Source organism: Pseudomonas sp. URIL14HWK12:I6, from assembly GCF_000514195.1.
Lineage (GTDB): Bacteria > Pseudomonadota > Gammaproteobacteria > Pseudomonadales > Pseudomonadaceae > Aquipseudomonas > Aquipseudomonas putida_A.
This window is the reverse complement of record NZ_AZVL01000002.1, coordinates 288358-508366: the sequence shown is the minus strand read 5'-3', so window position 1 is coordinate 508366 and position 220009 is coordinate 288358. Positions and strand designations below refer to the sequence as shown.

The following is a 220009-nucleotide window of genomic DNA, read 5'->3' as shown; positions in this document are numbered from 1 at the left end:
CACACAGACGCGGGATGGAGCAGTCTGGTAGCTCGTCGGGCTCATAACCCGAAGGTCGTCGGTTCAAATCCGGCTCCCGCAACCAAACATCAAAAAAGGCTGCTCGAAAGAGTGGCCTTTTTTGTATCTGTGGAAAAAGTCCTTTCGCAACAATGATCTGTCACGCTGCAGTGAAACGCTCAGGATCATCAGACCGACCGAGTTGCGACTATGCTTGAGTCGCAGGCAAGACGTCTGCAATCCATGACCCGCCCTCGCCGATCCCGGATGAGAGGCGTAGTATTTTGTGATTATTTTTTTCTACAGGGATTGGTAACTTGGCTGGATACCTCCATCCTGTCGCGCACAATCCAAGAGGTGATTGATGCGCGCCAACTCGTCTGATTCACAAGACACCGTCACAGCAGAACATCCGATCAAACCCGAGCGCCTGCGCTTGCTGGATCGGTTGAGCAAATATCGCCAGCCGATCGGTCTGGCGGTCACGTTGCTGCTGTTTGCCATTGCGCTGATTGCCTGTCGCCACCTGCTGAGCGAACTCGATCTGTATGCCCTGCATGACTCGATCCTGGCGGTGCCGAAACCGGCCCTGCTCGGTGCGTTGGGTGCAACGGTGGCCGGCTTCATCATATTGCTGGGCTATGAATGGTCGGCCAGCCGCTATGCCGGCGTGACACTGCCGCCGCGCACTCTGGCGCTGGGCGGCTTCACCGCATTTGCGATTGGCAACGCCATCGGCCTGTCGCTGCTGTCCGGCGGCTCGGTGCGCTACCGTTTATATGCACGCCATGGGCTGGGCGCCTCAGAAGTCGCGCACATGACCCTGTTCGCCAGCCTGTCGCTGGGTTGCGCCCTGCCACCGCTGGCGGCTCTCGCGACCCTGAGCGACCTGCCCGCCGCCTCCGCCGCACTGGGCCTGTCGGAAGGCCTGCTCGGCACGATTGCCATGGTGGTGCTGGGTCTCGGCGCGATTCTGGCGATCGGAATCTATCGCCGCCGCCTGCCGGAGCAACCGTACCGCGACAACCTGCTGGTCAGGGCCGGTCGCCGGACGCTGCGCCTGCCCGGCCGCCGCCTGACCTTCCTGCAACTGATCATCACCGCCCTCGACGTCGCCGCAGCGGCCACCGTGCTTTATCTGCTGCTGCCGGAAGCCCCGCCGTTCGGCGCCTTCCTGCTGGTGTACCTGCTGGCCTTGGCCGCCGGCGTCCTCAGCCACGTACCGGGGGGTGTCGGGGTCTTCGAAGCGATCCTGCTCGCCGCTTTCGCCGACACCTTGGGGGCCGCGCCACTCGCCGCCGCCCTGTTGCTCTATCGTCTGATCTATGTGGTGCTGCCGCTGCTGGTAGCCTGCCTGTTCTTGCTGATCAACGAAGGCCAGCGCCTGTTCCAGACCCAGACCATGCGCGCCGCATCCGGTCTGGCCGCGCCGATTCTGGCGGTGCTGGTGTTTCTGTCCGGCGTGGTGCTGCTGTTTTCCGGCGCGACCCCGGAGATCGATACCCGTCTCGAACACATCGGTTTTCTGATTCCGCATCGTCTGGTTGACGCCTCGCACTTCGGCGCCAGCCTGATCGGCGTACTGTGCCTGATGCTGGCGCAGGGCCTGCGCCGGCGCCTGTCGGCGGCGTGGATGCTGACCACCATTCTGTTGCTGGTCGGCGCCCTGCTCTCGCTGCTCAAAGGCTTCGACTGGGAAGAAGCCACGCTGATGACACTCACCGCCGCGTTGCTGGGAGTGTTCCGTCGTTCGTTCTATCGCCCGAGTCGCCTGACCGAACTGCCCTTCTCGCCGCTGTATCTGGTGGCCAGCCTTTGCGTCCTGGGCGCCTCGACGTGGTTGCTGCTGTTCGCCTATCAGGACGTGCCTTACAGCCATCAACTGTGGTGGCAGTTCACCCTCGACGCAGACGCCCCGCGCGGCTTGCGTTCGTTGCTCGGCGCCGCCGTGCTGTTGCTGGTGATCGCCCTGACCTGGCTGCTGCGTACCGCGCGCCCGGTGATCCACCTGCCGACCCCGGACGAACTGGATCGCGCCGCGAAAATCCTGATGGCTTCGTCGCAACCCGATGGCGGCCTCGCGCTGACCGGTGACAAGGCGTTGCTGTTTCACCAGAACGACGAAGCCTTCCTGATGTACGCCCGCCGTGGCCGCAGCCTGGTGGCGCTGTACGACCCGATCGGCCCCGGCCAGCAACGCGCCGAGATGATCTGGCAGTTCCGCGACCTGTGCGACATCCATCATGCTCGCCCGGTGTTCTATCAGGTACGTGCGGAAAACCTGCCGTACTACATGGACATCGGCCTGACCGCGATCAAGCTCGGCGAAGAAGCCCGGGTCGATCTGCAGCGCTTTGACCTGGAAGCCAAGGGCAAAGAGATGAAGGACCTGCGCTACACCTGGAACCGTGGTACCCGCGATGGTCTGTCGCTGGAAATCCACGAGCCGGGCCAGGCGCCGATGGACGAGTTGAAAGTGATTTCCGATGCGTGGCTGACCGGCAAGAACGTGCGCGAGAAAGGTTTCTCCCTCGGTCGGTTCAGCGACGATTACCTGAAGCATTTCCGCATTGCGGTGATTCGCTTCGAAGGTCGCCCGGTGGCGTTCGCCAACCTGCTCGAGACTTTCAGCCATGACCTGGCCAGTCTCGACCTGATGCGCTCGCACCCGGACGCCCCCAAGCTGACCATGGAATTCCTGATGGTCGGTTTGATTCAACACTATAAGAGTCACGGATACGCGCGCTTCAGCCTGGGCATGGTGCCGTTGTCGGGGTTGCAACCCCGACGTGGTGCACCGCTGACCCAGCGTCTGGGCTCGATGGTCTTCCGCCGTGGTGAGCAGCTGTACAACTTCCAAGGCTTGCGCCGCTTCAAAGACAAGTTCCAGCCTGACTGGGAACCCCGTTATATGGCAGTGCCCGCCGGACTCGATCCGCTGGTGGCGCTGGCCGATACTGCTGCCCTGATCGCGGGCGGCTTGACTGGATTGGTGAAACGCTGATGATTCAACGCTCCCTGAAGTACATCCTGGCCGCACTGATCGTGCTGGCCGTGATTGCCGGCGGCGGTTACTGGTACCTCAAACGCCCGGCACCGCAACCGACTCTGCAACCACTGACGGCCGCCGACGGCACGGTCATGACCCGCGTCATTCCCGGCACCCAGCCCAAGGCGCAGGTGCTGGTCGCGGTCAATGACGACCAGAAGCTGACCGACAACCAACTGAGTACCCTGAGCCGCAGCGCCTCGGCGCAAATCGTTCAGGTGATTCTGCCCAAGGACTGCCTGCAACAGAGCCGCGCCCTGCAAACCGGCCTGCGCGAACTGAATGGCCCGGCCACGCTGGTCAGCGGTATCGGCCCTGGCGCCGTGCTGGCCTGGCGCTGGCTGTCCGAGCAGAAGGACGACAAGGCCCAGGCGATCTCGGTAGACCTGGCCCTGGAAAAACCCGGTTGCACTCACTTGCTGCCGAAATCCGCGGCCCACGGCCATTGGCTGGTGGCATGGAACGACAACCCGGACGACACCAGCGCCGGTTTCGTGCGCGATCAACCGAACGCCGAAACCAGCATCAGCGACTACGACATCAACCTGCCGCAGGTGCTGAACAACGAGCTGCGCAAGATCCTCGTCGGCGGCGACAAGGCCAACGGCGGTCTGGCAATCCCGGTGGTGGAAGTGCCGGCCGGTCAGGCCAAAGACACCGTCACGCTGTTCCTCTCCGGTGACGGCGGCTGGCGCGACCTCGACCGCGACGTAGCGGGCGAGATGGCCAAGATTGGCTACCCGGTGGTCGGCATCGACACCCTGCGCTACTACTGGCAGCACAAGAGCCCCGAGCAAAGCGCGCTGGACCTGACCGAACTGATGCAGCACTACCGGCAGAAATGGGGCACCAAACGCTTCATCCTGACCGGTTACTCGTTCGGTGCCGACGTCCTGCCAGCGATCTACAACCGCCTGCCGGACACCGAGCAGCAACGCGTCGACGCCATCATCCTGCTGGCCTTCGCCCGCACCGGCAGCTTCGAAATCGAAGTCGAAGGCTGGCTCGGCAACGCTGGCAAAGAAGCCGCCACCGGCCCGGAAATGGCCAAGCTGCCAGCGGCCAAAGTTGTGTGCATCTACGGCGCCGAAGAAACCGACGAAAGCGGCTGCACCGACAAGACAGCAGTCGGCGAAGCGGTGAAACTGCCCGGCGGCCACCACTTCGACGAGAACTACCCGGCGCTGGCCAAGCGTCTGGTGGACTTGATCGAGAAGCGTCAGAGCAAGGATCAGCCGACAGAGTGATCTGAGCCGGCAGGACAAAAAGCCCCCGCAACTTCGCAGTTGCGGGGGCTTTTTACATTCCAGCCGCCACCAAAATCCCCTGTGGGAGCGAGCCTGCTCGCGAAGCGGTGAGTCATTTAACAGACTCGTCGACTGACACTACGCCTTCGCGAGCAGGCTCGCTCCCACAGGGAATCTTGTGCCAGATGTTTAGTTTCGTTTACTTCCAGTTTCGCAATATCAGATGACGCCCACAGACCTTGTAGGCAAACTCCGAAACTCGTGTTCGGGCGCTTTGCGGCTCTATTGCGCTGTTTTTTGACGAGATACTCTCTGGACGTCGCTGACCCATTCAGCACCACGCCTGGGCTGCGCATTACCTGACCGTGATGGGCAAAGCCTTGATTGATGACGTGATCCAAGCGCTGATGCCGCGACCTGCGCGGACGAAGACCGAATCTGAAGCCGAACTGGCTGAACCCACCTCATAACCTTGTGGGAGCTGGCTTGCCAGCGATGGCGGTGAGTCAGTCGACATTGATTCTTGATGTGCCGGACTCATCGCTGGCAAGCCAGCTCCCACAGGGGATTTGTGGTGGACTTGAGGTTTATGTGCGGGCACAAAAAAGCCCCCGCCAGCCTCGAAGCTGACGGGGGCTTTCCAGTTAGGGCGCGACTACATCTCCACCTGCGTCCCCAGTTCAATCACCCGGTTCAGCGGCAGATTGAAGAACCGCAAGTTGCCGTTGGCATTCTTCAACATGAACGCAAACAGCGCCTCGCGCCAACGCGCCATGCCTTCGAGTTTCGAGGCGATCACCGTTTCGCGGCTGAGGAAGTAGGTGGTGCGCATCGGGCTGAAGTCCAGTTCATCCAGATGGCACAGTTTCAGCGCCTGAGGCACATCCGGCTCGTCGGTAAAGCCGAAGTGCAGGATCACCCGGAAGAAGCCTTCGCCGTGGGCCTCGACTTCGAAGCGGCGCGATGGCGGTACGCGCGGGATGTCTTCGTAGACCACGGTCAGGAGCACCACTTGCTCATGCAGTACCTGGTTGTGTAGCAGGTTGTGCAACAGCGCGTGCGGCACGGCGTCGGAGCGCGCAGTGAGGAACACCGCGGTGCCCTGCACGCGGTGCGGTGGTTGCACGCGGATGCTGCTGATGAAGATCGGCAGCGGCAACGCGCCTTCGTCGAGGCGTTCGACCAGCAATTGCTTGCCGCGCTTCCAGGTGGTCATCAGCACGAACAGCGCAATACCGGCGATCACCGGAAATGCACCGCCCTGCACGATCTTCGGCACGTTGGCGGCGAAATACAGACCGTCCACCAGCAGGAAACCGATCAGCACCGGCACCGCGAGGACCGGCGGCCATTTCCACAGCAGCAGCATGACGGCCGACACCAGAATGGTGGTCATCAGCATCGTACCGGTCACTGCCACGCCGTAGGCCGAAGCCAGCGCGCCAGAGGATTCAAAGCCGAGTACGAGCAGCACTACGCCGACCATCAGCGACCAGTTCACCGCGCCGATGTAGATCTGACCTTGTTCATCGCTGGAGGTGTGCTGAATGTACATGCGCGGGATGTAACCGAGCTGGATCGCCTGACGAGTCAGGGAGAACGCGCCGGAGATCACCGCTTGCGAGGCGATTACCGTGGCCAGCGTCGACAGCCCCACCAGCGGAATCAGCGCCCAGCTCGGCGCCAGCAGGTAGAACGGGTTACGTGCCGCTTCCGGGTTTTCCAGCAGCAGCGCGCCCTGACCGAAGTAGTTCAGCACCAGCGCCGGCAGCACCAGCAGGAACCAGGCACGGGCAATCGGCTTGCGCCCGAAGTGGCCCATGTCGGCGTACAGCGCTTCGGCACCGGTCAGCGCCAGTACCACCGCGCCGAGGATCGCCACGCCCATGCCGGCGTGCACCATGAAGAAACGCACCGCCCAGACCGGATTCAACGCATGCAGCACTTCCGGGTAATGGCTGATGCCATACACCCCGAGGGCGCCGAGCACCAGGAACCAGGTGACCATGATCGGCCCGAACAGAATGCCGATCCGCGCCGTACCGTGGCTCTGGATCAGAAACAAGCCGACCAGCACCACCAGCGACAGCGGCACCACCCAGTGGTCGATGCCGTCGAACGCCAGGCCCAGGCCTTCGATCGCCGACAGCACGGAAATCGCTGGGGTGATCATGCTGTCGCCGTAAAACAACGCCGCGCCGATCAGTCCGCAAACCACCAGCAACGAACGCAACCTCTTGCGCTTGCCCGCCGCACGGCGTGCCAGTGCGGTGAGCGCCATGATGCCACCCTCGCCCTGGTTGTCGGCGCGCAGGACGAACATCATGTATTTGATCGAAACGACCCAGATCAGCGACCAGAAGATCAACGACAGAATACCCAGTACCCCATCGTGATTGACGGGCACGCCATACGCGCCGGAAAACACTTCTTTGAGGGTGTACAACGGGCTCGTGCCGATGTCGCCGTAAACTACCCCGACTGCCGCGACCAGCATGCTCAGCGGTTTTGCAGCCGAATGCTCGGCGCCCGCCGCCTGACTACTTGCCTGACCCATCCAACACTCCTGATTCTCGAACCGGCTTCTTTGAATGAAGCACTATGCTTTGTGGTGCAGCATGCGCTGTTTTACCTGTTGTTACAGACGTTTTGTTGACTGTAAAAAATTGGTAAAGCTCAACGGCGCGAAGCATAGCGCAGCACTCGTCGTATTTCCCTGCATAAAGCTGGTCAAGTGCGTTGCTCATCGCTAGAATTGCGCACTTTTTGATCAGAGGCGCACCCTAAGCGCCCATCCTTCGGCTTTCCCACACGGCAAGCGACGTCACAAAACACCGAGGTTAGACATGTCCACCACTCCTGCGCCGGCCAATCCAAAGGTTGGCTTCGTATCTCTGGGTTGCCCGAAAGCACTGGTCGACTCCGAGCGCATCCTGACCCAGCTGCGCATGGAAGGCTATGACGTGGTGTCCACCTATCAGGACGCCGACGTGGTGGTGGTCAACACCTGCGGTTTCATCGACTCGGCCAAGGCTGAGTCGCTGGAAGTGATCGGTGAAGCGATCAAGGAAAACGGCAAGGTGATCGTCACCGGTTGCATGGGCGTGGAAGAAGGCAACATCCGCGACGTACACCCGAGCGTGCTGGCCGTGACCGGTCCGCAGCAGTACGAGCAAGTGGTCAACGCGGTGCACGAAGTGGTGCCGCCGCGTCAGGATCACAACCCGCTGATCGACCTGGTGCCGCCGCAAGGCATCAAGCTGACTCCGCGTCATTACGCCTACCTGAAGATTTCCGAAGGCTGCAACCACAGCTGCAGCTTCTGCATCATCCCGTCGATGCGCGGCAAACTGGTCAGCCGTCCGGTGGGTGATGTACTCGACGAAGCCCAGCGTCTGGTCAAATCCGGCGTCAAAGAGCTGCTGGTGATCTCGCAAGACACCAGCGCCTACGGCGTCGACGTGAAATACCGCACCGGCTTCTGGAACGGCGCGCCGGTGAAAACCCGCATGACCGAACTCTGCGAGGCGCTGAGCACCTTGGGCGTGTGGGTGCGCCTGCACTACGTTTACCCGTACCCGCACGTTGACGAGCTGATCCCGCTGATGGCCGCCGGCAAGATCCTGCCGTACCTGGACATCCCGTTCCAGCACGCCAGCCCGAAAGTGCTGAAGGCGATGAAACGCCCGGCGTTCGAAGACAAGACCCTGGCGCGGATCAAGAACTGGCGCGAGATCTGCCCGGACCTGATCATCCGTTCGACCTTCATCGTCGGCTTCCCGGGCGAAACCGAAGAAGACTTCCAGTACCTGCTGAACTGGCTGACCGAAGCCCAGCTCGACCGCGTCGGCTGCTTCCAGTACTCGCCGGTCGATGGTGCGCCCGCCAATGATCTGGACCTGGAAGTAGTGCCGGACGACGTCAAGCAAGACCGTTGGGAGCGTTTCATGGCGCACCAGCAGGCGATCAGCTCGGCCCGTTTGCAAATGCGCATCGGCCGCGAGATCGAAGTGCTGGTGGACGAAGTCGACGAGCAAGGCGCCGTCGGCCGCTGCTTCTTCGATGCCCCGGAAATCGACGGTAACGTATTCATCGACAACGGCAGCAACCTCAAGCCGGGCGACAAGGTCTGGTGCAAGGTGACTGACGCTGACGAATACGACCTGTGGGCTGAGCAGATCTAAGCACCACAAAATACCTGTGGGAGCGGGCTTGCTCGCGAAGGCGGTGTATCAGTCACTGGATATGCCGACGGATACACTGCTTTCGCGAGCAAGCCCGCTCCCACAGGGGATAGTCGTGTCATCAAAAGCCTCGCTCTTTTTTACGAGATGCGGGGCTTTTTTACGGCTATCGTTTACCGGGGGAAGGACTCCCTTGAAACGAACAAGAGGCCATCGGGCATGCGTCAGCATTCGGTCATTCACACGCCGAAACTCAGCGATTATCAGGAACTGACCCGGGTCTGGGAGGCCTCGGTTCGCGCGACCCATGATTTTCTGCCGGACAGCTACATCGAGTTGCTGCGCAATCTGGTGCTCACCCGTTATCTGGACGCGGTGATGCTGATCTGTACCAAGGACGCCAACCAGCGCATCACCGGATTCGCCGGGGTGGCGGCGGGCAAGATCGAAATGCTGTTCATCGATCCCGAGTATCGTGGCCAAGGCTTGGGCAAGAAACTGCTCAACTACGCCATGCAACATCTGAATGCCGATGAACTCGACGTCAACGAACAGAACCCGCAGGCACTGGGATTTTATTTCAAGCAGGGTTTTGAAGTGATCGGCCGCTCGGAGGTGGATGGCATGGGCCAGCCGTACCCGTTGCTGCATATGCGCCTGCGGCAGACCCAGCAGCGCTCAAGTAACGGCTGACACATCGTAGAACCCTGTGGGAGCTGGCTTGCCAGCGATGCAGGCGACTCGGTCTGACAGATGCACCGAGGTGATGCCATCGCTGGCAAGCCAGCTCCCACAGGAATTGCGAACCCCTGCAAATGGAACCGGGCTTAACCGGCGCCAGGCAGGTACAATGCCCACCCCTTTTTTGTTACGGCCCTGTCATGACTGACCCGATTCGCCTCTCCAAACGCCTCATCGAACTGGTCGGTTGCTCCCGCCGGGAGGCCGAGCTGTTCATCGAGGGCGGCTGGGTCACCGTGGACGGCGAAGTGATCGACGAACCGCAATTCAAGGTCGGCGACCAGAAGGTCGAGCTCGACAAGGACGCTCAGGCCTCCGCGCCGGAGCCGGTCACGATTCTGCTCAACGTGCCGGCCGGCATGGATGTCGACACCGCCATGCAGTCGCTCAGCGCCGACACCCTCAGCGACGAGCACCGCTACGGCAAACGCCCGCTGCGCGGGCACTTCCTGCGCTTGACCGCCAGCGCCGATTTGCAGCCCAAGGCCAGCGGCCTGCTGGTGTTCACTCAGGACTGGAAAGTGCTGCGCAAACTGACTGCCGACGCGGCCAAGATCGAGCAGGAATACGTGGTCGAGGTCGAAGGCGACATGGTTGCCCACGGCCTCAATCGCCTGCAGCACGGCCTTACCCACAAGGGCAAGGAGCTGCCGCCGGTCAAGGCCAGCTGGCAGAACGAAAACCGCCTGCGCTTCGCCATGAAGAACCCGCAGCCGGGGATCATCGCGCAGTTCTGCGAAGCGGTTGGCCTGAAGGTCATCGGCATCCGCCGCATCCGCATCGGCGGCGTGTCGATTGGCAAGGTTCCGGTGGGCCAATGGCGCTACCTGTCCGGCAAAGAGAAGTTCTAAAGCTTCCACTGCCGCCACACATTCCGGCAGCGCGCCTGCGTGCTGCCCACAACGATTATCAGGATTACCCACATGATTCATAACGACGTATTGCGCAGCGTGCGCTACATGCTCGACATCAGCGACAAGAAAGTCATCGAGATCATCAAGCTCGGCGGCCTGGACGTGGAGCTCAAAGACGTCGTCGCATACCTCGACAAGAAAGAAGAAGACGAAGAAGGCTTCGTGCGCTGCCCGGACGAAGTCATGGCGCACTTCCTCGACGGTCTGGTGGTGTTCAAGCGCGGCAAGGACGAAAGCCGTCCGCCGCAGCCGATCGAAGTGCCAGTGACCAACAACATCATCCTGAAGAAGCTGCGCGTGGCCTTCGAACTCAAGGAAGACGACATGCACGCGATCCTCAAGGCAGCCGAGTTCCCGGTGTCCAAGCCTGAGCTGAGCGCACTGTTCCGCAAGGTCGGCCACACCAATTACCGCGCGTGCGGCGACCAGTTGCTGCGCAACTTCCTCAAGGGCCTGACCCTGCGCGTTCGCGGCTGATAACGAAACGTGACTTACAGTGTCTCCCCCATCGGCTTCGTGCGCTCCTGCTTCAAGGAGAAGTTCGCCATCCCGCGCCAGCCGCAACTGGCCCCCGCCGCCCGTGGCGTGCTGGAGCTGGTGGCGCCGTTCGATCAGGGTGATGCCGTGCAAGGGCTGGAGCAGGTCAGCCATGTCTGGCTGCTGTTCCTGTTTCATCAGGCGCTGGAAGAAAAGCCGCGTCTGAAAGTGCGGCCACCGCGCCTGGGCGGCAACAAGTCCATGGGCGTGTTCGCCACCCGTGCGACGCACCGGCCCAATGGCATCGGGCAGTCAGTGGTGAAGCTGGACAAAGTCGAGGCCAATCGGCTGTTCATTTCGGGCATCGATTTACTCGATGGCACACCGATTCTCGACATCAAACCCTATGTACCTTACGCCGACATCATCGCTGACGCCTCCAACAGCATCGCCAGCGCCGCGCCACAGCTGATTGACGTGCGGTGGACGGACGCCGCACTGCAACAGGCACACGGCCATGCTCAGCGCCTTGGCGAGCCTTTGGTCGAGCTGATCGAGCAGTGTCTGGCGCAGGATCCGCGTCCGGCGTATCAGACGCCGACACCAGAGCGCGAATACGGTGCGCAGTTCTGGGATCTGGACGTGCGCTGGCATTACCCGACGCCGGAGCAAATCCGGGTACTGGAAGTCATCCCCGCCAACACCTGAACCCCGGAAACGCAAAAGCCCGCGCTGCCTTCTCAGGCAACACGGGCTTTTCTGCGTAGCACGAAACCATTGTGGGAGCGGGTTACTTCTCGACGAATGCACGCTCGATCAGGTAGTCACCCGGCTCGCGCATACGCGCCGAGATCTTCAGGCCGAAGCTGTCGAGCACTTCGCTGGTCTCGTCGAGCATGCTCGGGCTGCCGCAGATCATTGCGCGGTCGTCCTGCGGGTTGATCGGTGGCAGACCGATGTCGCTGAACAGCTTGCCGCTGCGCATCAGGTCGGTCAGACGGCCCTGGTTCTCGAACGGCTCGCGGGTCACGGTCGGGTAGTAGATCAGCTTGTCACGCAGCGCTTCACCGAAGAACTCGTTCTGCGGCAGGTGCTCGGTGATGAATTCGCGGTAGGCGACTTCGTTGACGTAGCGTACGCCGTGCACCAGGATCACTTTTTCAAAGCGCTCGTAGGTTTCCGGGTCCTGGATCACGCTCATGAACGGCGCCAGACCGGTGCCGGTGCTCAGCAGGTACAGATGCTTGCCCGGGTTCAGGTCGTCAAGCACCAGGGTGCCGGTAGGCTTCTTCGAGATGATGATCTCGTCGCCTTCCTTCAGGTGCTGCAGCTGCGAGGTCAGCGGACCATCCTGCACCTTGATGCTGAAGAACTCGAGATGCTCTTCCCAGTTCGGGCTGGCGATCGAGTAAGCGCGCATAAGCGGGCGGCCGTTGGGCTGTTGCAGGCCGATCATCACGAACTGACCGTTCTCGAAGCGCAGGCCCGGATCACGGGTGCACTTGAAGCTGAACAGAGTGTCATTCCAGTGATGAACACTGAGGACACGCTCGTGGTTCATGTTGCTCATGTACGTGGGACTCCTGGATATTGGGTCTGCGCTCGCCTTTGCGGCCAACAGTGCGCAATTGCATCGCATTCTAATAGCGACGACAATATCTGTTAACTGGATTATTAAGATAAGGGTTATCGGTTATATCGATATGCGATTTACTCTTCGTCAACTGCAAGTCTTCGTCGCCGTCGCCCAGCAGGAGAGCGTATCCCGTGCTGCGGGTCTGCTCAACCTCTCGCAGTCGGCGGCGAGCACCTCGATCACCGAACTGGAGCGCCAGTCCAGCTGCCAGCTGTTCGATCGCGCCGGCAAACGGCTGAGCCTCAACGCCCTCGGCAAACAGCTGTTGCCGCAAGCGGTGGCACTGCTCGACCAGTCCAAGGAAATCGAAGACCTGCTCAACGGCAAATCCGGTTTCGGCTCACTCTCGGTGGGCGCCACCCTGACCATCGGCAATTATCTGGCGACCCTGTTGATCGGCGGCTTCATGCAGCGCCATCCGGAAAGCCAGGTAAAACTGCACGTACAGAACACTGCCAATATCGTGCATCAAGTCGCTCATTACGAAATTGATCTGGGTCTAATCGAAGGCGACTGCAGCCATCCGGACATCGAAGTGCAGAGCTGGGTGGAAGATGAACTGGTGGTGTTTTGCGCGCCGCAGCACCCACTGGCCAAACGTGGCAGCGCGACCATGGAAGAGTTGACGCACGAAGCGTGGATTCTGCGTGAACAGGGTTCCGGCACGCGCCTGACCTTTGATCAGGCCATGCGGCACCATCGCAGTGCGCTGAATATCCGCCTGGAGCTGGAGCACACCGAAGCGATCAAACGCGCGGTGGAATCAGGGTTGGGGATTGGCTGTATTTCGCGGCTGGCGCTGCGTGATGCGTTTCGACGCGGCAGCCTGGTGGCGGTGGAAACCCCGGATCTGGATCTGGCCCGGCAGTTCTACTTCATCTGGCACAAGCAGAAATACCAGACTTCGGCCATGCGCGAGTTTCTCGAGCTGTGCCGCGCCTTCACCGCCGGGGTGCAGCGCAGCGACGAGATCGTCTTGCCGAGTATCGCTTAAAGCAGAATCACCGCCCACACCAGGGCAATCATGCTCAGGGCCACGAATTGCGCGGCGCTGCCCATGTCCTTGGCGTTCTTCGACAGCGGGTGCAGTTCCAGGGAAATGCGGTCAATCGCCGCTTCCACCGCCGAATTCAGTAACTCGACGATCAGCGCCAGCAGGCACACAGCGATCAGCAGCGCCTGTTCAACGCGACTGACATTCAGGAAGAACGTCAGCGGAATCAGCACCACATTGAGCAGCACCAGTTGGCGAAATGCGGCTTCGCCGGTGAAGGCTGCGCGCAGGCCGTCCAGCGAGTAGCCGGATGCGTTGAGGATGCGTTTCAGGCCGGTCTGGCCCTTGAAAGGTGACATAACGTAAAAACCAACCAGAAAGGAGTGGGAAAGCTAGAGCAACAAAAGTCAAAAAAGCGTGAAGACGCCAGCCTTTATTGGCTCGGAATTGACTCAAGTTGTTGCAGAAGTAATGCCGCCTGAGTCCGGGTGCGCACATTCAACTTGCGAAAGATCGCCGTGACGTGGGCCTTGATGGTCGCTTCGGACACGCTCAACTCGTAGGCAATCTGCTTGTTGAGCAGGCCTTCACAGACCATGGTCAGTACGCGGAACTGCTGCGGGGTAAGGCTGGCCAGTCCATCGCTGGCGGCTTTGGCTTCATCGGAGACACTGACGGCTTCGAACGCCTGCGGGGGCCAGAACACATCGCCATCGAGGACCTTGCGCACGGCTTGCTGAATCACATTCAGGTCGCTGGACTTGGGAATAAAGCCACTGGCGCCGAACTCCCGGGACTTGACCATGACCGAAGCTTCTTCCTGGGCCGAGACCATCACCACCGGAATCTGCGGGTACTGCCCGCGCAGCATGACCAGACCGGAAAACCCGAACGCGCCGGGCATGTTCAGGTCCAGCAGGACCAGATCCCAGTCGGACTTTTCGGTCAGGCGCGCTTCCAGCTCGGCGATGCTCGCCACCTCCACCAGTCGCACATCCGGGCCAAGGCCCAGTGTCACCGCTTGATGCAGCGCGCTACGAAACAGAGGGTGATCATCGGCAATCAGGATGTCGTATGTGGCCATTTTTCAAATGATCCTGTTTTTTGATGGCAGACCCGACGCATTCGGGTCTCGCCAAAGCAACTCGAGATACCGCCGCACAGCGCTATCCACAGGGGCACGTTCAACGCCAATCACGAGCAAACACGGCGTTTCAAACCCTGGCCGCACCCCAATCGGCGCCAAGCATGCCCAGCGTAGCCGGGGTGGTCAAGCAGCACGGCCGCCGCTGGGTGAAGTATGGGCCACTATCGGGCCAACACCGCTTGCGGCTTTCGTATATAAGGCAAGAGCTCGGCGTGGGCCGGAGTCGACTCGTTGAGCGGCAACTGTTGTTTGGCGCCCAGATAGTGCTGGCTGAACACATCGAAGTAAGCGTCCAGCGCCGACGCTGCATCGCTGTCCCCCGCCAATTCCAGGCACAAAGCTGCGACCTCGGCGGTGCACAGATGCTCGCTGCGGGTAGAGCGGCGCAGGCGATAACGCGAGAGTCTGTCGGGCAGCAGGCTGAGAATCGGCAAGCGGTCGAAGTACGGACTCTTGCGGAAAATCTTGCGCGCCTCGGTCCAGGTCGCATCCAGCAGGATGAACAACGGACGCTTGCTACTATCGGGCACGACGGTGTTGGTCACCCGCGACGGTTCTACATATTCGCCGGGAAACACCAGATATGGCTGCCATTGCGGGTCGTTGAGCAGCGCCAGCATCCGCGGGTCGGGTTCGGTGCGCGACCAGATGAACGCGTGGTTGTCGCGCACCACATCGGCGATCAACCAGCCGGTGTTGCTCGGCTTGAACACTTCCTTGCCGGTCATGATCAGACACACACCGGAACGGGTTTCGACGGTCGGCCGCCAGGCGCACAGGCAGTGGCTGATGATCACCCGGCAGTCGCGGCAACGCTCGGAGCGAAAACCACGGGCCTGAATCGGCTTGATACCTTCGTCCTCGCGCTGGTCACGCAAGCGGGCTACGGCGTTGGGGGCATGATGGATCACGGGCAACGCCTTATGGCAGGAAAACTCGACACACACAGCACTCGGCAAGGCAATAAAGGCCGGCAGTTTACCAGAGCGACGAGCGCAAACCTGTACCGTCCCGACCGGCTCCCCTATAATCCGGCGCCACTGAACGCACAGCCACGGGGCTGGTCGAACCACCAGTCACTGAATCAGGAGAGTTTCATGCTGCGCCTTATCGTTCCTACCGCGGCCATCGCACTGGCGTTGTCCTTCAGCGCACAAGCGGCGTCCTTGAAAGAGCAGAATCTGAACAAAGAACTGCGCAACATCGCCGAGCAAAGCAGCGTCGGCACGCCGCGGGCGATCAATGAAGACATTCTCGATCAGGGCTACACCGTTGAGGGCGTTACCCTGATCAACCACCTGAGCGTCCAGGCCAGCCACGCCGAAAAGATGCGCGCTGACCCAAAAGCCGTGTATTTCCAGCTGGGTGCTTCGGTGTGCAATAACCCGTCGTACCGCAAGCTGATGGCCAAGGGTGCGATCATGCGTTACGACTTCAGTGAATATAAAACCAACAAGGCCATCGGCTCGGCCAGCTACCAGGATTCCGATTGCCCGAAAGCTGCCCCGGCGAAGAAGAAGTAATCATCGGGTATTGGCGCGCCGTTGTTCATCCTCGGCGCGCAATTCGGCCACCAGGGCCTGCAAGTAGCGAGAACGCCGTTCTCCACCTGCCAACCGACGGCAGCACTCCTCTTCGAGACTCACTTGATTGGTCTCGGCTGATGCTTTCAGCATCCGATACAACTGCGTATCGATTTCCAGAACCACTCTGGCCATCTTTCCCGCCTCCATGCCTGCTACCCGCGAATCCTTGAAAAGCGCGCACCCTGCGTACGGTTGCCGACTCAAAGCTGTCGTACAGTGCCTGTAGGTTAGTAAATCAGAGTGATTGCTCTACGGCGTACGTTCGGACGAGTGGTGAATATTCATTGCCAGCCAGCCCGCAACGGTTGCCAGGAAAGCCTGCGCGGCGTAAAGATCAACTCAGCGCAATGGCTCGCAAGGGTCTAGATTCAAAGTATTCCCGATCACCTGTTCACGGCAGAAAAAGGAGCTGCCGAGTGTGTGTGTGTTTTTGCAGCGCGGCACTGACGCCGCACGTCAGGGCCACCCGCTCTGTGCAGAAGGAGACGTTGAATGCCTTACCAACCGAATGACCTGCTCAGCCGACATTTTCAGGAAAGCGGCCCCGACCTCATCAGCAAGGTCGAAGAACAGCTCAAACAGATTTCCCCCGACAGCCCGAACCTGCCGATTTATCGCGACATGATCCTGACCGTGCTGCGCATGGCCCAAGAGGATCACAACCGCTGGAACGCCAAGATCACCCTGCAGGCCCTGCGTGAACTGGAGCAGGCGTTCCGGGTGCTGGAACAATTCAAGGGACGACGCAAAGTCACGGTATTCGGCTCGGCGCGCACGCCGGTCGAGCACCCCCTGTATGCAATGGCGCGTGAACTCGGCGCGGCCCTGACGCGATCAGACATGATGGTCATCACCGGTGCGGGTGGCGGGATCATGGCCGCCGCGCACGAAGGCGCCGGGCGTGACCACAGCCTCGGGTTCAACATCACCCTGCCCTTCGAGCAGCATGCCAACCCGACTGTGGACGGCACCGGCAATCTGCTGCCGTTCCATTTTTTCTTCACCCGCAAACTGTTCTTCGTCAAGGAAGCCGATGCGCTGGTGCTGTGCCCTGGCGGGTTCGGCACCTTGGACGAGGCACTGGAAGTACTGACGCTGATCCAGACCGGCAAAAGCCCGTTGGTGCCGGTGGTGTTGCTGGACGCGCCGGGCGGAACCTTCTGGCAAGGCGCACTGGATTTCATTCGCCAGCAACTCGAAGAAAACCACTACATCCTGCCCACCGACCTGAAATTGATGCGTCTGGTCTATAACGTCGATGAGGCGGTGGATCAGATCAACCAGTTCTACAGCAACTTCCACTCCAGTCGCTGGCTCAAGCGTCAGTTCGTGATTCGTATGCATCACAAGCTCAGTGACGTGGCGATGGCGCATATGCAGGAGGCTTTCGCCGATCTGTGCCTGAGTGACCAGTTCCATCAACACGCTTACAGCGGCGAGGAACATGACGAAGCGCAGTACAGCCACCTGGTGCGGTTGGCTTTCGCGTTCAATGCCCGAAATCATGGCCGTCTCAGGGAACTGGTGGATTACATCAACCTCCCCGAAAACTGGGCTCACACCCAACCGCAGACCGCCCAACGTGCACGTGAGCCATCAAAGGTAATTTGAAGGCAAAAAAAACGGCCGGCTATTTTCATAGCGGGCCGTTTCTATTTAAACCGACTTAATCGTCCATGCTTCTGCCGCTGAACAAGCGGTTGATCATCTCCATCGAAAAACCCCGATAGGCGAGGAAGCGGCCTTGTTTGGCGCGCTCCTTGGCGTCAATCGGCAAGTGTCCCGAGAACTTGCGTTGCCACGTCTCGCGAAGCTGCTCCTGCCAGTCGATACCGCTTTCACGCAGGGCGAGTTCGATATCGGCGCGTTGCAAACCACGCTGACCCAGCTCTTCGCGAATGCGCAAGGGGCCATAGCCGGAGCGGGCACGGTAGGAAACAAAGCTTTCAAGGTAACGGGCTTCGGAAAGCAGTCCCTCTTCCGTCAACCGGTCGAGGGCTGTTTCGATCATTTCCGCCTCAGCGCCGCGCTGACGCAGTTTACGCGTCAGTTCGACTCGACCGTGCTCGCGTCGAGCGAGCAGGTCCATGGCGGTTCGCCGCACCGCGACGAGGGTATCGAGTACAGCGGTGGTCATCGCTGCGATCAGATATCAGCGTCAGCCAGGTCGTCTTCGGTCTCTTTGACCGCAGAAGCCTTGGAGTCGGCGATCACCGCTGGCGACAGCAGTTTGTCACGCAGCTGCTTCTCGAGCTTGGCAGCGACTTCCGGGTTGTCTGCCAGGAACTTGGCCGAGTTGGCCTTGCCCTGACCGATCTTGGTGCCTTCATAGGCATACCAGGCGCCGGATTTCTCGACGAAACCATGCAGCACGCCCAGGTCGATCATCTCGCCATTGAGGTAGATGCCCTTGCCGTAAAGAATCTGGAACTCAGCCTGACGGAACGGCGAAGCCACCTTGTTCTTCACAACCTTGACGCGGGTTTCGCTGCCGACCACTTCGTCGCCTTCCTTCACCGCGCCGGTACGGCGGATGTCGAGACGAACCGAGGCGTAGAACTTCAGCGCGTTACCACCGGTGGTGGTTTCCGGGCTGCCGAACATCACGCCGATCTTCATGCGGATCTGGTTGATGAAGATCACCAGGCAGTTGGCGTTCTTGATGTTACCGGTGATTTTACGCAGCGCCTGGGACATCAGACGGGCTTGCAGGCCCACGTGCATGTCACCCATTTCGCCTTCGATTTCAGCCTTCGGTACCAGTGCCGCCACGGAGTCGACGATGATCACGTCAACCGCGTTGGAACGCACCAGCATGTCGGTGATTTCCAGTGCCTGTTCGCCAGTGTCCGGCTGGGACACCAGCAGGTCGTCGACGTTGACGCCCAGCTTGCCGGCGTATTCAGGGTCGAGGGCGTGTTCGGCGTCGACGAAAGCGCAGGTCGCGCCGGCTTTTTGAGCCTGGGCGATCACGGACAGTGTCAGTGTGGTTTTACCGGAAGATTCAGGACCGTAGATTTCAACGATACGGCCTTTTGGCAGACCGCCGATGCCGAGTGCGATGTCCAGACCCAGAGAGCCGGTGGAGATAGCCGGGATCGCCTGACGGTCCTGATCGCCCATACGCATTACGGCACCCTTGCCGAATTGACGTTCGATCTGACCCAGGGCCGCAGCCAAGGCTTTCTTCTTGTTGTCGTCCATTAAAGTCCTCACGTAATCAATAAGGCCTGACGGCCAACACCTGTATAAGTAGCCAGTATTATTCCACAGCGTTCGCGGATCGCCTACCCCTGATTTTCGATTTCTCGTGCCGCTAGTCGCAACAGCCCCTCTAGCGCGGCCTTCACCGTTTGTCGGCGCACTTCATCACGGTTGCCCGAGAAGTGCTGAACCTCACTGGAAACCGCATCGCCCACGCCCCAGGCCAGCCACACCGTGCCCACCGGTTTGTTCGGTGTACCGCCATCGGGCCCCGCCACGCCGCTGACCGCCACGGCAAACCGCGCCAGACTGTGCTTCTGCGCACCACGCACCATCGCCTCGACGACTTCGCGACTGACCGCACCCACCGTGCCGAACAGTTCGACGGGGACATTCAGTTGCCGGGTCTTCTGCCGGTTGGAGTAGGTCACGTAACCGGCCTCGAACCACGCCGAGCTCCCCGGAATCCGCGTGATCGCTTCAGCAATTCCGCCACCGGTACACGACTCGGCCGTGGTGACGTGGGCGTTGAGCAACTGCAAACGTCGGCCGAGCTCGGCAGCCAGTTGAGTGATCTCTTTCACGGTGCGCTCCGGATCGGATGGAATGACTACCACCGTACACGACCCGGTTGCGCTTTCAATACACAGACTCATTCAAAATGTTCGGGCGCCAGCGCTCTGACATAGGCCTGACAGGCCTGCAAGGCAATCAGTCCGCGGTTACCGGTGTCGGTGATGGCGATAATTCGTTGAGCATGCGCCGGGTCAAGTCGGGCGCGTACGGCTGCATGATCCACGCCGCCGGGGCCGGCGGTGGCTGGCACCCCGCAGCCTTGGGCAACGTCGCCAGCGTCGATGAGGACTGACAGGCGCAAATCAGCAGTGGCAAGACGATCGCGCAGGCGATCCTGATCACGTTGGGCATCACTGAGTGCTCGATAGTGGGTTTGTTCACTGGCTGCGAGGCGTTGCTCAAGGGCCAGACGTTTATCCTGCTCGACCTGCTGCGCGCTGGCTGCGGCCACATTCAGCTGATTGAGAGTGTCGGCGTTTAACCGCGCCTGCTCCGCCAGTTGTCGCCCGTAACGCCAGTCCTGAAACTGCCAGGCCAGCGCAGCGCTCCCCAAAGCCAGCAACAAAGCGCCGACTACGCGCCAGGAGACGGACATAGCACCGCCCTCGCCCGCGCCCAGATGTCGAGCCGATCCTGCAGGCCATTCAACCCGCCGTTGATTCGGCGGGTGATGCTGTTGAACTGGTCGCGGTCGGCCAGATCGTTCAGGCCGTTCTGTTCCCAGAACCATGCCGCCGATTCCGCTGCCCATTGCGGTTGCTCAAGCAATTCCGGCAAGGACAGCAAGCGCTCATCGCCGAACAGGCCGAGGCTGCACTGCCGATAGTTGCTGCGCCCGGTGATCTGGATCAGCCCGCGACCACGGTATTTCTGCCCATCGCCGTCGGCCTCGGGCGTGTTGCCCAGACGCAGCGCCAGCGTGCCGGTGTCATATTTGCTCAGGTACTGGTTGTTGCCCAGTTCGCGCACGTATTGCAGTTGCCCCGACTCATGGCCGACTTGCGCAAGAAACGCGGCGATGCGTTTTGGCGAGTCGATATGGCGGCGAGTCATTGCGTTGTTAAGTGCAGAAACAAAAACGCCCGCTTGGGAGCGGGCGTTGGGCATGATGATTTTAAGGTTGTCTTCAGTTATTTGCATGATGCGTGTTCCTCCCTGGAGGCTCCGATTGAATCATGGTTGGCGGACAACGCCCCCCAGCCATTTTTTTGCCAGAGTTGTCAGGGTGTTGTTCGGTACAGATTCTTCGAGTGCTTCATTCAGGGTCATAACCTGACCGCCCGATGCCAACCACTGCTGATACTCAAGCCAGTCGCGATTGGCAGGATCCTGCGGGACGAATGCTGAATCGCTCAGACGAAGAACGCCGTTGGTGGTCAATTGATAGCTCATGGTTTCTCCTAAAGTTCGGCGTCAGCAGTCCATTCGATCTGCAAGGTTTGACCTGGCAAACTGCCAACCGGTGTAACGGTGGCAAACGAAATGGCGCGCTCTGTCGAGCCCTGCACAATGCTGCCGGTGCATGCGCCCACGGTCTGATTCCATACCTGATTGCCGGTATTGCCTGGGCAGTACATGACGACAGTGGGCAAGACTCTCTTTTGCACCAACATCCCCACAGTCATCGCGAATTGACCGCTATTGGCAGGTGCCGCTTGGGTGAATGATGAAATGCAGGTGCCAGAGCCATTGTTTGCCCGTACCGGCAACCAAGTGGCGAAGGACTTCTCGAAATAGCGCTGGCAAAGCATCAGCTCTTCAGCCACCGGCCGATATTCGAAAGGTGTGGATACCGGCCCTTCTTCCAGCTGAATCTGCGCCAGATCCACGGTCTGCAGCACGTTCAACGGCAGGTCGAACGCAAGCCTCAGGAAGTTGTTGGCGCCCAGCATCTTCCCGGCAATGCCCGACAGACGAAACGTTGCGCTGAACTTCTTCCACGACGTACCCAGCTGGAAAACGTCGACGGTTTTCTCAACGGATTCGGAACCTGCAGAACCGAAGTTCTGGATCACCGACACTCTTAATGGTCGGGCTGCATCGGAACGCGCCCAGAAGGTGACGGTGGCAGTTTTCCCCGCCAGGGTTCGAACCGATTCCACAGCCTGAGAAACCCTGTGGACGGTGGCGGCGGTTCCTGCCTGGGTCTGTTGCCAGCGCAGAAAAAACTGCGGTTCGTCGGCGACTTCGCTTTGCCCAGGCGCGAAACTCTGCTGAGAGATGGCGACGCCCGCATTGCCATTCCAATCGCAACGAAAACGATCGGCTACATACCCACCGATATTGGGACCTTGGTTGGTTGTTCCGCGCTGCCAGATATCGAAGCCGCCATTGATCAGCACATTCCTGCGATAGACCTGTGCCGGAAACTGCTGCAGTGGGTCAGGCTTCGATAACTGGCGGATGGCCTGCGCCAACTGATCGGTTTGTGCTTCATCAGGTTTCAAACCAGCCGCAGTAATCGCGCCGAGAATCTCCTGGGTAACGCTGTTACCCCAGCTCGCCGGGATCAACGATCCCGGTGTTCCGGCAATGGCATCTTCATCGACGAATTTTCCGTCGACCAGGCCTGAGCCCGGGATGCTTTTTGGGTAATCCATATTTATTTATCCTCGGCCGATGAGCAAATCGCTCAGCCATTGGTCCGTAGCAAGCCTTCCAGCCAGTCTGGCTCGATCGGACGCGAACGGGCATCCGGGAAGTCTGGATTGTTGGGCCAGTCGCGCAGCGCCTGCCGATAGGCCAGCAGTTGTTTGAATTCTTCGGTGCGCAGGGTGGTGCCCTCGCCCATTTCCAGTTCCTCTGCATCGCGAAGAACCAGCCATTGAGTGCTCTGCAGTACGTTATTGCGCCAGTCGCGCTCAAGGGCAATCAGCGCCACTGGAGAGACTAGCGGCTCGCTAAGGACTGGCTGACCTGTGGCAGTGGCGCTGATGACTTTGCCTGCGGCCTGCCCGGCGAATAGCTCAATGTATTGGGCCTGAGTGATTTCCACTGCGCCTTCTGGAAGTTCGGGTCCAGGATTTTCAACCCGGTCAAATCCAAGGGTTTGTGCGTAAAAGTAAATAGCCATGGTCAAACTCCCCAAACCAGAATGCGACCCGAAATTCCCGTCGATGGCTTGATCCCCGTAGAGTCAATGTTGCGAACCCGCGCCACCACCTGAGTGGTGGTCGATACACCCAGATCAAACGCCCAGACGGTCGCATTTCCGGCACTCCAGCCTGCCGGATTCGCCTCATTGGCGACGCCACCCAAAATGGCCGACGGAAACTTGATCGGCAGTGAAAGCGTCATATTGCCATTGGTATCTGAGGCACCGACGACCCACTGCAGGATCAATCCGCTGGGGAATTTCTGATAACCCGGCGTAGTGAATTGAGCGCCGTATGAGGCGCAATACTTCAACGCTGCCGTGCCGTAAACCACCCAAACACCAGACTCTCTGACGAAATTCGCACTCTCACCGGCGTTCATTACGATCGACGCCACGTAAGCCCCTTGAGGGCTGATTTGTGAACCGGTTTTGCTGGCCACTGTGACCGAGCCTGCGTTGCGGCAATGCAGGCTGATCGTCGCGCCATTCGGCGCCGAGGCTGCATCCGGGAGCGCCACGGTATAAGCCGCTGTGCCGCCCAAACCAATCGAGGAACCGACATCGGTCAGTGTCAACTGAGTCGCTGCGGATATCCCGCGGGCACTCGCATAACTGCCCAACGCTCGCTGCACAAATTCCGCAGTTGCCGCCGAGCGTCCGTTATCAAACTGCGGTGCGGTGTTGAACAGCGTCGGACTGCGCAGCGCACCGAGCAACTGATTATTGGATGACTCATTCGGCGTCATGCCGGCCGCTTGCACGACATTAAGAATTTCCTGGGTGACACTGTTACCCCACGCGGCCGGGATCAACGATCCCGGGGAACCGGCGATCGGGTTTTCATCGACGAAGCTGCCGTTGACCAAGCCAACGCCGGGAATACTTTTTGGATAATCCATTGCACTGCTCCCTGTGCTGAAATCAGTCGGCTACGGCTGCGCCGGGCGCGACCGGCCAGGTAATTTCGTCGGGGAATCCGACCTGCTTTTCGATGCGATTCAGCTCGACGCTGTAGAGCTTCCATTCGATCAGCAGCAGTTGTTCGTCATGGTTGGCATCGCCAATATCCTCGGCGTATTGCAGCGGGGCGATGCGCAGGACGGCGTCGCGCAGCAGTGCGTCGCGCTGGCCGAGAGATTGCTGTCTGGCGCTCGCCAAACGAGCCTGCTCATCCAGCACCCAGGCGTTGTCGCGCCAGGTGTGGAACTCACCTGGCCATGGTTGCGCGGTCAGGGCGTCCGGTAACTCACCCAGCTCGGTCCAGATCTGTTGGGCGCCGCCATCCTTGCGATAAACCATGCCCCGGCGGTCGATCACCTCACGCGGTACACCGTTGATCAGTGCCCAGCTACGACCGGTTTCCGGCTCAGGCAACTCGTACGCCAGCTCAACAGCATTACCGGGTAACTGGATGCCAATGCCCGGCGTGACAATGAACTCGACAGGCCCGGACAGAGCGCCCGAGCCATCAAATAGATAATTGAACATGAAGTGCCTCAGATGAGTTTGATGCGGCCGGGATAGGCGATGTTGCGCGGGCGGGATTTGAAGGCGTAGAGCAATGTTGCTGCGGTATCCCTCTGGTAACTGGTATTCACCGGAAAAGTCGGACCACCATTGATCAATCCCGTCACGTATTGCGGTTCTTCCCGGGTATCCGCGCCAAAACTGGTCAAGCTATCTGACCAGTACGCGCCCACAGCGCCTGCGCCATTGGCACCTTGTGCATAGGAATGCGTCGATCCAGTCTGAAAAGTGCCCATGGCACGCCCGGCATCCACGCCACGACCTTCATCCAGAACCCGCAGAAATTCCCCTCGCCCTTCGGGACCACGAAAGGTCGTCGCACCGTCACCCGTGGTCCATTTCCCCTCGGAGCCCACGCGTAAGGCTTCAGTCCCCAGCATTCCCGATTGCTGTGCGTGATCCCACAGCCACGGCCATTCCGCACGTTTCATCACGGTGCCGTTCAATGCACCGTATCCGCCGGGACTGAGCATCAGGGTCGTCTCGAAAAACGGCCGCCCCAATGGCGTATTGTCGAAACGACCGACCGGCCACCAACTCCCCGCCCCATCACTGCGCAAATGCCACCAGTCACCGCCGCCCATCAATACGAAGAACGGATAACCGCTGGCCGACAGATGGGTGTGAAAACGAATCCAGTCGGTACCGGACGCCTGGATGACCATGCGATTACCGCTGTTGTCCACCCGCCGAACAATCACGTCGCGCACACCGAGGGCGGCGTTGGCCGGTGGCAGCAGCAAGGTCACTGGCCCCGGGCTGCCGTCGATCAGCACCAGGCCAAGCTCGGCTTCGGTCAGGGTTTTCGATGCGGCCAGTCGGGTGATGACCGAACGCATCGGGCTCGCTCTGCCGATGATCGACTGAATCGCCTTGTACAACTGCCCGGTATCGGCTTCAGAAGCCACCAACCCGCCGCCGTTAATCACACTCAGGATCTCCTGAGTCACGCTGTTGCCCCACACCGCCGGAATCAACGAACCCGGGGTTCCCGCCACCGGGTTTTCATCGACAAAGCGGCCATCGACCAGGCCGACGCTGGGGACGCTTTTTGGATAATCCATAGTTAACTTTCCTTTACCTGGAACATTGATGGGCGATGCCGACAATGCAGCATCCATTCACTCGGCAGTCATCCAGGCAGGCTTTTTCGGTCGAGAGCGTTTGGAGGGGAATTTCTTCGCCTGGGGCCACTTGCGTAGCGCCTGCAGGTAATTCAGCAGGGTCAGATATTCAGAGTCGGATAGCGTGGTGGCTTTTATCAATTCCACTTCGTCCCGATGGCGGTCACGCAACCAGACCACGCGATCAAATTCCTTGTCGCGCCATGCCTTTGCTTCGATCAGCGCTTGCTCGCCTGAAAGGGGCGTCGACTCGATCAGTATCGGCAGACCTTGCTCGTCATGGGACCGCTCGGTTCCGGCTGCAGGGTTAGCAATAACCGACTCGTAACGCTCGTCGTCAATTTCAACGGCATCGCACGGGAGGCTCGTGTGATAGCCCGACAAATAAGTGTTGCCAGTGGTGCAGCTATAGAAACGTTTCATTTCAGTTCCCCACTCCCAGCACAGTGACAAAACCGGTGCCACCGGAATTACTCAAAACCTGCACCTGGCTAGAATCAAAATAGGTCACCAAGGGTGGAGTGGTGATATCGAAATAGGGTGCGTTTCCGCCGTGCGAATAACTCGCCCAAGTAGCGGCACACTGGGTCTTGAAAGCCACCGGCCAAGGTTGGGCAGCATAGGTTTTATCTGCAGCAATGGTGATCAGGACCCACTGGATCATGAAGCCCCCCAACCAACTCGGAAAGACGATATAGCCGTTCGCGCCAATGCTGTAGGAAACACCAAACCGGAGCTTTTTCGGTGTGACGATGGCGGTGTCGTCAGTCCCCGCATTGACTTGGCTTTGGGTCGCGATCCGCGCCCAGCCCAAAACCGTTTCAGTGGCTTGAACCACTTTCTTTTCGATCGCTTGGAAAACGCGCTGCGGCGTCATCAGACGGCTGCTGCTGGTACCTGCTTCGGCCTCATCCTTGCTCGCCAAAGAATCATTTTTGTTCTTCTCGACAATCGTCGAAATCGCCAATCTCAGTTGCGTGCTGTTACCCTCGTCAGGCACAAGTCCGGCGGCAGTGATCGCGTTGATGATTTCATCGGTAACGCTGTTGCCCCATCGCGCCGGAATCAGCGACCCCGGCGTCCCGGTCAGCGGGTTTTCATCGACAAATTTCCCATTCACCAGACCGGCGCTGGGCACACTTTTCGGATAATCCATCCCGTCATTCCTCCCTAGTCATAATTGATGTGCACTTTGGTATGCGCCGGCGCACTGCGGTGGATCAGGCACTCCAGCGCCGAGCCCGGGTTGACGCCGAAGCGCTCGCCCCAGTAACTCGCGCCATAGCGCCGACCAAGCAGCAGGCGGCCGCCGGTGTTGAGGGTCCACATGAATTGCGCTTCCCAGGTGCCCCAGTGTGCCGCGCCGAAACGCGCGCGGCCCATGCGCGGGGCTTCGTGTTCGGTGATGCTGGCGTTGGGGTAGCCCTGGCTTTTGGCGATGTCGAGGTAGTAACCGACAGCCTGACTGCCGACCGCGAGCAAGCGTCGGCGCACGGCGAGGCGGCGGTCGTCGAACAGCGGTGTGGCGCCCAGGCACGGGTCGGGCAGCTCCATCACCCGTTCCCAGTCCGGCACCAGTTCGCTGACGCCCGCCGGGTCCATCTCGTTGAGCAGGTCGGCAGCGCGGGCGTCGAGGCGCGCCAGTTCGACGGCCACGCCTTGCAGCACTTCCTCAAGTTCCGGGACGCGTTCCGGGTCCCACGCCGGGCCGCTCGGCAGCAAGGCGCGCAACTGCGCCTGATATTGCGCGGCGGTTCTTATGCCCCCCATACGCAGCCTCCGAAGGTCAGCAGTTCGCTTTGCCCGGCAGGCACGTCAGCGGCCGGCGCGGTCAGCGTGTGATCGTACTCACCGCCGGCGCTGCTGATGGCTTCGCGGATATGGCTGATCAGCAGCGGCACACCCAGATCGGCCTCGCGGTTGTGCAGGTCGCGCAGTTGCGCTTCAACGGCGGCGCGCACAGCAGTGGTGTCCGGGTTGACGCTCTTGAAGCGATACACCACCGGCACCTGAATCGGCCGCTGCACGTGTACTTCCGCCGTCACCGGGCGCAGCGGCTCGATGTACTCCTGAACCTCCGCCAATTGCTCATCGTTGGGCACCGGTTGCGGGTCTTCGTCACGCATGATGAACACCGTCACTGTGCCTGGCCCGAGCAGGCCGCCACGGCACCAGGCCCGCGTCACACCCGGCACTTCCAGCGCCCAGGTTTCGTAGTCGCTCGCCGAACCGCCGTGGGGTATCACGCGATAGGAACGGATCACCCGCGAACGCAACGACTCCAGGCTTTCTCGCGCCACGCCACCATTGAGGCCGGGCGCGAGCACCACAAAACTGTTGCCGACCACGCCGGCGATCGGCTGCACCGGGTTCAGCGCCAGACCGGCGTCGGCATTGCCCAGGCTGCCAGCATCCAGCGCCGCGATGGTGGTGGTGTTGCTGCCACTGACGGTGGTGCGTGCGGCGGTGACTTTGTAAGTGCGGCCATCGCTTGCTTGCAACAGCGTGTCGACGTCGAGCACCGCGCCGGCGGTCGCGGTAAAACTGACGCTGCCGGTGGCGACTTGCGCCGGTTTGCGTGGCTGGTTCAGGCGCAGCGCGGCGATGCGTTCCAGGGTCGATTCGTCGGCCTTGTCCGGCAGGATCTGCTCGGCAATCCAGTCGAGATAACCGTACAGGCCATAGGCGGCGCCACCGAGGGTGCGGGCCAGCACTTGCGCATCGGACTGGCGCAGCGAATCGCCGGCCAGGTCGCTTTGGGTGCGCTTGATCAGCACCGGCAGCGAAGGGGTTTCAAACGGCATAGATCACCTGCCAACTGTTATCGGGGTTGATGTCCAGACGTTCGCCGTCGGCCAGGGTCAGGACCGTGCGCAGGTTCAGGCGCTGGGCGTCGAGGCGTTCGCTGATGATGTCGATGGCGCTGCAGTGGCCGTCGTCGACCAGCCATTGCAGGGCTTCGCGGGCATAGAACTCGGCGTCCATCTGGGTCTGTCGGGTCAGCTTGACCCGACGCAACAGCCACAGCCGCGAGCCGATGCGATCGTCGGCGACGGTGGGAAAGCTGTCGCCCCACCAGCCGAAGCGCTCCTCGTCGTCGAGGGCGTCGTCATCGGCGGCGCGGCGCCAGGTGAACAGGCTGATGAGCACGGCGCGGGTCAGTGCGGCGTGGAGGTTCTGGCTGACAAGCATTATTTGCCTCCTGCCGGCGCACCGGTCTGGCCGCTACCGGCCTGCACGCCGACGTGCACGTGTTTGATCTGGCTGATGCCACCGGCGAGTTGATCACCGGTGGAAACGATCTTGCCGGTCTGGTTGATCACCGGCGTGTCGAAGTTCACCGCGCTGCTGGCGCGGATGTTCAGGGTGGCGGTTTCGATGTCGATGATCCGCCCGCGCTTGAAGTGAATTTTGTCGCCCTCGTCGGTGTAGATCGCCACTTCGCCAGAGGCCAGCGACTGCAAGCGATAGCGGCGGTCGGCGACCACCAGGGCGATGGCGTGAGACCGGTCACCGCCGAGAAACGTGACGATGCCTTCGGCGCCGGCCAGCGGGTTGCTGGTGAAACCGTAGGGTTCGAAGTGCTCCATGTCGTCGTTCACCTCGCCGGCGGTGAGGCGCATTTGCAGCGATTGCAGCTTGGATGCCGAATGGGCGAGCACGACAGTGCCGCGCGCCAGCAGGCGTGTCAGTAGGCTCATGAATTGTCCTCAAAGGTAGGCATCACGCGATCCACTGTGGGAGCGAGCCTGCTCGCGAATGCGGTGGGTCAGGCGATTTGATGTTGAAGCTGCCAGCGCTTTCGCGAGCAGGCTCGCTCCCACAGGGTTCGGTGTCAGGCTCAGGTTTTTTTCGGGGGGGTGGGGTCGGGATCGAAGGTATGCGGTGGCGCCACTTGCAGCGTGGTCACCGAGCCCTGCGCCGAGAGCGAATACGTGACTTTGGAGATCAGCATGTCGCCGTCAAAACCGAGCACCGGATCCGTGACCTTCACCAGCGTGTTGTGGCGCCACAGATCGCCATTGGACTGACGCCAGCCCTGCACCTGATAGGTGGTGGTCTGCGCCCGGCCCATGCGGGTGGCGCTTTCCCATTGGGCGCGTTGCTGGGCCAACTCGAACGTCAGCGCGGTGCCCTCGTTGATGATCGTGGTGCGGCGGCGCTTGAAGCTCAGATCAGCCGCGCTGGATTGAACCTCGCTGACGGCCGCCCCGCTCTTCTTGTCCGAGCCTTTCTGCTGACCGATCACTCGGTATTCAGAAAACACCTGGCTCTGATCCATCGGCGCGTTCGCCGACAGAATGTTCTTGCCCAACTCCAGCGCGTCACTGGCCCGACCACCACTACCGGGCTTGGCCAGCACCAGCCGGCCCTGCTCGTCATCGGTGGAAAACACCCGGAACAGCGAGAGCAATCGGTCGATCGACTGGAACACCGTTTCGCCCGGCACGATGGTGTGTTTGGCGAGCCGCGCGGTCTCGGGAATTTCGTTGACCACGTACAGCGAGTATTCCGCCGCCAGAGCCTGGACGATGCTCAGCAGCGGTTGCTCCTGCCATTGGTTCGGCCGGTTGGTGGCTGCGCAATCGACCAGATCCTGAGTCTTGGAGCTACCCTCGATGCTCAGGCTGATCTGGCGTCCGTCGTAACTGATCGGGGCCTTGAACACGTAGCCAGTGAGCACCAGGTCCTGGCCAATTTTCACTTCGCACGGGTCACCCGGTTTAATCCGTTGATCCACCGTCTGCCCCGGCCACTGCCAGGTGATGTCGAGTTTGAAGGTGCGAAACTGGCGCTCAAGATCGGCGGTGATTTCCACGCTTTTCCAGCCGCCGTATTCCATGTTGTTGACGGTCAGCGTGACACGGTTGTCTATCTCGCTCATGGTTTACTCCCCGGAGACTTTCACTTCGTTGGGTGAGAAACCGGGATGGGTGATCCCGTTGCGTTGAGTGATTTCCGTGACCCGCGTCGCATCGCCAAGGTACTTGTAGGCCACCACCAGTGCCGGAAAGCTTTCCTGGAACGACCTGCTGACTTGCCGCACACCCGACGACGCGACGGCCTTGAGGTGCGCAAGCAGCGCCTCTTTCACATCGCTGATGGCCTGGTAGTGCGCCGGGTCGGCCTTGTCCAGCATCGGGTTGATCGCCACCGCTACGGCGTCACGCAATGCCTGCATGTCGTCACTGACCGGGACTTCCTGGCGCGTTACCGGGCTCGTCGCCTGCTGCCCTACCGTAGGTGTCGATGACAGTTTCACCGGGCTTGTCGCCACCGGCATCGATGCCACCCATTGCGCGACTTTGACCAGCACCGTGTCCTGCACCAGATCGGCCATGGCTTGTGCCGCCGCGTTGGTGTCCTTGCCGGTGGTGATCTTCGGCGCATCAGCCTTGCGGATGGCTTCGAGTTGTTGGGACACGTCGGCAATCACGCCACGGTAGCCCTCCTTCGCGAATGCCTTGAGTTCCTTGATATCGCCGAGCAAGCCTTTGAACTCCGCCGCGACTTCCTTGGGCAACTCCTTGACCGCTTTGACCAGTTCGGTGATCTGCCGATACTGCTCGATCAGCGGTTTGAGCTGCTCTTTGATCACCTCATACACGCCGGTCAGGCTGTTGCGCAGATTGGCAATGCCAATCCGCGCCGCCTTGATCAACGTCATCGCCTGCTCGAAGCGCGCCACCGCCGAACCCAACAGCGTGTCAGCCTTGGCCAACAGAACTTTTTGCGTACTGACCGTGGCGGTCGGAAACGGCAACGGCCGGTCGGGATAGAACTTCAGACTGAATGTCACCAGCCCGCCGTCCTGGCGGGTGTGGGTCATGTCGCATTCGCCGACCTTGACTTGCAAGCGTCCGAGCCACGGATGCACCAGTTCACCACTGCCCGCCTCCAAGGCCTTGAGCAGCTTGTCGCGCTGCTCCAGGCAATCGGCGCCGATGATGAACGCCGTCAGATCGTGGGTCTTGGCCTGCTGGCCGAGATCCTCGAAATACGGCAGGTCGCGTTGCGGGTACTCGTGCAACTGACCTTTGCGACCGACCGGAGTTTTCGCCTGATCGATCCAGAATCCGACACCGCGAAACGATGCCGGCAACAAACGGTCACGCCAGTTCATTGGAACCTCCTGCCGACAGCGAGCGATAGCCGATGCGCGAAGACAGCGCCAGGCCCGGTTGATTGCTTTGTGGTTGATCGGTGCGCAGCCCCGCCGGTGCATTTTCGAAGCGCACGGTCAGGCCGCCCTCGAGTTGCGTGCGGTTGTTGGCGGCACTTTGCTGGATCAGGGCGCTGGAGGTTTGTGGCAGCGAACTGCTTAACTTCGGGGCACCGGCAGGCGCTGCCGGGGCAGTACCGGTGAGGGTTGCAAAGACACCGGAGAAATTGCCACCGAACAGTTCTTTAAGCTGCCCGAAAATCCCTTGCAGGTTTGTCCACATGTCGCTGAACCAGGTCAGTACCGGCTGCCATTTCTGCTGGATCAACTCCAGCGGCGACTGGCTGAACAGATCGCCGAAGATGCTCTTCACCACTTGTGCATCCGTGGTCAACGATGCCCACAGACCGGAGAAGTACGCGCTCACGCCATTCCACTTCGCCATGACCGCTTCCACAGGCGCGCTGCCAAACAGGTTTTGAAACTCGTCTTTCAACGGCTGGGCTCCAGCCCTGAGTACGTCCCACAGCGCGAAAAAAACGGGCGCCAAGGGTTGCCATGCCGATTCAATCATCGCCACCGGCGATTGCGTGAAGATCGATTTAACCTGCTCCCACTGCGCCGCGGCGTTATCGGCAACACCGCCAACAAGATTGCCAAACACATTGTTCAGCGAACCCCAGGCTTCAGTAATCGTCTGCACTGGCGACCAACTGAACTTCGCCTTGAGCGCGTCCACACCGGCAGCAGCTTTGGCCTGTGCGCCAGCGAAGAAATCACTGACGACATTGCTCGCGGTTGCAAAAGCCTTGCTCATCACTTCACTCGGCGAGAAATCGAATTTCGCCCTGAGCCTGTCGATACCCGCTTGCGCATCCGCCATGGTGCCAGCGAAGAAATCACTGACAACGCTACTGGCCTTCGCCAACGCCTTGTTCCACACCTCACGCGGCGAGAAATCGAACTTCGCCCTGAGCTTGTCGATCCCTGCTTGTGCATCCGCCATGGTGCTGGCGAAGAAATCACTGACAACGCTGCTGGCTTTCGCCAACGCCTTGTTCCACAGCTCACTCGGCGAGAAGTCGAAAGCCGCCACGAGCTTGTCAGTGCCTGCCTGCGCTTTCGATACCAAGCCGTTGTAAATATTGACGACGCTGTCGACGCCGGCAAAAAATTCCGCGCTGATCTCCCCCCACGTTTTGCTGATCAATGCGCCCATCGATTCGATTGCCTGCGTGGTCGCCGCAACTCCAGCGTTGAATTTCGTCGAAACGTAGTCCCACATCCTGCCGAAGAATCCGGAAATCGACGCCCAGTTATTGGTAATCAACCGTGCGCCAATCACGATGATGGCCACCGCTGCCGCGATAGCTGCCGCAATCAGCCCGATGGGCGAGGTCAGAATCCCCAGCACCGCGACCAGCCCCATCGCACCGACCGTGACCACCGTAAACGCTACGGCAGCGGCCGCCAGCCCTTCGACCAGATACGGATTGTTGGCGACAAACTGGCCAATCGAAGTCATCACCGGTGTCAGCGCCGTGACGATGCCGTTAACCGCCGGCAACAACGCCTGACCGATTTTCAGCGAGATGTTATCCAGCGCCTTGTTGAATTTTTCCAGGTTGGCCGAGGTTTCGCCCTGGACCACCTTCGGAACTTTAAGGCCCTTGAGTGCCCTGGCTTTCTTCGCCAACGCATCCTGCGCTTCGATGGCTTTTTTGATGCCGTCCTGAAACGGCTTGAGCAAACCACCTTCGGCAATGAAGCCGGCCACGTCCAGCGGCTCGAGGCCGCTGTCTTCCATGCTTTTCTTGAATGCTGCGACCTTGCCGCGCAGCCCCTTCATCTCGGTCTCCATTTTCTCGGCGCCCTTGAGCACCACGAGCATGTTGACCGTGACGGGAAAGTTCTGCGGGATCAGGCTCAAATTTGTATTCGCCATCACTGCACCTGCTGCATCGCATTGATCCGTTGCGCGTGCTCCAGCGATTCGCGGAGCACATCCAGTGGCCTGGCCATCATCTGTTCGGGGTCAACCTTCCAGAACCAGGCCAGGTCATAGGCGACTGCGATCAGGTCGGTGATGGCTCCGACGCCGCACTCATGAAAAAACTCGCAACGGCCCAGCTCAGCGCGTTGAGGTCAGCCAGATCGAGCTGGTTGACCGACGACGGTGGAATACCGGCGCACACGGCGATGTATTTGGCCGCCACGTCCATGTCGAGGCTGACTTCTTCGCTTTTGTCGATCTTGTACGGCAGCGCCTTGATCGCTCGCACTTCCTGCACCGTCGGACGGCGCAGGACGAGTTCGGTCAGGGGCTCGCCGTGAGCTTCGATCGCAACCTGAAGCTTCACGGCGCCGCTCATTGCCAGGTCCCCTTGATGCCTTCGAATTTCAGTTCGATGGTGGCGTCATCGCCCTTGGAAACCGGCTCTTCGACCAGATAGGCACCGGCCAGCACGTAGACCTTGCCGTTGCTGAATTCGCAGGTGACGGTGATGTCGGTGCCTTCGATCAGCTTCTTCAGCGGGAAGTCGGCGGTGTGCAGCGCGGTCACTTTGAACGACGGCGCGACATCGGTTTCCTTGTAGAAACCCGGTACGACGGTTTCGCGTTTGACGGCCATCAGCGGGGCTTCGCAGCCGCCGTTGATAGTCAGTTGTGCACCGTCGACTTTGACGTAGCAGGTGCCTGCAATCACTTGACCCATGGTGTTACTCCCTTCAAATAAAAAAGCCCACCGAGGTGGGCTGAATGCTTACGGCCAAACGCGGCGATCAGGCCGCGTCGTCGTATTGCAGACGGAACTGGTTGAGCAGTGCGAACACGCGCAGACCGTTGATGTAATCCGGCGGGAACAGCACGTTCACGCGGCTCGGATCCTGCACGTCGCGCTCGACGATCAGGTGCTCGGCGAACAGCTCGGCGTTCTCCACGTGGCCTTCCAGTTCCAGCTTGGCGTACTGCGCAATCAGCTCGCCGCGAATGGTTGCCGGAGTGACGATCGGCTGGCCGGCGCCGAAACGGGTGCCGTCGGAGGCCAGTTTGTGCCGGCCGTATTTGCTGGTGATCACGCTTTGCAGACGACGCACGATGAACGCCGACTGGTGCATGGTTTCGCTGTCCAGGTAGGAGTTGTCAGCCTGACCGTAAGCGTTCTTCTGGTAGGTGGTGATCGAACGCTGGATGCGCACGTAACCGCCTTCGTAGTACGCGGTAGCGATGCCGTAGTTGAGCAGCGACTGCCGCTCGGTCAGAGTGAATCGCTCGCTGGCCGGCGCCGGATCAACACCCGGCAGGCTGCCGCTTTGGGTCGGACGGCTGGCATCGGCGGAGATGAACACCGCGGTGCGCGCAGCCAGTGCGGCAGCTTGTACCCAGAACGGTTGCGGTACGCCTGGCTCCAGCGCCTGAATGGTCATGTGCTGGTCGTTACGTGCCTGGCCAGCAGCAACCAGGGTGCCGACGGTGCCGCGCTTGGCGCTGTAGACGTGACCGAACAGTTGCTTGGCCCAGGACCAGCGACCGGTGCTGTCATCCATCACTGCTTGCCAGGTGTTGAGGGTCGACAGATCCGACCACGGCAGTGCGATGAACTCGAACGGCTCGTCGCCCAGTGCAGCCACGGCTGCGACCTGGTCCGGCACGCCGGCGCCGCCGGTCATGGCGGTGATCGCAGTGGTCAGGCCCGCCGGGGTTTCTTCGCCGTTGCTCTTGCCCAGGCGATTGAACTGCAGGCTGATGTCGTTACCGCTGTCGCCGGTCCACTTGGCGTTCAGGGTAACCACACCTTCGGCAGCCGCAGCGCTCACCGGCAGATCGGCGGTGGCGTTGATTTTCTGCGCCAGTGCGGTAGCCGCTTGAGCAGCGGTGGCACCGTTGACCACGGTGGCTTGCACCCGCACACCAGCGACGTACAGGTTGAGCACGCCAGCCTGAGTCGCGGTGCCGGTCAGGGTCAGCACGCCTTTGGCGATGGCGCCTTCAGTGTTGTGCAGCGGCAGGCACCAGATCTCGCCGATCGGGTCGGCCTTACGGAAGGTCTCGTACATCGAGGCGAGCATCGAGCCCTGACCGCCGATGCTTTTTGCCAGCGCGACGCTGGAGACCAGCACCAGTTTGCCGACTTCGGTCGGGGCGATGTTGTCGTTGACCTGAGCGACGATCAAACGGCGCATGGCCGAAGTTGCGCTATTGGCGGCCGAGTTGTCCATTTCGGCATAGAACAGCGGTACACGAATGTCCGCGGGGATGTTGCTGAATCCGATCGCCATTATTTGGCTCCCTGTGCTTTGACTTTTACAGTTTTGAGAGTGATATCGCCGTCTGCCAGACGTCGGCGCCACCAGGCGCTGTCCAGCACTTCACGGCCTTCTTTGGGCAGCAGATCGCCCGCTTCCGGGTCAGGCACGGCACGGCCAGCGGCCGGCAGTACGGTGATGCGATTGCTCATGGGGTTACGTCTCCAGAGAAAGTCATTTCCACGCGCCCGTCAGGGCCCGGGTGTTTCAGATTGGGGTCGGCCGGGTCGATCGCATCGACCCGCACGGTGACCCCGGTAAAGGACGACAAACCGTCCAGTTCACGTTCGTGCCAACTCTCCGCAGGCTGACTCGGCAGATTGCGGCCGAGCTGGAACTCGGCAAAAAAGCGCAGCCGATAGAAGGCCCGGCTGCTGTTGATCGAAACCATCTCGCCGCCGTCGTAGACGATGGCGCTGTAGTCATTGCCCGGTTTGAACCCCACCAGCGCGCGCCACAGTTCGGCGCGCAGGTCGTGCAACAGATCCAGCGCTTTTGTGCTGTCGCTGGCGTCGAGCGCCAGGACGATTTCGAAGCGGTCGCGGATCGGTTGGGCGGTGAGGTTTTGTGCGGTGCTGTTGCTGGCGACATCGGCCAGCGGCAGCACATGGGCCGAGGGTGTCGGCAGATCGGCATTGCCTTGCAGCAACGCCAGATCGACGCCCACTGCAATGTGATTGGCAAGGCTTGGGCATTGCGCACGCAACTGCGTGAGGATCGGGGTGATCTTCATGGTGGTGTTCCAGAGTGTGGGGGAGTTACCGCAAGACCAATGTGGGAGCGAGCCTGCTCGCGAAGGCGGACTTACATTCAAAAACAGTGTTGATTGATCCACCGATTTCGCGAGCAGGCTCGCTCCCACAGGGGTTTGTGTCGCTCTGAGAAAGAGTGAATCAGTCCTTGGCTGCGGCTTTCGGGTCGAGGCATGCGGCATCGATCACGCAGCGATAGCTGTTCTCTCGATTGCCACTGGCAGTGACTTTTTCGATCGACCAGCGCCCACGCATGAAGTCCGGCCAGGTCTCATCGAGCAGCACCAGACCTTCGGCCGCCAGCAGTGGATTGCCGGGACAGGTGATCTTCACCTTGTATTTCTGCCGGAGCATCTTGCGCACTTCGCCTTCGCCGACGGCGATCGCATCGGCTTCGCTGGGTTGTTTCTGGCGGAGGGTCTTGAACGGCGCAAGCCCCGTTTCAACCCAGCGCAACACACCAGCAGCGCCATCCCAGAAACAGGTCTTGCAACCCTTGGTCTGCTCGCGGGCAGACTCCTCCAGCGTGGCGCTGACGAACGCGTGATCGCCGGGACGGTTGTTGCTGGTCACCGACAAAGTCACGTCCGCCAGCACCTGGCCCGACAACGATTTGGTCTGGCCGGGACGGGCCAGCACGTACACGTCGTTGTAGGGTTTGGTCACCGCGTTGTACTTTTTCGCCAGTCGCGTCAGAAAGCTCATGTCGGTTTCGTTGGACTGGTCGACGTGCTCGATCCTGATCATCGCCACCTCGGGCGCGACGCGTGGTGAAAAGCCATGGCTCGACACCAGTTCGCGAAACAGCGACCCCAGTGTTGTCGGGCCATGACTGGCCGTGCGGCGTTGTTTGAAGCCTGTCTCATCATCCTTGCTGAACGGCGCCGCCGTGGCCACCAGCGTCAGGCGGAACGGAAACAGCGTCGGCGTCAGGCGCGTCACTTTGAACTGGCCCTTGTCGACCATTCCCGACTCCAGATAACCGACCTCAAGGCCGATTTTCCCGCCCAGATCCGGCAGCCCTTCGAGGCCTTCAAGATCGATGGTCAACGTCAGTTGATCGGACTCGAAACCGGCAGCATCGATGTGTTCCCAACTGATCAGGCGTTGATTGAGCAGGGCCGAATGGGCCCCGTAGAGTCTTACCGCCGGGGTGAAACCCAGTGCCATGCAACCTCCTTAATCCCAGGCCGTGAGCGGTTTGATCGTGGCCGGTTTCGAGTCGAGTTCCGGCAACGTGACCCAAACACCCGCAGGCAGGATCGGGCCGTGTTCGGCCAGGGTCGGGTTGAGTATCCACAGGACCTCTTCGGCGGTGTCATCACTGCGCCCGGTTTCGCGGTAGAGCAGCAGATTCACCGAATCACCAGCCACGCTTCGTACCTTACGCATTGTTGAACTCCGCTAGCTCGATAACCCAGTCAACGACCATTGCCGTGCCGTCATCGATGACCTGGCTCTGGTTTTCCTGAATATTGTTGATTCGCCACAGCCCCCAGTTGCGACCGATGCCGTCAATCAACGGCAGCGGGATACGCTGGGCCTGCAAGGCGCGCAATTCGTCGAGCCGATTCATGGCCACGGCGTACATCGACTTGCCGGTGATAGTCAGGGTTTCCGGTTTTTGCCCGGTCTGGCTGGACTTGGGTTTGCTGGTGAGAATCTGGATTTCGCTCCAGCCTCCGTCGGACTTGCGCGCCAGCGAGCTGTAGGCGAAGTCGCGCGAAAGGCCGAAGATGAAACCGCCCAGTGCCATTTGTTGTTTCATCAGGCGACTCCATCGGTGAGGGCTGCGTCACGGCGGGTGGCGAGTGCGCTGGCGCCTAAGGCGGGTGTGAATGCGCTATCGAAATGGTTGCGCATGACCTGCGAAACCACATCGCCGATTTTTTCGGCATTGAGCGCATCACTGCCGCTGATCTGCACCAACGGCGAGTAAGTGAAGTTGGGGAGTGGCGTCTGAGCGCTGGACAGATCCCTGGCTACTTGCGCGGGGGGCGCGAGTTTGTCCTCGGCAGGTTTCCCCCATTGTTCCCCCACATAGGAGCCGAGCATCCCGCCCAGAGTGCCGCCGATGAATGTGCCAATACCAGGTGCAATGAACGAGCCGATCGTGGCGCCAATCGCAGTTCCAGCCAACTCGCCGGCAGCACCTTTGACAGCTTGATCATCGCCGTCACGCCAGCCCTTCAAACCTGCGTAAGCGGCATGACCGATCGCCAGCGGCGCGCCCATCTTGAAGGCGGGCAATGATTTGACCAGCGGCGGTAGAAGCTTGGATTTGGCGCCCTCGACCAGCGGCATGAGCTTGGCAGTCGCGCCGCTGAGCCAACTCGGGCGCATGCTTTTGGCCATCTCGCCGACCATTTTCACGCGGGTTATCGCATCGTCAAACATCGGGGCGATTTTGGCCGTCATCGTGCTCAAACGTCCGCCTCGACCGGCGCCAGAGGAAGGAGCACGAGACCGCGCGCGGGAAGGTGCGCGTCGACCGGGGCGCTTTCTTTTAGGCCCCTCGCCGCCGTCGTCACCGCCATTGATCACATCGGCAATATCGGCGGGCAATCGCGCCGTCGCCAGACGCAACAGTTTCGAGTTGACCGCATCCAGCACCGAGGCGACCCCGGTCTTCAGTACACCGCCGACGAACGGCATGGCGGCCACACCGGCAAGTGTGAGGCCAGCCGCCAGAAACGGCAGTGCTTCAGCAGCTGAACTCAAGCCATTGACCACAGCCGTTAGCGACACTGCCAGCGCGTCAGTCACGGGCGCGAGTGCATTCCCCACCGCCGTCGACAAGCGATTAAGACTCGCATCCAGCGCATTCCAGCGCCCTTGTGACGTATCGCCAAAGGCTTCGGCCGTTTTCGTCGCGGCACCGCCGCCGGAACCCAGCTCCGAGGTTGCATATTGGTGCTTGTCGGACACTCGCGTGAAGGCTGTCTTGACGTCGTCGGGCTTCTTCAACAACTCAAGAATGCTGGTACTGCTCTCGCCAAACAACGTCTTCGCCGTGGCTGCACGTTCGGGTACGGATTGTTTACTGAGCGCCGCGAGCACCGAATCAATGGCACCTGGCGCATCCGTGCGCATCTTCTCAGTTAACGAGTCGGGGTCCAGGTGCAACCGGGTCATCGCCGAACGCTGTTCGGTTGACGCCGCGTTTCCTTTGCCGAAAACCGACGTGAAGCTCTTCAATGCCGCACTGGCACCGTCCTTGTCGGCCCCGCTGTTCAACAGCGCAGTGGCAAACGCTGCCACCTGTTCCGGTGTCATTCCCGATGCCACAGCACTCTCGCCAGAGCGTTGAACGACCGCGCCGATATCGGCAGGCTTGGCATCCAGACCGCTGCTGCCCAGGTAACTGACCGCATCGGCCAGATCCTGTCCCTGGTATCGATCCAGCTTCAAGGAGGAACGCCAGACCGCGAGCATTTCCCCCGCGGCCTTGACGTCAATCCGGAAGGCTGTGGCATTGATCGCCGCGTCGCCGGAATACGCTCTTAGCTCTGTCGCGCGCTGATCACCCTTGGCGCCATCGGCAATACCAGATCGCGCCCCGACCTGCTGGATTTGCAACAGATCCGCCCCCGTCGCGCCACTGGCTGCAACTGATCGCTGAGTCGCGAGTTCGAGGGTTTGCTCTGAATGCGCTTGAAGCTGGTCTTTGTTGAGCCCAATCAACTGATTGAGTTCAACCAGCGCGGTCTCGTTAGCCATCGCCGATTGAAGCTTTTTCGGTGGCGGACGCTGCTCGATTTCCGCTTTGAGTTTCGACTTCGGTTCACTATTGGCCGCTGGCGCCGCCGCGACGACCTTGAACAACGATTGCTGGCTGACCAGCAGCTCGCGCAGCTTGATCTGCTCCTGAGTCAGCAAGCGAATATCCACGCTTGCCAGGGACAGTGTCAGGTTCAGATCCTGCAGCGGTTTGCCGAGGTTATCGGGCAGGGTAATTCCGCCAGATGGGGTGCCGCTCTCACCGGCGTATGCGAGCGCGTATTTGTTCTCTGCCATGCCGCTCTACTCCTGTTTCACGCCAAGGCGAGTGATCGCTATGTCGTAGCGGCGCAACGCCTTTTCGGCGTCCCATTCCAGAATCTCCGCTTCACTTACCGGGTAAATGAGCGGGACGATATCGAGGATTACTTCGATGTCGCGTTCCGAAAGTAGGCCGCCGGCTGGTTTAAAAAATCGTCGATGCGCACCTGCAATTGGGTCCAGTCCGGGACGCTCAACTGGGCCAGATCGGGGATCATCAGACCGGTGCAGTGGGCAGTGATGAACTCGGCGCGTTCCTTGGCCGTTTTCAGTTTCTTCATCACTTTGGTGGCGCGCAGTGCGGGCATTTCCAGCGACAGCGAGGTCACGGTGCGGCCGGTCACGGCGAGCGGTTGCAGCAGCTGCACTTCGTCAGGATCGTCGGACTTTTCCGCGTCCTCGACCTGCTCCAGAAAGTACGACGCCGGACGGGTCGACATCTCGTGCACGTACTGGGCGATGCTCACGTAGTCCGGGCGTTTGAGCTGGTCGAGTTCCTTGACCGACAGGCCGGTGGCCAGCAGCGCCAGTTCGAAGAACTGATCGTCTTCATCATCGCCAGCGCGTTCCAGCGCTTCTTTCTGCGCGGCGTAGAACAGCGGCTTGAGCTGAATCTGTTCGATCTGCGCGCCGTCGTCGCCGGTGATCGGCGACAGCAGGTCATGCTTGGGTGGCATCCACGACATGTATGAATTCCTTGGTGATTCTTGAGGGGGTGTTGCAGCACTTGGGAGAAGAAACCTTTGTGGCGAGGGGATTCATCCCCGATGGGCTGCGCAGCAGCCCCGCTTATGGATGGGTGCGGTATCCGCTAAATTGCCAACTCAATGTTGGGGCCGCTTCGCGCCCCATCGGGGATGAATCCCCTCACCACAAAAGCTCCTTCCCACAAGTTTTGGTGCAGGGCTTGCTTACGGGGTTACGGCATCAACACCGCACGACGCGCATCACCGAGGATGTCGACGCCGTTGAGTACGAACTTCTGGGTGCGCACGTCGATGTCGATCACCGGTACGCCGTTTTCCAGGCGGTTGTAGGTGCGGCAGGACAGCTCCAGGTTGGTCTTGGGTTTCTCGCCCATTTTCACTGCGGTTTCTTCAAGGGATTTCAGCTTGCCGCCGACCGTGTGATAAGTGAACCAGGTGTTGCCGTCCTGATCCTGACCGGCTTCACGCACGTTCAGCAGGATGTCGTCGCCCAGCTTCACGCCCAGTGCGAGCATGACTTCTGCACCCATGCCTTGCAGGGTCAGCTTGGCGTTGAGCGCTTTGCCGCCCTTGGCCATTTCTTCGACGATGAAGCGGCCGCCACGCATTTCTTCCACGTCGAATTCGATCTTCGGTGGCGTGAATTCCTCAACGGTCGCCGACAGCGGCAGGCCTTGCAGGGTGGCCGCGATGGCCTGTCTTACGCGGTTGGTAAACATTAGAGAACGTCCTCCAGGAACTGCTCGATGATTTCATCGCGGGCGTTGAGTTGATAAACCATGTGTTCGTTCGGCGCGTAGCGGCCGTAGTCGATGACCACGTACCACGTGCCGTTCTTGTACCTCTCGACGCTGTTGAGTTCCGGGTGCAGGTAGACGCTGCCGCCAGGAATGGTTTCGTCGGCGACCAGGGTTTGCAGCCAGTCGTTGATACGCTTGACCTCCTGATCCATGAACGACTTGGTCAGGTTCTTGGCCATGGCTTTCTGGCCGGCCTTGACCAGCTTGCGGCTGATCGCATCTTCGAGGCCGACGTAGCTGATGAACTTGCCGGTGATCGAGCGGTTACCCAGCAGCGAGAAGCCGCCGAGCACGGTGCGGGCGTAGTAGCTGACGCCGTAACGGTTGAGCAGATCGCCTTCGGTGGAGGTGTCGAGGATGTTGTATTCAACGACCCGGGACACGTCTTCGGCGTAGGTCACCTGGTTGCCCGGGCTTTCCCACTGCTTGACCTTGGCCAGTGCGGCAATCGCCAGACTGGACGGCGCGAGGAACACATTTTTCTTTGCCGCTTTCGAGTACACGGCCGGCATGTTGTGCACCACCAGGCAACGGTCGAAACCGAGGTCGGCGCCACCCAGTTCCTGGCTGTAAGTCACTTGATCAGCGACCGACGCGTCCTTGCCATCCAGCACCACACGGGCCTTGATGCGCTTGCCGAACGAAGCGAACTCGCTGGCCACTGCTTTGGTACCGGTGAAGCCCGGCGCGCCGATGATGGTCAGGTCTTCCGGGACACTGCCCAGTGCCGCCAGACCGAGCTTGCGGCCGGTGGTTGGATCGACACCGCCAATCACTGCGTTAACGGTGTCGGCCGGGGTCGCGCCCGCTTCGACGATCACCACGTACACCGGCACCTTGACCACTTTGAGGATCTGGTAAACCGCGTGATACAGCGTGCCCTCTTCGGCGCCGGTCGGATCGAGCAGCGCGTGGGTGGTGAAGCTGTTGATGCGGAACGGTGCGTTGCGCGGAATCAGCGGATCGGCTTTCGGCGCGGTGCCGACCAGACCGATGACGTTGTCACCCAGGCCACCCATGGCCTCGGGGGATTCAGTGGCATTGACGGTAATGCCGTTGTGCTCGAAGTTCAAAACCTCAGCCATGGTTAGTCAGCCTTCTTGGCAGCGGCCTTTTTGGCCTGGGTGGTGGGTGTTTTCAGTTCCAGTCGACCGGCGCTGTACAAGGCACTGGCTTCGACGTCGAGCAGATCAAGGTCTTGACCGACGCTCGACCAGTGCCCACCGCCGGTGGGGAATGGAACGAGCACGGTGTAGGTTTGGCGGGTTGCCATTTTTCGTTTCTCCATAAACGGGAAAGCCCCTCGTGGGGAGGGGCTTGGCGGGTGTTGATTTGTTTTAAGCGGACAAGAAAACGCCCCGGGGTGCGGGGCGTTTACTGAGGCTGCTCAGCGATCCAGGAGGGCACGACCGGACGCGATTCTGGCGATGGAAAAGCTGCCGATTGGGGCCAGTCGCGCAAGTTGCGAATGTAGATCAACAGTTCACTAAACTGCTCAGTTGTCAGCGATGCTGTCTGGTTCAGATCGAGTTGGTCGCGATGACGTTCGCGCAACCAAAGAACACTATTGATCTGTTTGTCTCGCCAACTGCGTTCCTGCTTTGCTCGCTCTTCTGAAGTCAATTCCGGCGAATCAATCAAGATCGGCAGTCCGTTTTCATCCTGACTTCGGACTTTTCCGAACGCGGGATTGGCAAAGACCTCCTGATAGAGGGCATCACTGATTTGAATTACGTCATCCGGCATCACCGAATGCACACGGTCCAAATAAGTGCAGTCTGTTGATTTGCTGTAATAACGCATTTTAGTTACCTATGGCCAGATAGCGGAGGTTCGTCGTCGCCACGTTACTCCAAGCGGTGAAGCCGGTCGTTACTGGACTTACACCCAAAGGATGGGCACCCCCACCCCCATCAGTAGCTATCATTTGAAAGACGTTGTTACGGAAGGCAATTGGGAAACTGAAGTTTGCGGATGTCCCCGGCATGTTCGCCAACCCCCATTGCAGCATCAAGCCACCGAGCCACGAGGGGAAAATGATGTATCCATTGGTAGCGAGATTGATCTCGAATCCGAGGCGCAGCTTTTTCGGCGATACGATGACTGTATCGTCGGTTCCTGCATTGGTTTGATTCTGGGTAGCGACTTTCGCTGTGCCTTGGTTGGTTTCAGTGGCCTGTTGCGACAGAACGGCCAGAGCCGCGATATCGATGCCTCCCTGATTGACCGGTGCGTTCCAGGCCTTGATGCACCACATGACGGCGAGGTTGCGGGGGCGGGTTTCAGTTCCGCCAGTGTTCACCGTATTCTGGGCGTTCACCATCTGCATAGTGGAACCGCTATCTACCGTGGAAAGAAATGCACCCACTGAGATACTCGCTGCCGCACCATTAATATTGCCTGCCTGCCAATTACCTGCAGGATCAAAGGTCGCAGCAGTGCCATCAAAATAGCGGTGGTTGTGCGCTGCAAATGCCTCTGCTTGAGTCGTGCCGACACCCCTTCCAGCATCCACACCACGCCCATGGTCCCAGCCACGCAGGAACTCACCGCGCGACTCCGGCAAGCGGAAGTTACCCGCCCCCTCGTTACCCTTGTTGTAAGTGGTACCGAGAAAAGCCGCCAGATCCGGATAAGTCGCAATGCTCTGTACGCTGCCATCCAGCTCCAGATAACCCGGCGCCACAATCCCGGTGGGGAATGCCAAAACAGCACCCACGGGAACGGCGGACTTGAGTCGTTCGACTTCCTTGGCCAGTGCGGCAACATCGATGGTTCCCTGATTGACCGGGGCGTTCCAGGCTTTGATGCACCACATGACAGAGATGTTGCGCGGGCGGGTTTCACCACCGCCTGTTGCGTTGATGCGCGTCGTGACCCCCGAGGCATTGTTATCTTCTCGAGCGGCGGCATAAGACACACCACCGCTGATTCCCGAGTTTACGGTAGTCGTCGCAATCGCAGACATGTCATGAACATGCTGCTTGATTAAATCAGCCTGCCAACTTCCAAGAGCTCGCCCGGCATCCACCCCACGCCCATGATCCCAACCGCGCAAGAACTCCCCACGCGCCTCAGGCAACCGGAAGTTCCCAACACCCTCATCACCCTTGTTGAACTTGCCGCCCAGATAAGCGCTCAAGTCCGGGTAAGTCGCACTGCTCTTGACGCTGTTATCCAGTTCCAGAAAACCCGGCGGCGGTGCATCAACCGGAAACGCGACAATCGAACCTACCGGCAACGCCGACGCCTTGGCAATCAACGCCTCGACTTCAGCCTTGGTGTAGGAATCCTTGATGCCAAAACCGGCCAGCGTTTCAGGATTCGCACCTGCCGTCGCCCGACCATATTCATCAACCGTCAGGCTCTTGTAAGTCCCGGCAGCAATCCCGGTGCGCCCCGCCAACATCTTGAACGTGAGTGCGGTGGTACCAAGGGTGATCGGCGCATTCGTGGTCAGGTGCCACAGCGAATCACCGTTCGCCATGCCCTCCTCCACCATGACCGTCAGGCCCGGCGTGACCTTGGCGCTGCTGTTGGCATCAGTCGCCCGCACCCAGTCGCCATTGGCGACGATCCACAGGCCGTTGTCCTTGGCCAGGGTCTGGTTCGCCAGCAGCACGCGGTCACCGGCAATCACGGCGACACCGTCAATTTGCTGCGCACCGTTCAACACAATGTTGCTGGACGCCGCGACGCGCACCGATTGCTTGCCATCCAGCTTGCCGAGTTCTTCGGCGAGGTAACTCATGACCCAGGCACGTGTGGCCTTGACCACCGTGTCATCGATCAGCAGCGTTACCAACGACGCATTGCTGGTCTCGAAAATCGAGCGAATATAGAACTCTTTACCCGAACCCGACGTGGCCAGCACTGGCTTGAACGACTCCGGATATTTGACGATGGCGTAGAGGATCCCGGTGTCGGTCCACAACCCCGCTTCACGCACGTACCAACCGCCAACGTCCGGCGGAATGGTCACTTCGGCGAGCAGCCAGCTCGGATTTTTCTCGTCCTGGAACAGCGCATTGAGCGGCCCGCGCCAGACTTCACGCTTCAGCGCGGTGGCGGTCGCGGCCGGGTTGTAGACCGCCCCGCCGCCGTCGCCGACGGAAATCTGTGTCAACTTGATCGGCGTACCCGCGGCCTTGCACGCCGTTTCGTAGGCAATCCCTGCGTTGGTGAGCAGGGTGTAATAGTCAGCCATTCAGGCCCCCTGAGGATAAATAGTGGATGTTTCGACGGTGTACATCGCGGCAGCCATGAACGCCTCGCCAGAGGTTTCGAGCCCCTCGATGAACACCGGATAAACCGTCGTCAACTCACCGCAGAAAGTCGCGGCGGCGATGCAATGACTGCCAAACGCACTCAAGCCAACCGTTACCGAAAGAATGTCTCGCTCGCTCTTGGCATCGGCCAGGCGTCGGTCGAGACGGGCATCGATTTCTGCGCTGTAGGGTTGCTCGCTGAAGGCGCGCACGCTGAAGCTGTAGGGCACGCCGGGCGGCGTCTGTTCGTACCAGGCGCGGACTTCGGGGCGCAGTTGCAAACCCTTGGCCGCGTTTTCCAGTGCCTTGCGAGTACCGGCTTGGCGCGCGGTGGGCCAGGCGAGTTCGACGGTCAGGCGTTTTTCCGTTTCCGGTGCGCTGGTGCTCCATTCGGCGACGCCGCGATCCGCTGCCAGATACGGCAGGAATGCCACTGGCGTTTCGCTCGGATTCATCAGCTCGGGAAACGGCGGCGCGATGCGATCAAGCAGTGCGCCGAAGCCCAGATCCAGTCCACGTTCGAGTGGAGAGCTGTTGGCCGGCAGCAACGTCGGGCTATGCGTTGGCTCACTCATAGTGTCAGCACCTCGACCTCGACTGCCGTGCAGTACGGCGCCTCGAAGGCGCTGGTGATGATCGGCTCCAGCGGTTCAAGAATCTGCAGTTGCACGGCGCCAGCGCTGTGCAGTGTGTAGTCGATCCAGCTCGGGTCGACCCGCCCTTCCAGGCGATGGCAACTGTCGGCGTAGGCCTGCAATTGTTGCTGCGCGGCGACTTTGGTCAGGCCCGAGTCGGGGCCGGAATTGATCTTCGTCACCACGCGAATCTTGTAGCGGTGAATGTCGGCAGCCTTGACCGTGACGAGGTCGGTTTCCGGCCGCACATCAGGGCGGGCGAAGTGCTGACGCACGCCATCCAGCAACGCTGCAGACGGAGTGCCATCGCCGTCTCGCGACAGCACCGTGACCTGCACCTCGCCCGGCGCCGTGCGCCGACCGTTGCCGTCCTTGACCTGTGCAGCGAGGCCGTCTGGGTTGAAGGTGTAGGTGACGTTCACCACACCGCCATCGCTGGATTCGACCTTCACCGTTGGCCGTTCACCGAGGGTGAATACCTCGCGGCGATACTGCATTCGCGAACCCGCAGCCGGGGCATGCGGTGCCAGGTAATAGCGCAGCCGGGCGTCGTCGTCGCTTTCATAAATTGGTGGTACCGGCGGGAATGCCGCAGGGTCACCCGCATCGAGCAACTGCCTTTCAAGGCCCATGTCCGCCAGCCGTGCATCGAGGTTGCTGCCGGTCGCCCACCACGCCAGCATCTGCTTGATACGGGCGTTGTATTTGCGTTCGTGGGTTTGCAGGCGCACGCAGAAAGCTTCCAGCGCGAGGGTCAGCAATTCGCTTTCGTTATCGAGGCTGGTCTTGAGTTTCGCCGCGCTGTCCGGCGCCCGGGTGCCGACGTATTCGACAACGAAGGTCTTGAACTCGGCAAGCAAGTCTTCGAAGGCGTCGACAGTGATCAGCGCCGGTTCGGCCAATTGGTTCTGGCCGGGGATCAACATGCTCATGTCACGACCTCGAATGTCTGTTGACGGTTTTTCCAGGTGCCGGCGAAACGCAGCAGCAGACCGGCGCCCTGACGGCTGGCGACGATCACGCTCGGCTGAAAATCGCTGATCCCGTTCTGCGCGTTGTAGAACGCCTGAGCCGCGTGGCTCTGGGCCAGAAGCAGAACGTCGTCACCGAGGTTCTGCCCCAGCAGCGTGGGGATCAGCGAGCCATAAAGGGGCCTTTTTTGCCGGGTGCCCAGCGGCGTGGTCAGGGCCCGGGTCGCGCGCTGCACAAACTGCAGCCAGTCGTCGACCGTGGCCCCGGAGTCTCTATCGATTCCGATCATGGGTAGCTCTTGATTCAGGGGCTGATGACGCGGCCCTGGTGATCCACCAACGGGCCGCTGAAGTGCACGCCCAGGGCGTCGATGCTCAGGCCGACGCCGCCCAGTTGCAGGCTGATCAGCTGTGGCGTCATCGTCAGTTGCGCCGGGCCGATGCTCAGTGCAAGCGATTCGCGAGAACCGGTGAAAGCCGCCGGGCCGTTCTGCCAGTGCAGAATGTGTGTGGCGTCGTCGTAGCCGCTTTCACTGCCATCAACGTGCACCCGGCGCGTCAGCGTCGGTACCGTCGCCGTCGGTGGAAAGCGGTCACTGTTCAAGCCGAACAACGCCACGCTTTGCGCGCCGCTTTCACCGCTGCCGTAGTTGAGCAGCAGACACTGCTCGCCCACGCTGGGAATTCGTGACTCGCTCTGCGCTCCGGCGCTCGGGTTGAAGAACTTGATCGCCGGCGTGAGCAATCCTCCGTGGCTGACTTGGCAGGTGTTGCTCGCGGCATCGACTGCCTGACAGACGCCGATGCGACAGAAATTCTCGGCGCGTCGGTGCAGGTCGTCGATTTCCGCTTCCATCTCGGCCAGCCGCTCGATGATCGGCCCCAGTTGCATGCGCAGTAATGCGTCGAACATCGGTCAAGCCTCCAGCGCGGTGTATTGGTCGGGGTCATCGATGTTGCTGACTTCCCAGGTACGGGCGAATTTCGGCGTGCCGAGCGGGTCGTCGAGCAAGGTCGGGCCGAGATAGAGGGTCTGGGTGAAAGTCAGGGTCCAAGCCTTGTATTGCTGATCGGCGCGTGTGAGCACTGACGGCAAACCATCAATATTCATCGGCAGATCACATTGAGCGCCGGGCAGGCTCCAACGGTTGTCGGTGATCAGGTTTTTCAGTACGGCGATCAGATCGCACGCGGCAAATGCACTCGCAGAAAGTGCCGGAATGACTTGCAGCGACACCGTCATGACGTGGGCGATACGCCCGTCAGCGGCACGTGCGCCCGGTGCATTACGGTCGAAGTCGATCAACGCCCAGGCCTGAGCGCCGGGTGCCGTGAAGTCGTCGTGATTGCCAACCTGCAGATTCAGGCCGTCGCTGTTGCGCAAGGTTGTCGCCATCGCCGTGAACAGCTGCGAAGGCTGCTGGATCGGTGCGGGCATGCATGACCTCCTTTTCAATTGTCCACGCGCAGCCCCGCCGCATCAGTTGCAGCGAGGCAGGAAAGTGTTGAGTTACTGGGGATCGCGCGGCGGGGGAACTTCGCAGACGCCGATGCGCTTGGCGGCCCAGCGTTCGTACAGACCGATGGCCACGTCGGCCCCGGCCATGGCGGTCAGGCAACCGAAGGCACCGGCGGCCCAGATGGATAGCCCGGCGGCGTACAGCAGCATGATCGCCGAGACGCCGCAGATCATGCAGGCGCCGGAGCGCAGGGCCAGACGCCGCAGCAATGACCAGCCGCGGGCGCCCTCCTTGTCGGCGCGCCACATTTCGCCGGACACCCCTCCCACTACAGCGAGGAGGATGACCAGCCAGATCGGCATGTCCGCCAACGCTTGTTGCTCGTTTGTCATGTCACGCCTCCTGTAAGTGCGGATGAATAAAGAACGGTGAAAAGCCAACCCACGCTGCTCCCCGGTTATGGGCGCTACAGGCGCTCAACAATGACGTTATCGATAAAGGCAAAGTTGGCGTTCGGGTTTTGCTCGTTGAAAAACGCGAGCGTTGTCTGCGCTGTGATGGCGGTGAATTCGTAAGTGATGGTGCTCCACTCCACTGCAACACCTTTAGCCGTCGGGGTATTGAACGTCGACGTTTGCCCGGCCACTTTGACCTGGATGACACCGTCACCGGAGCGGCTGGCAAACCGCGAATTACCTGCGCTGAAGGTGAGTCGGTACTTCGCCCCGATGGTCGTGGCGAAGTTCTGTTGAATCCCGCCACCATTGCCATAAACATAATTGGCCAGATCTACGATCATCACGCCGTCGGCTGCGACGGAGCCGCCAATTGCATTTGGCATGTTGAAGTACTCGGCACCGGACAGAAAGGTTGTCCAGCCGGTGATCGCATTGGTTTTGGCGGGAGTGTCCAGAATGCAGCCACCACCGCAGGTCGACTGTTCAAAACTGCCGTTGACCAACAAGTTGGCTGCCAGCACATTCGTGCCTGCACCGAGCAACATTGCGCTGGCCAGGAACGGAGCAAGATATTTCTTAAACATATTCGGGTTTCTCTTCCGTGAAAGGATTGATGGGTAATGCCTCAGGGGTTATTGCGAACAAGGTAGGCATTCCAAAAAGCCCGGCATTACGCCGGGCTTTTCAGTAATGCGTTCCTTCGCCTTCCTTCAAATCCCGTATCCGAGAAGGAAGCTGACTTTTCGGCGCTACTGGCGCGGTACGAGTCCATTCAAATTGTTTTTCCGACCGCGGTCCCTGCCCGCCGGATAACTGCTCTTGGTGCTTTACGCTGCACACCCGGGTCAGTTGCCAACCCTCTGAACCGTTGAGGCCGGTTCATCGCTGCCTGTTCTTGTGGAACTAAAGAGCTGTTGTTGCCAGCCGCTTTGTTGAGCGGCTTGGTGGCAAGAATATGCATGAATGCATATACAGTCAATGCATAAATGCATTTATTTATGCGCAATAAATGCACAGCTGCATGCGGCCCGCATAAATAAAGGGTTCGAGGGTTTTGTTAAGACGAAAAAAAACCCGTCATGAGACGGGTTTGCTGTGGAGGGGATTGCCTATCGGGCGTACATGCCCCACCAGAAGACGTGACCAAGGATGACGATCTGCTCGTCCTGCATATCCTGGAAGCTGTAGTCCTCGTCCGGATGTTCATCACGGTTGAAACTGCGCAGACGGATACCGGTCGGCAGGCGGTAGAGCTGCTTCACGCGCAACTGGCCGTTGTGGTTGATCGCGTACAGATCGCCATCGATGATATCGCCGATGCCGCACTTGCCGGCATTGACTCCGACCGTGGCGCCGTCACGCAACACCGGCATCATGCTGTTACCGCGCACCGTCACGCATTTGGCCTGGTCGAACTGCACACCGTTATGGCGCAGGCTGCGTTTGCCGAAGCGCAGGCTAGAGCGTTCGCTCTCTTCGATGACGAATCTTCCTGATCCAGCAGCCAATTCAACCTCACGAAGAAAGGGCACCGACACCTCGTCGTCATCGACAGGGGTATCGTCGTCCCACAGGCTTATGTCCTTGAGTTCCGCATGCACGTCATCGCGCGCGCCACCGGTCGCGATCGCGACATCGGCGCGGCCACGTAATTGATCAGTGCTCACATTGAAGTATTCGGCGATCTTCGAGATATGTTTATCCGAAGGATCGACGATCTTCCCGCTGAGAATCCGCGAGAGCGTTGATTGAGGCACGCCGGTGCGACGGTGGAGCTCCGTGGGGGAGATCCCGTGCTGGTCGAGCAGTGCTCTTAAGACGGAGGATACGTTGCGTTTTTGCATAACGCGCATAGTGCTTGAAGTTTTTTCCGAAGACAAATGCTGATTTGCATAAATCGTGCATAAATCACAATTAAACGCAAAAAGTGTCAGCCGGCCGTCATGCCTGCGTCGAGCCGACCGCCCATGGTAACCTTGCGCCCATCGCGGAAAAGCCCGGCGGTTGCCCTCGCTTTTGCCCTACATCATTTAACGAGTTACCTGACAATCCGATGAATAAAGCCGTCTCCGACCTGTCCTCCCACACCCCGATGATGCAGCAATACTGGCGCCTGAAGAATCAGCACCCGGATCAGCTGATGTTCTATCGCATGGGCGACTTCTACGAGATCTTCTATGAAGACGCGAAGAAGGCTGCCAAATTGCTCGACATCACCCTGACCGCACGTGGTCAGTCGGCAGGGCAGGCGATTCCGATGTGCGGGATTCCCTACCACGCGGCGGAAGGTTACCTGGCGAAACTGGTCAAGCTCGGCGAGTCGGTGGTGATCTGCGAGCAGGTCGGCGATCCGGCCACCAGCAAGGGCCCGGTGGAACGTCAGGTGGTGCGCATCATCACCCCGGGTACGGTCAGCGACGAAGCGCTGCTTGATGAACGCCGCGACAACCTGATTGCCGCCGTGCTAGGCGACGAGCGCCTGTTCGGTCTGGCAGTGCTGGACATCACCAGCGGCAACTTTACTGTGCTCGAGATCAAGGGCTGGGAAAACCTGCTGGCGGAGCTGGAGCGAGTCAACCCGGTGGAACTGCTGATCCCGGACGATTGGCCGAAAGACCTGCCGGCGGAAAAACGCCGTGGTGTGCGTCGTCGCGCGCCGTGGGATTTCGAGCGTGATTCGGCGCTGAAAAGTCTCTGCCAGCAGTTTTCCACACAAGACCTGAAAGGCTTCGGTTGCGAAACCCTGACCCTGGCCATCGGCGCGGCCGGTTGCCTGCTGGCCTATGCCAAGGAAACCCAGCGCACCGCCCTGCCCCATCTGCGCAGCCTGCGTCATGAGCGTCTGGACGACACCGTGGTGCTCGACGGCGCCAGCCGTCGCAACCTCGAACTCGACACTAACCTGGCTGGTGGTCGCGACAACACCCTGCAATCGGTGGTTGATCGCTGCCAGACCGCCATGGGCAGCCGTTTGCTGACCCGCTGGCTGAACCGTCCGCTGCGCGATCTGACCGTCCTGCTGGCGCGCCAGACCTCGATCACTTGTTTGCTCGACGGCTATCGCTTCGAAAAGCTGCAGCCGCAGCTCAAGGAAATCGGCGACATCGAGCGGATTCTCGCGCGTATCGGCCTGCGCAATGCGCGGCCCCGTGACCTCGCTCGCCTGCGCGATGCCCTCGGTGCCCTGCCGCAACTGCAAGTGGCGATGACCGACCTCGAAGCACCGCACCTGCAACGCCTGGCGACCACCACCAGCACCTACCCGGAACTGGCGGCGCTGCTGGAAAAAGCCATCATCGACAACCCGCCAGCGGTGATCCGCGACGGCGGCGTGCTGAAAACCGGTTACGACAGCGAACTCGATGAGCTGCAATCGCTGAGCGAGAACGCCGGCCAGTTCCTTATCGATCTGGAAGCCCGGGAAAAGGCCCGCACCGGTCTGGCCAACCTGAAAGTCGGTTACAACCGCATTCACGGCTACTTCATCGAACTGCCGAGCAAGCAAGCCGAATCGGCTCCAGCCGATTACATCCGGCGCCAGACGCTCAAGGGCGCCGAGCGCTTCATCACGCCTGAGCTGAAAGAATTCGAAGACAAGGCGCTTTCGGCCAAGAGCCGTGCCCTGGCTCGCGAGAAAATGCTCTACGAGGCGCTGCTGGAAGACCTGATCAGCCAGTTGCCACCGCTGCAGGATACTGCCGGCGCATTGGCCGAGTTGGACGTGCTGAGCAACCTTGCCGAGCGTGCGCTGAACCTTGATCTGAACTGCCCACGCTTCGTCAGCGAGCCGTGCATGCGCATCACCCAAGGGCGTCACCCGGTGGTCGAGCAAGTGCTGACTACGCCATTCGTGGCCAACGACCTGAGTCTGGATGACAACACCCGGATGCTGGTGATCACCGGCCCGAACATGGGTGGTAAATCCACCTACATGCGCCAAACCGCATTGATCGTGCTGCTGGCGCATATCGGCAGCTTCGTGCCGGCGGCCAGTTGCGAGTTGTCGCTGGTGGACCGGATCTTCACCCGAATCGGTTCCAGCGATGACCTGGCCGGTGGCCGTTCGACCTTCATGGTCGAGATGAGCGAAACCGCCAACATCCTGCACAACGCCACCGAGCGCAGTCTGGTGCTGATGGACGAAGTTGGGCGCGGCACCAGCACCTTCGACGGTCTGTCGCTGGCATGGGCGGCCGCCGAGCGTCTGGCGCATCTGCGTGCCTATACTCTATTTGCCACGCACTATTTCGAACTGACCGTGTTGCCGGAAGCCGAGCCGCTGGTGGCCAACGTGCACCTCAACGCCACTGAGCACAACGAGCGCATCGTGTTCCTGCACCACGTGTTGCCGGGGCCTGCCAGCCAGAGCTACGGCCTGGCGGTGGCGCAACTGGCCGGCGTGCCGAGTGAAGTGATCGTGCGGGCCCGTGAGCACCTGAGCCGACTGGAAGACACCGCATTGCCGCATGAAGCGCCCAAGCCTGCCGTCAAAGGCAAACCGGCGGTCCCCCAGCAGAGCGACATGTTTGCCAGCCTGCCGCACCCAGTGCTCGATGAGTTGGCCAAAGTGGACCTCGATGACCTGACACCGCGTCGAGCGCTCGAATTGTTATATGCACTTAAGAACCGGATCTAAGCAGCGAAGAACCGGATATAACGCAAACGGCTTCAAGCTGTTAGAATCTCGCGCGGTTTGGGATGCTGCTGGCTAATAGCCTGGCTGGCAGACATCGCTCCCGAACCTGGCGACCCCACCGTGAAGGGGCTACGCTGCCGCCGCCTGAGGAGAAAATTAGAAATGACCTTCGTCGTCACCGACAACTGCATCAAGTGCAAGTACACCGACTGCGTAGAAGTCTGTCCGGTGGACTGCTTTTACGAAGGCCCGAACTTCCTGGTGATTCACCCGGACGAGTGCATCGACTGCGCCCTGTGCGAACCGGAATGCCCGGCCGTCGCGATTTTCTCCGAGGATGAAGTTCCGGAGGATATGCAGGAGTTCATTCAACTGAACGTTGAATTGGCTGAAATCTGGCCGAACATCACCGAGAAGAAAGAATCGCTGCCGGATGCCGAAGAGTGGGATGGCGTCAAAGGCAAGATCAAAGACCTCGAACGCTGATCTGTCGCGCGTTACCAAAAGGCCCCTTGCGGGCCTTTTTGCTTTTTCGGAATTTACTTTTCTACAGGCAAAAAAAGGGGCGGTTTGACCCGCCCACATTTTTTCCCTATTCCCTGTATTCCTTTTCATCGTCCTGATGAATCGCGTCCTGCGATGTCCGTTCCCCTCTTCCTTGAAGGGCGTGTCTGTCCGTCGACACAGTGCTGATACTAGAGAGTTCCCTGCCGAGAGCAATCGGCCCGGCGGGGTGAAAGTCGCTGTAATAAGCACTTCATATTAAAAAATAAGCATATAAATCAATTGGTTAAAAACGACTCTCGGCAGAAGTCGACGTCTACCGTCCTGCAAAAATGGGGAACGCTTACGAAAGAGTAAGCCAAGGCTTACACCGCAAGACTACAAACGATGGAAATGCTGACCATTTGTCCGGCAATGAACTTTGTGGCGAGGGAGCTTGCTCCCGCTTGAGTGCGCAGCGCTCATGAACCTTTAGGGTTGCTGCGCAACCCGGCGGGAGCAAGCTCCCTCGCCACAGACAGTCATCAGCCAATATCCGAGCAATAAAAAAGCCCCGAACCAGTCGGGGCTTCTTGCAGCAGGCGTGTGAGGCGCTTACTGAAACAGCGACTCGCTCGACAGGCCATTCTTCTCGAGGATTTCGCGAAGGCGCTTGAGGCCTTCCACCTGGATCTGCCGCACCCGTTCACGGGTCAGGCCGATCTCCAGGCCTACGTCTTCCAGCGTGCTGCTCTCATGGCCGCGCAGGCCGAAGCGGCGTACGACCACCTCGCGCTGCTTGTCGGTCAGTTCCGAGAGCCATTGATCGATGCTCTGCGACAGGTCGTCATCCTGCAGCAGTTCACATGGATCGGTCGGACGGTCATCCGTCAGGGTGTCCAGCAGGGTTTTATCCGAATCCGGACCCAGCGAGACATCGACCGAAGAAACCCGCTCGTTCAGGCCGAGCATGCGCTTGACCTCGCCCACCGGTTTTTCCAGCAGGTTGGCGATTTCTTCGGGTGAGGGTTCGTGATCGAGCTTTTGCGTCAGCTCCCGTGCCGCCCGCAGGTACACGTTGAGCTCCTTGACCACATGGATCGGCAACCGGATGGTCCGGGTCTGATTCATGATCGCGCGCTCGATGGTCTGACGGATCCACCAGGTCGCGTAGGTCGAGAAGCGGAAGCCACGTTCGGGATCGAACTTTTCCACTGCGCGGATCAGGCCGAGATTACCCTCTTCGATCAGATCCAGCAGCGACAGCCCCCGATTGACGTAACGCCGGGCAATCTTCACGACCAGCCGCAGGTTACTTTCAATCATGCGCTTGCGCCCGGCAGGGTCGCCACTTTGCGACAGACGCGCAAAATGAACTTCTTCCTCCGGGGAGAGCAGTGGTGAAAAGCCGATTTCGTTGAGATACAGCTGCGTGGCATCGAGTGCCCGAGTGTAGTCGATGTACTTGTGTTGTTTAAGTGAAGCGGATTGTCTGGATTTGGAACGAACGGAAGGTGGAGCAGCCCCTTCATCATTCGACATCGAAGATTCCGAATCGATGCCGGCCTCCATAAGGAGAACCTCATCGTCGATGTCAAACTCCGGCACTTCTTTACTGAGAGCCATTGTTATAGTCCTTTGGTGAGTTCGACCCCAAGCTCAAGCGACGCCTTTATCCTTGGCAGCGCTGGAGCCTGTCCCCTCTACGCGACGGAACAGGCTGGCCTCAAATCAACGTTTGGGCAGGAACTGCAGCGGATCTACAGGTTTACCTTGGCGGCGAATCTCAAAATGCAGTTTCACCCGGTCTGTACCCGTGGACCCCATTTCGGCAATTGTCTGTCCGACCTTGACCTGCTGCCCCTCCCGTACCAACAGCCTGCGGTTATGTCCGTAGGCACTGACGTAGGTTTCGCTGTGTTTGATGATGACTAATTCGCCGTAGCCCCTTAAGCCACTCCCGGCGTAAACCACCGTCCCATCAGACGCAGCTAAAACAGGCTGTCCCAAATCTCCGGCGATATCAATTCCTTTATTCAAACTACCGTTTGAAGAGAATTTTCCAATCAGAATGCCATTAGATGGCCATCCCCAGCCGGTCGGGGCCGGGCCCGGTGGAGGCATCGGAGCCGGAGCCGATTTGTTCGCGACGGACGGTGCAGCCCCCGCAGCAGCGGCTCCGGAGCCGGTCACGGTGGTGGTCGTCGTGCCATTCGCCTGGCGCCGGATTACCGTGGTTTTGCTCGACGATGATGGCGCGGAACTGCCGTTGCTCACCACCGCTGTCGGTGTTGAACCGGTGCGGCCGTCAAAGCGAATTGTCTGACCCGGGTGGATCGTATACGGCGTAGGAATATTGTTGCGGGCCGCGAGGGCTTTGTAGTCCCAGCCGTAGCGAAAAGCGATGGAAAACAGCGTATCGCCCGGACGGACTACATACTGCCCGGTCGTGACGGCCGGACGCTGGGCCGCCGCGCTGTTGCGATCGACCACCCGCACGTTGCTCGATTTGGTGCTGGAGCAACCGACCAGCAGGGTGCTCAATACAAGGCCAGTCACCAGGCGCTGAAAGCTCGTGTTACCCATACGCTGCGCAATGACTGTGAGACTCACCCGCCGCTCCCTTTGTGGTGGCTGAAATATGTGGAATGCCGAATCGCGGCAAGTAGTGTCGCAAGTATAACGGGCCGAACAGGCTTTACCGTTAAAGATGCGAAAACGCTTCACGCACACGTTTGCCCTTGGACAATCAGTTGCGTTTAAACCATCGCTGCCGGTGTAAGACACAAGCCAGCGCAAGGAATTCAGCGCCCGCAAACAAATGCTCAGGCCAGCGGGCCATTGAGCAATGGCACGAAGCGTACAGCTCCCAATACGTGACGGGAAAAGCCGTGTTCTTCACGCACGATTAGCATCAGTTGCTGCACTTCCCCCGAGCCGACCGGAATCACCATCCGCCCACCCGGTGCCAGTTGATCGAGCAAGGCCTGCGGCACGTCGGTCGCGACTGCGGTGACGATGATGCCGTTGTACGGCGCCAGCGCCGGCCAGCCTTCCCAGCCATCACCCCAGCGGAACACCACGTTGCGCAGGTTGAGTTCGACCAGGCGTTCCTTGGCCCGATCCTGCAGGACCTTGATGCGTTCGACCGAAAATACCCGCTCGACCAGTTGCGACAGCACGGCCGTCTGGTAACCCGAACCGGTACCGATCTCCAGCACCTTGTCCAGCGGTCCCGCCTCCAGCAGCAGCTCGCTCATGCGCGCCACCATATAAGGCTGGGAGATGGTCTGGTTGTGGCCGATTGGCAGTGCGGTGTCTTCGTAGGCACGATGCGCCAGCGCTTCATCGACAAACAGATGACGCGGCGTACGGCGGATCACTTCCAGCACCTTGGCGTTGGACAGGCCTTCTTCATATAGACGCTGGATCAGACGTTCACGGGTGCGCTGCGACGTCATGCCGATGCCACTGCGCAGTCTGTCTTCGTGTTCACGAGCCATCAGCGCAGTTCCTCCAGCCAGCCGTCGAGACTTCTGAAGGCATCATTGAAAGTGCGATCGAGCTGCAACGGAGTGATCGACACATACCCCTGCATCACCGCATGAAAGTCGGTGCCCGGGCCGCCGTCTTCGGCATCACCGGCCGCAGCAATCCAGTAGCCGGCCTTGCCACGCGGGTCGACCACTTTCATCGGCGCCGCAGCACGGGCGCGATGGCCCAGACGGGTCAGTTGAATGCCACGAATATGATCGATCGGCAGATTGGGAATGTTCACGTTCAGCACCGTGCGCGGCGGCAGATCCAGCCCGGCGTGGGCCTCGACCAGTTTGCGCGCGAAATGTGCGGCTGTCGCCAGGTTGTCCACCTGTCGTGAGCACAGCGAGAACGCAAACGAAGGGCGCTTGAGAAAGCGCCCTTCGAGGGCAGCCGCCACGGTACCGGAATACAGCACGTCATCGCCCAGATTGGCACCGAGGTTGATCCCGGAAACCACCATGTCCGGCTCGCGCTCCAGCAGGCCGTTGAGGCCCAGGTGCACACAGTCGGTCGGCGTACCGTTGAGGCTGATGAAACCGTTTGCCAGGTATTGCGGGTGCAACGGACGGTCGAGCGTCAGCGAACTGCTGGCGCCGCTTTTGTCCTGCTCCGGGGCGATAACCACGCACTCGGTGTAATCCGCCAGCGCAGCATAAAGCGCGGCGAGACCGGGTGCGGTTACCCCATCGTCGTTAGAAATCAGAATACGCATGGGCTGTCCGTCTGCCCCACCGGCACCAGATCAACGAGTTCGCGCACCAATACGGTGGCGAAGCATCCGGCCGGGAGGACGAATTCCAGTTGCAGAATGTCAGGCTGGGGATAATGCCACGACAACCCGCCAATGGGCAGCCGCAGGATGCGACGTTCGTGGCTCATTCCGGCATTGATCAACCAATCGCGCAGATCCGCTTCACGCTCGGCAATCCCCTGCTCCAGATCATGGACAGCGCCAGCGGCGGGTGAGTCACCTTCGCCCCACTGCGGACCGGTCGGGTGCAGGTCGAGAATCGCCAGGCGCGGATCGCTGCATTCGGCCTCACCGGCCGGGAAAAAACTGCGGCTGTCGGTGAACGCCAGCAGATCGCCGACTTGCGCCTGCTGCCAGGTGCCATCGGCAACCCGAGCGGCCAGTACCTGATTGAACAGAAAACTGCGCGCCGTCGATAGCAGCCGCGAGCGCACATTGCGCTGCTCCGGTAGCGCCTTGCGCGCCGCCCAGGCACGCGCATCAACGACGTTACCGCCGTCATGGCCGAAACGCTGGGCGCCGAAATAATTGGGAATGCCTTGCTTGGCGATCAGTTGCAGACGCTGCTCGATCGCATCCTTGTCGCCGGCAAACTGGGTCAGGCGCAAGGTGAAGCCGTTCGCCGAATGCGCGCCGCGTTGCAGCTTGCGCTTGTGGCGCGTGGTCTTGAGGATCTTCAGCGTGTCGTTTTCCGCCGCCGAGAGATCCGGATCAGCCTTGCCCGGCAGTTGCACGCTGAACCACTGACGGGTCAACGCCTGACGATCCTTCAGCCCGGCATAACTGACGGTGCGCAACGGCACGCCGGCGGCCTTGGCAATTCGGCGCGCTGCTTCTTCGGTATTCAGGCCACGTTTTTCGACCCAGATCCACAGGTGCTCACCATCGCCGCTGAACGGGATGTCGAGCACTTCATCGACCTGAAAATCTTCGGCAATGGCTTTCAGAACCGCAGTGCCGAGTGGTTCGCCATAGGCCCGCGGGCCAAGCAATTGCAGTTCGTTCATGCGCGCAGCAACAAGGCAACGGAATGCACGGCGATGCCTTCTTCGCGACCGACAAAGCCGAGCTTTTCGGTGGTGGTAGCTTTCACGTTCACTTGATCCAGTTCAACTTGCAGATCGGCGGCGATCAACGCGCGCATCGCTTCGATATGCGGGGCCATTTTCGGTGCCTGAGCGACGATGGTGTTGTCGACGTTGCCGACTTTCCAACCCTTGGCGTGGATCAGCGCGACCACATGCCGCAGCAGCACACGGCTGTCGGCGCCCTTGAATTGCGGGTCGGTGTCCGGAAAGTGCTTGCCGATATCGCCCAGCGCGGCCGCGCCGAGCAAGGCATCGCTCAAGGCGTGCAGCAGAACGTCACCGTCGGAATGAGCGAGCAGCCCGAAGCCGTGTGCAATACGCACGCCGCCCAGAGTAATGAAATCGCCTTCAGCGAAACGGTGAACATCGTAGCCGTGGCCAATACGCATAAAAAAACGCCCCGATTTTTGTCAGGGCGTGATTCTACCTGCATTAACCGCGCAGGGCGCGTGCGTGATGCTGCAAGTGGTCGTCAATGAAGCTTGAGATGAAGAAATAGCTGTGGTCGTAGCCCGGTTGCAGGCGCAGCGTCAGCGGATGACCCGCTTGTTTTGCAGCTTGTTGCAGGGCTTCGGGTTTGAGCTGCGTGGCGAGGAAGTCATCGCGATCACCCTGATCGACCAGCAACGGCAGTTTTTCGGTGGCTTCAGCGATCAGCGCGCAGGCATCCCATTCTTTCCACTTGGAACGGTCTTCGCCCAGATAGCGGGAGAACGCTTTCTGCCCCCACGGGCAATCCATCGGGTTGTTGATCGGCGAAAACGCCGACACCGACTGGTAACGCCCCGGATTGCGCAGCGCGCAGACCAGTGCACCGTGACCGCCCATGGAGTGGCCGCTGATGCTGCGTTTGTCCGACGCCGGGAAATGCGCTTCAACCAATGAAGGCAATTCCTGCACGACATAGTCATGCATCCGATAGTGCCGCGACCACGGTTCCTGCGTGGCATTCAGGTAGAACCCGGCACCGAGACCGAAATCCCAGGCGCCATCTGGATCACCCGGCACATCCGGGCCGCGCGGACTGGTGTCCGGCGCGACGATGATCAGACCGAGTTCGGCGGCCATGCGCATCGCCCCGGCCTTCTGCATGAAGTTCTCGTCGGTGCAGGTCAGACCGGACAGCCAGTACAGCACCGGCAGCTTGCCACCCTGCTCCGCTTGCGGCGGCAAATACACGGCAAACACCATGTCGCAACCAAGCACGTCGGAACGGTGGCGATAGCGCTTGTGCCAGCCGCCGAAACTTTTCTGACAGGAGATGTTTTCCAGACTCATGTAAAGACTCCTACGCGGCCCCGGCTATAAACCTTCAAGGTCTGTAGCCGTGGCGTCGCGATTGATCAGAAATGAATGACGGTGCGGATGCTCTTGCCTTCGTGCATCAGGTCGAAGGCCTTGTTGATGTCTTCCAGACCCATGGTGTGGGTAATGAAAGTATCCAGCGGAATCTCGCCGCTCTGCGCCATGTCGACATAGCTTGGCAGCTCGGTACGGCCACGCACGCCGCCGAATGCCGAACCACGCCAGACGCGACCGGTCACCAGCTGGAACGGACGGGTCGAAATTTCCTGACCGGCACCGGCAACACCGATGATCACCGATTCGCCCCAGCCCTTGTGGCAGCATTCCAGCGCCGCGCGCATCAGTTGCACGTTGCCGATGCACTCGAAGGAGAAATCGACGCCGCCGTCGGTCATGTCGACGATCACTTCCTGGATCGGACGATCGAAGTCTTTCGGGTTGACGCAATCGGTGGCGCCCAACTGCTTGGCGATTTCGAACTTGGCCGGGTTGATGTCGATGGCGATGATCCGCGCAGCCTTGGCTTTCACTGCACCGATGACTGCCGACAGACCGATGCCGCCGAGACCGAAGATCGCCACAGTGTCACCCGGCTTGACCTTGGCGGTGTTGATCACCGCACCGATACCGGTGGTTACACCGCAACCGAGCAGGCAGACCTTTTCCAGCGGCGCATCCTTGGCGATTTTCGCCACGGAGATTTCCGGCAGTACGGTGTATTCCGAGAACGTCGAAGTACCCATGTAGTGGAAAATCGTTTGGCCCTTGTAGGAAAAGCGCGAAGTGCCGTCCGGCATCAGGCCTTTGCCCTGAGTAGCGCGAATCGCCTGGCACAGGTTGGTCTTGCCCGACTTGCAGAATTTGCACTGGCCGCATTCCGGGGTGTACAGCGGAATCACGTGGTCACCGACGGCGACCGAGGTGACGCCCTCGCCGATGGCTTCAACGATCGCGCCACCTTCGTGGCCGAGGATCGACGGGAAGATACCTTCCGGATCCGCGCCGGACAGGGTGTAGGCATCGGTGTGGCAAACCCCGGAAGCCACCACGCGCAGCAACACTTCACCGGCCTTGGGCATGGCCACATCGACTTCTACGATTTCCAGCGGCTTCTTGGCCTCGAAGGCAACGGCGGCGCGCGACTTGATCATGCTGACTCTCCAGTGAATCCAATGAATAAAAAACCAGACCGGCAGTGTAGTTCAGCGCCAACTGATTAATAATCCGGACAAATGCAAAATATTATTGCTGTACAGGGATAATCAAATGTCCGAAAACCGCTGGGAAGGTATCGACGAGTTCGTCGCCGTCGCCGAATGCAGCCAATTCACCGCTGCGGCCGAACGCCTTGGGGTTTCCTCCTCACACATCAGTCGACAAATCGTACGGCTGGAGGATCGATTACAGACGCGCCTGCTCTACCGCAGCACCCGTCGTGTGACCCTGACCGAAGCCGGTCAGACCTTTCTGCAGCATTGTCAGCGCCTGCAGGACGGTCGCGAAGAAGCTCTGCGCGCGGTCGGCGACCTGACCAGCGAACCGAAAGGCATGCTGCGCATGACCTGCGCCGTGGCCTATGGCGAGCGGTTTATCGTGCCGCTGGTGACGCGGTTCATGGGGCAATACCCGCAACTGCGCGTTGATATCGAGCTGAGTAACCGCCAACTCGATCTGGTGCATGAGGGGCTGGATCTGGCGATCCGTCTGGGCCGATTGCAGGATTCTCGATTGGTCGCCACCCGCCTGGCGCCGCGTCGGATGTACCTGTGCGCGTCTCCTTCCTACGTGGAACGGTATGGCCGCCCACACAGCTTGTCGGAACTGAGTCGGCACAATTGCCTGATCGGCAGTTCGGATCTGTGGCAACTGGAACAGAACGGCCGGGAATTTTCCCAGCGCGTACAGGGAAACTGGCGCTGCAACAGTGGGCAAGCGGTGCTGGATGCGGCGCTGCAAGGGGTCGGCCTGTGTCAGTTGCCGGACTATTACGTGCTGGAGCATTTGCACAGTGGTGCGCTGATTTCGCTGCTGGAGGCGCATCAGCCGCCGAATACGGCGGTGTGGGCCTTGTATCCACAGCAGCGGCATTTGTCGCCGAAGGTGCGCAAGCTGGTGGATTTCTTGAAGGAAGGATTGGCCGAGCGGCCGGAGTATCGGGGCTGAGTGATGGGTTGCTTGAACGATCGCCTTCGCGAGCAGGCTCGCTCCCACAGGGGATCGGCGGTGCATGCAAATTCGGGGTCAGGCGCAAATCAAATGTGGGAGCGAGCTTGCTCGCGAAGGCAATCTGACAGGCTCCACAGCAATCAACGGCGATTAGCCCAACGCTGACGCAACCACTCCAGGTCTTCCGGCCGGGTGACCTTGAGGTTGTCCGCCCGCCCTTCGATCAGACGCGGCGCCAGACCGGCCCACTCCATCGCCGAGGCTTCATCGGTAATCACCGCATCCGCCACCAGACTGTCGGCCAACGCCCGATGCAAGGCACCGAGACGGAACATCTGCGGCGTATAGGCTTGCCAGATCACGCTGCGATCCACGGTTTCAAGCACACGACCGTGCTTGTCGACCCGCTTCAGGGTATCGCGCGCCGGCACGGCCAGCAGACCGCCGACGGCATCATCCGCCAGTTCAACCAGCAACTTGTCGAGATCGTCGCGACTCAGGTTGGGCCGTGCCGCATCGTGCACCAGCACCCAGTCATCGTCATCGGCACCCTGAGCATGCAAATGCAGCAAAGCGTTCAGCACCGACCCGGAACGCTCCGTGCCACCCTCGACCCGCTGAATCCGCGAGTCGCTGGCGCAAGCCAGGTTTGGCCAATAAGGATCATCAACCGCCAGACTGACCACCAGCCCCTTGAGGCTCGGGTGATCAAGGAAACAGCCGAGGCTGTGTTCGAGAATTGTGCGCCCGCCCAGTTGCAGGTATTGCTTGGGACGGTCTGCGGCCATTCGGGCACCGACGCCCGCGGCAGGAATCACGGCCCAGAAGGCCGGCAGAGAATCGATCATTGCGCGAGCTGGTAAAGGGTTTCACCGTCCTTGACCATGCCCAGCTCATGGCGAGCCCGTTCTTCAACGGTCTCCATGCCTTTCTTCAACTCGCTGACTTCGGCGTCCATCACCCGATTGCGCTCCAGCAGGCCTTCGTTCTCGGCGTGCTGATCAGCAATCTGCTGCTTCAGCTCGGCGACCTGCGCCAGACTGCCATTGCCCACCCACAGGCGGTACTGCAGACCGGCCAGCAGCAAGAGCAAAACGAGAAACAACCAGTAAGGACTGCGCATCGAATATCAGGTATCCAGTGAAAAAAGACAGCCACGCCAAAACTTTGAAACGTCTGATAGCACGAAGCCTGGAAGATCCAGGCTTGTGCATGTAAGGCATCAGATTAGTGGCAAATCCATCGCTGTCACGACTTTTCCGACACAATCCGGTGTCTTTTTACCATCTACTGCTTAACCGCGGAACTCGGAGCGACCGTTGTACTTGGCTTTGCCATTCAACTGCTCTTCGATACGCAGCAGTTGGTTGTACTTGGAAACGCGGTCGGAACGGCACAGCGAACCGGTCTTGATCTGGCCAGCCGAAGTGCCCACGGCCAGGTCGGCGATGGTCGAATCTTCGGTTTCGCCCGAACGGTGCGAGATCACCGCGGTATAACCGGCAGCCTTGGCCATCTGGATGGCTTCCAGGGTTTCGGTCAGGGTGCCGATCTGGTTGAACTTGATCAGGATCGAGTTGGCGATCTTTTTATCGATGCCTTCTTTCAGGATCTTGGTGTTGGTCACGAACAGGTCGTCGCCGACCAGTTGGGTCTTCTCGCCGATCTTGTCGGTGAGGATCTTCCAGCCAGCCCAGTCGGACTCGTCCAGACCGTCTTCGATCGAGATGATCGGATAACGTTCGGTCAGGCCTTTCAGATAATCGGCGAAACCTTCAGCGGTGAACACCTGGCCTTCACCGGACAGGTTGTACTTGCCATCTTCGTAGAATTCGCTGGCCGCGCAGTCCAGCGCCAGGGTCACGTCAGTGCCCAACTTGTAACCGGCGTTGGCCACGGCTTCGGAGATCACTTTCAGCGCGTCTTCGTTGGATGCCAGGTTCGGTGCGAAACCGCCTTCGTCGCCAACAGCGGTGCTCAGGCCACGGGCCTTCAGCACAGCTTTGAGGTGATGGAAAATCTCGGTGCCCATACGCAGACCTTCCGAGAACGTCTTGGCGCCAACCGGCTGCACCATGAATTCCTGGATGTCGACGTTGTTATCGGCGTGCTCGCCACCGTTGATGATGTTCATCATCGGCACCGGCATCGAGTACACACCCGGGGTGCCGTTCAGGTTGGCGATGTGTGCGTACAGTGGCAGATCCTGGTCCTGTGCAGCCGCCTTGGCCGCAGCCAGGGATACGGCAAGGATGGCGTTGGCGCCCAGGGTTGCCTTGTTTTCGGTACCGTCGAGCTTGATCATCGCGTGGTCGAGGGCTTTCTGGTCGCTTGGGTCGGTGCCCAGCAGCAGATCGCGGATCGGACCGTTGATGTTGGCTACCGCCTTGAGCACACCTTTGCCCAGGTAACGGCTCTTGTCGCCATCACGCAGCTCGAGCGCTTCACGCGAGCCAGTGGATGCACCGGAAGGCGCACAGGCGCTGCCGATGATGCCGTTGTCGAGAAGCACGTCCGCTTCCACGGTGGGATTGCCACGGGAGTCGAGAACTTCACGACCTTTGATGTCGACGATTTTTGCCATTGTTGTAAACACTCCAAAGTTGACGAAAACGACGCAGCTAGAGGAAATCTTTTGACCGTCGGCAAGTGGTGTGCAGCGGGCAGCTTGCAGACGACAACGCACATGCCCGAGGGCATGTGCGACAAATCGTGCGGTACTTTACCGGAGAAATGAGCTTTACGCGGTTTCTACCGTCGGAAAACTCTTCACCAGTTCGTCCAAAGCTTTGAGCTGGGCCAGAAATGGCTCCAGTTTGTCCAGACGCAAGGCGCAAGGGCCGTCGCATTTGGCGTTGTCCGGATCCGGATGCGCTTCGAGGAACAGGCCGGCCAGCGACTGGCTCATGCCCGCCTTGGCCAGATCGGTGACCTGTGCACGGCGCCCGCCGGCGGAGTCGGAACGACCGCCAGGCATTTGCAGCGAGTGGGTCACGTCGAAGAATACCGGGTACTCGAACTGCTTCATGATGCCGAAGCCGAGCATGTCGACCACGAGGTTGTTATAGCCGAAGCTCGAACCACGCTCGCAGAGGATCAATTGATCGTTACCCGCTTCCACGCACTTGTTCAGGATGTGTTTCATTTCCTGAGGCGCGAGGAACTGGGCTTTCTTGATGTTGATCACAGCGTTGGTCTTGGCCATCGCGACGACCAGATCGGTCTGGCGCGACAGGAAGGCCGGCAGCTGAATGATGTCGCAGACTTCAGCGACGACCGCGGCCTGATCAGGCTCGTGGACGTCGGTGATGATCGGCACGCCGAAGGCTTGTTTGATGTCCTGGAAGATGCGCATGCCTTCTTCCAGGCCAGGACCACGATATGAAGTCACAGAAGACCGGTTGGCCTTGTCGAAGCTGGCCTTGAACACGTAAGGGATACCGAGTTTCTCGGTGACCTTCACGTACTCTTCGCAAACCTGCATGGCCATGTCACGGCTTTCCAGCACGTTCATGCCGCCGAACAGCACCATGGGTTTGTCGTTGGCGATTTCGATGTCGCCAACGCGGATGATCTTCTGTGCCATCGGGTTACGCCTTCTTCTGGTGTTGAGCCAACGCAGCTTTCACGAAACCGCTGAACAGCGGGTGACCGTCACGTGGCGTCGAGGTGAACTCCGGGTGGAACTGGCAAGCGACGAACCATGGATGATCCGGTGCTTCGACCACTTCAACCAGCGCGGCATCAGCGGAGCGACCGGAGATTTTCAGGCCGGCTTCGATGATTTGTGGCAGCAGATTGTTGTTCACTTCGTAGCGGTGACGGTGACGTTCAACGATCACGTCCTTGCCGTAGCAATCGTGCACCTTGGAGCCGGCTTCGAGCAGGCATTCCTGAGCGCCGAGGCGCATGGTGCCGCCCAGATCGGACGCTTCGGTACGCACTTCAACGGCGCCGGTGGCGTCTTCCCACTCAGTGATCAGACCCACGACCGGATGGCCGCTGACGCGATCGAACTCGGTGGAGTTGGCGTCTTTCCAGCCCAGCACGTTACGGGCGAACTCGATGACCGCCACTTGCATGCCCAGGCAGATGCCCAGGTACGGAACCTTGTTCTCACGAGCGTACTGAACGGCAGTGATCTTGCCTTCCACGCCACGCAGACCGAAGCCGCCCGGAACGAGGATCGCGTCGACACCTTCGAGCAGCGCAGTGCCCTGGTTCTCGATGTCTTCGGAATCGATGTAACGCAGGTTGACCTTGGTACGGTTGGTGATGCCGGCGTGACTCATCGCTTCGATCAGCGACTTGTAGGCGTCCAGCAGTTCCATGTACTTGCCGACCATCGCGATGGTGACTTCGTGCTCTGGATTGAGCTTGGCATCGACGACCTTTTCCCACTCGGACAGGTCGGCGCCATTGCATTGCAGGCCGAAACGCTCGACGACGAAATCGTCCAGACCCTGGGCATGCAGCACGGCCGGGATCTTGTAGATGGTGTCGACGTCCTCCAGGGAGATCACCGCACGCTCTTCAACGTTGGTGAACAGTGCGATCTTGCGACGCGACGACACATCCACCGGATGGTCGGAGCGGCAGATCAGCACGTCTGGCTGCAGGCCGATCGAACGCAGCTCTTTTACCGAGTGCTGGGTTGGCTTGGTTTTGGTCTCGCCAGCGGTGGCGATGTACGGAACCAGCGTCAGGTGCATCAGCATCGCGCGCTTGGAACCGACTTCCACACGCAGTTGACGGATGGCTTCGAGGAACGGTTGCGATTCGATGTCGCCAACGGTACCGCCGATTTCCACCAGGGCCACGTCGGCATCGCCGGCACCCTTGATGATGCGACGCTTGATTTCGTCGGTAATGTGCGGAATCACCTGGATGGTTGCACCCAGGTAGTCACCACGGCGCTCTTTGCGCAGCACGTGCTCGTAGACACGGCCAGTGGTGAAGTTGTTGTTCTGGGTCATGGTCGTGCGGATGAACCGCTCGTAGTGGCCCAGGTCCAGGTCGGTCTCGGCGCCGTCGTGGGTGACGAACACTTCACCGTGCTGGAACGGGCTCATGGTGCCCGGGTCGACGTTGATGTACGGATCCAGCTTAAGCATGGTGACCTTAAGCCCCCGCGCCTCCAGGATGGCCGCCAATGAAGCCGAGGCAATGCCTTTCCCCAATGAAGAAACAACACCGCCCGTGACGAATATGTAGCGCGTCATGAAAAACCCTAGAAGTCTGCGTTAAAGCGGTACGAGCCGCCGGGGAAAGCGAAGGAAGGCCGAAGCCCCCGATCACCTGCATTAATCACAGTGCACCTTTCAAAAAAACCGCCGCGTTGGGACAGACCGGCAGATGAAACACCGGTACGTTGCTCGCTACACATTTTTTGGAATCGCCCAGCAAAGACTGCTTGGTAATCGGCAACTCCTGCAATTCAGGCGAATCCACAGAAGTTGTATCAAGAAGGGAGCGTAGTCTACCGGAATGCCCCTTTCATCTCAAACCTTGATCTTCGTCTGTTGGCTGCCAATGCAATTTCCAGCCGTCCGACTCCTGCCCGTCAAGCCCCGGCAGGTTCGCCACGGCGAGCAATTCTGCGCCGCGAAACAGCAGCGGCAATCTGCCACGGACGAAGCCCGGCACCGCGCGCTCATTGAGCAGGCGCTTGAGATCGCGGTGGCCGCGCCCCGCCAGATGCATCAGCTCGCCGCCCTGCCGATAGCCAATGCGCAGCGGCCCGACGGGAGTCTGCCCGCTGAACATGACACGCCCGTTATTCGCCAAGCGTAGCGTTGTCGACGGGTCAGGCCACTCGACGCTGACCGCTGGCGCGCGCAGCCAGTCGCCGCTCAACCACCATACCCGGCCGGCGCTGCGCTGCAGCTCACCGTCGGCCAGACGCCAGACCGGGGATGCATCGCTGGCAGCACCGCACAGGTCGTTCCAACCCGACCAATGGTCAGTGTCGGGCAGCCGGGTCAGCGGTTCGAGCCAGTGGCTGAGTGCATTGCGCTGACGAGCGGCGGACAGACTCGTCAGCGGCGCCAGCTCCAGCGACGGCAGGCCCAGCCATGAAAACTCGCTCGGCGTGGCGGCTTGCGCGAGATCGAGCTGCGCCAGCTCATCGAGCAGGCCTTGCGCCTCACGCAGGTGCGCCGCGCTGCGGGCCATGCTCGCCTGCGCCTGCGGCCAGCGCGCGGTGAGCAACGGCAGCACCTGATGGCGCAGGTAGTTGCGCGAGAACTGCCGATCCTGGTTTGACGGGTCTTCGATCCAGTTCAACTGATGCGCGCGGGCGTAAGCCTCAAGCTCGGAGCGCGTGATATCGAGCAATGGCCGCAGCAGCGTGCCCTGCCCCAACGGTCGCTGCGCCGGCATCGCCGAAAGTCCGCGCACGCCGGCACCGCGCATCAAGCGAAACAACAGGGTTTCAGCCTGATCATCACGGTGCTGCCCGGTCAGCAGCACCTCATCCGCCTCGGTCAGCGAGGTGAACGCCGCATACCGCGCCTCCCGCGCCGCCCGCTCCAGACTGGCGCCGGGTTGTACTGACACCCGAATCACTTGCAAAGAAACGCCCAGCGCATCGCAGACCGACTGACAATGTTCCGGCCACGAATCGGCCGCAGCCTGGAGGCCATGGTGGATATGGATGGCGCTGAGCGCCGGCAGGGAATGGTGTTTTGCGAGATGCGCAAGCAGATGCAGCAGGACGGTGGAATCGAGGCCACCGGAGAAAGCCACGCGCCAGGTCCTGGCATTGCGCCAGGCTGCAAGGTTCAGCAGAAGCCGGGACGGCAGATCACTCACGGACTGACCCCTATCTAACTGTTTGCCCAAATCAAATGTGGGAGCGGGCTTGCTCGCGAAGGCGTTTCAACAATCAACACATCTGTCGACTGTTATACCGCTTTCGCGAGCAAGCCCGCTCCCACATTGGGTATTGCGAGATCTGTCAGAGACCGTAACTCATCAGACGATCGTAACGACGCTTGAGCAGCACTTCGTTGTCGAACTTTTTCAGCATCGCCAGTTGCGAGCTCAGCTCGGCACGGATCGACGCAGCGGCAGCGGCCGGATCACGGTGAGCGCCGCCCAGTGGTTCACCGATCACCTTGTCAACGATACCCAGACCTTTCAGGCGCTCGGCGGTGATGCCCATGGCTTCAGCGGCATCCGGCGCTTTTTCGGCGGTTTTCCACAGAATCGAAGCGCAACCTTCCGGCGAGATCACCGCGTAGGTCGAATATTGCAGCATGTTCAGTTGATCGCAGACGCCGATGGCCAGTGCACCGCCGGAACCACCTTCACCGATAACGGTGGCGATGATCGGGGTCTTCAGACGCGACATTACGCGCAGGTTCCAGGCAATCGCTTCGCTCTGGTTACGCTCCTCAGCGTCAATGCCCGGGTAAGCACCCGGGGTGTCGATGAAGGTCAGGATCGGCATCTTGAAGCGCTCGGCCATCTCCATCAGACGGCAGGCCTTGCGGTAGCCTTCCGGACGCGGCATGCCGAAGTTGCGGCGTACCTTCTCACGCACTTCACGGCCCTTCTGGTGGCCGATGATCATCACCGGCTGGTCTTCCAGACGTGCCACGCCGCCCACAATGGCCGCGTCGTCAGAGAAGTGACGGTCACCGTGCAGTTCGTCGAACTCGGTGAAGATGTGCTCGATGTAGTCGAGGGTGTACGGGCGTTTCGGGTGACGCGCCAGGCGTGCGATCTGCCAGCTGGTCAGCTTGCCGAAGATGTCTTCGGTCAGCGTGCGGCTCTTGTCCTGCAGGCGGGAGATCTCATCGCCGATATTCAGCGAATTGTCATTACCGACCAAGCGCAACTCTTCGATCTTGGCTTGCAGGTCGGCGATCGGCTGTTCGAAATCTAGAAAATTCGGGTTCATAGGCGTCCGTCTTGGGTCGTGTCCCAAATGAGCTTGGGCCGGCCGGTTGTCTATTCGCGCCCTACCTTAAGGGAGAGGCGCGCTGAGGTCGAGATTAAAAATTCAGGTTGTGGGCAAGCGCAATGATGGCACTTGCCGGTCAACGGTATTGGAGGAAGACGTTGTCTCGCCCGAACTGGTCACGCAGGGCTTGAATCAACGCATCCGCCGGGTCGATTCGCCAGGTCTCGCCAAACTGCAGCAAGGTCTTCGCAACGGGGCTGGTGTACTCCATGGTGATCGGGCACGCCCCGCGGTGACGCTTGAGCAGCTCACCCAACCAGCGTAGCTGATCGCCTTTCAAGTCCTGAGTGTGCAGCTTCAGGCGCAGGCTTTCGGCCAGATTGGTCCGCGCATCTTCCATGCTCATCACCCGCTTGACCCGCAGGCGCAGGCCGCCGGAGAAATCATCGTTGCTGACTTCGCCCTCAACCACCACCATCGCGTCGGTCTGCAACAGCGACTGCGCGGAGTGGAACGCATCGGCGAACAGCGAAGCTTCGATCCGCCCCGAGCGGTCGTCGAGGGTGATGAAGCCCATCTTGTCGCCCTTCTTGTTCTTCATCACCCGCAGCGCAATGATCATCCCGGCCACGGTTTGCGTGTCGCGGGCCGGTTTCAGGTCGATGATGCGCTGCCGGGCGAAACGGCGAATCTCGCCTTCGTACTCGTCGATCGGGTGACCGGTCAGGTACAGGCCCAGAGTGTCTTTCTCACCCTTGAGCCGCTCCTTGAGGGTCAGCTCCTTGGCCTTGCGGTGCGTCGCGTAGACGTCCGCGTCTTCCTCGACAAACAGCCCGCCGAACAGGTCGGCATGGCCGCTGTCGCGGGTGCGTGCGGTCTGCTCGGCCGACTTGATCGCCTCTTCCATCGCCGCCAACAGCACGGCGCGGTTGCGGTCGATATTGGCCTGATAAGCCTTTTGTTCATCGTGGAAGTACGGCCCGAGGCGATCCAGCGCGCCGCTGCGGATCAAACCGTCCAGCGTGCGCTTGTTGATGCGCTTGAGGTCGACCCTGGCGCAGAAGTCGAACAGATCCTTGAACGGACCGGCCTGACGAGCCTCGGTAATCGCTTCCACCGGACCTTCACCGACACCTTTGATCGCGCCCAGGCCGTACACGATGCGGCCTTCGTCGTTCACCGTGAACTTGAACTCCGAAGTGTTCACGTCCGGCGCGTCGAGGCGCAGCTTCATCGTGCGCACTTCCTCGATCAAGGTCACGACCTTGTCGGTGTTGTGCATATCCGCCGAAAGCACCGCTGCCATGAATGGCGCCGGGTAGTGGGCTTTCAGCCAGGCAGTCTGGTACGACACCAGGCCGTAAGCAGCGGAGTGGGACTTGTTGAAGCCGTAACCGGCGAATTTTTCCACCAGGTCGAAAATGTTACCGGCAAGATCCGCGTCGATATTGTTCGACGCACAACCCTCAATGAAGCCGCCGCGCTGCTTGGCCATTTCCTCGGGTTTTTTCTTACCCATCGCCCGACGCAGCATGTCCGCACCACCGAGGGTGTAACCGGCCATGACCTGGGCGATCTGCATCACCTGTTCCTGATACAGAATGATGCCATAAGTCGGCGCCAGTACCGGCTGCAGGCCTTCATACTGGTAATCCGGATGCGGATAAGCCAATTCGGCGCGACCGTGCTTACGGTTGATGAAGTCATCCACCATGCCCGATTGCAGCGGGCCCGGACGGAACAGGGCCACCAGTGCGATCAAGTCTTCGAGACAGTCAGGCTTGAGCTTTTTGATCAGCTCTTTCATGCCCCGGGATTCGAGCTGGAATACCGCAGTGGTTTCAGCTTTTTGCAGCAACTGATAAGTCGGTTTGTCATCCAGCGGGATAAACGCGATATCCAGCGGCGGCTCGTTGACCTTGGCGCGGTCACGGTTGATGGTTTTCAGCGCCCAGTCGATGATCGTCAGGGTCCGCAGGCCGAGGAAGTCGAACTTCACCAGACCGGCCGCCTCGACGTCGTCCTTGTCGAACTGGGTCACCAGACCATCGCCAGCCTCGTCGCAATAGATCGGCGAGAAGTCGGTCAGCTTGGTCGGGGCGATTACCACACCACCGGCGTGCTTGCCGACGTTACGCACCACGCCCTCAAGCTTGCGCGCCATCTCCCAGATTTCCGCCGCTTCCTCATCGACCTTGATGAAATCGCGCAGGATCTCCTCCTGCTCGTAGGCTTTTTCCAGGGTCATGCCGACTTCGAACGGAATCATCTTCGACAGACGATCCGCCAGGCCGAATGACTTGCCCTGGGCCCGCGCCACGTCGCGCACCACAGCCTTGGCGGCCATGGAACCGAAGGTGATGATCTGGCTTACCGCGTTGCGACCGTATTTCTCGGCCACGTAGTCGATCACCCGGTCACGACCGTCCATGCAGAAGTCGACGTCGAAGTCGGGCATCGAGACCCGTTCCGGGTTAAGGAAACGTTCGAACAGCAGGTCGTATTCCAGCGGATCGAGGTCAGTGATCTTCTGCACATAGGCCACCAGCGAGCCGGCACCCGACCCACGGCCCGGGCCCACCGGCACACCGTTGTTCTTGGCCCACTGGATAAAGTCCATCACGATCAGGAAATAACCGGGGAAGCCCATCTGGATGATGATATCCAGCTCGAAATTCAGCCGGTCGACATAGACCTGACGCTTGGCCTCGTAGTCTTCGGTGGTGTCCTTGGGCAGTAGTACGCTGAGGCGGTCTTCCAGACCGTCGAACGACACCTTGCGGAAATATTCGTCGATGGTCATGCCATCGGGAATCGGGTAGTCGGGCAGGAAGTGCTTGCCCAGCTTCACGTCGATATTGCAGCGCTTGGCGATCTCGACGGTGTTTTCGATCGCGTCGGGAATGTCGCTGAACAGCTCGGCCATTTCCTCGGCGCTTTTGAGGTATTGCTGGTCGCTGTAATTCTTCGAACGCCGCGGATCGTCGAGGGCACGGCCCTCACCGATGCACACGCGGGTTTCGTGAGCGGCGAAGTCTTCCTGCTTGATGAAACGCACATCGTTGGTCGCCACCAGCGGCGCGCCGAGCTTGTCGGCCAGGGCCACGGCACCGTGCAGTTGCTCTTCGTCGTTGGGACGATTGGTGCGCTGGATCTCCAGATAGAAACGATCCGGGAACACCGCCATCCATTCGCGCGCCAGCGTTTCGGCTTCGTCCGCGTTGCCACTGATCATGGCCATGCCGATCTCGCCTTCTTTGGCGGCGGACAGCATGATCAGGCCTTCGTTGGCCTCGGCGACCCATTCACGCTCGATGATGATCATGCCGTTGCGCTGGCCATCGATGAAGCCGCGCGAGATCAGCTCGGTGAGATTGCGATAACCCTTGGCGTTCATCACCAACAGGCTGATCCGGCTCAATGGCCCGTCCGGATCCTTGTTCGACAGCCACAGGTCGGCACCGCAGATCGGCTTGATGCCGGCGCCCATGGCGTTTTTATAGAATTTGACCAGGGAACACATGTTGTTCTGATCGGTGACCGCCACGGCCGGCATGTTCATGCCGGTCAGCGCCTTGACCAGTGGCTTGATCCGCACCAGCCCGTCGACCAGGGAGTATTCAGTGTGCAGGCGTAGATGAACGAATGAAGCCGGCATAGTGATCCTGTCCAGTTACATAGAGACAACAAGGCCCGGATTGTACCGGGCCTCGAACAAAACATCAGCCTTGCGCCTAAACCTGCGTCAGGCCTTCGAGCGCCTCGTAAGCCTGACGCACCGGGGCGAAGGAGCGCCGGTGAATCGGGGTCGGGCCAAGGCGCACCAACGCTTCCAGATGAACGGGCGTCGGGTAGCCTTTATGACCGCCGATGCCGTACCCCGGGTAGATCAATTCGAATGCAGCCATTTCACGGTCGCGGCTGACTTTGGCCAGAATCGACGCGGCAGCGATGGCCGGTACCTTGCCGTCACCCTGCACCACCGCTTCGGCGCGCATCGGCAGTTTCGGGCAGCGGTTGCCGTCGATCATCGCCAGTTTCGGCTGAATATGCAGCCCGGCCACTGCGCGTTGCATGGCGAGCATGGTCGCGTGGAGGATGTTCAGCTCGTCGATTTCCTCGACTTCGGCGCGTGCAATGCACCAGCTCAGGGATTTCTCGATGATCTCGTCGTAGAGCTTCTCCCGCTTGGCTTCAGTGAGTTTCTTCGAGTCGTTGAGGCCGAGGATCGGCCGGTTCGGATCGAGGATCACCGCCGCCGTCACCACTGCGCCGCACAACGGGCCACGACCGACTTCGTCGACACCGGCCACCAGTTCTTCGACTTCGGCGACCAGGGTGAAATCCAGGCCCATCTGCATCGTCTTGCTCATTGTTTCTGACCGATCAGGTTGAGGACGGCATCCGCCGCCTGATTGGAAGCATCCAGCCGCAGGGTGCGGTGGATCTCGTCGAAGCCTCGGGTCTGCTCTTCGCCGCCTTCGATCAATGGCAACAGTGTCTGGGCCAGGGCCTCGACTGTCGCATCATCCTGCAACAATTCCGGCACCAACAGACGCTGGGCCAGCAGGTTCGGCAGCGACACGTACGGGCTCTTGACCATGCGCTTGAGAATCCAGAAGGTCAGCGGTGCCAGGCGATACGCGACGACCATTGGCCGCTTGTACAGCAACGCTTCCAGCGTCGCCGTGCCGGAGGCGATCAGCACCGCGTTACACGCCGCCAAGGCCAGATGCGACTTGCCGTCGAGCAGGGTGACCGGCAAGTCGCGACCAACCAGCAGCTCTTCGAGCTGAGCGCGACGCTCGGCATTGGCGCACGGGATGACGAAGCGAAGCCCGGGGCGCATGGCCCGCAGACGTTCGGCAGTATCCAGGAACAGCGCACCGAGACGGCCGACTTCGCCACCGCGACTGCCGGGCATCAATGCCACCAGCGGCCCGTCGGGCAAGCCGAGTTCGGCACGCGCTGCGGCGCGATCGGCCTGCAGCGGAATGGTATCGGCCAGCGTATGACCGACGAACCGCACCGGCACGCCCTTCTCTTCGTAGAATTTTGCTTCAAACGGCAACAGGGTGAGCATCAGATCGCAGCCTTCGCGAATCTTCAGCACACGCTTCTGGCGCCACGCCCACACCGAAGGGCTGACGTAATGCACGGTCTTGATCCCGGCCTGACGCAGCTTGAGTTCGATGTTGAGGTTGAAATCGGGAGCGTCGATGCCGATGAACACATCCGGTTTCTCGGCGATCAGCGTGGCGATCAGGTCCTTGCGGCGCTTGAGCAACTCGCGCAGCCGCCCAAGGACTTCCACCAGCCCCATGACCGACAGACGTTCCATGGGGAAATAAGACGTCAGGCCCTCGGCCTGCATCAACGGACCGCCGACACCGATGAACTCGACTGCCGGATGTTGAGCCTTGAGGGCGCGCATGAGGCCGGCGCCCAGAATGTCGCCGGAAGCTTCGCCCGCCACCAGCGCAATACGCAGACTGGCCATGATCAGCGGGTGATGCCGCGAGTCGACGACTGGATCGAGTCACGAAACAGCGCAACTTCCGGGAACTGCGCAGCAGATTCGGCCAATTCGGCCAACGCTTGCTCCACGGTCAGGCCCTGGCGATACACGGTCTTATAAGCGCGGCGCAGCGCGTGAATCGCGTCTTCGCTGAAACCACGACGGCGCATGCCTTCGAAGTTCATGCTGCGCGCTTCGGCCGGGTTGCCGAACACGGTCACGAACGCCGGAACGTCCTTGCCGATGGCGGTGCCCATGCCGGAAAAACTGTGGGCGCCGATGTGGCAGTACTGATGCACCAGGGTGAAACCGGAAAGGATCGCCCAATCGTCAACGTGCACATGCCCGGCCAACGCGGTGTTGTTGACCAGGATGCAGTGGTTGCCGATGACGCTGTCATGCCCGATGTGGGCATAGGCCATGATCAGGTTGTGATCGCCCAGCGTGGTTTCCGAACGGTCCTGCACGGTGCCACGGTGAATCGTCACGCCTTCGCGAATGACGTTGTGGTCACCGATCACCAGACGGGTTTCTTCGCCTTTGTACTTCAGATCCGGCGTGTCTTCGCCTACCGAGGAAAACTGGTAGATGCGGTTGTGCTTGCCGATGCGGGTCGGGCCTTTGAGGACCACATGCGGTCCGATCACAGTACCCTCGCCGATTTCCACACCTGCGCCGACGATCGACCACGGGCCGACCTCGACGCCGTCAGCCAGAACGGCCGACGGATCGATGATTGCGCGAGGGTCAATCAAACTCATAGCTTGCGTTCCGCACAGATAATTTCAGCCGAGCAGACTGGCTTGCCGTCGACCGAAGCCTGGCATTCGAATTTCCAGATCTGGCGCTTGCAGCTGATGAACTTGGCTTCCAGGATCAACTGGTCACCCGGCAGCACTGGCTGACGGAAACGCAGCTTGTCGGAACCGACGAAGTAGTAAAGGGTGCCATCGGCCGGCTTCACGTCGAGCATTTTGAAACCGAGGATCCCGGCAGCCTGGGCCATCGCTTCGATGATTAGTACGCCCGGCATGATCGGGTGCGCTGGAAAGTGGCCGTTGAAGAATGGCTCATTGATGCTGACATTCTTGTAGGCGCGAATGCGCTTGCCTTCAGTGTCCAGTTCCACCACCCGGTCCACCAGCAGGAACGGGTAACGGTGAGGCAGGTATTCGCGAATCTCGTTGATGTCCATCATTTCGGGGGGAAGCCTATGTAAAGATTGGGAGCGCGACTGACGCGCACTCCTCTAGCAAATCAAGGAGGCAGTCTAGAGGCTGTGCACACTTGATATGGAAATGGTATCAGCCATCAGATGAAGCATTGCTGCCGGGGGTCACTTCTCCGACGCGCTTTTCCAGCTGCTTCAAACGTCGCGCGAGGTCATCGAGCTGACGGATGCGGGCCGCGCTTTTGCGCCATTCGGCCGCCGGTTGCATGGCTGTGCCGGAAGAATAGGCGCCTGGCTCGGTAATCGAGTGGGTCACCATGGTCATCCCGGTCAGGAAAACGTTGTCGCAAATATCGATGTGCCCCACCAGGCCGACACCACCGGCGAGCATGCAGTGCTTGCCGATTTTGGTGCTGCCGGAGATACCGACACAGGCCGCCATGGCGGTGTGATCACCGACCTGGACGTTGTGCGCGATCTGGATCTGGTTGTCGAGTTTCACGCCGTTGCCGATCACGGTATCCGCCAGCGCGCCACGGTCGATGGCAGTGTTCACGCCGATCTCGACATCGTCGCCGATGGTCACGCCGCCGATCTGGGCGATCTTTTGCCAGATACCTTTCTCGTTGGCAAAACCGAAGCCTTCACCACCGAGAACGGCACCGGACTGGATCACTACACGCTTGCCGATGCGCACGTCGTGGTACAGCGTCACCCGAGGAGCGAGCCAGCCGCCCTCGCCGATTTCACTGCGGGCACCGATGACGCAATGGGCGCCCAGGGTGACCTGCGCACCGATGCGCGCACCGGCCTCGATCACCACAAACGGACCGATGCTGGCGCTTGGATCAACCACCGCATCCGGTGCAATCACCGCCGTGGGATGAACACCCGCAGTGGCTTTCGGTTTGGGATCGAACAGATGGGAGATACGGGCGTAAGCCAGATAAGGATCCGGCACCACCAGCGCGTTACCGGCAAAACCTTCGGCGTCGGCTTCCTTGAGCAACAGCGCAGCCGCCTGGGAACTTGCCAGGTATTTGCGATATTGAGGATTTGCCAGAAAGCTCAACTGAGCTGGGCCAGCCTCCTGCAAGGTGGCTAGCCCAGTAATTTGCTTCTCGGGGTCGCCACGCAGGGTGGCGCCGAGGAACTCGGCCAACTGGCCGAGCTTGATAGTCACGGTCATGGGTTACTTCAGCTGATTCATGCGCTCGATAACCTGGCGCGTGATGTCGTACTGAGGTTTGACATCGATCACTGCGCCACGCTCGAACACCAGGTCAAAACCACCTTTTTTGATGACTTCTTCCACTGCGCTATCCAGTTTCGGCTTCAGTTGCTTGAGCATTTCGCGGTCGGCAACTGCCTTTGCTTCGTTCAGCTCCTTGGACTGAAACTGGAAGTCACGGGCCTTTTGCTTGAATTCCAGCTCCAGACGCTCACGCTCGCCCTGCTGCATCTTGTCGCCACCGGCCATCAGACGGTCCTGAATGCCCTTGGCGCTGCTTTCCAGCGTCTTGAGTTTGGTCAGTTGCGGACCGAACTTCTTCTCGGCATCCACGGCGTATTTCTTGGCCGCGTCGGATTCCAGCAATGCCATCTGATAGTTCAGAACGGCGATTTTCATGTCGGCGAACGCCGGGCCTGCCACCAGTACGGAGGCCAGGAGAACCAATTGAGTCAACTTACGCACGATGCACTCCTACAAAATCCATTGTCGTTATCTTGGGTCAGACGCTTAGAACGTCTGGCCGAGGGAGAATTGGAACACTTGAGTTTCAGCGTCATCCGGTTTCTTGATCGGCATGGCCAACGCGAAGCTCAAAGGCCCCAGTGCGGTTACCCACGTCACGCCCACACCGACGGAACTGGCCATGTTGCTCAGGCTGATGTCGTTGCACTGAGTGTTGGCTTTTGTACCGTCAGCGTTGCTGGTCGACTTGCAAGTCGAATCGAACACGTTACCCACATCCCAGAATACCGAGGTGCGCAGGGAGCGTTGATCTTTCACGAACGGCAGCGGGAACAGGACTTCAACACCACCCTGAATCAATACGTTGCCACCGAACGGCAGTGGATCCTGATCCGGGTCGGCGATAGTGCCAACATTACCAGTCTTGTCGAAACCGCGACTCGGGGTACTGCGAGGACCCAGCGTACTGTCCTTGAAGCCACGTACCGAGTTGAAACCACCAGCATAGTAGTTTTCATAGAACGGCAAGCCGTCGGTCGAACCATAACCGTCGCCATAACCCAGTTCGGTGTGCAGACGCAGGGTGTAGTTTTCGGTGATCGGCTGGAACAACTGACCACGGTAGTCGAGTTTGTAGAACGACAGGTCGCTGCCCGGGATCGTGGTTTCCAGCGTCAGGCTCTGCGAACGGCCACGGGTCGGCAGCACGCCCTTGTTCAGGGTCGACTCGGACCAGCCGGCCGAAGCCTTGAAGTTCAGGTAGTTGTCGCCTTCCTTGTTAACGAAGTCGAAAATCTCGTCAACGGTGTATTGACCGGTCTTGATCTTGTCCTGCTGAGCGGACAGACCGAAGGTCAGACGCGAAGTCTCGCTGATCGGGTAGCCAACGTTGACGCCGGCACCCAGGCTGTCGACCGCATAGCTCGCTACGTCGACGTCGAGGTCTTTGTAGTCGGTGGTGCGATAGAACGCGTTGTAACCCAGGCTCACGCCATCGGCGGTCCAGTAGGGGTCAACGTAGCCGAAGTTGTAGCGACTCTGGTATTCGCTGCGAGTAAGGCCCACGCTCACACGGTTACCGGTACCGAGGAAGTTGTTCTGGGTGATCGAACCACCGAGGATCAGACCGGCACTCTGCGCGAAACCGACACTGGCAGTGATCGAACCGGAAGCTTGTTCTTCAACGGCGTAGTTCACGTCAACCTGGTCGTCGACACCCGGTACAGCCGGCGTTTCAACGTTCACTTCCTTGAAGAAGCCCAGACGCTCCAGACGGGTCTTGGACTGGTCGATCAGGTAGGTAGAAGCCCAGCCACCTTCCATCTGACGCATTTCACGACGCAGCACTTCGTCCTCGGACTTGGTGTTGCCACGGAAGTTGATGCGATTGACGTAGGCACGCTTGCCCGGATCGACGGCGAACAGGATGTCCACAGTGTGATCGTCGTCATGCGGCTGAGGTACGCCGTTGACGTTGGCGAAGGTGTAACCCTCGTTACCCAGACGGCGGGTGATCAGTTCGGAGGTGGTGGTCATCAGCTTGCGCGAGAACACCTGGCCTTTCTGCACCAGCAACAGCGACTTGACCTGGTCTTCAGGCACTTTCAGGTCACCGCTGAGCTTGACGTCACGAACGGTGTACTTCTCGCCTTCGGTGATGTTGACGGTGATGTAGACGTGCTTCTTGTCCGGGGTGATGGACACCTGGGTCGAAGCGATATCCATGTTGATGTAGCCACGGTCCAGGTAGTAGGAACGCAGGCGCTCCAGGTCACCGGAGAGTTTTTCACGGGCGTACTTGTCGTCGTTCTTGAAGAACGACAGCCAGTTGGTGGTTTTCAGCTCGAACAGGTCGATCAGATCGTCATCAGGGAAGACCGTGTTACCCACCACGTTGATGTGCTGGATGGCCGCCACGGTGCCTTCGTTGATCTTCACTTTCAGCGCGACGCGGTTGCGCGGCTGCGAGACCACTTCGGTGTCGACGGTCGCCGAGTAACGGCCCTGGGCAACGTACTGACGTTGCAGCTCGTTACGGACACCTTCGAGGGTGGCGCGCTGGAAGATTTCACCTTCGGACAGACCGGACTGCTTGAGGCCTTTCATCAGGTCTTCGGTGGAGATCGCCTTGTTGCCTTCGATCTCGATACTGGCGACCGACGGACGTTCGACGACCGTGATCACCAGAACGTTGCCTTCGCGGCCCAGCTGGATATCTTGAAAGAAACCGGTTTTGAACAACGCACGAGTGGATTCCACCAGGCGACGATCATCCGCCTGCTCGCCGACGTTCAACGGCAAGGCACCAAAGACGCTACCCGCGGAGACCCGCTGGAGGCCATTGACGCGAATATCAGAGATAGTGAAGGACTCGGCGTGAACTTCGGCGATCATCAATACGGTGAGAACCGCAGTTAGCAGCAGACGTTTCATGAAGTCCTTTCTTATTCCAACTGGCAATAAACAAACTGCCGCAAAATGCGGCAGATTCGCAATTCAGCGAAGCTTTACAGTCGACCCAGATCATTGACCAGAGCAAGCAACATCACTCCGACCACCAAACTGATACCGATCTGCACCCCCCAACCTTGCACCCGATCCGACAAGGGGCGACCACGCACCCACTCAATCAGATAAAACAACAAATGCCCCCCATCCAGTACAGGAATGGGCAGCAAATTCAGAACCCCCAGGCTAATACTCAGATAAGCAAGGAAATTCAGGAAATCAGCAACGCCCGACTGGGCAGAAGCGCCCGCCACTTTAGCAATGGTTATCGGCCCACTCAAGTTTTTTACCGAGAGCTCGCCAAACAGCATTTTCTTCAGTGAGTCCAGCGTCAGGATGCTCATGGTCCAGGTACGCCGGGCACCCTCGCCAATTGCGGCCAACGGGCCATAACTGACCTCGCGGATCATTTCCGGCGGCCAGTCCACTGCTTTCACGCCAGCACCCAGATAACCGCTCGGCGCCTTGCTTTCGCCACGCGCAGCCAAGGTCACCGGGACGTCGATTTGAGCACCGTCGCGCTCGACGCGCAGCAAGATTTTGGTATCAGGACGCGTACGAACGGTATCGACCACTTGCTGCCAGTCACCCAGCGCCTGGCCATCGAGCGACAACAGGCGGTCGCCGGTTTTCAGACCAGCGGCCTGCGCCGGACCTTTTGGATCGAGCTCGGCCAGCACCGGCGGCAAGGCCGGGCGCCATGGGCGAATACCCAGCGAGCGAATCGGATCGGGTTCATCAGCCCCCTTGAGCCAGTGATCCAGCGCCAGCTCACGGGGCGTGTCCGCGGTAGAGCCCTGCTCGCGCACGAGCAATTGCAGGGAACCGCTTTCCCCAAGACGACGGACCAACTGCAAATTGACGGCCGCCCAGCCGGAAGTCGGCTCGCCATCGATGGCGACGATTTCCTGACCGACACTCAAACCGGCCTTGGCCGCGATGCTGCCGGACTCGACGGCACCGATGACCGGACGGATCTGTTCACTGCCGAGCATCGCCAGCACCCAGAAAAACACCAGGGCCAGCAGGAAGTTGGCGATCGGTCCCGCCGCGACAATGGCGATGCGCTGGCGAACCGATTTGCGATTGAAGGATTGATGAAGCTGATCGGCCGGTACTTCGCCCTCACGCTCATCGAGCATTTTGACGTAGCCACCCAGCGGAATCGCGGCGACGACAAATTCGGTGCCCTGCTTGTCGTGCCAGCGCAACAACGGCATGCCGAAGCCAACGGAAAAACGCAGAACCTTGACGCCACAGCGACGCGCGACCCAGAAGTGGCCGAATTCGTGAAAGGTGACCAGTACACCCAAAGCGATCAGGGTGCCGGCAATCATATAGAGCGCGCTCATCTACTTTCTCCGCAATCCTGTTCAGTGCCGCGTGAAGCCATGGTTCTGCAACGGCTATCGGCCGTGACGATCAAGCCATTGTTCGGCCAGAATCCGCGCTTTCGCGTCTGCGGTAAACACCGCATCCAGATCCTCAAGCGCAACCACTGGCTCGAGGTTCAGCACGTCGTCGATAATACTCGCGATTTCCAGATAACCAACGCGTCCGTCGAGAAACGCCGCGACTGCCACTTCGTTGGCCGCATTGAGCATGGCCGGCGCACTGTTGCCAGCCTCCGCCGCCTGCCGCGCCAGGCGCAGACAAGGGAAGCGCTGTTCGTCCGGCGCCTCGAAATCCAGGCGCGCAACGGCAAACAGATCCAGCGGCGCCACACCCGAGTCGATCCGCTCAGGCCAGGCCAATGCGTTGGCAATCGGCGTGCGCATGTCAGGGTTGCCCAACTGCGCCAATACCGAGCCATCCACATAGTCGACCAGCGAGTGAATCACACTCTGCGGATGGATCACCACCTCGACCTGCGACGGCTTGGCATCGAACAGCCAGCAGGCCTCGATCAGCTCCAGGCCCTTGTTCATCATGCTGGCCGAGTCCACCGAAATCTTGCGACCCATCGACCAGTTCGGGTGCGCACACGCCTGATCAGGCGAAACATGCGCCAGCTCGCTCATCGGCGTCTGCCGGAAAGGACCGCCCGAAGCCGTCAGCAGAATCCGCCGCACGCCGACCGCACCCAGTCCACGGGCAAAATCCTGCGGCATGCACTGGAAGATCGCGTTGTGTTCGCTGTCGATCGGCAGCAACACCGAACCGCTCTTGTGCACGGCCTGCATGAACAGCGCGCCAGACATCACCAGCGCCTCTTTGTTGGCCAGGAGAATTTTCTTCCCGGCCTGCACCGCCGCCAGCGTCGGGCGCAGGCCCGCGGCGCCGACAATGGCCGCCATCACAGCATCGACTTCAGGGGCGGAGGCAACCTGGCACAGGCCCTCCTCGCCGACCAATACACGAGTGGACAGACCGGCAGCTCGCAAGTCGTCCTGCAAGCCACGCGCCGCAGCCACTTCAGGCACCACCGCAAACTGCGGCACATGGCGAACGCACAGGGCCAGCAACTCGCTCAGGCGCGTGAAACCGCTCAGGGCGAAAACCTGATAACGCTCGGGATGCCGAGCGATGACGTCCAGGGTGCTCAGGCCAATCGAACCGGTCGCCCCCAGAACAGTGATCTGTTGCGGGCGGCTCACGGTGCAGCCATCCACAGCAGTACGGCAAAAATCGGGATCGCAGCGGTCAGGCTGTCGATGCGATCAAGCACACCGCCATGACCGGGCAGCAGGTTGCTGCTGTCCTTGATGCCGGACTGACGCTTAAACATGCTTTCGGTGAGGTCGCCCACCACCGAAATGAATACGATCAATGCAGCGCCGATCAGGCCCTTGAGCAGTTCGGCCACGGTCCAGTCTCGCACCAGGCCGACGATCGCGGTGATCACCAGACTCAGCGCCAGTCCACCATAAACGCCTTCCCAGCTCTTACCCGGGCTGACTTGCGGCGCCAGCTTGCGCTTGCCGAAAGCACGGCCGGAGAAATAGGCACCGATGTCGGCACCCCAGACCAGCACCATCACCGCCATGATCAGCCAGTTACCCAGCGGGTACTGTTTGATCTGCACCAGCCCTTGCCAGGCCGGCAACAGGATCAGCAAGCCGATCACCAGTTTGGTGGCCGCCGTAGACCAGTGCTCGCTCGAGCGCGGGTACGTCAGCACCAGGTACGTCGCTACCGCCCACCACAACACCGAAGCGCCCAACACCCAAGGGGCGAGGCCCGGCAGGACGTACATGACGAACAGCATCAGCGCGACGACAGCGGCATAGCCGACACGGAACGACTGTGCGGTAAAGCCAGCCAGGCGCGCCCATTCCCAGGCGCCCAGACTTACGACCAGACCGATGAACAGCGCGAAACCGGAGCCTTCGAGCAGGAAAAACCCGCACAGGGCGATCGGCAGCAGGATCAGCGCAGTGATGATTCGTTGTTTAAGCATTAAACCCGGGCTCCAGCTTCAACCTGTTCGCTCGTTTTACCGAAGCGACGCTGGCGTGAAGCGAAATCGGCCAGCGCAGTGCGCATGGCTTCGTGTTTGAAGTCCGGCCAGAACAGGTCGGAGAAGTACAACTCGGCATACGCCAGTTGCCACAGCAGGAAGTTGCTGATGCGGTGCTCGCCACCGGTGCGGATGCACAGGTCCGGCAGCGGCAGATCACCGGTGGCCAGACAGGTTTGCAGCAGATCCGGGGTGATGTCCTCCGGACGCAGATGCCCGGCCTGGACTTCACGCGCCAGACGCTGCGCAGCCTGGGCAATATCCCACTGACCGCCGTAGTTGGCGGCGATCTGCAAGATGAAGCGGTTGGCACCGGCCGTCATGGCCTCGGCCTCGCGCATCGCCGCCTGAAGCTCAGGATGAAAGCGCGAGCGATCGCCGATAATGCGCAAGCTGATGTTGTTGTCGTTGAGGCGCTTGGCCTCACGACGCAGCGCCTTGAAGAACAAATCCATCAAGGCACTGACTTCATCGGCCGGGCGCTGCCAGTTTTCACTGGAAAAGGCGAACAGGGTGAGCACTTCGACCTTGGCCTCGGCGCACACCTCGATCACTGCCCGCACAGCATCCACGCCGGCCTTATGCCCGGCGACACCTGGCATAAAGCGTTTTTTCGCCCAGCGATTATTGCCATCCATGATGATCGCGACATGGCGCGGCACCGCGGACGGCGCAGACTGCTTGGTCTTGTCCATTAAAAGCTCGACCCTTATACGGCCATCAGGTCTTTTTCTTTCTCGTCCGTGGCCTTGGTGATCTGGGCCTCGAAGTCTTTGGTCAGCTTGTCGATATCAGCGGTGGCACGACGCTCTTCGTCTTCACTGATTTCCTTGTCCTTGACCAGCTTTTTAAGCTCACCCAATGCGTCACGACGAATGTTGCGCACGGCAACGCGCGCGTCTTCCGCTGCGCTACGAGCCTGCTTGGTGAAGCCCTTGCGCGTCTCCTCGGTGAGGGCAGGCATCGGGATCAAAAGCAACTCACCCAGGTTGGTCGGATTGAGGTTCAGACCGGCGCTCTGGATCGCCTTGTCGACGGCAGCGAGCATGTTGCGCTCGAAGGCCACGACTTGCAGGGTACGCGAATCTTTCACGGTGACGTTGGCCACGCTGCTCAGCGGGGTGTCAGTGCCGTAATAAGGCACCATGACGCTGCCGAGGATGCTCGGGTGAGCCTTGCCGGTACGAATCTGGCCGAACGCGTGGTTCAGAGATTCCAGGGATTTCTGCATACGCGCTTGGGCGTCTTTCTTGATTTCGTTGATCATTGTTGGCCTTCCTCGATCAAAGTCCCTTCAGCGCCGCCGTGCACAATGTTCAGCAGGGCGCCGGGCTTGTTCATGTTGAATACGCGCAGCGGCATCTTGTGATCGCGGCACAGGCAGATAGCAGTCAGATCCATTACACCCAGCTTGCGATCCAGCACTTCATCATAAGTCAGATGATCGAACTTCTCGGCATGCGGGTCTTTGAACGGGTCTGCGGTGTAAACGCCATCAACCTTGGTCGCTTTCAGCACGACGTCGGCATCGATTTCGATGGCACGCAGGCAGGCTGCCGAATCCGTGGTAAAGAACGGATTACCGGTACCGGCGGCGAAGATCACCACGTCCTTGGAGTTCAGGTGGCGCATGGCTTTGCGGCGATCATAGTGATCGGTCACGCCAACCATGGAAATGGCCGACATCACGATGGCCGAGATATTGGCACGTTCCAGCGCATCGCGCATGGCCAGGGCGTTCATCACAGTGGCCAGCATGCCCATGTGGTCGCCTGTCACCCGATCCATGCCAGCCTTGCTCAAGGCCTCGCCACGGAACAGGTTGCCACCGCCGATCACCAGACCGACCTGTACGCCGATGCCGACCAGTTGGCCGACTTCCAGCGCCATCCGATCCAGCACTTTTGGATCGATCCCGAACTCTTCCGAGCCCATCAGGGCCTCGCCGCTAAGCTTGAGTAGAATGCGTTTATAGCGAGCCTGATAACCACTGCCCTGCTGAGCCATTGCGAATCTCTCCTGCGGCGTATTTAAAAAATTCTGTGCAAGCTGTTTTACAGCTGCCGTTCACTCTAGCTTGGCGCTGCTTCAGCGCCATCGGAACCTGGCTTTGTAAGTCAGTTCCCAGTGGAAACCAATTAAAAAATGGTAACCCCATCTGAAAAGAGGCTGCGCGCGTGAGCGGGCAGCCTCTTTCGGGCGACAGTTGAAAAACCGTCTTATTGCTTGGCGGCAGCCAGCTGGGCAGCAACTTCTTCAGCGAAGTTGTCGACCGGCTTCTCGATGCCTTCGCCTACTTTGAAGTAGGTGAAGGAAACGATTTCTGCGCCGCCTTTCTTGGCCAGCTCGCCAACCTTGATTTCAGGGTTCTTGACGAACGCCTGCTCAACCAGGCTTGCTTCTGCCAGGAACTTGCTGATACGGCCTTTGACCATGTTCTCAACAATGTTTTCTGGCTTGCCTTTGATCTTCTCTTCGTTCAGCTGCAGGAACACAGCTTTTTCACGCTCGATCGCTTCAGCCGAAACTTGCGAAGGCAGCAGGAACTCAGGGTTGCTGGCAGCTACGTGCATCGCGATGTCTTTGGCCAGCTCGACGTCACCGCCTTTCAGAGCCACAACCACGCCGATCTTGTTGCCGTGCAGGTAAGAACCGACAACGTCACCTTCGATACGGGCCAGACGACGGATGTTGACGTTCTCGCCTACTTTGGCAACCAGTGCTTCGCGAGCAGCTTCTTGCGAAGCGATCAGCGGAGCAGCGTCGGTCAGCTTGTCAGCGAAAGCTTTTTCAACGCTGGCAGCGACGAAGTTTTTGAAGTCGTCTTGCAGAGCCAGGAAGTCGGTCTGCGAGTTCACTTCCAGGATAACGGCAGCTTTACCGTCGTCCTTGATTGCGATTGCGCCTTCAGCGGCAACGTTGCCAGCCTTTTTCGCAGCCTTGATCGCGCCCGAAGCACGCATGTCATCAATGGCTTTTTCGATGTCGCCGTCAGCCTTTTCCAGGGCTTTCTTGCAGTCCATCATGCCTTCGCCGGTACGCTCGCGCAGTTCTTTAACCAACGCTGCAGTAATTGCTGCCATTTTCAAATTCCTCTTGGATAGGTTTTCAACCATTCCACCCGATCGAACGGGCGTTCAATTCTTCCCGAAACACCTTGTAGCTGCTGCACGTTACAAATGCAGGAGGTGCGCTGCCACAAGTGGGCGCCAACAAACGGTTTTCGAGGTGGCAAAAAGGGGGCCAAGCCCCCTTTTTGCTTACTGAGTCAACGCCAGGGCGTCGATTACTCAGCTGCAGCCTGAGTTTCTTCAGCTGCGAATTCAACAGTGCCGCCAGCAACATTGTTGCGACCACGGATCACTGCGTCAGCCATCGAACCCATGTACAGCTGGATAGCGCGGATTGCGTCATCGTTGCCTGGGATGATGTAGTCAACGCCTTCCGGGCTGCTGTTGGTATCGACAACGCCGATGACCGGGATGCCCAGCTTGTTGGCTTCGGTGATCGCGATGCGCTCGTGGTCAACGTCGATCACGAACAGTGCGTCTGGCAGACCGCCCATGTCCTTGATGCCGCCCAGCGAACGATCCAGCTTTTCCAGGTCACGGGAGCGCATCAGCGCTTCTTTCTTGGTCAGCTTGGCGAAAGTACCGTCTTCGGCTTGAACTTCAAGGTCACGCAGACGCTTGATGGAAGCACGAATGGTTTTGAAGTTGGTCAGCATGCCGCCCAACCAGCGGTGATCGACGTACGGCGAACCGCAACGTGCTGCTTCTTCAGCAACGATCTTGCCAGCGGAACGCTTGGTGCCGACGAACAGAATCTTGTTTTTGCCCTGGGCCAGACGCTCTACGAAAGTCAGAGCTTCGTTGAACATTGGCAGGGTTTTTTCAAGGTTGATGATGTGAATCTTGTTACGCGCGCCGAAAATGTACTTACCCATTTTCGGATTCCAGTAACGGGTTTGGTGACCGAAGTGCACACCGGCCTTCAGCATATCGCGCATGTTGACTTGGGACATGATAGTTCCTTAATAAGTCGGGTTTGGCCTCCACGTATCCCAATGACCAACCAGTGGCATAAAGCCAAAAGCACCCAGGTCATCGTGTCGACACGTGTGTGGATTTAAGCTTTTCGGGGTATCCCCGGAAAGCGGCGCATTTTATACCACAGGGTGCGCAGAAACGGAACCCGGAATCTGTAATCGCACCAGGGACATGGGCGCAGCCCCCTTGGAATCGCCTCAAGGCCCACCATTGTATAGAGAGAGACGATGCATGCAGGCGCGGATTTGCGCCTTTCGTCTGTTAGAATCGGGTTTTTCAGGGTCGCAAATCGCACACCTGCCACCCTCGTCCGTATCAGCAAGCGCCGCCGAGCGCAGAGAGAGCCTGTATGACCGTCAACCTCAAAACCCCCGAGGACATCGCTGGCATGCGTGTCGCCGGCAAACTGGCCGCCGATGTGCTGGAAATGATTGCCGAACACGTCAAACCGGGCGTGACCACCGATCAACTGAACCAGATCTGCCACGACTACATCGTCAACGTGCAGCAGGCCATCCCTGCTCCGCTCAACTACAAGGGCTACCCGAAGTCGATCTGCACCTCGATCAACCACGTGGTCTGCCACGGCATCCCGAATGACAAGCCGCTGAAGAATGGCGACACGCTGAACATCGACGTCACCGTGATCAAGGACGGCTACCACGGCGACACCAGCCGCATGTTCCACGTTGGCGAAGTGCCGGTCTGGGCCGAACGCCTGTCGCAGGTCACTCAGGAATGCATGTACAAGGCGATCGAAATCGTCAAACCTGGCTGCCGCCTCGGCGACATCGGTGAAATCATCCAGAAGCACGCGGAAAAGAACGGTTTCTCGGTGGTTCGCGAGTTCTGCGGCCACGGCATCGGCAAGGTGTTCCACGAAGAGCCGCAGATCCTGCATTACGGTCGCGCCGGCACCGGCATGGAACTGAAGGCCGGTATGACCTTCACCATCGAACCGATGATCAACCAGGGCAAGGCCGACACCAAGGTACTGGGCGACGGCTGGACCGCGATCACCAAGGACCGCAAGCTCTCGGCGCAGTGGGAACACACCCTGCTGGTGACCGACACCGGCTACGAGATTTTCACCCTGCGCGCCGACGACACTATCCCGCGCGTCTCGGCCTGATCCCAAGAACGCTCCCAGCCCTATAGAAGGAAAGCCAATCGATGCCGCAGGTGGATCCCGAACTCTTCGACCGCGGCCAGTTCCAGGCTGAACTGGCCCTGAAAGCGAGTCCCATCGCGGCGTTCAAGAAGGCGACCCGCCAGGCGCGCGAGGTCCTCGACACGCGTTTTCGCAGCGGCCGCGACATCCGCCGGCTGATCGAAGACCGTGCGTGGTTCGTCGACAACATCCTGCAAAAAGCCTGGGAGCAGTTCAACTGGAGCGAAGACGCCGATATCGCGCTGGTCGCGGTCGGCGGCTACGGCCGTGGTGAGTTGCACCCCTATTCCGACATCGACCTGCTGATCCTGCTGGACAGCGCCGATCACGAAGTCTTCCGCGATTCCATCGAGCGTTTTCTGACGCTGCTGTGGGATATCGGTCTGGAAGTCGGTCAGAGCGTACGCTCTGTCGACGAATGCGCCGAGGAGGCGCGCGCCGACCTGACCGTGGTCACCAACCTGATGGAAAGCCGCACCATCTGCGGCCCCGAGCGCCTGCGCCAGCGCATGCTCGATGTCACCAGCACCGCGCACATGTGGCCGGCCAAGGAGTTTTTCCTGGCCAAACGCGCCGAGCAAAAGGCCCGTCACCACAAGTACAACGACACCGAATACAACCTGGAACCCAACGTCAAAGGCTCGCCCGGCGGCCTGCGGGATATCCAGACCATTCTGTGGGTGGCCCGGCGTCAGTACGGCACCCTGAACCTGCGCGCCCTCGCCGGTGAAGGTTTCCTGGTCGAGAGCGAAAACGCCCTATTGGCGTCGTCCCAGGAATTCCTCTGGAAAGTGCGTTACGCCCTGCACATGCTCGCCGGGCGCTCGGAAGACCGCCTCTTGTTCGATCATCAACGGACCATCGCCGGCCTGCTCGGTTTTGAAGGCGACGACGCCAAACAGGCCGTCGAAAACTTCATGCAGCAGTACTTCCGCGTGGTCATGAGCATCGCCCAACTCAGCGACCTGATCATCCAGCATTTCGAGGAAGTCATCCTCGCCCCGGAAGACGAAGCACCGCCGCAGCCGATCAACTCGCGCTTCCAGTTGCACGACGGCTACATCGAAGCACGCAACGACAACGTGTTCCGCCGCACGCCGTTCGCCATGCTCGAGATCTTCGTGCTGATGGCCCAGCAACCGGAAATCAAAGGCGTGCGCGCTGACACCATTCGTCTGCTGCGCGAGAACCGGCACCTGATCGACGACAACTTCCGCAACGATATCCGCAACACCAGCCTGTTCATCGAGCTGTTCAAGTGCAAGATCGGCGTGCACCGCAACCTGCGCCGGATGAACCGCTACGGCATCCTCGGGCGCTATCTGCCGGAGTTCGGCTTCATCGTCGGCCAAATGCAGCACGACCTGTTCCACATCTATACGGTCGATGCGCACACGCTGAACCTGATTAAGCACCTGCGTAAGTTGCAGTACACCCAGGTGTCGGAAAAATTCCCGTTGGCCGCCAAGCTAATGGCCAAACTGCCCAAGCCCGAACTGATCTACATGGCCGGCCTGTATCACGACATCGGCAAGGGCCGGCATGGCGACCACTCCGACATCGGCGCAGTCGATGCCGAAGCGTTCTGCCAGCGCCATCAGTTGCCCCTGTGGGACAGCCGCCTGATCGTCTGGCTGGTGCAGAACCACCTGGTGATGTCGACCACTGCACAGCGCAAGGATCTGTCCGATCCGCAGGTGATCCACGATTTCGCCCAGATCGTCGGCGACGAAACCCGTCTGGATTACCTGTATGTGCTGACCGTGGCCGACATCAACGCCACCAACCCGACCCTGTGGAATTCGTGGCGCGCCAGCCTGCTGCGCCAGCTCTACACCGAGACCAAACGCGCTCTGCGCCGTGGCCTGGAAAATCCGGTGGATCGCGAAGAGCAGATCCGCCAGACCCAGAGTGCGGCGCTGGACATCCTGGTGCGCGGCGGCACCGATCCGGACGACGTCGAACAGTTGTGGGCGCAGTTGGGCGATGACTATTTCCTGCGTCACACCGCCGGCGACGTGGCTTGGCACAGTGACGCGATCCTGCAGCAGCCGGCTGATGGCGGTCCGCTGGTGCTGATCAAGGAAACCACCCAGCGCGAGTTCGAGGGCGGCACGCAGATCTTCATCTACGCCCCCGACCAGCACGACTTCTTCGCCGTGACCGTGGCCGCGATGGACCAGCTCAACCTGAACATTCACGACGCCCGGGTCATCACTTCGAGCAGCCAGTTCACCCTCGACACCTACATCGTGCTCGACACCGACGGCGACTCGATCGGCGACAACCCGGCGCGGGTCAAACAGATTCGCGACGGTCTGACCGAAGCGCTGCGCAATCCTGACGATTACCCGACGATCATCCAGCGCAGGGTGCCGCGCCAGCTCAAGCACTTCGCCTTCGCGCCGCAGGTGACGATCCATAACGACGCCCAGCGTCCGGTGACAGTGCTGGAACTGACGGCACCGGATCGCCCGGGCCTGCTGGCACGGATCGGCGGGATCTTCCTCGAGTTCGACCTGTCGCTGCAGAACGCCAAGATTGCGACCCTGGGCGAACGCGTAGAAGACGTGTTCTTCATCACCGACGCCCACAACCAGCCGCTCTCCGACCCGCTGCTGTGCAGTCGCCTGCAGGACGCAATCGTCGAGCAACTGAGCGTCAATCAGGAACCGGATATCAAGCTTTCGCGCATCAGTATTTGATCCAGCAATTCCCCCCCTGTGGGAGCGGGCTTGCTCGCGAAAGCGGTGTGTCTGGCAACACATCATTCACTGACACACCGCTTTCGCGAGCAAGCCCGCTCCCACATTGAACGAGGCCCCCATGAACAACGCTCTGAACCAGCTCCAGCCCTACCCGTTCGAAAAACTCCGCGCCCTGCTCGGCACGGTCACGCCGAACCCGGACAAACGCCCGATCGCCCTGTCGATCGGCGAGCCGAAACATCGCTCGCCAAGCTTTGTCGCCGAAGCGCTGGCGAACAATCTGGATCAGATGGCGGTGTATCCGACCACCCTCGGCATCCCGGCCCTGCGCGAAGCCATCGCCGGCTGGTGCGAACGTCGTTTTGGCGTACCGAGCGGCTGGATCGATCCGGCGCGCAATGTGCTGCCGGTCAACGGTACCCGCGAAGCGCTGTTCGCTTTCACCCAGACCGTGATCAACCGTGGCGACGATGCACTGGTGGTCAGCCCGAACCCGTTCTATCAGATCTACGAAGGCGCAGCGTTCCTCGCCGGGGCCAAGCCGCACTACCTGCCTTGTCTGGACGAAAACGGCTTCAACCCGGATTTCGACGCCGTATCACCGGACATCTGGAAACGCTGCCAGATCCTGTTTCTGTGCTCCCCAGGCAACCCGACCGGCGCGCTGATCCCGGTTGATGTACTGAAAAAACTCATCGCCCTGGCCGACGAATACGACTTTGTGATCGCCGCCGACGAGTGCTACAGCGAACTGTACTTCGACGAACAGACCCCGCCGCCGGGCCTGCTCAGCGCCTGCGTCGAACTGGGCCGCAAGGACTTCAAGCGTTGCGTGGTGTTCCACAGCCTGTCCAAGCGCTCCAACCTGCCGGGCCTGCGCTCCGGGTTCGTCGCCGGTGACGCGGATATCCTCAAGGGTTTCCTGCTGTACCGCACCTACCACGGTTGCGCGATGCCGGTGCAAACCCAACTGGCCAGCGTTGCGGCGTGGAATGACGAAGTGCATGTACGCGCCAACCGTGCGCTGTACCGCGAGAAGTTCGACGCAGTGCTGGCAATTCTCAGCCCGGTGATGGACGTACAGCGTCCGGACGGCAGCTTCTACCTCTGGCCGAACGTGGCCGGTGACGATGCCGCATTCTGCCGCGACCTGTTCGAGCAGGAACATGTGACTGTCGTGCCAGGCTCGTATCTGTCGCGCGAGGTCGACGGCGTGAATCCGGGCGCCGGGCGCGTGCGCATGGCACTGGTTGCGCCTTTGGCTGAATGTGTTCAAGCTGCAGAACGGATCCGCGACTTCATCACCCGCCAACACTGAGTTTTTAATGTCCGTGCCAGTCATCTGGCACGGACATACCTCTCAAGTTACATTTAAAACCACTTTACGACTATTCCAGACACTGCCCGAAGCTTAATCTCGCGCAGTGGTTTTTGCATGCGCAAAACAACCACAAAGACAAATCAAGGAGCAAGACAAAGCATGGACAACTTTCAATATTGCACGCTGCAAAAACCGGCTAAAGAACTCAAATCCAGCGCCCTTAACAACAGCCGAAAAAAACGCTCGCTGGTACACTACGACAAACTTTGGCCAAGCCGACACACTCTAAAAATAGCTTTCATGGACAACCCAACTCAGGAACACAAAAATAAAATCATTGCCGCCGCCGGAAAATGGCTTCCTTATATCAGTTTGAAGTTTGAGTTCGTTGAAGGCGTAGAGGGTGAGATCCGAATCGCCACCGAGGGTGTAGTGAACAGTTCATTTCTGGGTACCGATGCACTGGATATGTTTCCTGACACGCCAACCATGAACCTTGGCATCGACCCCGAACACGAAGATTTCGAGACGGTCGTCATTCACGAGTTTGGCCACGCACTCGGCGCTATGCACGAACACCAGCACCCCAAGGCGCAAATCCCCTGGAACAAAGAAAATGTTTACAACTACTACCAGAACAGACCGATGAACCCACTGTCGCGCGGCGAAGTTGACGACAATATATTTACGCCTTTTGACGATGCCGACGCGCTTTACTTGCCATACGATCGAAAATCCATCATGCACCATCCGGTTCCCAACAGTTTGACGCTTGGCAATTGGGCGAATCCGATCAATCGCGAAATCAGTGATAAAGACAAACAGCTCATGCGGTTGATTTACCCACGTTGAGTCACAGCTTTACCGTGCCAGTTCTGTTGGCACGGTAACCCGTCATAAAACCGTACACAAATCCAATTTACCTGCTCAGGCGCAGCAACTAGCATCCTTCATTCAAAGCGACTTTCCGGGAACAACAAGCAACCCGAGAAGTTACATATGACGAACGAAAACATGGATGTTCAGTTATGCACTCAACCCGGTCTCAACCAAACAAAAAAACCGAAACCACACGCACCTCCCGCACCATCAAATGCACTTCGGAGGTTCAGTAAAATGTGGGCTAAAAACAATCCGGCAAAATTCTGGACTCCCGGCAGCACTCTTCGCATCGCCTTCCTCAACGGCACGCAGGAATTCAAGGACGCGACCATTGCTGCTGCCAGCAACTGGTTGCCGCACATCAACTTGAAATTCGATTTCGTCGAAGGTGAAGTGGGCGACATCCGCATACTCAGTCAGGAAGGAACGTTTTCCTCCCGGATAGGTACGGATGCTCTGTTATATCCCGATGAGCCGACCATGACACTCTGGCCGCATCCACCCAGTCAGGCACGTTACTTCGCAGCCAATGTCATGCATGAGTTCGGGCACATGCTGGGCGCGGAGCATGAACAGACCAATCCCACGGCAGATATTCCCTGGGACAAGCCAGCCATCTATGCACAATTTGGAATCACCGCCGACCCGGAAGAAGACGACTCCCAGGCCCGCGTGACGCGCAAACGCCTGCACGACTGGTACTTTGACCGCGGCAATCCCGACGAAAGCATTTATTCGGAATACGATCCAAAGTCGATCATGCACTATCGCATCAGCCAGTCCTGGACCATCGGAGACTTCCAGCTCTTCATTAATCTGGATCTCAGCGAAAAGGACAAAATCTTCATGGCGAACGCGTATCCCTTCTCCGCGAGTGAGTGAGCGCATCAGGTCCGTGTCGGCTATTTGACCTGCCCCAGATTCGCCTCACTCAAATCGAGCTCACCCAGTACCTCACGCAACACGTCATCGCCGATCTGATGCTGACGGCTGAGGCTATACAGCTCCAGGCGCTGCGCTCGCAACGCCTTCAAGCGCAATCGGCGTTCCAGCAGATCCATCTGGAACGCCAGCGCCTGGGCTTCGGCGGAATCATTGAACACGTCGAGCTGATGACGATACTCGGACATGATCCGCGCCTTGAGCTCCGCCGAGAGTGCGGCCTGCGCCGCATCCTGCGGGCCGACCTCTTCGGTTTCCAGCGCATGGATCGCCGCCTCGGCGGTCTTGCGCCAGGCGTCGCGCACTTCCTGGCGGCGTTTGTCGTCCGGGCTTTTCTCGATGCCACGCAGCAGCAACGGCAGGGCGATGCAGGCGCAAATCAGCGACAACAGAATCACCCCGGCGGCGATGAAAATCAGCAGATCACGCTCGGGGAACGCCTCGGCCCCCATCAACATCGGTACCGACATCACACCGGCCAGCGTCACCGCCCCGCGCACTCCGCCGACAGTCAGCAGCCAGCAGGATCGGGCCGTCGGCACTTGCGTCAGGTCGCCCTTGCCGCGCAGCCGTCGCAGCAGTACCGACAAACGCCAGATGCTCTGTACCCAGATAAAGCGCAACAGCACCAACGCGAGGAAAATCGCCACCACGTCGAGGCCACGGTACATCAGCGTCGGCCACAACGTCGGTTCGTGGCTGACCACGGCCTTGATGATGTCCGGCAATTGCAGACCCAGCAGCAGAAAGATCAGGCCGTTGAAGGCAAACTCGAGCAATGACCAGACGCTGCGATTGAGCAGCCGGGTGCTGGTCTGCCGCGGCAACAGATCAAGCCAGCTCTGCATCATCCCCGCCGCGACGGCCGACAAAATCCCCGAAGCGCCCAGTCGCTCGGCCAACACATAGGCGGCGAACGGCAGCAGCAACATGAACACCACGTGAGTGGCCGGATCGTCCCAGCCCCGGGCAATCATCCACGCGCGCAAGCGCCCGACCAGCCAGCTCAGCGCGACGCCGACGGCCAAGCCCCCGACCGCCACCAGTACGAACGTCAGGCTGGCATTGGCCAGCGAGAACACCCCGGTCACCGCCGCCACCAAGGCAAACTTGAACGTCACCAGACCCGAGGCATCGTTCATCAACGCCTCGCCTTGCAGGATGTGCATCAGCGGTGTCGGCAAGCGGTTCTGCGAGATCGCCGAGACCGCCACGGCGTCGGTCGGCGAGAGCACGGCGGCCAGCGCGAAGGCCACCGGCAGCGGAATGCTCGGCAACAGCCAGTGAATGAAGTACCCGGCGCCGACCACGGTGAACAGCACCAGGCCAACCGCCAGCGTCAGGATCGGCCCGCGCAGATGCCAGAACTCGCGTTTGGGCATGCGCCAACCGTCGGAAAACAGCAGCGGCGGCAGGAACAGAAACAGGAACAATTCGGGGTCCAGCGCGACGTGCAGGCCCAGTGTCGGCCAGGCCAACAAGGCACCGGCGGCGATTTGCACGAGGGGCAGCGGCAGCGGGACGACCCGTCCGACCAGCCGCGAAACGCTGACCAGCATCAGCAGGATCAGGACGGTATAAGCGGTTTGCATAAAGCGGAAATCTCAGACAATCGACAGCGTTGAACTGCCATATTAGCCGCTTAGGATGCGTCTGGCGTTTGCACCTATGTCGCACTACCCCTGTGGGAGCGAGCCTGCTCGCGAATGCGGTGTCTCCTTCAACAGAGATATTGCCTGTCGTGGCCCCTTCGCGAGCAGGCTCGCGCCCACAGGTTTTGCAGCGTTACGACAACCGTGGCCGACGAAACGCTTTGGTCATGGCATAATCCGACACCATTTTTTTCCAGCACCTGTAAAGGGGGCGATTCCTTGACCGTTTCAAGTAAAACGTTGCACCTTTTCGGCATCAAAGCCTGCGACACCATGAAGAAGGCGCGCACCTGGCTCGATGAACACGCTGTCAGCTACGACTTCCATGACTACAAAACCGCCGGTATCGACCGTGAGCACCTGACCCAATGGTGTGACGAGCACGGCTGGCAAACGGTGTTGAACCGTGCAGGCACGACCTTTCGCAAACTCGACGACGAACGTAAAGCCGATCTCGACCAGTCGAAAGCCATCGAACTGATGCTCGCTCAACCCTCGATGATCAAGCGCCCGGTGCTCGATCTCGGTGACCGAACCCTGATTGGCTTCAAGCCAGACATCTACGCGGCCGCACTCAAGTAAGCAGCCCGTCACTTATTGCTAGAGGTATTCACATGTCCAACTCTCTGTTCAGCATCGCCTTTGGTGTCGGCACGCAAAACCGTCAAGGTGCCTGGCTGGAGGTGTTCTACGCCCAGCCGCTGCTCAACCCGTCGGCCGAACTGGTCGCGGCTGTTGCGCCGATCCTCGGCTACACCGAAGGCAACCAGGCCATCACCTTCACCACCGCGCAGGCGGCACAACTGGCTGAAGCGGTCAAAGGCATCGACGCCGTTCAAGGCAAGCTGCTGACCCGTCTGGCCGAGAGCCACAAGCCACTGGTCGCCACCCTGCTGGCCGAAGACACACAACTGACCTCGACGCCTGAGGCGTACCTCAAGCTGCACCTGCTGTCGCATCGTCTGGCCAAACCACACGGCGTAAGCCTGGCCGGGATCTTCCCGCTGCTGCCGAACGTGGCCTGGACCAGCCAGGGTGCAATCGACCTGAGCGAACTGGCCGAACTGCAACTGGAAGCGCGTCTGCGCGGCGAGCTGCTGGAAGTGTTCTCGGTGGACAAGTTCCCGAAAATGACCGACTACGTGGTTCCGGCCGGCGTGCGTATCGCTGACGCGGCACGTCTGCGTCTGGGCGCTTACGTGGGCGAAGGCACCACCGTAATGCACGAAGGCTTCATCAACTTCAACGCCGGCACCGAAGGCCCGGGCATGATCGAAGGCCGCGTTTCCGCTGGCGTGTTCGTCGGCAAGGGTTCGGACCTGGGCGGCGGCTGCTCGACCATGGGCACCCTGTCGGGCGGCGGCAACATCGTGATCAAGGTGGGTGAAGGCTGCCTGATCGGCGCCAACGCCGGTATCGGTATCCCGTTGGGCGACCGCAACACCGTCGAGTCGGGCCTGTACGTGACCGCCGGCACCAAGGTCGCGCTGCTGGACGAGCACAACAACCTGGTCAAGGTTGTGAAGGCGCGCGAGCTGGCCGGTCAGACCGACCTGCTGTTCCGTCGCAACTCGGAAACCGGTGCCGTGGAGTGCAAGACCCACAAATCGGCGATCGAGCTGAACGAAGCGCTACACGCTCACAACTAAGCAGCCACACGCTCCCACAAGGTTCGGCGTACATCCCGCCCCTCTTCACCAGGGCTGAAAACTGTGATGATTCCCTCCCCCTGGCGCGCCGACTTTCCGGCCATCGCCGCCCTGCAACGGCAAGACCAGACCTATCTGGACAACGCCGCCACCACGCAAAAACCCCAGGCCCTGCTCGACGCGCTAACGCACTACTACGCCAACGGCGCAGCCAATGTGCATCGTGCGCAGCATCTGCCCGGCGCGCACGCGACGCAGGCGTTCGAAGACAGTCGGCTCAAGGTTGCCCAGTGGCTGAATGCCGGTGACAGCGGGCAGATCATCTTCACCCACGGCGCCACCAGTGCGCTGAATCTCCTGGCCTATGGCCTGGAACATCTTTTCCACCCGGGCGATGAAATAGTCATCAGCGCCCTGGAGCATCACGCCAACCTGCTGCCGTGGCAGCAACTGGCACAGCGTCGCGAGCTGAAACTGGTGATCCTGCCGCTGGACGCCGACGGCGTGATCGACCTCGGCGCCGCTGTGCGTCTGATCACCCCGCGCACTCGCTTGCTGGCGGTCAGTCAGCTGTCCAACGTGCTCGGTGCCTGGCAACCGTTACCGGCGCTGCTGGCGATGGCCAAGGCGCACAAGGCGCTGACCGTGGTCGATGGCGCCCAGGGTGTGGTGCATGGTCGCCACGACGTGCAGGCGCTGGGTTGCGACTTCTATGTGTTTTCCAGCCACAAGCTGTACGGCCCCGATGGTCTCGGCGTGCTGTTCGGGCGCAACAAGGCGCTTGAGCAACTGCAGCCATGGCAGTTCGGCGGCGAAATGGTGCTGGAAGCCAATTATCACGATGCACGCTTCCGCCCTGCCCCGCTGGGTTTCGAGGCGGGCACGCCGCCGATTGCCAGCGTGATCGGCCTCGGCGCAACCCTCGACTATTTAGCCGGGCTGGATCAGGACGCGGTGTCGGCCCATGAAGCGGCGCTGCACGCCTACCTGCTGCAAGGCCTGGCCGCGCGCAACGGCATTCGTCTGCTGGGCAAGCCGCAATTGGCGCTGGCGAGTTTTGTCGTCGAGGGCGTGCACAACGCCGATCTGGCGCACCTGCTGACCGAGCAAGGTATCGCCGTGCGCGCCGGGCATCACTGCGCCATGCCGTTGCTGAAAAGCTTCGAACTGGCCGGGGCTATTCGCGTGTCACTGGCGCTGTACAACGACTCCGAGGATCTGGAGCGTTTCTTCGAAGCGCTGGATCAGGCCCTGGAGTTGCTGCGATGAGCCTGCCGCTCGCCGCCGCCGAAGCGCTGCAGACCTTTCAGAATGCCGCCGGTTGGGAACAACGCGCGCGGTTGCTGATGCAGTTTGGCGATCGTCTGCCGCCGCTGAACGACGCGGACAAATGCGAAGCCAACCGGGTGCATGGCTGTGAGAGTCAAATGTGGCTGGTGGGTGAGTTGCAGGACGGTCACTGGCAGTTCAGCGCTGCCAGCGATGCGCGAATGATTCGTGGGTTGGTGGCGTTGCTGCTGTTGCGAGTCAACGGCTTGAGCGCTGCCGAGTTGCAGCAGGTGGATCTGCCCGATTGGTTCAATCAGCTGGGACTTTCGCGGCAGTTGTCGCCGTCGCGCAGTAATGGCTTGAATGCCGTGCTCCAGCGGATGAATGAGTTGGCTAAATAAAGCGCCTGCTTCGCAGCCATCGCGAGCAGGCTCACTCCTACAATTGGAATGCGTCCCCCTGTAGGAGTGAGCCTGCTCGCGATGAGGTCTTCAGCCCCAGCATCAAACCTGAGGCTTGACCCGATCCGCCGGCCGCCGCACACCCGCCACAATCTTGTCCACCGCCTTGGTCGCCGCGACCATGCCGAACGTCGCCGTGACCATCATCACCGCGCCAAACCCGCCGGCGCAGTCGAGCTTCACCCCGTCGCCGACAAAACTCTTCTGCAAACAGATGCTGCCGTCCGGTTTCGGATAGCGCAGTTGTTCGGTGGAGAACACACACGGCACGCTGTAATGGCGAGTCACGGTACGCGAGAAGCCATAGTCGCGACGCAACGTCGAACGCACTTTCGAGGCCAGCGGGTCGTTGAACGTGCGGTTGAGGTCGCAGACCTGAATCAGCGTCGGATCGATCTGCCCGCCCGCACCGCCGGTGGTGATGATCTGAATCTTGCGACGTTTGCACCAGGCGATCAGCGCAGCCTTGGCGTTGACCGCGTCGATGCAGTCGATCACGCAGTCGATGTTCGGCGTGATGTACTCGGCCATGGTGTCGCGCGTCACGAAGTCCGCCACCGCATGCACGGTGCAATCCGGATTGATCCCGCGCAGGCGCTCGGCCATCACTTCGACCTTGGGTTTGCCGACGGTGCTGTCCAGCGCGTGCAACTGGCGGTTGGCGTTGCTGACGCAGACGTCATCGAGGTCGAACAGCGAAATCTCACCCACGCCACAGCGGGCCATGGCTTCCGCCGCCCAGGAACCGACGCCACCGACGCCGACAATCGCCACATGGGCCGCACGCAGGCGCTCGAGGCCCTCGATGCCATACAAACGGGCGATGCCTGCAAACCGCGGATCTTCTGTACTCATGACCATTACCCCAAAAACCGGCGCGCATTATAGGGCCGTCGGCGGCCAAGAGCATCTTTGACGCTATGAACGGTGAACGCAGCCGTTTTGCGCAAGCCTTGTGGCGAGGGAGCTTGCTCCCGCCAGGTCGCGAAGCGGCCCTTTGAAAGCGGCCTGCTTCGCAGTCCAGCGGGAGCAAGCTCCCTCGCCACTGGGAATTGCTATAACTAAGCAACAAAGTTTTCTCTTACAAGCTGTTACTAAAGAACTTAAATCAGGTTGGACTGCCCAATGTCGGGCATTTCCCTGCCCGGTGTACGAGCAGTGAACTGCCGGTGTAGGATTCGCGCCCTTTTGGCGTAAGCCGATCCGTTCCTTCGTTCCACAGCCTTTGGAACCCGAAATAGCTATGTCATCGCGTAAATTTGGTCTCAACCTGGTGGTGGTTCTGGCAATCGCCGCCCTGTTCACCGGTTTCTGGGCGCTGATCAACCGCCCGGTCTCCGCGCCCAACTGGCCGGAGCAGATCTCCGGTTTCTCTTATTCGCCATTCCAGCAGGGCCAATTCCCACAGAAGGATCAGTATCCGACTGACGACGAAATGCGCCGCGACCTGGAGATCATGAGCAAGCTGACGGACAACATCCGCATCTACTCGGTCGACGGTTCGCTGCAGGACATCCCGAAACTGGCGGAAGAATTCGGTCTGCGCGTGACCCTCGGGATCTGGATCAGCCCCGATCAGGAACGCAACGAGCGCGAGATCCAGCGCGCCATCGAACTGGCCAATACTTCGCGCAGCGTGGTTCGCGTGGTGGTCGGTAACGAGGCGATCTTCCGCAAGGAAATCACTGCCGAGCAACTGAGCGTGCTGCTGGATCGCGTACGCGCAGCGGTGAAAGTGCCGGTGACCACCTCCGAGCAGTGGCACGTCTGGGAAGAACACCCGGAACTGGCCAAGCACGTTGACCTGATCGCTGCGCACGTCCTGCCGTACTGGGAATTCATTCCGGTCGACAAGGCCGGACAGTTCGTCTTCGACCGCGCCCGTGACCTGAAAAAGCTGTTCCCGAAAAAGCCGCTGCTGCTGTCCGAAGTCGGCTGGCCGAGCAACGGGCGCATGCGCGGTGGCGCCGATGCGTCGCCAGCGGATCAGGCGATCTACCTGCGCACACTGGTCAACAAGCTCAACCGCCAAGGCTTCAACTACTTCGTGATCGAAGCGTTCGACCAGCCGTGGAAGGCCAGTGACGAAGGTTCGGTGGGCGCCTACTGGGGCGTGTTCAACGCCGCCCGCCAGCAGAAATTCAACTTCGAAGGCCCGGTCGTCGCCATCCCGCAATGGCGCGTGCTGGCCATCGGTTCGGTGGTGCTGGCGCTGCTGTCGCTGACCCTGCTGATGATCGACGGCTCGGCCCTGCGCCAGCGTGGCCGCACCTTCCTGACCTTTATCGCGTTCCTTTGCGGTTCGGTGCTGGTGTGGATCGGTTACGACTACAGCCAGCAATACAGCACGTGGTTCAGCCTGACGGTCGGTTTCCTGCTGGCGCTGGGTGCGCTCGGGGTGTTTATCGTGTTGCTGACCGAAGCGCATGAACTGGCCGAGGCGGTCTGGACCCACAAGCGCCGGCGTGAATTCCTGCCGGTGGTGGGCGATTCGGACTACAGACCGAAAGTCTCGATCCACGTACCGTGCTACAACGAGCCGCCGGAGATGGTCAAACAGACCCTCGACGCCCTGGCCGCCCTCGATTACCCGGACTATGAAGTCCTGATCATCGACAACAACACCAAAGACCAGGCCGTGTGGGAGCCGGTGCGCGACTACTGCGCGACTCTTGGTCCGCGTTTCAAGTTCTTCCACGTTGCGCCATTGGCCGGGTTCAAGGGCGGTGCGCTGAACTACCTGATTCCGCACACCGCCAAGGACGCCGAAGTGATCGCGGTGATCGACTCCGACTACTGCGTGCATCCGAACTGGCTCAAGCACATGGTGCCGCACTTCGCCGATCCGAAAATCGCCGTGGTGCAGTCACCGCAGGATTACCGCGACCAGAACGAAAGCACCTTCAAGAAGCTCTGCTACGCCGAATACAAAGGCTTCTTCCATATCGGCATGGTCACCCGCAACGACCGCGACGCGATCATTCAGCACGGCACCATGACCATGACCCGGCGTTCGGTTCTGGAAGAGCTGGGCTGGGCCGACTGGTGCATCTGTGAAGACGCCGAACTCGGTCTGCGCGTGTTCGAAAAAGGCTTGTCGGCGGCGTATTACCACGACAGCTACGGCAAGGGTCTGATGCCGGATACCTTCATCGACTTCAAGAAGCAGCGTTTCCGCTGGGCCTATGGCGCGATCCAGATCATCAAGCGCCACACCCGCAGCCTGCTGCGCGGCAAGGACACCGAACTGACCCGTGGCCAGCGTTACCACTTCCTCGCGGGGTGGCTGCCATGGGTCGCGGACGGCATGAACATCTTCTTCACCGTCGGCGCCCTGCTGTGGTCGGCGGCGATGATCATCGTGCCGCAACGGGTCGATCCGCCGCTGCTGATTTTTGCCATCCCGCCATTGGCGCTGTTCGTGTTCAAGGTCGGCAAGATCATCTTCCTGTACCGTCGCGCCGTCGGCGTGAACCTCAAGGATGCGTTCTGCGCGGCATTGGCCGGTCTGGCGTTGTCGCACACCATCGCCAAAGCGGTGCTGTACGGCTTCTTCACCAGCAGCATTCCGTTCTTCCGCACGCCGAAAAACGCCGACAACCATGGTTTCTGGGTGGCGATTTCCGAAGCGCGGGAAGAGCTGTTCATCATGCTGCTGTTGTGGGGCGCGGCGCTGGGGATCTACCTGGTGCAGGGCATTCCGAGCAACGACATGCGCTTCTGGGTCGCAATGCTGCTGGTGCAGTCGCTGCCATACCTGGCCGCGCTGATCATGGCGTTCCTCTCGTCGCTGCCAAAACCTGCGACAGCGCCTGAACCGGCGCCTGTCGTCTAATTCCTCTTTGATCCACTAAACGGCGGCCAATGGTCGCCGTTTTGCTTTAAGATAACCGCCATTTTGCGGGGCTTGGCGTGATAACGGTCTGACTGACCGAACACTATCCCCTGTAGGAGTGAGCCTGCTCGCGATTGCGGTGTAACAATCAATGTTTAAGTTGACTGACACACCGCAATCGCGAGCAGGCTCACTCCTACAGTCAGTCCGCGCCCACATTCATGACTCCGGAGATTTCCATGACGGCCCACGCCGACCTTTCGCCGACCCTCCAACTCGCCATCGACCTGATCCGCCGTCCGTCCGTGACGCCGGTCGACGCCGATTGCCAGAAGCAGATGATGCAGCGCCTGGGCGATGCCGGTTTCACCCTCGAGCCGATGCGCATCGAGGACGTGGATAACTTCTGGGCCACGCACGGCAACGACGACGGCCCGGTTCTGTGCTTCGCCGGCCACACCGACGTGGTGCCGACCGGTCCGGTGACCGCCTGGCAGATCGACCCGTTCAACGCGGTGATCGATGAACACGGCATGCTCTGCGGCCGTGGCGCGGCGGACATGAAAGGCAGCCTGGCGTCGATGACCGTCGCCGCTGAACGCTTTGTCGCCGACTACCCGAACCACAAGGGCAAGGTCGCGTTCCTCATCACCAGCGACGAAGAAGGCCCGGCGCACCACGGCACCAAAGCGGTGGTTGAACGTCTGGTGGCGCGCAAGGAACGTCTGGACTGGTGCATCGTCGGCGAACCGTCGAGCACCACACTGGTCGGTGACGTGGTGAAAAACGGTCGTCGCGGCTCGCTGGGCGCCAAGCTCACCGTACGCGGTGTGCAGGGTCACGTGGCCTACCCGCATCTGGCGAAGAACCCGATCCACCTCGCCGCCCCGGCGCTGGCCGAATTGGCCGCCGAGCACTGGGATCACGGCAACGATTTCTTCCCGCCGACCAGTTTCCAGATTTCCAACCTCAACTCCGGCACCGGCGCGACCAACGTGATCCCGGGTGATCTGGTGGCGGTGTTCAACTTCCGCTTCTCCACCGAATCCACCGTCGAAGGCCTGCAGAAACGCGTGGCCGACATCCTCGACAAACACAATCTGGATTGGCACATCGACTGGGCGCTGTCCGGCCTGCCGTTCCTCACCGAGCCGGGCGCGCTGCTCGACGCGGTGTCGTCGAGCATCAAGGACATCACCGGCCGCGAGACCAAGGCGTCGACCAGCGGCGGCACTTCCGATGGCCGTTTCATCGCGACCATGGGCACCCAAGTGGTTGAACTGGGCCCGGTCAACGCGACCATTCACCAGGTCAACGAGCGCGTACTGGCGGCCGATCTCGACGTGCTGACCGAGATCTATTACCAGACCCTGATCAAGTTGCTCGCCTGATGCTCGCGTGCCCGATCTGCAGTGAACCGCTGAACAGCGTCGACAACGGCGTGGTCTGCCCCGCCGGCCACCGCTTCGACCGTGCGCGTCAGGGTTACCTGAATCTGTTGCCGGTGCAGCACAAGAACAGTCGCGACCCTGGCGACAATCAGGCGATGGTCGAGGCGCGCCGCGACTTCCTGAATGCCGGGCATTACGCGCCGGTGGCCAAGCGTCTGGCCGAGCTGGCGGCGAGTTATGCGCCGGCACGCTGGGTCGATATCGGTTGCGGCGAGGGTTACTACACCGCACAGATCGCCGATGCCCTGCCGGACGCCGATGGCTACGCACTGGACATCTCCCGCGAGGCGGTCAAACGCGCCTGCAAGCGTAATCCGGCAATCACCTGGTTGATCGCCAGCATGGCCCGCGTGCCATTGGCGTCGGGCAGTTGCCAGTTTCTCGCCAGCGTTTTCAGCCCTCTGGACTGGGCAGAAGCCAAGCGCCTGCTCAGCGTCGGCGGCGGCCTGATGAAGGTCGGTCCGACCAGCGGCCACCTGATGGAACTGCGCGAACGTCTGTACGACGAAGTGCGCGAATACACCGACGACAAGCATCTGGCCCTGGTGCCGGAAGGCATGGCGCTGGCGCACAGCGAAACTCTGGAATTCAAACTGACGCTGGACAAGCCCGAGGATCGCGCCGACCTGCTGGCGATGACGCCCCACGGCTGGCGCGCCAGTGCCGAACGCCGCGCCGCCGTGATCGAACAGGCCGAGCCGTTCGTGACCACCGTGTCGATGCGCTACGATTATTTCGTTCTTCAATAACTTTTGGTCTCGGGCAAGTGCCCGGGGCCGGCTAAATCCGCGAATGGATTTTTCAGACCCGCAGTGAGGACATCCATGCGCCAACCGGATATCGAGATTTACCTGAAAGACGCCGACGTCGACCACAAGGCGATTTCCGCCTGGCTCGGTGAGGCTCTGGGCCCGTGCAGCGACTGGGTACAGAAAGGCCAGACCTACAAGTGCAAGGCCGGCAACATCCCGGTGACCTGGCTGCCGAAAGCCGTGGGCAAGTGGAACAGCCTGTACCTGGAAAGCGATGCGACTCCATGGGACGACGACATCGCCTGCGCCCGCGCAGCCTTTGCTGCGCTGAACGTCGAAGTACGTTGCGCACCGGGCACGTGGGTCGAGGAAGAAGGTGAGGAAACGGCTGATCGCTGGATTCGCATCAGCGCCGACGGTGAAGAAGAGATCACCTGGAAAACCGCGTAATCCCGGGCAACACATATCCCATGTGGGAGCGGGCTTGCTCGCGAATGCGGTGTATCAGCTCCAGATGTGCTGAATGACACGACGCATTCGCGAGCAAGCCCGCTCCCACATTTGGTTTTGGGGTGTTTTGAAGGGTTGTATTACAGGCCTACAACGTCTTCTGCTTGCAATCCCTTCTCCCCCGTCACCACCGCATACTCAACCTGCTGACCTTCAGTCAGCGACCGATGCCCTTCGCCACGGATCGCGCGGTAGTGCACGAACACGTCCACCCCGTCGTCGCGCTGAATGAAGCCGTAGCCCTTGGCGTCGTTGAACCACTTCACATTGCCGGTTTCACGTGTTGCCATCTGTTCATACTCCTTTTTTATTATTGAACAGGCTTTTCGCAGGAAAGCCTTTGCGGAACGTCAGCCTGCGCCCGACGTCCATAAAGGGCCCCGGCGACAGATTGCCGAGTATATGACAGGCGCAAAAAGTCTCAACAGGAGATTACTTCGCCGCTTTTTTGCCGATTTTCGGTGAATACGGCAAACTGTCGACCTCCCGAGCAAACGCTCGGTTTTATTCACTCACGCAGAAGCCGTATGACCCGTTCCCCGTTCCGCCGTCTTGTGTTTGGCACCTTGCGCCGACTGTTGTACCTCTGGGTTCGCTCGGAGACGATCAACCAGTCGTCGTTCACCCTCAACCTCGACCGCAGTCGTCCGGTGTTCTACGTCCTGCAAAACCCTTCGCTCACCGATCTGGCGGTGGTCGACACCGAGTGCACCAAGGCCGGCCTGCCGCGTCCGGTGCTGCCAGTGTCGGTGGGGCCGTTGATCGAACCGGCGGCGTTTTTCTATCTGACGCCAGATCCGGACTGGCTCGGTCGTCAGGACAAGCGCGGCGCACCGCCGACCCTGACCCGTCTGGTCAGCGCCCTGACCCAGAACGCCGCCGAAGATGCGCAGATCATTCCGGTCAGCGTGTTCTGGGGCCAGTCGCCGGACAGCGAAAACAGTCCGTGGAAGCTGCTGTTCGCCGACAGCTGGGCGGTCACCGGGCGCTTGCGCCGACTGCTGAGCATCATCGTCCTCGGGCGCAAGACCCGCGTGCAGTTCTCCGCGCCGATCCACCTGCGCGAACTGATCGAGCACAACAAGGGCCACGAACGCACCGTGCGCATGGCCCAGCGCATCCTGCGCGTGCACTTCCGCAATCTGAAAGCCGCCGTCATCGGCCCGGACATCTCGCACCGTCGTAACCTGGTCAAAGGCCTGCTCAACCAGCCACTGGTCAAGCAAGCGATCCTCGACGAAGCCGAACGCGAGAACATCTCCCCGGAAAAAGCCAAGGCCCAGGCCCTGCGCTACGGCAACGAGATCGCCTCGGACTACACCTACACCGCGATCCGTTTTCTCGAAGTGGTGCTGAGCTGGTTCTGGAACAAGATCTACGACGGGATCAAGGTCAACCACATCGAAGGCGTGCAGAAGGTCGCCCAGGGTCACGAAGTGATCTACGTGCCGTGCCACCGCAGCCACATCGACTATCTGTTGCTGTCGTACTTGCTGTTCCGCAACGGCCTGACCCCGCCGCACATCGCCGCCGGGATCAACCTCAACATGCCGGTGATCGGCAGCCTGCTGCGCCGTGGCGGCGCGTTCTTCATGCGCCGCACGTTCAAGGGCAATCCGCTGTACACCTCGGTGTTCAACGAATACCTGCACACCCTGTTCACCAAAGGTTTCCCGGTGGAATACTTCGTAGAGGGCGGCCGCTCGCGCACCGGGCGCATGCTGCAACCGAAAACCGGCATGCTCGCGATCACGATGCGCAGCTTCCTGCGCTCATCGCGGATGCCGATCGTGTTCGTGCCGGTGTACATCGGTTACGAGCGCGTTCTTGAAGGCCGTACTTACCTTGGCGAACTGCGTGGCGCGAGCAAGAAGAAAGAGTCGATCTTCGACATTTTCAAAGTCATCGGTGCGCTCAAGCAGCGCTTCGGTCAAGTCGCGGTGAACTTCGGCGAGCCGATCAAACTGGCGGAATTCCTCGACAGCGAACAGCCAGACTGGCGCCAGCAGGAACTCGGCCCGCAGTACAAACCGGCATGGCTCAACGAGACCACCAACCGCCTTGGCGAGAAAGTCGCGCAGCACTTGAACGAAGCAGCGGCGATCAACCCGGTCAACCTGGTGGCGCTGGCGCTGCTGTCGACCACCCGCCTGGCGCTGGACGATCGAGCCATGGCGCGGGTGCTGGACCTGTATCTGGCGTTGCTGCGCAAAGTCCCTTACTCGCCGCACACGACCCTGCCGGAAGGCGATGGCCGTGCGCTGATAGAGCATGTGAAGGACATGGATCTGCTGTCCGAACAGAACGATGCGTTGGGCAAGATTCTCTATCTGGACGAGCAGAACGCTGTCCTGATGACCTACTACCGCAACAACGTGCTGCACATCTTCGCCTTGCCGGCGCTGCTGGCGAGCTTCTTCCAGAGCACCTCGCGCATGAGCCGCGAACAGATCCTGCGCTACACCCGCGCGTTGTATCCGTACTTGCAATCGGAGCTGTTCATTCGCTGGAGCCTGGAGGAACTGGACGGCGTGGTCGATCAATGGCTGGAAGCTTTCGTCGAGCAAGGCCTGCTGCGTTTCGAGAAGGACGTATACATGCGTCCGGCGCCAAGTTCGCGGCACTTTGTCCTGCTGACCCTGCTGTCGAAAAGCATCGCGCAGACCCTGCAGCGCTTCTACATGACCGTGTCCCTGCTGCTCAACAGCGGCCAGAACAGCATCAGCGCCGAAGAGCTGGAGGATCTGTGCACGGTCATGGCCCAGCGCCTGTCGATCCTCCACGGTTTGAACGCCCCGGAGTTCTTCGACAAGAGCCTGTTCCGCCACTTCATCCAGACCCTGCTCGACCTCGACGTGCTGCGCCGCGACGAAGCGGGCAAGCTGAGCTACCACGAACTGCTCGGCGAACTGGCCGAAGGCGCTGCCAAACGGGTGTTGCCGGCGGAGATTCGTCTGTCGATTCGTCAAGTGGCCTTGCATCGCAGTGAAGATGCCGCCGAAACAGCGGATACACCACAAGTCTGAAACTTGCTGACAACTAACGGGCGCGCACTTCAATGGCCCCGTTAGTTGATTCATGGATTAATAGGCGCAACCCACCAATCACGATACGGATATCGAGATGAGCCTGTTAAACGAAGAAACTTGCGCAGTAATCCTGGACTTCCGTCTACCGCCCGAATTCCACGCGCCTGCCGATGGTGTCAATGAAACCATTGTCAGCGTCAAAGTATTCAATTCCCAATCGCCTGTTAACATCAAGGACTGGCACCGTGCTGCGATCTTCGACGCCGGCTGGAAATTTGACTTCCCTCATCACTACGGCGATGTAGGCGTCAGGTACCAAGTCAATGTGCAGATCCTTCATGACCAAATACCCTTGCTGATCGAGCAGGACTACTTCGTCACTGTCAACAACACTCCCCATCGCCAAACCCTGCACCTGAGCCCGATCGGTTTTCTATATGTCGAGGCTCAAGAAGCCGAAATTGTTGCGCCAGAAGAAGCGGTCACCATCAGTCTGCATGAAGCAGAGTCTCCCGAAGTTGAGCTGGTGCATGTCAAACAAGACGAACAGTCAGTCTCCGGTTTTTATCTGAAATATGATCCTGACAGCGTTATACCCGGTAAACGCTATGCACTGACGGGTATTGAAAACCGCTACCATCAACGTCTTGTGATCTCACCTGAACAAGTCGAACTGGCTCCCGCGATGCCCAACACAAGCGCGCTGTCGTTTCAGAAATTAATGCAGTGGCTGGAAAAACCCTTACGTTTGTTCACTGACGCTGGCACCAAAATCCGCTAGATTTCCTTCGGCGCCGGGATTCTTCCGGCGCAACCGTCTCAGAGGCCCCGATGAAAAAACTCACCCTTCTCGCCGCAGCCACCCTGTTGAGCGCCTGCCAGTCGACCACCCCCGCCGGCAAAGTCGGCCTCGACGGCGAAGTGTTCTACCTGCAACGCATCGCCCTGCCACCGAGCGCGACTTTGAGCGTGAGCCTGCAGGACGTATCGCTGGCCGACGCCCCGGCGGTGGTCCTCGACGAACAGAAAGGCCCGGTCAAAGGCCAGGTGCCGCTGCCGTTCCACTTGAGTTACGATCCGGCCCAGGTCAAACCCGGCCACCGCTACTCGGTCAGCGCGCGCATCGAAGTCAACGGCGAGTTGATGTTCATCACCACCGAAAACCACGCCGTGCAACTGGACGGCAATGATCCGCAGCCGCTGAAAATCCGCGTCGACGCGATTCGCTAATTGTCTTTCAAGGAAGCTGCCATGTTCCGCCCTACCCTTCGCTTCGCCGGCCTGTGCGCGGGCCTGATGATCTCTGCCAGCGCCCTGGCACTGTCGCTCAGCGACCTCTCGCAACAAGACGCCACCGGCGGCCTCAAGGACGCCCTGACCCAAGGCGCGCAAATCGCCGTCAAACAACTCGGCACCCCGGGCGGCTTCAGCAACAACCCGGAAGTGAAAATCGAACTGCCGGGCAAACTCGGCAAAGTCGCCGGCAAGATGAAAGCCTTCGGCATGGGCGCCCAGGTCGACGAACTCGAAACCGCCATGAACAAGGCCGCAGAAAGCGCCGTGACCCAGGCCCAACCGATCCTCGTCGACGCCGTGAAGAAAATGACCGTGGCCGACGCCAAAGGCATCCTCAGCGGCGGCACTGACTCGGCCACCCAATACCTGGACAAAACCAGCCGCGAACAGATCCGCGCCAAGTTCCTGCCCATCGTCAAACAAGCCACCGACAAAGTCGGCGTCGCACAAAAGTACAACGCCTTCGCCGGCCAGGCCGCGACCCTCGGCGTGGTGGATGCGAAAAGCGCCAACGTCGAAAACTACGTCACTGAACAAGCGCTCAATGGCCTGTTCGAAATGATCGGCAAACAGGAACAAACCATCCGCAAGAATCCGGCTGCTGCAGCGACGGGGCTGGCGAAGAAAGTGTTCGGCACCTTGTAATTTTTGCCGCGGCACGAAAAAGCCCGCTGAACCGGTGAAGGTCAGCGGGCTTTTTATTGTGGGTCAGCCTTGCGGATCCACCTGATCGAGGACGCGGTTAACCGACAGCTCCGCGAGCGAAATCATCTGCTGGATACCGAGAAGCTGACTGCACGTCGGGCCGCTCAGGGTAAACGCCAACTCACTGGCCATGACATTGGCCGAGGCCAGCGTTTCACAGGCATGGGCCAGCAGGGTCTCGGAATCGACTTCGGGGAGAACAGTGAAGATTGTGCTGGGCTGAGTGACGGGTTTGGGCTGTTTTTCAGGCTGGGGCAGGAGGTAGTGATCGAGCGCACGCAGGGCTGCGTCGTGGAGCTTGCGCGAATCGAGGAAGGCGTAGGGGGAGACGGGGTCGGTTGGTCGTTCGGGGGTGGTTTCGGGTGCCGATTCTGGGGGATTTGGGGTGTGTTTGAACATGGTGGAACTCCTGAAGTAGTGGAGCCGCCACCATTCGCTGCGAAACGAATGCAGGGTGGCGGCTGTACGCAGGTTCGCAGACCGGGACTTCAGGCACCCGGCATACCCGAAGGTATCCCGCGCACAACCGCCATGACACAGGCATAAAAAAGCGCCCGCTTTCGGATGGTGGACGCTGTGCGTCTGAAGTTTAACCGGGCTGCGAAACCCGGTCGCTGATTTTTGCAGCGACAGACTCAGGCTAGAGATCGCGCTTCCGACGGGCAACCTGAAAACCTTGTGGGAAGGTTCTGGTTATCTGGAACATTTTTAAACAGACCAGAGAGGTTGGGTGGCTGGGCGGGCCTCTTCGCGAGCAAGCCCGCTCCCACAGTTGGATTGAGTGCAGGCAGTTGGAGAGTGGTCGGCTACTAGGCCGCCATCGCGAGCAGGCTCACTCCTACAGTGGGTTGGGTGAGTCAGTTAGAGCCTGGTCGGCTGTCAGGCCGCCTTCGCTGGCAAGCCAGCTCCCACAGAAAAGCAAAGCAGTCCAGACAGACCGCATGCTCTTCACCACTCAAATGGCCGAGTGTCAGCTCGCCGAAAGCTTTTGATCTTGCCTTGCCGGCCCCTTCGGCAGGCTGAGTGGAGGGGTTTGTCCGGGGGTGGGAGCGCAGCGACCGTTCGACGAAGTCGAACACATCGAGAGGAGGTGCAGCGAAGCAAACCGGAGGCGATGCCCCCGGATGAACCCCGCAACGAAGGAACCCGAGCCTAAGCGAGGGCCGTACGCCGGGGCCAAGACCTTTGCTTCCTTTGGGGCGTTTGCCAAAGGGAGTCGCCGTAAGGGCGAAACCGCCAGCCGCAACCCCCGAAGAAACGGATATTCACAAAGAACACCCAGAACCTGGTCGGCCCAAAGGCCGCCAAGTCCAAAACCATCAAGCGTCGCGACGCACTCGGAACCAGGCCGCATACAAAGCAGGCAAAAACAAAAGCGTCAAAGCCGTAGCCACAATCAACCCCCCCATGATCGCCACCGCCATCGGCCCGAAAAACACACTGCGCGACAAAGGAATCATCGCCAGCACCGCCGCCAAAGCCGTCAACACAATCGGCCGAAAACGCCGCACCGTCGCCTCGATAATCGCCTGCCAAGGCTTGAGACCAGAGGCAATATCCTGCTCGATCTGATCCACCAGAATCACCGAGTTGCGCATGATCATCCCCGACAGCGCGATCGTCCCCAGCATCGCCACAAACCCGAACGGCTGGCGGAACACCATCAGAAACAACACCACCCCGATCAACCCCAGCGGCGCCGTCAGAAACACCATCGCCGTGCGCGAGAAACTGCGCAATTGCACCATCAGCAACGTCAGCACCACCACAATGAACATCGGCACCCCGGCATTCACTGACTTCTGTCCACGCTCCGAATCTTCAACCGTACCGCCAACATCCAGCAGATACCCGTCAGGCAATTCGGCACGGATCGGATCCAGCGTCGGCTCGATCTGCTTCACCAGCGTCGCCGGCTGCTCCTTGCCGTAAATGTCGGCACGCACTGTCACGGTCGGCAGACGATTACGGTGCCAGATGATCCCTTCCTCAAACCCGTATTCCAGCGTGGCAATCTGCGACAGCGCCACACTGCGACCGTTATCGGTCGGCACCGCCAGACTCGGCAGCAACGTCAACTCGGTGCGCTCATGCACCGTGCCGCGCAGCAGAATCTCGATCAACTCGTTGTCCTCGCGGTACTGGCTGACACTCGAGCCGGTCAGCGAACTCTGGAGGAATTTCGCCAGATTGGCCGTGCTCACACCGAGCGCCCGCGCACGATCCTGATCGATGTTCAGGTACACCACTTTGCTCGGCTCTTCCCAATCCAGGTGCACGTTGACCACATGCGGGTTTTCGCGAACCTTGGCTGCCACTTTACGCGCCAGCGCACGGACTTCCTCGATGTGCTCACCGGTGACGCGGAACTGCACCGGATAACCAACCGGCGGACCGTTTTCCAGACGCGTGACCCGCGAACGCAGGGTCGGGAATTGCTCGTTAAGGGTCTCGATCAACCAGGTGCGCAGGGTCTCGCGCTCCTCGATGTTTTTCGCCAACACCACAAACTGGGCGAAGCTCGCCGCCGGCAGTTGTTGATCCAGCGGCAGGTAGAAACGCGGCGAGCCGGTGCCGACATACGCTACGTAGTTATCGATGCCGGCGTGATCCTTGAGCATCGCTTCCAGGCGTTTGACCTCCGCCGTGGTGTTGGCCAGCGACGCCCCTTCAGCGAGTTTCAGATCGACCATCAACTCCAATCGATTGGAGGCCGGGAAGAACTGCTGCGGGACGAAACGGAACAGCATCACCGACGCAATAAACAGCCCCACCGTCAGCACGATCACGGTTTTGCGATGCGCCACGCACCACTCCACCAGACGTCGAACCCGTTGATAAAACGGCGTGCCATACGGGTCGGCTTGCCCGTCAGCCGTGCCGTGTTTGGCCGCATGAATCTTTGCCAGATCCGGCAGGAGTTTTTCCCCCAGATACGGCACGAACATCACCGCTGCCACCCATGAGGCGAGCAAGGCGATGGTCACTACCTGAAAGATCGAACGGGTGTATTCGCCGGTGCCGGACTGCGCGGTGGCAATCGGCAGGAAGCCGGCGGCGGTAATCAGCGTACCGGTGAGCATCGGGAACGCGGTGCTGGTCCAGGCGTAGCTCGCGGCCTTGATCCGGTCGAAGCCCTGTTCCATTTTGATCGCCATCATTTCCACGGCGATGATCGCGTCGTCCACCAGCAAGCCCAGCGCCAGCACCAGCGCGCCGAGGGAGATCTTGTGCAGTCCGATGCCGAGGTAATACATGCAGGCGAAGGTCATCGCCAGCACCAGCGGAATGGTCAGCGCAACCACCATGCCGGTGCGCACGCCGAGGGAGAAGAAGCTCACCAGCAATACGATCGCCAGCGCCTCGACCAGCACCTGGACGAACTCGCCGACCCCGGTTTTCACCGCCGCCGGTTGGTCGGACACCTTGCGCAATTGCATGCCGGCCGGAAGGTTTTTCTGCAGGCGCGAGAACTCGCCTTCCAGCGCTTTGCCCAGCACCAGAATGTCGCCGCCGTCCTTCATCGCCACCGCAAGACCAATGGCGTCTTCGCCCATGAAGCGCATGCGCGGCGCCGGTGGATCGTTGAAACCGCGATGCACATCGGCGACATCGGAGATGCGGAACGTCCGGTCACCGACGCGGATCGGGAAGTTCTTGATCTCCTCGACCGTCTGAAAATTCCCCGAGACCCGCAGTTGCACGCGCTCGCTGCCGGTTTCAAAGAACCCGGCGGTGGACACCGCGTTCTGCTCTTGCAGCGCTTGCTGTACAGCCGCCAGTGGCAAACCGAGGGTGGCGAGTTTGACGTTGGACAACTCGACCCAAATCTTCTCGTCCTGCAAACCGAGCAGATCGACCTTGCCGACATCTTTGACCCGTTGCAGCTGAATCTGGATGCGATCGGCGTAATCCTTGAGCACCGCGTAATCGAAACCGTCGCCGGTCAGCGCATAGATGTTGCCGAACGTGGTGCCGAATTCATCGTTGAAGAACGGTCCCTGAATATCCGGCGGCAAGGTCTGACGAATGTCACTGACCTTCTTGCGCACCTGGTACCAGAGGTCGGGAATTTCCTTGGAATGCATCGAATCGCGGGCAATAAACGTGACCTGCGACTCACCCGGGCGGGAGAACGACACGATGCGTTCGTACTCGCCGGTTTCCATCAATTTCTTTTCGATGCGTTCAGTGACCTGACGCGAGACTTCCTGCGCGGTCGCCCCCGGCCAGCGGGTCTGGATGACCATAGCCTTGAAGGTGAACGGCGGGTCTTCGCTCTGGCCGAGCTTGGTGTAGGACAAGGCACCGACGATGGCCAGCAAAAGCATCAGGAACAGTACGATCTGGCGATTACGCAGCGCCCATTCAGAAAGGTTGAAGCGCATCGGGACTTACTCCTTGTCCGCCAGATTGACCACACGGTTGGAGCGATCCACAGGCCGCACCTGCTGACCCTCGAGCAATACGTGAACACCGGCGGCCACCACCCAGTCGCTGGCGTTGAGGCCTTCGAGCACCGGCACGCTTTTCTCGCCGAACGGGCCGATGCGCACTGGAGTCTTTTTCAGGGTGTTGTTGGCGTTGACGACCCAGACGTAGGTCGCGCCGTTCTCGGCAGTCAGGGCCGAAAGCGGCACCGACAGCGGCACAGCATCCGCCGATTGCACGAACACCCGGGCGCTCTGCCCGAGCTCAGCCGGGACTTTGCCGCTGGTGAACGAGATGCGCGCGGCGAAGGTGCGGGATTTCGGGTCGGCTGCCGGCGACAGTTCACGAATCTGCCCGGCGAAGCGCTGGTTCTGCTGCGTCCACAGTTCAACGGTCACTGGCTGGCCGACCTTGAACCGCCCGAAGCTCTGCTCCGGCAGGCTGATCGACACTTCACGCTCGCCATCGGTGGCGAGGGTGAACACGGTTTGCCCGGCGGCAACCACTTGCCCGACTTCCACCGAACGCTTGGCCACCACGCCGTCCTGCGGCGCGCGCAACACGGCGTAACTGGCCTGGTTGGTCGAGACGTTGAATTCGGCTTTGATCTGCTTGAGGCGCGCTTCGCCGGAGCGGTAGAGGTTTTCCGCGTTGTCGTAGGCCGAACGACTGACCATCTGCCGCTCCATCAAAGTCTTGTAGCGGTCACGCTCGGCGCGCACCAGGTTCAGATTGGCTTCGGCGGCGGCGACCTGTGCGCGGGTGGCTTCCAGTTGCAGGCGCACATCCTGCGGATCGAGCTCGGCCAATGGTTGATCAGCCTTCACGCGCTGGCCTTCCTCGACCAGTCGTCGGCTGACTTTGCCGCCAATGCGGAACGCCAGATCCGGTTCGTAACGGGCGCGCACCTCGCCCGGATAACTTTCCATCGCCTGCGCCGAAGGCTCTGGCTGCACCACCATGGCCGGTCGAACGCTGACTTGCGTCGCCTCTTCCTGACCGCATGCGGACAATAAAACAGCCAGGCTGACTGGCACGGCAAACGACAACGCATGGCGGAACATGGTGACGGACCTTTCGCTAATGGTGCTTGGAATATTTATACTGGCCGGTATGGTATTAATAGCAAACTCACCAGTCCAGTATTAAAAGCGAAGAATGTCGAACAATCTTGCAGCTCCAAACGGCCCGGGCCGTCCGAAGGATCCGGCCAAGCGCCGGGCGATCCTCGACGCGGCGAAAATCCTGTTTCTGAGTCACGGCTACGCCAACACCAGCATGGACGCGGTCGCCGCCGAGGCTGGCGTGTCGAAACTGACGGTTTACAGCCACTTCAACGACAAGGAGACGCTGTTCTCCTCTGCGGTGATGGCCAAATGCGAGGAGCAACTACCGCCGCTGTTCTTCGAATTGCCCGCCGGAATCCCCGTGGAAAATGTGTTGCTGAACATTGCCCGAGGCTTTCATCAACTGATCAACAGCGACGAGTCGGTGAATCTGCATCGCTTGATGATGGCGCTGGGCACGCAGGATCCGAAGCTGTCACAGATTTTCTACGACGCCGGTCCCGAGCGCATGGTGCAAGGCATGGAACGGTTGCTGAAACGCATCGACGAGACCGGCGCGCTGAGCATCGACCTGCCGCGTAATGCGGCCGAGCATTTCTTCTGCCTGATCAAGGGCGCAGGGAATTTTCGTTTGCTGTATTGCTGCGGTGAGCCGCTGAGCGAAGAGGCCTCAGAGAGTCATGTGCAGGAGGTAGTGGGGTTGTTCATGCGGGCTTACAGACCCTAGAGACCTGGTGATTGGTCTACCCCCTTCGCGAGCAGGCTCGCTCCCACATTTGAAATGCATTCCAATGTGGGAGCGAGCCTGCTCGCGAAGGCGGCGACGCGGTCTCAGGGTTTGAGTGCTTTCTTCGGGTAGATGTCATACCGGCTCGACTTGCCATCCAGCGCATGGCTCGGCTTCGGCCCCTCGATGCACGGCGCCTTGCGCGGGCGCTTGACCACCACCCGGTGTGTCGCCAGGGCCAGCGCCGCTTCGAGCAATGCCGGCGCATCCGGATCATCCCCGACCAGCGGCCGGAACAGGCGCATTTCCTTCTTCACCAGCGCGGTTTTCTCGCGGTGCGGGAACATCGGGTCGAGGTAGATCACCTGCGGTGGCTCGCCCTCCCAGTTGCGCATGACCTCGATCGAGTTGCCCTTGAGCAACTTCATCCGCGCGACAATCGGCGCCACGTCGAAATCTTCCGCTGCCCGCGCCAGACCATCCTCCAGCAACGCCCCGATCAGCGGCTGGCGTTCGATCAGGCTCATCTCGCAGCCCAGACTGGCCAGCACGAACGCGTCCTTGCCCAGCCCCGCCGTGGCGTCCAGCACCCGTGGACGCACACCTTGGGCGATGCCAACCGCCTTGGCGATCATCTGCCCGCTGCCGCCGCCGTACAGACGCCGGTGCGCCGCGCCCCCCTCGACAAAGTCCACCCGCACCGGTCCCGGCGCATCCGGGCCGAGCTGTTGCAGCTGCAAACCCTGCTCGCCAACCTGCAAGGCGAACTCGCCGTCGTCCTCCTGCAGCGGCAGGCCCAGGCGCTCGGCCCATTGCTCGGCTTGCGCTTCAAACGTCGGGTCGAGGGCCTGGACATGGATGCGGCAGGCCGCGGGTTGCTCAATCATGAAAACACGCTCAAAAAAGTTAAGGATCGGCAAAAAGTGGCCGATAAACCAATCAACGCGCATTTTGCCAGAGCTGAGCGTCAACCGAAAAAAATGTCAGGCATTCTTCCCACATCGATTGGCTACATTTCGCCCAAGGGCGACTTCAGCCGTCATAACACTCAAGCATTGGGCGGCGTCAGTCACCTGTGGCAGGATTTCTTTGCCCAGGCGATGGCCGAACAGACGAGTGATGTGGTGCCGGCCTGTGGCACCTTTCCACCGGTTGACCTGAACAGCCCGGAAGAACCGACCCTGGGCAGCGAGTTGCACGCGCACATCGTCGAGCAGCGTCAGTGCGACTTGGTCGAGACCGAAGTGCGCCCGCCGGAGCCGCTGTTCCTGCCGATCGCCGAGTTCGAAACCGATCTGCTGGACAAGCCGTTCCCACCGTTCCCGCCAGAAGAACTCAAAGCTCAGCAAGAGCAGCAGGACTTCGACAGCAGCTGGGTTCGCCCGATCGTAATCAACAACGGTCAGCCGGTGCCAGAGCCTGGCCCGGCGCCACAGAAGAAGCCGCTGTACCTGCCGATTGCCGAATTCGACCTCGACCTGCTGCAAAAACCTTATCCGCCGTTCCCGCCGGAAGAAATCGTCGAGCAGCAGAAGGCTTTGGACTTCGATAACGGTTGGGCGCGCCCGATCGTCCTGCAGAACCTGCGCCTCGCCGCCTGATCCCTCAGCGACACACGCTCCAGCGCCCGACATCGACATGAAAGTGATTGCGGTGGGCGGCGTTGTAATCCGGACTCAACACCACACTGAACGCCTCACAGGCGCCATCGCGCACCTGCCGCAGAAACTGCGCATCCTGATTCTGCTTCGGCCAGTCCTTGAGCACGCTGATAGGGCGCCCGTCCGCCAGACGAAAACCGGCAATGTCCAGCGCATCGGCACTGGCATGCCGGCTGAGCGCCCCGCTCTCGCGGTTATAGACATTGCGGCAGGCGAAGCTGCCGAGGTGATCAAGGCGCGCCACCCTCTGCCCGTAAACAGATTGCGCGGCGGGTTGCAGGGTATGCCGTTCAAACATCGCGTAAGCCACCGCCAGCGGACAACTGGCGAGGAAGCTGCTGCTCAGCGCCACCTCACCACCGCCCTGCACGCGCACGGTGCCGATCAGCGGGCACTTGGCATCGGGACTGTCGGCTTGCGCGGTGACGCGCAGACCCGAGTTGCTCAGGACTTGTGCGCATAATTCGGGATTGCCGCGCAGGCGCATCAGCTTGAAACCGGTCAGCCAGTTCGGCGCGGCCTTCACGTCCAGCGGCGCCCACGGGTTCCACTCGGCCGGCACATCGAGCCAGCCGCGCCAGACGCTGAACACGGCACCCGCGATGATCAGCAGTAGCGACAGCGCGATCCAGCGACCCATGCTCAGCCTTTGAAAAACTGATTGGCCTTGGCGTACGGCATCGACTGCGACGTAAAGCCGAAGGTGCCGCGCTGCTGGATCTCTTCAGCCGCGCGGAAGAACTCGCCGAACGCTGCCAAGGCCAGCGCCGAGCCGGTGCTGATCCTGCGCACACCCATTTCTTCCAACTCCCGTACGGTCAGTTTCAAACCGCCGGACATCAACACATTGACCGGCTTCGGCGCCATTGCGTGCACCACCGCCAACACCTCTTCGGCGCTGCGCAGACCCGGCGCATACAGCACGTCGGCACCCGCCTCGGCAAAGGCTTGCAGGCGGCGAATGGTGTCGTTGAGATCGGGATTGCCGTGCAGGTAGTTTTCCGCGCGGGCAGTCAGGATGAAGGGAAATGGCAGCGTGCGCACCGCAGCGACGGCGGCCTCGATGCGTGCAACGGCGTGTTCGAAGCAGTAGATCGGTGCGTCGGCACGGCCCGTGGCATCTTCGATCGAACCGCCCACCGCGCCGGACTCGGCCGCACGCAGCAAGCTTTTGGCGCACTCGGCCGGGTCATCGGCGAAACCGTTTTCCAGGTCCACCGCTACCGGCAAATCCGTGGCCGCGACAATCGCCCGGACGTTGGCCAGGGTGTCATCGAGACTCAGGGCGCCGTCGGCCTTGCCCTGGGAAAACGCGTAACCGGCGCTGGTGGTCGCCAACGCCTGATAGCCCAGACTGGCGAGCATCTTCGCCGAGCCGGCATCCCACGGGTTGGGAATCACGAAAATCCCCGCACCTTCATGCAGGGCCTTGAAGGCCTGGGCTTTGCGGGTTTGTTCTTGAAGGGCGTGGGCGTCCATCGGCAGGCTCCTGGGCAGGGGAAAAATCCGCCTTCAGAGCAAGCCGAGTTGCTCGGCGGCGGGTTCTCTGTATAGCTCAGGCAGGGATGGCAGGCCAGGCAAACGTTGCATCAATTGTGCGTGAAAACGTTGCGCCAGCTTCGCCGCCATGACGTTGTCGGCGGTATGCAGAAAGATGTACGGCGTGCGGCCCTCTTCGATCCACTCGGCGATTTTCGTCACCCACGGCACCAGGAACGGATCATTGGCTTCCAGCTCCGGGTGGCCAATGAAGCGCACCTGCGGGAACTGGGTAAACGCCGCCGGACGGGTCGGCACCCGCGGCTTTTTCGATTGCGCGTGGATCACCGAAGACTCGGTCGACAGGCAACTGAACAGCGCCCGTGGATCGAGGCAGATGCGCTCCACGCCACGGTCGAGCAGCAGACGATTGAGCAGGCGTTCGCTCTCGCCCTTGGCGAAGAACTGCTCGTGACGCACTTCCACCGCCAGTGGCCGGTCCAGCGCGTCGATGAACGCGGTCAGCTCCGGCAGACGATGCGGGGTGAAGCTTTTCGACAATTGCAGCCACAGCGGCGAAACACGTTCGCCGAGCGGGCTGAGAAGATTCACGAAGGTTTCGACGGCGGTCAGTTGATCACGCAGATCACCGCTGTGGCTGATGTCGCCGGGAAACTTGGCGGTGAAGCGAAAGTGTTCGGGCATGGTCTCGGCCCAACGCTGCACGGTGGCCGGCGAGGGGCTGGCGTAGAAGGTCGTGTTGCCTTCGACGGCGTTGAACACTTGGGAGTAGAGAGCGAGGAAGTCGGAGGTCTTGGCGTCTTCGGGGTACAGATACTCGCGCCAGGCGTTTTCACTCCAGGACGGACAACCGAGGTAGTAAGGCAGATCCATCAGATGTACAGGTCGAGGCCCAGCACATCCGCATCCCAATCGACAAAACCGGCGGTGCTCAGGTAGCTGGCCAAGGCCATCGCTACGCTTTTGCTCATGGCGCGGTGATAAATCATGTCTTGCTGACGGGCAGGCAGATTGGCCAGGCGTTGTGCGGAGGCTTTGGCAGCGCGGGCGGCCAGTTGCTCTTCAGTCGGGAATTCCAGCTCGCCGTCGATATCGTCGACGGACTCATCCAGCGCCACATTGCCTTTGCGAGGCTTGCGCTTGATCGGGTAGGACTGAGAGGAAAGGCCGTCTATACGCATAATTTCATGCTCGGTATCGATGATGGCAATTTAGCGGCACCTGACCGACTTAGCAAACTGCCGAGTGATAACTAGAACACATAAAGCGCAAAAGGTTTAAAACGGGGAGTTGGAAACTGACGATTGGCAGTGACTTTAAGTGAACACCGAACCTGTGGGAGCGGGCTTGCTCGCGAAAGCGGTGTGTCAGGCACTTGGATAGAGACTGACATGACCTCTTCGCGAGCAAGCCCGCTCCCACAGGTTTTGTGGTGAATCAGCGAGCCTTCGGGGTGGCGACTTTGTCGCGCAGGTAAACCGGTTGCGCATCATCCGCCGGGATCGACTCGCCGCGTTCCCAGGCAAACCGCGCCAGGGTCAGCAGGTCTTCGGCGTGAGGCAGCATGCCGGCATCGGAACCGCTCGGTTTGACCGCGATCCGCTCACCGTAACCCCAACCGGTACCGGCACCGAACCATTCGCCGCTGGCATCGGCCGGCAGCGCCGCGACTTCCGGCGGCAGCACCGCTTCGGCACCGACCAGACGCATCTCACCGGCCGTCTCGCGGTAGCAGCCCCAATACACTTCATCCATCCGCGCATCAATGGCCGCCGCGACCTGGCTGACGCCGTGTTCGCGATACGCACGTTGCGCCAGTACGGCGAGGTTCGACACCGGCAACACCGGACGATCCAGCGCGAACGCCAGCCCCTGCACCACGCCGATGGCAATCCGTACACCGGTAAACGCACCCGGCCCACGACCGAACGCGATCGCATCAACCGCTTGCAGCGTGGTGCCGGCGTCGGCCAGCAGTTGCTGGATCATCGGCAGCAGTTTCTGCGCGTGCAGACGCGGGATCACCTCGTAATGACTCGTGACCTTGCCGTCATGCAGCAAGGCAACGGAGCAAGCTTCGGTCGCGGTGTCCAGGGCCAGCAAGGTGCTCATCGATGTATCCAAAACAGGTGGTGGAAAAAGTGCGTCAGTATAAACAACTACGGCCCGCAAGCGGGCCGTGGATGATGCAGCCGATCAGCTTTTTCAGCTCAGCGCTTCGAGCACCTTGGCGGTGATCGCTTCAACCGAACCAACGCCCGGAATATGGCTGTACTTCGGCTTGCCGTTGGCAGCGGAAAGCTTCTGGTAGAAGTCCACCAGCGGCTTGGTCTGCGAATGGTAGACCGACAGGCGATGACGCACGGTTTCTTCGGTGTCGTCCTTGCGCTGCACCAGCTCTTCGCCAGTGATGTCGTCTTTGCCAGCGATTTTCGGCGGGTTGTAGACGATGTGGTAAACGCGGCCGCTGGCCTCGTGAACGCGACGACCGGCGATACGCTGAACGATTTCTTCGTCTTCAACAGCGATTTCAACCACGGCGTCCAGCTCGACACCGGCAGTTACCAGCGCTTCGGCCTGTGGAATGGTGCGCGGGAAACCGTCGAACAGAAAGCCGTTGGCGCAGTCTGGTTGAGCGATGCGATCCTGCACCAGCGCGATGATCAGGTCATCCGACACCAGGCCGCCGGCATCCATGATGCTCTTGGCTTGAACGCCCAGCGGAGTGCCAGCCTTGACCGCTGCACGCAGCATGTCGCCGGTGGAGATTTGCGGAATGCCGAATTTCTCGGTGATGAACTTAGCCTGAGTACCTTTACCGGCCCCGGGAGCTCCCAGCAGAATGACGCGCATCGATGTGCTCCTCAATTTTTTATATAGAAAACAACAGGATTCGCCTCTTTGGGCCAATCTTAAAAAACGGGTCGTGGCCGCACAAACGGCCAAAGGCTGATCAAGATACACAGCAGGCTGCGCCCACACAAGACGCCAAAAGTCGGAGAAACCGGCGCCCGCCGCGACCTTGCGACGCGGTAACCCAAGTCGCAACCCCATCACTAACTGTCGCCTGACCGCACTTTCTCCCTGTGTACAAAGCGGCACCCGGCCTGTGCACCGGGTGCCTGATGCCACCGCAAAAACCTTAGCCGGTATTGCGCAACCCGGCGGCAATCCCCGCCACAGACACCAGCAGCGCCTGCTCCACCGGGCTGCCCTGCTCGACATTTTGCTGCCGTGATCGGGCCAACAGCTCAGCCTGCAATAGATGTAGCGGATCAAGATAAGTGTTGCGCAGACGGATGAATTCCAGGGTCTCTGGGCTATGTGCCAGCAGCTGCGACTGCCCGGTCAGACCAAGCACCACCGCACACGCCTGCGACAATAGGTCGCGTAACTGCGCGCCCAACGGCAGCAAGTCCGGCTCGACCAGACGCTGGTCGTACGACAGCGCGATGTCAGCGTCGGCCTTGGCCAGGACCATTTCCAGCATGTCGATACGGGTGCGAAAGAACGGCCACTGTTCGCGCATCCGCCCGAGCAGTTCGCCTTCGCCGCGCTCCAGCGCCTTGCTCAGCGCAGTTTCCCAGCCGAGCCAGGCCGGCAGCATCAGCCGCGTTTGCGTCCAGCCGAAAATCCACGGGATCGCCCGCAGGCTCTCGATCCCACCGGCACGGCGCTTGGCCGGACGGCTGCCAAGGGGCAAGCGCCCCAGTTCCTGCTCCGGCGTCGATTGGCGGAAATACTCGACGAACTGCGGATTTTCACGCACCACGGCGCGGTACGCGGCGACGCCATCGGCGGCCAGTTCATCCATCAGGTGTCGCCATTCGGGCGTCGGTGGCGGTGGTGGCAACAACGTCGCTTCCAGCACGGCAGCCAGATACAGATTGAGGTTCTGCTCGGCGATGTCCGGCAGGCCGAATTTGAATCGAATCATTTCGCCCTGCTCGGTGGTGCGGAAGCGCCCCGCCACCGAGCCCGGCGGCTGCGACAGAATCGCCGCGTGCGCCGGACCGCCGCCACGGCCCACGGTGCCACCGCGACCGTGGAACAACAGCAGTTCGACTTGCTGCTCGCGGCAGATCTCCACCAGCCGCTCCTGCGCGCGATATTGCGCCCACGCCGCCGCGGTGGTGCCGGCGTCCTTGGCCGAGTCGGAATAACCGATCATCACTTCCTGCGGGCCTTGCAGCCTCGCGCGGTAGCCCGGCAGCAGCAACAGACGCTCCATCACCGGCCCGGCGTTGTCGAGGTCGGCGAGGGTTTCGAACAGCGGCACCACGCGCATCGGCCGCAGCACGCCGGACTCTTTCAGCAGCAATTGCACCGCCAGCACGTCGGAGGCGGCGCCCGCCATCGAGATCACGTAGGAACCCAGCGAGGCGCCCGGTGCGGCAGCGATTTCCTTGCAAGTGGCGAGCACTTCAGCGGTGTCGGCGGACGGTTTGAAATGCGCCGGCAACAACGGGCGACGATTGCTCAATTCGCGGGTGAGGAAGCTGATGCGCTGTTCTTCATCCCAGTCTTCGTAGCGACCGAGGCCGAGGTAGTCGGTGATTTCGGTCATCGCCGAGCTATGCCGCGTCGAGTCCTGACGCACATCGAGGCGCACCAGGAACAGGCCGAAGGTTACCGCCCGGCGCAGACAATCGAGCAACGGCCCGTCGGCGATCACGCCCATGCCGCACTCGTGCAGCGAGTTGAAGCACAGCTCCAGCGGATCGAGCAGATCGCGGTTGTTGTGCAACACGTCGGCTGGCGCTGGCGTTGTTGCGCTCAGCGAGGCGTGCGCCCAGTTGCGCGTGGCGCGCAGGCGTTCGCGCAATTGCTTGAGCACCGCCCGGTAAGGTTCGGCGCTGTCGCCGGCCTTGGCCTTGAGCGCATCGCTGGCCTGCTGCATCGACAGCTCGGCCGCCAGGTGATCGACATCGCGCAGATACAGGTCGGCAGCCATCCAGCGCGCCAGCAACAGCACTTCGCGGGTCACTGCGGCCGTGACATTCGGGTTGCCGTCACGGTCGCCACCCATCCACGAGGCAAAGCGAATCGGCGCCGCCTCCAGTGGCAAGCGCAGGCCCGTCGCTTCATACAGCGCCTTGTCGGCCTTGCGCATATGATTGGGGATCGCCTGCCACAGCGAGTGTTCGATCACCGCAAATCCCCATTTCGCTTCGTCGACCGGGGTCGGTCGGGTGCGGCGGATTTCTTCGGTGTGCCAGGCTTCGGCGATCAGCCGTTGCAGGGTGTTCTGGATCTGTTCGCGCTCGGCGCTGGTCAGGTCGCGATGATCCTGGGCGGCCAGTTGCGCAGCGATCGCGTCGTACTTCTGGATCAAGGTGCGCCGCGCCACCTCGGTCGGGTGCGCGGTCAGCACCAGTTCGATTTCCAGGCGCGCCAGTTGCCGGGCCAGCGATTCGGCGCTGTGACCTTCATTGCGCAGGCGGGCGAGCAGTTCCGGCAGCACGCGGGACTCGAACGGCGCGGGCTGCGACTCTTCGCGGCGATGAATCAGCTGATACTGCTCGGCGATGTTCGCCAGGTTGAGAAACTGGTTGAACGCCCGCGCCACCGGCAGCAGTTCGTCTTCGCTCAACTGATTGAGGCTGGCGCTGAGTTCGGCGTCCATCGAGCCACGGCGGTCGGCCTTGGCGCCCTTGCGAATCTGCTCGATCTTGTCGAGAAATTCCTCGCCGTACTGGTCACGGATGGTATTGCCCAACAGCTCACCGAGCAGGTGAACGTCCTCGCGCAAGCGTGCATCAATATCGGTCATCAGCAGTTCTCCAGCGTTAATCGGGACGGCGCAGAAACGAATGCTTTGCCCAGAGAGTGCCGCTCTACGGCGCTTCTTACAAGCAGACGACGAAGGGACTTTAAACCTTGGGGCTTGGAGCTAGTCTCAACAGTAAGCCGCACAACGGCTTGCCGCCGGCCCCGCCGGACACTCACCCAGGCCTGCCACGAGCAGGCGCGAAATGAGGTCATCATGAAAATTCGTGAACTCGCCCAGCATTGGGAAGAAAACGCCAAGGGTCGACTGACCGACACTGGCTACACGATTCATCTGGACGTCGAGGCCGCTGCACGACTGGCGGCGATCGCCGAGATGTACCCCAAACGCCACCCGGAAGAACTGCTCGGCGAACTGATCGGCGCCGCGCTCGAAGAATTCGAGGCGAGCCTGCCGTATGTGAAAGGTTCGACGGTGGTGGCGACTGATGAGGAAGGTGATCCGCTGTATGAAGATGTCGGGCCGACACCGCGGTTTCTGGCGCTTTCTCGCCGGCATCTGCAGGATTTATCCGCCGCTGCCGGCAAGCAAAAGCACTGACACAACCCCATCAAACTGTGGGAGCGAGCCTGCTCGCGATAGCGTCAGAACAGTCACCTCTACAGTGCCTGACAGACTGCTTTCGCGAGCAGGCTCGCTCCCACATTGACTGTATTGAACTTCAAAAATCCCACACTTTTTACCCCGCGCGTACCTCTCCCCGCCACCAAAGTTCCCGGTTTAGAGCCTTGTCCATCTGGTCAAAAAAAAATTTGGGGATAGGCCATCTTTTCTGAACTTTTGAAAAACGCCTCCGGTCGGAAGCTGTAACCACGCCTGGAACGAGCGTTTCAAAAACGCGCTTTTACACGACGCTTGCGGCTCCTCGACCAGGATGGATTTTCGGTTTTATCAGGAGTTAAACAATGGAGTTGAAGACCATGAAGACCCAAACCTCGTTCTCCCACCTGCGCGGTCTGAAACTGGCTGCTCTGGCTATCGGTACCAGCTTCGTTCTGGCCGGTTGCGCCGGTAACCCGCCGACCGAGCAGTACGCCGTGACTCAATCGGCCGTCAACAGCGCCGTCAGCGCCGGTGGTACCGAGTTCGCTGCAGTGGAAATGAAGCAGGCTCAGGACAAGCTCAAGCAAGCCGAAATTGCCATGCACGACAAGAAGTATGAACAGGCTCGCACCCTCGCCGAACAAGCTGAATGGGACGCTCGCGTAGCAGAACGCAAGGCTCAGGCTGCCAAGGCCGAACAGGCTGTGAAGGATTCCCAGAAAGGTGTTCAGGAACTGCGTCAGGAAAGTCAGCGCACCGTGCAGTAAGCGCGCATCCCGAATCGCAAAGCTGAAACTTTTATCGATAGAAAGGACGACAAATTATGCGTAAGCAACTGATGATCCCCGCTCTTCTGGCCGCAAGCGTTGCCCTGGCTGCCTGCTCTACTCCGCCTAACCCGAACCTGGAACAGGCGCGCACCAACTACGCCGGCCTGCAGGCCAACCCACAGGCGAGCAAAGTCGCTGCCCTGGAAACCAAGGACGCCAGCGATTACCTGGACAAGGCCGACAAGGCTTATCTGGACAAGCAAGACGCAGCCAAGGTTGACCAACTGGCCTACCTGACCAACCAGCGCGTGGAAGTGGCCAAGCAGACCATCGCCCTGCGCACCGCTGAAAACAACCTGAAAAACGCTGCCGCGCAACGTGCCCAGGCGCGTCTGGACGCTCGTGATCAGCAGATCAAACAACTGCAGCAGAGCCTGAACGCCAAGCAGACCGATCGCGGTACCCTGGTGACCTTCGGTGACGTGCTGTTCGCCACCAACAAGGCTGACCTGAAATCCAGCGGTCTGGTGAACATCAACAAACTGGCACAATTCCTTCAGGAAAACCCTGATCGCAAAGTGATCGTCGAGGGTTACACCGACAGCACCGGCGCGGCTTCGTACAACCAGTCGCTGTCCGAGCGTCGTGCCACCTCGGTACAAGTCGCTCTGATCAAGATGGGCGTAGATCCTTCGCGCATCGTGGTTCAGGGTTATGGCAAGGAATACCCGGTTGCCGATAACAGCAGCGTCTCGGGTCGTGCGATGAACCGTCGTGTGGAAGTGACCATTTCCAATGACAACCAGCCAGTGATGCCACGTTCGGCGGTCAGCTCGAACTAAGCAACACGCGCTAACGCAAAAGCCCCGCCTGAGTGATCAGGCGGGGCTTTTTTTGGCCTTACACATTCCCCTCTTGTGGGAGCGGGCTTGCTCGCGAAAGCGCTGGATCAGTCGGAATATAGAGTGACTGACACACCGCTTTCGCGAGCAAGCCCGCTCCCACAGTTTTTATCGGGTTATGGTTCGCGTTTTTGTGGGGTTTCCTGGCCCATGCAGCGCACGGCTTTTTTCTGCGCATTGATCAGCACCCCGGTCAGGCCTTTCTGCTCGGTGTCGAACAGCACCAGCACGCCATCGATGCACTGCGCCACTTGCGGCGCCGGGTCCAGTGAGACTTTGTAGTCTTCGCCCGGCACGGTCTTGAGCATGGTGAATTCGTTGAGCAGCAGCGCATCCTCGGGTTTGGCGAAGTGCAGGTAACCGTAGTACCACAGGGCGCCGACGGTGCCGAGGATGCTGCAGATACCGGTGATGATCAGCGGGATGGCGTTACGTTCTTCAGTCATTGCGGACTCTCATCTTCAGAATTCGGGGGTTGCGGATAATTCGGGATCTCGCCGAGGCGGCGCAGGCCGTTGAAATGCTCGGGGTCTTCCAGATAGCGCAGCATCACCTGGCGCCAGACCGGGTCGCCGAAGGTCTGCACGTGGCCGCCGCGGGTCAGCTGCAGCACACGCGGTGGCGGCGCTGCCTGATACAGGCGGATGGCGTTGGCCATTGGCACCAGCGGGTCATCGATGCTGTGAAAGATCAGTTTCGGCACGCCCGTGAGCTGCGGCATCGAGTTGATCGCGCTGTCGCCGTCCGGCACCAGCCACGACAGCGGCACCTGAAACGGCCAGGTCAGCCATGAAGTGCTGAGGGCATACTGGCCGACGCTGCGGTAACTGGCGGGCACACCGTCGAGCACGAAGGCCTTGAGTTGCTTCTGCCGCTCCGGGTGCTGCACCAGCCAATGCACGGCCATCGAGCCGCCGAGGCTCTGGCCGAGGAGGATCAGCGGCTTGCCTTTGACCTCTGGCGCCTTGTCGAGCCAGGCGAACGCGGCGTCGATGTCCTGATAGATCGCCGGCAGGCTCGGCTTGCCCTCGGACAAGCCATACCCGCGATAGTCCACCAGCAGCACCTGATAACCATTTTTCGGCAACCACCAACTGCCGCCGAGGTGCATCGGCAGGTTGCCGCCGTTGCCGTGCAGGTGCAGGACTGTGCCTTTGACTTCGACGCCAGGTTTGGCCGGTAGCCACCAGGCGTTCAGCTTCAAACCATCCGCCGTGACCAATGTGACGGTGCGGTATTCGAGCTTGGCTTTTTCCGGGGTGAAGATCTGGCCCGGCTCGGGGTAGAACAACAACGAACTGCAACCACTGAGGGTTAGGAGCAGGCAAAGGATGCCGAGGATTCTCATCCGGTGAAACCTCGCAAAAATTGAGAGCTAAACACAAATCAAAAATTGTGGGAGCGGGCTTGCTCGCGAAAGCGGTGCATCAGCCAACATTAATGTTGAATGTGAAATCGCATTCGCGAGCAAGCCCGCTCCCACAGGGGAATTTTTCTTCGTCGTTCAGAGGATATTGGAGTAATCCGCCTCGATCCGGTCCAGGCTCAGGTGATTGAGGAAGTTGGAGAAGCACATCCACGCCGACAGCGCGTTCATGTCGCGGAACTGTTCAGGCAAATATTTCGGCGGCACCACCAGACCTTCATCGACCAACTGACGCAGGGTACGCATGTCTTCCAGGGTGGTCTTGCCGCAGAACAGCAGCGGTACCTGCTCAAGCTTGCCCTTACGCACGGCCAACTGAATGTAGTTGTAAACCATGATAAAGCCCTTGAGATAGGACAAGTCTTTGGTGAATGGCAGACCGGTCGGGGTCGAACCACGGAACACCCGGCTGGCGTTGCCGTAGCTTTCGGCCATTTCAAAGCCCTGCTCGCGGAAGAACTCGAACACCTGCAAAAAGTCCGCGCCCTCCTCGACCATGTGAATGGCACGGGTGCGGTTGGTCAGTTTGCGCAGACGGCTTGGGTAGGAGGCGAAGGTGATGATTTCCATCAAGATCGCCAGGCCTTCCTGGGTCACCGTCGACGACGGTGGGCCTTTGGACAGGAAGGTGCAGATCGGCTGGTTCAAGCCATTGAGCGTGGTGCCGACGTGCACCAGACCTTCGTGGACTTCCAGTGCACGCACGTCGCGGTCGTTGAACAGCGCGTCAGTGCGGATCTTGATGTAGTCGGCGCCTGCCGCCGCGTCGGCGACAATGCCGTCGGACTCGAACACGCGGATGGTTTCCTCGGCCTCGCCGAACACCTTGTTCAACCGGGTTTGCAGCAGGTGAACGGCATCCTTGGCGGTGAGGATCTTCGGTTCGTCCTTCAGGTCGCCACGGCCATCAATGTTGTTCAGGTAGTCGGACATCATCAGGCCGAGGTCGGCCAGGGTCGGGTCGCCGGCGTGGAACGCATCGGAGGCGGCGCCGTAGAGTTCCTGGGAGATCAGGCCGAAATCCTCGGTGCCGCGCGCTTCGAGCATGCGCACCACCATGCGGTATTCCTTGCACATGCGCCGCATGATCTGCCCGACCGGGTTGAACTGGCCGAGCTGGCGGGTGATGTCGCGCTCGATGTTCTGGAATTCCAGTTTGACCTTGCTCGAATCGAAGGACAGCGGCCGATTGAGGTAGTAGTCGCGATCCACCGCCGGCATTTCCTTGCCTTTGGCCTTGAGAAAGCCCTTGCGGATGTTCTCGTCCCACTTCACCGCATCGAGCACGCGGATCGGCGTCTGCGCCAGCACAATGCGATCGGACAGCGTGCGTATCGTCTGCTGGTAATCGTCCACCCGAAACTCCTGTAGAAAACTGAATTATTTGGCGCGGGCCTGGCGCTGATAGCGCGCGGCCTCGACGAAGACATCGGAATTGGCCGGATCGTCGAGGTAAGCAAAGACCTTGTCGAGGCGACTGTCGACCTGCACGCCGTCGCCGTCGTCTTCAGTCTGGAAAGCCTTGCCGTCAAGGGCTTGCTGTTTGATCGCCTGATTGATCTGTTCGAGGTCGAGGTTGTACACCACCAGCTCGTGTTTGTCGGTGAGTTCGAAACCGGCGATGGTGTATTGGCCACCGTAACGCGCCGGCACTTTCGCCGACAGGTACCAGCGACTGCCATGGCGCGACACGGTGAACGGGTACGCCTCGCGCTCGTGAGGCCGGGCCTTGAACCAGGTGACGGCCTGATAGCGATCGTTGCCGACGCGGGTCAGCTCAAGGTTCATTGGTTCGCCCCAGGCATTGGTGCTCGACCACGTGCCCAGCAGGCCCTTGGGCGCCGGGTCACTGGCAGGCAGCGGATCCTTGAAGGTCACCAGACAGCCACTGAGCAGCAGGAACGACAAGGCGATCAGCACGCCACGCCAGGCTTTCATTCAATACTCCCTATGAACATATCCCGCCCTGACGATCACCACTTTCACCTGTGGGAGCGAGCCTGCTCGCGAAAGCGGTGTGTCAGGCAACAAAGATGTTGAATGTCAGACCGCATTCGCGAGCAGGCTCGCTCCCACAGGGATTGGCATTACACCGAGGCCAGGACCAGATGCATGTACCGCGTCAGAATCCCGAGCATGTCCTGTTCGGCCAAAGGCTCGGCGTCGTTGAGCAGGCCCTGATATTCCATCCGTCCGATAATCGCCGTCAACACCTTGGCATCCTGCTGCGGTTCACGCGAGCCCAGCACCTGGAACAACTGGCAGGTGCCTTGCAGCAGAATCTGCTGATGCGAGCGCACCAGATCCGCCAGCCGCGGGTTGAGCAGCGCTTCCTGGCGGAACGCCTGCTCGGCCATCAGGTGTTCGCGGCGATTGACCAGTTGCCGGTGCACATAGTCAGCCATCAGCCGCGCGATGTCGTCCGCCAGTTGCGAGCGCGACTCGGGGCTGCCGTCGCCACTGACGACCATCTCGCGCAGCAGGCCTTCGTTGTTGATCCACAGCTTGGCCATGTAGGCCGCGCTGCGTTCGACGTATTGGGCGAAAGTATCGGTGAGCAGGTCATCGATATCCTTGAAGTAATAAGTAGTGGCCGACAGTGGCACACCGGCCTCGGCCGCCACCGCACGGTGGCGCACGGCGCGCACGCCGTCACGCACGACAATGCGCATCGCCGCGTCGAGAATGTCCTGTCGACGCTGCTCACTGCCCTGTCGGCTGGCCTTGCGGCCTTGGTACTGAACACTTTCAGCGACCGCAGTGGCGATACCCGCTGCACCTTCTTGAGCGATTGCAACCATCACGACTGGACTTCCTCTGCTATTGCAAAATTAACCAATTGATACATTTGTACCAGACAGGCAATAAAAAGCCGCCTGTTTTAGGCGGCTTTTTAACTGAAACGTTTACGCTTGCGGTCGCATGTGCGGGAACAGGATCACATCGCGGATCGACGGCGAGTTGGTCAGCAACATCACCAGACGGTCGATGCCGATACCTTCACCGGCCGTTGGCGGCATGCCGTACTCCAGCGCACGCACGAAGTCGGCGTCGTAGTGCATGGCTTCGTCGTCGCCGGCGTCCTTGTCGGCCACCTGCGCCATGAAACGCTCGGCCTGGTCTTCCGCGTCGTTCAACTCGGAGTAGGCGTTGGCGATTTCACGGCCGCCGATGAACAGCTCGAAACGGTCGGTGACGTTCGGGTTCTCGTCGTTACGACGGGCCAGCGGCGACACTTCGAACGGGTACTGAGTGATGAAGTGCGGCTGCTCCAGCTTGTGCTCGACCAGCTCTTCGAAAATCATCACCTGCAGCTTGCCCAGACCTTCGAAGCCCAGCACCTTGGCGCCGGCCTTCTTGGCGATGGCGCGCGCCTTGTCGATGTCGTTCAGGTCATCGGCGGTCAGCTCAGGGTTGTACTTGAGGATCGAGTCGAACACCGACAAACGGGCAAACGGCTCGCCGAAGTGGAACACCTTGTCGCCGTACGGCACGTCGGTGCTGCCCAGCACCAACTGCGCCAGTTCACGGAACAGTTCTTCGGTCAGGTCCATGTTGTCTTCGTAGTCGGCGTAAGCCTGGTAGAACTCCAACATGGTGAATTCAGGGTTGTGACGCGTCGAAACGCCTTCGTTACGGAAGTTGCGGTTGATCTCGAACACTTTCTCGAAACCGCCAACCACCAGACGCTTCAGATACAGCTCAGGCGCGATACGCAGGAACATTTCCATGTCCAGCGCATTGTGGTGGGTTTCGAACGGCTTGGCTGCGGCGCCGCCAGGAATGGTCTGCAGCATCGGCGTCTCGACTTCGAGGAAGTCGCGCTTCATCAGGAAGCTGCGGATGTGCGCGATCACTTGCGAACGCACGCGGAACGTCTGGCGCACGTCTTCGTTGACGATCAGGTCAACGTAACGCTGACGGTAGCGCTGTTCGGTGTCGGTCAGGCCGTGATGCTTGTCCGGCAGCGGGCGCAGCGACTTGGTCAGCAGGCGCACGTTGGTCATTTCGACGTACAGGTCGCCCTTGCCGGAACGCGCCAGGGTGCCTTCGGCGGCAATGATGTCGCCCATGTCCCAGGTCTTGACGGCGGCCAGGGTGTCTTCGGACAGGGTTTTACGGTTGACGTAGACCTGGATGCGACCGGTCATGTCCTGGATCACCATGAACGAGCCACGGTTGAGCATGATGCGACCGGCAACCTTGACCGGGATTGCAGCCTCGGCCAGCTCTTCCTTGGTCTTGTCCGCGTATTTCTTCTGCAGATCTTCGCAGTAGTTTTCGCGGCGGAAGTCGTTCGGGAAGGCGTTGCCCTTGGCGCGCTCGGCAGCCAGCTTTTCCTTGCGCAGGGCGATCAGGGAGTTTTCTTCCTGTTGCAGGGCTTGCGGGTCGAGTTGTTGGTCGCTCATGTCTTCAGATATTCCATCAGGTTCGTTGCCCCCGGACCTGACGGCCCGGGAATCGCCAGCTGAGCTGGCTCCTACAGGGATCGCGTTGCATCAGCGACCCTGTGTGCGTCTTTTACAGCCCCGATTTCAGGCTGGCTTCCAGGTATTCGTCGATGTCGCCGTCGAGCACCTTGTCGCAGTCGCTGCGTTCAATGTTGGTGCGCAGGTCCTTGATCCGCGACGCGTCGAGCACGTACGAACGGATCTGGTGACCCCAGCCGATGTCCGACTTGGTGTCTTCCAGCGCCTGGGAAGCGGCGTTGCGCTTCTGCATTTCCTGCTCGTACAACTTGGCCCGCAGCATTTTCATGGCGGTGTCCTTGTTGGCGTGCTGGGAACGCTCGTTCTGGCAGCTGACCACGGTGTTGGTCGGTACGTGAGTAATACGTACGGCCGAGTCGGTGGTGTTTACGTGCTGACCACCGGCACCGGAGGAACGATAGGTGTCGATCCGCAGGTCTGCCGGGTTGATTTCGATTTCGACCTTGTCGTCGATCTCTGGCGAGACGAAAACCGCAGAGAACGAGGTGTGGCGACGGTTGCCGGAATCGAACGGGCTCTTGCGCACCAGACGGTGCACGCCGATCTCGGTACGCAGCCAGCCAAAGGCGTATTCGCCCTTGATGTGCACGGTCGCGCCTTTGATACCGGCGACTTCACCGGCCGACAATTCCATGATGGTCGCGTCGAAACCGCGTTTGTCCGCCCAGCGCAGGTACATGCGCAGCAGGATGTTGGCCCAGTCCTGGGCCTCGGTGCCGCCGGAGCCGGCCTGGATGTCCAGGTAGGCGTTGTTCGGGTCCATCTCGTGGCTGAACATGCGGCGGAATTCAAGCTTGGCCAGTGACTCTTCAAGCCCTTGAAGCAGTTCAACGACGTCGTTTACCGCGCCTTCGTCGTTTTCTTCAACGGCCATGTCGAGCAGCTCGCGGGAATCGGCCAGACCACTGGACAGCTCATCCAGGGTGTCGACGATCTGCGCCAGCGATGCTCGCTCGCGGCCCAGTTCCTGGGCGTATTCAGGTTTGTTCCAGACTGCAGGATCTTCAAGCTCGCGATTGACTTCGATCAGACGCTCATGCTTTTGATCGTAGTCAAAGATACCCCCGAATAGTTTCGGAGCGCTCGGACAGGTCCTTGATGGTGTTCAGGATCGGGTTGATTTCCATGACGGGCAGCACTCGTTGGCGAACTTTTGAAAGCCGGCGAGTATAACGTAATCAGGCTGTCACGGCAGCCCGTCTGGCGGCTGTTAAGGCGATTCACTTGACATACCGCCGATCCATTGTGGGAGCGAGCCTGCTCGCGAAGACGGTGCATCAGACAACATCAATGTCTCCCGTGCGGCAGCTTTCGCGAGCAGGCTCGCTCCCACAGGGGGTTTGCGTGGGCTATTCGATACCCACCTGATTACGCCCGTTGTTTTTCGCCAGATACAACCCGCGATCCGCCGCCGAAATCAGCAGCCGGCAATCGCTGCCCGCCTGCGGCACCATGGTCGCCAGACCGATGCTGATGGTCAGGCTCGCCCCGTCGCCCGGGGTGTTGTGCGGAATCTTCAGCGCCGCCACGGTCTGGCGCAGCTTTTCCGCCACCAGGCGTGCGCCGCCCGGCGAGGTGTTCGGCAGCACCAGGGCGAACTCTTCACCGCCGTAGCGGGCCGGCAGGTCCGACGGTCGGGCGCTGGCGTCGCGGATCGCGGTGGCGACCTTGCGTAGCGCCTCATCGCCTTCAACATGACCAAAACTGTCGTTGTAGGACTTGAAGTAATCGACGTCGATCATCAGCAACGACAACTGGCTCTGGTCGCGCAGCGAGCGGCGCCATTCCAGCTCCAGGTACTCGTCGAAGTGCCGGCGGTTCGACAGCCCGGTCAGGCCGTCAGAGTTCATCAGCCGTTGCAGCACCAGGTTGGTGTCGAGCAACTGCTGCTGACTGACGCGCAACGCACGGTACGCCGCATCGCGCTGCAGCAGGGTCATGTAGGAGCGCGAGTGATAGCGGATGCGCGCCACCAACTCGATGGTGTCCGGCAGTTTCACCAGATAGTCGTTGGCCCCGGCGGAGAACGCCGCGCTCTTGATCAGGGGGTCTTCCTTGGTCGACAGCACGATGATCGGGATGTCCTTGGTCGCCGGATGATTGCGGTATTCGCGCACCAGGCTCAGGCCGTCGAGGCCGGGCATCACCAGGTCCTGCAGAATCACCGTCGGCTTGATCCGTACCGCCTGGGCGATGGCCTGGTGCGGATCGGAGCAGAAGTGGAAGTCGATGTTCTCTTCATTCGACAGCCCACGGCGCACGGCTTCGCCGATCATCGCCTGATCGTCCACCAACAACACCATGGCGGCGTTTTCGTCGGTTTTAATGTCGTCGATCTGTAAATCATTCATGGGCGGTCACCTGAGTACTGCGGGGGCCAGGATTGCGGAATAGTCTGTTCATTTGGGGAATACCTCCAGCAATCGTGGCGCTATCTTTTCCAGTGGACGGATTTCGACGGCCGCATCGATCGCCGCTGCTGCCTTGGGCATGCCGTACACCGCACTGCTTTGCTGATCCTGCGCGATGGTCAGATAACCCTGCTGGCGCATGAGCTTAAGCCCTTGCGCCCCGTCGCGTCCCATCCCGGTCAATAAAACCCCGATGGCATCGCCGTTCCAATAACTGGCGACACTTTCGAAAAACACGTCGATCGAAGGCCGGTAGATCTCGTTGACCGGCTCGGCGGTGTAGGCCAGCGTGCCGTTTTTCAATAAACGAATATGGTGGTTGGTGCCGGCCAGCAGCACCGCGCCGGCCTGCGGTGGCTCGCCTTCGCGGGCCAGGCGCACGTCCAGGCCACTGGCGCTGGCCAGCCATTCGGCCATGCCCGCGGCAAACACCTGATCCACGTGCTGCACCAGCACGATGGCGGCCGAGAAATGGCGTGGCAGGCCCTTGAGCAGGACTTCCAGCGCGGCCGGTCCGCCGGCCGACGAGCCGATCGCTACCAGCCGCTTGCACGACGCCGAACTGCGGTGGGGCGTCGGCACCGGGCGCGAGCGTGGGGTTTTCTCGCCGATCAGCCAGCCGATGTTGAGGATCTTGCGCAGCAACGGCGCCGCCGCTTCCTGCGCGTTCCCCGCACCAATGGCCGGGGTGTCGACCACGTCCAGCGCGCCGTGGCCCATGGCCTCGAAGACCCGGTGCACGTTTTGCTGACGATCGACCGTGACGATAACGATCGCGCACGGGGTTTCGGCCATGATCCGCCGGGTGGCCTCGACGCCATCCATGACCGGCATGATCAGGTCCATCAGGATCAGATCCGGGGTGTTTTCGGCGCACAGACGCACCGCCTCGGCGCCGTTGTTGGCGACCCAGACCACCTGATGCGCCGGCTCGAAGGCCAGCGCACGGCGCAAAGCCTCCACCGCCAGGGGCATGTCGTTGACGATTGCGATCTTCATGCCCGCGCTCCTCCAATGAGCTCAACCACTGCATCAAGCAGGGCGTCGTCATGAAAACTGGCCTTGGCTAAATAATAGTCGGCGCCAGCGTCCAGTCCACGACGCCGGTCCTCTTCACGATCCTTGTACGAGACCACCATCACCGGCAGCGATTGCAGGCGGTTGTCACGGCGCAACAGGGTCACCAGTTCGATGCCATCCATGCGCGGCATGTCGATGTCGGTGATCAGCAAATCGAAGTCCTCCGAACGCAGCGCGTTCCAGCCGTCCATGCCGTCCACCGCGACCGCCACGTCATAGCCGCGATTGAGCAGCAACTTGCGTTGCAACTCGCGCACGGTCAGCGAGTCATCGACCACCAGAATCCGTTTGCGCGCCACTTCGGCGGCCTGATTGCCATGGCGAGCAATACGCTCCAGACGCCCGGTGTTGAGCAGTTTGTCCACCGAGCGCAGCATGTCTTCGACATCGATGATCAGCACCACCGAACCGTCGTCGAGCAGCGCCCCGGCGGAAATATCCTGAACCTTGCCCAGTCGCTCATCCAGCGGCAGCACCACCAGCGTGCGCTCGCCGACAAACCGCTCGACCGCCACCCCGTAGATCGCGTCACGCTCGCGAATCACCACGACCTTGAGGGTTTCGCCGCTGCTCTGACTGGCCGGACGATTCAGCAACTGACTGGCCGCGACCAGCCCGACATGCCGACCTTCGTGCCAGAAATGCTGACGGCCCTCGATCTGCACGATGTCCTGTGGCTCCAGATCGCACATGCGTTCGATATGCGCCAGCGGAAACGCATAAGCCTCCTCGCCGACTTCGACCACCAGACTGCGCACCACCGACAGGGTCAGCGGCACTTCCAGATGAAAGCGGCTGCCCTCGCCCGCCGTCTGCTCCAGCACCACCGCGCCGCGCAGTTGCCGCACCATGTGCTGCACCGCATCGAGGCCGACGCCACGCCCGGACACTTCGGTCACCGTGTCGCGCAGGCTGAAACCCGGCAAGAACAGGAAGGTCAGCAGTTCTTCTTCGCTCAACTGCGCGGCAGTTTCTGCCGGTGACAATTGGCGTTCAACGATGCTGCGGCGGACCTTTTCCAGATCGACGCCATTGCCATCATCGCTCAATTCCAGCACCAGCAAACCGGCCTGATGCGAGGCACGCAGGCGGATCAGGCCTTCTTCGGACTTACCCTTGAGCAAGCGTTGTTCCGGGGTTTCGATGCCGTGATCGACCGCGTTGCGCAGCAAATGAGTCAGCGGCGCTTCGAGCTTTTCCAGCACGTCGCGATCGACCTGGGTCTTCTCGCCCTCGATCTCCAGCCTTACCTGTTTGCCGAGGCTGCGCCCCAGGTCTCGAACCATGCGCACCTGACCGGTGAGCACGTCGGCAAACGGGCGCATGCGGCAGGCCAGCGCGGTGTCGTAGAGCACTTGGGCGCGCTGGCTGGCTTGCCAGGCGAACTCGTCGAGCTCGGCGTTCTTTTCCGCGAGCAATTGCTGAGACTCGGCCAGCAAGCGCCGCGCATCTTCAAGGGCTTCCTGGGCCTCAAGGCTCAGCGCATGTTCCTTGAGATGCACGTTGAGGCTTTCCAGTGCCCGCAGGCCATTATTCTGCATGCGTTTGAGACGCTGCATGGTCGCCAGATGCGGCTTGAGGCGCTGGGTTTCGACCAGCGATTTACTCGACAGGTCGAGCAGGCTGTTCAGGCGTTCGGCGGTGACCCGCAGCACGCGCTCGCCGCCCTCGGTGGTGCGCTTGTTCTTGCGCGGTGCCGGGTCGGAGGTTTCCAGCGGTGTCTCGATCAATGGCGCCGGGGTTTCAATCGGTGCAGGCGCAGGCGGCGGCGCCTGCATCTGCAACTCGGCCATCGGCGGTGGCGCCACTGTGGGCGCTGCCGAAGGGTCGAGCAGGAGTCCCATCAACGCCACATACGCTTCGATGTCCGGCGCTTGCGGAGCATTGGCCGGCGTGGCGATGCGCATCAACAGATCGGTGCCCTGCAACAACGCATCGATGTGCTCGGGACGCAGCAACAGCCGCCCCTCCTGCGCGCTGACCAGGCAATCTTCCATCACATGGGCGACGCTGACACCGCTGTCGATGCCGACGATCCGCGCCGCGCCCTTGAGCGAGTGCGCCGCACGCATGCACGACTCCAGATAGTCGGCCTGAGTCGGGTTGCGCTCCAGCGCCAGCAGCCCGCTGCTGAGCACCTGGGTCTGGGCTTCGGCTTCAAGACTGAACAGCTCCAGCAGCGAGGCGTCGCGCATTTGCTCGGGGGTCATGTGAGGCTCCGGGTCACGGCGGACAGCAGCTGTTCTTCATCCAGCCAACGCAGGCTGCGCCCCCGAAATTGCAGGACACCACGGGTGTATTTGGCGCTGGCCGTGCTGTTGTGCTCACCGCCGGCACGCGACGCGGCGTCGAGAATTTTTTCATCGATGGCGTGGATGCCGTCGACCTCGTCCACCGGCACCACCACCGGTCCGCCGTGGGCGGCGATGATCAGCATGCGCGGCATGATCCGCGCGCCAGTGGCCGGTGCGGCGTTGCCATCAAGGTCGAGCAACTCGACCAGCGACAGGCACGCGACCAACGCCCCGCGCACGTTCGCCACGCCAAGCAAGGCCCGCGAACGCTGGTGGGGCAGCGAGTGGATCGCCTGCAACGGCGCCACCTCTACCAGGCTGCGGGTGGCCAGCCCCAGCCATTCCTCGCCGAGGCGGAACATCAGCAGCGAACGGGTTTTCACATCGGTTTCGACCGCCACGGCGACCGGATCGCGTTCGTCCTGCTGCAATGCATAACGGTCCAGCAGGCGCGTGGCGGCGGCGGAATACACCGCGCAGTTGCGGCAATGAATATGCTCGGCCAGCAACGGGCACGACTTATCGCCATGAATACCGATACGGTTCCAGCAATCATCGATGGCCCGGGCGTCTTCGTGGGTGACGTTCAAGGTGTCGGACGGGATCATCGTTTACGCTCACTGTCGGCGGTGCGGCCGCTGCGGGCGGCGCGTTCCTGCAATCGTCTGGCACCGGCGCTGTCGCCCTGGGCCTGCAGCAAGGCGGCCAGGTGCATCAACGCTTCGGGGTGTTGCGGTTCAAGGTACAAGGCCTTGCGGTAATGACTCTGGGCTTCGAGCGCGGCACCGGCAACATCGCTGAGCAGACCGAGCCAATAGAACACCTGCGCCACCGGTTCGTGACTGCGCAGATACTGCTCGCATGCCGCGCGGGCCTCGGCGCTTTTGCCTTCGTTGGCCAGCGCGGCGATGTTGGCGAGCAAGGTCGCCGCGTCCGGGTTGGCGCTTTTGCTGCTGACGGGCAACGGTGCAACGCTGGCAAACGGCCGCGGACGCACCGGTGGCGATACTGGCGGCGGACTGCGCAGCGGTTGGCGCACGGGCAATGGCGTGGGGGTAGGCAATGACACCGGCTCCGGCAGCGGATCATTGTGCCGACTGAAGGCGAACGACTGCGGAATACCGATCGAACGCATGCCCAGGCGCCCGAGCAGACTGCCCTCGGCCGGCCCGATGAACAACACGCCATCAACGTGCGTCAGACGCTTGAGCACTTCGACGACTTGCTTCTGCGTCGGCTGGTCGAAATAGATCAGCAGGTTGCGGCAGAACACAAAATCGAACGGCGGCTCACCCGCCAGCAGCGTCGGATCCAGCACATTGCCGGCCTGCAGGCGCACCTGCTCACGCACCGCTTCGCTGACCCGATGGCCGTCCTGCTCGGCGGTGAAATGACGCTCGCGAAAATCCAGATCCTGCCCCCGAAACGAGTTCTTGCCGTACAACGCCCGTCGCGCCTTGTCCACCGACAGCGGGCTGACGTCCATGCCGTCGACCTTGAACTGATGCGGCTTGAGCCCCGCATCGAGCAAGGCCATGGCAATCGAATAGGGTTCTTCGCCGGTCGAGCACGGCAAGCTGAGGATGCGCAGCGCGCGCATGTTGTTCAATTCATCCAGACGCTTGCGCGCCAGCTTGCCGAGGGTGGCGAAGGATTCCGGATAACGGAAAAACCAGGTTTCGGGGACGATCACCGCTTCGATCAACGCCTGCTGTTCGTCCCGCGAGCCTTGCAGCAGTTGCCAGTATTCATCGCTGTGCGCCGCTTGCGAGAGCGTGGTGCGTTGGCGCACCGCGCGCTCGATGATCGCCGGCCCCACCGACGTGACATCCAGGCCGATGCGTTCCTTGAGGAAATCGAAAAAACGCTGGTCGCTGCTCATGACTGCGCCCCAAGCGGCGCCGGAAACAGCAGGCTGCGCACCGCGTCATCCAGCAAGTCGTTGACCCGCACCCACTGCACCAGCCCCTGGGCATCTTCGCGCACCGGGCCGAGGTACGGCGCCTGACGATTGTCCAGGCCATACGGCTGAAAATCCTCGGGGTTGCAGCGCAGGGTATCGGTCGCCTGTTCAAGGATCAGCCCGAGCCAGCGCGACGGCTGCTGTTCATCCGGACGGTAATGCACCAGCACCAGCCGCGTACTGGTGCGCGCCTCGGCGGGATGGCCGAAAGTCAGCGCACTGAGGTCGATGGCCGGTACCACCGCACCGCGATAGGCGAACACCCCGGCGACCCAGTTCGGCGCTTGGGCAATCGGCTTCAACGGCAGGCGCGGCAACACTTCCGCCACCTCGGTGGCGCGCAAGGCGTAACGCTCGCTGCCGATGCGAAACAGCAGGAACAACGCCTGCTTCGCCACCGGCGCAGCGCTGCGTTTGGCGGTGACTTCGCTCATCAGACTTTGAATCGCGAAACGCCGCTGCGCAGCCCGACGGCCACCTGGCTCAGTTCGTCGATGGCGAAACTGGCCTGACGCAGCGACTCGACGGTCTGGCTGCTGGCGTCGCCCAACTGCACCAGCGCATGGTTGATCTGTTCGGCACCGGTGGCCTGGGCCTGCATGCCTTCGTTGACCATCAACACCCGCGGCGCCAGCGCCTGCACCTGATGGATGATCTGCGACAGTTGCTCGCCGACCTGCTGCACTTCGGCCATGCCCCGGCGCACTTCTTCGGAGAACTTGTCCATGCCCATCACGCCAGCAGACACCGCCGACTGGATCTCGCGGACCATCTGCTCAATGTCGTAAGTGGCGACGGCGGTCTGATCCGCCAGACGCCGTACTTCGGTGGCGACCACGGCAAAACCACGCCCGTACTCGCCGGCCTTCTCGGCCTCGATGGCAGCGTTGAGCGACAGCAGGTTGGTCTGATCGGCGACCTTGACGATGGTCACCACCACCTGATTGATGTTGCCGGCCTTCTCGTTGAGGATCGCCAGCTTGGCATTGACCAGATCGGCCGCGCCCATCACCGAGTGCATGGTGTCTTCCATGCGCGCCAGGCCTTGCTGACCGGAACCGGCGAGCACCGAAGCCTGATCGGCGGCGGTGGATACTTCGGTCATGGTGCGCACCAGATCCCGCGAGGTGGCGGCGATTTCACGTGAGGTCGCACCGATTTCGGTGGTGGTGGCCGCGGTTTCGGTGGCGGTGGCCTGTTGCTGCTTGGAGGTGGCGGCAATCTCGGTCACCGAAGTGGTCACCTGCACCGAGGAGCGTTGGGCCTGGGACACCAGCGAAGTCAGCTCGGTCATCATGTCGTTGAAGCCGGTTTCCACCGCACCGAACTCGTCCTTGCGATCCAGATTCAGACGGCTGCTCAAGTCGCCGGTACGCATGATTTCGAGGATCTTCACGATGCGGTTCATCGGCGCCATGATCGCGCGCATCAGCAGCAGACCGCAGGCACCGGCTGCGAGCACGGCCACCAGCAGCGAGACGAACATGCTGACCTTGGCCGCCGCTACCGCCTCGTCGATGTTGGCCATGGCCTGATCAGCGACCCGCTTGTTTTCGCCGATGATGTCGTTGAGTTTCATGCGACCGGTGTACCAGGCCGGGGTCAGCTTCTCGGTGAACAGCTTGACCGCTTCGGCTTCCAGATTGCGCTTGTGCAGATCGAGTACCTGATCCTGAATCTGCATGTAGGTGTCGTGATCCTTCTCGAACGCGGCGAACTCGACCCGGTCTTCGTCGGTGGTCACGGTGTTGCGGTAGTTGGCCATCTGCTCTTGCAGGCGCGTCTCGAACGCCTTGTAATCCGCCGCATCTTCGCTGCTGATGCCCTGCCCTTCCTTGAGGCCGAGCAGTTCCTGGGTCTGCAGATAGCTGTCAACCCACGCCCCGCGGATCATCGAGCTGTAATAGACGCCGGGAACCGCGTCGTCACGCACGCTGCTTTCACTGGCTTCGATTTTCAGCAGGCGGGAATACGAAACGACGACCATCAGCAACATGATGGCGATAATCACCGCAAAGCTCGCCAAAATGCGTTGGCGTAACGTCCAGTTCTTCACAGTGATTCCTCGTGCCTAAGTCGAAATGCGGGGAGTATAGCCGAGGGCGGTGTTTCATTTATAAGACGCTTTTTAACCCTCGGGCCGGCCCGACTTGGTTCGCGGGAAGGCTCTGGGGTGGGACTGTCCGACAATCCGGGGCTGGCGTGCCAGTGATGGAATGACAAAAAGGGGCGCTGGATCGGCCATTGCTGTGGATGCGCGGCTGAAAACGCAATCGTGAGCAGGCTTCGGCGTCTGGCCCAAAACCTTGTAGGAGCTGCGGCACGCTGCGATCTTTTGCTGTTGGCTTAAAAAATCAAAAGATCGCAGCGTACCGCAGCTCCTACATGAATACCGTGCTCAGGCAGTTCTATTGCGATGCCAGGCGCACCTGCTTCTCCAGCTCCACCTTCAACCCCGGCTCCAGTTTCAGTTGCTTGGCCAACTCCTCCAGATACGCCTTTTCCATAAAGCTCTCCTCATCCACCAGCATCACGCTGGCGATGTACATTTCCGCCGCCATTTCGGGGGTGCTGGCGGCGCGGGCGACATCTGCGGGATCGAGGGGTTTGTTGAGTTCGGCGTGCAGCCAGTGTTGCAATTCCTGATCGTTGTCGAGTTTGGTGAATTCGCCTTCAATCAGCTGACGTTCGCGGTCATCGATATGGCCGTCAGCCTTCGCGGCGGCGACCAGCGCCTTGAGAATGGCCTGGCTGTGTTGTTCGGCTTGCGCCGGTGGCAGTCGATCCAGGGTCTGCGGTTCGGTTTGTGGGGCGGTGCCTTTCTGGGCGTTCCAGTTGCCGTAAGCCTTATAGGCCAGCACACCAAGGGCAGCGAGGCCACCGTAGACCGCAACTTTGCCGCCGACCTTGCGCGCCTTTTTGCTGCCGAGCAGCAGGCCCATGGCCCCGGCCGCCAGAGCACCACCGCCTGCACCCGAGATCAGGCCTCCCAGAGCACCGGAGCCTGAAGACCCACCCAGCAAACCGCCCAGCCCGCCAGCCGCGGGTTTGTTCTGCGCGCCACCGGCCTTGTTCTGCAAAAGATCCTGGCCAGACTTGAGTAGTTGATCGAGCAATCCACGGGTGTTCATGTTCCGCCTCCAAAACAGGGGTTATCCGGATCTATCAGGCCCTCAGCCTAGTTCGAAAGTGCCCCGCCCCTGCTTGCGAGTGTGCTTCCAGATGTTGCTCCGCCTGCACCAGCCCTTCGCGAAAATAGATATACACTCAGGCCAATCTATAAAAACCGCCCACCGGGTACCCTTCTCATGATGACCCTGCGTCAGATCCGTCACTTCATCGCGGTGGCCGAGACCGGCTCGATTTCCGCCGCCGCGCAAACCGCGTTTATTTCCCAATCGACCCTGACCCTCGCCATTCAGCAACTGGAAGAGGAAATCAGCGTCAGCCTGTTCAGCCGCCACGCCAAGGGCATGACCCTGACCCATCAGGGCCACCAGTTCCTGCGGCAGGCGCACCTGATTCTGGCCACCGTGGACAATGCCAAGCGCAGCCTGCAACAAAGCACCGATCAGGTCGCCGGACAGTTGATCGTCGGCGTGACCAGCCTGGTCGCCGGTTATTACCTCGCCGATCTGCTCACCCGATTCCAGCGTGCCTATCCCAACGTCGAGATCCGGGTGATGGAGGACGAGCGGCCGTACATCGAGCATTTGCTGGTCAGCGGCGAAATCGATGTTGGCGTGCTGATCCTCTCCAACCTCGAAGACCGCCACGCCCTGCAGACCGAAGTGCTGACCCACTCGCCGCACCGTCTGTGGCTGCCGGCCCAACATCCGCTGCTGGAACACGACAGCATCAACCTCGCCGACGTCGCTCGCGAGCCGCTGATTCAACTGAACGTCGACGAGATGGATCGCAATGCCCAGCGCTTGTGGCGCGGTGCCGGGCTGCAACCGAAGATCACTCTCAGAACCGCATCCACCGAGGCGGTGCGAAGTCTGGTGGCGGCGGGTTTGGGTGTGTCGATCCAGCCGGACATGACTTATCGCCCATGGTCACTGGAGGGCGACATCATCGAAGCGCGGCCGATTGCCGACCTCAACCAGACCCTCGATGTCGGTCTGGCCTGGCGCCGCGGTACTGCACGTCCCGCTCTGGTCGACCCGTTTTTGACTGTGGCCCGCGAACAACCGCACGGCGGACGCAAGCCATCTATTTAATCGAATGCCACCTTCAGTATTTAGAATTTGTCGACCTCGGAGCCGCGCACTAGTCTTGCTGCATCTATAAGACGGTCGGCTCCCGGGCACGGGAGCCACAATGACCACACAAGAAAAGAGATCGCGGAAAATGGCTGGCGTGCAGACCCCGATGTGTACCGCGTTGTTGATCGACGGCGAACTGGTCGCCGGGCAGGGTTTCGTCGAACCGATCCTCAACCCGGCCAGCGGTGAAATCCTCACCCACATCGCCGAGGCCAGCACCGAGCAGGTCGAAACCGCGATCCTCGCCGCCCACCGCGCCTTTGCCGAATGGTCACGCACCACGCCGCAACAACGCTCCAACCTGCTGCTGGACATCGCCAACGCCGTCGAAAAACACGCCGATTACCTCGCCCGCCTCGAAGCGCTGAACTGCGGCAAGCCGCTGCACTTGGCGCGGCAGGACGATCTGACCGCCACCGTCGACGTGTTCCGCTTCTTCGCTGGTGCCGTGCGCTGCCAGACCGGTCAGCTCAGTGGCGAGTACCTGCCGGGTTACACCAGCATGGTGCGTCGCGATCCGATTGGCGTGGTGGCGTCGATTGCCCCGTGGAACTACCCGATCATGATGGCCGCGTGGAAAATCGCCCCGGCCCTCGCCGCCGGCAATACGCTGGTGTTCAAGCCGTCAGAACACACGCCGCTGTCGATCCTCGCACTGGCGCCAGCACTCGCCGAGATCCTGCCGCGCGGGGTCATCAACATCATCTGCGGCGGCGGTGAAGGCGTCGGTAGCCATCTGGTCGGTCACGCCAAGGTGCGCATGGTCTCGCTGACCGGCGATATCGTCACCGGGCAGAAGATTCTCCAGGCTGCAGCGAAAACCCTCAAACGCACACACCTTGAACTCGGCGGCAAAGCCCCGGTGATCGTCTGCAACGACGCGGATATTCAAGCGGTGGTCGACGGCGTGCGCACCTACGGTTACTACAACGCCGGGCAGGACTGCACCGCCGCGTGCCGGATCTACGCGCAAACAGGCATTCACGACAAATTGGTCGCCGAGCTCGGCGCAGCGGTCAGCAGCCTGCGCTTCGCCGGCAAGCGCGATGCCGACAACGAGATCGGCCCGCTGATCAGCCCCCGCCAGCGCGACCGCGTCGCCAGTTTCGTCGAGCGCGCCCTCGGCCAGCCGCACATCGAGCGCGTGACTGGCGCGGCGGTGCATTCCGGCGCCGGGTTCTTCTACCAGCCGACGTTGCTGGCCGGTTGCAAACAGACTGATGAAATCGTCCAGCGTGAAGTGTTCGGCCCGGTGGTCACCGTGACCCGCTTCGACGAACTCGCGCAAGCCGTGGACTGGGCCAACGACTCCGAATACGGCCTCGCCTCGTCGGTGTGGACGCAGAATCTGGACAAGGCAATGCAGGTCGCCGCCCGTTTGCAGTACGGCTGCACGTGGATCAACAGCCATTTCATGCTGGTCAGCGAAATGCCCCACGGCGGGCTGAAACGCTCGGGATACGGCAAAGACTTATCCAGTGACTCGCTGCAGGACTACAGCGTGGTGCGGCACATCATGGCCCGCCACGGCCAGCATCTCTGACTACGCTAATAACAAGCCGCAAAACGGCATGGCTTCACCGCGTTCACAACTGCCCCGACCATAATTTAAAGAAGAGGGTTCAACCATGTTCGTGCACAAGACCGCACTGCTCAGTGCAATCACCACAGCCTTGCTGGCCAGCGCCAGCCTGCAAGCTGCCGAGCCGCTGAAGGCGGTCGGCGCCGGCGAGGGTCAGCTGGATATCGTGGCCTGGCCGGGCTACATCGAACGTGGCGAGAGCGACAAGGCTTACGACTGGGTGAGCGGTTTCGAGAAGGAAACCGGCTGCAAGGTCAACGTCAAGACCGCCGCGACCTCCGACGAGATGGTCAGCCTGATGGCCAAGGGTGGTTACGATCTGGTCACCGCTTCGGGCGATGCCTCGTTGCGCCTGATCGTCGGCAAGCGTGTGCAACCGATCAACACCGCGTTGATCCCGAACTGGAAAACCCTCGACCCACGTCTGAAAGATGCGCCGTGGTACGTGGTCAACAACCAGACCTACGGCACCCCGTATCAGTGGGGCCCGAACGTGCTGATGTACAACACCAACGTGTTCAAGACGCCGCCGACCAGCTGGAACGTACTGTTCGACGCGCAGAATTTCCCCGACGGCAAACCGAACAAGGGCCGCGTGCAGGCTTATGACGGCCCGATCTACATCGCCGATGCGGCGCTGTACCTGAAGACCGCCAAACCTGAGCTGGGGATCAAGGATCCGTATCAACTGACCGAAACGCAGTACAAAGCCGTGCTCGATCTATTGCGCGCACAGCAGCCATTGATCCACCGCTACTGGCACGACACCACGGTACAAATGAGCGACTTCAAGAACGAAGGTGTTGTCGCGTCGAGCGCCTGGCCGTATCAGGTCAACGGCCTGATCAACGAGAAACAGCCGATCGCTTCGACCATCCCCAAAGAAGGCGCTACCGGTTGGGCCGACACCACCATGCTGCACGCCGAAGCCAAGCACCCGAACTGCGCCTACAAGTGGATGGACTGGTCGTTGCAGCCGAAAGTCCAGGGTGACGTGGCGGCGTGGTTCGGTTCGTTGCCCGCCGTTCCGGCGGCGTGCAAGGAGAGCGAACTGCTCGGCGCCGAAGGTTGCAAGACCAATGGCTTCGACCAGTTCGACAAGATCGCCTTCTGGAAAACCCCGCAGGCCGAGGGCGGCAAGTTCGTGCCTTATAGCCGCTGGACTCAGGACTACATTGCGATCATGGGCGGCAGGTAAGCCCGAGAGCAACTTGGTCTAACTCCCTTTCCCCTCTCCCCCCTGGGGGAGAGGGCTGGGGTGAGGGGGTGGCTTTTGACTTTGCTCTTGATTGAAGGGCGACGGCCAATGAGGCCACTCTCACCCCACGCCCTCTCCCGGAGGGAGAGGGAGCTAAAAGCGGATCGCATTCACCGTTAGATGTTTCAGTTTTTTCAGAAGTCCAGGCGAGGGCCGCTGCGACGGCCCGCGCCTTTTTGGAGCACCGCACCATGACGCTTGCAGTCCAGTTCACCAACGTTTCCCGGCAGTTCGGCGAGGTGAAGGCCGTTGACCGGGTTTCCATCGACATCCAGGACGGCGAGTTCTTTTCCATGCTCGGCCCTTCCGGCTCGGGCAAGACCACCTGCCTGCGCCTGATCGCCGGTTTCGAACAACCGAGTGCCGGCTCGATCCGCATTCACGGCGCCGAAGCCGCCGGTCTGCCGCCGTATCAACGTGATGTGAACACCGTCTTCCAGGATTACGCACTGTTCCCGCACATGAACGTGCTGGACAACGTCGCCTACGGTTTGAAGGTCAAAGGCGTGAGCAAAACCGAGCGCCACAAGCGCGCCGAAGAGGCGTTGGCCATGGTCGCCCTCGGTGGCTACGGCGCACGCAAACCGGTGCAGTTGTCCGGCGGTCAGCGCCAGCGTGTCGCCCTCGCCCGCGCCTTGGTCAATCGTCCGCGCGTGCTGTTGCTTGATGAGCCATTGGGCGCCCTCGACCTGAAATTGCGCGAGCAGATGCAGAGTGAACTGAAGAAGCTGCAACGCCAGCTCGGCATCACTTTCATCTTCGTCACTCACGATCAGACCGAAGCACTGTCGATGTCCGACCGCGTGGCGGTGTTCAATAAGGGCCGCATCGAACAAGTCGACACCCCGCGCAATCTGTACATGAAACCCACCACCACGTTCGTCGCCGAATTCGTCGGCACCTCGAACGTGATTCGCGGCGATCTCGCACGGCAAATCAGCGGTCATCCGCAGCCGTTTTCGATTCGCCCCGAGCACGTGCGTTTCGCCGAAGGGCCGCTCGCCAGCCATGAAATCGAAGTCAGCGGTCTGCTCCACGACATCCAGTATCAGGGCAGCGCCACGCGCTATGAGTTGACGCTGGAAAACGGCCAGACCCTGAGCATCAGCCACGCCAACAATCAGTGGATCGACAGCAGCGCGCAGCACCAGCCCGGTCAGCGCCTGAGCGCACGCTGGGCGCGGGAAGCGATGATCCCGCTGCACGACACCGTGGCGAGCGGGGTGTGAAATGAGCACGCTCGCGATGACTCAAGCACCGCCGTTGCGGCGGTTCTCCAACCTGCTCTATCGCAAACCGAACCTGTATCTGTCGCTGCTGCTGGTGCCGCCATTGCTGTGGTTCGGCGCGATCTACCTCGGCTCGTTGCTGGTGCTGTTGTGGCAGGGGTTCTACACCTTTGACGACTTCACCATGGCGGTCACCCCTGACCTGACCCTGGCGAATTTTGCCGCGCTGTTTCAGCCGTCGAACTTCGACATCATCCTGCGCACGCTGAGCATGGCCATCGTCGTGTCGATCGCCAGCGCCATCGTCGCGTTCCCGATTGCCTACTACATGGCGCGCTATACCACGGGCAAGACCAAGGCGTTTTTCTACATCGCGGTGATGATGCCGATGTGGGCCAGTTACATCGTCAAGGCCTACGCCTGGACGTTGCTGCTGGCCAAGGGCGGTGTCGCGCAGTGGTTCGTCCAGCACCTGGGGCTGGAACCGGTGTTGCAGTTCATTCTGGGGATTCTCGGTGTGGGTGGCAGCACCCTGTCGACCTCGCATCTGGGGCGGTTCATGGTGTTCGTCTACATCTGGCTGCCGTTCATGATCCTGCCGATTCAGGCGTCGCTGGAGCGTCTGCCGCCATCGCTGTTGCAGGCTTCCGCCGACCTCGGCGCCAAGCCGCGCCAGACCTTCATGCAGGTGATTCTGCCGCTGTCGATTCCGGGAATTGCTGCCGGTTCGATCTTCACTTTTTCCCTGACCCTGGGCGACTTCATCGTGCCGCAATTGGTCGGGCCGCCGGGTTACTTCGTCGGCAGTATGGTCTACGCGCAGCAAGGTGCGATCGGCAACATGCCGATGGCCGCAGCGTTCACGTTGGTGCCGATTGTGTTGATCGCCATTTACCTGTCCATCGTCAAACGACTGGGGGCCTTCGATGCACTCTGAAAAAGCATCTCTCGGTCTGCGCATCGCGGCCTGGGGCGGGTTGGTGTTTCTGCACTTTCCGATCCTGATCATCTTTCTTTACGCCTTCAACACCGAGGAAGCCGCGTTCAGCTTTCCGCCGAAGGGCTTCACCCTGCACTGGTTCAGCGTGGCGTTTTCGCGGCCGGATGTGCTGGAGGCGATCAAGCTCTCGCTGCAGATTGCCGCCATCGCCACGTTGATCGCGATGGTGCTCGGCACACTGGCTTCAGCCGCGTTGTACCGCCGCGATTTCTTCGGCAAGCAGGGCATTTCGCTGATGCTGATTTTGCCGATCGCGCTGCCGGGGATCATCACCGGGATCGCGCTGCTGGCGACGTTCAAGACACTGGGGATCGAGCCGGGGATGTTCACCATCATCGTCGGTCACGCGACGTTCTGCGTGGTGATCGTCTACAACAACGTCATCGCCCGCCTGCGCCGCACTTCGCACAGTCTGATCGAGGCCTCGATGGACCTCGGTGCCGATGGCTGGCAGACCTTTCGCTACATCATCCTGCCCAACCTCGGCTCGGCGCTGTTGGCCGGCGGCATGCTCGCCTTTGCGCTGTCGTTCGACGAAATCATCGTCACCACGTTCACCGCCGGGCATGAGCGCACGTTGCCGTTGTGGCTGCTCAATCAACTGAGCCGGCCACGGGATGTGCCGGTGACCAACGTGGTTGCCATGCTGGTGATGATGGTGACCATGCTGCCGATTCTCGGCGCGTATTACCTGACCCGGGGTGGCGAGAGTGTCGCGGGCAGTGGTGGGAAATGAATATCTGACAAACACCAAAATCCCCCTGTGGGAGCGAGCCTGCTCGCGAAGAAGCCGACACATCCAGCATTGATGTCGGCTGACACACCGCTTTCGCGAGCAGGCTCGCTCCCACAGGGTTATCGATTCGGCCAGAACAATAAAAGTGTTAGTGAGGACAACAACATGCAAACCAGACTCTTGATCAACGGCCACCTGGTTAACGGCGAAGGCCCGGCCCAACCGGTGCTCAACCCGGCGCTCGGCAGCATACTGGTGGAGATCAACGAAGCCTCCGAGGCCCAGGTCGACGCCGCCGTGCGCGCCGCCGACAACGCCTTCGCCGAGTGGTCGCAAACCACGCCGAAAGACCGTTCGCTGCTGCTGCTCAAACTCGCCGACGCCATCGAAGCCCACGGCGAGGAACTGGCGAAACTCGAATCCGACAACTGCGGCAAACCCTACAGCGCCGCACTGAACGACGAGATCCCGGCGATTGCGGACGTATTCCGTTTCTTCGCCGGCGCCAGTCGTTGCATGAGCGGTTCGGCCGGTGGCGAATACCTGCCTGGTCATACTTCGATGATCCGCCGCGATCCGGTGGGCGTGATCGCCTCCATCGCGCCGTGGAACTACCCGTTGATGATGGTCGCCTGGAAAATCGCCCCGGCCCTCGCTGCCGGTAATACCGTGGTGCTCAAGCCGTCGGAACAAACCCCGCTGACCGCGTTGCGTCTGGCCGAACTGGCGTCGGAAATCTTCCCGGCCGGTGTACTCAATCTGGTATTCGGTCGCGGTCCTACCGTCGGCAGCCCGTTGGTCACGCATCCTAAAGTGCGCATGGTCTCGCTGACCGGTTCCATCGCCACCGGTTCGAACATCATTTCCAGCACCGCCGGCAGCGTCAAACGCATGCACATGGAACTGGGCGGCAAGGCGCCGGTGATCATCTTCGACGACGCCGACATCGATGCCGCCGTTGAAGGCATCCGCACCTTCGGTTTCTACAACGCCGGACAGGACTGCACCGCCGCGTGCCGGATCTACGCGCAGCAGGGCATCTACGACAAGTTTGTCGAGAAGCTCGGCGCGGCGGTGAGCAGCATCAAATACGGCTTGCAGGATGATCCGTCGACCGAGCTGGGGCCGCTGATCACCGCGCAACATCGCGACCGCGTGGCCGCTTTCGTGGAACGCGCCGTGGCACAGTCGCACATTCGCTTGATCACCGGCGGCAAGGCTGTGGAAGGCGACGGTTTCTTCTTCGAACCGACGGTGCTGGCCGACGCGCAACAGGATGACGAGATCGTCCGCCGCGAAGTGTTCGGGCCGGTGGTGTCGGTGACCAAGTTCACCGATGAAGCCCAGGCGCTGGAGTGGGCCAATGATTCGGACTACGGCCTCGCTTCCTCTGTGTGGACGGCGGATGTCGGACGCGCGCATCGTTTGTCTGCGCGGTTGCAATACGGCTGCACCTGGGTGAATACCCACTTCATGCTCGTCAGCGAAATGCCCCATGGCGGGCAGAAATTGTCCGGCTACGGCAAGGACATGTCCATGTACGGGTTGGAGGACTACACCACGGTTCGGCATGTGATGTTCAAGCACTAAGCCTTTAAAAGCTTCGCGAGCAAGCCCGCTCCCACAGGGGGACGCATTCCAAGGTGGGAGCGGGCTTGCTCGCGAAGGCGTCACCTCGGTTTCAGGAAGGAAACCGGCATTACGCACCATCAGGATCCCAAAACAATAACTACCGAACCGGGCGGCGCCCGCAAAGCACCGCCACGGCCTCGGCCATCCGAAATCTGCCGATTTCACGGAGCAAACACCCATGAGTGCCTCACCCGAATTCTCGGCCGCCGTTGCCGACAGCGATGCCGAACAACTGCGTAAACTCGGCTACACCTCGAACTTCAACCGCAGCATGAGCCTGTGGGAAAACTTCGCTTTAGGATTCACCTATCTGTCACCGGTCGTGGGGGTTTATACCCTGTTCGGCCTGTGCCTCGCGGCCGGCGGGCCACCGATGTTCTGGGCTTACTTGCTGGTCGGTTGCGGCCAGTTGCTGGTGTGCCTGATCTTCGGCGAAGTGGTTTCGCAGTTCCCGATTTCCGGTGGCGTTTATCCGTGGGCGCGGCGTCTGGTCGGCAAGAAATGGGCGTGGATGGTCGGCTGGATTTACTCCATCGCCCTGTGCGTGACCATTGCGGCGGTGGCTGTCGGTGCCGGCCCGTATCTGGCGGCGATGCTCGGGTTTGAGCCGAGCAACAACACCAACATCGTCATCGCGCTGGTGCTGACCTTGTTCGCCACGCTGGTCAATCTGAGCGGCACCAAAGTGCTGGCGCGTATCGCCATGTTCGGCTTCCTCTGCGAACTGATCGGTGCGGTGATCGTTGGCGTGTACCTGCTGATCTTCGAACGTCATCAGCCGATCAGCGTGCTGTTCAACACCTTCGACATCCGCGTCGACGGCTCGTACCTGCCGGCGTTCCTCACCGCTTCGCTGGCCGGGATGTTCCTCTACTACGGCTTCGAGGCCTGCGGCGACGTTGCCGAAGAAACCCCGAACCCCAGCGCAAAAATCCCGGTGGCCATGCGCATGACCATCTACATCGGCGGCATCGCGGCGATGTTCGCCTGCCTGGCGCTGATCCTAGCCGTGCCGGACATGCAAGCGGTGATCAACGGCACCGACAAGGACCCGGTCACCACCATCCTCAACAACGCCTTCGGCCCGATCGGCTCGAAAGTGGTGATGGGCGTGGTGATGATTTCCTTCATCTCCTGCGTCATCAGCCTGCAGGCTGCGGCGAGCCGTCTGCTGTACTCCTACGCTCGCGATGAAATGGTCATCGGCAGCCGGCTGCTGAAAAAGATTTCTCCTACCACTCAAGTGCCGGTTGCCGCGCTGTTCGTGTCCGGCGTCCTGCCCGCCCTGATCATCGCCCTCGGCTTCTTCCTGCAAGACGCCGTGGCCACCATCGTCAGCTTCGCCGCCATCGGCATCTACCTCGCGTTCCAGATGATCGTCCTCGCTGCCCTCTACGCCCGCAGCAAAGGCTGGAAACCCAGCGGCAAATTCACCCTCGGCGCCTGGGGCTGGCCAGTGAACATCGGCGCGCTGGTGTATGGCGTTGGCGCAATCATCAACATGGCCTGGCCACGTACGCCGGATGCGGCGTGGTATGTGAACTATGCGATGGTGTTAAGCACGGTGATCGTGATTGGGTTGGGGCTGGTTTACATGTGGATCGGCAAGCCGTATGACCATGGCAAGGCGCCGGCTGGGGATGCGTGGAAGGTGAGTCGCTAAACAGAATCGCCCCGGTAGGTTCATGGTTACCGGGGCGATTTGCGAGACCGCACGTCGTGTAGCAATTCATAAGCTCAGGACGGCGTTATCAATTCGACTGAAGGGAAATAATTGCGGTAACGCTTGGAGTCTCTCGTCAACAAGGGTAATTTTTTTACGGCCGCATGTGCTCCGATGAAAAAATCCGCCAGAACATTATGCTTTCCACCGCCAACCTTCCGATACTTCACGAAGGCCTTTCCAGCTAAAAACAGTGCGGGTCTAGGAATGTCCTGCATGACCAATCCCAGTTGACTCACTACTCCGTCCAATGCCTCAAACGTCGAAAATGTCTGTGATAGCTCTGCATAAACTATCGGGTTGATGGCTAACTCATGGATCAGTGATTGAGCACGAAGTTGCTGAATCGACCAATCGGCCCAGACCGGATCGTCTTCGAGCACATCAATCAACACATTCGTATCGACCAGCACCATCAATCATCCCCTCGGAGCAAGGCCATTAAATCATCGGTTCGCCATTTGATATCGGCTTTGCCCCTTACGGCATCAAATCGATCAGGAGCCCGCGCTTTTCCCGATTCGCGCTTAGCACAATGCAGAACCACTTCGCCGTGATCGTTGACGCTGAACTCAATGGCCGAGCCCGGCGTAAGATGCAAAGCATCACGAATTGGCTTGGGGATTGTGACTTGCCCCTTGCTGGTCATGGTTGTCGACATGTCATACCCCTAAAGTATTACTCAATGGAACAACGTATTACTTGACTGAGATATCTGCAACCGCCGCTTATCGCAGGATTATTGTTACCGGATTGCAGGCCTCGACCTCTTAGCCCTGATGGCACTCATGCAGTTCATTCCGTGAACCCAATTAGATAAAGGAAAAACTACGGCTTGGGCGGTCGGTTGCTGCCGGCACTACAAAATCAGGCATTTCCTACAGATGCTGCCTTCAGAAACAAGCCCGTTTTCCTACAGAAGGTATCAATAGAGCCGACTTGGCGTCGTAGGTGGCTAGCCGATAGGCTTTCTCTCGGCGGCGAAATCAGCGGCCCGGTGTCGGAGCCGGAATAAATATCAAAACGGCGTGACCGCACTCATTTGAGTGGCGGCTCTATTCTCAATATTGGAGTCGACGAATGCCTAACCACGTCCAAAGTCTCTCTAAAAGTTCTGATTTCTTCACCCCCACCGTCTTCCCCCGCCACAACCGCTTCCTCCACGCATTCATGCAAGAACACGAAGCCTGGTTTTGTGTTCAGGATCTCGGTCGCCTGATGGGCTATCCGCTAAACGAACGCCTCACCCTGAAACTCGATCCCGATCAGCGTCGCAACGTCCTCATGCGTAAGGACGGCGAAATCGTCGATTGCGCGATAGTCAGCGAGTCCGGCCTATACGCCCTGCTTGTCCACCACTTCGTCCCGGAAAACCGCAACCTGCGCCAATGGCTAAGTCATGAAGTGATCCCGATGCTGCGCGAAGCCCAATCAAGCCCTGTGGAAAACCACCAGAGCTTGAGCTCAATGCATTGGGCAGGCGTTACCGTACCGCTGCTGCACTGGCAACAGCAGGCGTGGGTCAAATGGCGGGATGTGCCGGATTTGATGCATGGACAGCGACCGTATCCGGTTTTGGGAACGTGTAGCTGAAGTCCATTCAATAAAAAAACCTGTGGCGAGGGAGCTTGCTCCCGCTGGGTCGCGCAGCGGCCCCTCTACAAAAAGCAGGGGACTGCTGCGCAGTCCAGCGGGACGGTGCGACGATTCGACAAGCTCCCTCGCCACACTCTTACGCGCCGTTAAAACCGCGAAACACTCCGCATCGCATCCACCAGATACCGCATCGCAATCCGGTCGCTCTCCGACAACTCGCGATAACGCTCCACCAGTTTCAGCTCTTCAGAACTCAAACGACGCCTTCTACGGCCGCTGCCGAGGCAGGGGAAGATGCCGAGCATTTCGGCGATACCTTGTATTTTTGCCATGGACGATGTCCTTCAATACTTCAAAGAATTGCTAAACCACCACATCGCCCTGCCCCTTACAGCAGCGCCGTGTGCCCTACCGGTCAACACCGGTCATGCCCATAGAATAGAAATTAAATCGGCGCTGAAAAGCGGTTTTTAGAGTAATTAGTCGAAAAAAGCAGATATGCCGCATAAATCAGAACGCCCTGTCAGATTTTTAACCGACATGTCTTGTTTCATTGACACTCTGTCACTGTGAATCAACGAATTTTGCTCGGCGAGCGAACCGTTTAAGCTAGCCGGCATCTGTTTATAGTCCGTTGCGTTTGGCCGAAGGCTTGTCCGAACCGTAATTTCTGATCCAGTACGTGCCAGGAACGGCGCGGGATTGCTCACGACAGGTTGTATCTATGCACCGCAGGAATTTGCTCAAAGCGTCGATGGCCATTGCGGCTTACACCGGTCTCTCGGCTTCCGGCCTGCTGGCCGCCCGTGCCTGGGCCGCCAATGGTGGCGCCGCCGATGGCGAGGCCCAGGCTTTCGACTTCGAAGCGCTGAAGCGCCAAGCCAAGCAATTGGCCGGAACGGCCTATCAGGACAGCAAACAGGTGCTGCCGCCGACTTTGGCGACCATGACCCCGCAGAACTTCAACGCGATCCGCTACGACGGTGATCATTCGCTGTGGAAGGAGAACAAGGGTCAGCTGGACGTGCAGTTCTTCCACGTCGGCATGGGTTTCCGTCAACCGGTGCGCATGTACAGCGTCGATCCGAAGACCCGCACCGCCCGCGAAGTGCATTTCCGCCCGACGCTGTTCAATTACGAGAACACCTCAGTCGACACCCAGCAGCTCAAGGGCGACCTGGGGTTTGCCGGCTTCAAGCTGTTCAAGGCGCCGGAGCTGGATCGCCATGACGTGGTGTCGTTCCTCGGCGCCAGTTATTTCCGCGCGGTCGATGCCACTGGCCAATATGGCCTCTCCGCTCGCGGTCTGGCCGTCGACACCTACGCGAAAAAGCGCGAAGAATTCCCTGACTTCACCAAGTTCTGGTTCGAGACTCCAGAGCAGAACGCCACCCGTTTTGTGGTCTACGCCCTGCTCGACTCGCCGAGCGCCACCGGTGCCTACCGCTTCGACATCGATTGCCAGGCCGAGCGCGTGGTGATGGAGATCGACGCCCACATCAACGCGCGTACCGCCATCGAACAACTGGGCATCGCGCCGATGACCAGCATGTTCAGCTGCGGCACCCACGAACGCCGCATGTGCGACACCATCCACCCGCAGATTCACGACTCCGATCGCCTGGCGATGTGGCGCGGCAACGGCGAGTGGATCTGTCGCCCGCTGAACAACCCGGCGACCCTGCAGTTCAACGCGTTCGCCGACACCGATCCGAAAGGCTTCGGTCTGGTGCAGACCGACCACGAGTTCGCCAACTATCAGGACACCGTTGACTGGTACAGCAAGCGCCCGAGCCTGTGGGTCGAGCCTACAACCGCGTGGGGCGAAGGCTCCATCGATCTGCTGGAAATTCCGACCACCGGCGAAACCCTCGATAACATCGTCGCATTCTGGACGCCGAAGAAGCCAGTGGCCGCCGGCGACTCGCTGAACTATGGCTACAAGCTCTACTGGAGCGCCCTGCCACCGGTCGGCACGCCGCTGGCGCGAGTGCATGCGACCCGGTCGGGTATGGGTGGTTTCGTCGAAGGCTGGGCACCGGGCGAGCATTACCCGCCGGTCTGGGCCCGTCGTTTTGCCGTGGACTTCACCGGTGGCGGTCTCGATCGCCTGCCACAGGGCACCGGGATCGAACCGGTGGTCACCTGCTCCAACGGCAAGGTGCAGGACTTCAGCGTGCTGGTGCTCGATGACATCAAGGGTTACCGGATCCTGTTCGACTGGTACCCGACCAGCGACAGCGTCGACCCGGTGGAACTGCGCCTGTTCATCCGCACCAATGACCGCACACTGAGCGAGACCTGGCTGTACCAGTACTTCCCGCCGGCACTGGACAAGCGCAAGTATCCTTGATGATTTGAGGCGCCTGTAAGGGCCTCTTCGCGAGCAAGCCCGCTCCCACACTGGATCCCGGTCGATCACACAGTTTGCGACCGACACAAAACCAGGGTGGGAGCGGGCTTGCTCGCGAATGCGTCAGAACATTCAACATCGGATATTGAAGAAACTGCTTCAGGTCAGTGGGCAATACAGATGAATGTCTCTGGGTTCTTGATCAAACAACTCTGGATCCGCCTGATCAACCAACCGGCAACCCTGACGCTGATAAAACTCCACAGTGTTGCGAGATTCAGTCGCTGAAACATATAACGCCTGGGCACCGAATCGCCGACCCTGCTTACAAGCCAGCGCAAACAACTTCGCCCCCAGCCCTTGCCCGCGGTAATCACGGCTGATGTGCAGAAACTTCATCTGCCGCATGCTCAACCCCTGATTGTGAATAACCCGGTTATCCACAACCACCGCCGCGACCAGCGCCTGCCCATCGAAAACCCCGTACAACCAGCCACCGCGCCGCAAGCACTTCTCCAGCGCCAGCGCGTTTTCCTCAGCTTCCCCTTCCGGCCAGCCACGCATGTCGAAATGCACCGGATACAGAATCAGCTCACCTTTTTCCAGCCGATAACATTCCTCCACCAGCTCGCTGCGGTCGATCTGCGCCAGCAATGGCAAGTCGTGTTCGGTCAGTTCTCGTTCGATCAACATGCTCGACTTCCTTGGCAAATGGCAGGCAAGAAAAAACCCGCCGGTTCAATGGCGGGTTTTATAGACGTTGCGCCGGCTTGAAATCAATCGCGCAGGTCAGACTCGTGGATCGGCTGATCACGATGGGTCGCGCGCTGATACTGCGCCGGCCACACCGCTTTGCGCCCGCCCAGATCATCGTCGGCATGCAGCGGCCAGTACGGATCCCGCAGCAGTTCACGGGCGAGGAAGATGATGTCGGCCTGACAGGTGCGCAGAATGTGCTCAGCCTGCGCCGGCTCGGTAATCATGCCGACGGTGCCGGTGGCGATGCCTGATTCCTTGCGCACCCGTTCGGCGAAGCGCGTCTGATAACCCGGCCCCACCGGAATCTCGGCGTTGGCGGCGGTACCACCGGAGGAGACGTCGATCAGGTCCGCTCCCAGTGCCTTGAGGCGGCGCGCCAGCTCCACGGTTTCATCCGGGTTCCAGCCGTCCTCGACCCAATCGGTGGCCGACACCCGGACGAACACCGGCAGCTCTTGCGGCCAAACCTCACGCACGGCTTCGGTGACTTGTAGCACCAGCCGAATGCGGTTTTCGAACGAACCACCGTATTGATCGCGGCGCTGATTGCTCAGCGGCGAAAGAAACTGATGCAGCAGATAACCGTGGGCGGCATGCACTTCGACCACGCTGAAACCTGCGGTCAACGCACGTTTGGCCGCAGCAACGAACGCCTGGATGACTTCGGCGATCTGCCCTTCATCCAGCTGTTTCGGTTGCGTGTGCTGCGGGTCGAAGGCAATCGGTGACGGGCCGACTGGGGTCCAGCCGCCATCCTCCGGTTTGACGCTACCGTGTTTGCCGATCCATGGCCGATGGGTGCTGGCCTTGCGCCCGGCATGGGCCAGTTGAATGCCGGCGACGGCGCCTTGAGCGGTAATGAAGCGAGTGATGCGTTGCAGCGGTTCGATCTGTTCGTCGTTCCACAAACCGAGGTCTTCGGCGGTGATCCGCCCGTCGGCGGTGACCGCCGTGGCCTCAGTGAAAATCAGTCCGGCACCACCCACCGCGCGGCTGCCGAGGTGCACCAGATGCCAGTCGTTGGCCAGACCGTCGACGCTGGAATACTGGCACATCGGCGACACGGCGATGCGATTGGGCAGGCTCAGTTGGCGAAGGGTAAAGGGTTCGAGCAGCAGACTCATGGGGCACCTCTCAAATCAGTGGGCAGGCTCCAGGGTTCTGTTTGAAAAGTCGACGAGTGACAGGAAATGGTGCAGCACCCGCCCCCGCGGGCAAAAAATTCGACAAGACGTCACAAGGCCAATCAAGCAGTGCTTAGAGCCTAGTCGACAACCGGGGATGAGGGAGGGTTCAGAGTAATTCTGTGTGTGAAAGGGTGCTTTCGCGAGCAGGCTCGCTCCCACATTTTGGAATGCATATCCCTGTGGGAGCGGGCTTGCTCGCGAATGGCGTCAGCGCGGTTCGATGTGGGCAATCATCAGTTGCACCGTCTCGTTGCCCCGGAACTCGTTGACGTCGAGCTTGTAGGCCAGCTCGACCCACTGAATGGTCGGGTTCGGCCAGACATCACGGTCGATGCCGAAAGCGATGCCATCCAGCTTCACCGACCCGCACTCGCTTTTCAGCACCACTTTCAGGTGCCGCTCGCCGACCACCCGTTGCTCGACCAACTGGAACACGCCATGGAACAGCGGCTCCGGGAAATGCTGGCCCCAAGGCCCCGCATGGCGCAGGGCACGAGCCAATTCAAGGTGAAACTCTTCAACGGCCAGTGTGCCATCCGAGAGCATGCGCCCGGTCAGGTCTTCTTCACGAAGTTGCCGACGCACTTCGGCATCGAAAGCCTCGGCGAACAGCGGAAAATTCTCTTGCGGCAAGGTCAGACCGGCCGCCATCGCGTGGCCACCGTACTTGGCGATCAGGTTCGGATGCTGCGCCGCCACCACGCTCAGGGCATCGCGAATGTGGAAACCCTGCACCGAACGCCCCGAGCCCTTGAGTAAACCGTCACCGGCATCGGCGAAGGCAATCGTCGGACGGAAATAACGTTCTTTCATGCGCGAAGCGAGAATGCCGATCACCCCCTGGTGCCACTCGGGATCGAACAGACACAGGCCGAACGGCATCGATTCCACCGGCAAGTCCTTGAGCTGGGCCAGCGCCTCGCGCTGCATGCCCTGCTCGATGGTTTTGCGATCCTGATTCATGCCGTCCAGTTGCGCAGCCATTTCCCGCGCCAGATTGGCATCGGCGGTGAGCAGGCATTCAATGCCGAGGCTCATGTCATCCAGGCGCCCCGCCGCGTTCAGACGCGGGCCGACGATAAATCCAAGGTCGGTGGAAGTGATTCGCGCCGCGTCACGCTTGGCCACTTCAAGAATTGCCTTGATCCCCGGTCGTGCACGCCCGGCGCGAATCCGCTCAAGGCCCTGATGCACCAGAATCCGGTTGTTGGCGTCCAACGGCACCACGTCGGCAACGCTGCCCAGCGCCACCAGGTCCAGCAGTTCGCCGATGTTCGGCTGCGGCTTGCTCTCATACCAGCCGAGGCTGCGCAGGCGCGCGCGCAAGGCCATCAACACGTAGAAAATCACCCCGACCCCGGCCAGCGCCTTGCTCGGAAACTCGCAGCCGGGCTGGTTCGGGTTGACCAGCGCATCGGCCAGCGGCAGTTCATCGCCGGGCAAGTGGTGGTCGGTGATCAACACCTTGAGCCCGGCCTTTTTCGCCGCCGCCACACCTTCGACGCTGGAGATGCCGTTGTCGACGGTGATCAGCAACTGCGGCTCGCGGGTCAGGGCAACCTCGACGATTTCCGGGGTCAGGCCATAGCCGTATTCGAAGCGATTCGGCACCAGATAATCGACATGCGCCGCGCCCAGCAGACGCAAGCCAAGCACGCCGACCGTACTGGCCGTCGCGCCATCGGCGTCGAAGTCACCGACGATCAGAATCCGTTGACGCTGCTCCAGCGCCGTCACCAGCAGATCCACCGCTGCCTCGATGCCCTTGAGCTGCTGGAACGGAATCAGCCGCGCCAGACTTTTATCCAGCTCCGCCTCGGATTGCACGCCCCGCGCCGCGTACAAACGGGTCAGCAAAGGTGGCAGGTCACCGAGAAACGGCAGCGTGGCAGGCAACGGTCGAGGATCAATACGCATGGGCTAACGGAAACTTCTCTTGAATACGTGGGATTAATCAGTGAACGACGCAGGATCAGCCGCGTTCACCTTGCAGCCATTGCAACTGGACTTCATGCTGACCGCGGTCGTCGGTGACGAAGATCGTGCCTTCGCTGATCATCACGTCCCACTTGATGACGCGCGGCATGTCCTTGGCCAGGGTTTCCAGCACTTCCTGCGGCACAGCGGCGATGTTGACGTTTTTCAGGTTCTTGATCGCCGGGATCACTTTGCCTTCCCACACGCGCAGACTGCCATAGGCCAGCAGGCTGGTGCGTTCGGTGCGACGCGAGCACCAGGTCAGACGATCGGCGTCCGGCTGGCCAACTTCGATCCAGTGCAGAACGCGATCATCCAGGCTTTTTTCCCACAGCGCAGGTTCATCCACGTCCGACAGACCACGGCCAAACGACAACTGCTCGTTGTACCAGAGGGCGTAGGCCAGCAGCCGCACGGTCATGCGCTCTTCGGTTTCCGAAGGGTGACGGGCGATGGTCTGCTTGACGCTCTCGTAGATGCTGCGGTCGAGGTCAGTGAGGTTCAGTTCGAATTTGTACGTGGTAGACGGCTGGGCCATGAACGGGCTTCTTGATACGAGGAAAGTCGGCAAGTCTAACCGATGCCGTAGGCAATCATCGAATTGATGGCGATCAACCTGCGGCGTCTGACAGCCGGCTATGTTAAAACGCTGTATCCGCTCAGCCTTGTCCTACAGGATTCAGTATGCCGTTCGCCAACAAACCGCTCAGCGGTGTGAAAGTCATTGAATTGGGTACGTTGATTGCCGGGCCGTTCGCCTCGCGCATCTGCGGCGAGTTCGGCGCCGAAGTGATCAAGATCGAATCGCCCGACGGCGGTGATCCGCTGCGCAAGTGGCGCAAATTGTATGAAGGCACCTCGCTGTGGTGGTTCGTCCAGGCGCGCAACAAGAAGTCGCTGACCCTGAACCTCAAGCACCCCGACGGCCTGGCGATCCTGAAAAAACTGCTGGGCGAAGCCGACATCCTGATCGAAAACTTTCGCCCCGGCGTGCTGGAAAAACTCGGGCTGAGCTGGGAAACCCTGCACGCGCTGAATCCGAAACTGGTGATGGTGCGCCTCTCGGGGTTCGGCCAGACCGGGCCGATGAAGGATCAACCGGGCTTCGGCGCGGTCGGCGAGTCCATGGGCGGTTTGCGCTACATCACCGGCTTCGAAGACCGGCCACCGGTGCGCACCGGGATCTCCATCGGTGACTCGATTGCCGCGTTGTGGGGCGTCATCGGCGCGCTGATGGCGCTGCGTCATCGCGAGGTCAACGGCGGTCTCGGCCAAGTGGTCGATGTCGCGTTGTACGAGGCGATTTTCGCCATGATGGAAAGCATGGTGCCGGAGTTCGACGTGTTCGGCTTCATCCGCGAGCGCACCGGTAACATCATGCCGGGCATCACGCCGTCATCGATCCACACCAGTGCCGACGGCAAGCACGTGCAGATTGGCGCCAATGGCGACGCGATCTTCAAGCGCTTCATGCTGATCATCGGCCGCGAGGATCTGGCCAACGACCCGACACTGGCGAGCAACGACGGGCGCGACAGTCGCCGCGACGAGTTGTATGGCGTGATCGACCGCTGGGTCAATTCGCTGCCGCTGCAAAGCGTGCTCGACCTGCTCAATCAGGCAGAAGTACCGGCCAGCCGGATCTTCAGTGCCGAGGACATGTTCAGCGATCCGCAGTACCTCGCCCGGGAGATGTTCCTGCAGGCGAAACTGCCGGACGGCAAGCCTTTCAAGATGCCGGGCATCGTGCCGAAACTCTCCGAGACACCGGGTACTTCCGAATGGGTCGGACCGCAGCTCGGTGAACACAATGCGCAGGTACTGCACGATCTTGGCTACGACGAACAGCAGATCGCCCGGTTGCGCGCAGACGGAGCTATCTAAGCTGAAACATCGGCAGACATCGGACGCCAACCGCGCCCACCACTGGTGGACGTGGCGGCTGTTCGGCCTGTTGTTTCTGCTCGCCCTGCCCGCTTGGGCGCAAGCGAAGCCCACGCTGGTCTGGCTGTTGCGCGACCTGCCGCCGCTGACCATCTTCGAAGGCCCGAAAAAGGGCCAGGGCGTCATCGATCAACTGATGCCGATGCTGATCGCCGGCATGCCGCAATACGAACACACGCTGATGCGGGTCAATCGCGCCCGGGGCATGCAGATGCTGCACGAGCCGTCCTTCACCTGCGACCCCTCGCTGATCTGGAGCAAGGAGCGCACGCAATGGATCACTTTCTCTATCCCGGCGTTTCGCGCCGTCAGTAATGGTCTGGTGGTGCGTCAGAAAGATCGCGACGTACTGGCGCCGTACCTGATCGACGGTGAAGTCGATCTGCCGGCATTTCTGGCCAATGGCGAGATCAAGGTCGGAGTTGTCGCGGAACGCAGTTACGGAGAGTATCTCGACAGTCTGCTCAAGCAGGCTCCCGGCGGTGCGTTGACGCCGCATTATGGCAACGACGCCCTGAGCAGCCTGCTGGCGATGCAGCGCCTGGGGCGTCTGCAAGTGGTGCTGGGTTACTGGCCGGAGATCCGCTATCAGGCGCAGCAGGCGCAAATTGCCGAAGACGAACTGGTGTTCTTTCCGATTCGCGGCACCGGCAAGTATCTGTCTGGCTTTGTCGGGTGTTCCGATACTCCTCAGGGCCGTCAGGCGATCAGTGAGATCAACCAACTGCTGCGTACCCTGCCCCACGAGCAACTGAACCAGTCGTATGCCGACTGGCTGGACCCTGAAATGCGCACGGATTACCTGCAACAGGCGCGGATTTTTTTCGAGCAACAGGCCACGCAGTAAACCTGCGGGCAAAAAGAAACCCCGAGCAGTGGGGAGACAACTCGGGGTTAAACGCGGTCTGCTTAAAGACCCGTAGCAGCAAGCGACAAGCACCGGAGCACAATGCTTGATCCTGCTGTTATGGGGTCTGACTGACGGGGATGCAGGAAGGTTCCCACAAAAAATATTTCATCTTTACAGGGCCGCACGCTTATCCAGCGCCGCATTGCGCAAGGCCGCAATCACACAGGGCTCCAGCCGCCCTTCAGCGATCAGGACGTCACGGTGCAAACCGTCGACCACATCGGTCAGCAGGCGTTTGTCGCTCAACTGCGCCTGATTGAATTCGCGCTCCACCACGAGGGCGCCGTTGCTGTTCTTCAGCGTCACCAGGCATTCGCCATGGGCGCCACACGGAGTCAACGTCACCTGATACGGGCTCAGAGCCTCACCGAGCAATAGACTGATACTTTCCATCTCGATCTCCACTCAATAGTCCGAAAACATTGTGCCTGGGGCGTGTTCACAATAAATGACCACCGGCCCGAGAAGAAAGTTCTGAATACCGCGCTGCTCCCGGAGCAGTTAGCGGTCTGTCAGAGCATGCACGGTGAAGATGACAGAAACATAACCATCGGCTCAAGCCCCCGCCGGATGGGCTGCCGCTTGCAGGTAGCTGTCCAGCAGCCCGCGCATCAGCACCGCCGAGACCGGCGTTTGCAAACGCCCCAGAAGTTTCAGCTCCTGCTGGTGCAGCAGGCTTTCGAGATCACTCAGCAGGCCGGGTGCCACACGCCCCAGCAGGATAAGCGCCCGCGCTTCCCGCCCGGCCACCAGATGACGGATCAGCGCCAGGCCCTCTCCGCCGCGCAGTTGCGGATCGCAAATCGCTATGTCGACCCGGGTGCGGCGCTCCAGCGAGCACTTTGCGGACGCCAGCGACGGCGCTGTCAGCACGTCGTAGATACCGACCGCATTGAGCATCTGGTGCAACGCCATCATTCGATAAGGATCGGGTTCGAGAATCAGTACTTTGAGCGAGCGCATGGACGACCTCTGAAACGGCAATCGCGGACTCGTCCGCAGTTGCTGCCCACTTTAGGGCAGCCTCCTTCAGTCCCCCATCGGAAAAGGAAGCGCGTGATATAGGAAATTTCCCTATATCAATGCGGATGTACCGTCGTTGCCGCATCACGCCGGGTGATGTCCGTCCACCCGCCGAGCAGGCCTCGCAACTCCCCACTGGCACAGTAAAACGGCACCGTCCATTGATAGATGTCGCGATTACCCTGCTTGAATTGCAGGCGACGTCTGCTGAAGCGGGTTCGGCGGGTTCTCAGCTGAATCATGAACTCCTCATGCAGCATGCCGGCGGTGGCACGCGGCAGGGCATCGACGTCGATCAAGCGACACCCCTGCACCTGCTCAAAGCGGATCGACAACGCCTCTTCGTAGCTTTTGTTACAGAGGATCAGACGCCCTTCCAGGTCGCGAACGAACACCGGGTCAGGCATGGCGTCTATCAGCGCGCGCTGGAAGACCAATTGATCACCGAGTTGGCTTTGCACGTCTCGATGCTGTTTGATCAGCGCCGCCATTCGCCGATGCCATAACAGCGACAACCCACAAAAAGCCCCCACCACAAACACACCCCAGTAGCCCAAACGCGACCAGTGTTGCCAGCCCGCAGCAGCTGGTTTCGGCCCGATGCCGCCCAGCCAGTTCAGGCGAATGGCCCGCAGTTCGGAAGCCGGGAACGCTTCAAGCGCCTTGTTCAGGATGCTCAGCAATTGCGGCTGACCCTTGCGCACGGCCAGAAGATCCGCCTCCCATTTTCCCTCCAGCAATTCGCCAACCTTCAGCAAGCCTGAGGGATAGAGCTGCGCACCGATTTCGTTTTCGATGGTGGCATAGGCCTCACCGCTTTCGACCAGCGCCCGTGCCTCGGCATAGGTTTTCACCGAACGTAATTCGATGGACGGATAATCGCGTCGGATCACCCCCTCCAGCGCGTGCCGACCCGGCAACACCAGCACCCGTTTGGCCAACTGCTCCAGCGATTGCACTCCAGGCTCGCCGGCGCGGCCGACAAATACCCAGCCGGCACCGCCAAAGGCATGACTGAAATCCAGGCTCAACCGGCGCTCATCATTCATCGCCAGGGTCGTGCTCATGTCTGCGGCACCGGTTTCCAGGCGCTCGAGCATCTGCGCGGTGGAAAACGACTCCCGGTAAACGAATTGCAACCCGGTCATGGCACTGATGCGTTTGAGCACGTCGTTGTTCAAGCCGCTCCAATGACCATGCTCATCCAGAAACAGGTACAACGGGTACTGCTCCGCCGCCACGATCACCGTCGGGTTATCGCGAACCCATTGCTGCTCTGCTTCACTCAGCACAACGGTGCCGATGTTCAACTGCTCTTCATCATGCGCCAGATGCGCCGCAACGCCCACGCGCCAGCCAACCAACAGGCACAACAGAAAAACCCGCTTCAGGGCGTGTTTCCATCCTCTTTCAAACAGCATTGCCACTTCCTTCGTGATCGACTCACCCGTCCTTCATGGGCGAAAACCCGAGCAGTGTGGCAGCAGAAACAAAAAAGCCCGTCAGGAGACGGGCTTCAAAATGTGACAGCTTTTTCGGCTTACAGCGGCTTGCCGCGGTTGCCGTGCTGGCTGACAAAGGCCTGTACGGCTTTCAGCTCGTTTGGCAGAACGGTGCAGCGCTCGTTTCGCTCAAACAAATCAGAAAGATGTGCAGGCAGTTCGAGAGCTTTTCCTACACCCGCTTTCTCCACGGCATCCGGGAATTTCACCGGATGTGCGGTGCCCAGGATCACCATCGGGATGTCCAGGCTGCGGCGGCATTCGCGCGCGGCCTTGACGCCGATGGCGGTGTGCGGGTCCAGCACTTCGCCGCACTGCGCGTAGACTTCGGCGATGGTTTCGCAGGTTTGCGCGTCATCCACGGCCAGCGAGTCGAACAGCTTGCGGGCTTCGGTCCAGCGCTCTTGCTCGACGCTGAAACCACCGCCCTGCTTGAACGAATCCATCAGCCCGGCAATCGCCGCGCCGTTGCGACCGTGCAGGTCGAACAGCAGGCGTTCGAAGTTCGACGAAACCATGATGTCCATCGACGGCGACAGCGTGGCGTGCAGGGTTTCCTTGACGTACTGGTTGCCGCTCATGAAGCGGTGCAGGATGTCGTTGCGGTTGGTGGCGACGATCAACTGGTTGATCGGCAAGCCCATGTTGCGCGCCAGGTAACCGGCGAAGATGTCGCCGAAGTTGCCGGTCGGCACCGAGAACGCCACCGAACGCGCCGGGCCGCCCAGCTGCAGGGCTGCGTGGAAGTAGTAGACGATCTGGGCCATGATCCGCGCCCAGTTGATCGAGTTCACCGCCACCAGACGCGTGCCCTTGAGGAAGCTCTGGTCAGCGAAGCTGTTCTTGACCATTTCCTGGCAGTCATCGAAGTTGCCTTCGATGGCGATGTTGTGGATGTTCTCGCCGACAATCGTCGTCATCTGCCGACGCTGCACTTCGGACACACGGTTGTGCGGGTGCAGGATGAAGATGTCGACGTTTTCGCAGTGCTTGCAGCCTTCGATGGCGGCCGAACCGGTGTCACCCGAGGTAGCACCGACGATGACCACGCGCTCGCCGCGCTTTTCCAGCACGTAATCGAGCAGACGACCGAGCAGTTGCAGGGCGAAGTCCTTGAACGCCAGAGTCGGGCCGTGGAACAGCTCGAGCACCCATTCGTTGCCGTTGAGCTGACGCAGCGGCGCAACGGCGCTGTGCGAGAACACACCGTAGGTTTCTTCGAGGATCTTTTTGAAATCGGCGTCCGGGATGCTGCCGGTGACAAACGGGCGCATCACGCGGAAAGCCAGCTCGTGGTACGGCAGGCCGGCCCAGGAAGCGATTTCTTCCTGGGTGAAACGTGGCAGGTTTTCCGGGACGTACAGACCGCCGTCGGTGGCCAGACCGGCCAGCAGGACGTCTTCGAAATTCAGGGCCGGTGCCTGGCCGCGGGTACTGATGTAACGCATGACTGACTCCAATGGAGAGTGTGCACAACAGTGGCCCCTTTCACGGGGCCATTGCAGGACAACGACTTAGTTCAGGTGCTCGACGCGGATCCGTACAACCGGACCATTCACGCCGGCCAGGGCTTCGAGGGCAGCGATCGCATCGTTGATACGCTGCTCGACCACGCGGTGGGTCAGCAGGATCATCGGTACCAGACCGTCGTGTTCCTCGACTTCCTTCTGCATGATCGACTCGATGTTGATGCCACGCTCCGAGAGGATGCTCGCCACCTGAGCCAGTACGCCCGGATGGTCCTTGGCCTGGATGCGCAGGTAGTAAGCGCTTTCGCAGGCTTCGATCGGCAGGATCGGATGCGCCGACAGCGAGTCCGGCTGGAAGGCCAGGTGCGGCACGCGGTTTTCCGGATCGGACGTCATGGCGCGAACCACGTCCACCAGGTCGGCGATCACCGACGAAGCGGTCGGCTCCATGCCGGCACCGGCGCCGTAGAACAGCGTCGAACCGGCAGCGTCACCGTTGACCATCACGGCGTTCATCACGCCGTTGACGTTGGCGATCAGACGATCCGCCGGGATCAGCGTCGGGTGTACGCGCAGCTCGATGCCGGCAGCGGTGCTGCGCGCCACACCGAGGTGCTTGATGCGGTAGCCCAGCGCTTCGGCGTAGTTCACGTCAGCGGTGGTCAGCTTGGTGATGCCTTCGGTGTAAGCCTTGTCGAATTGCAGCGGAATGCCGAACGCGATCGACGCCAGAATCGTCAGTTTGTGCGCCGCGTCGATGCCTTCGACGTCGAAGGTCGGATCGGCTTCGGCGTAGCCCAGCGCTTGCGCTTCGGCCAGCACGTCTTCGAAGGTGCGACCCTTCTCGCGCATTTCGGTGAGGATGAAGTTACCGGTGCCGTTGATGATCCCGGCGACCCAGTTGATGCGGTTGGCGGACAGGCCTTCACGGATCGCCTTGATCACCGGAATGCCACCGGCCACGGCCGCTTCGAACGCCACGATCACGCCTTTCTCGCGTGCCTTGGCGAAAATTTCATTACCGTGAACGGCAATCAGTGCCTTGTTCGCGGTGACCACATGCTTGCCATTCTCGATGGCCTTGAGTACCAGCTCGCGGGCAACGGTGTAGCCGCCCATCAGCTCTATGACGATGTCGATCTCAGGGTTCGTGGCCACTTCGAAGACATCGTTGGTAATCGCAATACCGGTCGTCTGGAACTGAGGCTTTGGCGTGCGCATGGCAATTTGTGCCACTTCGATCCCACGCCCGGCACGACGAGCAATTTCCTCGGCGTTGCGCTGAAGTACGTTGAAGGTACCGCCACCGACGGTCCCTAACCCACAGATGCCTACTTTGACCGGATTCACTGTGAACTCCCCATGAAACGGCCGACGCAAGGTCGGCCGGAAAACAACCGCGTGTTCGCGGCTCTCTATTAATGGCCCGGCGAAGTTACCGCCGGACCATGATCGTCAAAGGCTGACCGTGACGATGCGAATTACTTGGCGCCCAGCGCCAGTTTGGCGACTTGTGGCGCCGGCTGGTAGCCCGGAATGACTTGTCCGTCAGCCAAAACGATGGCCGGTGTGCCGTTCACGCCAATCGACTGACCCAAAGCGAACTGTTTGGAAACCGGGTTCGCGCACTTGGCGGCCTTGATTTCCTTGCCATCGACCATTTTGTCCATGGCGGCTTTCTTGTCGGTCGAGCACCACACGGCTTGCAGTTGCTCGTCACCCGGCGAGCCGAGGCCCTGACGCGGGAACGCCACGTAACGCACTTCGATGCCGCGCTTGTTCAGCTCAGGCACTTCGGCGTGCAGCTTGTGGCAGTACGGGCAGGTGGTGTCGGTGAACACGGTGATGTGCGATTTGGTTTCGCCCACCGCCGGATACACCACGGTTTCGGCCACTGGAATGGCATTGATCAGTTTGGAGATGCCCAGGCGTTCGGTCTTCTCGGTCAGGTTGACCGGTTTGCCGTCCTTGAGCTGGAACAGGTAGCCCTGAACGATGTACTGGCCGTCGGCGCTGGCGTACAGCACGCGGCTGCCCTTGAGCTTGACTTCATACATGCCCGGCAACGGGCTGGCGCTGATGCTTTCTACCGGAACCTCGAGTTCGAGTTTTTCCAGGCTTTGACGAATGGCTTTGTCGGCCGCGTCATCGGCGACGGCAAAGGTGCTGACCAACGCAATGGCTGCGGCGGCGAAAATCTGGGTCAGACGCATGAGAACTCCTGAAGGCGGACAAATGAAACGGTCAGAACGCCCGTGCCGGAACACCGGGTCATAACCGTCCATCGTGCAAACCGGCAAAGCCTACCACATAAGGCTCGCATGGCCGAATGCGCCTGACACAAGACACTCAAGGCTGACTGGCACACATTATTGTGGTGAGGGGATTTATCCCCGATGCAGGCGCTGCGGTCGTAAATGGATACTTTGGTGTTTTTATTAAACCCAAAGTTTTTGGGGCTGCTGTGCAGCCCATCGGGGATGAATCCCCTCACCACAGGTAATGACTCCAACATTGAAGGTTGCATCAGCCTCTTGGGTGGTGTTTGGCGTGCAGATCCTGCAACCGCGCGCGGGCGACGTGGGTGTAGATTTGCGTAGTGGAAAGGTCACTGTGCCCCAGCAGCATCTGCACCACCCGCAGGTCGGCGCCGTGGTTGAGCAGGTGCGTGGCGAAGGCGTGACGCAAGGTGTGCGGCGACAGCGATTTGCCGATCCCGGCGACCTTGGCCCAATGCTTGATCCGGTGCCAGAAGGTCTGGCGGGTCATCTGCTCGCCGCGCTGGCTGGGGAACAGCACATCGCTGGGGCGCCCGCCGAGCAGCTCGCTACGGCCATCACGCATATAGCGCTCGACCCAGACAATCGCCTCTTCGCCCATCGGCACCAGCCGCTCCTTGCTGCCCTTGCCCATCACCCGCAACACGCCCTGACGCAGGTTGACCTGCTCCAGCGTCAGACTGACCAGTTCGGTCACCCGCAGACCACAGGCATACAACACCTCAAGCATGGCGCGGTCACGCTGGCCGATGGCTTCGCTCAGATCCGGCGCCTTGAGCAGCGCCTCGACGTCGGCTTCCGACAGCGACTTGGGCAAAGGCCGACCGAGTTGCGGCATGTCGACGCGCAAGGTCGGATCGACCGTAATCAGCTTTTCCCGCAGCAGATAGCGATAAAAGCCACGCACACCGGAAAGAAATCTGGCGGTGGAACGCGGTTTGTAGTTCTGCTCCAGACGCCAGGACAGGTGATCGAGGATCAACTCGCGACCGGCATTGATCAGCTCGAGGTTTTTCTCCTGCAGCCAGCCATTGAACAGCGCCAGATCGCTGCGGTAAGCGCCGCGGGTGTTGTCGGACAGGCCTTTTTCCAGCCACAGGGCGTCGAGGAATTGGTCAATCAGCGGATGGTCGATGGCAGGCATGGGCGCTCAAGACACACAACCTCCGAGGCTGTGCGCAAATGTAGAGTGAACTGTAGGAATGGCCGCTAGTCTTTCATAGCCCGCTAATTCAAGGAACAGGGAGCATCAATGAACGAGCAGCAAATTCTCTTGGCATTTGGCGGGATCGGCGCCGCTGCGCTGGGTTGCCAGTGGCTGGCATGGCGCCTGAAGCTGCCGGCGATTCTGTTTCTGTTGCTGACCGGGATTCTCGCCGGGCCGGTGCTGGGCTGGCTCGACCCGCAGGAAATGTTCGGCCCGCTGCTGATGCCGCTGGTGTCGCTGGCGGTAGCGTTGATCCTGTTTGAGGGCAGTCTGACCCTGCACCTGTCGGAATGGCGCGAGATCGGCAGTGTCGTGCATCGGCTGGTGACTCTCGGTGCGCTCGTCACCTGGGTGGTCATCGCCGTCGCGACGCACTTCTTGCTCGGCTTCGACTGGCTGCTGGCGATCCTGTTCGGCAGCCTGACGCTGGTGACCGGCCCGACGGTGATCGTGCCGATGCTGCGGGTGGTGCGGCCGAAAGCCTCGATCGCCAACATCCTGCGCTGGGAAGGCATCGTCATCGACCCGATCGGCGCCCTGCTCGCGGTGGTGGTCTACAGCTTCATCATCGCCCGCTCCGAGGGCAACGGCCTCGAACAGAGCCTGTTGACCTTCGGCGGGGTGATTGTCTGCGGCAGCGTATTCGGGGTGGTCGGCGGCTGGGTGCTGGGCACCATCATCCGGCGCCAGTGGTTGCCCGAGTACCTGCATAACCTCGCCTCGCTGGCGGCGGTGTTGGGGATCTTCATTGCATCCAATCAGGTGATGCACGAGTCCGGCCTGCTGGCGGTGACGCTGATGGGCATGTGGCTGGCGAACATGAAGGGCGTGGATGTGCGGCACATCCTGCACTTCAAGGAAAACCTCAGCGTGCTGCTGATTTCCGGGTTGTTCATTCTGCTGGCGGCGCGGCTGGACCTGCATGCCCTGATCGGCCTCGGGCCGCTGGTGCTGATTCTGCTGCTGGTGATTCAACTGATCGCGCGCCCGCTGAACGTGCTGTTGAGCACTGCCGGCTCTAGCCTGAGCTGGCGTGAACGCGCCCTGCTGTGCTGGATCGCCCCGCGCGGGATCGTGGCGGCGGCGGTGTCGGCGATTTTCGCGATTCGTCTGGATCAAGCCGGGCACGAAGGTGCGCTGCTGCTGGTGCCGCTGACTTTCGCGGTGATCATCGGCACCGTGGTGCTGCAAAGTGCAACCGCTCGGCCACTGGCACGCTTGCTGAACGTCGCTGAACCGGCGCCGAGCGGCTTCCTGATCGTCGGCGCCAACGGCCCGGCGCGCCTGCTGGGCAAGTCGCTGCAGCAGCTGGGCAGCCGGGTGCTACTGACCGATTCGAGTTGGGAAAACATTCGTGCGGCGCGCATGGAGGGTTTGCCGACGTACTTTGGCAACCCGGCTTCACAGCATGCCGATGCGCATCTTGATCTGGTGGGGCTGGGGCATCTGCTGGCGCTATCGCCGTCGGGCGAACTGAACACCCTGGCGGCGATGCGTTTTCGACACGACTTTGGTCATCAACGCCTGTTTGGTCTGGCCAGTGGTCAGGAAAGTCGTCGCAGTGACAAGCATCGGGCAAGCCTGGAACATCGCGGCAATCAGCTGGGGAGCGAGGCGCTGACCTACGCCAAGCTGGCCAGCCTGATCAGCAACGGCGCCGAGGTCTACAGCACGACGCTGACGGACGGTTTCGGTTGGGAGGATTACCAGGCATTGCATGGCAATCGGGCGACCCTGCTGTTCATGCGCGATGACAGTGGCTGGGTGCATGTGGTGACGCCGGAGACTGCTTTGAAACCGGGATCCGGGTGGACGTTGCTGGCGTTGATTCAGCCGGAGGCCAGCGGCGCCTGAGCTGACGCATTCGCGAGCAAGCCCGCTCCCACAGTGTCCGTGTCGTACTTAAACGTTGTAAACGACACAAAACCTGTGAGAGCGAGCCTGCTCGCGAATGGCGCGACTCGGTTTCAGATCAGGCTGCAAACCCAGGCAGCACCGGCACCGGCCGCTTGTCATCATCAATAGCGACAAAGCTGAACTGCCCATGAATCGCCTTCTCGCGGCCATCGCAACTCATGCTCTCGACAAACACTTCCACCTCGACCTTGAGGCTGGTATTGCCGACCTTGATCACTTTACCGACCAGTTCGACGATGGAGCCGGCCGGGATCGCGTGGTTGAAGTCGATGCGGTCGGTTGAAACAGTCACCAGCGGCAGGCGGCAGAAGCGGGTGGCGGTGATGAACGACACTTCGTCCATCCATGCCAGCGCGGTGCCGCCGAACAGGGTGTTGTGGTGGTTGGTGGTCGGCGGGAAGACGGCTTTGGTCACGCGGGTTACCGAGAGTTCGGTACGGCGCTGGATTTCCTGGTCGCGGGTGGTCATGAAGAATGGCTCTGATTTCTGGCTCCCGAAACACAAGCAAGATCAAAAGATCGCAGCCTTCGGCAGCTCCTACAGTGGGGGCAGTTTATTGCAGGCAACAAAAAAGCAGCCCGTAGGCTGCTTTTTTCTGCATCGGAAGCTGGACTTAAGCCAGTTTTTCCTTGATGCGAGCTGCTTTACCCGACAGGTCGCGCAGGTAGTACAGCTTGGCTTTACGTACGTCACCGCGACGTTTAACAGCCATGCTGTCGATCTGCGGGGAGTAGGTCTGGAAAGTACGTTCTACGCCAACACCGTTGGAGATTTTACGAACGGTGAACGCACTGTTCACGCCGCGGTTACGCTTGGCGATGACAACGCCTTCGAACGCTTGCAGACGGGAACGATCGCCTTCCTTCACTTTCACCTGAACGACAATGGTGTCGCCTGGGGCAAAGGTAGGGATTTCTTTGGTCATCTGCTCTGCTTCGAGTGCAAGGATGATTTTGTTGGTCATGCTGTGCTCCTAAGGTAAATCAACTGATCTACCATCGATACGTTGTTAACTATCGTCCCGCTCGCGGATGTATTCCTCGAGCAGCTTCTTCTCTTCTCCAGAAAGCGAGCGGCTTTCCAGAAGATCGGCGCGTCGTTCATAGGTCCTACCAAGGGACTGCTGTAAACGCCAACGCCGGATATGCGCGTGATTGCCACTTAGCAACACGTCGGGAACACGCTGATCCGCATACACCTCAGGTCGGGTGTAGTGCGGGCAATCCAGCAGACCATCCGTAAAGGAATCTTCCTCAGCGGAATCCGCATGCCCTAAAGCTCCGGGCAGCAGTCGTGTAACCGCATCGATCATGACCATGGCCGGCAGCTCGCCGCCAGACAGTACATAGTCACCAATCGACCACTCTTCATCGACATGAGCCTCAATAAAGCGCTCGTCAATGCCTTCATAGCGGCCGGCAATCAGGATCAATGCATCCGATTTTGCCAACTCGCGTACCGCCGACTGAGTCAGTTGACGGCCTTGGGGGGACAGGTAAATCACCTTCGCCGCCTCCCCGGCTGCTGCCTTGGCCTGAACCAGAGCATCTTCCAGGGGCTTGATCTTCATCACCATGCCCGGACCACCGCCAAACGGGCGATCGTCCACAGTGTGATGCCGATCCGTCGTGTAATCCCGCGGATTCCAACAGGTCAGCTGCAAGAGCCCCTGTTTGACCGCACGACTGGTAATGCCGTACTCACTGATGGCCGAGAACATCTCGGGGAACAGCGTAATGACGTCTACGCGCAGGCTGGCCATTGCTTAGAAGTCCGCGTCCCATTCCACCCGCATCACGCCTGCATCCAGGTCGATTGCCAGCACGCATTGCTCTGTGTAGGGCAACAACCGCTCGCGATCATCCAGGCTGCCCGCGCAGGGCTTGACCACCAATACATCGTTCGCGCCGGTCTCCAACAGGTGATCAACCTTGCCGAACAATTGCTCGTCCTGGTTGATGACGCTCAGACCCTGCAACTGGTACCAGTAGTACTCGTCGCCTGTCAGGTTGGGCAAAAGGCTTCGCGAGATGCAAATCTCATAACCGCTCAGAAGACGGGCTTCATCGCGATCGTCGAGGCCTTTGAGCTTGGCAACCAGATCCTTTTGAGTGGATCGGCCGCTGACCAGCTCGACCTGTTTCACCACGCCTTCGCGCCGAAGCGTCCAGTTGCGGTAGTCCAACAGGTTTTCAATCGGATCGGTAAAGGAAAAGACCTTCACCTCGCCGCGAACGCCGTGAACCGAAAAAATCTTGCCGACAACGATCAGGTCATCAGCTTTTTCTGGCGTCGCGCTCATACTGCTCAGGCTGCAGCCTTGGCAGATTCCTTCAGCAACTGAGCAACACGCTCAGATGGCTGTGCACCAACGCTCAGCCAGTAGGCTACGCGCTCTTGGTTCACGGACAGACGGATTTCCTGACCACGGGCAACAGGGTTGAAGAAGCCAACCTGTTCTTTGTGGGAGCCGTCACGCGGGTTACGCGAGTCGGTTACGGTCAGGTGGTAAAACGGGCGCTTTTTGGAGCCGCCAAGGGCAAGACGGATTGTTAGCATGTGAACATCGTTCCTGTAGTCGGTGCTGCAAATCTAAATGCACAGCGGGCATGGGTGCCCGAAAGGCCGCATATTCTAAGGAATATCCGGACTTTTGCAAATGACTTTTTCCGGCGCCTATGGCATGCCGTGCGGATTTGCATATAGAGCCGTCGATGAAAACGGCCAGTCAGCTCCCGCCGAGTGCGGGTTTGCTGTTGATCCTGCGTCCTTGCAGGGTCTGCGCCGGTGCGACGACCGGCGAAGTCATGGTGTCCTGAATCACATTTTCGGCATGCCGCCGCCGGGCAACATACCGCCCATGCCGCGCATCATTTTCGCCATTCCGCCTTTGGCGGTGAATTTCTTCATCATCTTCTGCATCTGCTTGTGCTGCTTGATCAAGCGACCGATGTCCTGCACCTGGGTGCCGGAACCCATGGCGATCCGGCGTTTGCGCGAACCGCTGATCAACTCAGGGTCGCGGCGCTCGGCCGGGGTCATGGAGTTGATGATGGCTTCCATCTGCTTGAACTGCTTCTCTGCCGCGTTCTGGGCATTGCCCATTTGCGACAGGTTGACGCCGCCGATGCTCGGCAGCTTGTCCATGAGGCCGCCGAGGCCGCCCATGTTCTTCATCTGTTGCAGCTGATCGCGGAAGTCTTCGAGGTCGAAGCCCTTGCCCTTCTTCAGCTTCTTGGCCAGTTTGTCGGCCTTGTCCTTGTCGAGGGTCGCTTCAGCCTGTTCGATCAGGCTGAGCACGTCGCCCATGCCGAGGATCCGCGAAGCGATACGCTCAGGGTGGAACGGATCGAGCGCTTCGCTCTTCTCGCCCATACCGATGAACTTGATCGGCTTGCCGGTGATTGCGCGCACCGACAGCGCGGCACCGCCACGGGCATCGCCGTCGACCTTGGTCAGGATCACACCGGTCAGCGGCAGCGCATCACCGAAGGCCTTGGCCGTGTTGGCCGCGTCCTGACCGGTCATGGCATCAACCACGAACAGGGTTTCGACCGGGTTGATCGCGGCGTGCAGCGCCTTGATCTCGCCCATCATCTCTTCGTCGATGTGCAAACGACCGGCGGTGTCGACGATGACCACGTCGATGAATTTCAGTTTTGCTTCTTTAATAGCCGCGTTGGCGATGTCGACCGGCTTCTGGCTCAGATCGGACGGGAAGAACGTCACGCCGATGTCGTTGGCCAGGGTTTCCAGCTGTTTGATCGCAGCCGGACGGTAGATGTCCGCCGACACGACCATCACCGACTTCTTCTTGCGTTCTTTAAGGAAGCGCGCGAGTTTGCCGGCGGTGGTGGTTTTACCGGCACCCTGCAGACCGGCCATCAGAATGACGGCGGGCGGCACGGCGCTCAGGTTCAAGTCTTCGTTGGCCGCGCCCATCAGGCTTTCGAGTTCGGCCTGGACAATCTTCACGAAGGCCTGGCCCGGCGTCAGGCTGCGCGACACCTCGGTGCCGACAGCGCGCTCCTTGACCGAATTGACGAAGTCCTTGACCACCGGCAGGGCGACGTCGGCTTCGAGCAACGCCATGCGCACTTCGCGCAGGGTGTCTTTGATATTGTCTTCAGTCAGCTTGGCCTTGCCGGTGACATGGCGCAGCGTCTGCGAGAGACGGTCGGTTAAGTTTTCAAACATTGCGCGATCCTTTCAGGCCCTGTGTAGACCGGGATAATGGCGGCCCAGACCGGATTCAACATGTGCTCGGCGAGCCTGCGGCGTGGGCAGGTCGCGGATTATAGCGAAGACTGCGTCGGGCGGACACCTCGCACTTTCGTGGTGTGGCGGTTCTATGCCAAACTCAGCGCCTTTCGGGCCTGCCTAACAGGATTTATGCTCCCCTTGTCACCCAGTTTGCTGACTACCATCGCCGCCGCGCTTCTTTATGCCGCTGCGACCCTTTATCAGGGCACCCGCCTGGCCTCCGGCGCCAAGGCGAACAAGCGCCTGCTGGTTACGCTCGGCATCCTCGCCGTGCTCGCCCACAGCGCCAGCCTGCTCACTCACCTGCTGACGCCGATCGGCCTGGGCCTGGACTTCTTCAGCGCCGCCAGCCTGATCGCCGCGGCCGTCATCGCCCTGACACTGCTGGCCTGCTCGCGGATCCCGGTGGAAAACCTGCTGGTGCTGCTGTTCCCGCTCGGCGCGGCGACAGTGCTGCTGGCGCAGTTCGCCCCGGCCGGCACGGTACAGATCATCGACGAAGAACCGGGCATCCTCGCCCACATCCTGCTGTCGATCCTCGCCTACGGCATGTTCACCATCGCGGTGTTCCAGGCCTTGCTGCTGCTGGTGCAGGATCACCAGCTCAAGCACAAGCACCCGTCGGGCCTGATCAAGAACTTCCCGCCGCTGCAAACCATGGAAAGCCTGTTGTTCGGTTTCCTCTGGGCCGGCTGGACGCTGCTGTCGCTGTCGCTGATCTCCGGCTGGCTGTTCGTCGAGAACCTGTTCGCCCAGCATCTGGTACACAAGACCTTGCTGGCGTGCCTGGCCTGGATCGTGTTCAGCGTGCTGCTGTGGGGCCGTAATCGCCTTGGCTGGCGCGGCCACAAGGCAATTCGCTGGACCCTCGCCGGTTTCTGCCTGCTGATGTTGGCGTATTTCGGCAGCAAACTGGTTCGTGAATACATCCTGCACATCTGACGGGCGGCATAAATGGACGGTTTGCCCATAGGGCCGATGCTCGCGGTATTTGTCCTGCTGATTTTATGGTCGGGGCTGTTTACCGCCGTCGAAATCGCGCAGCAGCACTTGCTCGCGCAACGCACCGCCTCGCGCGCCAGCGATAAGCCGCTGGCGAAGCTGAGCTTTCCGCTCGACAGTCTGATCCTGTGCAACACCCTGTGCCGCGCCCTTGCGGTAATCATTGCCACGCTGCTGGCAATCTTCCTTTGCGAAGAAAACGGCCCGTGGGCCGCCTGCCTCGGCGCCGGCGCCGTATTGCTGGTGTTTGCCGATTACTTTCCGCGCACCGTGGCCCAGCGCTACCCGGATGCGGTGCTGTCGTTCGGTAATACCCTGCTGGCGGTTCCGCTGAAGATTCTTTACCCGCTGGCGTGGCTGCTGAGCCGCATCAGCGGTTTGCTGCTGCGTCCCTTCGCGCGCAAACCCCAAGTGGTGCAGCAAAGCGAAGACGAAGAACCTGCCGACCCGAACGAAGACCCGGAACACCCGTCTCGCACCCACCCGGTGTCAGGGATTCACGCGCTGGACAACATCACGGTCAATGACATTCTGGTGCCCCGCAGCGACGTCGACGGCATCAACCTCGACGATTCGATCGAGGAGATCATCGAACAACTGCGCCAGAACAAACGCACGCGCCTGCCGGTGTTCCATAGCGACATCAATCAGGTCGAAGCGGTGCTCAACACCCGGCAGATCCGCCATCTGCTCAACGATGGCCAGCTGACCCGCGAAGCGCTGCTGGCCGCCAGCTACGAGCCGTACTTCGTTCCGGAAAGCACCCCGCTGCAACTGCAATTGCTGAACTTCCACAAGCAGCAACGCCGCTTGGGCATGGTGGTGGACGAGTACGGCGAAGTGCTGGGCATCGTCACTCTGGAAGACATTCTCGAAGAAATCGTCGGCGAATTCGAAAGCGAGCACAGCCTCGACAACCCGCACATCCATCCGCAGCCCGACGGGCGCATGGTGATCGATGGTACCGCGTCGATCCGCGAGTTGAACAAATGCCTCGGCTGGCATTTGCCGAGCGACGGGCCAAAAACCCTCAATGGTCTGGTGACCGAAGCGCTGGAGACCATTCCGGACAGCGCGGTGTGTCTGAAGATCGGGCGCTATCGGCTGGAGATTCTCGAGACCGAGGACAACCGGGTGAGCAAGGTGCTGATCTGGCATACAAGCTTGGTGCCCGCCAAGATCTAAGCGCTGTTGTGGCGAGGGAGCTTGCTCCCGCTGGGTTGCGTAGCGACCCCACCCTCTTGGCGGCCGCTGCGCGCCCGAGCGGGAGCAAGCTCCCTCGCCACAGTAAGCCCGACAGCTGCGATCTTTGCTCTTGTTCATTCGTTAGCCCCCTTCCTATAATCGAGCCGCTTACCCAAGCGCCGCCGAGCCCTGTGCTTACCCCGCACGCCAACGGTTTCGGTAATTTTCCGCACTACCCCGACGACTGTTCCTACTCGAAACAGCGCTCGCGTCTCATCCCACATCCCTGGGTGTTCAACCATAATAATTCGCTCCAACGGAGCTCATGACTGTCAGGGATCACCGCATGACGACCAGTACCGCTTACAGCGCCACCGCGCCTGCCCAGCCGACCAACTCCGCCACCCGCGTGGCGACAGCGAGTTTCATCGGCACCGCCATCGAGTTCTACGACTTCTACGTTTACGCCACGGCCGCCGCGCTGGTTATCGGGCCGGTGTTCTTTCCGCAGACGTCCGGCACCGCGCAGATGCTTTCGGCGTTTCTCACCTTCGGCATCGCCTTCCTCGCCCGCCCGCTGGGTTCGGCGCTGTTCGGCCATTTCGGTGACCGCATCGGGCGCAAGTCGACACTGGTCGCCTCGCTCTTGCTGATGGGCGTGTGCACCACGCTGATCGGCGTGCTGCCGGGTTACGCCAGCATTGGCGCCTGGGCACCGATTCTGTTGTGTGTGCTGCGTTTCGGTCAGGGTTTGGGATTGGGTGGCGAATGGGGTGGCGCGGCGTTGCTGGCCACGGAGAATGCGCCCAAGGGCAAACGGGCGTGGTTCGGCATGTTTCCGCAGCTTGGCCCGTCGATCGGCTTTCTTGCAGCCAACGGCCTGTTTCTGACCCTGGCCATGACCCTCGATGACGAGCAGTTTCGCAGTTGGGGCTGGCGGATTCCGTTTCTGCTCAGCGCGGCACTGGTGATGGTCGGCCTGTATGTGCGCTTGAAACTCCACGAAACCCCGGTATTCGCCAACGCCATCGCCCGTCAGGAGCGAGTGAAGGTGCCGCTGGTCGAGCTTTTCACCCAGTACTGGGCTCCAACCCTGCTCGGCGCTGCGGCGATGGTGGTGTGCTATGCGCTGTTTTATATCTCGACGGTGTTTTCCCTGAGCTACGGCGTGTCCACCCTCGGCTACAGCCGTGAGACGTTCCTTGGACTGCTGTGTTTTGCCGTGCTGTTCATGGCCGCCGCAACACCGTTGTCCGCCTGGGCGAGTGACCGTTACGGGCGCAAACCGGTGCTGATCGTCGGTGGTGTGCTGGCGATTCTGTCCGGATTCCTGATGGAGCCATTGCTGACGCAGGGCTCGACCTGGGGCGTGGCGCTGTTCCTGTGCATCGAGCTGTTCCTGATGGGCGTGACGTTTGCCCCGATGGGCGCGCTGCTGCCGGAACTGTTTCCGACCCACGTGCGCTATACCGGCGCATCGGCCGCTTACAACCTCGGCGGGATCGTCGGCGCCTCGGCGGCTCCGTTCTTCGCGCAGAAACTGGTGGCAATGGGTGGTTTGAGTTATGTCGGCGGGTATGTGTCGGCGGCAGCGGTGCTCAGCCTGATTGCTGTGCTGTGCCTGAAGGAAACGCGTGGCAACGATTTGAATCAGGTTGCCTGATAGATCGCTATCGCGGGCAAGCCCGCTCCCACAGGGTTTTCGGTTGATCACAAATTTTGTGCACAACCAAAAAACCTGTGGGAGCGAGCTTGCTCGCGAATGCCGCGCCTGGGTTTACAGCTCTACAACAACAGCCTGAGCAGCCCGGGTCGCCTTGGCACGCGCTGCCTCAATCGACTCATCCCGCGCCAACGCCACGCCCATCCGGCGCTGACCATTGACTTCAGGCTTGCCGAACAGACGCAACGCCGTATCCGGCTCGCTCAGCGCTGCGCCCAGGTTGGCGAACGCGGTCTGGGTCGACTGCCCTTCCACCAGAATCACCGCCGAAGCGGATGGGCCGAACTGACGGATCAGCGGCACCGGCAGACCGAGAATGGCGCGGGCGTGCAGGGCGAACTGCGACAGATCCTGGGAAATCAGGGTCACCAGACCGGTGTCATGCGGGCGCGGCGAGACTTCGCTGAACCACACCTGATCACCCTTGATGAACAGCTCGACGCCGAACAGCCCGCGACCGCCCAAGGCCTCGGTCACGGCTTTGGCCACGCGCTCGGACTCAGCCAGAGCAATCGGGCTCATGGCTTGCGGCTGCCAGGATTCCTGATAGTCGCCCTTCTCCTGACGGTGACCGACCGGTGCGCAGAACGTGGTGCCGCCGATGTGGCGCACGGTCAGCAGGGTGATTTCGTAGTCGAAATCGATGAAGCCTTCGATGATCACCCGACCTTTGCCGGCGCGACCGCCCTCTTGCGCGTAATCCCAGGCTTTCTGCACATCATCGGCGCTGCGCAGCAGGCTCTGGCCTTTGCCCGACGAGCTCATGACTGGCTTGACCACGCACGGGAAGCCCAGGTCCTGAACGGCTTTGCTGTAGTCCTCGAAGGTGTCGGCAAAGTGGTACGGCGAGGTTGGCAGGTCCAGCTCTTCAGCGGCCAGACGGCGGATGCCTTCGCGGTTCATGGTCAGTTGCGCGGCGCGGGCGGTCGGGATCACGGTGAAGCCTTCGGCTTCCAGCTCGACCAGCGTGGCGGTGGCGATGGCTTCGATTTCCGGCACGATGAAGTGCGGTTTCTCGGCTTCGATGACTGCACGCAGCGCGGCGCCGTCGAGCATGTTGATCACGTGGCTGCGGTGCGCCACCTGCATGGCCGGCGCGTTGGCGTAACGGTCGACGGCAATCACTTCAACGCCCAGGCGTTGCAGCTCGATCACCACTTCCTTGCCCAACTCACCACAGCCACACAGCAATACGCGGGTCGCGGTCGGCGACAATGGAGTTCCGATACGGGTCATCTCAGGTCCTCAAAGAAGCGGATCATCGAGGAAAGCAACGCCAGACGCGCTTTCCATGGGGAGAAAGCGCGGCATTTTACATGAACCGCAGGGTTTGGCTCAGCTGGCGACAGCCTGTTTGCGCTCGCGCCAGGCCATGATCAGCCAAACGGCAGTGACGCCGGCAAACTTCGAGACCAGTGCGGTGATGATCACCGGTGGCGTCATCAGGTCGATCATGCCGAAAAAGATGAAGGTATCGAGCGGAATGCTCAGCGCCGAGCTGATCCACAGGCGGTCGCGCAACGGCCGTTTGGTGACGCTGAACACCAGCCAGTCGATGATTTCCGACACCGCGAACGCCGTGGCGCTGGCCAAGGCGATGGATGGATCAGAAGTGACGTAAGACAGTACCAGCGCCGCCAGCATCGCCACGAGCGCACCGTGGCCGAAACGGGTTTGCACCATGTCGCGCAACACGAACACCAACCCGCCCCAAGCCGACCAGATGATGTCCAGGTGTGGCGCGGTGGAAAAAGCGAAGTTGATAAGCACGACGCTGCTGATGTAGGCGATGAGGAAAATCATGGCGGCGACTTGGGAAATTGGCGCACAGGTTACTTCAGGCTTGGAGTCGGGCCAATAAGAAGTGGCGACTGTTCTGGCCTCTTCGCGAGCAAGCCCGCTCCCACAGGGGAATGCATTTCAAATGTGGGAGCGGGCTTGCTCGCGAAGGCGGGCTGTCAGGCGCCTGATTTTCCGGGAACCATCCACACCAACCCGCTCGCCTTCGCCCGCTCATGACACAACCCCAGCACCACCCGCCGCTCGTCATTGGTCATCCGCCCCCAGCGGGTGATCTCAGCGACCGTACGCTGGCAACCGGTACAAATATCGTCGTCATCCAGTGCGCAGATATTCACACACGGCGAGGCAACCGGTCTTTCGGGAGTACTCATTCTTCCTGCTCGACCAGATCACGCGCATAGCGCTGCGAGTTATGCACATAGTGCGCGGCGCTGGCTTCGAGCATCTTCTTCTGCGGCTCGGTCAGCTCACGCACGACCTTGCCCGGCGAGCCCATGACCAGCGAGCCATCGGGGATCTCCTTGCCTTCGCCGATCAGCGAATTGGCGCCGATGATGCAGTTCTTGCCGATTTTCGCCCCGTTGAGGATCACCGCGTTGATGCCGATCAGGCTGTAGTCGCCGACGGTGCAGCCATGCAGCATGGCGTTGTGACCGATGGTCACGCCGGTGCCGATGGTCAGCGGATAGCCCATGTCGGTATGCATCACCGTGCCGTCCTGGACGTTGCTGTTCTTGCCGATCAGGATCAGTTCGTTGTCGCCGCGCAATACGGCGTTGAACCAGACGTTGGCGCCCTCCTCCAGTCTGACCTTGCCCACCAGCACGGCATTGGGCGCGACCCAGCTCTGTGGATGGGTGTCGACGCGGGCGTCGCCCAGGCGGTATTTCATCTTGTTTTCCTCAGGGCTCACGATGACGGGCCATTCGAGCGATGGCTTCAGGTGTTGATATAGCTTTTGGGCGGATGATGCAGGCTGATCTGTTCGTCATAGAGCAGATTGATCAGTTCGACGATCATGATAGCGGTCAAACCCCAGATCTTGAATTCGCCGTAGCGATAACTCGGCACATACCAACTACGGCCCTGGTAATCGATACGGTGCGTGTGTTCGCGCGGATCTTTGCGGAAAAACTCCAGCGGCACGTTGAACACCGCTGCGATCTCGGCATCGTTGGCCTGGTATTCGACGAAGTCCGGGATCACCCCGACATACGGCGTGACCTTGATGCCGTGCAGGGAGATCAGCGGGCTGAGCGGGCCGATCACCTCGACCAGCCCCGGTGGCAGGCCGATTTCTTCCTCGGCTTCGCGCAGAGCGGTGAAGATCAGATCGGGGTCTTCCGGGTCGCGGCGACCGCCGGGAAAGGCCACCTCGCCGCCATGGGTCGAGAGGCCGCTGGCGCGCAGGGTCAGCACCAGCTCGGGTTCGTCACTGCGGGTGATCGGCACCAGAACAGCGGCCTCGGGGAAACGTTTATCGGTCTCCAGCGTGCGCGGTGTGTGGTTGCTTACCCTATGCAGTAGCTCGTCCAGCATGAGTGTTCTCGATCTGTGCCTTACCCTGCATCATGCACCAATCATTGCAGCCGCCCAAGCCCCTGACCGGGCCATGTCGCGAAACGACAACTTGCCGACCGGCACCGCTGCACGCCAAGATAGGCGCAGCATTCAGGAACCCCAGCATGAAATTTTGCAGCCAGTGCGGCAACCCGGTGACCCAGCGCATTCCCGAAGGCGATTCGCGGCTGCGATTTGTCTGTGACAGCTGTCAGACCATTCACTATCAAAACCCCAATATCGTCGCCGGTTGCGTCGCGACCTGGGGCAGTAAAGTGCTGCTCTGCCGCCGCGCCATCGAGCCACGCCTCGGTTACTGGACGCTGCCCGCCGGTTTCATGGAAAACGGCGAAACCATCGAGCAAGCCGCGATCCGCGAAACCGCCGAGGAAGCCTGCGCCCGGGTACGCAACCTGAGCATCTATACCTTGATCGATGTGCCGCACATCAGCCAGGTGCACGTATTTTTCCGCGCCGAACTGGCCGATCTGGACTTTGCTGCCGGGCCCGAAAGCCTCGAAGTACAACTATTCGACGAAGCCGACATCCCGTGGGACGAGCTGGCTTTCCGCACCGTGGGGCGTACCTTAGAATGCTTCTTCGCTGATCGCCGCGCCGAAAGCTATCCGGTTCGCTCCGAATCGATTCCGCCGTTGACGCAGCCTGCCATCACCTAAAGCTTCTATAAATAAAATATCTGCGTCACTCCTTGGGGAATCGTTTCAATGCGCTGGTTGCTTGCCCTGTTTTGCCTGTCGTTCGTCACCGTGTCCCAAGCGTCATTCGTGACCACCGTGACGCCGTCGAATACCCCGATGATCGAAAAAATCCTGGTGCTCAAATCGGCTCATCAACTGCAATTGATCGCCGACGGCAAGCCGATCAAGACCTATCGAATCTCCTTGGGCAAGGGCGCGAAAAAAGGACCGAAACTGATTGAAGGCGACAAACGCACGCCCGAAGGTTTCTACTGGATCGACTGGCGCAAGGTCAGTGAAAAATTCAACCTGGCGATGCACATCTCCTACCCGAACATCAGCGACTCGGCCCGCGCCCGCCGCGAAGGCGTCGAGCCTGGCGGGATGATCATGATCCACGGCACCCCGGATTCGGAAGAAACCCCGGAAGACCTGTTCCACACCCTGGACTGGACCGACGGCTGCATCGCCATGCGCAACATGGACATGCGCGAAGTCTGGGGTCTGGTGCCGGACGGTACGATGATCGAGATTCGCCCTTAATCAGCGACCACCGGTCACCCACAAAAAAATAAATCAAAAGATCGCAGCCTGCGGCAGCTCCTACAGGGTTGATACCACTTCCCACTGTAGGAGCTGCCGCAGGCTGCGATCTTTTGCTTTTTAAAGCCCACCACTAATACCACTTAAAACCACATCCCCTAAAACCCGCCATTTCATTGGCCTACAGGCCGATTCGACGCGTTGACATGGTATTCAAGTGGTATTAATTTCCGCCCCACAAGCGAGCCACAACAATCCTATACTCGCGTCGGAAATGACCTACATGAACGACCTCCAGGCCCTACGCCCAGATGACTCCCAGCCGACGCCGCTGTACCTGCAGCTGGCGCGCAATCTGGAATCGGCGATCCATTCCGGGCAGTGGAAGGCCGAGCAGGCGATGCCGTCCGAGCGCAACCTCAGCGAGCAACTGGGTATCTCCCGGGTCACCGCGCGCAAAGCGCTGGAAGTGCTGCTCGATCAAGGTCTGATCCGCCGCCTGCAAGGTTCCGGCACCTTCATCACACCCCGTCTGGAACAACCGCTGTCACGCCTCTCGGGCTTCAGCGAAATGCTTCGCCTCAAGGGCTTTGTCCCCAGCTCGCAGTGGCTGGAACGCGAAATCACCCTGCCGACTCACGAAGAACTGATCCGCCTGAGCCTGTCGCCGAACGACAAGGTCGCGCGCATGAAACGCCTGCGCAAGGCCGACGACACGGTGATGGCCATCGAGATGAGCACCCTGCCCGCCTCGATCATGCCCAAGCCGCACCTGGTCGGCGATTCGCTCTACGAATACCTCGACGGCATCGGCAAACCGATCGTCCGCGCCCTGCAGCACATCCAGGCGATCAACGCCTCGGACGAGTTCGCCGCGCTGGTCGGCATCGCCCCCGGCACCGCCATGCTGCTGATGACCCGGGTCGGCTACCTCGAAGACAACACACCGATCGAAGTCACCGACACCTATTGCCGCAACGACTACTACGACTTTGTTGCAGAGCTGCGTCGTTAAGAGCGGCCATAAGCGAGAACCGAAATGTCCGAAGACAACATCCTCACCGCCAGCGGCTGGGTTCGCGGCCGGCTGATCCACGAACACGGCAAAGTCGTGTCGATCGAAGGCGTGCCCTGCGATCCGGCCGACAATGATCTGCCCTACCTGCTGCCGGGTTTCATCGATCTGCACGTCCATGGCGGTGGTGGCAAAGACATCATGGAAGGCGCCAGTGCCTTCGAGACCATCACCCGCACCCACGTGCGCTTCGGCACCACTTCGCTGCTGGCCACCACCATGACCGCGCCGAGTGCCGAGATCTCCAGCGTGCTGAAAGAGGTCGGCGAATTCTGCGAACAGCGTCCGCAAGGTGCCGCCCGGGTACTCGGTGTGCATCTCGAAGGCCCGTACATCAACCCCGGCAAACTCGGCGCGCAACCGAATTTCGCCCACACCGCGTTGATGGCCGAGGTCGAGGAATACCTCGCGCTGGCGCCGATCCGGGTGATCACCATCGCCCCGGAAATCGCCGGTCACGACGGATTGATTCGTGAACTGAGCAGCCGGGGCATCCGCATGCAGATTGGCCACACCCTCGGCAGCTACGAGGAAGGCGTTGCCGCCCTCGATGCCGGCGCCACCAGTTTCACCCATTTGTACAACGCCATGAGCCCGCTGCATCACCGCGAACCGGGGATCGTCGGCGCCGCGCTGGCCCACGCCAAATTCGCCGAACTGATCCCGGACTTGCTGCACGTGCATCCCGGTGCGATCCGCGTGGCCCTGCGTTCGATCCCGTGCCTGTACTGCGTCACCGATTCGACCGCCGCCGCCGGCATGCCCGACGGTGAATACAAGCTCGGCAGCCACACCGTGACCAAATGCCTGGGCGGCGTGCGCCTGCCCGACGGCACGCTGGCCGGCAGCACCCTGACCATGGATCAGGCCCTGCGCAATCTGGTGAAGATCGGACTGCCGATCGCCGAGGCCTCGCAACGTCTTTCGCAATTCCCCGCCGACTACCTCGGCATCAACGAACGCGGGCGCCTCGAACCGGGTGCCTGGGCCGACTGCGTGCGGCTGGATCGCTCACTCACACTGACCGCCGTCATGGTCGAAGGAGAAGACATTGACTTCAAAAATGCTTGAAGAGGCGCTGTCCTCGTTCGAGGCCGTGCAAGCCCAACTGCAACAGCTCGACCCGCAGATGATCGAGATCGCCGGGCGCCTGCGCCGTCAGCCGCCACAAGTGGCGATGACCGTTGCGCGCGGCAGCTCCGACCACGCGGCGAGCTACTTCGCCTACCTGACCATGCAGCAACTGGGGGTGCCGGTGGCGTCGCTGCCGATGTCGGTGGTGACCATGCAGCAGGCGCCGCTGAAGGTCAGCGGTCAGGTGGCGTTCGCGTTCTCGCAATCGGGTCAGAGCCCGGATCTGGTCAACAGTCTGCGTCTGCTGCGCAAGCGCGGCGCACTGAGCGTATCGATGGTCAATGCCGCCGATTCGCCACTGGAAGCGGCGTGTGAATTCAGCCTGCCGTTGCTCGCCGGTATCGAAAGCAGCGTCGCCGCGACCAAGAGTTTCATCGCCACCCTGAGCGCCAGCGCCCGCCTGATCGCGCACTGGAAAGAAGACAGCGAACTGCTGGAAGCGCACAACGCCCTACCCGAAGGCCTGCGCGACGCGGCGCAACAGGACTGGAGCGCGGCCATCGATGCCTTGCGAGATTGCGAACGGCTGATGGTCATCGGCCGTGGCGCCGGTTTTGCCATTGCCCAAGAGGCCGCGCTGAAATTCAAGGAAACCTCGGCCATTCAGGCCGAAGCGTTCAGCAGTGCCGAAGTCCGTCACGGCCCGATGGCGCTGATCGACGAGCATTACCCGTTGCTGGTGTTCGCCCCGCGCGGTGCCGAACAGGCCGGTCTGATCAGCCTTGCGGCAGAGATGCGTCAACGCGGCGCTCGCGTGCTGCTGGCCGCGCCGGACGACATCCTCGAACGCGACCTGACCCTGAGCCGCGCCGAACACCCGGCCCTCGATCCGATTCTGGCGATCCAGAGCTTCTACGTGATGGCCGCAGGTCTCGCCGTGGCCCGCGGCATGGACCCGGATCAGCCGCGCCACCTGAGCAAAGTGACCCGTACGCACTAAGCCCGAATGACTGCACACCTGATGAGACCGAGCCATGCACAACAACAATAAAGAGCTGACCCTCAGCGCCCCGCTCAGCGGCCCGGTGCTCACGCTCGCCAAAGTCCCGGACGCGGTGTTCGCCAGCGGCGCGATGGGTGACGGCATCGCCATCGACCCGCTGAATGACACCCTGTATTCGCCCTGCGCCGGGGAGATCATCCACGTCGCCCGCACCGGCCACGCGCTGACCGTGCGCGCCGACAACGGCGCGGAAATCCTTCTGCACCTGGGCCTCGATACCGTTGAACTGAACGGCGAAGGCTTCTCGATGCTGGTCAAGGAAGGCACGCGGGTCAGCAACGGCCAGCCGTTGTTGCGCTATGACCTGGACAAGGTCGGCCAGCAGTGCAAAAGCCTGGTCAGCCTGTTGATCCTGACCAACAGCCAGGATTTCCAGGTGCGCCCGATCACACTCAAAGCGGTGAAGGTCGGCGAGCCGTTGCTGCACATTATTGCCCGCAACGGTGCGGCTGCGAATGTTGAAGAAACTGGCGGGCCTGAGGTGCGTGGGCAAGTGTTGGTGGCTCATCGCGGCGGTCTGCATGCGCGCCCTGCCGCACTGATTCGGCAGACCGCACAAGGCTTCAAGAGCCAGTCGCAGCTGCACTTCGCTGGTGAGTCGGCGCCGTGCAACAGCCTGATCGGGCTGATGGGACTGGCCATCGGCGAGCAGGATGAGGTGCAGGTCAGCTGTCAGGGGCCGGACGCCGAAGCCGCGCTGCAAGCCTTGCTCAATGCCTTGGCGACCGCCCTGCCCGATGATCATCACGCTGCTGCACCGGTCAACGCCGCACCGCGCAAACGCCCCGCCGAGGCTGGCGTATTGCAGGGTGTGTGCGCCGCACCGGGACTGGTCGGCGGGCCGCTGTTTCGCCTGAACGCGATCAGCCTGCCGGCAGATGCGGGCACTCATGCTCCGCTTGAGCAACTGCAGAAACTTGAAGCCGCGCTGAATCAGGTTCGCGGCGAAATCAACGCTACTCTCGCCCAAGCGAAAAAGCACAAGAGCACCGACGAAGAAGCGATCTTCGCCGCGCATCTGGCATTGCTCGAAGACCCGGCCCTGCTCGACACCGCGCAGCATTCCATCGACCAAGGCACGGCGGCGACTCATGCCTGGAGCCAGTCGATCGACCTGCAGTGCGAAGTACTGCAACACACCGGCAGCGCGCTGCTGGCCGAACGCGCCAACGACCTGCGCGACCTCAAGCAACGGGTGCTGCGCGCCCTGCTTGGCGAAGCCTGGCATTACGAAGTGCCGGCCGGGGCCATCGTCGCTGCGCATGAACTGACGCCGTCGGATCTGCTGCAACTCAGCGCGCAAGGTGTCGCCGGGTTGTGCATGGCCGAGGGCGGCGCGACTTCGCACGTGGCGATTCTGGCGCGCGGCAAAGGTCTGCCGTGCCTGGTTGCACTGGGCGCCGCATTACTCGATCAAGCACAGGGTCAGTCGGTGGTGCTGGATGCCGATGGCGGCCGCCTCGAACTGGCGCCGAGCACCGAACGCCTGGCCGAAGTACAACAGGCGCAAATCGAGCGTCAGCAACGCCGCGATGCGCAACAGGCCAAGGCGCATCTGCCCGCCGAAACCCGCAATGGCGTGGCGATCGAAGTGGTCGCCAATGTCGCCTCCAGCCATGAAGCGGCAGACGCATTTGCCAACGGTGCCGATGGCGTTGGCCTGCTGCGCACCGAGTTCCTGTTCGTCGACCGGCAGACCGCGCCGGACGTCGAAGAACAGCGCTCTGCCTACCAAGCCGTGCTCGATGCCATGGGCGAGCACTCGGTGATCATCCGCACCATCGATGTCGGCGGCGACAAGCAACTCGACTACCTGCCGCTGCCCGCCGAAGCCAACCCGGTCTTGGGCTTGCGTGGCATTCGTCTGGCCCAGGCCCGTCCGGAAATCCTAGATCAGCAACTGCGCGCACTGCTGCAAGTCAGCCCGCTACGCCGTTGCCGGATCCTGTTGCCGATGGTCACCGAAGTCGACGAACTGCTGCACATCCGCCAACGGGTCGATGCGCTGTGCCTGGAGTTGGGCATTAATCAGCGCCCGGAAATCGGCGTGATGATCGAAGTCCCCGCCGCCGCGCTGCAAGCCGAACAACTGGCCGAGCACGCCGACTTCCTGTCGATCGGCACCAACGACCTGTCGCAATACACCTTGGCCATGGACCGCGACCACGCCGGCCTCGCCGCTCGGGTCGATGCCCTGCACCCGGCGCTGCTGCGGCTGATCGCCATGACCTGCGCAGGTGCGGCGGTGCACAAGCGCTGGGTCGGCGTGTGCGGCGCCCTCGCCTCCGACCCACTGGCGACGCCGGTGTTGATCGGCCTCGGCGTGACCGAACTATCGGTGAGCCCGGTGCAGATCGGTGAAATCAAGGATCGCGTGCGCCAGTTGCACGAGGCCGAATGCCAACGCCTCAGCCTCGACCTGTTGAAGCTCAACAGCGCCGCTGCGGTACGTCACGCCTGCCACCAGCATTGGCCTCTGCACTAACAACAAGCTCTCTATAAAGAGCAGGGAGAACCACCATGTACCAACTCTTCATCGAAGGCCTGCAACGCCTCGGCCGTGCGCTGATGCTGCCAATCGCGATCCTGCCGATTGCCGGCCTGCTGCTGCGTCTGGGTGACACCGACCTGCTGAACATCGCGATCATCCACGATGCCGGGCAAGTGATCTTCGCCAACCTGGCAATGATCTTCGCCATCGGCATCGCTGTCGGTTTCGCCAAGGACAACAACGGCACCGCAGGCCTGGCCGGGGTGATCGGTTACCTGGTGATGATCTCCACCCTCAAGGTGCTCGACCCGAGCATCAACATGGGCATGCTCGCCGGGATTGTCAGCGGCCTGATGGCCGGCGCGCTGTACAACCGCTTCAAGGACATCAAGCTGCCGGAGTACCTGGCATTCTTCGGCGGCCGGCGCTTCGTGCCAATCGTCACCGGGTTCGCCGCCGTCGCGCTGGGCGTGGTATTCGGCTACATCTGGCCGCCGATCCAGCATGGCATCAACAGCTTCGGAGCCTTGATGATGGAAAGCGGCAGCATCGGTGCGTTCGTGTTCGGCGTGTTCAACCGCCTGCTGATCGTCACCGGCCTGCACCACATCCTCAACAACATGGCGTGGTTCGTGTTCGGCAACTTCACCGACCCGACTACCGGCGCACTGGTCACCGGCGACCTGTCACGCTACTTCGCCGGCGATCCAAAGGGCGGCCAGTTCATGACCGGCATGTTCCCGATGATGATCTTCGGCCTGCCTGCTGCGTGCCTGGCGATGTACCGCAACGCGCTGCCGGAGCGGCGCAAGGTCATGGGCGGGATCTTCCTGTCGATGGCCCTGACTTCGTTCCTTACCGGCGTGACCGAGCCCATCGAATTCGCCTTCATGTTCCTCGCCCCGCTGCTGTATCTGCTGCATGCGCTGCTGACCGGGTTGTCTATGGCGATCACCAATGCGCTGGACATCCATTTGGGTTTCACCTTCTCCGGCGGCTTCATCGACATGGTGCTGGGTTGGGGGCGTTCGACCAATGGCTGGCTGGTGATTCCGGTCGGGCTGGCGTACGCCGTGGTGTATTACGCGGTGTTTGATTTCTGTATCCGCCGCTTCAATCTGAAGACGCCGGGGCGTGAGGACGTGGCCGCCACCGAGAAGTCGGTGCTTACGGAAAACGAACGTGCCGCTGCGTACATCAAGGCCTTGGGCGGTGCCGAGAACCTGCTCACCGTTGGCGCCTGCACGACTCGTCTGCGCCTGGAAATGGTCGATCGCAACAAGGCATCCGATGCTGACTTGAAGGCTCTGGGTGCGATGGCCGTGGTTCGCCCGGGCAAGGGCGGCAGCTTACAGGTGGTGGTCGGGCCATTGGCCGACAGCATCGCCGACGAAATCCGCCTCGCCATGCCGGCGCTGGGGCGTGCGTTGGTGGCTGCGCCTGCAGTGGTGGTCGAGGAACCGAAAGCTGCAATGGTCGCTGCACCGGAAGCCCAGCAATGGCTGACGGCGTTGGGCGGTAGCGACAATGTGCTGCAGCTGGACTGCATCGCCCTGACCCGTATTCGCCTGCAATTGGCCGATGGAAAAGCGTTGTCCGAGGCTCAGTTGAAAGAGCTGGGTTGCCAGGGTGTCAGCCCGCTGGAGGGTGGGGTGTGGCATTTGTTGATTGGCGAGAAAGCGGCGAGTTTGAGTGGGGCGATTGAGGCGTTGGTGAACCGGAGTGAGGTCAGCGCCAAGGTATAACCCACAGCGAAACTCAACAGCCTCACTGATAAACGGAAAGCCGCTGGGCTGTGGAGCTCAGCGGCTTTTTATCAAGTGTTTACTAAGCCTTGACGGTGAACGTACGTGCTTGGGAGTGAAGGACCCGTCCTCTGGCCGTGATCGAATGAACCCCCAATGACAAAGCCGTCAAGATAAAGTGCCAATTGCCTGCAGCGTCAGCAACAACTCGCCCTTTCAAAGTAGCACCGTCGAAAATCTGGAGTTCATCGCCGGCAGACGCCAAGCCGCTCGACTGCACAACAGTGGAGGAGGTGGTACCGCCGTTTGGAATCTCCTCGCTTTGGCTGTCTTTCATGGAGGTAATTACCGGCACAGTGTTTTTTTCAGTAGACATAGCAAAATCCTTCTTACCTGTTGTGAATGGAAGTCTCATCAGACAGAAGTTTGCCGAATCGCACCACTGTCAGAAATTACAGGTAAGCGGTGGTTTCCGATGATTGGTCATCATCAAGACGAACCTAAGCATTGAATCCAAAACTTGATCGCCGACGGCCCGCTCCCACGTGAGGTCTCAATTCCCCAAAAAGGATATGAGACCCGCGACGGGACGAGCCGGTTTGCAATGATCATCCGATGAATCAGGTTCGCGGATCGACTCGATCCAGCGCTCGATTTACCGCCAGTTCGGCGAGCATGACGATTTGCTGAATCGCCAGTGCGGTACTGCGTTGCAGGCCGCTGAGTTCGCTGGCGAAGTTGCTGGCCATGGCACTGGCGCAGGCCAACGATTCGTAGGCGTGGGCCAGCAGGGTTTCTGTGTCGATGCTGGGGTTGACCAGGAACATCGTGCTGGGCTGATGCGCCTCAGCGGGTTGCGGGGTGAAGTAGAAATCGACAGCGCGCTTGATGGCTTCACGGTCTTTCGTCAGGTCTTCAACCCGGATGGCGTCGACGGGTGGAAGTGTGACTTTGTGGGGTGGGTCGGGGATCAGTTTGTCCAAAATTCAACTCCTGCTACGGCGTGTGAAGATGCCATCTTTCGCCGGATCTCACGCGGCAAAGAGGTGGCAGCTATGTGCAGGGTGAGATCCACCGGAGCAGGCAACCGGCCAGACCGAAGTCTGCCCGCACACAGCCGCCATAAAGCAGGCAGCAGATTGAGCTGGCGCCAATTATCGTGGTGTTGGCGCTAGTTGCAAGCATTCCGGGGATCTCACGCCCGGTCGCTGAATTGGCAGCGACAGACGAAGCCTAGAGACCGGACGTCCGAGGGACAACCTGAAAACCTTGTGGGAAGGTTCTTATGATTCCACACATTTTTAAACACAAAACATCCCACTGTAGGAGCTGCCGAAGGCTGCGATCTTTTGACTTTGGCTTTCCACAATCAAAGGCAAGATCAAAAGATCGCAGCCTTCGGCAGCTCCTACAGGTGAGTACTGCATCAGATAGAAATTGGTCGGCTGTCAGGCCGCCATCGCTGGCAAGCCAGGCTCCCACAGGGGTTGTGGGCATCTGCAAGAGTTAGGTTGTCTGTCAGATTGCCTTCGCGAGCAAGCTCGCTCCCACAGAAAAGCAAAAGCAAAAACGGCGCTGCCCCGCTTCGCTCCTCACCACTCAACAGGATGAGCGCAAGCTCGGCTGTCGCTCTTGATCTTGATCCACGGGCGACGTCGGAAGGCTGAGTGGAGGGATTGATCCGGGCGTGGGAGCGCAGCGACCGTTTGGCGCAGCCAAACACAGCGAGAGGAGGTGCAGCGAAGCAAACCGGAGGCGCTGCGCCCGGATCAATACCGGAGCGAAGGGACCCGAGCCTCAGCGAGCGGGCCGAACGTAGGAGCAAGCGTTTTTGGTTACTTTTGAGGCGTTTGTCAAAAGTGACCCGCCGTAAGGGCGGAACCCTAAGCAGCCGTTACCGCAGCAACGGATATGTACCCGATCAGTCAGAACATCATCGCCTGATCCGACGCCTTCGCGAGCAGGCTCGCTCCCACATTGAACCCCATTGCCCGGAAAATCGCAGCCAACAAAAAACCCGCAGACAATCACTCATCTGCGGGTTTTCCGTTCCAGCGGCAAAAAGATCAGAAATCCTCCAGCCGCCACACCTCATAAGCCGGCGTCTCGTAAGGGTGGCTCAACTTCAAAGCAGCCACCACATCACCAATCAAAGCGTCACAAACCACAAGCTCAACCTTCCATTCCTCAACCCGCTCAACCTGTCCCGTTTCACCAATGAACGGCTGACTGCCGTCCAAAGGTCGAAACTGGCCCAGACCAAGCACCTGCCACGCACAGTGGTCATAGTCACCGATCCGCCCACCACCGGCAGCGAACACAGCCCCTTTGACCACCTCGACATGACTGTCAGGAACAAAAAACGCCAGCTTATACACGACGATCAGTTAACCCAAACGCGTGCATTACGGAACATACGCATCCAAGGTGCGTCCTCGTTCCAGTCCTCCGAACGCCACGAGTTCTGCACGGCACGGAACACACGCTCCGGGTGCGGCATCATGATCGTCACACGGCCATCACGGCTGGTGAGACCGGTAATCCCGCGCGGCGAACCGTTCGGGTTGGCCGGATACGACTCAGTGACCTTGCCATGGTTGTCGACGAAACGCATCGCCACGCAACCGGACAGATCGGCTTCCAGCAAGGCTTCTTCGCTGGAGAACTCGGCATGGCCTTCACCGTGCGCGATGGCGATCGGCATACGCGAACCGGCCATGCCCTGCAGGAAGATCGAGTTCGACTCCTGGATCTGCACCATCGCCACGCGCGCTTCGAACTGCTCGGAGCGGTTGCGCACGAAATGCGGCCAGAACTCGCTGCCCGGGATCAGCTCGTGCAGGTTGGACATCATCTGGCAACCGTTGCACACACCGAGGGTGAAGCTGTCGTTACGCTCGAAGAAGCCCTGGAACGCATCGCGGGCACGGCTGTTGAACAGCGCCGACTTGGCCCAGCCTTCACCGGCGCCAAGTACGTCGCCGTAGGAGAAACCACCGCAGGCCACCAGACCTTTGAACTCGTTCAGGTCGACGCGGCCAGCGAGAATGTCGCTCATGTGCACGTCGATCGCGTTGAAACCGGCACGGTCGAACGCTGCGGCCATTTCCACCTGACCGTTGACGCCCTGCTCACGCAGCACGGCAACCTGTGGGCGGATGCCTTTCTTGATGTAAGGCGCGGCGATGTCCTGGTTGACGTCGTAGCTCAGCTTGACGCTCAGGCCCGGGTTGTCTTCTTCCAGCAGCGCGTCGAATTCTTGCTCGGCGCAGTCGGCGTTATCGCGCAGACGCTGGATCTGGTAGCTGGTCTCGGCCCACTGACGTTGCAGCAGACGACGCTGGCCTTCGAACACCGTGTCACCGTTGAAGGTGATGTTGATCTGGCCGTTGTTGATAGGCTGACCGATCACCGACACGCAGTCACCCAGACCGGCCGCGCTGAACTGCGCGAGGATGTCTGGCGTGGCGTCCTGACGAACCTGGATCACCGCACCCAGTTCTTCGTTGAACAGGATTGCGGCGATTTCTGCCGAGTTTTCGGCAACGCTGTCCAGGTTCAGGCTCAGACCGCAGTGGCCGGCGAACGCCATTTCCACCACGGAGGTCAGCAGACCACCGTCGGAACGGTCGTGGTAAGCCAGCAGGTGACCGTCGGCGTTGAGGCCCTGGATCACCGCGAAGAAGGCCTTCAGGTCTTCGGCGTCATCAACGTCCGGCGCGTGTTTGCCGAGCTTGCCGTGAACCTGTGCGAGGATCGAGGCACCCATGCGGTTCTGACCGCGACCGAGGTCGATCAGGATCAGGTCGGTGGTGCCCTTGTCCATGCGCAGTTCCGGGGTCAGGGTCTGACGGATGTCAGCCACTGGGGCGAAACCGGTCACGATCAGCGACATCGGCGAGGTCACGGTTTTTTCTTCGCCGTTGTCGTTCCAGCGGGTGGCCATGGACATGGAGTCCTTGCCCACCGGAATGGTGATGCCCAGCTCAGGGCACAGTTCCATGCCGACCGCTTTCACGGTGTCGTACAGACGCGCGTCTTCGCCCGGGTGGCCGGCAGCGGACATCCAATTCGCCGACAGTTTGATGTCGGAGATCTTGTTGATGCGCGAAGCGGCAATGTTGGTCAGGGTTTCGCCGATGGCCATGCGGCCCGACGCCGGAGCGTCCAGCAGCGCCAGCGGAGTGCGCTCGCCCATGGCCATCGCTTCACCGGTGTAGACGTCGAAACTGGTGGCGGTGACGGCGACGTCGGCCACCGGTACCTGCCATGGGCCAACCATCTGGTCACGGGCCACGAGGCCGGTGATGGTGCGGTCGCCGATGGTGATCAGGAAGCTTTTGCTCGCCACGGCCGGGTGATGCAGGACGCGCTCGATGGATTCGCTGATGTCGAGGTTCGACGGATCGAAATCGTCGCCCAGCTCGGCTTCGCGAACCACCGAACGGTGCATGCGCGGCGCCTTGCCCAGCAACACTTCCAGCGGCATGTCCACCGGGTTGTTGCCGAAGTGGCTATCCGTGACAGTAAGCTGCGGCTCGGCAGTGGCTTCGCCGACCACGGCAAACGGGCAACGCTCACGTTCGCAGATCGCCTTGAAGCGCTCGAAGTCGGCCGGGCCGACCGCCAGAACGTAACGTTCCTGAGATTCGTTGGACCAGATTTCGTGCGGGGCCATGCCCGGCTCGTCATTTGGAATGTTGCGCAGTTCGAAACGGCCACCACGGTCGCCGTCGTTGACCAGTTCCGGGAAGGCGTTGGACAGACCGCCCGCACCCACGTCGTGGATGAAGCTGATCGGGTTCTTGTCGCCCAGTTGCCAGCAACGGTCGATGACTTCCTGGCAGCGACGCTCCATCTCAGGGTTTTCACGCTGTACGGAAGCGAAGTCGAGATCCGCCGAGCTGGTGCCGGTGGCCATCGAGGACGCAGCACCGCCGCCCAGACCGATCAGCATTGCCGGGCCGCCAAGCACGATCAGCTTGGAGCCGACCAGAATCTCGCCTTTCTTGACGTGTTCTTCGCGGATGTTGCCCATGCCGCCGGCGAGCATGATCGGCTTGTGGTAGCCACGAACTTCGTCACCGTGCGGGGTGGTGATCGACTGTTCGAAGGTACGGAAGTAGCCAGTCAGGGCCGGACGACCGAATTCGTTGTTGAATGCGGCGCCGCCCAGCGGGCCTTCGATCATGATGTCCAGCGCGGTAACGATGCGCTCAGGCTTGCCGTACGGCACTTCCCACGGCTGTTCGAAGCCCGGGATCTGCAGGTTGGACACGGTGAAACCGGTCAGGCCGGCCTTTGGCTTGGCGCCACGACCGGTTGCACCTTCGTCGCGGATCTCGCCACCGGAACCGGTGGAGGCACCCGGGAACGGGGCGATCGCGGTCGGGTGGTTGTGGGTTTCGACCTTCATCAGGATGTGCACCGGCTCCTGCACCGCGCCGTACTGGCGGGTTTCCGGATCCGGGAAGAAGCGGCCGGCGACGTTTCCGACGATCACCGAAGCGTTGTCCTTATAAGCGGACAGCACGCCTTCGTTGTGCATCTGATAGGTGTTCTTGATCATGCCGAACAGGCTTTTTTCCTGGCTTTCGCCGTCAATATCCCAACTGGCGTTGAAGATCTTGTGGCGGCAGTGCTCGGAGTTGGCCTGGGCGAACATCATCAGTTCGATGTCGTGCGGGTTGCGCTTGAGACCGTTGAAGGCGTTGACCAGATAATCGATCTCGTCTTCGGCCAGGGCCAGGCCCAGCTCGGTGTTGGCCTTTTCCAGCGCGGCGCGGCCGCCACCAAGAATGTCGATCGCGGTCAGCGGCTTCGGCTCGGCGTGGCTGAACAGACCGGCGGCCTGCTCCAGATTGCCCAGAACGATCTGGGTCATGCGGTCATGCAGCACGTCGGCGATTTGCTGGGCCTCGGCGTCGCTGAACTGGCCGGCCACGTAGAACGCGATGCCGCGTTCCAGGCGCTGGATCTTGCTCAGGCCGCAGTTGCGGGCGATGTCGCTGGCCTTGCTCGACCATGGCGAGATGGTGCCGAAACGCGGCAACACCAGAAACAGACGACCGGTCGGCTCTTGTACCGGAACGCTTGGGCCGTACTTCAGAAGGCGCGCAAGCACCTGCTGTTCGTCGCCGGTCAGGACGCCGGTGACTTCGGCGAAGTGAGCGAATTCAGCATACAGGCCACTGACAGCTGGAACCTTCTGGCTCAGTTGCTCAAGGAGTTTGCTGTGGCGAAAGGCAGAAAGGGCAGGAGCGCCGCGCAGGATCAACATCTTCGGGACAGCCTCGGGAAGGGGTGTGCTTTGAGGCCGTGCATTCTAGCCTAAACCGCCCTCAACATCACCCGAAACGCTACGCACGGTTGCACTCGGATATCAATCTGTGTTTCTGCCTTTGAAGTCAAATTTAAAGGGTGTGCGAGCAGCGCTTATTTTTTCTGTCACAAAATGCCGTTCAGCCCCATTCCTGCGGGGTTTCGTGCGGTTTTGTGACGTCTAGCAGACAAGCCGCTCACTGTCGAGATATGGCGCCCGCAGCCGTTTGCGTATACTGCGCAGATGTTTTTCCCAACGGCTTTGCGTCCGCGGTACGCCAAATGGCTGATCGCAACCGGACTCTTCCTGATGCTCGGTGGCTGTGTTGATAAACCCAACACACTCGAGCGCGTAAAGGAGGATGGTGTGCTGCGGGTGATTACCCGTAACAGCCCCGCCACCTACTTTCAGGATCGCAGCGGTGAAACCGGCTTCGAATACGAGCTGGTGAAGCGCTTCGCCGACGATTTGGGGGTTGAACTGAAGATCGAGACCGCCGACAACCTCGATGACCTGTTCAACCAGATCGGCAAGCCGAACGGCCCGGTGCTGGCGGCGGCAGGTCTGGTCAGCAGCGAGGATCGCAAGAAGCAGGTGCGGTTTTCCCACTCCTACCTCGAAGTCACCCCGCAGATCATCTACCGCAACGGCCAGTCGCGCCCTACCGATCCAGGTGATCTGGTCGGCAAGAAGATCATGGTGCTCAAGGGCAGCACCCACGCCGAACAACTGGCGGAGCTGAAAAAGAAATTTCCAGGCATCGAATACGAAGAATCCGACGCCGTTGAAGTGGTCGACCTGTTGCGCATGGTCGATGAAGGCCAGATCGACCTGACGCTGGTCGACTCCAACGAAGTGGCGATGAACCAGGTGTACTTCACCAACATCCGCGTGGCCTTCGACCTCGGCGATGCGCGCAGCCAGAGCTGGGCGGTGGCTGCTGGCGAAGACAACAGCCTGCTCAACGAGATCAACGCCTACCTCGACAAGGTGCAGAAGAACGGCACCTTGCAGCGCCTGAAAGACCGTTATTACGGCCATGTCGATGTCCTCGGCTACATGGGCGCCACCACCTTCGCCCAGCACTTGCAGCAGCGCCTGCCCAAATACGAACAGCACTTCAAGACCTACGCCAAGAAAGAGAAAGTCGACTGGCGCCTGCTGGCGGCCATCGGTTATCAGGAATCGCTGTGGCAACCGGCAGTCACTTCGAAAACCGGCGTGCGCGGTTTGATGATGCTGACCCAGAACACCGCTCAGGCGATGGGCGTGTCGAACCGTCTCGATCCCAAGCAAAGCATCATGGGCGGCGCCAAGTACCTGGCCTACATGAAGGATCAGCTCGACGAATCGATTCAGGAGCCGGACCGCACCTGGTTTGCGCTGGCGGCGTACAACGTCGGCAGCGGTCACCTCGATGACGCACGCAAACTGGCGTCCCGCGAAGGCCTGAACCCGGACAAGTGGCTGGACGTGAAGAAGATGCTGCCGCGCCTGTCGCAGAAGCAGTGGTACAGCAAGACCCGCTACGGCTACGCCCGGGGCGGCGAGCCAGTGCATTTCGTGGCGAACATCCGTCGCTACTACGACATCCTGACCTGGGTGACCCAGCCGCAGCTTGAAGGCGATCAGGTGGCCGAGGGCAATCTGCATGTGCCGGGGATCGACAAGACCAAGCCGGCGCAGGAGCCTGCCCCGCTCTAACCAACAGCATAAATCCAATGTGGGAGCGGGCTTGCTCGCGAAGGCGGTGTGTCAGTCGACATATTCTTTGACTGATACACCGCCTTCGCGAGCAAGCCCGCTCCCACATTGGGTTCTGGGGTGTTGCTTAGTGCTTGGCGGCCGCCAGAATCAGCGTTTTCATCTCGGAAACAGCTGACTTAAAGCCCACGAACAACGCATGCGCCACCAGCGCATGGCCGATGTTCAATTCGTTGATGCCCTTGATCGCCGCCACAGCTTCGACGTTGTGATAATGCAGGCCATGCCCGGCGTTGACGATCAGGCCCTGCGCCAGACCAAACGCCACGCCGTCCGCCACACGCTTCAGCTCTTCAGCGACTTCGATCGGAGTTTCGGCATCAGCGTAACGCCCGGTATGCAGTTCGATGGCCGGCGCGCCAACGCGCTTCGAAGCAGCGATCTGACGTTCGTCAGCATCGATGAACAGCGACACTTCGCTGCCGATCTTCGACAGGCGCTCGACCGCTGCCCTGATGCGTTCTTCCTGCCCCGCTACATCCAGACCGCCTTCAGTGGTCAGTTCCTGACGGGTTTCCGGGACGAGGCAGATGTGCGCCGGACGGATGCGCTCGGCGAACGCCATCATTTCTTCGGTGACGCCCATTTCGAAATTCATGCGGGTCTGCAGCACATCCTTGAGCAGCAGCACGTCGCGCTCCTGAATGTGCCGGCGGTCTTCGCGCAGGTGCACGGTGATGCCATCGGCGCCCGCCTCTTCCGCGTCCAGCGCTGCCTTGACCGGATCCGGGTAGCGTGTGCCACGGGCCTGACGCAGGGTGGCGACGTGGTCGATGTTCACGCCAAGAAGAATGCGATTGCTGGTGGTCACGGATGCGCTCCTGAAGGGAAAGATTCGGCGCACAGCATATCAGGGCTTGCGAAATAGCTCGCGGCTGACGAGGGGGCGACCGCCCAAGTGCACGGCGAGTGCCTGACGCATCAGGCGCTTGGCCGCCGACAGTGCGCCGGGAGCGGTCCAGTCGGCTTCGGCCATGGCCAGCAGTTCGGTGCCGTTGAACAGGCCCGGCTGCAACAGAAACACCCGTTCAAGTCCGGCGTCCACTTGCAGACGATACAGACCGTCCGGCGCGACCGGTTCGCTGTGGATATCGGTGTTCAGGGAGAAGCCGTAACCGAGATCGTCCAACAGGCGCCATTCGAAAGAACGCAGTAGCGGCTCCAACGGGCGACCCTCGGCCAGGGCCAGCAGTGTTGCAGCGTAATGGTCGAACACCGCCGGGTGCGGGTCTTCGGCAGGCAGCAGGCGGATCAGCAGCTCATTGAGATAGAGGCCACTGAACAGCGCCTCACCGACCATCCAGGTCGCGTTGCCGGCACTTTCCATGCGCCCGACATTCTTCAGCTCACCCTTGCCACGAAACTCGACTTCCAGCGGCACGAACGGTCGCGCCAGTGTCCCGGCCTTGCCCCGCGCACTGCGCAACACTGCCCGCAGCCGCCCTTGCGGCGTGAGGAAGTCGACCAGCGCGCTGGTTTCGCGGTAAGCGCGCGAATGCAGGACGTAGGCGAGTTGGGCGGGAGGTGGGGTTTGCGACATGGAGTTCTCGATGAAGAAACGCGGTTTTTACACACCACCCAAAAACCAAATGTGGGAGCGAGCCTGCTCGCGAAAGCGGAGTGACAGTCAACATCAATGCTGAATGTTACTTCCCTTCGCGAGCAGGCTCGCTCCCACAGTGGGTATCGGTGTTCTCAGGAACGGTGATTACAGATCGCCGTAACCCAGCGAACGCAGAGCACGCTCGTCGTCGGACCAGCCGCCCTTCACCTTGACCCACAGGTTGAGCATGATCTTGGAGTCGAACAGCAGCTCCATGTCCTTGCGCGCCTCGGTGCCGATGCGCTTGATGCGCTCGCCCTTGTCGCCAATGATGATTTTCTTCTGGCCGTCACGCTCGACGAGGATCAGCGCGTGGATGTGCAGGGTCTTGCCCTGCTGCTTGAACTCTTCGATCTCGACGGTGATCTGGTACGGCAGCTCGGCGCCCATCTGGCGCATGATTTTCTCGCGCACCAGTTCAGCGGCAAGGAAACGGCTGCTGCGGTCGGTGATCTGGTCTTCCGGGAAGAAGTGATCGTTCTCCGGCAGATGATCGGCGATGACCTTTTCCAGCGCGTCGAGGTTGTGCCCGTGCTGCGCGGAAATCGGGATGATCTGTGCGTTCGGCAGCTGTTCCTGCAACCACGACAGGTGCGGCATCAGCTCGGCCTTGTCTTCGATGCGGTCGGTCTTGTTCAATGCGACGATCAGCGGCCCGGTCACGTACTGCACGCGCTCCAGCACCATCTGGTCTTCTTCGGTCCACTTGGTGCGATCGACCACGAAGATCACCACGTCGACGTCTTTCAATGCTGCCGAAGCGGTTTTGTTCATGTAGCGGTTCAGGGCCTTTTCGCCCCCCTTGTGCATGCCGGGGGTGTCGACGTAGATCGCCTGCACGTCACCCTCGGTCTTGATCCCGAGCATGTTGTGACGAGTGGTCTGCGGCTTGCGCGAGGTGATCGCGAGCTTCTGGCCGAGGATGTGATTCAGCAATGTCGATTTGCCGACGTTGGGACGGCCGACGATGGCAACGTAGCCACAGCGAGTTGCGTTTGTATCAGTCATTGCCATTCTCCACGCCCAGGGCAATCAGTGCTGCGGCGGCCGCTACCTGTTCGGCAATACGACGGCTCACACCCTGACCTCGGCTTTTTTCATTCAATAAGACCACTTCGCACTCGACGAAGAAGGTACGGCAGTGCGGCTCACCCTGGATATCCACCACTTCGTAGCGTGGCAGTTCGCAACCGCGCGATTGCAGGTGTTCCTGCAGTCGGGTCTTGGGATCCTTGTTGGTGTCGACCAGCGTCAGGCCTTCGAACTCACCGGCCAGCCAGGCCAGTACCCGCTCGCGAGCGACGTCCATGCCGGCATCGAGGTAGATCGCACCGATCAGCGCTTCGAGGGCATCGGCCAGAATCGATTCGCGACGGAAGCCACCGCTTTTCAGTTCGCCCGAGCCCAGACGCAGGTAGTCGCCCAAGTCGAAACCACGGGCCAGCACAGCCAGTGTCTCACCCTTCACCAAACGTGCGCGCAAACGCGACAACTGGCCTTCGCGGGCCAGCGGGAAGCGATCGAACAGCGCCTCGCCAGCGACGAAGTTGAGGATGGCATCGCCGAGGAATTCCAGGCGTTCGTTATTACGCCCGGCAAAGCTGCGGTGCGTGAGGGCCAGCAGCATCAGCTCCTGATCCTTGAAGGTGTAACCGAGCTGGCGCTCGAGACGGCTTAGAGAAACGCTCACGGTTTACCCACGCTGAGTTCGTGGCTGGATTCCACTGCCATCGCCGGGGTACGGCGCAGGCCTGGGACAATTAACGCTGTGTTCAAAAATGACGTCCTGAATATCGTGGCTTCATGCCCTGGTGCCGATTTGTGTCGACTCCAGAAATGCATTCGGCGCTGTGGTCAACAGCGCCGTGATTGATTACTTGATCAGGCCAACCCGCGAGAAATTCGGCAGGTGGCTGAGTTTCGGTTCCGGCCAGCTCATCCAGACAGCGAAGGCTTTGCCGACGATATTCTGGTCGGGAACCATGCCCAGCAGATCCTTGGGAATGTTCGGGTCATCCCAGTAGCGACTGTCGTTGGAGTTGTCGCGGTTGTCGCCCATCATGAAGTAGTGCCCGGCCGGCACGGTCCAGGTATGGTCCGGGGTAGCACGGTAGCGGCTCATTTCCTTGCGGATCAGGTGCTCGGCGGCGCCGAGTTTTTCCTTGTAGAGCTCCGCGCTGCCCAGCGTGCCCGGCTCGGAGCCGACCAGTTGCTCGGCAATCGACTCGCCATTGACCAACAGACGCTTGTCGGCGGTGTAACGCACCGTGTCGCCCGGCAGGCCGACTACACGCTTGATGTAGTTGACGTTCGGGTCGCTCGGGTAGCGGAACACCATCACATCGCCACGCTGTGGATCACCGACTTCGATGATTTTCTTGTCGATCACCGGCAGGCGGATCCCGTAAGAAAACTTGTTCACCAGAATGAAGTCGCCGACGTCCAGGGTCGGTTTCATCGAGCCGGACGGGATCTGGAACGGTTCCACCAGGAACGAACGCAGCACCAGCACGATGAACAGCACCGGAAAGAACGACTTGCCGTATTCGACCAGCAACGGCTCTTTGTTCAGCTTCTCGACCACCACGGGCTCGGGCTGGCTGACACTGCCTTGATAAGAGGCAATGGCAGCACGCCGACGCGGCGCCAGGAACAGCAGATCGAGCAACGCCAACAGGCCGCAGACGAACACGGCGATGACCAGCAACAGCGGGAAATTTAGTGACATAGGACCTGACTATTCCAACCTGAGCACGGCAAGGAAGGCTTCTTGTGGAATTTCCACGTTGCCGACCTGCTTCATGCGTTTCTTACCGGCCTTTTGCTTTTCAAGCAGCTTTTTCTTACGGCTTACGTCACCGCCGTAGCATTTGGCCAATACGTTCTTTCTGAGTGCCTTGACGGTGGTCCGGGCAACGATCTGACCGCCAATGGCCGCCTGGATCGCCACGTCGAACATCTGACGAGGAATCAGTTCTTTCATCTTCTCGGTCAACTGGCGACCTTTGAAGTGCGAATTGTCACGGTGCACGATCAACGCCAGGGCGTCGACCTTGTCACCGTTGATCAGCACGTCCAGTTTCACCAGATTAGCCGATTGGTAACGATCGAAATGGTAATCCAGCGAAGCATAGCCACGGCTGGTGGATTTGAGACGGTCGAAGAAGTCCAGGACCACTTCGTTCATCGGCAGGTCGTAGGTCACCTGGACCTGATTGCCGAGGAACAGCATGTCGACCTGTACGCCGCGTTTCTCGATGCACAGGGTGATGACGTTGCCCAGGTGCTCCTGCGGAACCAGAATGTTGGCACGCACGATTGGCTCGCGCATGTCTTCGATGGCCGACACATCCGGAAGCTTGGATGGGTTGTCGACGTAAATCGTTTCACCGGTTTTCAGTACCAGCTCGAAAATTACCGTTGGCGCGGTGGTGATCAGGTCCAGGTCGTATTCGCGCTCGAGGCGCTCCTGGATGATCTCCATGTGCAGCATGCCGAGGAACCCGCAACGGAAGCCGAAGCCCAGTGCGTCGGAGCTTTCCGGGGTGTACTGCAGCGACGAGTCGTTCAGGGTCAGTTTCTGCAGCGCTTCGCGGAAGTCCTCGAAGTCGTCGGAGCTGACCGGGAACAGACCGGCGTAAACCTGTGGCTGAATGCGTTTGAAACCGGGCAGAACCGGTACATCCGGAGTCGAGCTCAGGGTCAGGGTGTCACCGACCGGTGCACCGTGAATGTCCTTGATGCTGGCGATGATGAAGCCCACTTCGCCAGCCTTGAGGTCAGCGGTGGCGGTATGTTTCGGGTTGAATACACCGACGCTGTCGACCAGGTGGATCTTGCCGGTGGACTTCACCAGGATCTTGTCGCCCTTCTTCACGCGGCCATGACGCACGCGCACCAGGGAAACAACGCCCAGGTAGTTGTCGAACCAGGAGTCGATGATCAACGCTTGCAGCGGATCTTCGATGTTGCCGGTCGGCGCAGGAATGGTCGCGACCAGACGCTCGAGCACTTCGTCGACACCCAGGCCGGTCTTGGCGCTGCAGGTGACGGCGTCGGTGGCGTCGATGCCGATGATCTTCTCGATCTCGTCCTTGACGCGGTCAGGCTCGGCCTGTGGCAGGTCGATCTTGTTCAGCACCGGCATGACCTCGAGGCCCTGCTCGATGGCGGTGTAGCAGTTGGCCACGGACTGGGCTTCAACACCCTGACCGGCATCGACCACCAGCAACGCCCCTTCACACGCGGCCAGGGAACGGCTGACTTCGTAGGTGAAGTCGACGTGGCCCGGGGTGTCAATGAAGTTCAGCTGGTAGGTGACGCCATCTTTGGCTTTGTAATAGAGAGTAACGCTGTGGGCCTTGATGGTGATCCCGCGTTCGCGCTCCAGATCCATGGAATCCAGTACCTGGGCTTCCATTTCACGCTCGGCCAGGCCACCGCACATCTGGATGAAACGGTCAGCCAGCGTCGACTTGCCATGGTCAATGTGGGCGATGATGGAGAAATTGCGGATATGACTCAAATCACTCACGGATCAACACTCAAAAAGGCTGCAGGCTTGGCCCGCCGAAAAATAGCCGGGAATTGTACCTGATACACGGCGCAAGCGTCACGTTCGCCTGTCACCCGGATTGCATACGAAAACGCCCCGATCTGTCGACCGAGGCGTTTTCGCGGTTACAGCGTTGGCAACAACGCGGCCATCAGCCGGCCCGTCGCAGCAACCACACACCCGCCAGCGCACAGACCGTGGCCGGCACCAGCACCGCGAACAGCGGCGAGAAGCCGAACACCAGGCTCGACGGGCCGAGCAGATCCTGGACGATGCGGAAGGTGAAGCCCACCAGCACACCGGTGAACACTCGCTGACCGAGGGTGACCGAGCGCAACGGACCGAAGATGAAGGAGATCGCCATCAGCACCAGCGCGGCGGTGACCAGCGGCTGCAACACCTTGACCCAAAATGCCAGCCAATAGCGGCCATTGCTCAGGCCTTGATCCGCCAGATAGTGGATGTAGCCCCACAGACCGGAAATCGACAGCGACTCAGGCGCCATCACCACCGTGTTGAGCAATTGCGGGCTCAGCGACACGTCCCACTCCTCGCTCGGCGCGTTCACCACTTCGGTGCTGCGCTCATGGAAGACCGTGGTGGTCACGTCGCTGAGCAGCCAGCGTTTGCCGTCGAACTCCGCACGCTTGGCGAAGCTGGAGCTGAGCAGGTGGCGCTCTTTGTCGAAGTGATAGCGGGTCACGCCATACAACAGGCCGTCGGGTTGCACGGCGTTGATATGGATGAATTCCTCACCCTGACGGTGCCACATGCCGTGCTTGGCGCTCTGCGCGTCGCCGCTGCCTTGCGCCAGCGAGCGATTGGCCTGAGCCATGCTTTCGGTGGCCGGTGCCACGTACTCGCCGATCAGCACGCCAGCCAGCATCAGCACCAGCATTGGCTTCATGACCGCCCAGACGATGCGCCCGATGGACACACCCGCGGCACGCATGACCGTCAGTTCGCTGCTGCTGGCCAGACTGCCGAGGCCGATCAGACAGCCGATCAGCGCGGCCATCGGCAGCATTTCATACAGGCGACGCGGTGCGGTGAGCAGGACAAAGCTCAGCACATCGGTCAGCGTGTAGGTATCGCTGACGTCGCTCATCTCGTCGATGAAGGCAAACAGGGTCGCCAGACCCAGAATGATCGCCAGCACGGCGATGATCGCCACGAATACGCTGCTGCCGATGTAGCGGTCGAGTTTAACCACGGGCCACCTCCAGCGCTGCGCTGCGACGGCTGGCCAGCTTCAGGCGCAACGGCTCCCAGTACAGCAGGCCGAGACCGATGACCAGGAATATCCCGTGCACCCACCACAGTCCCAGCGCCGCTGGAATCTTGCCTTTTTCGAGGGCGCCGCGGGCGGCAATCAGGATGGTCAGGTAAGCCATATAAAGAAGAATCGCCGGCAGCAGCTTCAGGAAACGGCCCTGACGCGGATTGACCCGCGACAGCGGCACCGCCATCAGGGTCACGATGAACACCAGCAACGGCAGGGAAATCCGCCATTGCAGTTCGGCCTTGGAACGCTCGTCGTCGGCGCCCAGCAGGGTCGAAGTCGGGATCGCGTCACGGTCGGTGACTTCGTCACTGGCATCCGGTTTTGGCAGCAATACGCCGTAGGTGTCGTATTTGATCGCGCGGTAATCGGCCTGACCCGGGCTGCCGTCATAGCGATAGCCGTTGTGCAGGATCAGATAGCGGTTGCCGTCCGAGTGAACTTCCTGGCGGCCTTTTTCGGCCACCAGCACGGAAATCCCGCGGTCCTTCTGATCGGAGCCGAGGTTTTTCTGCGAGATGAACACGCCACCGAGGTTGACGCGATCGTCGGTCAGGCTTTCGGTGTAGGTCACCCGAGTGCCGTCACGCAACGCCTGGAAACGGCCAGGTTCGAGGGTATCGAATTCGGTCAGGGCGTCCTGCTTGTTCAGCAGCAGCTGGAACTGGTTGGCGCCCTGCGGGGCCAGACTCAGGCTCAGCCACGCCACCACCAGTGCCACCAGCGTTGCCGGGAACAGGGTCATGCGCAGCAGACGCTGCTGACTCATGCCGGTGGCCGAGAGCACGGTCATTTCGCTTTCGAGGTACAACCGGCCGTAAGCCAGCAGGATCCCGAGAAACAGACCCAACGGCAGGATCAGTTGCATGAAACCCGGCAGACGGTAACCCATGATCAGGAACAGCGATCCCGGATCGAGTTGGCCCGCAGCGGCCTGGGCAAGGTATTTGATGAAGCGACCGCTCATGATGATGACCAGCAGCACGGCGCTGACGGCGCTCAGGGTCAACATCACTTCACGGGATAGATAACGGAAGACGATCAAACCAGACACTCCAGGGTTGTCAGGCTAAGGCGGCCAAACAAGCAAATGTTTCGAGCGACCCGCAAGGCAGAGCCGTCGAAAAAAGATGCGGCATTATCCTGTGATTGAGGGCGCCTGTCACTGCGCACACTCACCCAAGCGTAGATTCCGTTGAAGATCGCACAACCGAGGGTTGTCAGGCGCGGTGAGCGAGGTTCAAACTGCCGCCTTCGTCGCAGGCACAGACCTGCGCCTCTTCTATCTATAAGCAGGCGACTGCGGACACCGTCGAACGCCTGTGTGTTGACCATTCATTCAGGGATCCGGACATGGAACTGGTTGTAAAAAGCGTTAGCCCAGAAACGTTGAAAACCGCCACCCTGGTGGTTGCCGTCGGCGAAGGCCGCAAACTCGGCGTCGCCGCCAGACAGGTCGACGAGCTGAGCGGTGGCGCGATCAGCGCCGTGCTCAAGCGTGGTGATCTGGCCGGCAAGGTCGGTCAGAGCCTGCTGCTGCACAGCCTGCCGAACCTGAAAGCCGAGCGCGTGCTGCTGGTCGGCGTGGGCAAGGATGAAGAACTGGGCGACCGTCCGTTCCGTAAAATCGTGGCTGGCATCCTCAACACCCTGAAAGGTCTGGGTGGCAGCGATGCCGTGCTGGCCCTGGATGAAATCATCGTCAAGAACCGCGACAGCTACGGCAAGACCCGTCTGCTGGCGGAAACCCTGGTGGACGGCGAATACACCTTCGACCAGTTCAAGAGCCAGAAAGCCGAACCGCGCGCCCTGAAGAAAATCACCCTGCTGACCATCAAGGCTGCTCAGGCTGAAGTGCAGCGCGCCGTGAACCATGCCACCGCGATCGCCAACGGCATGGCCTTCACCCGTAATCTGGGCAACCTGCCGCCGAACATCTGCCACCCGACCTTCCTCGGCGAGCAAGCGAAGAACCTCGGCAAAGAGTTCAAGGATCTGAAAGTCGAAGTCCTCGACGAGAAGAAGATCAAATCCCTGGGCATGGGCTCGTTCTACGCCGTCGGCCAGGGCAGCGCCCAGCCGCCGCGCCTGATCGTCATGCAATACAACGGTGGCAAGAAATCCGAGAAGCCTTACGCGCTGGTCGGCAAAGGCATCACCTTCGACACCGGCGGCATCAGCCTCAAGCCGGGCGCCGGCATGGACGAAATGAAGTACGACATGGGTGGCGCGGCCTCCGTGTTCGGTACCCTGCGTGCCGTGCTCGAACTGAAACTGCCGATCAACCTGGTGTGCATCCTCGCCTGCGCCGAAAACATGCCGAGCGGCAATGCTTCGCGTCCGGGCGACATCGTCACCACCATGAGCGGCCAGACCGTGGAAATCCTCAACACCGACGCCGAAGGCCGTCTGGTGCTGTGCGACGCCCTGACCTACTCCGAGCGCTTCAAGCCGCAGGCAGTGATCGACATCGCCACACTGACCGGTGCCTGTGTGGTTGCACTGGGCGCCCACACTTCGGGCCTGCTGGGCAATAACGACGAACTGATCGAACAACTGCTCAGCGCCGGCAAAGCTGCTGACGACCGCGCCTGGCAACTGCCGCTGTTCGACGAATACCAGGAGCAACTGGACAGCCCGTTCGCCGACATCGCCAACATTGGCGGGCCGAAGGCCGGCACCATCACCGCCGCGTGCTTCCTGTCGCGCTTCACCAAGAACCTCAACTGGGCGCACCTGGACATCGCGGGCACCGCGTGGACCAGCGGCGGCAAGGACAAGGGCGCCACCGGCCGTCCGGTTCCGCTGCTGACCCAATACCTGCTGGACCGCGCCAAAGCCTGAAACCGATGAACCTGGGCGGCGTCACTCTACGGTGACGCCGCTCAAGGCTCAGGAACCGCAATGACCAAAGTCGACTTCTATATCCTGCCCAGCGCCGACCCATCGGCTCGCCTGGACTTTGCCTGCAAGCTCACCGAGAAAGCCTGGCGCATGGGCCATCGCATCTACCTGCATTGCAGCGATGCTGCTCAGCGTGACGATCTCGATGCGCGCCTGTGGGCGTTCAAGGGCGAAGCCTTCGTGCCGCACGGCCCTGCCGATAGCGAACCGGACGGTTTGATCGTGCTGGGACTGGGCGCTGACTGCGGCGAGCATCAGGATCTGCTGGTCAACCTCGACCTGAAAGTCCCGGCCTTCGCCAGCCAATTCGCCCGCGTGGCGGAAGTGGTGGTGGAAGATCCGACGATTCGCGCGGCGGCACGGGAGAGTTTCCGTTTCTACCGCGAACAGGGCTATCCTCTGCAAGACCACCGTTTACAGCGACTCTGAGTACGCCGATGGACACTCCAAAACCGCTGCAAAAGCCTGCACACCTGTTGGACGATCTCGAATCGATCCGCCAGTTGCTCGGCGATGACAACCTGCAACCGCCCTTGCTGACCGACACGGTCGAGGACGGCGAACAGGAACAGATTCCGATGTTGTTCGAGGCCGTCGACGCCACGCCGCCCGCCATCGAACCGCACCAAGCTCCGGCCCCGGCGCCTGCTGCCAAACCGGCAGCACCTGTGGATAAAGGCCCGGACGCCCTGCTGCACCTGGACAGCGAACTGCGCGCCGCTGCGCAATTGATCATGCAGGACGTGATCGACGACTTCGCGCCGCACATCGAAACCGAAATCAAACGCCGCCTCGAGGCGCGGATGGAACGGCTCCTCAGCCAGTACGAATAACCCGGATGGATCTCCTTGTGGCGAGGGGATTTATCCCCGATCGGCTGCGCAGCAGTCGTGAACCCTGCAAATACGCAGCGTGATTGAAATATTAGGGCTGCTGCGCGGCCCATCGGGGATAAATCCCCTCACCACAAGGCTCCCCCCAACATTCGTGTCCGCCCAGCCTCCCCCCGCTCGCCCTCGGCCCCATGCCCCGCTATACTTCCCGGCTTTTCCTGAATAAATGCCAATAGGGTCCCGCCGCGCATGGATAAGACCTACCAGCCGCACGCCATTGAAACTTCCTGGTACAACACCTGGGAGTCCGAGAACTATTTCGCACCGCAAGGCGCGGGCGATTCCTACACCATCATGATCCCGCCGCCGAACGTCACCGGCAGCCTGCACATGGGTCACGGTTTCAACAACGCGATCATGGACGCCCTGATCCGTTTCCGCCGCATGCAGGGTCGCAACACCCTGTGGCAGCCGGGCACCGACCACGCCGGTATCGCCACGCAGATGCTGGTGGAGCGTCAACTGGAAGCCACCGGCCAGAACCGCCACGACCTGGGCCGCGAGAAATTCCTCGAGAAAGTCTGGGAGTGGAAGGATCAGTCCGGCGGCAACATCAGCCGTCAGATCCGCCGCCTCGGTTCGTCCGTGGACTGGAGCCGCGAGCGCTTCACCATGGACGACGGTCTCTCGGAAGCGGTTAAAGAAGCCTTCGTACGCCTGCACGAAGACGGCCTGATCTACCGCGGCAAGCGTCTGGTCAACTGGGACACCAAGTTGCACACGGCGATTTCCGACCTCGAAGTGGAAAACCACGACGAGAAAGGTTTCCTGTGGAACCTCAAGTACCCGCTGGCTGACGGCGCGAAAACCGCTGAAGGCAACGATTTCCTGATCGTCGCGACCACCCGTCCGGAAACCATGCTCGGTGACTCCGCCGTCGCGGTTAACCCGAACGATGAGCGCTACAAAGCCCTGATCGGCAAATTTGTCGAGCTGCCACTGGTTGGCCGCCGCATCCCGATCATCGCCGACGATTACTGCGATCCAGAGTTCGGCACCGGTTGCGTGAAGATCACCCCGGCCCACGATTTCAACGACTACGAAGTCGGCAAGCGCCACAACCTGCCGCTGCTGAACATCTTCGACAAGAACGCCAACGTGCTGCCAGCAGCCCAGGTGTTCAACCTCGACGGCACGTTGAATGACAGCATCGACGGCAAGATCCCGGCCGAATACGCCGGTCTCGAGCGTTTCGAAGCGCGCAAGCAGATCGTCGCGGCGTTCGACGCCGCCGGCCTGCTGGTCAGCGTCGACGATCACAACCTGAAAGTGCCGAAAGGCGACCGCTCCGGCACCGTCATCGAGCCGTGGCTGACCGACCAGTGGTACGTGTCGACCAAGCCTCTGGCTGAACCGGCGATTGCCGCCGTTGAAGACGGCCGTATCCAGTTCGTGCCAAAACAGTACGAAAACATGTACTTCTCGTGGATGCGCGACATCCAGGACTGGTGCATCAGCCGTCAGCTGTGGTGGGGCCACCGGATTCCGGCCTGGTACGACGAGTCGGGCAAGGTCTACGTCGGTCGCGACGAAGCCGAAGTGCGGGCCAAGCACAACCTCGGCCCGGACGTTGCACTGCAACAGGACAACGACGTGCTCGACACCTGGTTCAGTTCGGGCCTGTGGACGTTCTCCACCCTAGGCTGGCCGGAAAAGACCGAGTTCCTGAAGAAATTCCACTCCACCGACGTACTGGTGACGGGCTTCGACATCATTTTCTTCTGGGTTGCCCGGATGATCATGCTGACGATGCACCTGATCAAGAACGAGGACGGCACGCCGCAAGTACCGTTCAAGACTGTTTACGTGCACGGTCTGGTGCGTGATGGCCAGGGCCAGAAAATGTCCAAGTCCAAGGGCAACGTCCTGGACCCG

208 protein-coding genes, 1 tRNA gene and 2 pseudogenes (1 of these 211 cut by a window edge) are annotated in these 220009 nt (G+C 60.5%); 65 read left to right on the top strand and 146 right to left on the bottom strand.

Going from position 1 to position 220009, the window contains the following annotated elements; genetic code table 11:
* The first annotated feature begins 8 nt into the window (after positions 1–8).
* From H043_RS0106045 to H043_RS29610, 4 genes and pseudogenes are all read left to right on the top strand, one after another.
* Positions 9–85 (top strand) — tRNA-Met (locus H043_RS0106045).
* Between the two features lie 279 nt (positions 86–364).
* Entirely contained in the window at positions 365–3004 is a 2640-nt protein-coding gene (gene mprF, locus H043_RS0106040) for a bifunctional lysylphosphatidylglycerol flippase/synthetase MprF (RefSeq protein WP_027611098.1), read from the top strand.
* Positions 3004–4296, top strand: coding sequence for a virulence factor family protein (locus H043_RS0106035; RefSeq protein WP_027611097.1), 1293 nt, complete (start codon positions 3004–3006; stop codon positions 4294–4296). Before mprF ends, H043_RS0106035 begins: the two co-directional genes overlap by 1 nt.
* 338 nt (positions 4297–4634) lie before the next feature.
* Positions 4635–4766: pseudogene (locus H043_RS29610) on the top strand (DUF3077 domain-containing protein); the annotation flags it as partial.
* 185 nt (positions 4767–4951) lie between these two features.
* On the opposite strand, the gene H043_RS0106025 reads toward H043_RS29610, so the two are convergent.
* On the bottom strand, positions 4952–6853 hold the full coding sequence (locus H043_RS0106025) for a potassium transporter Kup (RefSeq protein ID WP_027611096.1): 1902 nt from the start codon (positions 6851–6853) through the stop codon (positions 4952–4954).
* A gap of 289 nt (positions 6854–7142) precedes the next feature.
* On the opposite strand from H043_RS0106025, the gene rimO reads away from it, so the two are divergent.
* The 5 genes from rimO to tsaA all read left to right on the top strand — a co-directional run bounded on the left by rimO (position 7143) and on the right by tsaA (position 11320).
* Positions 7143–8480, top strand: a complete 1338-nt coding sequence (rimO, locus tag H043_RS0106020; protein WP_003222282.1) for a 30S ribosomal protein S12 methylthiotransferase RimO — start codon at positions 7143–7145, stop codon at positions 8478–8480.
* 219 nt (positions 8481–8699) lie between these two features.
* The gene (locus H043_RS0106015; RefSeq protein WP_027611095.1) at positions 8700–9173 is read left to right on the top strand and encodes a GNAT family N-acetyltransferase; all 474 of its coding nucleotides are present in this window, start codon (positions 8700–8702) and stop codon (positions 9171–9173) included.
* Between the two features lie 188 nt (positions 9174–9361).
* Positions 9362–10072, top strand: a complete 711-nt coding sequence (locus H043_RS0106010) for an rRNA pseudouridine synthase (RefSeq protein ID WP_027611094.1) — start codon at positions 9362–9364, stop codon at positions 10070–10072.
* Between the two features lie 72 nt (positions 10073–10144).
* Positions 10145–10612, top strand: a complete 468-nt coding sequence (locus tag H043_RS0106005; protein ID WP_027611093.1) for a DUF1456 family protein — start codon at positions 10145–10147, stop codon at positions 10610–10612.
* A 9-nt stretch (positions 10613–10621) separates the two neighbouring features.
* Positions 10622–11320, top strand: coding sequence for a tRNA (N6-threonylcarbamoyladenosine(37)-N6)-methyltransferase TrmO (tsaA, locus tag H043_RS0106000; RefSeq protein WP_027611092.1), 699 nt, complete (start codon positions 10622–10624; stop codon positions 11318–11320).
* 82 nt (positions 11321–11402) lie between these two features.
* Here tsaA and fpr read toward each other — a convergent pair whose 3' ends face one another.
* Positions 11403–12182, bottom strand: coding sequence for a ferredoxin-NADP reductase (fpr, locus tag H043_RS0105995; RefSeq protein WP_007908723.1), 780 nt, complete (start codon positions 12180–12182; stop codon positions 11403–11405).
* Between the two features lie 133 nt (positions 12183–12315).
* Here fpr and H043_RS0105990 point away from each other — a divergent pair, with 133 nt between their 5' ends.
* Positions 12316–13242, top strand: coding sequence for a LysR family transcriptional regulator (locus H043_RS0105990; protein ID WP_027611091.1), 927 nt, complete (start codon positions 12316–12318; stop codon positions 13240–13242).
* Here H043_RS0105990 and H043_RS0105985 read toward each other — a convergent pair.
* The 3 genes from H043_RS0105985 to H043_RS0105975 form a co-directional block, all read right to left on the bottom strand.
* Positions 13239–13601, bottom strand: a complete 363-nt coding sequence (locus H043_RS0105985) for a diacylglycerol kinase (protein ID WP_003222276.1) — start codon at positions 13599–13601, stop codon at positions 13239–13241. The genes H043_RS0105990 and H043_RS0105985 overlap by 4 nt on opposite strands.
* Positions 13602–13675: 74 nt before the next feature.
* Complete coding sequence (gene erdR, locus H043_RS0105980; protein ID WP_027611090.1) at positions 13676–14326, bottom strand: response regulator transcription factor ErdR; 651 nt, start codon at positions 14324–14326, stop codon at positions 13676–13678.
* A 224-nt stretch (positions 14327–14550) separates the two neighbouring features.
* On the bottom strand, positions 14551–15297 hold the full coding sequence (locus tag H043_RS0105975) for a tRNA-uridine aminocarboxypropyltransferase (protein WP_027611089.1): 747 nt from the start codon (positions 15295–15297) through the stop codon (positions 14551–14553).
* Positions 15298–15486: 189 nt separating this feature from the next.
* Between H043_RS0105975 and H043_RS0105970 the strand changes: the two genes are divergently transcribed.
* Complete coding sequence (locus H043_RS0105970; protein WP_027611088.1) at positions 15487–15912, top strand: PA3611 family quorum-sensing-regulated virulence factor; 426 nt, start codon at positions 15487–15489, stop codon at positions 15910–15912.
* Here H043_RS0105970 and H043_RS0105965 read toward each other — a convergent pair whose 3' ends face one another.
* Complete coding sequence (locus H043_RS0105965; protein ID WP_027611087.1) at positions 15913–16107, bottom strand: hypothetical protein; 195 nt, start codon at positions 16105–16107, stop codon at positions 15913–15915.
* 360 nt (positions 16108–16467) lie between these two features.
* Between H043_RS0105965 and H043_RS0105960 the strand changes: the two genes are divergently transcribed.
* Entirely contained in the window at positions 16468–17586 is a 1119-nt protein-coding gene (locus H043_RS0105960) for a TIGR00730 family Rossman fold protein (protein ID WP_027611086.1), read from the top strand.
* A gap of 55 nt (positions 17587–17641) precedes the next feature.
* Here the strand turns inward: H043_RS0105960 and recX are convergent, their stop codons facing one another.
* The 43 genes from recX to H043_RS0105740 form a co-directional block, all read right to left on the bottom strand.
* Positions 17642–18112 carry a recombination regulator RecX gene (gene recX / locus H043_RS0105955; RefSeq protein WP_027611085.1) on the bottom strand — a complete coding sequence of 157 codons (471 nt, stop codon included), beginning with the start codon at positions 18110–18112 and terminating at the stop codon, positions 17642–17644.
* An 8-nt stretch (positions 18113–18120) separates the two neighbouring features.
* Positions 18121–19179 (bottom strand): recombinase RecA, encoded by a 1059-nt coding sequence (gene recA / locus H043_RS0105950; protein WP_003222269.1) that lies wholly within the window; start codon positions 19177–19179, stop codon positions 18121–18123.
* 83 nt (positions 19180–19262) lie between these two features.
* Complete coding sequence (locus H043_RS0105945; RefSeq protein ID WP_027611084.1) at positions 19263–19763, bottom strand: CinA family protein; 501 nt, start codon at positions 19761–19763, stop codon at positions 19263–19265.
* Positions 19764–19831: 68 nt separating this feature from the next.
* Positions 19832–20350: a lysis system i-spanin subunit Rz gene (locus tag H043_RS0105940; RefSeq protein ID WP_027611083.1), complete on the bottom strand. Its 519-nt coding sequence runs from the start codon at positions 20348–20350 to the stop codon at positions 19832–19834.
* On the bottom strand, positions 20329–20895 hold the full coding sequence (locus H043_RS0105935; protein ID WP_027611082.1) for a glycoside hydrolase family 19 protein: 567 nt from the start codon (positions 20893–20895) through the stop codon (positions 20329–20331). Before H043_RS0105935 ends, H043_RS0105940 begins: the two co-directional genes overlap by 22 nt.
* Before the next feature lie 33 nt (positions 20896–20928).
* Complete coding sequence (locus H043_RS0105930; RefSeq protein WP_027611081.1) at positions 20929–21147, bottom strand: hypothetical protein; 219 nt, start codon at positions 21145–21147, stop codon at positions 20929–20931.
* An 8-nt stretch (positions 21148–21155) separates the two neighbouring features.
* Positions 21156–22355: a carbohydrate-binding protein gene (locus tag H043_RS0105925; RefSeq protein WP_027611080.1), complete on the bottom strand. Its 1200-nt coding sequence runs from the start codon at positions 22353–22355 to the stop codon at positions 21156–21158.
* A gap of 32 nt (positions 22356–22387) precedes the next feature.
* Complete coding sequence (locus tag H043_RS0105920; protein WP_027611079.1) at positions 22388–22828, bottom strand: phage tail assembly chaperone; 441 nt, start codon at positions 22826–22828, stop codon at positions 22388–22390.
* Between the two features lie 2 nt (positions 22829–22830).
* On the bottom strand, positions 22831–23751 hold the full coding sequence (locus H043_RS0105915; protein WP_027611078.1) for a hypothetical protein: 921 nt from the start codon (positions 23749–23751) through the stop codon (positions 22831–22833).
* 22 nt (positions 23752–23773) lie between these two features.
* Complete coding sequence (locus tag H043_RS0105910) at positions 23774–24340, bottom strand: tail fiber assembly protein (RefSeq protein WP_027611077.1); 567 nt, start codon at positions 24338–24340, stop codon at positions 23774–23776.
* Between the two features lie 8 nt (positions 24341–24348).
* Positions 24349–25443: a hypothetical protein gene (locus H043_RS0105905; RefSeq protein ID WP_027611076.1), complete on the bottom strand. Its 1095-nt coding sequence runs from the start codon at positions 25441–25443 to the stop codon at positions 24349–24351.
* A gap of 57 nt (positions 25444–25500) precedes the next feature.
* Positions 25501–25926 carry a phage tail assembly chaperone gene (locus H043_RS0105900; protein ID WP_027611075.1) on the bottom strand — a complete coding sequence of 142 codons (426 nt, stop codon included), beginning with the start codon at positions 25924–25926 and terminating at the stop codon, positions 25501–25503.
* A gap of 1 nt (position 25927) precedes the next feature.
* Positions 25928–26659 (bottom strand): hypothetical protein, encoded by a 732-nt coding sequence (locus H043_RS0105895; RefSeq protein WP_027611074.1) that lies wholly within the window; start codon positions 26657–26659, stop codon positions 25928–25930.
* 14 nt (positions 26660–26673) lie between these two features.
* On the bottom strand, positions 26674–27273 hold the full coding sequence (locus tag H043_RS0105890; RefSeq protein ID WP_003222238.1) for a YmfQ family protein: 600 nt from the start codon (positions 27271–27273) through the stop codon (positions 26674–26676).
* The gene (locus H043_RS0105885; RefSeq protein WP_027611073.1) at positions 27261–28307 is read right to left on the bottom strand and encodes a baseplate J/gp47 family protein; all 1047 of its coding nucleotides are present in this window, start codon (positions 28305–28307) and stop codon (positions 27261–27263) included. The genes H043_RS0105890 and H043_RS0105885 overlap by 13 nt, the downstream gene beginning before the upstream one ends.
* Positions 28297–28695 (bottom strand): phage GP46 family protein, encoded by a 399-nt coding sequence (locus H043_RS0105880; RefSeq protein WP_027611072.1) that lies wholly within the window; start codon positions 28693–28695, stop codon positions 28297–28299. Before H043_RS0105880 ends, H043_RS0105885 begins: the two co-directional genes overlap by 11 nt.
* Complete coding sequence (locus H043_RS0105875) at positions 28695–29204, bottom strand: phage baseplate assembly protein V (RefSeq protein WP_027611071.1); 510 nt, start codon at positions 29202–29204, stop codon at positions 28695–28697. The genes H043_RS0105880 and H043_RS0105875 overlap by 1 nt, the downstream gene beginning before the upstream one ends.
* A 140-nt stretch (positions 29205–29344) precedes the next feature.
* Positions 29345–30388, bottom strand: coding sequence for a phage baseplate assembly protein (locus H043_RS0105870; protein WP_027611070.1), 1044 nt, complete (start codon positions 30386–30388; stop codon positions 29345–29347).
* A 3-nt stretch (positions 30389–30391) separates the two neighbouring features.
* The gene (locus H043_RS0105865; protein ID WP_027611069.1) at positions 30392–31627 is read right to left on the bottom strand and encodes a DNA circularization protein; all 1236 of its coding nucleotides are present in this window, start codon (positions 31625–31627) and stop codon (positions 30392–30394) included.
* On the bottom strand, positions 31614–33611 hold the full coding sequence (locus H043_RS0105860; RefSeq protein ID WP_027611068.1) for a hypothetical protein: 1998 nt from the start codon (positions 33609–33611) through the stop codon (positions 31614–31616). The genes H043_RS0105865 and H043_RS0105860 overlap by 14 nt, the downstream gene beginning before the upstream one ends.
* A 130-nt stretch (positions 33612–33741) precedes the next feature.
* Positions 33742–34038 carry a phage tail assembly protein gene (locus H043_RS0105850; RefSeq protein WP_003222226.1) on the bottom strand — a complete coding sequence of 99 codons (297 nt, stop codon included), beginning with the start codon at positions 34036–34038 and terminating at the stop codon, positions 33742–33744.
* Positions 34035–34382, bottom strand: a complete 348-nt coding sequence (locus H043_RS0105845; RefSeq protein ID WP_007964335.1) for a phage tail tube protein — start codon at positions 34380–34382, stop codon at positions 34035–34037. Before H043_RS0105845 ends, H043_RS0105850 begins: the two co-directional genes overlap by 4 nt.
* A 67-nt stretch (positions 34383–34449) precedes the next feature.
* Positions 34450–35946, bottom strand: a complete 1497-nt coding sequence (locus H043_RS0105840) for a phage tail sheath subtilisin-like domain-containing protein (RefSeq protein ID WP_027611067.1) — start codon at positions 35944–35946, stop codon at positions 34450–34452.
* On the bottom strand, positions 35946–36125 hold the full coding sequence (locus H043_RS0105835; protein ID WP_027611066.1) for a DUF2635 domain-containing protein: 180 nt from the start codon (positions 36123–36125) through the stop codon (positions 35946–35948). The genes H043_RS0105840 and H043_RS0105835 overlap by 1 nt, the downstream gene beginning before the upstream one ends.
* Positions 36122–36706, bottom strand: coding sequence for a hypothetical protein (locus H043_RS0105830; RefSeq protein WP_027611065.1), 585 nt, complete (start codon positions 36704–36706; stop codon positions 36122–36124). The genes H043_RS0105835 and H043_RS0105830 overlap by 4 nt, the downstream gene beginning before the upstream one ends.
* A gap of 160 nt (positions 36707–36866) precedes the next feature.
* The gene (locus H043_RS0105825) at positions 36867–37895 is read right to left on the bottom strand and encodes a hypothetical protein (RefSeq protein WP_027611064.1); all 1029 of its coding nucleotides are present in this window, start codon (positions 37893–37895) and stop codon (positions 36867–36869) included.
* A gap of 9 nt (positions 37896–37904) precedes the next feature.
* The gene (locus tag H043_RS0105820; RefSeq protein ID WP_027611063.1) at positions 37905–38117 is read right to left on the bottom strand and encodes a tail protein X; all 213 of its coding nucleotides are present in this window, start codon (positions 38115–38117) and stop codon (positions 37905–37907) included.
* The gene (locus H043_RS0105815; protein WP_027611062.1) at positions 38110–38493 is read right to left on the bottom strand and encodes a phage tail protein; all 384 of its coding nucleotides are present in this window, start codon (positions 38491–38493) and stop codon (positions 38110–38112) included. The genes H043_RS0105820 and H043_RS0105815 overlap by 8 nt, the downstream gene beginning before the upstream one ends.
* Positions 38493–40742, bottom strand: coding sequence for a phage tail tape measure protein (locus H043_RS0105810; protein ID WP_027611061.1), 2250 nt, complete (start codon positions 40740–40742; stop codon positions 38493–38495). Before H043_RS0105810 ends, H043_RS0105815 begins: the two co-directional genes overlap by 1 nt.
* Positions 40743–40870: 128 nt before the next feature.
* A complete protein-coding gene (locus H043_RS0105805; RefSeq protein ID WP_027611060.1) occupies positions 40871–41452 on the bottom strand; it encodes a phage tail assembly protein in 582 nt (193 codons plus the stop codon).
* 233 nt (positions 41453–41685) lie between these two features.
* The gene (locus H043_RS0105800; RefSeq protein WP_027611059.1) at positions 41686–42192 is read right to left on the bottom strand and encodes a phage major tail tube protein; all 507 of its coding nucleotides are present in this window, start codon (positions 42190–42192) and stop codon (positions 41686–41688) included.
* Positions 42192–43358: a tail protein gene (locus H043_RS0105795; RefSeq protein ID WP_027611058.1), complete on the bottom strand. Its 1167-nt coding sequence runs from the start codon at positions 43356–43358 to the stop codon at positions 42192–42194. The genes H043_RS0105800 and H043_RS0105795 overlap by 1 nt, the downstream gene beginning before the upstream one ends.
* Before the next feature lie 2 nt (positions 43359–43360).
* Positions 43361–43546: a hypothetical protein gene (locus H043_RS0105790; protein ID WP_027611057.1), complete on the bottom strand. Its 186-nt coding sequence runs from the start codon at positions 43544–43546 to the stop codon at positions 43361–43363.
* 101 nt (positions 43547–43647) lie between these two features.
* Positions 43648–44076, bottom strand: coding sequence for a hypothetical protein (locus H043_RS0105785; RefSeq protein ID WP_027611056.1), 429 nt, complete (start codon positions 44074–44076; stop codon positions 43648–43650).
* A 1-nt stretch (position 44077) separates the two neighbouring features.
* Entirely contained in the window at positions 44078–46480 is a 2403-nt protein-coding gene (locus H043_RS0105780) for a phage tail protein (protein WP_027611055.1), read from the bottom strand.
* Complete coding sequence (locus H043_RS0105775; protein WP_027611054.1) at positions 46481–47116, bottom strand: phage tail protein I; 636 nt, start codon at positions 47114–47116, stop codon at positions 46481–46483. It abuts the gene before it with no gap.
* Entirely contained in the window at positions 47113–48108 is a 996-nt protein-coding gene (locus H043_RS0105770) for a baseplate J/gp47 family protein (protein WP_027611053.1), read from the bottom strand. Before H043_RS0105770 ends, H043_RS0105775 begins: the two co-directional genes overlap by 4 nt.
* Entirely contained in the window at positions 48105–48437 is a 333-nt protein-coding gene (locus tag H043_RS0105765; protein ID WP_003222189.1) for a phage baseplate protein, read from the bottom strand. The genes H043_RS0105770 and H043_RS0105765 overlap by 4 nt, the downstream gene beginning before the upstream one ends.
* 14 nt (positions 48438–48451) lie before the next feature.
* Positions 48452–49060, bottom strand: a complete 609-nt coding sequence (locus H043_RS0105760) for a phage baseplate assembly protein V (RefSeq protein ID WP_027611052.1) — start codon at positions 49058–49060, stop codon at positions 48452–48454.
* A 3-nt stretch (positions 49061–49063) separates the two neighbouring features.
* Positions 49064–49585 (bottom strand): hypothetical protein, encoded by a 522-nt coding sequence (locus tag H043_RS0105755; protein WP_027611051.1) that lies wholly within the window; start codon positions 49583–49585, stop codon positions 49064–49066.
* Between the two features lie 72 nt (positions 49586–49657).
* Positions 49658–49999: a phage holin family protein gene (locus H043_RS0105750; RefSeq protein WP_003222183.1), complete on the bottom strand. Its 342-nt coding sequence runs from the start codon at positions 49997–49999 to the stop codon at positions 49658–49660.
* Between the two features lie 74 nt (positions 50000–50073).
* Positions 50074–50649, bottom strand: a complete 576-nt coding sequence (locus tag H043_RS0105745; protein ID WP_027611050.1) for a DUF642 domain-containing protein — start codon at positions 50647–50649, stop codon at positions 50074–50076.
* A gap of 525 nt (positions 50650–51174) precedes the next feature.
* Positions 51175–51909 carry an XRE family transcriptional regulator gene (locus tag H043_RS0105740; RefSeq protein WP_027611049.1) on the bottom strand — a complete coding sequence of 245 codons (735 nt, stop codon included), beginning with the start codon at positions 51907–51909 and terminating at the stop codon, positions 51175–51177.
* Positions 51910–52118: 209 nt separating this feature from the next.
* On the opposite strand from H043_RS0105740, the gene mutS reads away from it, so the two are divergent.
* Together mutS and fdxA are read left to right on the top strand one after the other, a co-directional pair.
* Positions 52119–54701: a DNA mismatch repair protein MutS gene (gene mutS / locus H043_RS0105735; RefSeq protein ID WP_027611048.1), complete on the top strand. Its 2583-nt coding sequence runs from the start codon at positions 52119–52121 to the stop codon at positions 54699–54701.
* Between the two features lie 162 nt (positions 54702–54863).
* Entirely contained in the window at positions 54864–55187 is a 324-nt protein-coding gene (gene fdxA, locus H043_RS0105730) for a ferredoxin FdxA (protein ID WP_003222178.1), read from the top strand.
* Between the two features lie 612 nt (positions 55188–55799).
* Here fdxA and rpoS read toward each other — a convergent pair.
* The 8 genes from rpoS to H043_RS0105690 all read right to left on the bottom strand — a co-directional run bounded on the left by rpoS (position 55800) and on the right by H043_RS0105690 (position 63019).
* Positions 55800–56810 (bottom strand): RNA polymerase sigma factor RpoS, encoded by a 1011-nt coding sequence (rpoS, locus tag H043_RS0105725; RefSeq protein WP_007964304.1) that lies wholly within the window; start codon positions 56808–56810, stop codon positions 55800–55802.
* Positions 56811–56915: 105 nt separating this feature from the next.
* Positions 56916–57797, bottom strand: a complete 882-nt coding sequence (locus tag H043_RS0105720) for a peptidoglycan DD-metalloendopeptidase family protein (protein ID WP_027611047.1) — start codon at positions 57795–57797, stop codon at positions 56916–56918.
* A 212-nt stretch (positions 57798–58009) separates the two neighbouring features.
* Entirely contained in the window at positions 58010–58645 is a 636-nt protein-coding gene (locus tag H043_RS0105715) for a protein-L-isoaspartate(D-aspartate) O-methyltransferase (RefSeq protein ID WP_169841266.1), read from the bottom strand.
* A 41-nt stretch (positions 58646–58686) separates the two neighbouring features.
* The gene (surE, locus tag H043_RS0105710; RefSeq protein ID WP_027611046.1) at positions 58687–59436 is read right to left on the bottom strand and encodes a 5'/3'-nucleotidase SurE; all 750 of its coding nucleotides are present in this window, start codon (positions 59434–59436) and stop codon (positions 58687–58689) included.
* A complete protein-coding gene (gene truD / locus H043_RS0105705) occupies positions 59424–60482 on the bottom strand; it encodes a tRNA pseudouridine(13) synthase TruD (RefSeq protein ID WP_027611045.1) in 1059 nt (352 codons plus the stop codon). Before truD ends, surE begins: the two co-directional genes overlap by 13 nt.
* Positions 60479–60952: a 2-C-methyl-D-erythritol 2,4-cyclodiphosphate synthase gene (gene ispF, locus H043_RS0105700; protein WP_027611044.1), complete on the bottom strand. Its 474-nt coding sequence runs from the start codon at positions 60950–60952 to the stop codon at positions 60479–60481. Before ispF ends, truD begins: the two co-directional genes overlap by 4 nt.
* Before the next feature lie 43 nt (positions 60953–60995).
* Positions 60996–61841, bottom strand: a complete 846-nt coding sequence (gene fghA, locus H043_RS0105695) for an S-formylglutathione hydrolase (RefSeq protein WP_027611043.1) — start codon at positions 61839–61841, stop codon at positions 60996–60998.
* Between the two features lie 65 nt (positions 61842–61906).
* The gene (locus tag H043_RS0105690; RefSeq protein WP_027611042.1) at positions 61907–63019 is read right to left on the bottom strand and encodes an S-(hydroxymethyl)glutathione dehydrogenase/class III alcohol dehydrogenase; all 1113 of its coding nucleotides are present in this window, start codon (positions 63017–63019) and stop codon (positions 61907–61909) included.
* A 115-nt stretch (positions 63020–63134) separates the two neighbouring features.
* Here H043_RS0105690 and H043_RS0105685 point away from each other — a divergent pair, with 115 nt between their 5' ends.
* Positions 63135–64031, top strand: coding sequence for a LysR substrate-binding domain-containing protein (locus H043_RS0105685; RefSeq protein WP_007964295.1), 897 nt, complete (start codon positions 63135–63137; stop codon positions 64029–64031).
* Between the two features lie 143 nt (positions 64032–64174).
* Here H043_RS0105685 and ispD read toward each other — a convergent pair whose 3' ends face one another.
* The 23 genes from ispD to rpsB form a co-directional block, all read right to left on the bottom strand.
* Positions 64175–64882, bottom strand: a complete 708-nt coding sequence (ispD, locus tag H043_RS0105680) for a 2-C-methyl-D-erythritol 4-phosphate cytidylyltransferase (RefSeq protein ID WP_027611041.1) — start codon at positions 64880–64882, stop codon at positions 64175–64177.
* The gene (gene ftsB / locus H043_RS0105675; RefSeq protein ID WP_007964293.1) at positions 64879–65157 is read right to left on the bottom strand and encodes a cell division protein FtsB; all 279 of its coding nucleotides are present in this window, start codon (positions 65155–65157) and stop codon (positions 64879–64881) included. The genes ispD and ftsB overlap by 4 nt, the downstream gene beginning before the upstream one ends.
* A 171-nt stretch (positions 65158–65328) precedes the next feature.
* A complete protein-coding gene (eno, locus tag H043_RS0105670) occupies positions 65329–66618 on the bottom strand; it encodes a phosphopyruvate hydratase (RefSeq protein ID WP_003222156.1) in 1290 nt (429 codons plus the stop codon).
* Between the two features lie 156 nt (positions 66619–66774).
* On the bottom strand, positions 66775–67620 hold the full coding sequence (kdsA, locus tag H043_RS0105665) for a 3-deoxy-8-phosphooctulonate synthase (protein ID WP_007954807.1): 846 nt from the start codon (positions 67618–67620) through the stop codon (positions 66775–66777).
* Between the two features lie 4 nt (positions 67621–67624).
* The gene (locus H043_RS0105660) at positions 67625–69256 is read right to left on the bottom strand and encodes a CTP synthase (RefSeq protein WP_027611040.1); all 1632 of its coding nucleotides are present in this window, start codon (positions 69254–69256) and stop codon (positions 67625–67627) included.
* Positions 69257–69530: 274 nt separating this feature from the next.
* Positions 69531–70847, bottom strand: coding sequence for a tRNA lysidine(34) synthetase TilS (gene tilS, locus H043_RS0105650; protein WP_027611039.1), 1317 nt, complete (start codon positions 70845–70847; stop codon positions 69531–69533).
* A gap of 145 nt (positions 70848–70992) precedes the next feature.
* On the bottom strand, positions 70993–71940 hold the full coding sequence (locus H043_RS0105645) for an acetyl-CoA carboxylase carboxyltransferase subunit alpha (protein WP_027611038.1): 948 nt from the start codon (positions 71938–71940) through the stop codon (positions 70993–70995).
* A gap of 139 nt (positions 71941–72079) precedes the next feature.
* Positions 72080–75601, bottom strand: coding sequence for a DNA polymerase III subunit alpha (gene dnaE, locus H043_RS0105640; RefSeq protein WP_027611037.1), 3522 nt, complete (start codon positions 75599–75601; stop codon positions 72080–72082).
* Positions 75602–75677: 76 nt separating this feature from the next.
* Positions 75678–76304, bottom strand: a complete 627-nt coding sequence (rnhB, locus tag H043_RS0105635; RefSeq protein WP_027611036.1) for a ribonuclease HII — start codon at positions 76302–76304, stop codon at positions 75678–75680.
* Positions 76305–76312: 8 nt separating this feature from the next.
* Positions 76313–77446, bottom strand: coding sequence for a lipid-A-disaccharide synthase (lpxB, locus tag H043_RS0105630; RefSeq protein ID WP_177325608.1), 1134 nt, complete (start codon positions 77444–77446; stop codon positions 76313–76315).
* A complete protein-coding gene (gene lpxA / locus H043_RS0105625) occupies positions 77446–78222 on the bottom strand; it encodes an acyl-ACP--UDP-N-acetylglucosamine O-acyltransferase (RefSeq protein ID WP_027611034.1) in 777 nt (258 codons plus the stop codon). The genes lpxB and lpxA overlap by 1 nt, the downstream gene beginning before the upstream one ends.
* Positions 78219–78659: a 3-hydroxyacyl-ACP dehydratase FabZ gene (fabZ, locus tag H043_RS0105620; protein WP_003222142.1), complete on the bottom strand. Its 441-nt coding sequence runs from the start codon at positions 78657–78659 to the stop codon at positions 78219–78221. The genes lpxA and fabZ overlap by 4 nt, the downstream gene beginning before the upstream one ends.
* Positions 78660–78765: 106 nt before the next feature.
* Positions 78766–79821 carry a UDP-3-O-(3-hydroxymyristoyl)glucosamine N-acyltransferase gene (lpxD, locus tag H043_RS0105615; protein ID WP_027611033.1) on the bottom strand — a complete coding sequence of 352 codons (1056 nt, stop codon included), beginning with the start codon at positions 79819–79821 and terminating at the stop codon, positions 78766–78768.
* Between the two features lie 3 nt (positions 79822–79824).
* A complete protein-coding gene (locus H043_RS0105610) occupies positions 79825–80328 on the bottom strand; it encodes an OmpH family outer membrane protein (RefSeq protein ID WP_003222140.1) in 504 nt (167 codons plus the stop codon).
* Between the two features lie 45 nt (positions 80329–80373).
* Positions 80374–82761, bottom strand: coding sequence for an outer membrane protein assembly factor BamA (bamA, locus tag H043_RS0105605; protein WP_027611032.1), 2388 nt, complete (start codon positions 82759–82761; stop codon positions 80374–80376).
* A gap of 74 nt (positions 82762–82835) precedes the next feature.
* Positions 82836–84188: a sigma E protease regulator RseP gene (gene rseP, locus H043_RS0105600; protein ID WP_027611031.1), complete on the bottom strand. Its 1353-nt coding sequence runs from the start codon at positions 84186–84188 to the stop codon at positions 82836–82838.
* A 54-nt stretch (positions 84189–84242) separates the two neighbouring features.
* Entirely contained in the window at positions 84243–85433 is a 1191-nt protein-coding gene (gene ispC, locus H043_RS0105595; protein WP_027611030.1) for a 1-deoxy-D-xylulose-5-phosphate reductoisomerase, read from the bottom strand.
* Positions 85430–86236, bottom strand: coding sequence for a phosphatidate cytidylyltransferase (locus H043_RS0105590; RefSeq protein ID WP_027611029.1), 807 nt, complete (start codon positions 86234–86236; stop codon positions 85430–85432). Before H043_RS0105590 ends, ispC begins: the two co-directional genes overlap by 4 nt.
* Entirely contained in the window at positions 86236–86991 is a 756-nt protein-coding gene (uppS, locus tag H043_RS0105585; protein WP_003222128.1) for a polyprenyl diphosphate synthase, read from the bottom strand. Before uppS ends, H043_RS0105590 begins: the two co-directional genes overlap by 1 nt.
* Before the next feature lie 14 nt (positions 86992–87005).
* Entirely contained in the window at positions 87006–87563 is a 558-nt protein-coding gene (gene frr, locus H043_RS0105580; protein WP_027611028.1) for a ribosome recycling factor, read from the bottom strand.
* Positions 87560–88303 carry a UMP kinase gene (gene pyrH / locus H043_RS0105575; protein ID WP_003222124.1) on the bottom strand — a complete coding sequence of 248 codons (744 nt, stop codon included), beginning with the start codon at positions 88301–88303 and terminating at the stop codon, positions 87560–87562. The genes frr and pyrH overlap by 4 nt, the downstream gene beginning before the upstream one ends.
* Positions 88304–88515: 212 nt before the next feature.
* The gene (gene tsf, locus H043_RS0105570) at positions 88516–89379 is read right to left on the bottom strand and encodes a translation elongation factor Ts (protein WP_027611027.1); all 864 of its coding nucleotides are present in this window, start codon (positions 89377–89379) and stop codon (positions 88516–88518) included.
* Between the two features lie 203 nt (positions 89380–89582).
* Positions 89583–90320 (bottom strand): 30S ribosomal protein S2, encoded by a 738-nt coding sequence (gene rpsB, locus H043_RS0105565; RefSeq protein WP_003222119.1) that lies wholly within the window; start codon positions 90318–90320, stop codon positions 89583–89585.
* A gap of 320 nt (positions 90321–90640) precedes the next feature.
* Between rpsB and map the strand changes: the two are divergent.
* From map to H043_RS0105540, 5 genes and pseudogenes are all read left to right on the top strand, one after another.
* Positions 90641–91477 (top strand): annotated as a pseudogene (map, locus tag H043_RS0105560) (type I methionyl aminopeptidase); the annotation flags it as partial.
* A 41-nt stretch (positions 91478–91518) separates the two neighbouring features.
* Positions 91519–94221 carry a [protein-PII] uridylyltransferase gene (locus H043_RS0105555; RefSeq protein ID WP_027611026.1) on the top strand — a complete coding sequence of 901 codons (2703 nt, stop codon included), beginning with the start codon at positions 91519–91521 and terminating at the stop codon, positions 94219–94221.
* 121 nt (positions 94222–94342) lie between these two features.
* A complete protein-coding gene (gene dapC / locus H043_RS0105550; protein WP_027611025.1) occupies positions 94343–95542 on the top strand; it encodes a succinyldiaminopimelate transaminase in 1200 nt (399 codons plus the stop codon).
* A 162-nt stretch (positions 95543–95704) separates the two neighbouring features.
* A complete protein-coding gene (locus H043_RS0105545) occupies positions 95705–96397 on the top strand; it encodes a M12 family metallopeptidase (protein ID WP_027611024.1) in 693 nt (230 codons plus the stop codon).
* A gap of 264 nt (positions 96398–96661) precedes the next feature.
* Positions 96662–97309, top strand: a complete 648-nt coding sequence (locus tag H043_RS0105540; RefSeq protein WP_027611023.1) for a hypothetical protein — start codon at positions 96662–96664, stop codon at positions 97307–97309.
* Positions 97310–97329: 20 nt separating this feature from the next.
* On the opposite strand, the gene H043_RS0105535 is transcribed toward H043_RS0105540, so the two are convergent.
* Complete coding sequence (locus tag H043_RS0105535) at positions 97330–98961, bottom strand: Na+/H+ antiporter (protein ID WP_027611022.1); 1632 nt, start codon at positions 98959–98961, stop codon at positions 97330–97332.
* A 279-nt stretch (positions 98962–99240) separates the two neighbouring features.
* On the opposite strand from H043_RS0105535, the gene H043_RS0105530 reads away from it, so the two are divergent.
* The 4 genes from H043_RS0105530 to H043_RS0105515 all read left to right on the top strand — a co-directional run bounded on the left by H043_RS0105530 (position 99241) and on the right by H043_RS0105515 (position 102340).
* Positions 99241–99603 (top strand): ArsC family reductase, encoded by a 363-nt coding sequence (locus H043_RS0105530; protein ID WP_003222107.1) that lies wholly within the window; start codon positions 99241–99243, stop codon positions 99601–99603.
* A 32-nt stretch (positions 99604–99635) separates the two neighbouring features.
* Entirely contained in the window at positions 99636–100670 is a 1035-nt protein-coding gene (gene dapD, locus H043_RS0105525; RefSeq protein WP_027611021.1) for a 2,3,4,5-tetrahydropyridine-2,6-dicarboxylate N-succinyltransferase, read from the top strand.
* Positions 100671–100733: 63 nt separating this feature from the next.
* Positions 100734–101939 carry an aminotransferase class V-fold PLP-dependent enzyme gene (locus tag H043_RS0105520; protein WP_027611020.1) on the top strand — a complete coding sequence of 402 codons (1206 nt, stop codon included), beginning with the start codon at positions 100734–100736 and terminating at the stop codon, positions 101937–101939.
* Positions 101936–102340 (top strand): SufE family protein, encoded by a 405-nt coding sequence (locus tag H043_RS0105515; RefSeq protein WP_027611019.1) that lies wholly within the window; start codon positions 101936–101938, stop codon positions 102338–102340. The genes H043_RS0105520 and H043_RS0105515 overlap by 4 nt, the downstream gene beginning before the upstream one ends.
* 102 nt (positions 102341–102442) lie before the next feature.
* Here the strand turns inward: H043_RS0105515 and tcdA are convergent, their stop codons facing one another.
* The gene (tcdA, locus tag H043_RS0105510) at positions 102443–103261 is read right to left on the bottom strand and encodes a tRNA cyclic N6-threonylcarbamoyladenosine(37) synthase TcdA (RefSeq protein ID WP_003222099.1); all 819 of its coding nucleotides are present in this window, start codon (positions 103259–103261) and stop codon (positions 102443–102445) included.
* A gap of 382 nt (positions 103262–103643) precedes the next feature.
* On the opposite strand from tcdA, the gene H043_RS0105505 reads away from it, so the two are divergent.
* The 4 genes from H043_RS0105505 to H043_RS0105490 all read left to right on the top strand — a co-directional run bounded on the left by H043_RS0105505 (position 103644) and on the right by H043_RS0105490 (position 108888).
* Positions 103644–106235, top strand: coding sequence for a glycosyltransferase (locus H043_RS0105505; RefSeq protein ID WP_027611018.1), 2592 nt, complete (start codon positions 103644–103646; stop codon positions 106233–106235).
* Positions 106236–106474: 239 nt separating this feature from the next.
* Positions 106475–107626, top strand: coding sequence for a succinyl-diaminopimelate desuccinylase (gene dapE, locus H043_RS0105500; RefSeq protein ID WP_027611017.1), 1152 nt, complete (start codon positions 106475–106477; stop codon positions 107624–107626).
* Positions 107626–108435, top strand: coding sequence for a putative RNA methyltransferase (locus tag H043_RS0105495; RefSeq protein WP_027611016.1), 810 nt, complete (start codon positions 107626–107628; stop codon positions 108433–108435). Before dapE ends, H043_RS0105495 begins: the two co-directional genes overlap by 1 nt.
* A 75-nt stretch (positions 108436–108510) precedes the next feature.
* Positions 108511–108888 (top strand): hypothetical protein, encoded by a 378-nt coding sequence (locus tag H043_RS0105490; RefSeq protein ID WP_007964251.1) that lies wholly within the window; start codon positions 108511–108513, stop codon positions 108886–108888.
* A gap of 140 nt (positions 108889–109028) precedes the next feature.
* Here the strand turns inward: H043_RS0105490 and H043_RS0105485 are convergent, their stop codons facing one another.
* The gene (locus H043_RS0105485) at positions 109029–109238 is read right to left on the bottom strand and encodes a cold-shock protein (RefSeq protein ID WP_003222087.1); all 210 of its coding nucleotides are present in this window, start codon (positions 109236–109238) and stop codon (positions 109029–109031) included.
* 237 nt (positions 109239–109475) lie between these two features.
* Here H043_RS0105485 and plsB point away from each other — a divergent pair, with 237 nt between their 5' ends.
* The 4 genes from plsB (at position 109476) to H043_RS0105465 (ending at position 113918) form a co-directional block, all read left to right on the top strand.
* A complete protein-coding gene (gene plsB / locus H043_RS0105480; protein WP_027611015.1) occupies positions 109476–111974 on the top strand; it encodes a glycerol-3-phosphate 1-O-acyltransferase PlsB in 2499 nt (832 codons plus the stop codon).
* A gap of 97 nt (positions 111975–112071) precedes the next feature.
* Positions 112072–112758, top strand: a complete 687-nt coding sequence (locus H043_RS0105475; protein ID WP_027611014.1) for a hypothetical protein — start codon at positions 112072–112074, stop codon at positions 112756–112758.
* 50 nt (positions 112759–112808) lie between these two features.
* Complete coding sequence (locus H043_RS0105470) at positions 112809–113207, top strand: YbaY family lipoprotein (protein ID WP_003222082.1); 399 nt, start codon at positions 112809–112811, stop codon at positions 113205–113207.
* Between the two features lie 21 nt (positions 113208–113228).
* Positions 113229–113918 (top strand): DUF4197 domain-containing protein, encoded by a 690-nt coding sequence (locus tag H043_RS0105465; protein WP_027611013.1) that lies wholly within the window; start codon positions 113229–113231, stop codon positions 113916–113918.
* A gap of 63 nt (positions 113919–113981) precedes the next feature.
* Here the strand turns inward: H043_RS0105465 and H043_RS0105460 are convergent, their stop codons facing one another.
* From H043_RS0105460 to H043_RS0105450, 3 genes are all read right to left on the bottom strand, one after another.
* A complete protein-coding gene (locus H043_RS0105460; protein WP_027611012.1) occupies positions 113982–114377 on the bottom strand; it encodes a DUF6124 family protein in 396 nt (131 codons plus the stop codon).
* 920 nt (positions 114378–115297) lie between these two features.
* Complete coding sequence (locus H043_RS0105455; RefSeq protein WP_027611011.1) at positions 115298–118366, bottom strand: efflux RND transporter permease subunit; 3069 nt, start codon at positions 118364–118366, stop codon at positions 115298–115300.
* Positions 118367–118372: 6 nt separating this feature from the next.
* Positions 118373–119473, bottom strand: a complete 1101-nt coding sequence (locus tag H043_RS0105450; RefSeq protein ID WP_027611010.1) for an efflux RND transporter periplasmic adaptor subunit — start codon at positions 119471–119473, stop codon at positions 118373–118375.
* A gap of 94 nt (positions 119474–119567) precedes the next feature.
* Between H043_RS0105450 and H043_RS0105445 the strand changes: the two genes are divergently transcribed.
* Complete coding sequence (locus tag H043_RS0105445) at positions 119568–120203, top strand: TetR/AcrR family transcriptional regulator (protein ID WP_027611009.1); 636 nt, start codon at positions 119568–119570, stop codon at positions 120201–120203.
* A 104-nt stretch (positions 120204–120307) separates the two neighbouring features.
* Here the strand turns inward: H043_RS0105445 and H043_RS0105440 are convergent, their stop codons facing one another.
* Positions 120308–121087, bottom strand: coding sequence for a class I SAM-dependent methyltransferase (locus tag H043_RS0105440; RefSeq protein WP_177325607.1), 780 nt, complete (start codon positions 121085–121087; stop codon positions 120308–120310).
* 96 nt (positions 121088–121183) lie between these two features.
* Between H043_RS0105440 and H043_RS0105435 the strand changes: the two genes are divergently transcribed.
* Positions 121184–121804: a hypothetical protein gene (locus tag H043_RS0105435; protein WP_027611007.1), complete on the top strand. Its 621-nt coding sequence runs from the start codon at positions 121184–121186 to the stop codon at positions 121802–121804.
* A 4-nt stretch (positions 121805–121808) separates the two neighbouring features.
* Here H043_RS0105435 and H043_RS0105430 read toward each other — a convergent pair whose 3' ends face one another.
* The 7 genes from H043_RS0105430 to ppc form a co-directional block, all read right to left on the bottom strand.
* A complete protein-coding gene (locus tag H043_RS0105430; RefSeq protein WP_027611006.1) occupies positions 121809–122504 on the bottom strand; it encodes an extensin family protein in 696 nt (231 codons plus the stop codon).
* 2 nt (positions 122505–122506) lie between these two features.
* Positions 122507–123343 (bottom strand): oxaloacetate decarboxylase, encoded by an 837-nt coding sequence (locus H043_RS0105425; protein ID WP_027611005.1) that lies wholly within the window; start codon positions 123341–123343, stop codon positions 122507–122509.
* A 33-nt stretch (positions 123344–123376) separates the two neighbouring features.
* Positions 123377–124237, bottom strand: a complete 861-nt coding sequence (locus H043_RS0105420; protein WP_027611004.1) for a DUF72 domain-containing protein — start codon at positions 124235–124237, stop codon at positions 123377–123379.
* Positions 124237–124545, bottom strand: a complete 309-nt coding sequence (locus H043_RS0105415) for a hypothetical protein (RefSeq protein WP_003222071.1) — start codon at positions 124543–124545, stop codon at positions 124237–124239. Before H043_RS0105415 ends, H043_RS0105420 begins: the two co-directional genes overlap by 1 nt.
* Positions 124546–124801: 256 nt before the next feature.
* Positions 124802–125476, bottom strand: a complete 675-nt coding sequence (gene tsaB / locus H043_RS0105410) for a tRNA (adenosine(37)-N6)-threonylcarbamoyltransferase complex dimerization subunit type 1 TsaB (RefSeq protein ID WP_027611003.1) — start codon at positions 125474–125476, stop codon at positions 124802–124804.
* Positions 125477–125569: 93 nt separating this feature from the next.
* A complete protein-coding gene (gene adk, locus H043_RS0105405; protein WP_027611002.1) occupies positions 125570–126217 on the bottom strand; it encodes an adenylate kinase in 648 nt (215 codons plus the stop codon).
* Between the two features lie 289 nt (positions 126218–126506).
* Positions 126507–129137 carry a phosphoenolpyruvate carboxylase gene (gene ppc, locus H043_RS0105400; protein ID WP_027611001.1) on the bottom strand — a complete coding sequence of 877 codons (2631 nt, stop codon included), beginning with the start codon at positions 129135–129137 and terminating at the stop codon, positions 126507–126509.
* 213 nt (positions 129138–129350) lie between these two features.
* Between ppc and H043_RS0105395 the strand changes: the two genes are divergently transcribed.
* From H043_RS0105395 to H043_RS0105385, 3 genes are all read left to right on the top strand, one after another.
* Complete coding sequence (locus H043_RS0105395; protein ID WP_003222064.1) at positions 129351–129695, top strand: hypothetical protein; 345 nt, start codon at positions 129351–129353, stop codon at positions 129693–129695.
* Positions 129696–130060: 365 nt separating this feature from the next.
* Complete coding sequence (locus tag H043_RS0105390) at positions 130061–130465, top strand: DUF4398 domain-containing protein (RefSeq protein WP_007964219.1); 405 nt, start codon at positions 130061–130063, stop codon at positions 130463–130465.
* A gap of 56 nt (positions 130466–130521) precedes the next feature.
* Complete coding sequence (locus H043_RS0105385; RefSeq protein WP_007964218.1) at positions 130522–131310, top strand: OmpA family protein; 789 nt, start codon at positions 130522–130524, stop codon at positions 131308–131310.
* A gap of 176 nt (positions 131311–131486) precedes the next feature.
* Here H043_RS0105385 and H043_RS0105380 read toward each other — a convergent pair whose 3' ends face one another.
* The 15 genes from H043_RS0105380 to H043_RS0105305 form a co-directional block, all read right to left on the bottom strand.
* The gene (locus H043_RS0105380; protein WP_027611000.1) at positions 131487–131816 is read right to left on the bottom strand and encodes a hypothetical protein; all 330 of its coding nucleotides are present in this window, start codon (positions 131814–131816) and stop codon (positions 131487–131489) included.
* Positions 131813–132718: an alpha/beta hydrolase gene (locus H043_RS0105375; RefSeq protein WP_027610999.1), complete on the bottom strand. Its 906-nt coding sequence runs from the start codon at positions 132716–132718 to the stop codon at positions 131813–131815. Before H043_RS0105375 ends, H043_RS0105380 begins: the two co-directional genes overlap by 4 nt.
* A 156-nt stretch (positions 132719–132874) precedes the next feature.
* On the bottom strand, positions 132875–134152 hold the full coding sequence (locus tag H043_RS0105370) for a flavohemoglobin expression-modulating QEGLA motif protein (protein ID WP_003222055.1): 1278 nt from the start codon (positions 134150–134152) through the stop codon (positions 132875–132877).
* Between the two features lie 24 nt (positions 134153–134176).
* On the bottom strand, positions 134177–134734 hold the full coding sequence (locus tag H043_RS0105365) for a hypothetical protein (protein ID WP_027610998.1): 558 nt from the start codon (positions 134732–134734) through the stop codon (positions 134177–134179).
* A 149-nt stretch (positions 134735–134883) separates the two neighbouring features.
* Entirely contained in the window at positions 134884–135597 is a 714-nt protein-coding gene (locus tag H043_RS0105360) for a TetR/AcrR family transcriptional regulator (protein ID WP_007964212.1), read from the bottom strand.
* 105 nt (positions 135598–135702) lie between these two features.
* Complete coding sequence (lysS, locus tag H043_RS0105355; RefSeq protein ID WP_003222049.1) at positions 135703–137205, bottom strand: lysine--tRNA ligase; 1503 nt, start codon at positions 137203–137205, stop codon at positions 135703–135705.
* A 112-nt stretch (positions 137206–137317) separates the two neighbouring features.
* Positions 137318–138413 (bottom strand): peptide chain release factor 2 gene (gene prfB / locus H043_RS0105350; protein WP_096795805.1). Its coding sequence is split into 2 segments (ribosomal slippage): positions 137318–138340 and positions 138342–138413, totalling 1095 coding nucleotides; the frame shifts between segments, so codons are not numbered across the junction.
* A 222-nt stretch (positions 138414–138635) separates the two neighbouring features.
* Positions 138636–139637 (bottom strand): diguanylate cyclase, encoded by a 1002-nt coding sequence (locus H043_RS0105340; protein WP_025112221.1) that lies wholly within the window; start codon positions 139635–139637, stop codon positions 138636–138638.
* 48 nt (positions 139638–139685) lie between these two features.
* Complete coding sequence (locus H043_RS0105335) at positions 139686–140696, bottom strand: chemotaxis response regulator protein-glutamate methylesterase (RefSeq protein WP_007964205.1); 1011 nt, start codon at positions 140694–140696, stop codon at positions 139686–139688.
* A complete protein-coding gene (locus H043_RS0105330; RefSeq protein WP_027610995.1) occupies positions 140693–142987 on the bottom strand; it encodes a hybrid sensor histidine kinase/response regulator in 2295 nt (764 codons plus the stop codon). The genes H043_RS0105335 and H043_RS0105330 overlap by 4 nt, the downstream gene beginning before the upstream one ends.
* On the bottom strand, positions 142984–143679 hold the full coding sequence (locus H043_RS0105325) for a chemotaxis protein CheW (RefSeq protein WP_007964201.1): 696 nt from the start codon (positions 143677–143679) through the stop codon (positions 142984–142986). The genes H043_RS0105330 and H043_RS0105325 overlap by 4 nt, the downstream gene beginning before the upstream one ends.
* Positions 143676–144953: a protein-glutamate O-methyltransferase CheR gene (locus H043_RS0105320; protein ID WP_027610994.1), complete on the bottom strand. Its 1278-nt coding sequence runs from the start codon at positions 144951–144953 to the stop codon at positions 143676–143678. The genes H043_RS0105325 and H043_RS0105320 overlap by 4 nt, the downstream gene beginning before the upstream one ends.
* Complete coding sequence (locus H043_RS0105315) at positions 144950–145468, bottom strand: chemotaxis protein CheW (RefSeq protein WP_027610993.1); 519 nt, start codon at positions 145466–145468, stop codon at positions 144950–144952. The genes H043_RS0105320 and H043_RS0105315 overlap by 4 nt, the downstream gene beginning before the upstream one ends.
* On the bottom strand, positions 145468–147090 hold the full coding sequence (locus H043_RS0105310) for a methyl-accepting chemotaxis protein (RefSeq protein WP_007964198.1): 1623 nt from the start codon (positions 147088–147090) through the stop codon (positions 145468–145470). Before H043_RS0105310 ends, H043_RS0105315 begins: the two co-directional genes overlap by 1 nt.
* Positions 147091–147442: 352 nt before the next feature.
* On the bottom strand, positions 147443–148165 hold the full coding sequence (locus H043_RS0105305; protein WP_027610992.1) for a tellurite resistance TerB family protein: 723 nt from the start codon (positions 148163–148165) through the stop codon (positions 147443–147445).
* A 177-nt stretch (positions 148166–148342) separates the two neighbouring features.
* On the opposite strand from H043_RS0105305, the gene H043_RS0105300 reads away from it, so the two are divergent.
* From H043_RS0105300 to H043_RS0105265, 8 genes are all read left to right on the top strand, one after another.
* Positions 148343–149257, top strand: coding sequence for a LysR family transcriptional regulator (locus H043_RS0105300; protein ID WP_027610991.1), 915 nt, complete (start codon positions 148343–148345; stop codon positions 149255–149257).
* Positions 149258–149387: 130 nt separating this feature from the next.
* On the top strand, positions 149388–150845 hold the full coding sequence (locus H043_RS0105295) for a gamma-aminobutyraldehyde dehydrogenase (protein WP_027610990.1): 1458 nt from the start codon (positions 149388–149390) through the stop codon (positions 150843–150845).
* Positions 150846–150930: 85 nt separating this feature from the next.
* Positions 150931–152082: a putative ABC transporter substrate-binding protein YdcS gene (gene ydcS, locus H043_RS0105290; protein ID WP_027610989.1), complete on the top strand. Its 1152-nt coding sequence runs from the start codon at positions 150931–150933 to the stop codon at positions 152080–152082.
* A gap of 251 nt (positions 152083–152333) precedes the next feature.
* Complete coding sequence (locus H043_RS0105285; RefSeq protein WP_027610988.1) at positions 152334–153371, top strand: ABC transporter ATP-binding protein; 1038 nt, start codon at positions 152334–152336, stop codon at positions 153369–153371.
* A gap of 1 nt (position 153372) precedes the next feature.
* Positions 153373–154308 carry an ABC transporter permease gene (locus H043_RS0105280; RefSeq protein ID WP_027610987.1) on the top strand — a complete coding sequence of 312 codons (936 nt, stop codon included), beginning with the start codon at positions 153373–153375 and terminating at the stop codon, positions 154306–154308.
* Positions 154298–155107 carry an ABC transporter permease gene (locus tag H043_RS0105275; RefSeq protein WP_007967757.1) on the top strand — a complete coding sequence of 270 codons (810 nt, stop codon included), beginning with the start codon at positions 154298–154300 and terminating at the stop codon, positions 155105–155107. The genes H043_RS0105280 and H043_RS0105275 overlap by 11 nt, the downstream gene beginning before the upstream one ends.
* Positions 155108–155272: 165 nt before the next feature.
* Entirely contained in the window at positions 155273–156697 is a 1425-nt protein-coding gene (locus H043_RS0105270; protein ID WP_027610986.1) for a gamma-aminobutyraldehyde dehydrogenase, read from the top strand.
* Positions 156698–156917: 220 nt separating this feature from the next.
* The gene (locus tag H043_RS0105265; RefSeq protein ID WP_027610985.1) at positions 156918–158402 is read left to right on the top strand and encodes an APC family permease; all 1485 of its coding nucleotides are present in this window, start codon (positions 156918–156920) and stop codon (positions 158400–158402) included.
* A 74-nt stretch (positions 158403–158476) separates the two neighbouring features.
* On the opposite strand, the gene H043_RS0105260 is transcribed toward H043_RS0105265, so the two are convergent.
* Positions 158477–158878 carry a type II toxin-antitoxin system VapC family toxin gene (locus tag H043_RS0105260; RefSeq protein ID WP_027610984.1) on the bottom strand — a complete coding sequence of 134 codons (402 nt, stop codon included), beginning with the start codon at positions 158876–158878 and terminating at the stop codon, positions 158477–158479.
* Positions 158878–159123: an AbrB/MazE/SpoVT family DNA-binding domain-containing protein gene (locus tag H043_RS0105255; RefSeq protein ID WP_027610983.1), complete on the bottom strand. Its 246-nt coding sequence runs from the start codon at positions 159121–159123 to the stop codon at positions 158878–158880. The genes H043_RS0105260 and H043_RS0105255 overlap by 1 nt, the downstream gene beginning before the upstream one ends.
* A gap of 419 nt (positions 159124–159542) precedes the next feature.
* On the opposite strand from H043_RS0105255, the gene H043_RS0105250 reads away from it, so the two are divergent.
* Positions 159543–160055, top strand: a complete 513-nt coding sequence (locus H043_RS0105250) for a Bro-N domain-containing protein (protein WP_027610982.1) — start codon at positions 159543–159545, stop codon at positions 160053–160055.
* A 149-nt stretch (positions 160056–160204) separates the two neighbouring features.
* Here the strand turns inward: H043_RS0105250 and H043_RS0105245 are convergent, their stop codons facing one another.
* Positions 160205–160390 (bottom strand): hypothetical protein, encoded by a 186-nt coding sequence (locus H043_RS0105245; protein ID WP_003222012.1) that lies wholly within the window; start codon positions 160388–160390, stop codon positions 160205–160207.
* Between the two features lie 392 nt (positions 160391–160782).
* Here H043_RS0105245 and H043_RS0105240 point away from each other — a divergent pair, with 392 nt between their 5' ends.
* Positions 160783–162411: a glucan biosynthesis protein D gene (locus H043_RS0105240; protein ID WP_027610981.1), complete on the top strand. Its 1629-nt coding sequence runs from the start codon at positions 160783–160785 to the stop codon at positions 162409–162411.
* A 159-nt stretch (positions 162412–162570) separates the two neighbouring features.
* Here H043_RS0105240 and H043_RS0105235 read toward each other — a convergent pair whose 3' ends face one another.
* The 4 genes from H043_RS0105235 to H043_RS0105220 all read right to left on the bottom strand — a co-directional run bounded on the left by H043_RS0105235 (position 162571) and on the right by H043_RS0105220 (position 166872).
* Positions 162571–163104 carry a GNAT family N-acetyltransferase gene (locus tag H043_RS0105235; RefSeq protein WP_027610980.1) on the bottom strand — a complete coding sequence of 178 codons (534 nt, stop codon included), beginning with the start codon at positions 163102–163104 and terminating at the stop codon, positions 162571–162573.
* Positions 163105–163187: 83 nt separating this feature from the next.
* Positions 163188–164294: an NADH:flavin oxidoreductase/NADH oxidase gene (locus H043_RS0105230; protein WP_027610979.1), complete on the bottom strand. Its 1107-nt coding sequence runs from the start codon at positions 164292–164294 to the stop codon at positions 163188–163190.
* A gap of 270 nt (positions 164295–164564) precedes the next feature.
* The gene (gene recJ, locus H043_RS0105225) at positions 164565–166274 is read right to left on the bottom strand and encodes a single-stranded-DNA-specific exonuclease RecJ (RefSeq protein ID WP_027610978.1); all 1710 of its coding nucleotides are present in this window, start codon (positions 166272–166274) and stop codon (positions 164565–164567) included.
* Between the two features lie 55 nt (positions 166275–166329).
* Positions 166330–166872: a YaeQ family protein gene (locus H043_RS0105220; protein WP_027610977.1), complete on the bottom strand. Its 543-nt coding sequence runs from the start codon at positions 166870–166872 to the stop codon at positions 166330–166332.
* 146 nt (positions 166873–167018) lie between these two features.
* Between H043_RS0105220 and H043_RS0105215 the strand changes: the two genes are divergently transcribed.
* Positions 167019–168218 carry a CaiB/BaiF CoA-transferase family protein gene (locus H043_RS0105215; RefSeq protein ID WP_027610976.1) on the top strand — a complete coding sequence of 400 codons (1200 nt, stop codon included), beginning with the start codon at positions 167019–167021 and terminating at the stop codon, positions 168216–168218.
* Positions 168166–169125: a TIGR02285 family protein gene (locus H043_RS0105210; RefSeq protein WP_027610975.1), complete on the top strand. Its 960-nt coding sequence runs from the start codon at positions 168166–168168 to the stop codon at positions 169123–169125. The genes H043_RS0105215 and H043_RS0105210 overlap by 53 nt, the downstream gene beginning before the upstream one ends.
* A gap of 174 nt (positions 169126–169299) precedes the next feature.
* Here the strand turns inward: H043_RS0105210 and H043_RS0105205 are convergent, their stop codons facing one another.
* The 7 genes from H043_RS0105205 to xerD form a co-directional block, all read right to left on the bottom strand.
* Positions 169300–169581, bottom strand: coding sequence for a DUF3509 domain-containing protein (locus H043_RS0105205; protein WP_027610974.1), 282 nt, complete (start codon positions 169579–169581; stop codon positions 169300–169302).
* A 162-nt stretch (positions 169582–169743) separates the two neighbouring features.
* Positions 169744–170151, bottom strand: a complete 408-nt coding sequence (locus H043_RS0105200; protein ID WP_027610973.1) for a response regulator transcription factor — start codon at positions 170149–170151, stop codon at positions 169744–169746.
* 116 nt (positions 170152–170267) lie between these two features.
* A complete protein-coding gene (locus H043_RS0105195) occupies positions 170268–171632 on the bottom strand; it encodes a transporter substrate-binding domain-containing protein (protein ID WP_027610972.1) in 1365 nt (454 codons plus the stop codon).
* A 119-nt stretch (positions 171633–171751) separates the two neighbouring features.
* Positions 171752–173161: a threonine synthase gene (gene thrC / locus H043_RS0105190; RefSeq protein ID WP_027610971.1), complete on the bottom strand. Its 1410-nt coding sequence runs from the start codon at positions 173159–173161 to the stop codon at positions 171752–171754.
* Positions 173162–173227: 66 nt separating this feature from the next.
* Positions 173228–174532, bottom strand: coding sequence for a homoserine dehydrogenase (locus H043_RS0105185; protein WP_007908972.1), 1305 nt, complete (start codon positions 174530–174532; stop codon positions 173228–173230).
* A gap of 131 nt (positions 174533–174663) precedes the next feature.
* Positions 174664–175395 (bottom strand): bifunctional protein-disulfide isomerase/oxidoreductase DsbC, encoded by a 732-nt coding sequence (gene dsbC / locus H043_RS0105180; protein WP_007967782.1) that lies wholly within the window; start codon positions 175393–175395, stop codon positions 174664–174666.
* A gap of 313 nt (positions 175396–175708) precedes the next feature.
* Positions 175709–176605 carry a site-specific tyrosine recombinase XerD gene (gene xerD / locus H043_RS0105175; protein ID WP_007967784.1) on the bottom strand — a complete coding sequence of 299 codons (897 nt, stop codon included), beginning with the start codon at positions 176603–176605 and terminating at the stop codon, positions 175709–175711.
* A gap of 108 nt (positions 176606–176713) precedes the next feature.
* On the opposite strand from xerD, the gene H043_RS0105170 reads away from it, so the two are divergent.
* Positions 176714–178522, top strand: coding sequence for a sodium:proton antiporter (locus H043_RS0105170; protein WP_027610970.1), 1809 nt, complete (start codon positions 176714–176716; stop codon positions 178520–178522).
* A 118-nt stretch (positions 178523–178640) separates the two neighbouring features.
* Here the strand turns inward: H043_RS0105170 and H043_RS0105165 are convergent, their stop codons facing one another.
* The 6 genes from H043_RS0105165 to ffh all read right to left on the bottom strand — a co-directional run bounded on the left by H043_RS0105165 (position 178641) and on the right by ffh (position 182783).
* Positions 178641–179054 carry an acyl-CoA thioesterase gene (locus H043_RS0105165; protein WP_007908981.1) on the bottom strand — a complete coding sequence of 138 codons (414 nt, stop codon included), beginning with the start codon at positions 179052–179054 and terminating at the stop codon, positions 178641–178643.
* Positions 179055–179199: 145 nt separating this feature from the next.
* Positions 179200–179550: a 50S ribosomal protein L19 gene (rplS, locus tag H043_RS0105160; protein ID WP_003175895.1), complete on the bottom strand. Its 351-nt coding sequence runs from the start codon at positions 179548–179550 to the stop codon at positions 179200–179202.
* Between the two features lie 45 nt (positions 179551–179595).
* Positions 179596–180348, bottom strand: coding sequence for a tRNA (guanosine(37)-N1)-methyltransferase TrmD (gene trmD / locus H043_RS0105155; RefSeq protein ID WP_003221981.1), 753 nt, complete (start codon positions 180346–180348; stop codon positions 179596–179598).
* 3 nt (positions 180349–180351) lie between these two features.
* The gene (gene rimM / locus H043_RS0105150; RefSeq protein ID WP_003221979.1) at positions 180352–180888 is read right to left on the bottom strand and encodes a ribosome maturation factor RimM; all 537 of its coding nucleotides are present in this window, start codon (positions 180886–180888) and stop codon (positions 180352–180354) included.
* A gap of 5 nt (positions 180889–180893) precedes the next feature.
* Positions 180894–181145 carry a 30S ribosomal protein S16 gene (gene rpsP, locus H043_RS0105145; protein ID WP_003185073.1) on the bottom strand — a complete coding sequence of 84 codons (252 nt, stop codon included), beginning with the start codon at positions 181143–181145 and terminating at the stop codon, positions 180894–180896.
* A 261-nt stretch (positions 181146–181406) separates the two neighbouring features.
* The gene (gene ffh, locus H043_RS0105135) at positions 181407–182783 is read right to left on the bottom strand and encodes a signal recognition particle protein (protein ID WP_007967791.1); all 1377 of its coding nucleotides are present in this window, start codon (positions 182781–182783) and stop codon (positions 181407–181409) included.
* A gap of 195 nt (positions 182784–182978) precedes the next feature.
* Between ffh and H043_RS0105130 the strand changes: the two genes are divergently transcribed.
* The 3 genes from H043_RS0105130 (at position 182979) to H043_RS0105120 (ending at position 186699) form a co-directional block, all read left to right on the top strand.
* Positions 182979–183791, top strand: a complete 813-nt coding sequence (locus H043_RS0105130; RefSeq protein ID WP_027610969.1) for an inner membrane protein YpjD — start codon at positions 182979–182981, stop codon at positions 183789–183791.
* A 12-nt stretch (positions 183792–183803) separates the two neighbouring features.
* Positions 183804–185036: an HlyC/CorC family transporter gene (locus H043_RS0105125; RefSeq protein ID WP_027610968.1), complete on the top strand. Its 1233-nt coding sequence runs from the start codon at positions 183804–183806 to the stop codon at positions 185034–185036.
* Between the two features lie 346 nt (positions 185037–185382).
* Positions 185383–186699: an MFS transporter gene (locus H043_RS0105120; RefSeq protein ID WP_027610967.1), complete on the top strand. Its 1317-nt coding sequence runs from the start codon at positions 185383–185385 to the stop codon at positions 186697–186699.
* A gap of 114 nt (positions 186700–186813) precedes the next feature.
* On the opposite strand, the gene purT is transcribed toward H043_RS0105120, so the two are convergent.
* The 5 genes from purT to H043_RS0105100 form a co-directional block, all read right to left on the bottom strand.
* Entirely contained in the window at positions 186814–187995 is a 1182-nt protein-coding gene (purT, locus tag H043_RS0105115) for a formate-dependent phosphoribosylglycinamide formyltransferase (RefSeq protein WP_003221968.1), read from the bottom strand.
* 99 nt (positions 187996–188094) lie between these two features.
* Complete coding sequence (locus tag H043_RS0105110; RefSeq protein WP_007967799.1) at positions 188095–188562, bottom strand: VUT family protein; 468 nt, start codon at positions 188560–188562, stop codon at positions 188095–188097.
* A gap of 155 nt (positions 188563–188717) precedes the next feature.
* Positions 188718–188933: a DUF1289 domain-containing protein gene (locus H043_RS29605; protein ID WP_081730186.1), complete on the bottom strand. Its 216-nt coding sequence runs from the start codon at positions 188931–188933 to the stop codon at positions 188718–188720.
* On the bottom strand, positions 188930–189454 hold the full coding sequence (locus H043_RS0105105) for a gamma carbonic anhydrase family protein (RefSeq protein ID WP_025112181.1): 525 nt from the start codon (positions 189452–189454) through the stop codon (positions 188930–188932). The genes H043_RS29605 and H043_RS0105105 overlap by 4 nt, the downstream gene beginning before the upstream one ends.
* Positions 189455–189501: 47 nt before the next feature.
* Positions 189502–190101 (bottom strand): CoA pyrophosphatase, encoded by a 600-nt coding sequence (locus H043_RS0105100; RefSeq protein WP_007967803.1) that lies wholly within the window; start codon positions 190099–190101, stop codon positions 189502–189504.
* A 146-nt stretch (positions 190102–190247) separates the two neighbouring features.
* On the opposite strand from H043_RS0105100, the gene H043_RS0105095 reads away from it, so the two are divergent.
* The 7 genes from H043_RS0105095 (at position 190248) to nagE (ending at position 198811) form a co-directional block, all read left to right on the top strand.
* Complete coding sequence (locus H043_RS0105095; protein WP_027610966.1) at positions 190248–190799, top strand: NUDIX hydrolase; 552 nt, start codon at positions 190248–190250, stop codon at positions 190797–190799.
* 48 nt (positions 190800–190847) lie between these two features.
* A complete protein-coding gene (locus H043_RS0105090; RefSeq protein ID WP_027610965.1) occupies positions 190848–191363 on the top strand; it encodes a murein L,D-transpeptidase family protein in 516 nt (171 codons plus the stop codon).
* 274 nt (positions 191364–191637) lie between these two features.
* Positions 191638–192378 (top strand): GntR family transcriptional regulator, encoded by a 741-nt coding sequence (locus tag H043_RS0105085; protein ID WP_161794889.1) that lies wholly within the window; start codon positions 191638–191640, stop codon positions 192376–192378.
* A 24-nt stretch (positions 192379–192402) separates the two neighbouring features.
* Positions 192403–193509, top strand: coding sequence for an N-acetylglucosamine-6-phosphate deacetylase (gene nagA / locus H043_RS0105080; protein WP_027610963.1), 1107 nt, complete (start codon positions 192403–192405; stop codon positions 193507–193509).
* Positions 193490–194512 carry an SIS domain-containing protein gene (locus H043_RS0105075; RefSeq protein WP_027610962.1) on the top strand — a complete coding sequence of 341 codons (1023 nt, stop codon included), beginning with the start codon at positions 193490–193492 and terminating at the stop codon, positions 194510–194512. The genes nagA and H043_RS0105075 overlap by 20 nt, the downstream gene beginning before the upstream one ends.
* 34 nt (positions 194513–194546) lie before the next feature.
* Positions 194547–197060: a phosphoenolpyruvate--protein phosphotransferase gene (gene ptsP / locus H043_RS0105070; RefSeq protein ID WP_027610961.1), complete on the top strand. Its 2514-nt coding sequence runs from the start codon at positions 194547–194549 to the stop codon at positions 197058–197060.
* A gap of 35 nt (positions 197061–197095) precedes the next feature.
* Positions 197096–198811, top strand: a complete 1716-nt coding sequence (nagE, locus tag H043_RS0105065; protein ID WP_027610960.1) for an N-acetylglucosamine-specific PTS transporter subunit IIBC — start codon at positions 197096–197098, stop codon at positions 198809–198811.
* 82 nt (positions 198812–198893) lie between these two features.
* Here the strand turns inward: nagE and H043_RS0105060 are convergent, their stop codons facing one another.
* The 4 genes from H043_RS0105060 to purL form a co-directional block, all read right to left on the bottom strand.
* Complete coding sequence (locus H043_RS0105060; protein ID WP_027610959.1) at positions 198894–199187, bottom strand: hypothetical protein; 294 nt, start codon at positions 199185–199187, stop codon at positions 198894–198896.
* A gap of 244 nt (positions 199188–199431) precedes the next feature.
* Entirely contained in the window at positions 199432–199794 is a 363-nt protein-coding gene (locus H043_RS0105055) for a DUF6124 family protein (protein WP_027610958.1), read from the bottom strand.
* Between the two features lie 1083 nt (positions 199795–200877).
* On the bottom strand, positions 200878–201189 hold the full coding sequence (locus H043_RS0105050; RefSeq protein WP_027610957.1) for a YqfO family protein: 312 nt from the start codon (positions 201187–201189) through the stop codon (positions 200878–200880).
* A gap of 5 nt (positions 201190–201194) precedes the next feature.
* The gene (gene purL, locus H043_RS0105045; RefSeq protein ID WP_027610956.1) at positions 201195–205091 is read right to left on the bottom strand and encodes a phosphoribosylformylglycinamidine synthase; all 3897 of its coding nucleotides are present in this window, start codon (positions 205089–205091) and stop codon (positions 201195–201197) included.
* Positions 205092–205376: 285 nt separating this feature from the next.
* On the opposite strand from purL, the gene mltF reads away from it, so the two are divergent.
* Complete coding sequence (gene mltF, locus H043_RS0105040; protein WP_081730185.1) at positions 205377–206837, top strand: membrane-bound lytic murein transglycosylase MltF; 1461 nt, start codon at positions 205377–205379, stop codon at positions 206835–206837.
* A gap of 127 nt (positions 206838–206964) precedes the next feature.
* Here mltF and pdxJ read toward each other — a convergent pair whose 3' ends face one another.
* From pdxJ to lptF, 8 genes are all read right to left on the bottom strand, one after another.
* Complete coding sequence (gene pdxJ / locus H043_RS0105035; protein ID WP_027610954.1) at positions 206965–207708, bottom strand: pyridoxine 5'-phosphate synthase; 744 nt, start codon at positions 207706–207708, stop codon at positions 206965–206967.
* A 39-nt stretch (positions 207709–207747) separates the two neighbouring features.
* Entirely contained in the window at positions 207748–208437 is a 690-nt protein-coding gene (recO, locus tag H043_RS0105030) for a DNA repair protein RecO (RefSeq protein WP_007965159.1), read from the bottom strand.
* 168 nt (positions 208438–208605) lie between these two features.
* On the bottom strand, positions 208606–209508 hold the full coding sequence (era, locus tag H043_RS0105025) for a GTPase Era (protein ID WP_003221935.1): 903 nt from the start codon (positions 209506–209508) through the stop codon (positions 208606–208608).
* Positions 209501–210190 carry a ribonuclease III gene (rnc, locus tag H043_RS0105020; protein WP_024011703.1) on the bottom strand — a complete coding sequence of 230 codons (690 nt, stop codon included), beginning with the start codon at positions 210188–210190 and terminating at the stop codon, positions 209501–209503. The genes era and rnc overlap by 8 nt, the downstream gene beginning before the upstream one ends.
* A 183-nt stretch (positions 210191–210373) precedes the next feature.
* Positions 210374–211228 (bottom strand): signal peptidase I, encoded by an 855-nt coding sequence (gene lepB / locus H043_RS0105015; RefSeq protein WP_025112167.1) that lies wholly within the window; start codon positions 211226–211228, stop codon positions 210374–210376.
* A gap of 9 nt (positions 211229–211237) precedes the next feature.
* A complete protein-coding gene (gene lepA, locus H043_RS0105010; RefSeq protein ID WP_003221926.1) occupies positions 211238–213034 on the bottom strand; it encodes a translation elongation factor 4 in 1797 nt (598 codons plus the stop codon).
* A gap of 172 nt (positions 213035–213206) precedes the next feature.
* Positions 213207–214268 (bottom strand): LPS export ABC transporter permease LptG, encoded by a 1062-nt coding sequence (lptG, locus tag H043_RS0105005; protein WP_007965162.1) that lies wholly within the window; start codon positions 214266–214268, stop codon positions 213207–213209.
* A complete protein-coding gene (gene lptF, locus H043_RS0105000; protein ID WP_027610953.1) occupies positions 214261–215382 on the bottom strand; it encodes an LPS export ABC transporter permease LptF in 1122 nt (373 codons plus the stop codon). The genes lptG and lptF overlap by 8 nt, the downstream gene beginning before the upstream one ends.
* Positions 215383–215690: 308 nt before the next feature.
* On the opposite strand from lptF, the gene H043_RS0104995 reads away from it, so the two are divergent.
* The 4 genes from H043_RS0104995 to H043_RS0104975 all read left to right on the top strand — a co-directional run.
* Positions 215691–217181, top strand: coding sequence for a leucyl aminopeptidase (locus H043_RS0104995; RefSeq protein ID WP_027610952.1), 1491 nt, complete (start codon positions 215691–215693; stop codon positions 217179–217181).
* Between the two features lie 60 nt (positions 217182–217241).
* Complete coding sequence (locus tag H043_RS0104990; RefSeq protein ID WP_027610951.1) at positions 217242–217670, top strand: DNA polymerase III subunit chi; 429 nt, start codon at positions 217242–217244, stop codon at positions 217668–217670.
* 8 nt (positions 217671–217678) lie between these two features.
* Positions 217679–218074 carry a hypothetical protein gene (locus H043_RS0104985; RefSeq protein ID WP_027610950.1) on the top strand — a complete coding sequence of 132 codons (396 nt, stop codon included), beginning with the start codon at positions 217679–217681 and terminating at the stop codon, positions 218072–218074.
* Between the two features lie 249 nt (positions 218075–218323).
* A protein-coding gene (locus H043_RS0104975; protein WP_007965170.1) for a valine--tRNA ligase crosses the window boundary here: on the top strand, positions 218324–220009 show its 5' portion. 1161 nt of this gene lie beyond the right edge of the window; 1686 of the gene's 2847 nt are visible here — the first part of the coding sequence; the start codon lies at positions 218324–218326; its stop codon lies off the right edge, out of view.

Bases quoted from the DNA above. Each gene is read 5' to 3' on its own strand.
- mprF (WP_027611098.1), top strand. From the start codon at position 365: ATGCGCGCCAACTCGTCTGATTCACAAGACACCGTCACAGCAGAACAT.
- H043_RS0106035 (WP_027611097.1), top strand. From the start codon at position 3,004: ATGATTCAACGCTCCCTGAAGTACATCCTGGCCGCACTGATCGTGCTG.
- H043_RS0106025 (WP_027611096.1), bottom strand. From the start codon at position 6,853: ATGGGTCAGGCAAGTAGTCAGGCGGCGGGCGCCGAGCATTCGGCTGCA.
- rimO (WP_003222282.1), top strand. From the start codon at position 7,143: ATGTCCACCACTCCTGCGCCGGCCAATCCAAAGGTTGGCTTCGTATCT.
- H043_RS0106015 (WP_027611095.1), top strand. From the start codon at position 8,700: ATGCGTCAGCATTCGGTCATTCACACGCCGAAACTCAGCGATTATCAG.
- H043_RS0106010 (WP_027611094.1), top strand. From the start codon at position 9,362: ATGACTGACCCGATTCGCCTCTCCAAACGCCTCATCGAACTGGTCGGT.
- H043_RS0106005 (WP_027611093.1), top strand. From the start codon at position 10,145: ATGATTCATAACGACGTATTGCGCAGCGTGCGCTACATGCTCGACATC.
- fpr (WP_007908723.1), bottom strand. From the start codon at position 12,182: ATGAGCAACATGAACCACGAGCGTGTCCTCAGTGTTCATCACTGGAAT.
- H043_RS0105990 (WP_027611091.1), top strand. From the start codon at position 12,316: ATGCGATTTACTCTTCGTCAACTGCAAGTCTTCGTCGCCGTCGCCCAG.
- H043_RS0105985 (WP_003222276.1), bottom strand. From the start codon at position 13,601: ATGTCACCTTTCAAGGGCCAGACCGGCCTGAAACGCATCCTCAACGCA.
- erdR (WP_027611090.1), bottom strand. From the start codon at position 14,326: ATGGCCACATACGACATCCTGATTGCCGATGATCACCCTCTGTTTCGT.
- H043_RS0105970 (WP_027611088.1), top strand. From the start codon at position 15,487: ATGCTGCGCCTTATCGTTCCTACCGCGGCCATCGCACTGGCGTTGTCC.
- H043_RS0105965 (WP_027611087.1), bottom strand. From the start codon at position 16,107: ATGGCCAGAGTGGTTCTGGAAATCGATACGCAGTTGTATCGGATGCTG.
- H043_RS0105960 (WP_027611086.1), top strand. From the start codon at position 16,468: ATGCCTTACCAACCGAATGACCTGCTCAGCCGACATTTTCAGGAAAGC.
- recX (WP_027611085.1), bottom strand. From the start codon at position 18,112: ATGACCACCGCTGTACTCGATACCCTCGTCGCGGTGCGGCGAACCGCC.
- recA (WP_003222269.1), bottom strand. From the start codon at position 19,179: ATGGACGACAACAAGAAGAAAGCCTTGGCTGCGGCCCTGGGTCAGATC.
- H043_RS0105940 (WP_027611083.1), bottom strand. From the start codon at position 20,350: ATGTCCGTCTCCTGGCGCGTAGTCGGCGCTTTGTTGCTGGCTTTGGGG.
- H043_RS0105935 (WP_027611082.1), bottom strand. From the start codon at position 20,895: ATGCAAATAACTGAAGACAACCTTAAAATCATCATGCCCAACGCCCGC.
- H043_RS0105930 (WP_027611081.1), bottom strand. From the start codon at position 21,147: ATGAGCTATCAATTGACCACCAACGGCGTTCTTCGTCTGAGCGATTCA.
- H043_RS0105925 (WP_027611080.1), bottom strand. From the start codon at position 22,355: ATGGATTACCCAAAAAGCATCCCGGGCTCAGGCCTGGTCGACGGAAAA.
- H043_RS0105920 (WP_027611079.1), bottom strand. From the start codon at position 22,828: ATGGCTATTTACTTTTACGCACAAACCCTTGGATTTGACCGGGTTGAA.
- H043_RS0105915 (WP_027611078.1), bottom strand. From the start codon at position 23,751: ATGGATTATCCAAAAAGTATTCCCGGCGTTGGCTTGGTCAACGGCAGC.
- H043_RS0105910 (WP_027611077.1), bottom strand. From the start codon at position 24,340: ATGTTCAATTATCTATTTGATGGCTCGGGCGCTCTGTCCGGGCCTGTC.
- H043_RS0105905 (WP_027611076.1), bottom strand. From the start codon at position 25,443: ATGGATTATCCAAAAAGCGTCCCCAGCGTCGGCCTGGTCGATGGCCGC.
- H043_RS0105900 (WP_027611075.1), bottom strand. From the start codon at position 25,926: ATGAAACGTTTCTATAGCTGCACCACTGGCAACACTTATTTGTCGGGC.
- H043_RS0105895 (WP_027611074.1), bottom strand. From the start codon at position 26,659: ATGGATTATCCGAAAAGTGTGCCCAGCGCCGGTCTGGTGAATGGGAAA.
- H043_RS0105890 (WP_003222238.1), bottom strand. From the start codon at position 27,273: ATGGGGGGCATAAGAACCGCCGCGCAATATCAGGCGCAGTTGCGCGCC.
- H043_RS0105885 (WP_027611073.1), bottom strand. From the start codon at position 28,307: ATGCCGTTTGAAACCCCTTCGCTGCCGGTGCTGATCAAGCGCACCCAA.
- H043_RS0105880 (WP_027611072.1), bottom strand. From the start codon at position 28,695: ATGCTTGTCAGCCAGAACCTCCACGCCGCACTGACCCGCGCCGTGCTC.
- H043_RS0105875 (WP_027611071.1), bottom strand. From the start codon at position 29,204: ATGAGCCTACTGACACGCCTGCTGGCGCGCGGCACTGTCGTGCTCGCC.
- H043_RS0105870 (WP_027611070.1), bottom strand. From the start codon at position 30,388: ATGAGCGAGATAGACAACCGTGTCACGCTGACCGTCAACAACATGGAA.
- H043_RS0105865 (WP_027611069.1), bottom strand. From the start codon at position 31,627: ATGAACTGGCGTGACCGTTTGTTGCCGGCATCGTTTCGCGGTGTCGGA.
- H043_RS0105860 (WP_027611068.1), bottom strand. From the start codon at position 33,611: ATGGCGAATACAAATTTGAGCCTGATCCCGCAGAACTTTCCCGTCACG.
- H043_RS0105850 (WP_003222226.1), bottom strand. From the start codon at position 34,038: ATGAGCGGCGCCGTGAAGCTTCAGGTTGCGATCGAAGCTCACGGCGAG.
- H043_RS0105845 (WP_007964335.1), bottom strand. From the start codon at position 34,382: ATGGGTCAAGTGATTGCAGGCACCTGCTACGTCAAAGTCGACGGTGCA.
- H043_RS0105840 (WP_027611067.1), bottom strand. From the start codon at position 35,946: ATGGCGATCGGATTCAGCAACATCCCCGCGGACATTCGTGTACCGCTG.
- H043_RS0105835 (WP_027611066.1), bottom strand. From the start codon at position 36,125: ATGAGCAATCGCATCACCGTACTGCCGGCCGCTGGCCGTGCCGTGCCT.
- H043_RS0105830 (WP_027611065.1), bottom strand. From the start codon at position 36,706: ATGAAGATCACCCCGATCCTCACGCAGTTGCGTGCGCAATGCCCAAGC.
- H043_RS0105825 (WP_027611064.1), bottom strand. From the start codon at position 37,895: ATGGCACTGGGTTTCACCCCGGCGGTAAGACTCTACGGGGCCCATTCG.
- H043_RS0105820 (WP_027611063.1), bottom strand. From the start codon at position 38,117: ATGCGTAAGGTACGAAGCGTGGCTGGTGATTCGGTGAATCTGCTGCTC.
- H043_RS0105815 (WP_027611062.1), bottom strand. From the start codon at position 38,493: ATGAAACAACAAATGGCACTGGGCGGTTTCATCTTCGGCCTTTCGCGC.
- H043_RS0105810 (WP_027611061.1), bottom strand. From the start codon at position 40,742: ATGGCAGAGAACAAATACGCGCTCGCATACGCCGGTGAGAGCGGCACC.
- H043_RS0105805 (WP_027611060.1), bottom strand. From the start codon at position 41,452: ATGTCGTGGATGCCACCCAAGCATGACCTGCTGTCGCCGATCACCGGC.
- H043_RS0105800 (WP_027611059.1), bottom strand. From the start codon at position 42,192: ATGTTTACCAACCGCGTAAGACAGGCCATCGCGGCCACCCTGCAAGGC.
- H043_RS0105795 (WP_027611058.1), bottom strand. From the start codon at position 43,358: ATGGCTGAGGTTTTGAACTTCGAGCACAACGGCATTACCGTCAATGCC.
- H043_RS0105790 (WP_027611057.1), bottom strand. From the start codon at position 43,546: ATGGCAACCCGCCAAACCTACACCGTGCTCGTTCCATTCCCCACCGGC.
- H043_RS0105785 (WP_027611056.1), bottom strand. From the start codon at position 44,076: ATGCGTTATTACAGCAAATCAACAGACTGCACTTATTTGGACCGTGTG.
- H043_RS0105780 (WP_027611055.1), bottom strand. From the start codon at position 46,480: ATGGCTGACTATTACACCCTGCTCACCAACGCAGGGATTGCCTACGAA.
- H043_RS0105775 (WP_027611054.1), bottom strand. From the start codon at position 47,116: ATGAGTGAGCCAACGCATAGCCCGACGTTGCTGCCGGCCAACAGCTCT.
- H043_RS0105770 (WP_027611053.1), bottom strand. From the start codon at position 48,108: ATGAGCATGTTGATCCCCGGCCAGAACCAATTGGCCGAACCGGCGCTG.
- H043_RS0105765 (WP_003222189.1), bottom strand. From the start codon at position 48,437: ATGATCGGAATCGATAGAGACTCCGGGGCCACGGTCGACGACTGGCTG.
- H043_RS0105760 (WP_027611052.1), bottom strand. From the start codon at position 49,060: ATGTTCGACGCATTACTGCGCATGCAACTGGGGCCGATCATCGAGCGG.
- H043_RS0105755 (WP_027611051.1), bottom strand. From the start codon at position 49,585: ATGCCCGCACCGATCCAGCAGCCTTCGCAGCTGTTCACGGCGATGGCG.
- H043_RS0105750 (WP_003222183.1), bottom strand. From the start codon at position 49,999: ATGACAAACGAGCAACAAGCGTTGGCGGACATGCCGATCTGGCTGGTC.
- H043_RS0105745 (WP_027611050.1), bottom strand. From the start codon at position 50,649: ATGTTTAAGAAATATCTTGCTCCGTTCCTGGCCAGCGCAATGTTGCTC.
- H043_RS0105740 (WP_027611049.1), bottom strand. From the start codon at position 51,909: ATGCAAAAACGCAACGTATCCTCCGTCTTAAGAGCACTGCTCGACCAG.
- mutS (WP_027611048.1), top strand. From the start codon at position 52,119: ATGAATAAAGCCGTCTCCGACCTGTCCTCCCACACCCCGATGATGCAG.
- fdxA (WP_003222178.1), top strand. From the start codon at position 54,864: ATGACCTTCGTCGTCACCGACAACTGCATCAAGTGCAAGTACACCGAC.
- rpoS (WP_007964304.1), bottom strand. From the start codon at position 56,810: ATGGCTCTCAGTAAAGAAGTGCCGGAGTTTGACATCGACGATGAGGTT.
- H043_RS0105715 (WP_169841266.1), bottom strand. From the start codon at position 58,645: ATGACGTCGCAGCGCACCCGTGAACGTCTGATCCAGCGTCTATATGAA.
- surE (WP_027611046.1), bottom strand. From the start codon at position 59,436: ATGCGTATTCTGATTTCTAACGACGATGGGGTAACCGCACCCGGTCTC.
- truD (WP_027611045.1), bottom strand. From the start codon at position 60,482: ATGAACGAACTGCAATTGCTTGGCCCGCGGGCCTATGGCGAACCACTC.
- ispF (WP_027611044.1), bottom strand. From the start codon at position 60,952: ATGCGTATTGGCCACGGCTACGATGTTCACCGTTTCGCTGAAGGCGAT.
- fghA (WP_027611043.1), bottom strand. From the start codon at position 61,841: ATGAGTCTGGAAAACATCTCCTGTCAGAAAAGTTTCGGCGGCTGGCAC.
- H043_RS0105690 (WP_027611042.1), bottom strand. From the start codon at position 63,019: ATGATCAAGTCGCGCGCCGCCGTTGCCTTCGAGGCCAAGAAGCCGCTG.
- H043_RS0105685 (WP_007964295.1), top strand. From the start codon at position 63,135: ATGTCCGAAAACCGCTGGGAAGGTATCGACGAGTTCGTCGCCGTCGCC.
- ispD (WP_027611041.1), bottom strand. From the start codon at position 64,882: ATGATCGATTCTCTGCCGGCCTTCTGGGCCGTGATTCCTGCCGCGGGC.
- ftsB (WP_007964293.1), bottom strand. From the start codon at position 65,157: ATGCGCAGTCCTTACTGGTTGTTTCTCGTTTTGCTCTTGCTGCTGGCC.
- eno (WP_003222156.1), bottom strand. From the start codon at position 66,618: ATGGCAAAAATCGTCGACATCAAAGGTCGTGAAGTTCTCGACTCCCGT.
- kdsA (WP_007954807.1), bottom strand. From the start codon at position 67,620: ATGGCACAGAAGATCATCCGCGTTGGCGACATCGAAATCGCCAACGAC.
- H043_RS0105660 (WP_027611040.1), bottom strand. From the start codon at position 69,256: ATGACGCGCTACATATTCGTCACGGGCGGTGTTGTTTCTTCATTGGGG.
- H043_RS0105645 (WP_027611038.1), bottom strand. From the start codon at position 71,940: ATGAACCCGAATTTTCTAGATTTCGAACAGCCGATCGCCGACCTGCAA.
- dnaE (WP_027611037.1), bottom strand. From the start codon at position 75,601: ATGCCGGCTTCATTCGTTCATCTACGCCTGCACACTGAATACTCCCTG.
- rnhB (WP_027611036.1), bottom strand. From the start codon at position 76,304: ATGCAGATGGGCCTGGATTTCACCCTGGTCGCCGAAGTCGAAGAACTG.
- lpxA (WP_027611034.1), bottom strand. From the start codon at position 78,222: ATGAGTTTGATTGACCCTCGCGCAATCATCGATCCGTCGGCCGTTCTG.
- fabZ (WP_003222142.1), bottom strand. From the start codon at position 78,659: ATGATGGACATCAACGAGATTCGCGAATACCTGCCTCACCGTTACCCG.
- lpxD (WP_027611033.1), bottom strand. From the start codon at position 79,821: ATGACCGTGACTATCAAGCTCGGCCAGTTGGCCGAGTTCCTCGGCGCC.
- bamA (WP_027611032.1), bottom strand. From the start codon at position 82,761: ATGAAACGTCTGCTGCTAACTGCGGTTCTCACCGTATTGATGATCGCC.
- rseP (WP_027611031.1), bottom strand. From the start codon at position 84,188: ATGAGCGCGCTCTATATGATTGCCGGCACCCTGATCGCTTTGGGTGTA.
- H043_RS0105590 (WP_027611029.1), bottom strand. From the start codon at position 86,236: ATGCTTAAACAACGAATCATCACTGCGCTGATCCTGCTGCCGATCGCC.
- uppS (WP_003222128.1), bottom strand. From the start codon at position 86,991: ATGGACAAGACCAAGCAGTCTGCGCCGTCCGCGGTGCCGCGCCATGTC.
- frr (WP_027611028.1), bottom strand. From the start codon at position 87,563: ATGATCAACGAAATCAAGAAAGACGCCCAAGCGCGTATGCAGAAATCC.
- pyrH (WP_003222124.1), bottom strand. From the start codon at position 88,303: ATGGCTCAGCAGGGCAGTGGTTATCAGGCTCGCTATAAACGCATTCTA.
- tsf (WP_027611027.1), bottom strand. From the start codon at position 89,379: ATGGCAGCAATTACTGCAGCGTTGGTTAAAGAACTGCGCGAGCGTACC.
- rpsB (WP_003222119.1), bottom strand. From the start codon at position 90,320: ATGTCCCAAGTCAACATGCGCGATATGCTGAAGGCCGGTGTGCACTTC.
- H043_RS0105555 (WP_027611026.1), top strand. From the start codon at position 91,519: ATGCCGCAGGTGGATCCCGAACTCTTCGACCGCGGCCAGTTCCAGGCT.
- dapC (WP_027611025.1), top strand. From the start codon at position 94,343: ATGAACAACGCTCTGAACCAGCTCCAGCCCTACCCGTTCGAAAAACTC.
- H043_RS0105545 (WP_027611024.1), top strand. From the start codon at position 95,705: ATGGACAACTTTCAATATTGCACGCTGCAAAAACCGGCTAAAGAACTC.
- H043_RS0105540 (WP_027611023.1), top strand. From the start codon at position 96,662: ATGTGGGCTAAAAACAATCCGGCAAAATTCTGGACTCCCGGCAGCACT.
- H043_RS0105535 (WP_027611022.1), bottom strand. From the start codon at position 98,961: ATGCAAACCGCTTATACCGTCCTGATCCTGCTGATGCTGGTCAGCGTT.
- dapD (WP_027611021.1), top strand. From the start codon at position 99,636: ATGTCCAACTCTCTGTTCAGCATCGCCTTTGGTGTCGGCACGCAAAAC.
- H043_RS0105515 (WP_027611019.1), top strand. From the start codon at position 101,936: ATGAGCCTGCCGCTCGCCGCCGCCGAAGCGCTGCAGACCTTTCAGAAT.
- tcdA (WP_003222099.1), bottom strand. From the start codon at position 103,261: ATGGTCATGAGTACAGAAGATCCGCGGTTTGCAGGCATCGCCCGTTTG.
- H043_RS0105505 (WP_027611018.1), top strand. From the start codon at position 103,644: ATGTCATCGCGTAAATTTGGTCTCAACCTGGTGGTGGTTCTGGCAATC.
- dapE (WP_027611017.1), top strand. From the start codon at position 106,475: ATGACGGCCCACGCCGACCTTTCGCCGACCCTCCAACTCGCCATCGAC.
- H043_RS0105495 (WP_027611016.1), top strand. From the start codon at position 107,626: ATGCTCGCGTGCCCGATCTGCAGTGAACCGCTGAACAGCGTCGACAAC.
- H043_RS0105490 (WP_007964251.1), top strand. From the start codon at position 108,511: ATGCGCCAACCGGATATCGAGATTTACCTGAAAGACGCCGACGTCGAC.
- H043_RS0105485 (WP_003222087.1), bottom strand. From the start codon at position 109,238: ATGGCAACACGTGAAACCGGCAATGTGAAGTGGTTCAACGACGCCAAG.
- plsB (WP_027611015.1), top strand. From the start codon at position 109,476: ATGACCCGTTCCCCGTTCCGCCGTCTTGTGTTTGGCACCTTGCGCCGA.
- H043_RS0105475 (WP_027611014.1), top strand. From the start codon at position 112,072: ATGAGCCTGTTAAACGAAGAAACTTGCGCAGTAATCCTGGACTTCCGT.
- H043_RS0105470 (WP_003222082.1), top strand. From the start codon at position 112,809: ATGAAAAAACTCACCCTTCTCGCCGCAGCCACCCTGTTGAGCGCCTGC.
- H043_RS0105465 (WP_027611013.1), top strand. From the start codon at position 113,229: ATGTTCCGCCCTACCCTTCGCTTCGCCGGCCTGTGCGCGGGCCTGATG.
- H043_RS0105460 (WP_027611012.1), bottom strand. From the start codon at position 114,377: ATGTTCAAACACACCCCAAATCCCCCAGAATCGGCACCCGAAACCACC.
- H043_RS0105455 (WP_027611011.1), bottom strand. From the start codon at position 118,366: ATGCGCTTCAACCTTTCTGAATGGGCGCTGCGTAATCGCCAGATCGTA.
- H043_RS0105450 (WP_027611010.1), bottom strand. From the start codon at position 119,473: ATGTTCCGCCATGCGTTGTCGTTTGCCGTGCCAGTCAGCCTGGCTGTT.
- H043_RS0105445 (WP_027611009.1), top strand. From the start codon at position 119,568: ATGTCGAACAATCTTGCAGCTCCAAACGGCCCGGGCCGTCCGAAGGAT.
- H043_RS0105435 (WP_027611007.1), top strand. From the start codon at position 121,184: ATGTCAGGCATTCTTCCCACATCGATTGGCTACATTTCGCCCAAGGGC.
- H043_RS0105430 (WP_027611006.1), bottom strand. From the start codon at position 122,504: ATGGGTCGCTGGATCGCGCTGTCGCTACTGCTGATCATCGCGGGTGCC.
- H043_RS0105425 (WP_027611005.1), bottom strand. From the start codon at position 123,343: ATGGACGCCCACGCCCTTCAAGAACAAACCCGCAAAGCCCAGGCCTTC.
- H043_RS0105420 (WP_027611004.1), bottom strand. From the start codon at position 124,237: ATGGATCTGCCTTACTACCTCGGTTGTCCGTCCTGGAGTGAAAACGCC.
- H043_RS0105415 (WP_003222071.1), bottom strand. From the start codon at position 124,545: ATGCGTATAGACGGCCTTTCCTCTCAGTCCTACCCGATCAAGCGCAAG.
- tsaB (WP_027611003.1), bottom strand. From the start codon at position 125,476: ATGAGCACCTTGCTGGCCCTGGACACCGCGACCGAAGCTTGCTCCGTT.
- adk (WP_027611002.1), bottom strand. From the start codon at position 126,217: ATGCGCGTCATTCTGCTGGGAGCTCCCGGGGCCGGTAAAGGTACTCAG.
- ppc (WP_027611001.1), bottom strand. From the start codon at position 129,137: ATGACCGATATTGATGCACGCTTGCGCGAGGACGTTCACCTGCTCGGT.
- H043_RS0105395 (WP_003222064.1), top strand. From the start codon at position 129,351: ATGAAAATTCGTGAACTCGCCCAGCATTGGGAAGAAAACGCCAAGGGT.
- H043_RS0105390 (WP_007964219.1), top strand. From the start codon at position 130,061: ATGGAGTTGAAGACCATGAAGACCCAAACCTCGTTCTCCCACCTGCGC.
- H043_RS0105385 (WP_007964218.1), top strand. From the start codon at position 130,522: ATGCGTAAGCAACTGATGATCCCCGCTCTTCTGGCCGCAAGCGTTGCC.
- H043_RS0105380 (WP_027611000.1), bottom strand. From the start codon at position 131,816: ATGACTGAAGAACGTAACGCCATCCCGCTGATCATCACCGGTATCTGC.
- H043_RS0105375 (WP_027610999.1), bottom strand. From the start codon at position 132,718: ATGAGAATCCTCGGCATCCTTTGCCTGCTCCTAACCCTCAGTGGTTGC.
- H043_RS0105365 (WP_027610998.1), bottom strand. From the start codon at position 134,734: ATGAAAGCCTGGCGTGGCGTGCTGATCGCCTTGTCGTTCCTGCTGCTC.
- H043_RS0105360 (WP_007964212.1), bottom strand. From the start codon at position 135,597: ATGGTTGCAATCGCTCAAGAAGGTGCAGCGGGTATCGCCACTGCGGTC.
- lysS (WP_003222049.1), bottom strand. From the start codon at position 137,205: ATGAGCGACCAACAACTCGACCCGCAAGCCCTGCAACAGGAAGAAAAC.
- H043_RS0105340 (WP_025112221.1), bottom strand. From the start codon at position 139,637: ATGAATGATTTACAGATCGACGACATTAAAACCGACGAAAACGCCGCC.
- H043_RS0105335 (WP_007964205.1), bottom strand. From the start codon at position 140,696: ATGAAGATCGCAATCGTCAACGACATGCCCCTGGCGGTGGAGGCTTTG.
- H043_RS0105330 (WP_027610995.1), bottom strand. From the start codon at position 142,987: ATGACCCCCGAGCAAATGCGCGACGCCTCGCTGCTGGAGCTGTTCAGT.
- H043_RS0105325 (WP_007964201.1), bottom strand. From the start codon at position 143,679: ATGATCCCGTCCGACACCTTGAACGTCACCCACGAAGACGCCCGGGCC.
- H043_RS0105320 (WP_027610994.1), bottom strand. From the start codon at position 144,953: ATGAGCAGCGACCAGCGTTTTTTCGATTTCCTCAAGGAACGCATCGGC.
- H043_RS0105315 (WP_027610993.1), bottom strand. From the start codon at position 145,468: ATGAGCGAAGTCACCGCCAAACGCAGCGCTGCGCCGGTGGCGAAGCAG.
- H043_RS0105305 (WP_027610992.1), bottom strand. From the start codon at position 148,165: ATGAACACCCGTGGATTGCTCGATCAACTACTCAAGTCTGGCCAGGAT.
- H043_RS0105300 (WP_027610991.1), top strand. From the start codon at position 148,343: ATGATGACCCTGCGTCAGATCCGTCACTTCATCGCGGTGGCCGAGACC.
- H043_RS0105295 (WP_027610990.1), top strand. From the start codon at position 149,388: ATGGCTGGCGTGCAGACCCCGATGTGTACCGCGTTGTTGATCGACGGC.
- ydcS (WP_027610989.1), top strand. From the start codon at position 150,931: ATGTTCGTGCACAAGACCGCACTGCTCAGTGCAATCACCACAGCCTTG.
- H043_RS0105285 (WP_027610988.1), top strand. From the start codon at position 152,334: ATGACGCTTGCAGTCCAGTTCACCAACGTTTCCCGGCAGTTCGGCGAG.
- H043_RS0105280 (WP_027610987.1), top strand. From the start codon at position 153,373: ATGAGCACGCTCGCGATGACTCAAGCACCGCCGTTGCGGCGGTTCTCC.
- H043_RS0105275 (WP_007967757.1), top strand. From the start codon at position 154,298: ATGCACTCTGAAAAAGCATCTCTCGGTCTGCGCATCGCGGCCTGGGGC.
- H043_RS0105270 (WP_027610986.1), top strand. From the start codon at position 155,273: ATGCAAACCAGACTCTTGATCAACGGCCACCTGGTTAACGGCGAAGGC.
- H043_RS0105265 (WP_027610985.1), top strand. From the start codon at position 156,918: ATGAGTGCCTCACCCGAATTCTCGGCCGCCGTTGCCGACAGCGATGCC.
- H043_RS0105260 (WP_027610984.1), bottom strand. From the start codon at position 158,878: ATGGTGCTGGTCGATACGAATGTGTTGATTGATGTGCTCGAAGACGAT.
- H043_RS0105255 (WP_027610983.1), bottom strand. From the start codon at position 159,123: ATGTCGACAACCATGACCAGCAAGGGGCAAGTCACAATCCCCAAGCCA.
- H043_RS0105250 (WP_027610982.1), top strand. From the start codon at position 159,543: ATGCCTAACCACGTCCAAAGTCTCTCTAAAAGTTCTGATTTCTTCACC.
- H043_RS0105245 (WP_003222012.1), bottom strand. From the start codon at position 160,390: ATGGCAAAAATACAAGGTATCGCCGAAATGCTCGGCATCTTCCCCTGC.
- H043_RS0105240 (WP_027610981.1), top strand. From the start codon at position 160,783: ATGCACCGCAGGAATTTGCTCAAAGCGTCGATGGCCATTGCGGCTTAC.
- H043_RS0105235 (WP_027610980.1), bottom strand. From the start codon at position 163,104: ATGTTGATCGAACGAGAACTGACCGAACACGACTTGCCATTGCTGGCG.
- H043_RS0105230 (WP_027610979.1), bottom strand. From the start codon at position 164,294: ATGAGTCTGCTGCTCGAACCCTTTACCCTTCGCCAACTGAGCCTGCCC.
- recJ (WP_027610978.1), bottom strand. From the start codon at position 166,274: ATGCGTATTGATCCTCGACCGTTGCCTGCCACGCTGCCGTTTCTCGGT.
- H043_RS0105220 (WP_027610977.1), bottom strand. From the start codon at position 166,872: ATGGCCCAGCCGTCTACCACGTACAAATTCGAACTGAACCTCACTGAC.
- H043_RS0105215 (WP_027610976.1), top strand. From the start codon at position 167,019: ATGCCGTTCGCCAACAAACCGCTCAGCGGTGTGAAAGTCATTGAATTG.
- H043_RS0105205 (WP_027610974.1), bottom strand. From the start codon at position 169,581: ATGGAAAGTATCAGTCTATTGCTCGGTGAGGCTCTGAGCCCGTATCAG.
- H043_RS0105200 (WP_027610973.1), bottom strand. From the start codon at position 170,151: ATGCGCTCGCTCAAAGTACTGATTCTCGAACCCGATCCTTATCGAATG.
- H043_RS0105195 (WP_027610972.1), bottom strand. From the start codon at position 171,632: ATGCTGTTTGAAAGAGGATGGAAACACGCCCTGAAGCGGGTTTTTCTG.
- thrC (WP_027610971.1), bottom strand. From the start codon at position 173,161: ATGCGTTACATCAGTACCCGCGGCCAGGCACCGGCCCTGAATTTCGAA.
- dsbC (WP_007967782.1), bottom strand. From the start codon at position 175,395: ATGCGTCTGACCCAGATTTTCGCCGCCGCAGCCATTGCGTTGGTCAGC.
- xerD (WP_007967784.1), bottom strand. From the start codon at position 176,605: ATGCCTGCCATCGACCATCCGCTGATTGACCAATTCCTCGACGCCCTG.
- H043_RS0105170 (WP_027610970.1), top strand. From the start codon at position 176,714: ATGAACGAGCAGCAAATTCTCTTGGCATTTGGCGGGATCGGCGCCGCT.
- H043_RS0105165 (WP_007908981.1), bottom strand. From the start codon at position 179,054: ATGACCACCCGCGACCAGGAAATCCAGCGCCGTACCGAACTCTCGGTA.
- rplS (WP_003175895.1), bottom strand. From the start codon at position 179,550: ATGACCAACAAAATCATCCTTGCACTCGAAGCAGAGCAGATGACCAAA.
- trmD (WP_003221981.1), bottom strand. From the start codon at position 180,348: ATGGCCAGCCTGCGCGTAGACGTCATTACGCTGTTCCCCGAGATGTTC.
- rimM (WP_003221979.1), bottom strand. From the start codon at position 180,888: ATGAGCGCGACGCCAGAAAAAGCTGATGACCTGATCGTTGTCGGCAAG.
- rpsP (WP_003185073.1), bottom strand. From the start codon at position 181,145: ATGCTAACAATCCGTCTTGCCCTTGGCGGCTCCAAAAAGCGCCCGTTT.
- ffh (WP_007967791.1), bottom strand. From the start codon at position 182,783: ATGTTTGAAAACTTAACCGACCGTCTCTCGCAGACGCTGCGCCATGTC.
- H043_RS0105130 (WP_027610969.1), top strand. From the start codon at position 182,979: ATGCTCCCCTTGTCACCCAGTTTGCTGACTACCATCGCCGCCGCGCTT.
- H043_RS0105125 (WP_027610968.1), top strand. From the start codon at position 183,804: ATGGACGGTTTGCCCATAGGGCCGATGCTCGCGGTATTTGTCCTGCTG.
- H043_RS0105120 (WP_027610967.1), top strand. From the start codon at position 185,383: ATGACGACCAGTACCGCTTACAGCGCCACCGCGCCTGCCCAGCCGACC.
- purT (WP_003221968.1), bottom strand. From the start codon at position 187,995: ATGACCCGTATCGGAACTCCATTGTCGCCGACCGCGACCCGCGTATTG.
- H043_RS0105110 (WP_007967799.1), bottom strand. From the start codon at position 188,562: ATGATTTTCCTCATCGCCTACATCAGCAGCGTCGTGCTTATCAACTTC.
- H043_RS29605 (WP_081730186.1), bottom strand. From the start codon at position 188,933: ATGAGTACTCCCGAAAGACCGGTTGCCTCGCCGTGTGTGAATATCTGC.
- H043_RS0105105 (WP_025112181.1), bottom strand. From the start codon at position 189,454: ATGAAATACCGCCTGGGCGACGCCCGCGTCGACACCCATCCACAGAGC.
- H043_RS0105100 (WP_007967803.1), bottom strand. From the start codon at position 190,101: ATGCTGGACGAGCTACTGCATAGGGTAAGCAACCACACACCGCGCACG.
- H043_RS0105095 (WP_027610966.1), top strand. From the start codon at position 190,248: ATGAAATTTTGCAGCCAGTGCGGCAACCCGGTGACCCAGCGCATTCCC.
- H043_RS0105090 (WP_027610965.1), top strand. From the start codon at position 190,848: ATGCGCTGGTTGCTTGCCCTGTTTTGCCTGTCGTTCGTCACCGTGTCC.
- H043_RS0105085 (WP_161794889.1), top strand. From the start codon at position 191,638: ATGACCTACATGAACGACCTCCAGGCCCTACGCCCAGATGACTCCCAG.
- nagA (WP_027610963.1), top strand. From the start codon at position 192,403: ATGTCCGAAGACAACATCCTCACCGCCAGCGGCTGGGTTCGCGGCCGG.
- ptsP (WP_027610961.1), top strand. From the start codon at position 194,547: ATGCACAACAACAATAAAGAGCTGACCCTCAGCGCCCCGCTCAGCGGC.
- nagE (WP_027610960.1), top strand. From the start codon at position 197,096: ATGTACCAACTCTTCATCGAAGGCCTGCAACGCCTCGGCCGTGCGCTG.
- H043_RS0105060 (WP_027610959.1), bottom strand. From the start codon at position 199,187: ATGTCTACTGAAAAAAACACTGTGCCGGTAATTACCTCCATGAAAGAC.
- purL (WP_027610956.1), bottom strand. From the start codon at position 205,091: ATGTTGATCCTGCGCGGCGCTCCTGCCCTTTCTGCCTTTCGCCACAGC.
- mltF (WP_081730185.1), top strand. From the start codon at position 205,377: ATGTTTTTCCCAACGGCTTTGCGTCCGCGGTACGCCAAATGGCTGATC.
- recO (WP_007965159.1), bottom strand. From the start codon at position 208,437: ATGTCGCAAACCCCACCTCCCGCCCAACTCGCCTACGTCCTGCATTCG.
- era (WP_003221935.1), bottom strand. From the start codon at position 209,508: ATGACTGATACAAACGCAACTCGCTGTGGCTACGTTGCCATCGTCGGC.
- lepB (WP_025112167.1), bottom strand. From the start codon at position 211,228: ATGTCACTAAATTTCCCGCTGTTGCTGGTCATCGCCGTGTTCGTCTGC.
- H043_RS0104995 (WP_027610952.1), top strand. From the start codon at position 215,691: ATGGAACTGGTTGTAAAAAGCGTTAGCCCAGAAACGTTGAAAACCGCC.
- H043_RS0104990 (WP_027610951.1), top strand. From the start codon at position 217,242: ATGACCAAAGTCGACTTCTATATCCTGCCCAGCGCCGACCCATCGGCT.
- H043_RS0104985 (WP_027610950.1), top strand. From the start codon at position 217,679: ATGGACACTCCAAAACCGCTGCAAAAGCCTGCACACCTGTTGGACGAT.